Below are 219,769 nucleotides of genomic sequence, written 5' to 3'. Positions count from 1 at the left end.
ATCATGTACGAGGGCTACGGCCCGAACGGTGTCGCCGTGCTCATCGAGTGCCTCACCGACAACCGCAACCGCGCCGCCTCCGAGGTCCGCGTCGCCATGACCCGCAACGGCGGCTCCATGGCCGACCCGGGCTCGGTGTCGTACCTGTTCAACCGCAAGGGCGTCGTGATCGTCCCCAAGGGCGAGCTGACCGAGGACGACGTGCTGGGCGCCGTGCTGGACGCGGGCGCCGAGGAGGTCAACGACCTCGGCGAGACCTTTGAGGTCATCAGCGAGGCCACCGACCTGGTCGCGGTCCGCACCGCCCTCCAGGACGCCGGCATCGACTACGACTCCGCCGACGCCAACTTCGTCCCGACCATGCAGGTCGAGCTGGACGAGGAGGGCGCCAAGAAGATCTTCAAGCTGATCGACGCGCTGGAGGACAGCGACGACGTGCAGAACGTCTTCGCCAACTTCGACGTCAGCGACGAAGTCATGGAGAAGGTCGGCGCGTAACGCCGTCGCGGACTCCGCGGGACCCAACGGGCCGACGGGACACACCCCGTCGGCCCGTCGCGTTGTCGGTGGCACCCGATAGCCTGCAGGAACAGGCGATCGAGAGGGAGGGCGCGTGCGCGTTCTGGGGGTGGACCCGGGCCTGACCCGGTGCGGTGTCGGCGTGGTCGAGGGCGTCGCCGGACGGCCGCTCACCATGATCGGCGTCGGCGTCGTCCGCACGCCCGCGGACGCGGACCTCGGCCACCGCCTCGTCGCCATCGAGCAGGGCATCGAACAGTGGCTGGACGAGCACCGGCCGGAGTTCGTCGCCGTCGAGCGCGTCTTCAGCCAGCACAACGTCCGTACGGTGATGGGCACGGCCCAGGCCAGCGCTGTCGCCCTGCTGTGCGCCTCCCGCCGCGGCATCCCCGTGGCGCTGCACACGCCGAGCGAGGTCAAGGCCGCCGTCACCGGCAGCGGTCGGGCCGACAAGGCCCAGGTGGGCGCCATGGTGACCCGTCTGCTCCGGCTGAGCGCACCGCCCAAGCCCGCCGACGCGGCCGACGCCCTCGCCCTCGCCATCTGCCACATCTGGCGCGCCCCCGCGCAGAACCGACTCCAGCAGGCCGTCGCCCTGCACACATCGAAAGGCCGTACGGCATGATCGCCTTCGTCAGCGGCACGGTCGCCGCGCTCGCCCCCGACGCAGCGGTCGTCGAGGTCGGCGGCGTCGGCATGGCCGTCCAGTGCACGCCGAACACGCTGTCCACACTGCGCATGGGCCAGCCCGCCAAGCTGCACACGTCCCTCGTCGTACGGGAGGACTCGCTCACCCTGTACGGCTTCGCGGACGACGACGAGCGGCAGACCTTCGAGCTGCTCCAGACGGCCAGCGGTGTCGGCCCCCGGCTCGCCCAGGCCATGCTCGCCGTGCACAGCCCGGACGCCCTGCGCCGGGCCGTCGCCACCGGCGACGAGAAGGCGCTCACGGCCGTCCCCGGCATCGGCAAGAAGGGCGCCCAGAAGCTGCTGCTGGAGCTGAAGGACCGCCTCGGCGAGCCGGTCGGCGTCCCCGCCGTCGGTACGGCCGTCAGCGCGGGCTGGCGCGACCAGTTGCACGCCGCCCTGATCGGCCTCGGCTACGCGACCCGGGAGGCGGACGAGGCCGTGACCGCCGTCGCTCCGCAGGCCGAGGCCGCCGAGGGCACCCCCCAGGTGGGACAGCTGCTGAAGGCGGCCCTGCAGACCCTGAACCGCGCCCGATGATCCGCACCGAGATTCCGAGGCACACCCCATGAACTGGGACGACACGACCGACGCCGATGCCGCCGAGCGGCTGGTGGACTCCGTCGCCGACCGTGAGGACCAGGCCGTCGAGGCCGCCCTGCGCCCCAAGGACCTGGGCGAGTTCATCGGCCAGGAGAAGGTCCGCGAACAGCTCGACCTCGTCCTGCGCGCCGCACGCGCGCGGGGCGCCACCGCCGACCACGTGCTGCTCTCCGGCGCCCCCGGCCTCGGCAAGACCACCCTGTCCATGATCATCGCGGCCGAGATGGGCGCCCCCATCCGCATCACGTCGGGCCCCGCCATCCAGCACGCCGGAGACCTCGCCGCGATCCTGTCCTCCCTCCAAGAGGGCGAGGTCCTCTTCCTCGACGAGATCCACCGCATGTCCCGGCCCGCCGAGGAGATGCTGTACATGGCGATGGAGGACTTCCGCGTCGACGTCATCGTCGGCAAGGGCCCGGGCGCCACCGCCATCCCGCTGGAGCTGCCCCCCTTCACCCTGGTCGGCGCCACCACCCGCGCGGGCCTGCTGCCGCCCCCGCTGCGCGACCGCTTCGGCTTCACCGCCCACATGGAGTTCTACGAACCGGCCGAACTGGAGCGGGTCATCCACCGCTCCGCGGACCTCCTCGAAGTCGAGATCGAGCCGGACGGCGCCGCCGAGATCGCCGGCCGCTCCCGGGGCACGCCCCGCATCGCCAACCGCCTGCTGCGCCGCGTCCGGGACTACGCGCAGGTCAAGGCCGACGGCCTGATCACCAGGGACATCGCGGCAGCGGCCCTCGCCGTCTACGAGGTGGATGCCCGCGGCCTCGACCGCCTCGACCGCGGCGTGCTGGAAGCCCTGCTCAAGCTGTTCGGCGGCGGCCCCGTCGGCCTGTCCACGCTCGCGGTCGCGGTGGGGGAGGAGCGCGAGACCGTGGAGGAGGTCGCCGAACCCTTCCTGGTACGGGAGGGCCTGCTGGCCCGCACCCCGCGCGGCAGGGTCGCCACCCCCGCCGCATGGGCGCATCTCGGCCTCACACCGCCCCGCTCCCAGACCGCCGGAAACGGACAACAGGATCTGTTCGGGGCGTGACGGCTCCGTCACCGCTCCGGGACGGCGAGGCCAGTGGCCGGAGCAGGAACCCCGGTGCCATGCTGAGCGTTGTTCCATGCGCGCGGACTCGCTTAGACTCCGCCGATGCCGCCTTTGTCGGCGGCGTACACACCCCCAACCATCTGGCCGCTCACAGCGCGGTCGTGTGAAGGAAGTACCGACCCGTGAGTCTCCTGACCCTCCTCCCGTTCATCGTGCTCATCGGGGCCATGTTCCTGATGACCCGGTCGGCCAAGAAGAAGCAGCAGCAGGCCGTGGAGATGCGGAACCAAATGCAGCCCGGCAGCGGTATCCGCACCATCGGGGGCATGTACGCCACCGTCAAGGAGGTGAACGAGGACACCGTCCTCGTCGACGCCGGTCCGGGCGTCGAGCTCCTCTTCGCCAAGAACTCCATCGGCGCAGTCCTCACCGACGACGAGTACAACCGCATCGTCCACGGCGTCGAGCACGACCTGAAGTCCGACGCCGACCTCGTCCCGGACGACGCCTCCTCCCTCACCGAGACCGGCGACTCCGCCGCCGACGCCACCGCTGACGACAAGGCCGTCGACCTCGGCAAGAAGGACGCGGCCGACGAGCCGGCCGACGACGCCCCGGCCGGCGAGGCGAAGACGGACGAAGAGCCGAAGAAGACCGACGGCGACTCCGAGGCGAAGTAGTCGCGGGGCCGGGGGGGGGGGGGGGGGGGGGCCCCCCCCCCCCCCCCCCCCCCCCCGCCCCCCCCCCCCCCCCCGCGACCGGCTCGCACGGAATCCCGACACCATGTCATGGCCGCCCGTCCGCCGATCCGGAGCGCGGCGGCCCGAGAGGGAGTACGAGAAGGTGGCCACACCTAAAAAGGGCCGGAGCGCGAGCGCCCAGAGCAAGCCGGGGCGCTCGCTGGCCCTGATCCTGATCGCCATCGCGGCGCTCACCGGTGGGATGTTCGCCTCGGGACACACGACACCGCGTCTCGGCATCGACCTTGCCGGCGGTACGAGCATCACGCTCGAGGCGGTCCCCGAGGCCGGCAACGAGGCGGCGATCAACAAGACCAACATGGACACCGCCGTCTCCATCATGGAGCGCCGTGTCAATGGTCTGGGCGTCTCCGAGGCCGAGGTCCAGACTCAGGGCCGGGACAACATCATCGTCAACATCCCCAAGGGCACGAACTCCGAGCAGGCCCGCAAGCAGGTCGGCACCACCGCCAAGCTGTACTTCCGCCCGGTCATCGCCACGGAGGTCTCCGGCGGCGCCGGCGCGGCCAGTCCCTCGCCGAGCCCCACGGGAAGCCCGTCGGACAAGCCGTCCGGCAAGGCCACCGACAAGCCCGAGGCCACCGACAAGGGCTCCGCCTCCCCGTCCGCCTCGCCCACCACGCAGGGCCGCGCGGTCACGGACGCGCTGAAGGCCGACGCGACGCCGTCGGCGAGCGCCTCGGACAAGGCGAAGGCCAGCCCCTCCCCGTCCGCGTCCGACGGCGCCGCCGCCGACGCGAGCAAGCTCCAGGAGCAGTACGCCAAGCTCGACTGCACCAACCCGAAGACCCGCTCCTCCGTGGGCGACGGCGTCAAGGCCTCCCAGCCCACCCTGGCCTGCGGCAAGAACTCGCAGGGCCAGTGGCAGAAGTACATCCTCGGCCCGGCCGAGGTCGACGGCACCGACGTCGACAAGGCCCAGGCCGTCCTGAACACCCAGACCGGTGCGGGCTGGACGGTCACGATGGACTTCACCGACCGGGGCGGCAAGAAGTTCGCGGACATCACCGGCAAGCTGGCGCAGAACCAGTCGCCGCAGAACCAGTTCGCGATCGTCCTCGACGGCGACGTGGTCTCCGACCCGTACGTGCGGCAGGCGCTCACCGGCGGCAACGCGGAGATCTCCGGCAACTTCAACCAGCAGTCCGCCCAGGACCTGGCCAACATGCTCAGCTACGGCGCGCTGCCGCTGACCTTCCGGGAGGACAGCGTTTCGACCGTCACGGCCGCGCTCGGTGGTGACCAGCTGAAGGCCGGTCTGATCGCCGGCGCGATCGGTCTCGCGCTGGTCGTCATCTACCTGCTGCTCTACTACCGCGGCCTGGCGTTCATCGCGATCCTCTCGCTGCTGGTCTCCGCCGCCCTGACCTACACGATCATGGCGCTGCTCGGCCCGACCATCAATTTCGCGCTGAACCTGCCCGCCGTGTGCGGTGCCATCGTCGCGATCGGCATCACGGCGGACTCGTTCATCGTGTACTTCGAACGCGTCCGCGACGAGATCCGGGAGGGCCGCTCGCTGCGCCCCGCCGTCGAGCGGGCCTGGCCGCGCGCCCGGCGCACCATCCTGGTCTCCGACTTCGTGTCGTTCCTCGCCGCCGCGGTGCTCTTCATCGTCACCGTCGGCAAGGTCCAGGGCTTCGCGTTCACGCTCGGCCTGACCACCCTGCTCGACGTGGTCGTGGTGTTCCTCTTCACCAAGCCGCTGCTGACGCTGATGGCCCGCCGCCCGTTCTTCGCGAACGGCCACAAGTGGTCCGGCCTCGACCCGAAGGGTCTGGGAGCGAAGCCCCCGCTGCGCCGCACCCGCCGCCCCGCCGCCCCCGTCGACACCAAGGAGGCCTGAGATGTCGAAACTCGGCACCCTCGGCGCCCGACTGCACCGTGGCGAGGTCGGCTACGACTTCGTCAAGAACCGCAAGATCTGGTACGGCCTCTCCATCCTGATCACCATCACGGCCATCGTCGGCCTGGCGGTCCGCGGCCTGAACATGGGCATCGAGTTCCAGGGCGGCGCCGTCTTCAACACGCCGAAGAACACCAGCGCCTCGGTGTCCCAGGCGGAGAGGTACGCGGAAGAGGCCTCCGGCCACGACGCGATCGTCCAGAAGCTCGGCGACGGCAGCCTGCGCATCCAGGTGGCCGGCATCGACACCGGCGCGGCCGACAAGATCAAGGACAAGCTCTCCGACGACCTCAAGGTCGACAAGGAGCAGATCAACGCCGAACTGGTCGGCCCCAGCTGGGGTGACCAGATCGCCAACAAGGCATGGCAGGGCCTCTGGATCTTCCTTGTCCTCGTGGTGATCTACCTGGCGATCGCCTTCGAGTGGCGCATGGCGCTGGCCGCGTTCGTCGCCCTGATCCACGACATCACCATCACGGTCGGCATCTACGCCCTCGTCGGCTTCGAGGTCACACCGGGCACGGTGATCGGTCTGCTGACCATCCTCGGCTACTCGCTGTACGACACGGTCGTGGTCTTCGACAGCCTCAAGGAACAGACCAGGGACATCACCAAGCAGACCCGCTGGACCTACAGCGACGTCGCCAACCGCTCGATCAACAGCACCCTGGTCCGCTCCATCAACACCACGGTGGTCGCGCTCCTGCCGGTCGCGGGCCTGCTGTTCATCGGTGGCGGTGTCCTCGGCGCCGGCATGCTGAACGACATCTCGCTGTCGCTGTTCGTCGGCCTCGCCGCAGGTGCGTACTCCTCGATCTTCATCGCCACGCCGCTCGTCGCCGACCTCAAGGAGCGCGAGCCGCAGCTGAAGGCTCTCAGGAAGCGCGTCCTCGCCAAGCGGGCCCAGTCCGGCGCCCAGGGCGAGACCGAGACCCACGACGCCGACGAGTCGTACGACGGCGAGCCCGAGGACGCCGCACCCGCGGTCGTCGGCCCCCGCAACCAGCCCGCGTCCCGCACCCGCGGCCGTGGCCGTCCGTCGGGGAAGCGCCGATGACCGACATCAGGGAGCTGCTGCTCAGCCGCATCAGGGACGTGGCGGACTACCCGGAGCCGGGCGTGATGTTCAAGGACATCACCCCGCTCCTGGCGGACCCGGCGGCGTTCACAGCGCTCACCGACGCCCTCGCCGAGATCGCCGAGCGCACCGGTGCCACCAAGGTCGTCGGCCTGGAGGCCCGGGGCTTCATCCTCGGCGCCCCCGTCGCAGTCCGCGCCGGCCTCGGCTTCATCCCCGTACGCAAGGCGGGCAAGCTCCCCGGAGCCACCCTCGGCCAGGCCTACGACCTGGAGTACGGCTCGGCGGAGATCGAGGTGCACGCCGAGGACCTGACCGCCGACGACCGCGTCCTGATCGTCGACGACGTCCTCGCCACCGGCGGCACCGCCGAGGCCTCGGTCCAGCTCATCCGCCGGGCCGGCGCCGAGGTCGCGGGCCTCGCCGTCCTCATGGAGCTCGGCTTCCTCAGCGGCCGCGGCCGCCTGGAACCGGCTCTGAACGGCGCACCGCTGGAGGCGCTGCTCACGGTCTAGAAGGCCCCGGCAGCCCGGTGGACACCGCCGTGCCGCCGGCTCGACACCGCGGAGGCGGGCCCGGAGGAATCCGGCGCCCGCCTCTCGCGTTTCTCGGGTAGACGGTCCTCACATCGGCCTGAAGGCGATCCCGGGGCCCAGGATGGCTACCATGGGGTTTCCGGAGCCTGACCGGGGGACCCGGATCGCGCACGAGGAGCCCTCTTGCCAGACGAGGCCCAGCACCTGACCGCCGCCAAGCCCGAGTCCGCCTCGGCAGCCGCGGCCAAGCCCGCGCCGAACGCGCCCCACGCGAAGAACGACACCCGCGGGCCGGTCGAGCACGCCCAGTCGGCGCCGGTCGACAAGCCCGCCGAGCAGGCGCGTCCCAAGCCCGCCCCGCCCGTGCGCCAGGCCGGCGGCCAGCCCGCCCGTACCGGCTCCTCCAACCGCGTCCGCGCCCGCCTGGCCCGCCTCGGCGTACAGCGCGCGAACCCGTACAACCCGGTCCTGGAGCCGTTGCTGCGGATAGTGCGCAGCAACGACCCGAAGATCGAGACGTCGACGCTCCGCCAGATCGAGCGCGCCTACCAGGTCGCCGAGCGCTGGCACCGCGGCCAGAAGCGCAAGAGCGGCGACCCGTACATCACGCACCCCCTCGCGGTGACGACCATCCTCGCCGAGCTGGGCATGGATCCGGCCACGCTGATGGCGGGCCTGCTGCACGACACGGTCGAGGACACCGAGTACGGCCTGGAGGACCTGCGCCGCGACTTCGGCGACGTCGTCACCCTGCTCGTCGACGGCGTCACCAAGCTGGACAAGGTCAAGTTCGGCGAGGCCGCGCAGGCGGAGACCGTGCGCAAGATGGTCGTCGCCATGGCCAAGGACCCCCGCGTCCTCGTCATCAAGCTCGCCGACCGCCTGCACAACATGCGCACCATGCGCTACCTCAAGCGCGAGAAGCAGGAGAAGAAGGCGCGCGAGACCCTCGAGATCTACGCGCCGCTCGCCCACCGCCTGGGCATGAACACCATCAAGTGGGAGCTGGAGGACCTCGCCTTCGCGATCCTCTACCCCAAGATGTACGACGAGATCGTCCGCCTGGTCGCCGAGCGCGCCCCGAAGCGCGACGAGTACCTCGCCATCGTCACCGACGAGGTCCAGCAGGACCTGCGGGCGGCCCGCATCAAGGCGACCGTCACCGGCCGCCCGAAGCACTACTACAGCGTCTACCAGAAGATGATCGTCCGCGGCCGGGACTTCGCGGAGATCTACGACCTGGTGGGCATCCGCGTCCTCGTGGACACCGTCCGCGACTGCTACGCGGCCCTCGGCACGGTGCACGCGCGATGGAACCCGGTCCCCGGCCGGTTCAAGGACTACATCGCGATGCCCAAGTTCAACATGTACCAGTCGCTGCACACGACGGTCATCGGCCCCGGCGGCAAGCCGGTCGAGCTGCAGATCCGCACGTTCGACATGCACCGCCGCGCCGAGTACGGCATCGCCGCGCACTGGAAGTACAAGCAGGAGGCCGTCGCCGGCGCCTCCAAGGTGCGCAGCGACGCCCCCAAGTCGTCCGGCAAGGGCAAGGACGACCACCTCAACGACATGGCGTGGCTGCGCCAGCTCCTGGACTGGCAGAAGGAGACCGAGGACCCGGGGGAGTTCCTGGAGTCCCTGCGCTTCGACCTCTCCCGCAACGAGGTCTTCGTCTTCACCCCCAAGGGCGACGTCATAGCGCTCCCCGCCGGTGCCACCCCGGTCGACTTCGCCTACGCGGTGCACACCGAGGTCGGCCACCGCACCATAGGCGCCCGCGTCAACGGCCGGCTGGTCCCGCTGGAGTCCACCCTCGACAACGGCGACCTGGTGGAGGTCTTCACCTCCAAGGCGGCCGGCGCCGGGCCCTCCCGTGACTGGCTCGGCTTCGTCAAGTCACCGCGCGCCCGCAACAAGATCCGCGCCTGGTTCTCCAAGGAGCGCCGCGACGAGGCGATCGAGCAGGGCAAGGACGCCATCGTCCGCGCCATGCGCAAGCAGAACCTGCCGATCCAGCGCATCCTGACCGGCGACTCCCTGGTGACCCTCGCGCACGAGATGCGCTACGCCGACATCTCCGCGCTGTACGCGGCGATCGGCGAGGGCCATGTCTCCGCGCAGAACATCGTGCAGAAACTCGTCCAGGCACTCGGCGGCGAGGAGGCCGCCACCGAGGAGATCGACGAGTCGATCCCGCCGGCCCGCGGCCGCAGCCGCAAGCGCCGCTCCAGCGCGGATCCGGGCGTCGTCGTCAAGGGCGTCGAGGACGTGTGGGTCAAGCTGGCCCGCTGCTGTACGCCCGTCCCCGGCGACCCCATCATGGGCTTCGTCACGCGCGGCAGCGGCGTATCGGTTCACCGCACCGACTGCGTCAACGTCGACTCGCTGTCCCGTGAGCCCGAGCGGATCCTCGAGGTCGAGTGGGCGCCCACCCAGTCCTCGGTCTTCCTGGTCGCCATCCAGGTCGAGGCCCTGGACCGCTCCCGGCTCCTCTCGGACGTCACCCGCGTCCTGTCCGACCAGCACGTCAACATCCTCTCCGCGGCCGTGCAGACCTCCCGCGACCGCGTCGCCACCTCCCGCTTCACCTTCGAGATGGGCGACCCGAAGCATCTCGGCCATGTACTGAAGGCGGTCCGGGGCGTGGAGGGCGTCTACGACGTGTACCGGGTGACGTCGGCGCGCAGCAGGGCGTAACAGCCACACGAAAGGGGGCCCCGTACGGCGTGTACGGGGCCCCTTCGCTGCCGGCTGGATCAGCCGCCGAACTCCTGCAGACCCTTCAGCGCCTGGTCCAGCAGCGCCTGGCGGCCCTCGAGCTCACGCTCGAGCTTGTCCGCCTTGGCGTTGTTGCCCTGCGCCCGGGCCTGGTCGATCTGGCCCCGCAGCTTGTCCACGGCCGCCTGGAGCTGACCGGTCAGACCCTCGGCACGCGCGCGTGCCTCCGGGTTCGTCCGGCGCCACTCGGCCTCCTCGGCCTCCTGAAGGGCCCGCTCGACGGCGTGCATCCGGCCCTCGACCTTGGGCCGGGCATCGCGCGGCACATGACCGATGGCCTCCCACCGCTCGTTGATCGCACGGAACACGGCCCGGGACGCCTTCAGGTCCGTGATCGGCAGGAGCTTCTCGGCCTCCTCGGCCAGCTCCTCCTTGAGCTTCAGGTTCTCCGCCTGCTCGGCGTCCCGCTCGGCGAACACCGAGCTGCGCGCGGCGAAGAAGACGTCCTGGGCGCCGCGGAAGCGGTTCCACAGATCGTCCTCGTGCTCGCGCTGGGCCCGGCCGGCGGCCTTCCACTCGGCCATCAGCTCGCGGTAGCGCGCGGCCGTCGCACCCCAGTCCGTCGAGTTCGACAGTGCCTCGGCCTCGGCGACCAGCCGCTCCTTGGTCCGCCGCGCCTCCTCGCGCTGGGCGTCCAGCTGCGCGAAGTGCTGCTTGCGCCGCTTGGAGAACGCCGACCGCGCGTGCGAGAACCGGTGCCACAGCTCGTCGTCGGACTTGCGGTCCAGCCGCGGCAGACCCTTCCAGGTGTCCACCAGGGCCCGCAGCCGCTCACCGGCCGCCCGCCACTGGTCCGACTGCGACAGCTCCTCCGCCTCGACGACCAGCGCCTCCTTGGCCTTGCGCGCCTCGTCGGACTGCTTCGCCCGCTGCGCCTTGCGCTCCTCGCGGCGCGCCTCCACCAACTCGGTGAGCTTGTCCAGCCGGACCCGCAGGGCGTCCAGGTCGCCCACCGCGTGGTGCGCGTCGACCTGCTCCCTGATGTGGTCGATGGCCGCCTGGGCGTCCTTCGCCGACAGGTCGGTGGTCTTCACTCGCTTCTCGAGGAGGCCGATCTCGACAACCAGGCCCTCGTACTTGCGCTCGAAATAGGCCAGCGCCTCCTCAGGGGAGCCCGCCTGCCAGGAACCGACGACCTGCTCGCCGTCGGCCGTACGCACGTACACGGTCCCCGTCTCGTCGACGCGGCCCCACGGGTCGCTGCTCACAGCGCCTCCTCCACATGATGCCTGCGAGGGGCCTCAGCACCCCCGGGCATCGTCCACAGTTTCGTCACGGCCAACATAGGCGACCGGCGGGGGGCCTGTCCGCATCCCGCGCGACCGAAATTACGCAGTTGAGGGTCAGGATTTCGCGACCGTGGCCTTGTTGATCACGACCGTCGCGTTGGGCGCCGTATTGCCCGTCTGGTCGGGCGCCTGGGCTCCGGCGGCGGCGATTTTCTTCAGGACCTTCATGCCCGCTTCGGACACCGTGCCGAACGGTGTGTAGTCGGGCGGCAGCTGACTGTCCTTGTAGACGAGGAAGAACTGGCTGCCGCCGCTGTCGCGGCCCTGCTTCGTCTGGGCGTTGTACTGGTTCGCCATCGCTACCGTGCCCGCCGGGTACACCCCGCCCCTGAGGCTCTTGTCCTTCAGGTTCTCGTCCGGGATCGTGTAGCCGGGGCCGCCCATGCCGGTGCCCTGCGGGTCACCGCACTGCAGGACGTAGATGCCCTGGTTCGTGAGCCGGTGACACTTGCTGTGGTCCAGGTAGCCCTTGCCGAGAAGGAAGTTGAACGAGTTGACGGTGTGCGGCGCCGCCGACGCCTTCAGCGCGATGTCTATCTCGCCGCAGGTCGTGTCCAGCTTCATCGTGTACGTCGCGGACTTGTCGATGGTCATCGCCGGTTCCTTCTTCCAGGTCTCCGACTTGACCTTGCCCGGGGCGGGCTTCTCGCACGGGTCCGGGGCCTTGCTGGGCGAGGCGCTCGGGGTGACGTCCGCGCCCGCGTTCTCCTTCTTGCCGTCGTCCTCGAACGGCTTGGTCAGGTAGACCGAAACGGAGAGCACCACGACCACGCCGAGGACCGAGGCGATCACGGAGTTGCGGATACGGGCCTTGCGCCGTGCGTCAGTGCGTCGCTGCTGCTGCCGCAAGTACTTCTCACGGGCGAGCTGACGCCGCCGCTGTTCCTGGCTGACCACCGGGTTCTCTCCTCATGCGTCTGATACGTCGACCGGTACGCGTGGGGCCTGTGCGCCGACCGCCTGCGTGTGCCCCGTACCGTATATGGGTTCGCTGAGGAATCGGCAGCGCCGGTAGGCTCTGACAGCAGCCGCAGCCGCCCGTATCGACACAACGAAGGACGATCGTGCTCATTGCCGGGTTCCCCGCCGGGGCCTGGGGGACGAACTGCTACCTCGTCGCCCCCGCCGCCGGTGAGGAGTGCGTGATCATCGACCCCGGCCATCAGGCCGCCGACGGCGTCGCGGAAACGCTCAGAAAGCATCGGCTCAAGCCCGTCGCCGTCGTCCTCACGCACGGCCACATCGACCACGTGGCATCGGTCGTCCCCGTGTGCGGCGCGCACGACGTGCCGGCCTGGATCCACCCCGACGACCGGTACATGATGAGCGACCCGGCGAAGGGAATCGGCCGTTCCATCGGGATGCCGCTCCTGGGCGAGCTGACCGTGGGAGAGCCCGACGACGTCAAGGAACTGGCCGACGGGGCGAAGCTGGAGCTGGCGGGCCTGGAGCTGTCCGTCGCGCACGCGCCCGGCCATACCAAGGGGTCGGTGACCTTCGGCATGCCCGAGGCGGCGGACATCCCGCCGATCCTGTTCTCGGGCGACCTGCTGTTCGCCGGCTCCATCGGACGCACCGACCTGCCCGGCGGTGACATGGCCGAGATGCTCGACTCGCTGGCCCGCGTGTGCCTGCCGCTCGACGACTCGACCGTGGTGCTGTCCGGCCACGGCCCCCAGACCACCATCGGCCAGGAGCGCGCCACCAACCCGTATCTGCGGCAGGTGGCGGGCGGCCAGGGAGCATCTCCGGCTCCCCGACGAGGAATGTGACGAGACCTTCCGTGAGCACCTTCAAGGCCCCCAAGGGCACGTACGACCTGATCCCGCCGGACTCCGCGACGTTCCTGGCGGTCCGCGAGGCGATCGCCGCACCGCTGCGCAACTCCGGCTACGGCTACATCGAGACACCGGGCTTCGAGAACGTCGAACTCTTCGCGCGCGGCGTCGGCGAATCGACGGACATCGTGACGAAGGAGATGTACGCCTTCGAGACGAAGGGCGGTGACAGGCTGGCCCTGCGTCCCGAAGGCACGGCCTCCGTCCTCCGTGCCGCCCTGGAGGCCAACCTGCACAAGGCGGGCAACCTCCCGGTCAAGCTCTGGTACTCCGGCTCGTACTACCGCTACGAGCGCCCCCAGAAGGGCCGCTACCGCCACTTCTCCCAGGTCGGCGCCGAGGCGATCGGTGCCGAGGACCCGGCGCTGGACGCCGAGCTGATCATCCTGGCCGACCAGGCGTACCGCTCGCTGGGCCTGAGCAACTTCCGGATCCTGCTCAACAGCCTGGGCGACAAGGAGTGCCGCCCCGTGTACCGGACGGCGCTCCAGGACTTCCTGCGCGGCCTGGACCTGGACGAGGACACCCTGCGGCGGGCGGAGATCAACCCGCTGCGCGTCCTGGACGACAAGCGCGAGTCGGTCCAGAAGCAGCTGGGGGACGCCCCGCTCCTGCGTGACTACCTCTGCGACGCCTGCAAGGCGTACCACGAGGAGGTCCGCGAGCTGATCACGGCGGCCGGCGTCGCCTTCGAGGACGACCCGAAGCTGGTCCGCGGCCTGGACTACTACACCCGCACGACGTTCGAGTTCGTCCACGACGGCCTCGGCTCCCAGTCCGCTGTCGGCGGCGGCGGGCGCTACGACGGCCTGTCCGAGATGATCGGCGGCCCCGCCCTGCCGTCCGTCGGCTGGGCCCTCGGCGTCGACCGCACGGTCCTCGCCCTGGAGGCGGAGGGAGTCGAGCTAGAACTCCCCGCCACCACCAGTGTGTTCGCCGTCCCGCTCGGCGAGGAGGCCCGCCGGGTCCTGTTCGCCAAGGTCACGGAGTTGCGCAAGAACGGCATCGCGGCCGACTTCTCCTACGGCGGCAAGGGCCTCAAGGGCGCGATGAAGAACGCCAACCGCAGCGGCGCCCGCTACACGATCGTCGCCGGCGAACGCGACCTCGCCGAGGGCGTGGTCCAGCTCAAGGACATGGAGTCGGGCGAGCAGACGCCGATCGGCGTGAACGAGATCGTGGCGGAACTGGAAGCACGACTCGGCTGAGCCACGGCTCATGCCTGGGCGGCGTCGCCCTCTGAGCCGGTCCGGCGTTGGAGGAGGGGCACGACGGGGCGGTGCCGCCGCTCCTGCCTGGGCGATCTCTCCCTCACAGCCGTCCGGCGTTTGAGGACGCATGACCGGGCTCAGCCACCGCGCCTGCCTGGGCGGTGTCGCGCTCTCAGCCCGTGCGGCATTGGAGGACGAACGCGACTGGCCTGAGCCGCCCCTCCGGCCGGGCTGCGCCGGCACTCCTGCCCGGGCGGCCTCGCCCTCCCAGCCCGTCCGGCGTTTGAGGACGAGGCCGTTCAGACCGATCGGGGGTCCAGGGGGCGGAGCCCCCTGGCGGGGCCGAAGGGGCGGAGCCCCCTGGAGGAGGGGACGGGTAGGGGCGGCGGGGGCGAGAACCCTCAGTCCAGCAGGCCGTACCGCAGTGCGCTCGTCACCGCCGCCGTCCGGTCGTCCACGCCCAACTTGCCGAAGACACGCAGCAGATACGTCTTCACCGTCGACTCGCCGATGAACAACCGGCGCCCGATCTCCGCGTTCGTGCACCCCTCGGCGACCAGCCGCAGCACGGCCGTCTCGCGTTCCGACAGCCGCGGCCGCTCCGGCTTCGTGCGCAGCTGGTCCACCAGCCGCGCCGCGACGGACGGGGCCAGGACCGTCTCGCCGCGCGCCGCCGCCCGCACGGCCTCCGCGAGTTCCGCACGCGGCAGGTCCTTCAGCAGATAACCCGCCGCCCCGGCCTCCACCGCCCGCAGAATGTCGCGGTCCGTCTCGTACGTCGTCAGCACGACCACCCGGCACGGCAGCCCGGCCCGCGTCATCCGCACGATGGAGTCCACGCCCCCGCCACCTGGCATCCGCAGATCCATCAGCACGATGTCGGGCCGCAACTGCTCCGCCAGCGCCTCCGCCTGCGGCCCGCTGGACGCGTCGGCGACGACCTCCAGATCGGACTCCGCACTGAGCATCGCCCGCAGCCCCTCCCGTACGACGGGATGGTCGTCTGCCAGGACGATCCGGATCACGGCGTCTCCCTCCTCACGACCGGAAGGCGGACGGTCACCACCGTGCCGTCGCCCGGGGCGCTGCGCACCTCCGCGGTTCCGCCCACTTCCACGGCCCGGGCCCGCAGCCCCGCCAGACCGTACCCGCCCCGGACGGCACCCGGGTCAAAGCCGGGCCCGCCGTCCCGCACGGACACGGTCAGCATGTCGTCGGCGTATGCCAGCGACACCCCGACCGCCACCGAACTCCCCGCGTGCTTACGGGCGTTGGCCAGCGCCTCCTGGCAGGCGCGCAGGGCGACCACCTCAGGACCGGCGGGCAGCATACGGACCGGGCCCGTCACCTCCAGCGCCGCGTCATGGCGCGCGGCGAGCCGGCCCAACGCGTCCGGCAGTGAGGCGCCGTCCAGGTCGGCGGGCGCACCCCCGGCGACCAACGCCCGGGCCTCGGCGAGATTCTGCCGGGCCGTCTCGTCCATCAGCCGCAGATGACGCCGCGCCTCGGGCAGGTCGTGGTCCAGCTCCGCCTCGACCGCCTGGATCAGCATCACCAGGCTGGTGAACCCCTGCGCGAGCGTGTCGTGGATCTCCCGGGCCAGCCGCTCCCGCTCGGCCAGCGCACCGTGGGCCGTCGACAGCCGCGCGACCTCGTGGCGGCTGGCGTCCAGCTCCGCGATCAGCTCGGCCCGCTCCTGGCTCTGCTCGATGATCCGGATGATCCAGACGCCGATGGCCACCGAGAACACCAGGGTGACCACGGAGAACAGCACGCCGAACGCCACCTCCCGGGCACCGGGCCACCACAGCAACGCCCAGCCGCCCACGGGCACGACGTTCATCACGGCCACCGCCACCAGCGCCGACCGCAGCCGCAGGGTCATGAAGCACTGCGGGATCAGCGCGAAGGTCAGCACCCGCGTCTCACCGGCGAGCACCGCCGACGGAAGGAACAGCGCCAGCGCCACCGTCAGATAACCGATCGCCTGCCGCTGGTCGGGCGGATCGCCCCGGATCAGACGCCGCCCGGCCACGACGTGCAGCGGGACGAGTGGCACGAGCAGCGCCGCCGCGAGCGCGCGGAGCGGCCAGCCGGGCTGCTCCGCGGCGAGCACGTAGGCCACCGTGGCGACCCAGATCAGCGCGAAGTACGTGTCCCAGAGCCGGAACGAGCGCTCCCAGTGATAGGCGCTCGCGGCATCGCTCATCCCTCGCGCCGGTCCTTCCAGCGGAACGTCAGCAGGCACAGCGCCAATCCTCCGGCGCACCACGCCGCGAGCACCAGGGCCACGCGTCCCATCTCCCAGCTCCCCGCCTGCTCCAGCACCTGCGCCGACTCCGGCAGGAACACCCCGCGCAGCCCCTGGCACATCCACTTCAGCGGGAACAGCGCACCGATGGTCAGCATCCAGTCCGGGATGGTGCCGATGGCGATGTACACCCCGGAGATGAACTGGAGCACCAGGAAGGGCAGTACGACCACGGAACTCGCGCTGTTCGCGGACTTCGGCACCGAGCTGATCGCGATGCCGAGCAGGGCGCAGGCCGTGATCCCGAGCACGAAGATCCACGCCAGGTCGAACCAACGGCCCGCGTCGGACGGCAGGTCCACGTCGTACACGGTCGTGCCGACGACGAGCAGGATCACCGTCTCCAGCAGACCGGTGAACAGAACAAGCCAGATCTTGCCGAGGAAGTACGCCGTCGGCGGCATCGGCGTGCCCCGCAGCCGGCGCAGCACCTTCTCCTCCCGCTCCACGGCGATCGAGATGCCGAGCGCCTGGAAACTCGTCGACATGATGCCGGCGGCCATCATCGCCGGGACGTAGAGCTGCGAGGCGGTGATGCCCGCGCCCGCCACGTCGTCCCGGAAGATCGACGCGAACAGGAACAGGAAGACGACCGGGAAGGCGAACGTGAACACCACCTGGTCCCGCTGCCGGAAGAACTGCCTGATCTCCAGGGCGCCCCGCCGCAGCCCCAGCCCCCAGGCGCCGGGCAGCCCCCCAGCGCCGACCGCATAGCGTTCCCGTACTGCGGTCGTGGTCATCGCGCGTCCTTCTGCCGCTGTCCGGTCAGCCGGAGGTAGACGTCCTCCAGCGTGGGCCGGCTCACCGCCAGCCCCGGGATCTCACCGTCGAAGCGGTGCATGAGCCCGGCGATTGTTTTGGTCGGCGTGCCCGTGCGCACCCTGCGCGGGGTGCCGTCCGGCTCGGTCCACTCGACGAGGACCTCCGTGCCGTACCGTTCCCGCAACGCCCCGGGCTCGCCCTCGGCGACGATCCGGCCCTGCGCGACGACGGCCAGCCGGTGCGCGAGGGCCTCCGCCTCCTCCAGGTAGTGCGTGGTCAGCAGGATGGTCGTGCCCTCGTCGGCCAGGGTGCGGATCAGCGACCAGAACTGCCGCCGGGCCGCCGGATCGAACCCGGTGGTCGGCTCGTCCAGAAGCAGCAGGTCCGGGCCGCCGATCACGCCGAGCGCCACGTCCAGACGCCGGCGCTGGCCGCCCGACAGGGCCTTGATCCGGCTGTCCGCCTTCGCCTCCAGACCGACCAGGCCGATGATCTCCTCCGGGTCGCGCGGCCGGGGGTAGTAGCCGGCGAAGTGCCGCACCGTCTCCCGGACCGTCAACTCCGCGGGCGCCGATTCGTCCTGCCAGACGATTCCGACACGTGAACGCCACGCGCGCGTGCCGGTCGCCGGGTCCGACCCGAGCACGGACACCTCGCCCGCGTCCCGGTCCCGGTTGCCCTGGAGGATCTCCACCGTGGTGCTCTTGCCCGCGCCGTTGGGCCCGAGCAGGCCGAACACCTCGCCCCGACGGATGCCCAGATCGATGCCGTCGACGGCCGTCACGTCCCCGTACCGCTTGCGCAGCCCCCGCACCTGGACGGCGAGGTCGTACCCGTGTGCTGTCATGTGACGAGCGTCGGCCGGAACGCAACCCTCAGGGACGACCGTGCGGACATGCTTATGTCCACTGAACGGTGGACAGGCGCTCGCGTGCGGCAGAATGGCACTGCCCGAAGTTGGTCAGACCTCAAGCGACGGAATCGGCGTGATGAGCAAGACGACAGTCAAGGACGTCTCCATGGAGCCCGAGTCGGAGCGCGCCGAGATCACGCCCCGCACCGAGGGCGGCAGCCGGGCCCTCGCCCTGCTGCTGGTGATCACCGGCGCGGCCGGACTGCTCGCCTCGTGGGTCATCACGATCGACAAGTTCAAGATCCTCGAAGCCAAGGTCGCGGGCACGACGTTCACGCCCGGCTGCAGCCTCAACCCCGTCGTCTCCTGCGGCAGCGTCATGGAGAGCAAGCAGGCCGCCGTCTTCGGTTTCCCGAACCCGATGCTCGGCCTCGTCTGCTACGCCGTCGTCATCGGCGTCGGCGTGAGCCTGCTCGCCCGCGCCCGCTTCCCGCGCTGGTACTGGCTCACCTTCAACGCCGGCTGCCTGTTCGGCGTCGTCTTCTGCGCCTGGCTGATGTTCCAGTCCCTGTACCGCATCAACGCGCTGTGCCTGTGGTGCTCCCTGGCCTGGGTCGCCACGATCCTGATGTTCTGGTACGTGACGTCGTTCAACATCCGCAAGGGCTTTCTGCCCGCCCCGGCCTGGCTCAAGAGCTTCTTCGGCGAGTTCACCTGGGTCATGCCCGTGCTGCACATCGGCATCATCGGCATGCTGATCCTGACCCGCTGGTGGGACTTCTGGATGAGCTGAGCCGGGAGCACCAGGGCCCGGAGGGATTGTCAGTGCCGTGATTTAGGGTTTCTGACGTGGAGCCCGACCTGTTCACCGCCGCAGCAGAAGAACGCCAGGAGAAGGAGCCGTCCAGCAGCCCCCTGGCGGTGCGGATGCGCCCGCGCACCCTCGACGAGGTCGTGGGCCAGCGGCATCTGCTGAAGCCGGGCTCGCCCCTGCGCAGACTGGTCGGCGAGGCCTCCGGCCCGGCCGGTCCCTCCTCGGTGATCCTCTGGGGCCCGCCCGGCACCGGCAAGACCACCCTGGCGTACGTCGTCTCCAAGGCCACCGACGCCCGCTTCGTCGAACTGTCGGCGATCACCGCGGGCGTCAAGGAGGTCCGCTCGGTCATCGACGGCGCCCGCCGCGCCTCCGGCGGATACGGCAAGGAGACCGTCCTCTTCCTCGACGAGATCCATCGATTCAGCAAGGCCCAGCAGGACTCCCTCCTCCCGGCCGTCGAGAACCGCTGGGTGACACTGATCGCGGCGACGACGGAGAACCCGTACTTCTCGGTGATCTCGCCCCTGCTGTCCCGCTCCCTGCTGCTCACCCTGGAACCGCTCACGGACGACGACATCAAGGGCCTCGTCCAGCGGGCCCTGACCGACGAGCGCGGCCTCAAGGGCGCCGTCACCCTGCCCGAGGAGACCGAGAGCCACCTCCTGCGCATCGCCGGCGGCGACGCCCGCCGCGCCCTGACAGCCCTGGAGGCCGCCGCAGGAGCCGCCCTCGACAAGGGCGAGACGGAGATCGGCCTGACGACGCTGGAGGAGACGGTCGACCGGGCCGCCGTGAAGTACGACCGCGACGGCGACCAGCACTACGACGTGGCCAGCGCCCTGATCAAGTCCATCCGCGGCTCCGACGTCGACGCCGCCCTGCACTACCTGGCCCGGATGATCGAGGCCGGCGAGGACCCCCGCTTCATCGCCCGGCGCCTGATGATCTCCGCCAGCGAGGACATCGGCCTGGCGGACCCGACCGCTCTGCAGACGGCGGTCGCCGCCGCCCAGGCCGTCGCCATGATCGGCTTCCCGGAGGCCGCCCTCACCCTCAGCCACGCCACCATCGCCCTCGCCCTGGCGCCCAAGTCCAACGCCGCGACCACCGCGATCGGCGCCGCCCTGGAGGACGTACGCAAGGGACTGGCCGGCCCCGTCCCCGCGCATCTGCGCGACAGCCACTACAAGGGCGCCACCAAGCTCGGCCACGGCCAGGGCTACGTCTACCCGCACGACCTGCCCGAGGGCATCGCCGCCCAGCAGTACGCTCCGGACGCCCTGAAGGACCGCGAATACTACGAGCCGACCCGGCACGGCGCGGAGGCCCGCTACGCGGACGCGGTCGAGTGGACCCGGAAGAACCTCGGTCGAAAGCGGACCTGAGCACCCTGTAAACTCATTCGGAGTGCCGCGTCCCGTGCAGTCAGAACGGGACAGTCGGCCGGAGCCCGGTCCCCCGGGATCGGCTCCAGGAGCGTCGCGCACCGTCGAACGGTGTCGCGGGCAGCCCACCACCATCCGTCGCAGGACGGGACCGGTCGGTGGGCCACTCGCGTGCTGCACGTATGTGCCCAGACCAGGGGAGCGGCTGCCCACCGAGGTCCACCAGGACCGAGGCGGGTTTCCCCGGCTGCGGATGCGACCTCCCACAACCCTGACAAGCCGACACTAGGAAACGAGAAACAGTGGCGAACCAGTCCCGCCCCAAGGTCAAGAAGTCGCGTGCCCTCGGCATCGCGCTCACCCCGAAGGCCGTCAAGTACTTCGAGGCCCGCCCGTACCCGCCCGGTGAGCACGGCCGTGGCCGCAAGCAGAACTCGGACTACAAGGTCCGTCTGCTCGAGAAGCAGCGCCTGCGCGCGCAGTACGACGTGTCCGAGCGCCAGCTCGTCCGCGCCTACGAGCGTGCCTCCAAGGTCCAGGGCAAGACCGGTGAGGCCCTGATCATCGAGCTGGAGCGCCGTCTCGACGCCCTGGTCCTGCGTTCGGGCATCGCCCGCACGATCTACCAGGCCCGCCAGATGGTCGTCCACGGCCACATCGCGGTCAACGGCAAGAAGGTCGACAAGCCCTCCTTCCGTGTCCGTCCGGACGACGTGGTGCAGGTCCGCGAGCGCTCCAAGGAGAAGACCCTCTTCACGATCGCTCGTGAGGGTGGCTTCGCCCCCGACGGTGAGACCCCGCGCTACCTCCAGGTGAACCTCAAGGCCCTGGCGTTCCGCCTGGACCGCGAGCCGAACCGCAAGGAGATCCCGGTGATCTGCGACGAGCAGCTCGTCGTCGAGTACTACGCCCGCTGATCCACGGCAGGCGCGCGGTACCTCAGCCCGCCGTCTCCCCGCCCCTTTCGGGCGGGCGAGGCGGCGGGCTTTCGTGAATCCGCCGTCCCCGGGCGGTAATCCGGTACGGAGCCGCATCCCCGGCGCGATAGGCTCGTCGCACGACTTTTTCGATGTTCAGGCACGTTTTTCAGGGAGCGGGTGCACACAGTGTCCGGTGGAGAGGTGGCCGGAATCCTGGTGGCGGTCTTCTGGGCGATCCTGGTCTCCTTCCTCGCCGTCGCGCTGGCGAGGCTGGCCCAGACGCTCAGGGCGACCACCAAGCTCGTGGCGGATGTGACCGATCAGGCCGTCCCGCTGCTGGCCGACGCCTCCGCGGCGGTGCGCTCCGCGCAGACCCAGATCGATCGCGTCGACTCGATCGCCTCCGACGTCCAGGAGGTCACGTCGAACGCCTCCGCGCTGTCGACCACCGTCGCCTCCACCTTCGGCGGCCCCCTGGTCAAGGTCGCCGCCTTCGGCTACGGCGTGCGCCGAGCCCTCGGCGGCCGCAAGGAGGACGTGCCCGGCAAGGCGTCGAGGCGTACCGTGATCGTGGGCCGCACGGTCTCTCGGCGCAGCGCCCGAGGGAAGAGGGACTGAGAGCCAGCGATGTTCCGCCGTACGTTCTGGTTCACCACCGGCGTCGCCGCCGGAGTGTGGGCCACCACCAAGGTCAACCGGAAGCTGAAGCAGCTGACGCCCGAGAGCCTCGCCAAAGCCGCGGGCAACAAGGCGCTCGAGGCCGGCCACCGGCTCAAGGACCGAGCGGTCGACTTCGCGCTCGACGTCCGCGACAACATGGCCCAGCGGGAGGCCGAACTGGGCGACGCGCTTGGGCTCAACGCCTCCGTCGACCCCGAACTCCCCGCGCCCCGGCGGCACGCCGCCATCGAGAACCGCACAGAGCCGAAGACGTACGTCATCGACAGCACGTCGTCCACGTACAAGAAGAATTCGTACAACCGGAATGAGGACCACTGATGGAGTCGGCTGAGATTCGCCGCCGCTGGTTGAGCTTCTTCGAGGAGCGCGGTCACACCGTCGTCCCTTCGGCGTCGCTCATCGCGGACGACCCGACTCTGCTCCTCGTCCCGGCCGGCATGGTGCCCTTCAAGCCCTACTTCCTGGGTGAGGTCAAGCCGCCCTTCAGCCGCGCCACGAGCGTGCAGAAGTGCGTCCGTACGCCCGACATCGAAGAGGTCGGCAAGACCACGCGCCACGGCACGTTCTTCCAGATGTGCGGCAACTTCTCCTTCGGCGACTACTTCAAGGAAGGCGCCATCCAGCTCGCCTGGGAGCTGCTCACCAGCCCCCAGGACAAGGGCGGTTACGGCCTCGACCCCGAGCGCCTGTGGATCACCGTCTACAAGGACGACGACGAGGCCGAGCGCATCTGGCACGAGGTCGTCGGCGTGCCGAAGGAGCGCATCCAGCGCCTCGGCATGAAGGACAACTACTGGTCCATGGGCGTCCCCGGCCCGTGCGGCCCCTGCTCCGAGATCAACTACGACCGCGGCCCCGAGTTCGGCGCCGAGGGCGGCCCCGCCGTCAACGACGAGCGGTACGTGGAGATCTGGAACCTCGTCTTCATGCAGTACGAGCGGGGCGAGGGCACCGGCAAGGACAACTTCGAGATCCTCGGCGACCTGCCCAGCAAGAACATCGATACCGGCCTCGGCCTCGAACGTCTCGCCATGATCCTGCAGGGCGTGCAGAACATGTACGAGATCGACACCTCCATGGCCGTCATCGAGAAGGCCACCGAGCTGACCGGCGTCCGCTACGGCGACGCCCACTCCTCGGACGTGTCCCTGCGCGTGGTCACCGACCACATGCGCACCGCCACCATGCTCATCGGCGACGGCGTCACCCCGGGTAACGAGGGCCGCGGTTACGTGCTGCGCCGCATCATGCGCCGCGCCATCCGCAACATGCGCCTGCTCGGCGCCACCGGCCCGGTCGTCAAGGACCTGATCGACGTCGTCATCGGCATGATGGGCCAGCAGTACCCCGAGCTCATCACCGACCGCGAGCGCATCGAGAAGGTCGCCCTCGCCGAGGAGAACGCCTTCCTCAAGACGCTGAAGGCCGGCACCAACATCCTCGACACGGCCGTCAGCGACACCAAGGCCGCCGGCTCCACGGTGCTGCCCGGCGACAAGGCCTTCCTGCTCCACGACACCTGGGGCTTCCCGATCGACCTCACCCTGGAGATGGCCGCCGAGCAGGGCCTCTCCGTGGACGAGGAGGGCTTCCGCCGCCTGATGAAGGAGCAGCGGGAGCGCGCCAAGGCCGACGCCCAGTCCAAGAAGACCGGCCACGCCGACCTCGGCGCCTACCGCGAGATCGCCGACCGGGCCGGAGCCACCGACTTCATCGGCTACACCGACACCGAGGGCGAGTCCACGGTTGTCGGCATCCTCGTCGACGGCGTCTCCTCCCCGGCCGCCACCGAGGGCGACGAGGTCGAGATCGTCCTCGACCGCACGCCGTTCTACGCCGAGGGTGGCGGCCAGATCGGTGACACCGGCAAGATCAGGACCGACTCCGGTGCCGTCGTCGAGGTCCGCGACTGCCAGAAGCCGGTCCCGGGTGTCTATGTGCACAAGGGTGTCGTCCAGGTCGGCGAGGTCACCGTCGGTGCCAAGGCCCACGCCGCCATCGACGACCGCCGCCGCAAGGCCATCGCCCGTGCTCACTCGGCCACGCACCTGACCCACCAGGCCCTGCGTGACGCCCTCGGCCCGACGGCCGCCCAGGCCGGTTCCGAGAACCAGCCCGGCCGCTTCCGCTTCGACTTCGGTTCCCCGTCCGCCGTTCCGACGGCCGTGATGACCGACGTCGAGCAGAAGATCAACGAGGTGCTCGCCCGCGACCTGGACGTCCGCGCCGATGTCATGGGCATCGACGAGGCCAAGAAGCAGGGCGCCATCGCCGAGTTCGGCGAGAAGTACGGCGAGCGCGTGCGTGTCGTGACCATCGGCGACTTCTCCAAGGAGCTGTGCGGCGGCACGCACGTGCACAACACCGCCCAGCTGGGCCTGGTGAAACTGCTCGGCGAGTCGTCCATCGGCTCCGGTGTCCGCCGCATCGAGGCCCTGGTCGGCGTGGACGCCTACAACTTCCTCGCCCGGGAGCACACGGTCGTCGCCCAGCTCCAGGAGCTGATCAAGGGCCGTCCGGAGGAGCTCCCGGAGAAGGTTTCCGCCATGCTCGGCAAGCTGAAGGACGCCGAGAAGGAGATCGAGAAGTTCCGCGCCGAGAAGGTCCTCCAGGCCGCCGCCGGCCTCGCCGAGTCCGCCAAGGACGTCCGTGGCGTTGCTGTCGTGACCGGCCGGGTCCCGGACGGCACGACGGCCGACGACCTGCGCAAGCTCGTGCTCGACGTGCGCGGACGCATCCAGGGCGGACGGGCCGCCGTGGTCGCCCTGTTCACGGTGGCGAACGGCAAGCCGCTGACGGTCATCGCCACCAATGAGGCCGCCCGCGAGCGCGGCCTGAAGGCCGGCGACCTGGTCCGTACGGCCGCCAAGACCCTCGGTGGCGGCGGTGGCGGCAAGCCTGACGTCGCCCAGGGCGGCGGCCAGAACCCGGCCGCGATCGGTGACGCCGTGGACGCCGTGGAGCGCCTGGTCGCCGAGACGGCCAAGTAAGAAACGGGTCTGGAAGATGCGCAGAGGACGTCGACTCGCGATCGACGTCGGGGACGCCCGTATCGGGGTCGCCTCGTGCGACCCCGACGGGATCCTCGCCACCCCGGTGGAGACGGTCCCGGGTCGTGACATCCCCGCAGCTCACCGGCGGTTGAAGCAACTCGTCGAGGAGTACGAGCCCATCGAGGTCGTGGTCGGTCTCCCGCGCTCCCTCAAGGGCGGCGAGGGCCCGGCCGCGGTCAAGGTCCGGGGCTTCGCCCAGGAACTGGCGCGCATGATCTCCCCGGTTCCGGTGAGACTCGTGGACGAACGCATGACGACGGTGACGGCCAGTCAGGGACTGCGCGCCTCGGGCGTGAAGACCAAGAAGGGGCGGTCCGTCATCGACCAGGCGGCGGCGGTGATCATCCTCCAACAGGCGCTGGAATCCGAACGGGTGTCAGGTAAAGCACCCGGGGAAGGCGTCGAAGTGGTCATCTGATCGCGATACGGTAACGTTCCGCGCGATGCGGCGGCATTCGAACAGCCACCGCACAGCAAGAGGCGGGACGGGAGCCGAGCCGGAAGCCGCGTGACCGCCGCCTCGCGGCTCTAGGGGATCGATGACTGAGTATGGCCGGGGCCAAGGCTCCGAACCGTGGCATCCGGAGGACCCGTTGTACGGGGACGGCGGATGGGGAGGAGAGCAGGCCCACCAGGGTCAGCAGTCTCCCTACGGCGGCCAGCCACAGCGCTATCCAGAGCAGCCGCAGTACGGCGACTGGGGCACCGGTGAGCAGGCCGGATACGGTCAGGCGCAGCAGCAACAGCAGTACCAGTACGGCCAGCAGCAGTACGCGGCACAGGCCCACGGGCATCAGCAGTACCCGGGGCAGGGGAACCAGGGGCAGGGGCAGTACCCGGGGCAGGGGAACCAAGGGCAGGGGCACCAGCAGGACCAGGGATACCCGCAGGACCCGGGATACCACCAGCAGCAGTACGACAACGGCGGCTGGGCCAACGGCCCGCACCAGCAGGTCTCCTATCCCGGCGATCCCGCCGACCCGTACGGTCAGCAAACCGATGCGTACGGCCAGGGCCAGTCCGACTACTACGGCACCCCCGACGCGTATCCGCCACCGGAGCCGCCCGGCCGGCGGCGGGCCGAGCCGGAGCAGGAGACCGACTGGGACCCCGGCCCCGACCAGGGTGAGCACGCCTTCTTCGCGGGCGGTGACGACGATGACGACGCCGACGAGCCGGGCGACCGCCGTCGGCGCGACGACCAGCGGGGACGCGGCGGCAAGCCCAAGAAGCGCCGCAGCGGAATGGCCTGCCTGGTGGTCGTCCTGGTCCTCGGCGGCGGACTGGCAGGTGTCAGCTACTTCGGCTACCAGTTCGTCAAGGATCGTTTCGGCGACGCCCCGGACTACGCGGGGGACGGCAACGGGCAGCAGGTGACCGTCGAGATCCCGCAGGGCGCGGACGGTTACACGATCGGCCGCGTGCTGAAGTCCGCGGGCGTCGTCAAGAGCGTCGACGCGTTCGTCTCGGCGCAGGCCGGCAACCCCGACGGCAGGACCATCCAGGACGGCGTGTACACGCTGCAAAAGCAAATGTCGGCCGACAGTGCGGTCGAACTGATGCTCAGCCCGGAGAGCCGCGACAACCTGATCATCGCCGAGGGCAAGCGCAACGCCGACATCTACCGGCTCATCGACAAGCGGCTGGAGGTCAAGGACGGCACCACCGCCGCGGTCGCCAAGAAGGACTGGAAGAAGCTCGGCCTGCCCGACTGGGCGCTGAACCACGAGAACGTCAAGGACCCGCTGGAAGGGTTCCTCTACCCCTCCAGCTACGGCATCGCCAAGGGGCAGAAGCCCGAGGACGTGCTGAAACAGATGGTGACCCGGGCCACCCGGACGTACGAGAAGCTCGGCGTGGAGAAGAAGGCCCGGAGCCTCGGACTCGAAGACCCCTGGCAGCTGATCACCGTCGCGAGCCTGGCCCAGGCCGAGGGCACGAGCCACGACGACTTCCGCAAGATGGCCGAGGTCGTCTACAACCGCATGAAGCCGGGGAACCCGCAGACCAACGGCATGCTGGAGTTCGACTCCACCTACAACTACATCAAGAACCAGAGCAAGATCGATCTGAGTCTGAGCGAGCTGCGGAACTACGACAACCCGTACAACACGTACTTCCACAAGGGCCTGCCGCCCGGACCGATCGACAACCCGGGCGAGGCGGCGCTCAAGGGAGCCCTCAACCCGACCAAGGACGGCTGGTACTACTTCATCTCGCTGGACGGCAAGACCAGCGAGTTCACCAAGACCAACGCGGAGCACCAGAAGCTGGTCGACAAGTTCAACGCCTCGCGGAACAACTGATCGCGGAACAACTGAGGAAGACCTGATGGCCGCACATCGCCGAGCCGCCGTACTCGGCTCCCCGATCGCTCACTCGCTCTCCCCGGTCCTGCACCGCGCGGCCTACGAAGAGTTGGGGCTGGCCGGCTGGACGTACGACCGATTCGAAGTCGACGAGGCCGCACTGCCCGGGTTCTTCGAGACGCTCGGTCCCGAATGGGCGGGGCTGTCGCTGACCATGCCGCTGAAGCGGGCCGTGATCCCGCTGCTCGACGGGATCAGCGAGACCGCGGCCTCCGTCGACGCGGTCAACACGGTCGTCCTCACCCAGGACGGCCGCCGGACCGGCGACAACACCGACGTCCCCGGCATCGTCGCGGCCTTGCGCGAGCACGGCATCGACAAGGTCGAGGCCGCCGCGATCCTGGGCGCCGGCGCCACCGCCTCGTCCGCACTGGCCGCGCTGGCCCGGGTCTGCCCGGGCGAGATCACCGTGTACGTGCGCAGCGAGACCCGGGCCGCCGAGATGCGGCAGTGGGCCGAGCGGCTGGAGGTCTCGGTGCGCATCGCCGACTGGGCGGACGCCGAGCAGGCCCTGCACGCCCCGCTGGTGATCAGCACCACGCCGGCGGGTACCACCGACGCCCTCGCCCGATCCGTCCCGGAGCGCCCGACGGCCCTGTTCGACGTGCTCTACGAGCCCTGGCCGACCGCCCTCGCCGCCCGCTGGTCGGCGTACGGCGGCGCGGTCGTCAGCGGCCTCGATCTGCTGGTGCACCAAGCCGTGCTGCAGGTCGAGCAGATGACGGGGCGGGCCCCGGCCCCGCTGGACGCCATGCGAAAAGCGGGCGAGCGGGCACTGGCGGCCCGATAGGATCCGCTCTCGGTTCCGCAGGGGGCGGAACAGGGGAGGGGAGAACCAGTCATGTCCACCGGCATGCCTCAGGCGTCCGTCAAGTCGCAGATATTCGAGTCCCTGCTGGGATTCCTGCCCGACTGGGTGCAGATCACGGTGCTCGCCCTGATCGTGCTCGCGGTCCTCGCGTCCTGGGCGGTCAAGATCAAGCGCAAGATCGCCTACAGGCGGGCCGTACGGAGCGGCCGGCCCGTCCACGCGGCGGCGCAGTACGGGCAGGGACGCGGAGCGGACTACCTGGGGGAGTACGCACCGCAGCAGCAGGGCAGCGGAGCCGACCATCTCGGCACTTACGCGCCGCAGCAGACGCAGACCGCGCAGCAGCCGAGTGGCGCGGACTTCCTGGGCGCGTACGCGCCGCAGCGGCAGACCGGCGGTCCGGCCTCGTCCGCCTGATGGACCGGCGGCCGGGTCCACGCTCCGGACGTGGCAGGATCGTGGGTGGCGGACCGGGGCCGCGCACCCGGTCGGGCCGTCGCCGTACGCGATGAGGTGCGTACGCTGGGCAGTAAGCACGCCGCGAACACTGAGGAGCACCGTTGAGCAGGTTGCGCTGGCTGACCGCGGGGGAATCCCACGGTCCCGCACTCGTCGCGACGCTGGAGGGCCTTCCCGCCGGCGTGCCGATCACCACGGACATGGTGGCGGACCATCTCGCGAGGCGGCGCCTGGGCTATGGGCGCGGTGCTCGGATGAAGTTCGAGCGTGACGAGATCACCTTCCTCGGTGGCGTCCGGCACGGCCTCAGCCTCGGCTCCCCGGTCGCGATCATGGTGGGCAACACCGAGTGGCCCAAGTGGGAACAGGTCATGGCGGCCGACCCGGTCGACCCGGAGATCCTCGACGGCCTCGCCCGCAACGCCCCGCTGACCCGTCCCCGCCCCGGCCACGCCGACCTCGCGGGGATGCAGAAGTACGGCTTCGACGAGGCCCGTCCGATCCTGGAGCGCGCCTCCGCGCGCGAGACCGCGGCCCGGGTCGCCCTCGGCGCGGTGGCCCGGTCGTACCTGAAGGAGACGACCGGCATCGAGATCGTCTCCCACGTGGTGGAACTCGCGGCCGCTAAGGCGCCGTACGGCGTGTACCCGACGCCCGCGGACGTGGAGAAGCTGGACGCGGACCCGGTGCGCTGCCTGGACGCCGACGCGTCGAAGGCGATGGTCGCCGAGATCGACCAGGCCCACAAGGACGGCGACACCCTCGGCGGCGTGGTCGAGGTGCTGGCGTACGAGGTGCCGGTCGGCCTCGGTTCGCACGTGCACTGGGACCGCCGCCTGGACGCCCGCCTGGCCGCCGCCCTGATGGGCATCCAGGCGATCAAGGGAGTCGAGGTCGGCGACGGCTTCGACCTGGCCCGCGTCCCCGGCTCCAAGGCGCACGACGAGATCGTCGCGACCGACGAGGGCATCAAGCGGACCACCGGCCGCTCCGGCGGCACCGAGGGCGGGCTGTCCACCGGTGAGCTGCTGCGCGTCCGGGCGGCGATGAAGCCGATCGCGACCGTGCCGCGGGCGCTGAAGACGGTGGACGTCGTCACCGGCGAGGCCACCGCCGCCCACCACCAGCGTTCCGACGTGTGCGCGGTGCCCGCCGCCGGCATCGTCGCCGAGGCCATGGTCGCCCTCGTCCTCGCGGACGCGGTCGCGGAGAAGTTCGGCGGCGACAACGTGGCCGAGACCCGCCGCAACGTGCGGTCCTACCTCGACAACCTGGCCATCCGATGAGCCCGCTGATCGTGCTGGTCGGCCCGATGGGCGTGGGCAAGTCCACCGTCGGGCAGCTGCTGGCCGAGCGGCTCGGGACCGGCTACCGGGACACCGACGACGACATCGTCGCCGCTCAGGGCCGGACCATCGCCGAGATCTTCGTCGAGGAGGGCGAGTCCGCCTTCCGCGCGATCGAGAAGCAGGCCGTGCGCGAGGCACTGGCCGGGCACGACGGTGTGCTGGCCTTGGGCGGCGGCGCCGTCCTCGACCCGGACACGCGCGCGCTGCTCGCCGGGCAGCGCGTGGTGTACCTGTCGATGGACGTCGACGAGGCGGTCAAGCGCACCGGTCTCAACGCGGCCCGGCCGCTGCTCGCCGTCAACCCGCGCAAGCAGTGGCGCGAGCTGATGGAGGCCCGCCGGCACCTCTACGAGGAGGTCGCCACCGCCGTGGTCGCCACCGACGGCCGCACCCCCGAAGAGGTCACCCGAGCCGCCCTGGACGCACTGGAGTTGAAGGAAGCATGACTGAGGCAGTGACGCGGATCCATGTCGGCGGCACGGCGGGCACCGAGCCCTACGAGGTCCTCGTGGGCCGGCAACTCCTCGGCGAGCTGCCCGGGTTGATCGGGGGCAGGGCCAAGCGGGTCGCGATCGTCCACCCCGAGGCACTGGCCGAGACCGGTGACGGTCTGCGCGCCGACCTGGCCGGGCAGGGCTACGAGGCGGTCGCCATCCAGGTGCCCAACGCCGAGGAGGCGAAGACCGCCGAGGTCGCCGCCTACTGCTGGAAGGCGCTGGGCCAGTCCGGGTTCACCCGCACGGACGTCATCGTCGGTGTCGGCGGCGGCGCGACCACGGACCTCGCCGGGTTCGTGGCCGCCACCTGGCTGCGCGGCGTGCGCTGGATCGCGATCCCGACCACCGTGCTCGCCATGGTCGACGCGGCCGTCGGCGGCAAGACCGGCATCAACACCGCCGAGGGCAAGAACCTGGTCGGTGCCTTCCATCCGCCCGCCGGTGTGCTCTGCGACCTGGCCGCGCTGGACTCCCTCCCGGTCAACGACTACGTCTCCGGACTCGCGGAGGTCATCAAGGCCGGCTTCATCGCCGACCCGGTGATCCTCGACCTGATCGAGTCCGATCCCGAGGCGGCCCGTACCCCGGCCGGCCCGCACACCGCCGAGCTCATCGAGCGCTCCATCCGGGTCAAGGCCGACGTGGTGTCGTCCGACCTGAAGGAGTCGGGCCTGCGCGAGATCCTCAACTACGGCCACACGCTCGGCCACGCCATCGAGAAGAACGAGCGCTACAAGTGGCGGCACGGCGCCGCGGTCTCGGTGGGCATGCACTTCGCCGCCGAACTCGGCCGCCTTGCAGGCCGGTTGGACGACGCCACGGCCGACCGCCACCGCACCGTCCTCGAAGCCGTCGGGCTGCCGCTGCACTACCGGCACGACCAGTGGCCCAAGCTGCTGGAGAACATGAAGGTCGACAAGAAGTCCCGCGGCGACCTGCTGCGCTTCATCGTCCTCGACGGTCTGGCCAAGCCCACCGTTCTGGAAGGACCCGACCCGGCCGTGCTGCTTGCCGCGTACGGCGAAGTCGGACAGTAAGTACCCAGGCGCGCCGTCCGCCCGAAATCGCCTTACGCGGCCGGGCACTTCGGACCGCCCCCGGCCGTTCACACAACACCGGCCGGGGGCGGTACCGTTCGGTAGCAGCGGGTTCCGCCCCCGCTGGTCAGCGCCCATCGCCTGTACGAGACGGAGTGGCACCGGATGCAGCACGCAGTGGGTTCTCCGCTGCCGCCGCCCCACCAGCCGGGGCACGGACCGACCGTCGGCTGGTCGCCGGCCGCACACCACCCGGGCCCGCAGCACCCGGGCGCGCACCAGGGCCCCGCGCCCGTGCCCCCGCCGCCCCCGGCGCCCGGCTATCCCGTGCCCCCGCCCGGGCCGGGCGCGCCCCCGCCGCAGGCCTCCGTTCCTCCGGCGCCGGACACCACCGGCCATGTGCCGCTGCCGCCCGGCGGCCCGGTCGCCATGCCCAGCGCGCCGCCCGCCACGGCGGTCCCCGATCCGGCCGGTACGACGCTCGCCGTGCTGCTCATCGGGCCCGCCGGTGCCGGGAAGACCAGCGTCGCCAAGTACTGGGCGGACCATCGCCGGGTCCCCACGGCGCACATCAGCCTCGACGACGTACGCGAGTGGGTCCGCTCGGGCTTCGCCGACCCGCAGTCCGGGTGGAACGACAACTCCGAGGCGCAGTACCGCCTCGCCCGCCGCACGTGCGGTTTCGCCGCGCGGAACTTCCTGGCCAACGGCATCTCCTGCATCCTCGACGACGCGGTCTTCCCCGACCGGCCCGTCGTCGGCCTAGGCGGCTGGAAGCGGCACGTCGGGCCGGGCCTGCTGCCGGTCGTCCTGCTGCCCGGGCTGGACATCGTCCTGGAACGCAACGCGGAGCGCACGGGGAATCGGCGGCTGTCGGACGAGGAGGTCGCCCGTATCCATGGGCGGATGGCCGGGTGGTACGGGTCCGGTCTGCCGATCATCGACAACTCGCAGCTGGATGTGCCGGAGACGGCGCGGGTGCTGGACGATGTACTGGCCAGGTCCATCGCGAGTCCGCCGCAGTGGTAGTCGGCGTGGGGTCGGTGCGGTAACCCGGCGTTTCCGGTGCCCTGGGGCGTCGCTGCTGGGGCCGGGTGGGTCCGCAGCCCGGCGGAGCGGGGTGCCGCTGCGCCCACCCGTGCCGCCTGGGGGCACCTCCCAGGCCCTTAAGGCGCTGGGGGAGGCACGACTGCCCGCAGCCAGGCCAACCCATCGCGCCGTTCCGAGGACGGACACCCCCCGGCGCGGCCCCGACCCGCAGCCACCGCGAAGGCGCAGGGCCCGCGGACAACCCCCACTCGGCCGTCCCGACCGGCGTCATCCCCCCGGCGCTCGTAGGCTCGGGTCATGTCAGAGGTGTACGCGGCCCGCCGGACGCGTCTGAGGGAATACTGCAACGCGGGCGGCAGCGCGGCGGCGCTGGTCTCCCGCCCCGCCAATGTGCGCTATCTCGCGGGCGCCGCCCCGCACGGCGCCGTTCTCCTGCTGGGCAAGACCGAGGACCTCCTGGTGTGTGCCGGCCCGACGGCCGACCGCCCCACGCAGGAGCGCCCGGACGAGGCCCTGCGCGTACAGAACCTGCCCGGTGCCGGCGGAGGCGACCCGGCCGTCGCGGCCGCCGGCCTCGCCGCGCGCCAGGGCGCCGACTCCCTCGCCGTGGAGGAGCACCACCTCACCGTGGCCCGGCACCGCGCCCTCGGCTCGGTCGCCCCCCGGCTGCGCCTGGCCAACCTCGGCGGTGCCGTCGAGCAGCTCAGGGTCGTCAAGGACGAGGAGGAGATCTCCTGCCTCCGCATCGGCGCCGAGATCGCCGACCAGGCCCTCGGCGAACTCCTGGAGTCCATCCTCGTCGGGCGGACCGAGCGCCATCTCGCCCTGGAGCTCGAACGACGCCTCGTGGATCACGGGGCCGACGGCCCGGCCTTCCCCACGTCCGTCGGCACGGGGCCGAACGCCGGACGGCCCGGGCACCGGCCCACCGACCGCCGCGTGGAGGAGGGCGACTTCCTCTCCGTCTGCCTGGGGGCGACGTACCGGGGCTACCGCTGCGAGATCGGCCGTACCTTCGTCATCGGTACCGCTCCCGCGGACTGGCAGATCGAGCTGTACGACCTGGTCTTCGCAGCGCAGCGCGCCGGACGTGAGAGGCTGGTACCCGGCGCCGCCTGCCGGGACGTCGACCGTGCCGCCCGCCAGGTCCTGGACTCCGCGGGGTACACGGAGGGCCTCACGGCGCTCACCGGACACGGGGTCGGGCTCGAAATCGACGAGGACCCTCAATTGAGTCCCGCGGCCATGGGTAAACTGGACGCTTGCGTGCCGGTCACCGTCGAACCCGGGGTCCACCTCCCGGGCCGGGGCGGCGTCCGGATCGATGACACGCTCGTCGTCCGCCCAGAGGCGGATGGCGGACCCGAGCTACTCACCATCACGACCAAGGAGCTGCTCGCCCTGTAGGCAGGTGCGTGCCCCGGGGTCGTACGTCAGTCCAGGAGATTCCGCAACCGTGGCTTCCACGAACGACCTCAAGAACGGCATGGTGCTCAAGCTCGAAGGCGGCCAGCTCTGGTCCGTCGTCGAGTTCCAGCACGTCAAGCCCGGCAAGGGCCCGGCCTTCGTGCGCACCAAGCTCAAGAACGTGCTCTCCGGCAAGGTCGTCGACAAGACCTTCAACGCCGGCGTCAAGGTCGAAACGGCCACCGTCGACAAGCGCGACATGCAGTTCTCCTACATGGACGGCGACTACTTCGTCTTCATGGACATGGAGACCTACGACCAGCTCATGGTCGACCGCAAGGCCGTCGGCGACGCCGCCAACTTCCTCGTCGAGGGCTTCACGGCCACGGTCGCCCAGCACGAGGGCGAGGTGCTCTTCGTCGAGCTGCCGGCCGCCGTCGAGCTGACCGTGCAGGAGACCGAGCCGGGCGTCCAGGGCGACCGCTCCACCGGCGGCACCAAGCCCGCCACGCTGGAGACCGGCCACCAGATCCAGGTCCCGCTCTTCATCACCACCGGTGAGAAGATCAAGGTCGACACCCGCACCAGCGACTACCTCGGCCGGGTGAACAGCTAACCGTGGCTGCCCGCAACACGGCCCGCAAGCGCGCCTTCCAGATCCTCTTCGAGGGCGACCAGCGCGGCGCCGAGGTCCTCACGGTCCTCGCCGACTGGGTCCGGCACTCCCGGGCCGACACCCGGCAGCCGCCGGTGAGCGAGTACACGATGGAGCTGGTCGAGGGCTACGCGCAGCACGCGAAGCGCATCGACGAGCTGCTCGCCCAGTACTCGGTCGGCTGGACGCTCGACCGGATGCCGGTCGTCGACCGCAACATCCTGCGGCTCGGCGCCTATGAGCTGATCTGGGTCGACGCGACCCCGGACGCCGTCGTCCTCGACGAGATGGTGCAGCTGGCGAAGGAGTTCTCCACGGACGAGTCGCCCTCGTTCGTCAACGGCCTGCTCGGACGGCTGAAGGAGCTCAAGCCCTCGCTCCGTCGCGACGAGGTCTGAAAGCCAGACAGAACGCCGAAGGGCCCGCAGCAGCGTGACTGCCGCGGGCCCTTCGGCGTTCCCCTGCCGTCGAGGGCTGCCAGGCCCTCACAACGGCGCCGGGGTGGCCGAGACCCATACGGTTTCGGCCACCCCGGCGGCACGTTTCTGCTGACCCCTCGGCCAGCCCCGAAAAGCGGTCAGCCCTCGTCGTGGGTCGCCACCGCGCGGCGCGCGTCCGCGTCCAGGACACCCCAGCTGATCAGCTGCTCGGTGAGGACCGAGGGCGACTGGTCGTAGATGACGGCGAGTGTGCGCAGGTCGTCCTGGCGGATCGAGAGCACCTTGCCGTTGTAGTCACCGCGCTGCGACTGGATCGTGGCCGCGTAGCGCTGAAGGGGGCCCGCCTTCTCGGCCGGCACCGTGGCCAGCCGCTCCAGGTCCAGGACCAGCTTCGGCGGCGGCTCGGCGGCGCCGCCCGGGGTGGTGCCCGGGAGCAGCTCCTGCACCGGAACGCCGTAGAAATCCGCCAGCTCGGCAAGGCGCTGCACGGTCACGGCACGGTCGCCGCGCTCGTACGAACCGACCACGACCGCCTTCCAGCGTCCCTGGGACTTCTCCTCGACACCGTGGAGGGAAAGGCCCTGCTGGGTGCGGATCGCCCGGAGCTTGGCCCCGAGCTGTTTGGCGTATTCGCTGGACATATAGCTCCCCGGCACTGTGTCGACGCGTCTGGCGTAGGTGCCAGGCCGCGCGGCTGGTAACTCACTGTGAGGTTACGCAGCGTTACTCTGCCGCGTCAAGCCGAATGGTCCGCACCGACTCTTCCGTGGTATCGGCACTCTGTTAGGCCGAGTGGGTGATCCGAGGGGGCCATACGGGTGACGGCGAGGGTCTGCTACCGTGGATGGCGCAATCCCGACGTCCTTTAAGGTCCGTCCCGTGAGGCGGAGAAGGAGGTCCGTTTCGTATGGACTCGCACGGCACACCATCCGATGCCCGGCCCGTTCTCGAAGGCCCCGACATCGCGCGGGTACTGACCCGCATCGCCCACGAGATCGTCGAACGCGCGAAAGGCGCCGACGACGTGGTGCTCCTCGGAATTCCCACCCGGGGCGTCTTCCTCGCCCGGCGGATCGCCGACAAGCTCGAGCAGATCACCGAGCGCAAGGTTCCCTGCGGCTCGCTCGACATCACCATGTACCGCGACGACCTGCGCATGCACCCGCCGCGTGCGCTGGCCCGCACGGAGATCCCCGGTGACGGCATCGACGGCAAGCTGGTCGTTCTCGTCGACGACGTCCTCTTCTCCGGCCGCACGATCCGCGCCGCCCTCGACGCCCTGAACGACATCGGGCGCCCCCGCGCGGTGCAGCTCGCGGTCCTCGTCGACCGCGGTCACCGCGAACTGCCCATCCGCGCCGACTACGTCGGCAAGAACCTCCCCACGTCGTTGCGGGAGACGGTCAAGGTCCAGCTCGCCGAGGAGGACGGTCGCGACACCGTGCTGCTCGGTGCCAAGCCGGCCGCCCAGTAGCGCTCCAGGCGTACGCCGCTGTCGTACGCCGGCTCAGTGCGCGCACGCGCGCGCCCGTCTGCCCCGAATCTCCCGTTTGAACTGCCTTACGGAGCCTGACAGATGCAGCGTCATCTCATCTCGGCCGCCGACCTCACCCGCGACGACGCCGTCCTGATCCTCGACACCGCCGAGGAGATGGCCCGGGTCGCCGACCGGCCGATCAAGAAGCTGCCGACCCTGCGCGGCCGCGCGATCGTCAACCTCTTCTTCGAGGACTCCACCCGGACCCGGATCTCCTTCGAGGCCGCCGAGAAGCGGCTCTCCGCGGACGTCATCAACTTCTCCGCCAAGGGTTCGAGCGTCTCCAAGGGCGAGTCCCTGAAGGACACCGCCCAGACGCTGGAGGCCATGGGCGTCGACGCCGTGGTCATCCGGCACGGTTCGTCGGGAGCCCCGTACCGGCTGGCGAACTCCGGCTGGATCGACGCGGTCGTCGTCAACGCCGGCGACGGCACCCACCAGCACCCCACCCAGGCCCTGCTGGACGCCTTCACCATGCGCCGCCGCCTGATCGGCCCGGACGCCGGGATCGGCCAGGACCTGGAAGGCAAGCGGATCACGATCGTCGGCGACGTCCTGCACAGCCGGGTCGCCCGCTCCAACGTCGACCTGCTGCACACCCTCGGCGCCGAGGTCACCCTCGTCGCCCCGCCGACCCTGGTGCCGGTCGGCATCGAGAGCTGGCCCTGCGAGGTGTCGTACGACCTCGACAGCACGCTGCCCAAGTCCGACGCGGTGATGATGCTGCGGGTGCAGCGCGAGCGCATGAACGCCGCGTTCTTCCCGACCGAGCGCGAGTACTCCCGGCGCTATGGCCTCGACGGCGACCGCATGGCGCGGATGCCCGAGCACGCCGTCGTGATGCACCCCGGCCCGATGGTCCGCGGCATGGAGATCACCGCCGAGGTCGCCGACTCCGACCGCTGCACCGTCGTGGAGCAGGTGGCGAACGGAGTCTCCATCCGGATGGCCGTCCTGTACCTGCTGCTGGGCGGGAACGAACCCGCCGTCACTCAGACCCGTACCGAGGAGAAGTAAGACAGATGAGCAAGATCCTGATCCGTGGTGCGAAGGTGCTGGGCGGCGAGCCGCAGGACGTCCTGATCGACGGCGGGACGATCGCGGAGGTGGGCAGCGGGCTGTCCGCCGAGGGCGCCGAAGTCGTCGAGGCCGAGGGCAAGGTGCTGCTGCCGGGCCTGGTCGACCTGCACACCCATCTGCGCGAGCCGGGCCGCGAGGACTCCGAGACCGTCCTCACCGGCACCCGGGCCGCGGCCTCGGGCGGCTTCACCACCGTGTTCGCCATGGCCAACACCTTCCCGGTCGCCGACACCGCCGGTGTCGTCGAGCAGGTCTGGCGGCTCGGCAAGGAGCACGGCTACTGCGACGTCCAGCCGATCGGTGCCGTAACCGTCGGCCTGGAGGGCCGCAAGCTCGCCGAGCTGGGCGCCATGCACGAGTCGGCCGCCGGGGTCACCGTCTTCTCCGACGACGGCAAGTGCGTCCACGACGCGGTGATCATGCGCCGGGCCCTGGAGTACGTGAAGGCCTTCGGCGGTGTCGTCGCGCAGCACGCGCAGGAGCCGCGGCTGACCGAGGGCGCCGAGATGAACGAGGGCGTCGTCTCCGCCGAGCTGGGCCTCGGGGGCTGGCCCGCGGTGGCCGAAGAATCGATCATCGCCCGGGATGTCCTGCTCGCCGAGCACGTCGGCTCCCGCGTCCACATCTGTCACCTGTCGACCGCCGGGTCCGTCGAGATCGTCCGCTGGGCCAAGTCCCGCGGCATCGACGTCACCGCCGAGGTCACCCCGCACCACCTGCTCCTCACCGACGAGCTGGTCCGCACGTACAACCCCGTCTACAAGGTCAACCCGCCGCTGCGCACCGAGCGCGACGTGATGGCCCTGCGCGAGGCGCTCGCCGACGGCACGATCGACATCGTCGCCACCGACCACGCCCCGCACCCGCACGAGGACAAGGACTGCGAGTGGGCCGCGGCCGCCATGGGCATGGTCGGCCTGGAGACCGCTCTGTCAGTGGTTCAGGAGACCATGGTCGACACGGGCCTGCTGGACTGGGCCGGCGTCGCCGACCGGATGTCCTTCAAGCCCGCGCAGATCGGACAGGCCACGGGGCACGGCCGTCCCGTCTCGGCAGGTGAGCCCGCCAACCTCACCCTCGTCGACACGGCATACCGTGGCCCCGTGGACCCCGCGGGCTTCGCCTCGCGCAGCCGCAACACCCCCTACGAGGGTCGTGAGCTGCCGGGCCGTGTGACGCACACGTGGCTGCGGGGCAAGGCCACGCTCGTCGACGGGAAGCTCACGTGACACCTGTACTTCTACTGGCCGCCGAGAAGGAATCGGCGCAAGTGACCGACTGGGCCGCCCGCATCGGCTGGGTCGTCGGCCTCGCCCTGTTCGTCGCGCTCGTCTACTGGCTGATGCGCGAAGGCTGGAAGTGGCGCGGCACGCTCCAGGGCGACCTGCCCGAACTGCCCGTCACCCCGGACGAGACGGGTCCGGAGCGCCTGACCATGAGCGGCCGCTACCACGGCTCCACCACCGCCGGACAGTGGCTCGACCGCATCGTCGCGCACGGCCTGGGCACCCGCAGCCGCGCCGAGCTGACCCTCACGGACGCCGGACTGGACGTCGTACGCCCCGGGGCGAGCGACTTCTTCGTCCCGGCCGCACAGCTGCGCGAGGCCCGGCTCGACAAAGGCATCGCCGGCAAGGTGCTCACCGAGGGCGGCCTGCTGGTCGTCACCTGGGAGCACGGCGACCGGCTGATCGACTCCGGCTTCCGCGCCGACCACGCGGCCGAGCACAACGAGTGGGTCGAGACCATCAACTCCATGATCGAAACGAACAGCAGGGAAGGCGCCGAACGATGACCACCTCCACCAGGGGAGCCGCCAAAACTCCCGCCGTACTCGTCCTGGAGGACGGCCGGGTCTTCCGCGGCCGTGCCTACGGGGCCGTGGGGGAGACCTTCGGCGAAGCGGTGTTCTCCACCGGCATGACCGGCTACCAGGAGACCCTCACCGACCCCTCCTACCACCGCCAGGTCGTGGTGATGACCGCCCCGCACGTCGGCAACACCGGCGTCAACGACGAGGACATGGAGTCCAAGCGCATCTGGGTCTCCGGGTACGTCGTGCGCGACCCCGCGCGCGTGCCGTCCAGCTGGCGCTCCCGGCGCACGCTGGACGAGGAGCTGGCCGCCCAGGGCGTCGTCGGCATCTCCGGCATCGACACCCGCGCCCTCACCCGCCACCTGCGCGAGCGCGGCGCGATGCGCGTCGGCATCTTCAGCGGCGACGCGGTCAGGGACGACAGCGCACTCCTCGCGCGCGTGCAGGAAGCCCCGCAGATGAAGGGCGCGAACCTCTCCGCCGAGGTCGCCACCACCGAGCCGTACGTCGTCCCCGCGATCGGCGAGAAGAAGTTCACCGTCGCCGCCGTCGACCTCGGCATCAAGGGCATGACCCCGCACCGCATGGCCGAGCGCGGCATCGAGGTGCACGTGCTCCCGGCCACCGCGACCGTCGAGGACGTCTACGCGGTCAACCCGGACGGCGTGTTCTTCTCCAACGGCCCGGGCGACCCGGCCACCGCCGACCACCCCGTCTCCGTGATGCGGGGCGTCCTGGAGCGCGGCACCCCGCTGTTCGGCATCTGCTTCGGCAACCAGATCCTGGGCCGCGCCCTCGGCTTCGGCACGTACAAGCTGAAGTACGGCCACCGCGGCATCAACCAGCCGGTGCAGGACCGTACGACCGGCAAGGTCGAGGTCACCGCGCACAACCACGGCTTCGCCGTCGACGCCCCGCTCGAGAAGGTCTCCGAGACCCCGTTCGGCCGGGCCGAGGTGTCCCACGTCTGCCTGAACGACAACGTGGTGGAGGGGCTCCAGCTCCTCGACCGCCCCGCCTTCAGCGTCCAGTACCACCCCGAAGCGGCAGCCGGCCCGCACGACGCCGCCTACCTGTTCGACCGCTTCGTATCCCTGATGGAGGGCCAGCGTGCCTAAGCGCACCGATATCCAGTCCGTCCTGGTCATCGGCTCCGGCCCGATCGTCATCGGCCAGGCCGCCGAGTTCGACTACTCCGGCACCCAGGCGTGCCGCGTCCTGAAGGCCGAGGGCCTCAGGGTCATCCTGGTGAACTCCAACCCGGCGACGATCATGACCGACCCGGAGATCGCCGACGCCACCTACGTCGAGCCCATCACCCCCGAGTTCGTCGAGAAGATCATCGCCAAGGAGCGCCCGGACGCGCTGCTGCCCACCCTGGGCGGCCAGACGGCCCTCAACACCGCGATCTCACTGCACGAGTCGGGGACGCTCGACAAGTACGGCGTCGAGCTGATCGGCGCCAACGTCGAGGCGATCCACAAGGGCGAGGACCGCGACCAGTTCAAGGAGGTCGTGGAAGAGGTCCGCAAGAAGATCGGCCACGGCGAGTCCGCCCGGTCCTACATCTGCCACTCCATGGACGACGTCCTCAGGGGTGTCGAGGAGCTCGGCGGCTACCCGGTCGTCGTCCGCCCGTCCTTCACCATGGGCGGCGCCGGCTCCGGCTTCGCCCACGACGAGGAGGAGCTGCGCCGCATCGCCGGTCAGGGCCTCACGCTCTCGCCGACCACCGAGGTGCTCCTGGAGGAGTCCATCCTCGGCTGGAAGGAGTACGAGCTGGAGCTGATGCGCGACAAGCACGACAACGTCGTGGTCGTCTGCTCCATCGAGAACTTCGACCCCATGGGCGTGCACACCGGTGACTCGATCACCGTCGCCCCGGCGATGACCCTCACCGACCGCGAGTACCAGACCCTGCGCGACATCGGAATCGCCGTCATCCGCGAGGTCGGCGTCGACACCGGCGGCTGCAACATCCAGTTCGCGGTGAACCCCGAGGACGGTCGCGTGATCGTCATCGAGATGAACCCGCGCGTGTCGCGCTCGTCGGCGCTCGCCTCCAAGGCCACCGGCTTCCCGATCGCCAAGATCGCCGCCAAGCTGGCCGTCGGCTACACGCTGGACGAGATCCCGAACGACATCACGCAGGAGACCCCGGCCTCCTTCGAGCCGACGCTCGACTACGTGGTCGTGAAGGCGCCGCGCTTCGCCTTCGAGAAGTTCCCGAGCGCCGACTCCACCCTCACCACCACCATGAAGTCGGTCGGCGAGGCCATGGCCATCGGCCGCAACTTCACCGAGGCCTTCCAGAAGGCCCTGCGCTCGCTGGAGAAGAAGGGCAGCCAGTTCACCTTCGTCGGCGAGCCCGGCGGCAAGCAGGAACTGCTGGAGGCGTCCGTCCGCCCGACCGACGGCCGTATCAACACCGTCATGCAGGCCATCCGCGCCGGTGCCACGCCCGAGGAGGTCTTCGAGTACACGAAGATCGACCCCTGGTTCGTCGACCAGCTCTTCCTCATCAAGGAGATCGCGGACGAGCTGGCCGAGGCCCCCGAGTTGACGCCCGCCCTGCTCGCCGAGGCCAAGCGGCACGGCTTCTCCGACTCGCAGATCGGCGAGATCCGCGGCCTGCGCGAGGACGTCGTCCGCGAGGTCCGGCACGCCCTCGGCATCCGACCGGTCTACAAGACGGTCGACACCTGCGCCGCCGAGTTCGCCGCGAAGACGCCCTACTTCTACTCCTCCTACGACGAGGAGAGCGAGGTCGCGCCGCGCGAGAAGCCGGCCGTCATCATCCTGGGCTCAGGCCCGAACCGCATCGGCCAGGGCATCGAGTTCGACTACTCCTGCGTCCACGCCTCCTTCGCGCTCAGCGACGCGGGCTACGAGACCGTCATGGTCAACTGCAACCCGGAGACCGTCTCCACGGACTACGACACCTCCGACCGCCTGTACTTCGAGCCGCTGACGCTGGAAGACGTGCTGGAGATCGTGCACGCCGAGCAGCAGGCCGGCCCGGTCGCGGGCGTCATCGTCCAGCTCGGCGGTCAGACCCCGCTGGGCCTGTCGCAGGCACTGAAGGACAACGGCGTGCCGATCGTCGGCACCTCCCCGGAGGCCATCCACGCCGCCGAGGACCGGGGCGCCTTCGGCCGGGTCCTCAAGGAGGCCGGCCTCCCGGCCCCCAAGCACGGCACCGCCACCACCTTCGCCGAGGCCAAGGCCATCGCCGACGAGATCGGCTACCCGGTCCTCGTGCGCCCCTCCTACGTCCTCGGCGGGCGCGGCATGGAGATCGTCTACGACGAGACGCGCCTGGAGGCGTACATCGCCGAGTCGACGGAGATCAGCCCGTCCCGTCCGGTCCTGGTCGACCGGTTCCTGGACGACGCGATCGAGATCGACGTCGACGCGCTCTACGACGGTGAGGAGCTCTACCTCGGCGGCGTCATGGAGCACATCGAGGAGGCCGGCATCCACTCCGGCGACTCGGCGTGCGCCCTGCCCCCGATCACGCTCGGCGGCTTCGACATCAAGCGCCTGCGCGCCTCCACGGAGGGCATCGCCAAGGGTGTCGGCGTGCGCGGCCTGATCAACATCCAGTTCGCACTGGCGGGCGACATCCTCTACGTCCTGGAGGCCAACCCGCGCGCCTCCCGGACCGTCCCCTTCACCTCGAAGGCGACCGCGGTGCCGCTGGCGAAGGCCGCCGCCCGGATCTCCCTGGGCGCGACCATCGCCGAACTGCGCGCCGAGGGCCTGCTGCCGGCGAGCGGTGACGGCGGCGAGCTGCCGTTCGACGCGCCGATCTCCGTGAAGGAGGCCGTCATGCCGTGGTCGCGCTTCCGTGACATCCACGGCCGCGGCGTCGACACGGTCCTCGGCCCGGAGATGCGCTCCACCGGCGAGGTCATGGGCATCGACTCCGTCTTCGGCACGGCGTACGCCAAGTCGCAGGCGGGCGCCTACGGCCCGCTGCCCACCAAGGGACGGGCGTTCATCTCGGTCGCCAACCGCGACAAGCGCTCGATGATCTTTCCCGCCCGCGAGCTGGTCGCGCACGGCTTCGAGCTGCTCGCCACCTCCGGCACGGCCGAGGTGCTCAAGCGCAACGGCATCAACGCCACGATCGTGCGCAAGCAGTCCGAGGGCACCGGCCCGAACGGCGAGAAGACCATCGTCCAGCTCATCCACGACGGCGAGGTCGACCTCATCGTCAACACCCCGTACGGCACCGGTGGCCGCCTCGACGGCTACGACATCCGTACGGCGGCCGTGGCACGCTCCGTGCCCTGCCTGACGACGGTCCAGGCGCTCGCGGCGGCGGTCCAGGGCATCGACGCCCTCAACCGCGGCGACGTGGGCGTGCGATCGCTCCAGGAACACGCGGAACACCTGACCGCGGCCCGCGACTAGCAGCCGAAGAGGGGGACACCGGAAACGGTGTCCCCCTCTTCGTGAGGACGTCATGTCTTCGTGAGGACACCATGTACAAGATCTTCTTCAGTCTGTTCTTCAAGCGGCTGGACCCGGAGCAGGCGCACCACCTGGCCTTCCGCTGGATCCGCCTGGCCGCCCGCGTGCCCGTGCTGCGCACCTTCCTCGCGGCCGCCCTCGCGCCCCGCCACAAGGAACTGCGCACGGAGGCCTTCGGGCTGCGCATGCACGGCCCCTTCGGGCTCGCCGCGGGCTTCGACAAGAACGCCGTCGGCATCGACGGCATGGCGATGCTCGGCTTCGACCACGTCGAGATCGGCACGGTCACCGGCGAGCCGCAGCCCGGCAACCCCAAGCAGCGGCTGTTCCGCTTGGTCAAGGACCGGGCGCTGATCAACCGCATGGGCTTCAACAACGAGGGCTCGCTCCGCGTCGCCGCCCGTCTGGCCTCCCGGACGCCCGTCTTCAAGACCGTCGTCGGCGTCAACATCGGCAAGACCAAGGTCGTACCCGAGGAGGAGGCCGTCGCGGACTACGTGAAGTCCGCCGAGCGGCTCGCGCCCTACGCCGACTACCTCGTGGTCAACGTCTCCTCCCCGAACACGCCGGGCCTGCGCAACCTCCAGGCCACGGAAGCGCTGCGCCCCCTGCTGAGCGCGGTCCGCGAGGCCGCCGACCGCGCGGTGTCCGCGCGGCGCGTCCCGCTGCTGGTCAAGATCGCGCCGGATCTCGCCGACGAGGACATCGACGCCGTCGCCGACCTCGCCGTGGAACTCGGCCTGGACGGGATCATCGCGACGAACACCACCATCGCGCGCGAGGGACTCGGCCTGAGGTCCGACCCCGCGCTGGTCAAGGAGAGCGGCGGCCTGTCCGGCGCGCCCCTGAAGGAACGCTCCCTGGAGGTCCTGCGCCGCCTCTACGCGCGCGTGGGCGACCGGATCACCCTGGTGGGCGTCGGGGGCGTCGAGAACGCCGAGGACGCCTGGCAGCGCATCCTGGCCGGTGCCACGCTGGTCCAGGGCTACAGCGCCTTCATCTACGAGGGCCCCTTCTGGGGCCGAGCCATCCACAAGGGGCTCGCCGCGCGCCTGCGCACCAGCCCGTACGCCACGCTCGCCGACGCGGTGGGCGCCGACGTGAGGAAGACGGCATGAGTGGTCTCGAACCCTTCGGCGCCCGCCTGCGCCGCGCCATGGACGAGCGCGGCCCGCTCTGCGTCGGCATCGACCCGCACGCCTCCCTGCTCGCCGAGTGGGGCCTGGGCGACGACGTGGCGGGCCTGGAGCGGTTCAGCCGCACGGTCGTCGAGGCGGTGGCCGACCGGGTCGCCGTGCTCAAGCCGCAGAGCGCGTTCTTCGAGCGGTTCGGCTCGCGCGGCGTCGCCGTCCTGGAGAAGTCGGTGGCCGAGGCGCGGGCGGCCGGCGCGCTGGTCGTGATGGACGCCAAGCGCGGAGACATCGGCTCGACCATGGCCGCGTACGCCGAGTCCTTCCTGCACAAGGACGCCCCGCTGTTCTCCGACGCGCTGACCGTCTCGCCGTACCTCGGCTACGGCTCGCTGAGCCCGGCCGTCGCGCTGGCGCGGGAGAACGGCGCCGGCCTGTTCGTGCTTGCGCTGACCTCCAACCCGGAGGGCGGCGAGGTCCAGCACGCCGTACGGTCCGACGGGCGGAACGTCGGAGCGACCATGCTCGCGCACCTGTCCGCGGAGAACGCGGGGGAGGAGCCCCTCGGGTCCTTCGGCGCGGTCGTCGGCGCGACCCTCGGCGATCTGTCCTCGTACGACCTGGACATCAACGGCCCGCTCCTCGCGCCCGGCATCGGTGCCCAGGGGGCGACGCCGGCCGATCTTCCCCAGGTCTTCGGGACGGCGGTGCGCAATGTCGTGCCGAACGTCAGCCGGGGAGTGCTACGCCACGGTCCCGACGCGGTCGCGCTGCGTGACGCCGCGGAACGCTTCGCGGAGGAGATCCGGCACGCCGTGACCTCCTCCTGACCTCTTCCCGCTCTTCTCCGGAGTCCTCCGATGAGTGGTCCGGAGCGCGCTTGAGTCTGAATACATCCTCAAATCCGGGGCAGTATGTCCTAAATGTCCGTTCAGATGAAGGCTGACCAGGACTTTTCCGCTGTTCTCGCTGACTCTGGCGGACTTGCCCGCTAGTCTCCGACGAGAGTGAACGGGCAAGCGTGTTGCTCGTAGCTCCCCAGGTGTGGGGCGACTAGGTTCCTCACCGGTCCGTATCCGACAGTTCGACATCCGAGGTGACGTAGGCGTGGCTCTTCCGCCCCTTACCCCTGAACAGCGCGCAGCCGCGCTCGAAAAGGCCGCCGCGGCTCGCCGGGAGCGGGCCGAGGTCAAGAATCGACTCAAGCACTCCGGCGCCTCTCTTCACGAGGTCATCAAGCAGGGCCAGGAGAACGACGTCATCGGCAAGATGAAGGTCTCCGCCCTCCTCGAGTCCCTGCCGGGCGTGGGCAAGGTCCGCGCCAAGCAGATCATGGAGCGACTCGGTATCTCCGAGAGCCGCCGCGTGCGTGGTCTCGGTTCCAACCAGATCGCCTCCCTTGAGCGTGAATTCGGCAGCACCGGTTCCTGAACCGGGCATTCCGGGGGAGCGAGTCCCGGGCACTCCGGGATTGCTGGATAATCGCTGCATGGCTGCAACACCCCGGGGGACCACCCCCGTGCCCCCGGACGTACGTCCGCGGCTGACCGTGCTCTCCGGCCCCTCCGGGGTCGGCAAGAGCACGGTCGTCGCCCATATGCGCAAGGAACATCCCGAGGTCTGGCTCTCGGTGTCGGCGACGACCCGCAAGCCCCGCCCCGGCGAGAAGCACGGAGTCCACTACTTCTTCGTCAGCGACGACGAGATGGACAAGCTGATCGCCAACGGCGAACTGCTGGAGTGGGCCGAGTTCGCGGGCAACCGCTACGGCACTCCGCGTGCGGCCGTACAGGAGCGCCTGGAGAAGGGCGAGCCCGTGCTGCTCGAGATCGATCTCCAGGGTGCCCGTCTGGTCCGGGAGTCGATGCCCGAGGCCCAGCTGGTGTTCCTGGCTCCGCCCTCCTGGGAAGAGCTGGTGCGCAGACTCACCGGGCGGGGCACCGAACCGCCCGAGGTCATCGAGCGCCGACTCGAGGCGGCGAAGACCGAACTGGCCGCCGAGCCCGAGTTCGACACCACCCTGGTGAACACCTCCGTCGAGGACGTGGCTCGCGAGCTGCTAGCCTTGGTGGACGTCGTGTGACCATCGCTGATCGATTCCGGGTCTCGCTGATCACCCCGACAGAATCTTTCCCATCCATCGGAAGGTAGAGCGTGTCCTCTTCCATCTCCGCGCCCGAGGGCATCATCAACCCGCCGATCGACGAGCTCCTCGAGGCCACCGACTCGAAGTACAGCCTCGTGATCTACGCGGCCAAGCGGGCCCGCCAGATCAACGCGTACTACTCGCAGCTCGGCGAGGGTCTCCTCGAGTACGTCGGTCCTCTCGTCGACACCCACGTCCACGAGAAGCCGCTCTCGATCGCCCTTCGCGAGATCAACGCGGGGCTGCTGACGTCCGAGGCCGTCGAGGGCCCGGCGCAGTAAGTACTATTTGCAGCTTGACGCTGACTTTTCCACAGGCCCGGCAGGCCGACTGCCGGGCCTGTGGTGTGTCATGGAGTCGTACGGTGTGCCGGTTGCCGAGGTCCGGGGAGAGACGTGGACAAGCCGAAGGTCGTTCTGGGGGTCAGTGGCGGCATCGCCGCGTACAAGGCCTGTGAGCTGCTGCGGCGGCTGACGGAGTCGGGCCATGACGTGCGCGTGGTGCCCACCGCCTCCGCGCTGCACTTCGTCGGCGCCGCCACCTGGTCCGCGCTCTCCGGAAACCCGGTCTCCACCGAGGTGTGGGACGAGGTGCACGAGGTCCCGCACGTCCGTATCGGACAGCACGCCGACCTGGTCGTCGTCGCCCCCGCCACCGCCGACCTGCTCGCCAGGGCGGCCCACGGCCTCGCCGACGACCTCCTCACCAACACGCTCCTCACCGCCCGCTGCCCGGTCGTCTTCGCCCCCGCCATGCACACGGAGATGTGGGAGCACCCGGCCACCCGGGAGAACGTGGCGACGCTGCGCCGCCGCGGCGCCCTCGTCATCGAACCGGCAGTGGGCCGCCTCACCGGCGTCGACACCGGCAAGGGCCGGCTGCCCGACCCCGGCGAGATCTTCGAGGTCTGCCGCCGGGTGCTGGCCCGGGGCCTGACCGAGCCCGACCTGAAGGGCCGGCATGTCGTGATCAGCGCCGGAGGCACCCGCGAGCCCCTGGACCCCGTCCGGTTCCTCGGCAACCGCTCCTCCGGCAAGCAGGGCTACGCCCTCGCCCGCACCGCGGCCGCCCGCGGCGCCCGCGTCACGCTGATCGCGGCCAACAGCGCCCTGCCCGACCCGGCCGGCGTGGACGTCGTCCCCGTGGGCACCGCCGTGCAGCTGCGCGAGGCCGTGCTGCAGGCCTCCGCCGACGCCGACGCGGTGGTCATGGCGGCGGCGGTGGCGGACTTCCGCCCGGCGGTGTACGCGGCGGGGAAGATCAAGAAGAAGGACGACCAGGAGCCGGAGCCGATCACCCTGGTGCGGAATCCGGACATCCTCGCGGAGATCTCCACCGAGCGCGCCCGCCCCGGACAGGTCATCGTCGGCTTCGCCGCGGAGACCGACGACGTGCTCGCCAACGGCCGCGCGAAACTGAAGCGCAAGGGCTGCGATCTGCTGGTGGTGAACGAGGTCGGGGAGAGCCGGACCTTCGGTTCCGAGGAGAACGAGGCCGTCGTCCTGGGCGCCGACGGCAGTGAGACCGCGGTGCCGCACGGACCCAAGGAAGCCCTGGCCGAAACCGTATGGGACCTGGTGGTCGAGCGTCTCCGCTGATGTTTCAGTCGCCCTGCGACCCCGTGAAACCCGGCCGATCGCGGCGTGGCGCCTCTGGCCAACGCAGCACGGCATTGGGCAGAATGCCCGTGCCGCAGGTCACAGGGCTTCCGAGTGTCGAGACAGGGAGACCGTGGCCTAAGCGTGACCGATAAGCTGTTCCACGGACGGCGCCGGGTGCAGCCCCCGCCGTCCGCCAAATGATCAGCCAGCAGCCGCTGCAACCCCAGGGAGCGTTGTGTCCCGTCGCCTGTTCACCTCGGAGTCCGTGACCGAGGGTCACCCCGACAAGATCGCTGACCAGATCAGCGACACCATTCTCGACGCGCTGCTCCGCGAGGACCCGACCTCCCGGGTCGCCGTCGAAACCCTGATCACGACCGGCCTCGTGCATGTGGCCGGCGAGGTCACGACCAAGGCGTACGCGGACATCGCGACGCTGGTCCGGAGCAAGATCCTCGAAATCGGCTACGACTCCTCCAAGAAGGGCTTCGACGGCGCCTCCTGCGGTGTCTCGGTGTCCATCGGCGCGCAGTCCCCGGACATCGCCCAGGGCGTGGACACGGCATACGAGTCCCGTGTCGAGGGTGACGAGGACGAGCTCGACAAGCAGGGCGCGGGCGACCAGGGCCTGATGTTCGGTTACGCGACGGACGAGACGCCCACGCTGATGCCGCTGCCGGTCTTCCTGGCGCACCGCCTGTCGAAGCGCCTGTCCGACGTGCGCAAGAACGGCACCATCCCCTACCTGCGCCCGGACGGCAAGACGCAGGTCACCATCGAGTACGACGGCGACAAGGCGGTCCGCCTGGACACCGTCGTGGTCTCCTCGCAGCACGCCTCCGACATCGACCTGGACTCGCTCCTGGCTCCGGACATCAAGGAGTTCGTCGTCGACCCGGAGCTCAAGGCGCTGCTCGACGAGGGCATCAAGATCGACACGGAGAACTACCGCCTCCTGGTCAACCCCACCGGCCGCTTCGAGATCGGCGGCCCGATGGGTGACGCCGGCCTGACCGGCCGCAAGATCATCATCGACACCTACGGCGGCATGGCCCGCCACGGCGGCGGCGCCTTCTCCGGCAAGGACCCGTCCAAGGTCGACCGCTCCGCCGCGTACGCGATGCGCTGGGTCGCCAAGAACGTCGTCGCCGCGGGTCTCGCCACCCGCTGCGAGGTCCAGGTGGCGTACGCCATCGGCAAGGCCGAGCCGGTCGGTCTGTTCGTCGAGACCTTCGGCACCGCCAAGGTCGACACGGAGAAGATCGAGAAGGCGATCGACGAGGTCTTCGACCTCCGTCCGGCCGCGATCATCCGCGACCTCGACCTGCTCCGCCCGATCTACTCCCAGACGGCGGCCTACGGCCACTTCGGTCGCGAGCTTCCCGAGTTCACCTGGGAGCGGACGGACCGCGTGGACGCGCTGCGCAAGGCCGCGGGGCTGTAAGTCCCGGCAAGACGGCGGGGCCGCGCGCCCGACGCCGCCGCGGTACCTCGCGAGGCCCGGCACCCTTCGGGGCGCCGGGCCTCGTCGTGCGTCCGGTGCGCAGGCGGCGGGTACTCGGGACCCGCCGGATGTCAGTGGTGTTTGGTAAGAATGCAAGCGTGAGCAGCGGGAACGAACAGGCGGGCGGCGGCGCGGAAGGTGCGCCGCCCGAGCAGCTCGCGCTCATCCGGGAGAGTGTCCGGAAGGCCAAGACACCCCGGGCCAAGCCGCGGACCTGGCGCGGGGCCGCGCTCGCCAGGAACTTGCCCGTCGCGCGGGTGCTCGTCGACAAGGGCGTGCTCCACCTCGACCGGTACTTCGACTACGCCGTGCCCGAGGAACTGGACGAGCAGGCCCAGCCGGGCGTGCGGGTGCGGGTCCGGTTCGGGGCCGGGCGGCACCGGGTGCGGGACGGCCGGCGCGAGGGCGGCGGGCTGATCGACGGGTTCCTCGTCGAGCGGCTGGCCGAGTCCGACTACTCCGGGCCGCTGGCCGCCCTCGCCCAGGTCGTGTCGCCCGAGCGGGTGCTCAGCGAAGAGCTGCTGGGGCTGGCCCGGGCGGTCGCCGACCGGTACGCGGGCAGCCTCGCCGACGTCCTGCAACTCGCGGTGCCCCCGCGCAACGCGCGGGCCGAGCAGCGCCCCTCGCCCGCACCGCTGCCGCCGCCCCCGGCGCCCGAGGCGGGCACCTGGCAGCGGTACGAGCAGGGGGCGGCCTTCCTGGAGTCGCTGGCCTCGGGCGGTGCGCCACGGGCCGTGTGGAACGCGCTGCCCGGCCCGGAGTGGAGCGAGGAGCTGGCCCGGGCGGTCGGGGCGGCGCTGGCCTCCGGTCGCGGGGCGCTCGTGGTCCTGCCCGACGGGCGGGCGGTCGCGCGGGCCGACGCCGCCCTGACCGCCCTGCTGGGGGAGGGGCGGCACGCGGTGCTCACCGCCGACGCGGGTCCCGAGAAGCGGTACGCGCAGTGGCTCGCGGTCCGGCGGGGCTCCGTACGAGCCGTGATCGGGACCCGGGCCGCGATGTTCGCACCGGTCCAGGACCTCGGGCTCGTGGCCATCTGGGACGACGGGGACGACAGCCACAGCGAGCAGCACGCCCCGCAGCCCCACGCGCGCGAGGTGCTGCTGCTGCGGGCCGCCCAGGACAGGTGCGGCTTCCTGCTGGGCAGCTGGGGCTGCACGGTGGAGGCCGCGCAGCTTGTCGAAACCGGGTGGGCGCGCCCGCTGGTCGCCGGGCGTGAGCAGGTGCGCGCCACCGCCCCGCTCGTCCGCACCGTCGGGGACGGGGACCTCGCACGGGACGAGGCCGCCCGGGCCGCCCGGCTGCCGACCCTCGCCTGGCAGGTCGTCAGGGAAGGCCTGCGGCACGGCCCGGTGCTCGTGCAGGTGCCCCGGCGGGGATACGTGCCGCGCATGGCGTGCGCCAACTGCCGGGCACCCGCGCGCTGCCGGCACTGCTCCGGACCGCTGGAGACCAGGGACGGCGGCGCGTTGTGCTGCGGGTGGTGCGGCCGTGAGGAGGGCGGCTGGCACTGCCCGGAGTGCGGCGCCTTCCGGCTGCGTGCCTCGGTGGTGGGTGCCCGGCGGACCGCCGAGGAACTCGGACGGGCCTTCCCCGCCGTCCCGGTGCGGACCTCGGGCCGTGAACACGTGCTCGACACGGTGCCGGGGGCGCCCGCACTGGTGGTGAGCACGCCGGGGGCCGAGCCCGTCGCCGAGGGCGGGTACGCGGCGGCGCTGCTGCTGGACGGGTGGGCCATGCTCGGGCGGCCCGATCTGCGGGCCGGGGAAGACGCGTTGCGGCGGTGGATCGCGGCCGGGGCGCTCGTCCGGCCGCAGCCGGCCGGCGGCACGGTGGTGGTCGTGGCCGAGCCGACGCTGCGGCCCGTCCAGGCGCTCGTACGGTGGGACCCCGTCGGTCACGCGGTGCGGGAACTCGCCGAGCGGGCCGAGCTGGGGTTTCCGCCGGTGTCGCGGATGGCGGCCGTGTCGGGGCCGGCGGAGGCGGTGACCGAGTTTCTCCGTGCGGCCGAACTGCCGCCGGAGGCCGAGGTACTGGGGCCGGTGCCGTTGCCCGTGCCCGCGGCGGGGCGACCGCGGCGGGCGGGGGCGCCGCCGGCCGGGGAACAGTGGGAGCGGGCGTTGGTCAGGGTGCCGCCGGGGAAGGGCGCGGCGCTGGCCGGTGCGCTGAAGGCCGCGCAGGCCGCGCGGATGGCCCGGGGGAGTGCGGAGCCTGTGTGGGTGCGGATCGATCCGGCTGACATCGGGTGAAGCGGTGGGGTGGCGCGGTGGCGCGGTGGCTGTGGTCGTCGCCCGGTGCGCGCCGCTGTTCTTCCGCGTACACGCCGCTGCCCGCCGCTGTTCTCCCGCGTACACGCCGCTGCCCTCCCGGACGCATCGGGAGGGCAGCGGTCTGTCCGGGCGGAGTGCGGTTCAGCCGTTGCGCGGGCCGGGGAAGGCCGTCGGCCTCGCCTCGTCGCGGAGGGCCGGGCTGCCCGCCGTCGGCTGAGTGGGCATGGAGCGGGCCGCCGGGACCGTCGGGACCGTGGGGAGGCCGGTGTTCACACTGACCGTGCGGGAGCCCGACGGCTCCGGTGTGCGCTCCGCCTCGACCGCGGCCGGCTGGGCCGTGGCCCGGCGTGCGCCGTACCGGCGGTGCACCGCCTGTTTGGTTACTCCGAGCGCGGAGCCCACCGCGTCCCACGAGAAGCCGAGTGAGCGGTCGAAGTCCACGGCCGCCGTGACCAGGGTCTCGACACTGTCCCGCAGCTCCTGGGCGAGACGTACCGTCGGGGCGGGGGCGCGTCCGTAGACGACGAAGCCCGTGGAGGGGCCGGAGCGGCGCGGGCGGTAGACGTTGCCCAACTGGGCGGTGAGTGTGCGCAGTGCGTCCACCTGCCGGCGGACCCGCTCGATGTCCCGCACCAGCAAGTGCAGGCTGGCCCGAGCCTGGGCGTCGTGGGTTGCGTGGTCGGCCATGAACAAGCCTCTCGAACCGGCGTTGAAAGGAATTGGGCCGCGATCGCGGCCCGAAGTGGTCAACTCTGTCTTGACCAACGCGGATTCGCTCCGCGGGTCACGGTGTGGGGGCGTGGGGGTATATGTGTGCGCCCGTTTGCGCCGGGCGCGCGCCTCGGCCTGCGGCCTTCGGCTTTGGTCTCCCAGCCGCGCACCGCCCGTAACAGTTGGCCAAGAGACTGAGGTCTCCCGTGGGGGCCGGGCGCCGTCGGCGGCTTTCCGTTTGCGGCTCATAGACTTGGGCGTTGCCCGTCATCAACCCCGTCCGAGAGGCCCCCACCACCCCATGAAGCTCGTCTTCGCCGGTACACCCGAGGTCGCCGTTCCCGCTCTGGACGCTCTTCTCGCCTCCGAGCGGCACGAGGTGGCCGCCGTCGTCACGCGGCCCGACGCGCCGGCCGGGCGGGGGCGCAGGCTCGTCGCGTCGCCCGTCGCCGAGCGGGCGGAGGAGGCCGGGATCGAGGTGCTGAAGCCCGCGAAGCCGAAGGACCCCGAGTTCCTGGAGCGGCTGCGGGAGATCGGGCCGGACTGCTGTCCCGTCGTCGCCTACGGCGCCCTGCTGCCCCGGGTCGCCCTCGACGTCCCCGCGCACGGCTGGGTCAATCTGCACTTCTCCCTGCTGCCGGCCTGGCGCGGTGCCGCGCCCGTGCAGCACGCCATCATGGCCGGGGACGAGATCACCGGGGCTTCCACCTTCCTGATCGAGGAGGGGCTCGACTCCGGCCCGGTGTACGGGACGGTCACCGAGGAGATCCGGCCCACCGACACCAGCGGTGATCTGCTCACGCGGCTGGCCTTCGCCGGTGCCGGGCTGCTCGCGGCGACCATGGACGGGATCGAGGACGGCACGCTGAAGGCCGTACCGCAGCCGGCCGAGGGGATCAGCCTGGCCCCGAAGGTCAATGTCGAGGACGCCCGCATCGACTGGTCCGCGCCCGCGCTGCGCGTCGACCGGATGGTGCGGGGCTGCACTCCGGCTCCCGGCGCCTGGACCACGTTCCGCGGTGAGCGGCTCAAGCTCATCCAGGTCACCCCCGTGCCGGACCGGACGGATCTCGCCCCGGGGCAGATCTCCGCCCGGAAGAACAACGTGTACGTCGGCACCGGCTCGCACGCCGTCGAGCTGGTCTGGGTGCAGGCCCAGGGCAAGAAGCCGATGCGGGCGGCGGACTGGGCGCGCGGGGTGCGGATCGCCGAGGGCGAGCGGCTCGGGGGCTGACACGGCGCCACGTGCTGGGCGGCGTAGGCTGGACGGCGCACTTCTTCTCACACCCGGAGCACCTTTTTCGTGAGCGACCAGCCCCGTCGGCCCCGTACGTCCGGCAAGCCCTACCGTCGGCCCAAGAAGGACCCCGTCCGCATCCTCGCCTTCGAGGCGCTGAGGGCCGTGGACGAGCGGGACGCCTACGCCAACCTCGTTCTGCCGCCCCTGTTGCGCAAGGCGCGGGAGAAGGAGGGACCCGAGAACTTCGACGCCCGTGACGCGGCGCTCGCGACCGAGCTGGTGTACGGCACGCTGCGGCGGCAGGGGACGTACGACGCGGTCATCTCGGCCTGCGTGGACCGGCCGCTGCGGGAGGTCGACCCGCCGGTGCTGGACGTGCTGAGCCTCGGCGCGCACCAGCTGCTCGGGACGCGGATCCCGACGCACGCGGCCGTGTCCGCCACCGTCGAGCTCGCGCGGGTCGTGCTCGGCGACGGGCGTGCCAAGTTCGTCAACGCCGTGCTGCGCAAGGTCGCCCAGCACGATCTGGACGGCTGGCTGGAGCAGGTCGCGCCGCCCTATGACGAGGACCCCGAGGACCATCTCGCCGTCGTCCACTCGCATCCGCGGTGGGTCGTGTCGGCGCTGTGGGACTCCCTCGGCGGCGGTCGCGCCGGCATCGAGGACCTGCTGCGCGCCGACAACGAGCGGCCCGAGGTGACCCTGGTGGCGCGGCCCGGGCGGGCCACCGCCGAGGAACTGCTCGAAGAGGACGCCGCCCTGCCGGGGCACTGGTCGCCGTACGCCGTGCGGCTGACCGAGGGCGGTGAGCCGGGCGCCGTCGCGGCCGTACGGGACGGACGCGCGGGCGTGCAGGACGAGGGCAGCCAGCTCGTGGCGCTCGCCCTTGCCAACGCGCCGCTGGAGGGGTCCGACCGGCGGTGGCTGGACGGGTGCGCGGGGCCCGGCGGCAAGGCCGCGCTGCTCGGCGCTCTCGCGGCCCAGCGGGGCGCGCTGCTCGTCGCCTCCGAGAAGCAGACCCACCGCGCCGGGCTCGTGGCCAGGGCGCTGGAGGGGAACCCAGGGCCGTACCAGGTGATCGCCGCGGACGGGACGCGTCCGGCGTGGCGGCCCGGCAGCTTCGACCGTGTGCTGGTCGACGTGCCGTGCACCGGGCTCGGTGCCCTGCGGCGCCGCCCCGAGGCGCGCTGGCGGCGCCGGCCGGAGGACCTGGAGGGGTTCGCGCCGTTGCAGCGCGGACTGCTGCGCACCGCCCTGGAGTCGGTGCGGGCCGGCGGTGTCGTCGGTTACGCGACCTGCTCGCCGCACCTCGCCGAGACCAGGGCCGTGGTCGCCGACGTGCTCAAGCAGCACCCGGACACCGAGCTCCTCGACGCCCGGCCGCTGCTGCCCGGCGTACCGGACCTCGGCGAAGGGCCCGACGTGCAGCTGTGGCCGCATCTGCACGGGACCGACGCGATGTACCTGGCGCTCATCCGCCGGACCGGCTGACCCCCGCCCCGACGCTCTCCCGGGCCGCCGCACCGCCGTCCTCCCTGGCCAGCCGGTGCGGCCACCACACCTTCGGACCGACGTCCAGGAACAGCGACGTCACCAGGACCGAGCGCACGACGAACGTGTCGATGAGGACGCCCAGGGCGACCGCGAAGCCGATCTCGGCGAAGGCGACCATCGGGAGAGTGCCGAGGGCGGCGAAGGTGCCGGCCAGGACCAGCCCGGCGGAGGTGATGACCGCGCCGGTGGCGGCGAGACCCGTGACCACGCCCGCTCTGGTGCCCTGGCGGGCCGCCTCCTCGCGGATGCGGGTGGTCAGGAAGATGTTGTAGTCGATGCCCAGGGCGACCAGGAACACGAAGACGAACAGCGGGAAGTCGGTCGCCTCGCCCGCGTAGTCGAAGACGTACCGGAACGCGAGCGCGCTGATGCCGAGCGCCGCCGCGAACGAAAGGATCACCGTCCCGATCAGCAGCAGCGGGGCGATCAGGGCGCGCAGCAGGACGCACAGGATCAGCAGGACGACCACCAGCACCAGCGGGATGATCAGCACGTTGTCGTGCGTGGTGGCCTCGTCCATGTCCAGCAGGGCCGCCGTACCGCCGCCCACCTGGGCGTCGGCGTCCGGCACCGCGTGCACGGCGTCCCGGACCCGCTCCACCGTCTGCTTGGCGGCCTCGCTGTCCGACGGGGCCGTCATGGTGGCCTCGAACAGGACCTTGCCCTCGAAGGCCGGTTTCGTGCCGGGCGGCAGACCGAGGGACTGCGGCACGACGCCCTGCGTCCCGGCGACCGCGCGGCCCACCTGCACGGCCTGCGCCTGGTTGCTCACGATCACCAGCGGATCGCCGCTGCCGGCCGGGAAGTAGCGCGCCGACACCTCCTGGCCGGTGACCGAGTCCGGTTTCCCGGTGAACGCGTCCGCGTTGCCGATCCCCTCCGCGCGCAGCTGGATCAGGCCCAGCGAACAGACCGCCAGGACCAGTGCCGTCACGGCCCACGTCGTGCGCGGGCGGCGGGCGATACGGCGGCCCGTGCGCGCCCAGATGCCGCGCTCGGTCGGGTCGGGCGTGCCGTAGTGCGGGATCGCCGGCCAGAAGATCCACCGGCCGAAGATCACCAGCAGGGCGGGGAAGAGGCTCATCATCGCCAGCAGGGCGACGGCGACGCCGATCGCGGCGACCGGGCCCAGGCCGCTGGTCGAATTCATCTCGGCGGCCAGCAGCACCAGCATGCTCAGCACGACCGTCGCGCCGGAGGCCAGCACGGCGGGTCCCGCGCGGTGCAGCGCCAGGGCCATCGCCTCGTGCCGGTCCTCGTGCCGGCGCAGCTCCTCCCGGTAACGGGCGACCAGCAACAGGGCGTAGTCCGTCCCGGCCCCGAAGACCAGCACCGTGAGGATGCCGGCGCTCTGGCCGTTGACCGTCAGCCCCGCGTGCTCGGCCAGCAGGTAGATCAGCGCCTGGGAGGTGAACAGCGCGCAGACCACCGAGATCAGGGGGACCAGCAGCAGCGTCAGGCTGCGGTAGGTGATGAGCAGCATGACGATGACGACGGTCATCGCCGCGAACAGCAGCGTCGAGTCGATGCCCTCGAAGGCCTCCGCGAAGTCCGCCGACGTGCCGCCCGGGCCCGTGATGTGCACGGCCAGGCCGCCGCCGCCCTCGCCGACGTCATCCCGGATCGAGTCGACGGCGGGCGCGATCCGCTCCCAGCCCTTCTCGTCCATCGTGATCGGCACGAAGACCTGCGCCGCCCGCGGATCGGTCTGCCGGTCGAACACCGGTCCCCGGGTCTCCGCGCCGCGGATGCCATGGTCCCGCAGCTCCTTGAGCTGCCGCACGTCCTCGGCGATCTCCGCCCGGTCCCGGGCCGTCAGCCCACTGTCCCGGGCGTAGATCACCACCGCCGGGATCTGCTCCGGCCGGAAGTCCTCGGAGATCTCCAGCACCTGCGTCGACTCCGCGGACCCCGGCAGCCAGGACGACGCGTCGTTGTCCTGCGCGTCGGTGAGCCTCATGGCGAACGGCGCGGCGACGAACAGCACCACCACCCACAGCACCAGCACCAGCCACTTGGCCCGCCGCCCGCAGACGAGATGAGCAACGCCGCTCTTCATGGCGACCCCCTCCGCAGAAGCGCCCCGTCAGGGGCGCGGGGAACTGCGCGAGCAACCCACAACGGCCCGCGGCCGACGTACCACCGTTCCCACCGGGGACCGATGGCCACAACCCCCGGAGGGCATGGCAGTCTTAGGTCATGGCCGCGCAGATCAACCCCAGCATCCTGTCCGCCGATTTCGCCCGCCTCGCGGACGAGGCGAAGGCCGTGGAAGGAGCCGACTGGCTCCACGTCGACGTCATGGACAACCATTTCGTCCCGAACCTCACGCTCGGCGTGCCGGTCGTAGAGTCGCTCGCCCGTGCGACGGACACCCCGCTGGACTGCCATCTGATGATCGAGGCCCCCGATCGGTGGGCGCCCCAGTACGTCGAGGCGGGGGCCGGTTCCGTCACCTTCCACGTCGAGGCGGCCGCCGCCCCGGTCCGGCTCGCCCGGGAGATCCGCGCCAAGGGCGCCCGCGCCTCCATGGCGCTGAAGCCCGCGACCCCCATCGAGCCGTACGAGGACCTGCTCCCCGAGCTCGACATGCTGCTGATCATGACGGTCGAACCAGGCTTCGGGGGACAGGCCTTCCTCGACATCATGCTTCCCAAGATTCGCCGCACCCGCGAGTTGATCAGCAAGCACGGTCTGGAGCTCTGGCTCCAGGTCGACGGCGGAGTTTCCACTTCCACCATCGAGCGGTGTGCCGACGCTGGAGCCGACGTCTTCGTGGCCGGATCGGCGGTCTACGGGGCAAACGACCCGGCAGCGGCGGTACGTGCACTACGCACGCAGGCGGAGGCGGCGACCGCCAAGGCCTCCTGGGCCTGCGACCACTGAGCCACAGCAAAGTGAACGGCTCTCATCAGGGCTGATCAACCGCGCCGGATCTGCAAGGATGAACGGCGAATCCAGAGTGTGAACAGCAGTGAGGAGATCGCCGTGTCGGGTATGTCGGCGGGCCGGTCAGCCATGCGGATGGGACCCGCTGAGCTGGTGCAGGCGGCGGCCATGGCCCGCCGCTTCTACCTCGAGGGGAAGTCCAAGATCCAGATCGCGGAGGAGTTCGGCGTCAGCCGCTTCAAGGTGGCCCGGGTCCTGGAGACCGCCCTCGAACGGGATCTCGTACGTATCGAGATCCGTGTGCCTGCGGAGCTGGACGCCGAGCGCTCGGACGCGCTCCGCGCCCGCTACGGCCTCAGGCACGCCGTCGTGGTCGAGTCCCCGGCCGATGCCGAGGAGTCGCCCGACCCCGAGAACCTGGGAGAGGTGGCCGCCGACCTGCTCGGCGAGCTGGTCAACGAAGGTGATGTGCTGGGCCTGGCCTGGGGCCGCTCCACGATCCACATGGCGGCGGCGCTCGACCGGCTGCCGCCGTGCACGGTGGTGCAGCTGACGGGCGTGTACGACGCCGGGACCGCCGAGCGCGGCTCGGTGGAGGCGGTACGCCGTGCCGCCCAGGTGTCCGGCGGTGACGCGCACCCCATCTACGCGCCGATGCTCCTGCCCGACGCGGCCACGGCCACGGCGCTGCGCAACCAGACGGGCATCGCCCGGGCCTTCGAGCACTTCGACAAGGTCACCGTCGCCTGCGTCTCCATCGGCTCCTGGGAGCCGGGCATCTCCACGGTGCACGACATGCTCAGCGACGAGGAGCGCGCGCACTACGCCTCCCTCGGTGTCGCCGCCGAGATGTCCGCGCACCTCTTCGACGCCGAGGGCCGCAGGGTCGGCCGGGACCTGGGCGAACGGTGCATCACCGTCAAGGCCGACCAGCTCCGCCGTATCCCCGAGGTCGTCGCGATCGCCGGCGGGCAGCGCAAGGGACCCGCGATCGACGCGGTGCTGCGGTCCGGGCTAGTCACCAGCCTGGTGACGGACACGTCGGCGGCGGACTATCTGATGACAGCGGGCCCGGCACCGAAGCCCGCGCTCAACAGGACCGATCCGGACGGAGTCTGACGTATGGCCAGGGAGGCGCGTGAGGTACCGGACGATCCGGCCGGCCGGATCGTGCTCGTGCTGGACCTGGAGGGGGTCACGGACAAGGCGGGCCTCATGGACCGCTGCGCCCGTGACCTCTGTCTGCCCGAGTGGTTCGGCCGCAACTGGGACGCCCTCGCCGACTGCCTGGCCGACCCCGGCCTCTGGCCCGAGGGAGCCGTGGAGCAGGGGCTGCTGGTCGTCGTCCGGGGCTGGCGGGAGTACGCCGAGAAGCGGCCCGAGGAGTGGCAGGTCGCGGAGGAGATCTTCGCGGAGGCGACGGACCGGGGGCCGGGTCTCTTCGTGACCCTCGGGTCGTGACCCTCGCGCTTGGAGCATCCTCCTAAGGCGCCCCTGACCAGCCTGGACGATCCGCTGGGGGACGTGCGCACATCCGGCATGGGACAATGAAGTACGTGCTCTTTCCCCCTGGCCGGCCGGTCGGGGGGTCACCTCTGATCGACTGGGATGTGCAGCACGTGCGTTTCCTCAATGACATCCAGCCCGGGTACGACCTGACGTACGACGACGTCTTCATGGTGCCGAGCCGCTCCTCGGTGGGCTCGCGGCAGGCCGTCGACCTCAGCTCCCCGGACGGCACGGGCACCACCATCCCGCTCGTCGTCGCCAACATGACCGCCATCGCCGGGCGGCGCATGGCCGAGACCGTGGCCCGCCGCGGCGGCCTCGTCGTCATACCGCAGGACATTCCGATCGACGTGGTCACCGACGTCGTCTCCTGGGTCAAGAGCCGCCATCTGGTCCTGGACACCCCGATCATGCTGGTGCCCCACCAGACCGTCGCGGACGCGCTGTCCCTGCTGCCCAAGCGCGCGCACAACGCCGGGGTCGTCGTCGACGAGAACCACCGGCCGGTCGGCGTGGTCACCGAATCCGACCTGTCCGGCGTGGACCGCTTCACGCAGCTGTCCGAGGTCATGTCCCGGGACCTGCTGCTCATCGACGCGGACATGGACCCGGGCGAGGCCTTCGACACCCTCGACCACGCCAACCGCCGCTACGCCCCCGCGGTCAACAAGGACGGCACGCTCGCCGGCATCCTCACCCGCAAGGGCGCCCTGCGCGCCACGCTCTACACGCCGGCCACGGACGCGCGGGGGCGGCTGCGCATCGCCGCCGCCGTCGGCATCAACGGCGATGTCGCGGGCAAGGCCAAGCAGCTGCTGGACGCGGGCGTCGACACGCTCGTCATCGACACCGCGCACGGCCACCAGGAGTCGATGATCAGCGCCCTGAAGCTGGTGCGCGACCTCGACCCGCAGGTGCCGATCGTCGCGGGCAACGTGGTGGCCGCGGCGGGCGTGCGCGATCTGATCGAGGCGGGCGCGGACATCGTCAAGGTCGGTGTCGGACCCGGCGCCATGTGCACCACGCGCATGATGACCGGCGTCGGCCGGCCGCAGTTCTCCGCCGTCCTGGAGTGCGCCGCCGAGGCGAAGAAGCACGGCAAGCACGTGTGGGCCGACGGCGGCATCCGCCACCCGCGCGACGTGGCCATGGCGCTCGCCGCCGGCGCGTCCAACGTGATGGTCGGCTCCTGGTTCGCGGGCACCTACGAGTCCCCGGGCGACCTCCAGCACGACGCCCAGGGGCGTGCTTACAAGGAGTCGTTCGGCATGGCCTCCGCCCGGGCCGTGCGCAACCGCACCTCCGAGGAGTCGGCGTACGACCGGGCCCGCAAGGCGCTGTTCGAGGAGGGCATCTCCACCTCCCGGATGTTCCTCGACCCGGCCCGCCCCGGCGTCGAGGACCTGATCGACTCGATCATCGCGGGCGTCCGCTCCTCCTGCACCTACGCCGGTGCCGGCTCCCTGGAGGAGTTTGCCGAGAAGGCCATCGTCGGCATCCAGAGCGCCGCCGGCTACGCCGAGGGCAAGCCCCTGCACGCCAGCTGGAACTGACAGCCCCCCGCCTCGTCCCAGGCCCCCGATGAAAAATCGGGGGCCTCGCGCATGCGGGCGCCCTACCGTCGTACGCCATGGAGATCACAGTCTGCCGGGCCGCCGACGTGGCGCTGCTCGATCAGCACCTCGGCTCCCCGGGCGCCACCTCGTTCCACGCACGCCGCTTCGAGCGCCAGGAGCGGGGCCTGAGCACCTATCTCGTCGCCTGGCTCGACGGACGGCCCGTGGGGCACACGGAGCTGCGCTGGGGCGGCTGCGACGACGCTTCCGTACGAGCGGCACGGCCCGGCTGCCCGGAGATCAACGCGCTTTCCGTGTGGCCCGAGACGCTGCGCTCGCGCGGCATCGGCAGCGCCCTGGTCCGCGCCGCCGAGGAACGCGCGGGGGAGCGGGGCCGCACGGCCGTCGGCCTCGGCGTCGCCGACGACAACCCGCGGGCCGCAGCTCTCTACGCCCGGCTCGGCTACCGGCCACTCGCCCCCTACGTCGGCCGCTGGTCCTACGAGGACCACGACGGTGTCACGCACGAGTGTGTCGAGGAGCTCACGTTCTTGGTGAAAGAGCTGGTCCGAGCAAGTCCCGTGCAATGGACGAACGCCGACGTGCAACGAACCTCCGGCCAGTCACGAGGAACGCAATGATCTTGCGGCCATGCGCAAGGTTGCTGCATTACACGGGCAACGTCCCTGCTCGTAGGCTGTCGCCTCGTACGTGGCGTGGCGGGGACCCCGCTCGGTGGGTCCCGGCTGTCGGGCGGGGCTCTGCCGGTCCCCGCCGCCCAAGACCGGCAGTGACGAAGGAGTCAGCGCGTGCTCGACCAAGGCGCACCCCCGCACAGCAGTAGTCAGACCGCCCCGCCGTCCCCGGGCGTCGGCGCGCGCCTCATGCGTCGCAAGCCGGTGGAGAACCTGGTCGGGGAGGGTGGCCAGGGCGAGGGAGGCTCGCTGCGGCGCTCTCTCGGCCTGTGGCAGCTCACCATGATCAGCATCGGTGCCACCCTCGGCACCGGCATCTTCGTCGTGCTCGGCGAGGCCGTCCCCAAGGCGGGCCCCGCCGTCACGCTCTCCTTCGTCATCGCCGGCCTGACCGCCCTGTTCTCGGCCCTGTCCTACGCCGAGCTGGCGGGCACCATCCCGGTCTCCGGCTCCTCGTACTCGTATGCGTACGCAACGATGGGCGAACTGATCGCCTGGATATGCGGCTGGTGCCTGGTCCTGGAGTACGGCGTGTCCGTCGCCGCCGTCGCCGTCGGCTGGGGCGAGTACCTCAACGAACTGCTCGACGGGACCATCGGCGTCACCCTCCCGGCCGCCCTGTCCGCCCCGCCCGGCGACGGCGGCGTGTTCAACCTGCCCGCGCTGATCGTCGTCCTGCTCGCGATGGCGTTCCTGCTGGGCGGCGCCCGCGAGTCCGCCCGCGCCAACACCGTCATGGTCATCGTGAAGATCGCCGCGCTGGTGATGTTCTGCGCCATCGGCGTCCAGGGCTTGCGCTCCGGCAACTACGAGAACTTCATGCCGCTGGGCATGGCGGGCGTCAGCGCCGCCGGGGCCACGCTGTTCTTCTCCTACATCGGTTTCGACGCCGCCTCCACCGCCGGCGAGGAGGCGAAGAACGCCCAGCGCGACCTGCCGCGCGCGATCATGCTGTCGCTCGTCATCGTCACGGCGCTGTACGTCCTCGTCGCCGCCGTCGCGGTCGGCGCCAAGCCCTGGAAGAACTTCACCGACTCCGAGGCCGCCCTCGCCCAGATCATGCGCGAGGTCACCGGGCAGACGTTCTGGGGCACGCTGCTGGCGTTCTGCGCCGTCGTCGCCATCGCGAGCGTGGTGCTGACCGTCCTCTACGGCCAGACCCGCATCCTGTTCGCCATGTCCCGCGACGGCCTCGTGCCGAAGGTGTTCGCCAAGGTCCACCCGAAGACCGGCACGCCTCGCGCCAACACCCTGATCGTCTCCCTGTTCTGCGGCGTCCTGGCCGCCGCGATCCCGCTCGGGCAGCTCGCCGACGCCACCAGCATCGGCACCCTGTTCGCCTTCGCGCTGGTCAACGTGGCCGTCGTGGTGCTGCGCCGGACCCGGCCGGACATGCCCCGCACCTTCCGGGTGCCGCTCTCCCCGGTCCTGCCCGCGCTGGGCTTGGCCTTCTGCGTCTGGATGATGGGCAGTCTGCCGACCGTGACCTGGGTCGTCTTCGGTGTCTGGATGGCCGCCGGGCTCGTGTTCTACTTCCTGTACGGCTATCGCCGTTCCCGACTCGCACCATCCGAAAAGTGACCGACCCACTGTGCTGAACGATCTCGACGAACGCATCGTGCACGCCCTCGCCGAGGACGCCCGCCGCTCCTACGCCGACATCGGCCAGATCGTCGGCCTGTCCGCGCCCGCCGTGAAACGGCGCGTGGACCGGCTGCGGGCCACCGGTGCCATCACCGGCTTCACCGTACGGGTGGACCCGGGCGCCCTCGGCTGGCAGACCGAGGGGTTCGTCGAGATCTACTGCCGGGGCAACACGTCCCCGGAGACCATCCAGCGGGGCCTGGAGCGCTACCAGGAGGTCGTGGCCGCGTCCACCGTCACCGGGGACGCGGACGCGATCGCCCAGGTCTTCGCCTCCGACATGCGGCACTTCGAACGGGTCCTGGAGCGGATCGCCGGGGAGCCGTTCGTCGAGCGCACCAAGTCCGTGCTCGTGCTGTCGCCGCTGCTGCGGCGCTTCTCGTCGGGGTCGCCGACCTAGCAGGTGCCGGCGGTGGCGTCGGCCCTGCGCACCGCCGTCAGCAGGCGCCGAACGCCGAGTGCGTGGCCGCCCGTGGTCATGAGGAGACGGCCGTAGAGGGCGCCGGCCGGGCCGGGGAACCTCGCCCGGGTCTCGGCACGCAGCCGGGTGCGTCCCGGGCCCGCCTCGTCCAGGTGGAAGAGCAGGGCGTACGTCGAGAAGCGATGACGCCCGATCAGGACCAGTTCCGCCCCCGGAACCGCGGATGCCACCCGGAAACCGGGAATCGTCGAGCCCTCGCCCAGGGGACGGGGCCCGGAGGCCGTGCGGTCGGCGCAGCCGACCAGGCGTGCGTACGCGACCGCTCGGCCACCCCCGAAGGAGCGGTCCAGAACCTCACCGAGCGCGCCCCACACGACCTCGGCGTCCGCCGCGACGACCGTCGTGTGCTCGTCGACGTACGGCAGGGAGAGCAGTGCGGCGGCGTTCATGGAGACCCCCTTCGCCGGCCGGTCGGGTTGGGCTTGCCCGGCCAGTCTCGCGCGGCCCTCCGTGCGGGGGCCTCCTCCGGCGGGCGGACATCCGTCGCCGTGCGGCGGAGACGGGCGGTGCCCGCCCTCCTCCCGGCGGAGGACGTCCCTGCTTCCGGGCGGAGGACGTCCCTGGAGAAATTCTCGCTGTGCTCCGGGCCCCGGCCCGCCTACCATCGGTGTCATGACCTGGCGACATTGATCCACCAGCCGCGCCTCCCGAGGACCGCCTCGGCCGCCGTATCCCCGGCGTCCGATCGGTTCTTACGGGAAGGCCTCATGACACTCTCACCCGCACGCGTGCCCGCCACCGGCGTCCGGCGGCTGACGACCACGCTGTACGGCTACGCGTTCCTCGACGACTTCGTCCTGCTCTACCCGGTGTACGCGCTGCTGTTCGCCGACACCGGCATGTCGCTCTGGCAGATCTCCTCCCTGTTCGCCCTGTGGTCGATCACCTCGGTGGTGCTGGAAGTGCCCTCCGGCGCCTGGGCCGACGCCGTGTCACGCCGGAGGCTGCTGTGGATCGGCCCGCTGCTCACAGCCGCAGGCTTCGCGCTGTGGGTGATCGTGCCGTCGTACTGGGCCTTCGCGGTCGGCTTCGTCCTGTGGGGCGCGGGCGGGGCGCTCGGCTCCGGTGCGCTGGAGGCCCTCGTCTACGACGAGCTGGACCACCTCGGCGCCGCCGACCGGTACGCACGGGTCATGGGCCGGGCCCGGGCCGCGCGGCTGGTGGGCACCGTGGCCTCGCTCGGCCTCGCGGGGCCGGTCTTCGCCCAGGGCGGCTACGCGGCGGTCGGTGCCGCCAGCTTCCTGGCCTGTGTGCTGACCGCCCTCACGGCGACCCGGTTCCCCGAGCACCGGGTGCGGCCGGACCACGCGGGCGACAGCTGGGCGACGACCCTGCGGACCGGGCTCGCCGAGGTCCGCGGGGACCGTTCCGTGCGCGGCGCCCTGCTGCTGGTCCCGGCCGTGGCAGCGGTGTGGGGCGCGCTCGACGAGTACACCCCGCTGCTGGTCCGGGACATCGGCGTCGCGGAGGCGACGGTGCCCTACCTGATCATGCTGATCTGGGCGGGGGTCACCGTCGGCAGCCTCCTGACGGGACCGGCCGAGCGCCTCGGCCCGGCCGGTCTCGCCATGCTGCTCGCGGGCGCCGCACTCGCCCTGGCCGTGGGCGCCGCGTCCCGCTCACTGGCCGGTATCGCCCTCGTGAGCCTCGCCTTCGCCGGATTCCAGCTGGCGGAGGTGCTGGCCGACGTCCGCCTCCAGCACCGTATCGACGAGTCACGCCGGGCCACGCTCACCTCCGTCGCGAGCCTGGGCACCGAGCTGGCGACGGTCGCCACGTTCGGGGTGTACGCGCTGCTCGGCACGGACATGGCGCACAGCAGTGTCTTCGCGGTGCTGGCGATCCCTTACGCGGTGACGGCGCTGGCGCTGGCTAGAGCGCGGGCCGCCACGGCACGACCGTGAAGTCGCCCGTGCCCTTCCTGACCTTCTCGAAGGGGGCGGAGCCCACGCACTTGGGCAGCTCCTTCGTCTCGACGGGGCTGCCCGTCGACGCCCAGCTGTAGCCGAGGCGGTCGTACCGGCCGGCATCGTGGACGGTGATGCCGACCCGCTTGCCCTCGGCCCCCGGCAGGTCGGAGTCGGTGATCACACCGGAGACGACGGCCACCTTCCCGCCGGTCACCAGGCAGTCGACCTTCGCCTTCGCCCAGGCCCCCTCGCCGTTCAGGTAGTGGCTCCACTCGAACGTGCCGGTGGCCTTCATCGGGTCGGCCGTGTCCTTCGCGGCCAGGTGCGCGTCGAAGGAGAAGGTGATGTCGTCCCCGGCCGACCGGTAAAGCTTGGCCTTGCCGGTGAGCGCGGCGGCCTCACGCCTGCTCTCGTCGGGGGCGGAGGCTGTAGTGCTCCCGTGCTTCGCGTCGGGGGCGGCTGCCCCGGCCGAGCCGGCCGCGGCGGCGACGGTGAGCAGCAGCGCGGAGCCGAGTAAGGCGGTCCTCGTACGGCGGTTCATGGCGGTCCTTTCCGCAGGTGACGCACGTCGACTGGACGCTCACCACTGTCCCGGCGCGGCGCCCTCGCCACATCGCACCCGGGACGGGACCCGGCCTCCGCCGCCCGGCGGAGAAAGGCCGTTCGGGCATGCGCCCGGGGAAGGACGGTCAGGGCCCGCAACGAATCGCCGCCGACCCGCCGGCGAACGCAATGATCCGCTCACGGACGCGCAACGGCTGCTCCTTGTCCGGCCGGAGCCGCCGACCGTACCGTCTATCAGGCCCCCCGAAACCCCCGCGTACCGGTGAGGAACACGCATGCGCACCGCCCTGCTCCAGAGCTCCGGCCGACCCGGCTCCACCGTCGAGAACCTCAAGGTCCTCGACGAGGCCGCGGGCCGGGCCGCCGCCGCGGGCGCCGGGCTGCTGGTCGCGCCGGAGATGTTCCTGACCGGGTACGCGATCGGCGACGACATCGCCCGGCTCGCCGAGCCCGCCGACGGCGACTGCGCCGACGCCATCGCCGAGACCGCGACCAGGCACGGACTGGCGATCGCCTACGGCTACCCCGAGCGGGCCGGCGAGACGGTGTTCAACTCCGCCCAGCTGATCTCCGCCGACGGCACCCGTCTCGCCAACTACCGCAAGACCCACCTCTTCGGCTGCTTCGAGCGCGACCACTTCACGCCCGGGAACCAGCCGGTCGTCCAGGCGGAACTCGGCGGTCTGCGCGTCGGGATCCTGATCTGCTACGACGTCGAGTTCCCGGAGAACGTCCGCGCCCACGCCCTCGCCGGCACCGACCTGCTGATCGTCCCGACGGCGCAGATGCACCCGTTCCAGTTCGTCGCCGAGTCGATGATCCCGGTGCGCGCCTTCGAGAACCAGATGTACGTCGCGTACGTCAACCGGGCCGGACAAGAGGGCGAGTTCGAGTTCGTCGGGCTGTCCACGCTCGCCGGGCCCGACGGGGTCGCCCGGACCCGGGCCGGGCGCGCCGAGGAGCTCGTCCTCGCCGACGTCGACCCCGTCTTCCTCGCCGCGTCGCGCGAGGCCAACCCGTATCTGCGGGACCGGCGCCCCGGCCTGTACGGGCCGCTCGTCTGACACCCCCCGCACCTGCCTGTTTCTTCTGCAAGGAGTCCGTACCCCATGACGTCCACCGTGCCCAACGCCGTCGAGCACGCAGACGCGCAGCAGCCGCCGATCACCATGTTCGGCCCGGACTTCCCGTACGCCTACGACGACTTCCTCGCCCACCCGGCGGGTCTCGGGCAGATACCCGCGACCGAGCACGGCACGGAGGTCGCGGTCATCGGCGGCGGCCTGTCCGGCATCGTCGCCGCGTACGAGCTGATGAAGATGGGCCTGAAGCCGGTCGTGTACGAGGCCGATCAGATCGGCGGGCGGCTGCGGACGGTGGGCTTCGACGGCTGCGACGACTCCCTCACCGCCGAGATGGGCGCGATGCGCTTCCCGCCGTCCTCCACCGCCCTCCAGCACTACATCGACCTGGTCGGCCTGCAGACGCGGCCCTTCCCCAACCCCCTGGCGGAGACGACCCCGTCGACCGTCGTCGACCTCAAGGGCGAGTCGCACTACGCCGAGACGATCGCCGACCTGCCCCAGGTGTACCGGGACGTCGCCGAGGCCTGGAACCGGTGCCTGGAGGAGGGCGCCGACTTCTCCGACATGAACCGGGCCCTGCGCGAGCGGGACGTCCCGCGCATCCGCGAGATCTGGTCCCGGCTCGTCGAGAAGCTCGACAACCAGACCTTCTACGGCTTCCTCTGCGACTCCGAGGCGTTCAAGTCCTTCCGGCACCGCGAGATCTTCGGCCAGGTCGGCTTCGGCACGGGCGGCTGGGACACGGACTTCCCGAACTCCATCCTGGAGATCCTGCGCGTCGTCTACACCGAGGCCGACGACCACCACCGCGGCATCGTCGGCGGCTCCCAGCAACTGCCGCTGCGCCTGTGGGAGCGCGAGCCGGAGAAGATCGTCCACTGGCCCTACGGGACCTCCCTCGCGAGCCTCCACGACAACCGTGCGCCCCGCCCGGCCGTCACCCGCCTGCACCGCACCGCCGGCAACCGCATCACAGTGACCGACGCGCACGGCGACATCCGCACCTACCCGGCGGCGATCTTCACCGCCCAGTCCTGGATGCTGCTGTCGAAGATCGACTGCGACGACTCGCTCTTCCCGATCGACCACTGGACGGCCATCGAGCGCACGCACTACATGGAGTCCTCCAAGCTGTTCGTCCCGGTCGACCGGCCGTTCTGGCTCGACAAGGACGAGGAGACCGGGCGGGACGTCATGTCGATGACGCTCACCGACCGGATGACGCGCGGGACCTACCTCCTCGACAACGGCCCTGACCAGCCCGCCGTCATCTGCCTCTCCTACACCTGGTGCGACGACAGCCTCAAGTGGCTGCCGCTGTCCGCGAACGAGCGGATGGAGGTCATGCTGAAGTCGCTCGGCGAGATCTATCCCAAGGTCGACATCCGCAAGCACATCATCGGCAACCCGGTGACCGTCTCCTGGGAGAACGAGCCGTACTTCATGGGCGCGTTCAAGGCCAACCTGCCCGGCCACTACCGCTACCAGCGGCGCCTGTTCACGCACTTCATGCAGGACCGGCTGCCCGCGGACAAGCGCGGCATCTTCCTCGCCGGCGACGACATCTCCTGGACGGCCGGCTGGGCCGAGGGTGCGGTCCAGACCGCCCTCAACGCGGTCTGGGGCGTCATGCACCACTTCGGCGGCACGACCGACCCGGCCAACCCGGGGCCCGGCGACCTCTACGACGAGATCGCGCCCGTCGAACTGCCCGAGGACTGAGGCAGGCAGGAGGACTGCGGCAGGGGCGTGAGCAGCATGCGCCCCGCGAAGCCCACCGCCGTGTCCAGGCGCTCGGTGAACTCCTCGGCGACGTCGGGGAGTCCGCGCAGCGCCCACAGCGCCCGGGCCGCCGTCCAGGTGGCGTCACGGGCGCGCTCCAGGCTCCATGAGCCGAGCAGATGGGTCAGCGGGTCCGCGATCTGGAGGAGGTCGGGGCCCGGCATCAGCTCTTCGCGGATGCGCTCCTCCAGCGCGACGAGGAGATCGCCCACCGCGTCGAACTCGTCCTCCAGCTCGACGGGTGCGCAGCCGAGCGTACGGCAGGTGTCCACGACGGCCAGCGCGAGATCGTGCCCGATGTGCGCGTTGATACCCGCGAGCGCGAACTGCAGCGGACGTACCCCGGGATGGCGCCGGAACTGGAACAGAGGCCGCCAGCAGGCCGGCGGGCGCCGCTCGCCGGCCACCGCCTCGACGGCCTCCAAGTACCGCTGCGCGAACCGTACGTCCAGCGTGATCGCGGCGTGCGGGTCCGCGAACCGCCCGGTGTCGACGTACCGGTCCACCGCTTCCGTCACGGCGAGGTAGACGCGGTTGAAGACGGCCACCCCGTCCCGGGGGTGCAGGGTCGCGTCGAGGGCGCGCATACGGGAGATGACTCCGTCGACCGGAGTGTCCAGGGCTGGGGGGACTTGTTCGCATCGCGGCATGCGGGCAGAGTCCCAGCTCTAGGCTGGCGGTAGTACCGGCAGGCCCGGCGCTTCCCCGGAACGGGGGAACGCCGCCCGCCGCAGGGGGAGGGGGACCGGCACCGTGTCAGGCTCGCGTGCCCAGCGCCTGGCCGCCCGCAGGGCCGAGCGCAGGCGTGCCGTACGGCGTGGCGCGATGGTCGTGGTGGCCTCCGTCGTGGTCGCGGCCGGCTCGGTCGCCGGGGTGCTGTCCGCGTTCGGCGACCGGCGCGGCCCGGACCGGGCCCAGCGCCCCGTGGTGTCCGCGTCGCCCCGTCTGGCGCCCTTGCCCGCGGCGCCGTCGGCGTCCCCGTCGGCCACCGGGTCGGCTTCCCCCACGCCCGCCACCTCCGCGCCCGTGACGCCGAGCCCCACGCCGTCGCCGTCGCGAACCCGCACGAAGCAGGAGCGGACCAGCCCCGTGAGCGCCCGGCTCTACCGCCACCCCGACTCCCAGGTGCTCGACTGGGTCCGGGCCAACGCCGGTGACCCCCGCCACGCGGTCATCGCCTCCCGCATCGCCGACCAGCCGGCCGCCGTCTGGTTCGCCGACTACTCCCCGGACACGCTCACCGCGCGGGTCGCCGCGGTGACGTCGGGCGGTGCCGCGCTGGGCCGGGTGCCCGTTCTCGTGCCGTACGCGATCCCCGGCCGGGACTGCGGCGGGTACTCCCAGGGCGGCGCGCCCGACCTGGGCGCCTACGACGCGTGGATCGACCGGTTCGCCGACGGGCTGGGCTCCGGAGAGGTCATCGTCGTCCTGGAGCCGGACTCGGTCGCCCAGGCCGAGTGCCTGTCCGCCGGTGAGCGCGCGGACCGCTTCGCCTCGCTGGCCCGGGCCGGACGCGTCCTGAAGGCCGCCAATCCACGGGCCCGCGTGTACTTCGACGCGGGGCACTCGGGCTGGAACGCGCCCGGCAAGCAGGCGGCGTGGCTGCGGCAGGCCGGTGCCGCCTCGCCCGCCTCCTCCGACGGGATCTTCAGCAACGTCTCCAACTTCCACACCACGGCCGACGAGGTCGCCTACGACCGGCGGGTCCTGGACGCGCTCGGCGGCCCGGCGGGCCTGGGCGCCGTCATCGACACCAGCCGCAACGGCAACGGCGCCCCGCCCGACGGCATCTGGTGCGACCCGGCGGGCCGCAAGCTCGGCCGGACACCGACCCTCAGCACCGGCGAGGACCGGATCGACGCCTATCTCTGGGTCAAGCTGCCGGGGGAGTCGGACGGCTGCAAGGGCAAGCCGGGGACGTTCACGGCGTCGTACGCCTACGACTTGGCCTCGTCGTAGGAGCTGGTGCCCTCGTCCAGCAGCGGCGCTTGCGTCTTCAGGTGCGGCGGGGCGAAGGCCCGCAGCGCGTGGTAGCCGGTGATGACGACCAGCGTGCCGAGCGCGATGCCGCTCAGCGAGAAGGTGTCCGTGATCTTCATGGAGACGTTGCCGACGCCGATGATGATGCCGGCCGCCGCCGGGACCAGGTTCAGCGGATTGCGCAGGTCCACCCCGGCGTTGAGCCAGATCTGGGCACCGAGCAGGCCGATCATGCCGTACAGGATGACGGTGATGCCGCCGAGCACACCGCCCGGGATCGCGGCGACGACCGCGCCGAACTTCGGGCAGATGCCGAAGAGCAGGGCGAAGCCGGCGGCGGCCCAGTAGGCGGCCGTGGAGTAGACGCGGGTCGCGGCCATCACGCCGATGTTCTCGGAGTACGTGGTGTTGGGCGGGCCGCCGACCGCGGTGGACAGCACCGAGCCGACGCCGTCGGCCGCGATCGCCGTGCCGAGCTTGTCGTCCAGCGGGTCGCCGGTCATCTCGCCGACCGCCTTGACGTGCCCGGCGTTCTCCGCGACCAGCGCGATGACGACCGGCAGGGCGACCAGGATCGCCGACCACTCGAACGACGGGGCGTGCAGGGTCGGCAGCCCGACCCAGTCGGCCTTGGCCACGCCGGAGAGGTCGAGCCGCCAGTGGTCGGTGAGCTTGCCGCTCGCGTCCACCGAGTGGATCCTGCCGAAGACCAGGTCGAAGACCCAGGAGATGCCGTACCCGAAGACCAGCCCGAGGAAGATCGCGATCCGGGACCAGAAACCGCGCAGACAGACGACCGCCAGCCCGGTGAACAGCATCACGAGCAGCGCCGTCCACTGGTCCTGCGGCCAGTACGTCGAGGCCGTCACCGGCGCCAGGTTGAAACCGATCAGCATCACCACCGCACCGGTCACGACCGGGGGCATCGCGGCGTGGATGATCCGCGCCCCGAACCGCCGCACGGCGAGCCCCACGAGGAACAGCGCGACACCGACGACGAACACCGCGCCGGTCACGGTGGCGCTGCTGCCGCCCTGCGCCCGGATGACCGCCGCCACGCCGACGAAGGACAGCGAGCAGCCCAGATAGCTGGGCACGCGACCGCGGGTGGCGAGCAGGAACACGACGGTCGCGACGCCCGACATCATGATCGCGAGGTTGGGGTCCAGGCCCATCAGCACCGGCGCCACGAAGGACGCGCCGAACATGGCCACCACGTGCTGGGCACCGAGCCCGGCCGTGCGGGGCCAGGAGAGCCGCTCGTCGGGGCGGACCACTGCGCCGGGCGCCGGGGTGCGTCCGTCGCCGCCGTGCAGTTTCCAGCGGACGCCGAGATCCATGGTGCGGTTTCGCTTTCGTCGTGCGTGCGAGTGTCCGGACCATTGTCGGGGTGCGTCAGCGGTGGTGATGACCCAGGGCGGTCGGGTGCCCCTTCAGGGGCGCGGGTCGGGGACCGCCGCGTCCGGCCGGCTGATCGCCGCCCGGTCGCCGGGGCGCAGTACACGCGCGAACGCCACCAGTCCGCAGGACAGCAGCGTCACCAGGGCGAACGACACCATCAGGCTGGTCGCCTGCGCCAGCATGCCGATCGCGCTCGGCGCGACCAGGCCCGAGGTGTATGTGATGGTCGCGACGCCCGCGATCGCCAGGCTCGGGTTGGACCCGCTGCGGCCCGCCGCGGCGAAGCACAGCGGTACGACGACGGCGATGCCCAGCCCCATCAGCGCGAACCCGGTCATCGCCACCGCCGGGTGCTCGGCGATCACGATCAGCAGCCCGCCGAGGACGGCGAACACGCCGCTCGCCCGCACGGTCCGCACGGCACCGAAGCGGTCCACGACCTTGTCACCGGCGATCCGGGCGATGGCCATGGTGAGCGTGAAGCCCGTCGTGCACGCCGCGGCGAGACCGGCCGAGGTCTCCAACTGCTCGCGCAGATAGACCGCCGACCAGTCCAGGCTCGCGCCCTCGGCGAACACCGCGCAGAACCCGATCGCGCCGATGAGCAGCGCCGAACGGGGCGGCAGCGCGAAGCGCGGCGGCGGCTCCTCGTCCTCTGCGGGCTGGAGGTCGAGCACCCACTGGCAGGACAGCACGCCGACGACGGTGAGGACCGCGGCGGCCAGGACGTGGTGCAGCCGGGCGTCCGAACCGAGGTGCGCGGCGAGCGTGCCGGCCGCCGAGCCGACCAGGGCGCCCGCGCTCCACATGCCGTGCAGTCCGGACATGATCGAGCGGCCGAGGCGGTTCTCGACCTCGACGCCCAGCGCGTTCATCGCCACGTCCGCCATGCCCGCCGTGGCGCCGTAGGTGAACAGGGCCAGGCAGAGCGTGAGCAGGTTCGGGGCGAGGGACGGCAGGACCAGCGACAGCGTCCACAGGGCGATCAGTCCGCGCAGCGCGTTGCGGGCACCGAAGCGGTGGCTGACGCTGCCGGCGAGCGGCATGGCGACGGACGCGCCGAGCGCGGGGAAGGCGAGCGCGATCCCCAACTGGCCGGCGCTGACGCCCGCGTGGTCCTGGATCCACGGCACGCGGGTGGCGAACGAGCCGGTCACGGCGCCGTGCACGGCGAAGACGGCGGCCACGGCGTACCGCGACCGCTTCACCTCGCCCTCGTCATGGACCACGTTGCTCATTCTCCGGCCCCCGTCCTCTCCTGGTCTCCCCGCGTGTACGCCCGTTGGCGCGTGGTGGCGGCCGTAAACTATCAGGAACCCTGCCTGATAGATAAGGGGATGACCGGCCGACCGGAGCACCCGGCCGTGGGCCCCCTCAGATCTGGAAGGATCCCGGCATGCCCGCATCCCCGAGCACCGCCCGGGCCATCAACGACCGGCTCGCCCTGCGTCTGCTCCAGCAGGAGGGCCCGCTGACGGCAGGGCAGTTGAAGCACCTGACCGGTCTGTCCCGGCCGACCGTCGCCGACCTCGTCGAACGCCTCACCGCCGCAGGGCTGATCGAGGTGGTGGGCGAGGCGGGGGAGCAGCGCCGCGGGCCCAACGCCAAGGTGTACGGCATCGTCGCCGACCGGGCGCACCTCGCCGCGCTGGACGTACGCACGGAGGGTGTCGCCGTGGCCGTCGCGGACCTGGTGGGACGGGTGCTGGCCGAGGAGTCGGTGCCCATCGGCGGCGACATGGGGACGGGCCCCGCCGTGGAGCAGGCGGTGGCGCTGGTCGAGCGGGTGGTGAAGGAGGCCGGCGCGGACCGTCTGCACACCGTCGGGATCGGGGCGCCCGGCTTGATCGACCCGGCCAGCGGCGAACTCCGTGACTCCTCCGGGCTGCCGGAGTGGCACCGCCGGCTCGTCACCGCCCTCCAGGAGCGGCTGCCCGAGGCCCGGGTGAGCGTGGAGAACGAGACCAACCTCGCGGCGCTGGCGGAGCAGCGCGACGGGGCGGCCCGGGACCGGGACACCTTCGTCCTGCTGTGGCTCGGCCACGGAACGGGCGCGGCGGTGGTTCTCGACGGCGCCCTACGGCGCGGTGCCTCCGGCGGCACCGGCGAGATCGGCTTCCTCCCGGTCCCGGGCGCGGCCGCGCTGCCGTCCTCGACGGACTGCGAGGGCGGGTTCCACTCCCTGGCGGCGTCGGCCGCGGTCGTGGACCTCGCGGCGCGGTGCGGGGTTTCACCGGAGCCGGGGCAGGAGCCGTCGGTGGTGGGGGTGGTGCGGGCGGCGATCGGTGTGGTGCGGTCGGCGGTGCGCGACGTACGGGCGGCGGAGACGGAGGCCGGGGAGTCCGAGTCCCCCTCGGCCGTCCCCGCTGCCCGTTTCCTCGACGCCCTCGCCGATCGTCTCGCCGTCGGTGTCGCCGCGGTCGTCGCGATCCTGGACCCTGGTTGCGTGGTGCTCGGCGGCGAGGTCGGCCGAGCGGGCGGCGACGAACTCGCCGCCCGCGTGCAGGAGCGCATCGCCCGGATGACCCCGCTGCCCACGGAGGTACGGACAACCGCGCTCGGCGGCAGCGCGGTCCTGCGCGGCGCCCTCCTCACAGCCCGCGACCGCGCCCAGGAAGAACTCTTCGCTCCGGGGGCGCGGCCCGCGCGGCGGTCGTAGTCCGGCCCCGTATGTCACGCCCGGGACCGCCCGCTGCCCGCCCGTGCCGGCTCGCCCCCGTACCGCCGCGCCAGGTACTCCTCGAACGTGCCCGTGCCGGTCGCCCGCTGCGGCGTCAGGTGACCACCGCTGCGGAAGCCCCGGAACGCCGCGCCCCACGGCGGCACGTTCACCACCGCCCGGCGCCGCCCGGTCGCCTTCAGATACGCGCGGGCCAGGGACTCGATCGTCCGCACCTGCGGGCCGCCCATGTCCTCGACCCGCCCCGCCGGCGCCCCCGCCGCGAGTCCGGCCAGCCGGTCGGCGACCTCGGCCACCTCGACCGGCTGGTCCCGGACACCCGCCGGCAGGAAAAGGAGCGGCAGCTTCGCCAGCCCCTGGAACAGCATGACGAGCAGGTCGTGGAACTGCGTCGCCCGCAGCACGGTCCAGTCGAGCCCCGACTGCTCGATCAGCTTCTCCACCGCGAGCTTGCTCTTGTAGTAGCGGAACGGCACCCTGTCGACGCCCACGATGGAGATGTAGACGAGGTGCCGCACACCGGCCCCGCGCGCCGCGCGGACCAGGTTCGCCGCCGCCTGCTCGTCCCCCTTCGGCGATGAGGCGCAGTGCACGATCGTCTCCACACCGGCGACAGCCGCGTCCAGCACGGCACCGCCCTCCCGCAGGTCGACCGCGTACGGTTGGGTGTGCCGGCTGAGCACCCGCACGTCGTGCCCGGCCGCGCGCAGCCGATCGACGACGAGCCGGCCGAGCGTTCCGGTGCCGCCGGTCACCAGGATCGTGGTCATGCTGTTCAGTCCCTTCGCAACACCGGCGCTCCCAGGCGGAGCGCCCTCTGCGACTGAGACCGGACAGCCCTGCCGGATGTGACATCCCCGTACGGCGATCCGCGACCGCGTCCGACGCCGAGCGCTGTGTGCCCGGCGCGACTGGCCTCCCGTGTCGGCGATCCGCGTCCCGCGTCGGTGATCCGTGACTGGCCCGGCGTTTGGTGACCTGGGTGGCGGTCTGCGACCTGCGTGGTGTTCCGCGACCGCGTCTGGCGTTTGCGCTTCGTGGCCGGTGCGACTGGTGTTCCGCGCCGGCGTTCCGCGTTCCGCGTCGGTGATCCGTGACTGGCCCGGCGTTTGGTGACCTGGGTGGCGGTCTGCGACCTGCGTGGTGTTCCGAGACCGCGCCTGGGGTTTGCGCTTCGTGGCCGGTGCGACTGGTGTTCCGCGCCGGCGTTCCGCGTTCCGTGTCGGTGATCCGCGACCGGCCCGGCGTTTGGTGACCTGGGTGGCGGTCTGCGACCTGCGTGGTGTTCCGAGACCGCGTCTGGCGTTTGCGCTTCGTGGCCGGTGCGACTGGTGTTCCGCGCCGACGATCCGCGACCCGCGTGACGCCCCGCGACCGCCCGGTGATCCGCAACCGCGCCCTTCGATCCGCGCCCGGTGCCCGGCATGACCGGCGTCCCGTGCCGCCCCACGACCCCACGACCCGCGACCCGCTACCGCCGGCGATCCACCCCCGCCCCGGCGGCCTACGGCCGGCTGAGCTGGCGCCGCGCGAACGCCAGTTTCTCCGGGTTGACCACGCCCCGCACGCCCGCGATCAGCCCGTCGCGCACCTCGAGCGCCGCCAGGCCGACGAGGGTGTCGCCCGCCCAGCTGGCAAGCCCCCTCGCGCCGTTGACCTCGGTGACGGTGAACTCCAGGCCCACCGAGAACTTCGGGCCCCCGCCCGCCAGGAACTGGGCGATCCTCGGCCCGCCCTCGATCGGCCACCGGGCAGCGGTGACCTTGCCGCCCCCGTCGCTCCACCAGGTCGCGTCGGCCGCGAGCAGCTTCTCCAGCCCGGCCAGGTCGCCCTGGCGGGCCGCCGTGATGAACGACGTGACCAACTCCTCCTGACGCTCGGCCGCGGCCTCGAACCGGGCCTGCGGCTCGCCCACCCGCCGTACGGCCCGCCGGTACAGCTGGCGGCAGCTGGCCTCACTCAGATCCAGCACGCCGGCGATCTCCCGGTGCCCGTAGCCGAACGCCTCCCGCAGCACGTACACCGCCCGCTCGGCCGGCGTGAGCCGCTCCGGGAGCACCAGCATCGCCATCGACACGGCGTCCCGCTGCTCGGCCGACTCCAGCGGCCCGAGCGCGCCGTCCGGGTCACCACCGGCTCGGGCAGCCAGGTGCCGACGTACCGCTCGCGCCGGGCCCGGGCGGAGGTCAGCCGGTTCAGACAGAGGTTGGTGACGACCTTGGCGAGCCAGGCCGCCGGATGCTCGATCTCCGCGCGGTCCACGCCGCTGAAGCGCAGGTACGCGTCCTGGACCGCGTCCTCCGCCTCCTGCGCGGAGCCCAGCAGCCGTAGGCGAGCGAGAACAGCCGGGGCCGGTGGGTCTCGAACTCCCGGCGAGCGTGGTGGTCATACGCCTCACCCTGTCAGAACACCGTCCGTGCGGCGTGGGAAGGCCCGACGGCGGGCAAGGGCCGTCGTCACCACCGCCGGGCCGGTCCGGGCGAGATGCGCTCGACCCTAGAAAGGACTAGACCACATCGTCAATAGGTGTGGACCAACCCGGGGCCGCCCAACAAGGGCGGGCGCGCACGGGAGTTGCCTCGTCCAGTCGCGCTCGGGAAGGGCGGCGACACGTTCTGTGAGGCACCCCACACCGCTCGCCCGTCTGGACATCGATCAGGCGTGGCACACTGGCCTTGTATCAGTAGCAGCGCACTCCGGGGTCGGTGAAAGTCCGAACCGGCGGTTACAGTCCGCGACCCGGTCGCCTCCAGCGGCCGGTTGACCAGGTGAAATTCCTGGACCGACGGTTAAAGTCCGGATGGGAGGCAGTGCGCGGCGAGCGGGCATACGTGCGCGCCGCCCAAGAAGTCCGCCCTCCGGGCGGACTCCGTCCGGCGTCGTTCCCGGTGTCCTCGCTCGTAGATCTGTCGTCATCGGCAGCCCCGGAGTCCGTGCCCGAAGAGGCAGGAGGACCCGGGAAGTGTTCACCGGAATCGTCGAAGAGCTGGGCGAGGTCACCGCCGTCGAGACCCTCGACGACGCCTGTCGCTTCCGCCTGCGAGGCCCCGTCGTCACCCAGGGCGCGAAACACGGCGACTCCATCGCCGTCAACGGCGTCTGCCTCACGGTCGTCGACCACGAGGGCGACGAGTTCACCGCCGACGTGATGGCCGAGACCCTCAACCGCTCCAGCCTCGGCGCGCTCAAGGCAGGCTCCCGCGTCAACCTCGAACGCCCCATGGCCGTCGGCGAACGCCTCGGCGGGCACATCGTGCAGGGCCATGTGGACGGCACCGGCGAGATCCTGGAACGCAAGCCGTCCGACAACTGGGAGATCGTGAAGATTTCCCTCCCCGCGGACCTCACCCGGTACGTCGTCGAGAAGGGCTCCATCACCGTCGACGGCATCAGCCTCACCGTCGTCGACGCCGGCCCCGACTACTTCACGGTCAGCCTCATCCCCACCACCCTCGACCTGACCACGCTCGGCCACAAGCAGCCCGGCGACCCGGTCAACCTCGAGGTGGACGTCATCGCCAAGTACGTCGAGCGGATGCTGGGCGACCGTGCGCAGGGGGCGGCCCAGTGAACTGGCTCAACTCCGAGGCGTTCACGCTCTTCGGCCAGCACATCAAGTGGTCGGACATGATCGGCAACGTGATCGGTCTGATCGCCCTCGCCCTCGGCTGGCGCCGCTCCATATGGACCTGGCCCGCCCAGTTCGTCTCCGGCCTGATCCTCTTCACGGCCTTCGCCACCGCCCACCTCTCCGGCAGCGCCGGCAAGCAGATCGTCGTGATGCTCGTCGCCACGTACGGCTTCCGGCAGTGGAACCGCGGCCGGCGGCAGGCCCAGGACGGCTCCATCGCCGTACGGTTCGCGACTTGGCGCGAGCGCGGGGTGCTGGCCGGCGCCGCCGCCCTCGGCACCCTCGCGGTCGGCGGCCTGTTCACGGCCTTCCCGACCCTGTCCTGGGACCCCTGGCCGGACGCGTACATCTTCGTCGGCACGATCGTCGCGATGTACGCCCAGGCCCGCGGCATGGTCGAGTTCTGGTTCGCCTGGCTGCTGGTCGACCTGGTCGGCGTCCCGCTGAACTTCGCCAATGGCTTCGCCTTCTCCGGCTTCGTCTACGTCATCTACGGCGCGCTCGTCCTGTGGGGCCTGCGCGACTGGTGGCTGCGCTCCCGCGCGGCAGCGCAGCCCGCCCTGGAAGGAGCGCCGGCATGAGCACGGCACCGATCCTGTACGGCACCGACGGCTTCGAGGACCTCACGCTCGACCCGGTCGAGCAGGCCATCGCCGACATCGCGGCCGGCCGCCCGGTCGTGGTCGTCGACGACGAGGACCGGGAGAACGAGGGCGACCTCGTCATCGCCGCCGAGAAGGCGACCCCCGAGATCGTCGCCTTCATGATGAGCGAGTGCCGCGGCCTGATCTGCGCGCCCCTGGAGGGCGACGAACTCGACCGGCTGCGCCTGCCGCAGATGGTCGAGGACAACACCGAGTCGATGAAGACCGCGTTCACGGTCTCCGTCGACGCCTCCGCCGCGCACGGCGTCAGCACCGGCATCTCGGCCTCCGACCGCGCCACCACGCTCCAGCTGCTCGCCGACGGCGTCTCCGGACCCGACGACTTCGTCCGCCCGGGCCACATCTTCCCGCTGCGCGCCCGGCCCGGCGGGGTCCTCACGCGCAACGGCCACACCGAGGCCGCCGTCGACCTCGCCCGCCTCGCGGGCCTGCGACCGGCCGGCGCGATCGTCGAGATCGCCGGCGAGGACGGCACGATGCTGCGCCTGCCCGAGCTGATCCCCTTCGCCCGCAAGCACGGCCTGACGATCATCTCCATCGAGGACCTGATCGCCTACCGCCGCGGCAGCGAACCCACCGTCCGCCGCGAGGCCAGGACCCAACTGCCCACCGCGCACGGCACGTTCACGGCCTACGGCTACCGCTCCACGGTCGACGGCGTCGAGCACGTCGCCCTGGTGCACGGCGAGATCGGCGACGGCCAGGACGTCCTCGTCCGCGTCCACTCCGAATGCCTCACCGGCGACGTCTTCGGCTCCGCCCGCTGCGACTGCGGCCCCCAGCTGGACGCCTCGCTGGCCCGCATCCAGGCCGAGGGCCGCGGAGTCGTGGTCTACCTGCGCGGACACGAGGGCCGCGGCATCGGCCTGATGTCCAAGCTGCGCGCCTACGAACTCCAGGAGCGCGGCCGCGACACCCTCGACGCCAACCTCGAACTCGGCCTGCCCGCCGACGCCCGCGACTACGCCGCCGGAGCCCAGATCCTCGCCGACCTCGGCGTGCGCGGCGTCCGCCTGCTGACCAACAACCCCGACAAGACCGACGCGCTCACCCGCCACGGCATCGTGGTGAAGGCGCGCGTGCCGATGCCCGTGAGCGCCGGCGAGCACAACCTCCGCTACCTGCGCACCAAGCGGGACCGGATGGGCCACGACCTGCCCTGGCTGGACACGACCACCGTGCCGGCCTGCGGCAACCAGTAAGAGAGCACAGAGGGAGAGACGTGAGCGGCAAGGGTGCACCGGAGCTGTCCGTACGAAATGTGGGTGACCTCAGGGTCGCCGTCATCGCGGCACAGTGGCACGAGAAGGTGATGGACGGTCTGGTCGACGGTGCCCTGCGTGCCCTGCACGACCTGGGCATCGACGAGCCGACCCTCCTCAGGGTCCCCGGCAGCTGGGAGCTCCCCGTCGTCGCCAAGGTCCTCGCGGGCCGCGGCTACGACGCGATCGTCGCCCTCGGCGTCGTCATCCGCGGCGGCACGCCCCACTTCGAGTACGTGTGCCAGGGCGTGACCCAGGGCCTCTCCCAGGTCTCCGTCGACACCGGCGTCCCCGTCGGCTTCGGCGTGCTGACCTGCGACACGGAGGAGCAGGCCCTGGACCGCGCGGGCCTGGAGGGCTCCCACGAGGACAAGGGACACGAGGCGGTGACTGCGGCGGTGGCGACCGCGGCCACCCTCCGCTCAGTATCCGAACCCTGGCGCTGACGAAGGGCACCTGTGGCATAGGCTGAGCGTCACCATGTCCAAGAAGACGTTCGAGGAGCTCTTCACCGAGCTCCAGCACAAGGCCGCCCAGGGCGACCCCGCCACTTCCCGCACCGCAGAACTGGTCGAGAAGGGCGTCCACGCCATCGGCAAGAAGGTCGTCGAAGAGGCCGCCGAGGTCTGGATGGCCGCCGAGTACGAGGGCAAGGAAGCGGCCGCCGAGGAGATCTCGCAGCTGCTGTACCACGTCCAGGTGATGATGGTCGCCCGCGGCATCTCCCTCGACGACGTCTACGCCCACCTGTAAGCCGCACCGTTCCCGTAAGACACCCACGCGAAGGAAGCCGACCTCATGCTGCGCATCGCCGTCCCCAACAAGGGTTCCCTGTCAGGCCCTGCGGCGGAGATGCTGCATGAGGCCGGCTACCAGCAGCGCCGGGAGTCCAAGGAACTGCGGATCGTCGACCCGACGAACGAGGTCGAGTTCTTCTACCTCCGCCCCCGCGACATCGCCATCTACGTCGCCTCCGGCCAGCTGGACATCGGCCTCACCGGCCGGGACCTGCTGATCGACTCCGGCGCCGACGCGGAGGAGATCCTCGCCCTCGGCTTCGCCCGCTCCACCTTCCACTACGCCTCCAAGCCCGGCACCATCAGCGGCCTGGCGGACCTCGCCGGCAAGACCGTCGCCACCTCCTACGAGGGCATCGTCGCGGCCCACCTCGCCGAGCACGGCATCGACGCCTCCGTCGTCCACCTCGACGGCGCCGTCGAGACCGCCATCCAGCTCGGCGTCGCCCAGGTCATCGCGGACGTCGTCGAGACCGGCACCTCGCTGCGCAACGCGGGCCTGGAGGTCGTCGGCGAGCCGATCATGCAGTCCGAGGCCGTCGTGATCCGCCGCACCGGCGCGGACGGCGACGACCCCAAGGTGCAGCAGTTCCTGCGCCGCCTCCAGGGCGTCCTGGTAGCCCGGACGTACGTGATGATGGACTACGACTGCCGCGTCGAGCAGCTGGAGAAGGCCGTCGCCCTCACCCCCGGCCTGGAGTCGCCGACCGTGTCCCCGCTGCACAACGAGGGCTGGGTCGCCGTCCGCGCGATGGTCCCGGCCAAGGAAGCGCAGCGGATCATGGACGACCTGTACGACATCGGCGCCCGGGCCATCCTGACCACGGCCATCCACGCCTGCCGTCTGTGAGGGGCGCGCACTGATGTCCGATCTGCCCACCCTGCCCGTCACCTTCCGGCCGGGCAGCACCCGCGCGGTGCTGCTCAGCGCCGCCGTCGCGATCCTCGTGGTGATCACGGCCGTCGCCATGCTGCTGAAGCAGCTCAGTCCCGCCGAGCGCCTCAGCTTCATCGTGACGGCGCTGCTGCTGGACGCGGTGCTGCTTCTGCTGGCGCGGCCCAAGGTCGTCGCCGACGAGTCCGGCGTCACTGTGGTCAACCTCACGAACAAGCGCCGGCTGGAATGGGCCGAGATCCTTCAGGTGACCCTCCGGCCGGGCGACCCCTGGGTGTTCCTCAACCTCAGCGACGGCACCAGCCTGCCCGCGCTGGGCATCCAGCCGGGCATCGCCCGGCAGCGCGCGATCGCCGACGCCCGTGCCCTGCGGGCGCTCGCCGAGGCGCGTTCCGTCGCGGACCCCGAGCGGCCTCAGGGCTGACTCGGGGGATCCTCCGGGCGGCCACCACTGCCGCACCGGGCCGTGTCTTGATTAATCTGTTGGCGGAGGCGCGAACGGATGCGCCTCCGCCCCTGTTGCCCCGCCCGGTGCGCCAGGGGCTCCTGCTAACCGAGGAGTGACCCCCTCCGGCGATGGACGGATCGTCCTGCAGTACCTGCGCCGCCCCCTGCCGACATAGCGCGGACCGTGTCCGTGACCGTGCGGAGGCGGCGGCATCATGACCATCCCCCTGCTGCTTCTGGCAGCCGCGTTCCTGCTGATTCTGGCCAACGGATTCTTCGTGGCGGCCGAGTTCGGACTCGTGACGGTCGAGCGGCCGGAGGCCGAGAAGGCCGCCGCCGAGGGCGACCGGCGCGCCCACCGCGTCGTCGAGTCGCTCAAGGAGCTGTCCTTCCAGCTCTCCGGCACCCAGCTGGGCATCACCATCACCTCTCTCGTCGTCGGCATGCTCGCCGAACCGGCGCTCGCCGAGCTGCTGCACGGCCCGTTCACCTCGATCGGCGTCCCCGAGGGCGCCGTCTCCGGTGTCACGGTCGTCGTCGGCATGCTGCTGGCCTCCGCCGTGCAGATGGTGATCGGCGAGCTGCTGCCCAAGAACTGGGCGGTCTCCAGGCCGCTCCAGGTCGCGCGCTTCGTCGCGGGCCCCCAGCACGCCTTCGCACGGCTGTTCCGGCCGGTCATCGCCGGCCTCAACGCCGTAGCGAACCGGCTCGTGCGCGCCCTCGGCATCGAGCCCACCGAGGAGCTGGCCTCCGCCCGCACCCCCGGTGAGCTCGTCTCCCTCGCCCGCCACTCGGCCCGGGCCGGCGCCCTGGAACAGGACACGGCGGACCTCTTCGTGAGGACCCTGTCGCTGGGCGAGCTGACCGCGCAGCACGTGATGACGCCGCGCGTGAAGGTCAGCGCGCTGCAGTCCTCGGCCACCGCCGAGGACGTGGTCAACCTGACCCGCGCCACCGGCCTGTCCCGCTTCCCCGTCTACCGGGAGAGGATCGACGAGGTCGTCGGCATGGTCCATCTCAAGGACGCCCTGGCGGTGCCCGTACAGGACCGGCTGCGCACCCCCGTCGGCCGCATCTGCCGCCCGGCGCTGCTCGTCCCCGAGACCCTGCCGGTGCGGCCGCTGCTCGCCCGCCTGCGCAGCGAGCAGCCCATCGCGGTCGTCGTCGACGAGTACGGCGGCACGGCCGGTGTCGTCACGCTGGAGGACATCGTCGAGGAGATCGTCGGCGAGGTGCGCGACGAGCACGACGGACACGACCTGCCCGAGCTGGCCTCCGCGCCGCCGGAGGACGGCAGGCCCGCCTGGGACGTCGACGGCAGCTGCCGGGTCGACGTCCTCCAGCGCATAGGCCTCGACGTACCCGAAGGCCCGTACGAGACCGTCGCGGGCCTGATCGCCGACCTGCTGGGCCGTATCCCGGCCGTCGGCGACAAGGCGGAGCTGCCCGGCTGGCGGCTGTCGGTACGCCAGGTGGGCCACTACCGCGCCGAGCGGGTCCGCCTGGTCAAAACGGCCCCGGTCGTCGTGATGGAGGCCGCCCGATGAGCGTGCTCCAACTGACCTTCGCAGCACTCCTGGTGCTGCTCAACGGCTTTTTCGTCGGCGCCGAGTTCGCGCTCGTCTCCGTACGCCGCAGCCAGATCGAACCCCTCGGCACCGCCCGTTCCCGGCAGGTCCTCTACGGCCTGGAGCGGCTGCCGCAGATGATGGCGGCGGCCCAGTTCGGCATCACGATCTGCTCCCTCACCCTCGGGGCGGTCGCCGAACCGACCGTCGCGCATCTGCTGGAGCCGGTCTTCGAGTGGGTCCACCTGCCGCAGGGCATGATCCACCCGCTCACCTACGTCATCGCCCTCGCCGCCGTGGTCTTCTTCCACCTCGTCATCGGCGAGATGGTCCCGAAGAACCTGGCGATGGCGGCCCCCGAGAAGGCCGCGCTGTGGCTCAGCCCGGGCCTGGTCTGGTTCGCCCGCTTCTGCAAGCCGATCACCGCCGCGCTCGGCGCCGTCTCCCAGGGCATCCTGCGGCTCTTCCACGTCGAGCCCAGGGACGAGGTCGAGGCCGTCTTCACCAGTGAGCAGCTCAACCGGCTCGTGGAGGACGCCGGCCAGGCGGGCCTGCTCGACCCCGAAGAGGCCGAGAGCCTGGAGGACGCGCTGGAGCTGGGCTCCCGCCCGGTCACGGACGTCCTGCTGAAGCGCGAGTCACTGGTGACGGTCAGCCCGTCGGTCACCCCCGGCCGCATCGTCGAGCTCACCGCCCGCACCGGGTACTCCCGGTTCCCGGTCGTCGCGGACAACGGTGCGTTCATGGGCTACCTGCACGTCAAGGACGTCCTCGACGTGGAGCACTCGGACCGTGCCGTGCCGCAGCATGTGTGGCGCTCCATGACGACGCTGCGGTCCGAGCTGCCGTTGGACGACGCCCTGACGGTGATGCGGCGGGCGGCGACGCATCTGGCCCAGGTGGCCGACGCGTCCGGGAAGGTGCTCGGGCTGGTCGCGCTGGAGGATGTGCTGGAGCTGCTGGTGGGGGAGGTGCGGGATCCTGCGCACCGGGAGGTGCGGGAGGTACGGCTGACCGAGCCCAGGTCGGGCGAGGAGGTACTGGCGACGTAGCCAAGGCCGGGATGGGGGCGCAGCCCGGCGCCGCGGGGTCCCGCTGCGCCCACCCGTGCCGCCCTGGGGGCACCTCCCAGGCCCTTGAGGCACTGGGGGAGGCACGATCGCCCGCAGCTAGGCCGACGGATCCTGAGGCCCCCGCCCGGACAGCACCTCTCCATACGCCTGCATCAGATCCGGCAACCGCAACGTCGCCAGGTCCTCCCTGCCCAGCACCCCGGGACAGACGGACAGCCGAAGATCCCGGTACGCGCAGCTCTTCTCGTACAGCGTCCGCAGGAACCGCCCGTTGCCCAACTCGTCGATCCACCCCTGGTCCACCACATGCCCGGCGATCGACCGCAGCTCGTCGAGGGCCTCCTCGTCCCACAGGTCGCCGTTCTCCGCCGCGAGCACCTTGCCGATCTCGGTGAGTTCGAGGGGTCGGTAAGAGGGGAAGTCGACGCGGGTGGTGAAGCGGGAGGACAGCCCGGGGTTGGCGGCGAGGAGGCGGTCCATGCCCTCGGGGTAGCCGGCCAGGATCACCACGAGGTGGTCGCGGTTGTCCTCCGCCCGCTTCAGCAGCACCTGGAGCGCCTCGTCGCCGTACGCGTCGCCCTTGCCGTAGCCCGAGTTGGACAGCGCGTACGCCTCGTCGACGAAGAGCACGCCCCCGAGCGCCGAGTCGATCAGTTCGTTCGCCTTCACGGCGGTCTGCCCGAGGTACTCGCCGACCAGGTCGGCCCGCTGGGCCTCCACGAGATGGTCCCCGCCGAGCAGGCCGAGCGCGTAGAAGACGCGGCCGAGGATGCGGGCGACGGTGGTCTTGCCGGTGCCGGAGGGGCCGGAGAAGACGAAGTGGCGTTTCGGCGGCTGGACCGGCAGGCCCTGCCCGGCCCGCAGCCGGGCCATGTTCAGCTGCGCCGACAGGGCCTTGACCTGGCGTTTCACCGGCTCCAGACCCACCATGCGCTCAAGTTCGGCGAGCGCCTCCTCGAGTAACACCGGGTCGGTGGGCCCCGCGGGCAGCGACGGCGCCGGGCCGGTCCGCGAGCGCACCGAGGGGTCGGTCACCGGCGGCAGGGGAGCGGAGGCGGGCGGTTCCGGATCGGGCAGTCTCAGGTCACGGCCCTCGGTGCCGAAGAGCGGGTCGAATCCGTCCGGTCCGTCCACGGCGTCCTGGCCGGCGCCGGTGAGGGTGATCGCCGCGAAGTCCGTGGCCTCGTCGTAGCCGTCGCCCTCGGCGATCGCGGCGAGCCGGGCCGCGGTGTCCATGAAGGCCGGGTCGACACGGTGCACCGCCCGGTACAGGGGGAGCGCGGCGGCGCTGCGGCCGGTCCCCTCGTGCGCCCGGGCCAGCCAGTAACGCAGTTCCTTGCGCTGGGGCTGCTCGCTGCGGCAGCGCATCAGCGCGGCGGACAGCAGTGGTTCGGCCTGCCCGTACATCTCCAGGCGGACCCTGGCCATGCCGCCGAACAGGCCCGCCTCGATGCCGAGCATCGGGTCGTCGAGGAGCGGGTCGGTGTGGCGGACCAGCTGCTCCCAGTCCTTGACCAGATAGGCGCGGCAGGCGTGCAGGAAACGGACCTGGGCGTCGGTGTCCACCGGCGGCAGCCCGGCGAGGGCGCGGTCCAGCTCGGGGACGTGGCGGCCGTCCAGCCAGTGGGAGGCGTGCGCGAGCAGCAGATCGCGGGGGCTCTCCAGCACGGGCTGTACCCACCAGCCCAGCCAGTACCAGGAGTTGAGGGCGCGGTGGTAGCGGGTGCGCTGCTCGCCGAAGCGGTCCCGGTGGCGGAACATCCTGAGCAGTGCGGTCGTCGTGTCGACGCGCAGCGCGTGCAGCCCGAGCCAGGCGTCGGCCATCCCGGAGTCCATGCGCACGGCGGCGCGGAACTCCTCCTCCGCCTGCGGATAGGCGCCCATGGTGTAGGCGTCCACGCCTCGCAGCCAGGCGAGGTCGGCCGGGGCCTGTGGGCCCTGCGTGCCGAAGTCCATCACGTCCCCCACGAACCGTGCCCCCGTCGGTATGCCAACGAGCCGTCCCCCGGCCGGCTGCCCTGCTCGAACCGCTGTGCCACGGACCGGAGTTGCAAGGTGTGCGAAGCAACCGTCCGTAGGTCGCAACGAGGGCATCGTACCTGTGCGGGCGGCGCCCCCGTAGGGTGCCGCACAGGGCGTTCGGCGAGGTGGGAGCGGATGCGGCACACTCCCGCACGGTGACCGAGGGTGAGCGCGTGGCGCCGCGCGGCGCCCGGAAAACCGGAAGAAGACAGAACGAAGCCCCCGATCACGGGGGAACAACCGGGGGCTTCGCGTCTGTGGGCGGCTCCGAATGGCCGCACATTGAGAACGTAAGTCCTGTACGGGCCCCCGGTCAAGCCGAGTTGAAGGGCTCCGGCAACTTGTCCCGCAAGGCCCTTCACAAGTTCAGCACACTGCGGGCGGCTCGTCACCGTGCGTGAGGGGCTGGTCCGGTCCAACAGTCCCAGCAGGTCCCGGAGCCACCTCAAACCCCTTCTCTCGCTGACGTACCAGGAGGTCGGCGAACGGCCGCGAGGGATCGTCGGCGAAATGCCGGCGTTCCTCCGGTACCCACCGGTCCCAGAACTCCCTCTGTTCCTCCCCGTCCCGCGACCGTCCCCGCGCCCAGGCCTCCTCGCGCGGCAGCTCCATCCACAGCAGCAGGGCCAGGTGAGGCCGCAGCGCCCGGCGCCCCGCGCCGACGCCCTCCACGAGAACCACCGGGGCTGGCGGCAGGGAGCGCGGCGTACCGAAGCGACGGGCTCGCCAGTCGTAGGCGGCGTAGCGCGCGGTCCGGCCCTGGGCCAGGGGCTCGATCACCTGGTCCAGCAGGCGTCCGGTCCAGTCGAACAGTTCGTCGTGGGTGGCGATGTCGTCCAGGCGCAGCACCGGCGCGCCGCCCAGCGCCACGGCCAACTGCCCGGCGAACGTGGTCTTTCCGGAGCCGGCGTGCCCGTCGACGCCGACGAGACGTACCGGGCCGCAGGAGGGCGGAAGGCGGCGGATCCGGGAGGCCAGGTCGCGGACGGCGGGGCCCGGTACGGGGCGGAAGGGCGGATTCATCTCGCTCAGCACTCTAACGACGGTGTCCACGGCGCCCGCCAGTGGTCGACGCCAATATTGGTGGGCGTGGCGCGGGCCGAAGTGCTGGCGAGACCCGGCGGGCTGTGCTCCTATGTGGCGCATACATGTGCGCTGCTGCCCCTCTGTGGTGCCTACACGTGTGCGACCGACCGTGCACTGGACCTGCCCCGCCCCTGCCCGACTCCGACTTCCGGGGGTCTCGCCATGCGCAGAGCCGAACAGCCGTCCCGCAGAACCGTCCTGGCCGCCGCGGTCGCCGCCGCCGTCACGGCAGGCGCGGGCCCGGCGGCCGCCGACACCGAGGAGCTCATGACGACCGACACCGCAGAGCCCGCCCGCGTGGTCCAGGCCCGGACCGTGGACAACCGGGCCTGGACCTCGTACGACGACTGGTACGGCGGCTCCGCCCGGGGCACACGCGCCGTCGTCGGCGCCCGCCCGGGCGTGGTGATCGCGAAGCCCGCCGGAACCACCGGCTACACGGACCCGCACACCGGCACCACCGCCCGCTGGGAGTACGGCACCTGGACGTCCCCGGCCCACCGGCTCGCCGTCCCCGCGACGGAGGCGATCGTCTCCTGGAACGCGCACACCCCGTCCGGTACCTGGCTCCAGGCGGAGATCAAGGCCACCTACACCGACGGCACCAGCACTCCCTGGTACGTGATGGGCCGCTGGGCGGCCGGCGACCAGGACATCCGGCGCACCTCGGTCGACAACCAGAGCGACGGCAAGAGCACCGTCTGGACCGACACCCTGGCCATCGACGACCCGTCGACGGGCCTGCGCCTCACCTCGTACCGGCTGCGCCTCACCCTCTACCGCAAGCCCGGCACCAAGACCACGCCCACGGTGTGGCGGCTCGGCGCGATGGGCTCCGACGTTCCCGACCGGTTCACCGTCCCGGCGTCCGTGCCCGGCCTCGCCGGGGAGCTGGCCGTCCCGCGGTACTCACAGGAGATCCACAAAGGCCAGTACCCCGAGTACGACAACGGCGGCGAGGCCTGGTGCAGCCCGACGTCCTCCCAGATGGTTATCGAGTACTGGGGCGGCCGGCTCACCCCGGAGCAACTGGCCTGGGTGGATCCGTCGTACGCCGATCCCCAGGTGTGCCACGCGGCCCGCTTCACCTACGACTACCAGTACGCCGGTTGCGGCAACTGGCCCTTCAACGCCGCCTACGCGGCCACGTTCAGGGACCTCCAGGCCGTGGTCACCCGGCTCGGCTCGCTCACCGACCTGGAGACGCTGATCGCGGCCGGCATCCCGGCCATCACGTCCCAGTCGTTCCTGAAGGAGGAGCTGACCGGCGCCGGGTACGGCACCGCCGGGCACCTCATGACGGTCATCGGCTTCACCGCCGAGGGCGACGTGATCGCCAACGATCCCTTCTCGGAGAGCAACGAGGCCGTGCGGCGCGTCTACCGGCGGCGGGAGTGGGAGAACATCTGGCTGCGGACCAAGCGGTACAACGCCTCCGGGAAGGTCGTCTCCGGCACCGGTGGCGTCTGCTACCTGTACTTCCCGGCCCGGCTTAGCCCAGCTCAGAGGCGTGCACTGGCCTTTGTGGGGGTGCGCTGACGGGGGGCGAGGGAGCCCTCCTGGCGTTGGGGAGGGCTTCACTCAGATCATGATCCTCTTCGCCTGGGGAGAATCTGGGGAGATCCACTACTGGGAGCTCTCGAACCAGTTCTGCATCGCTGAGCGACCCCGGCCGTCCGCCTCGGGCATCATGTGCGCGTAGATCCGGAGTGTGATCGACGGATCCGCGTGGCCCAGCCACTTCGAGACTGCCACGATCGGCTCCCGCGCGTCCAGCTGCACGCTGGCGAACGTGTGCCGCAGCGCGTGGAAGCCGTTCTCCCGGCTCTCCTGATACGTCAGCACCGTCCGGGTCACACCCGGACGGTGCCGGATGGGCTGCTTCGTCTCCACCGGCGGCGGGATCACGCCTGCTGCGGCCAGGGCCGGCTTCCACACTCGGGTGTCGAACCCGTCGCGCCGGATCGCCCCACCGCGGGCAGCGGTCAGGATCAGCGCATGCGTCTGTGGCGCCCGCTCTTCCGCGTCCCGGTCCGTCGTCGGCGGGCGGGGATCCTTCCATGGCAGTGTCACAGCCCGAGCCGGCCGCTGATTCAGCGACTCCTGGATCCGCTTCAGTAGGTACTCGGGGACGGGCACCACCCGGGTTTTCTCGCCCTTCGGGAGGGCGAACGCCAGCCTGGCGCCTACCTTCTTCACCTGACGGCGCACCAGAATTCGCTGCCCCGTGAAGTCGATGTCGTCAACCGAAAGCCCGAACACCTCGCCCGACCTCAGTCCAGCACCCACGCCCAGATCGACGCAGAGCTGGAACCGCTCGTCCATCGCGGCCTGCACGGCGAGCACTTGCTCCTTGGGCCAGGCACGGGCCTTGGCCGGCGGCCGGGTCGGCACCCTCAGCGTCGTCTGCTTCCGGCAGGGATTACGGGTGAGTCGCTCGTCGTCGATGGCGGCCTGGAAGATGGCCGACAGGTAACGCCAGGCCTCATTCCCCGTCCCGGCTCCGGCAGTCGCCTTGAGGGCCTTCAGCCACTCACCCAGCTGCTTCGTCTTGATGCCGTTCAGCTGGTGGTGCCCCAGATGCGGAACGATGTGGGTCCACACACGGCCCCGCACGGTGGCCTCCGTGGAGGGGTTGTCGTAGTCCCGGCGGGGCCACCACTCCTGCTCGATGTAGTCCCGCAACAGCATCTGGCCGCGGCGTGGATCGACGAACTCGCCAGCCGTCGATTCGTGCTGCGCCTTCGCCAGCCAGGCCTTGGCCCCCTCGGGCCCTTCGAGCTTCTCGAATGACCGGTCCTTAACGCCCGGGATTCCGGCGACCCGGTAGCGCTTCCCCTTGCCCCACCGCTCGGTCCTGCGTTTCTTGCCGGTCGCCGGGTCCGGCTTCTTCGTCATCCAGCGGTCTTCGATGTATCCGGGCAACGTGGCCCCCGTTCGCTTACACCTGGCTCATGGGCTCCGGAGAGTTGTCAATGATCTCACCGGCGTACAGCTGGAACCAGCGCCCGCCGGCGAGTTGCTTCTTGGTGGCGGGGTTCATGGCGGCGGCGAACTGCGCGGTGGTCAGGGCGGAGTTGATATAGACCCTGACGACGCCCCTGCTCTCTGTCACGGCGGGCTCGTCGAGGGGCCAGTCCTTCAGGATGTACTGGATCCGGAGCGGGCAGCCAGGCGTGGCGCGGGAGACGATCTCATCGCCGTGCAACTGGAACCAGTGACTGCTCGCCATGAGCTGGTCGATCTCTATGTTGAGTTGCCGCACTACGTCGATGAGGGGTTGATCCTTGTCGAGGCGGACTCGTATCCGGCCTTTGTCTTCGTCGATGTCCGCCAGCCTTCCCGGCGGCAGGTCATCCACGGCTTCGTAAGCGACGTCCAGCATGAAACCTCCCCGCAGTGCCAACGGTGCACGTTGAGCCACAACGGCCAAAAGTGCACGGTTGGTGAAGGGTACGTCCACGGGGAGTGGTCAACAAGCCGTTGTAGAAATATCTACTTAGGGACAAACCCGGTCGCTTGACGAAAGCGACTCGACTGCCGCTACTCGCCCGCCTCGCGCCGCGCGCGCTCTTCGGCCTCGATCATGTAGCGCCAACGACGCAACTCCTCCGGCGACTTCCCCTTGAGGTGCGTCACGATAATCCGCACCTCGGCGTCGTAGCTGGCCAACTCGGTGGCCTCGTACTGGAGCCACTGCTTTGCCGTGGCTTCCTGGATGCGTTCAAAGGGCTTGCCGAGGGCGGCGGCGATGGCCTTCATCATCGGGACGGTGGGCGGGTTCGTGGGTGGGTTCTTCACGACGCGCTGCAGGTAGGGCTTGGAGACGGTCTCTCCGGTCTCCGAGTCGACGGCCTTCGCGGCGAGCCGGCCGTAGGACTCTCCCTTGTCGAGTGCTTCTTGGATGAGCTGGGAGAGCGCGCCGATCTGCGACGGCTGCTCGGCCGCGCCGGATTCCGGGTCCGTGGCCGGGACCGTCATGTCGTCGTCCTCTCGCGTCACATTCACACCGACTGTCTCTGTGGAGGTTGAAGGGCGCCGGAAAAATAGCAGGTCACCCTGTACAACCTTCCCGTCTCGGAGACGGAGCGTCTACAGAAGCATGCTATCCAGCCACAAGGTTTGCCAATACCGGTCGGTCACCTTGTCCAGTCTCGTAGACGATTCGTCTCTGCTGTGCTTAACTCGTCTCATCAAGGTCGCTCCGCACCACGGGGGAATCGTTGAGCCGTAGATACACACTGAAGAGCGCCCAGATATTCAAGTGGGTCATGAAAAACCCAGGTCGGGGCGCCCCCTACGGATACGACAGCCTGGCCGAGGCCAGCGGCTGCGGGTCCGGCCTCATCGAAAAGCTCGCCACCGGGCGACAGAAGACCGCCGACATGGAAGACGCTCACTCCCTCGTGGAGGCCCTCGGTGTCGCCCTCCTGGTCCTCTTCGCGCCCAGCGCGTCTCCAGAACTGGACGACGCGTCTCCAGAAGAACCCCCCACCAAGAAGGAGTAACCGTGCACAACAGGAAGGGTCCCCGCCCCAGCCCCCCGAAGGGCTGTCTCTGGATCGAGGACGCCGCAGCCCACCTCGGACTGGAGCTCACCACGCTCCGCAAGTGGCGCCTCCTCGGCAAGGGCCCGGTCGGCTTCAAGGTTGGCCGATACGTCGCCTACAAGGTCGCCGATCTGGACGCCTATCTCGACGGTCAGTACCGCGCGGCCACCGAGCCCAACCAGGCCCGCGTCCACGAGTCCCGCCCGCCGGAGCCGCGCATGTCGCGCAAGCCGGCCCGCGCCGCTGCCTGAGCGGCAAAGAGGCCGCCCCGCAGCCACGAGGCGACCTCAGTGATCCACCCCTGACGAACCTCACGAAACGAAAGGGGCTTCACGTGAAGCCATCATCCCAGGACCGCCGGTCCGAGTACATCACTGGTCTGCGCGAGCTGGCCGACTGGCTGGAGCAGCACCCGGACGTCGCCGTCCCGAGCGACGAACGCATGCTGCTGCCGCTGCTCACGAACACCGCCGTGGAGGAGTTTGCTGCCACCCACGGACTGACCATCGAGACAGACTCCGACGGCAACATGGCCGTTGATCTCCGCTTCGGCTGCATCACGTATCACGTCTACGGCTACGTGGACTTCGCCGAGCATCGCAAGAAGGGCGAAGAGAAGCAGGCCCGCGCCTGGGCGGACAGCAACGACATGGTCATCCAGCCTCGCGAGGTCGCGTCGACCCCGTCGCATGCGGACCGCGTCGTCGCCTACCGGAACCCGTGGCGGCCGGGCGTGCTGTTGTGCCGGGAACACGGCGAGGGCTGGGCAGGCATGGAGCCGCTCACCTCCGACGACCTGCCCGACGGCGGCACCTGCACCCACGGCGACCCGGCCGACCCCAGCGACGTGTGCGGCCGGGACGTCTTGATCGACGCCCCCCAGACGGGCGGTGCCCGATGAGCGTCCGTATCCCCACCCCCGACGCCGTCCGCCTGTTCTCCGCCCGCAACGCCCCCGAGCATGTGGTGAAGGCGGCTGCGGATGCGGACCGTGCGGAGGAGTGGCTGCAGATCCCGTGCTCGCTCTCCCGGCCGGCGCAGTTGGCGACCCGCGAACGGGTGCTCGCGCAGTGGCACCGCGCCGACAAGACCCTCGCCGCGACCCCGCTGCGGCCCGAGCAGGCCACGGAGGTCCTCTCGTGAAGTGCGACGAGCCGTACCCGCAGGGCTCCTACGAGGAGTGCCGACTGGACCTGGGTCACGAAGGTGACCACGAGTACTTCGGCACGAAGTGGCCGCGGCTGGAGCCCGCCGAGCCGAACCCGGCCGTCAAGGCCATCCTCGACCGCGCGATCCGTGAGACCCGCACGTGGGGCGAGAACGAGCGCCGCTACCCGGTGGTCATCGAGCGGACCCAGGTGTACGTGGTCTTCGTCGACGCCGACTGCGAGGACAACGCGCTGAAGGACGCGGCCTACGAGCCGTGGGAGTTCGACACCAGCAAGGAGATGCCGATCGACGGCTCCGACCACGTCCGGCGCCTCGATGAGTTCGAGCGCACCGAGGCCTGGCGCTCCGAGATCGGCTACGAGTACGGACCGCGGATCCAGTGCCCCGACTGTGGCGAGCAGTCCTTCCGCCGCGAGTGGTTCCACAACCCGTACCGGAAGTGCCACGGCCCCATCGTGTGGCGCGAGAACGGGGCGCCGAACCCGCGCTACCGGTGGAGCCGCGAGCACCGGGCGCACCCCGGGGCGGGGGTGGCGGCGTGACCAGCACGATGGAGTGGATTCGCCGCACTTACGACCTACCCGCCCGTCACGGCATGCGCATCGAGTACGACGGCAAGCCCGCCACGATCGTCGGCACTCGCGGCCCGCACCTCGCCTTCCGTGTAGACGGCGAGAAGCGCATCACCATCAGCCACCCGTGCTACCGCATCGTCTACCCGGCCGTCCCCGAGCCTGCCCGCCCTCGCGGCTGGTGCAAGCACTGCGGCCAGGACAGGGCCACGACCACCGAGGGCCTGATGGGCCGCCACCACTGGAGTGGCCGCGACTACCTGGGGTCCCGCACCTTCCGCTGGTCCAAGCCCTGCCCCGGCACCGGCAAGCCGCCGTGGAAGCCCGTCCGCAATCTGACCCACCCCGGCGAGCAGCGAGAGCAGGCGACGGCATGAGCGAGCAGCAGAAGAAGAAGCCGGCCCCGACGGATCCGCGTGTGGGCCTGAACCCGACGGGCCGCCCGCGCCGGTCGTCGGCCCGCAGCCGCAGGAAGCATGCCCGCCGCCAAGGAGGTGCCGCGTGAACGCCCGCGAGAGGATCGCCGCCCTGCTGTGGTGGAGCGTGCCCGGCTCGACTGACGAGGAGGCCAAGACCCGCGCGGGCGAGCTGCTCGACGCCTTTGCCGCTGAGGTCCGCTCCGAAGGTGCCGCCCCCGCCTCGTCTGCGCTGCCGGTCGGCGACCAGCCCCAGCCGCTCGACGACACGCGGCTCGCGGAGATTCGAGCGGCCCGCTACACGCTGCGGTCCCTCGCTGCCGCCGACTGCGACATCGACGCCCTGCTGGCTGAGGTCGAGCGCCTCAAGGCGGAGCGACACACCACGAACGAGGCCCTGTCCGACGCGGCCGAAGCGCTGCGCGCGAACCGCGACCGCATCGCCGAGCTGGAGCGCCCTGCCGTCCAGGCGAAGCGCAACGAGATCCGCAGCAGCTACGCCGAGACCATCGCCATGGCCCGCGAGGACCGCGACTTCGAGGGCGCCTTCAACCTCGAATGCCAGCTCCGCGACCGCGAGGAGCAGTGGAAGCGCGAAGACGCCGCCATCACCACCGACCGTGCCGAGGAGGCAGCGTCGTGACCGACCAGACCCGCGTGCTCAACCAAACGATCGCCCTCGGCGCCGACCCCGACGACATCCACTACGACCAGCAGGACGGGCACGCCTTCATCGTCCTCGGCGGCATCCAGATCGCCGTCGGCCTGACCAGCCAGGCCGCCCTCGACAAGCTCGCCACCGTCACCGCCGAGGCCGCCGCCGACCAGCGGGCCCGCACCCTGCGGCAGGTGGCGTGATGACCTCCGCCGTCGGGCCCCGCCCGCTGGCCGACCTGGAACAGGACGCCCTCGCGCAGGTCGAGGAGGAGATGGCCCGCCGCGCCCGAGGCGCCCGGCCGTGGACGCCGTCGGAGTACGTCGACCGCATCGAGCAGGTCCACGTCCGCTACAACCACCGCCGCCAATGGCTGCGGCTGCACGAGCAGGAGGCCGCAGCGTGAGCATCCTCGACCTGCCGCCCATGCCCACCGACGCCGAGCCGGTCATCGTGCCCGGTCTCCTGTCCGGCCTCGGCATCACCCCGCGCACCGCACCCGCCTGGATCACCCACCCCGACCTCATCGCCTCCATCGAGGCCGGACTCATCGACATCGAAGACGAGTTCACGGCCGTCGACCAGCCCACCCTGCGGCAGATCGAGAAGCGCATTGCCGCGGCCGCCTGCTTCTACCTCGTCTGCCAGCAAGCCCGCGTCGCCGAACTCGAACAGCGAGTCGCCGCCGGCTGCATCGACCGCACCGGACTGGAGGCGTAATGGCCCTCAACCTGCTTCCCAAGGGCACCGGCCGGCGCCGCGCCATCGACAAGGTCGCCGAACTGCGCCGCGACCTGAGCCTCGCGCTCAGCCAGATGCACGCCGCTGGAGACGAGATCGCGCTCCTGCAGCAGGACCTTGCCGTGGCCCGCGGGATGCAGGCCGAGGCCGAAGAGATCGTCGTCCAGCAGCAGGCCGAGATCGACGACCTCGCGGCCGAGCGCGACCAGTGGATGGCCGAGACGCTGGCGCTGAAGGCGAGGTTCGCCGCGCAGCTCGCCGCCGAAGCGAACACCCACCGGATCGACGTGCCGCCCATGGTGCGCGACACCACAGCGATCGAGGACCAGGCGACCGGGCCCATCGACGTCCGGCCCCTCTGGGACGCGCGCGGCATTCGACCCGTCACCGACCCGGGCCGCATCTGACCCGCCGCCCGCCGGATGACCACGGGCCGGCGGAGCGGCGCCACAAGAAGAAGCCCCGGACGACGCAACCGCCCGGGGATCCCACACCAGCATCCCACAGGGAGAAGACTCATGATCGGTGAGACCACCGAGTACCGGATGGTTGTCCACGGCGAGCAGCGGTACACCGTCCCCGACGCCATCCAGGCGGCCCCCGGACTGTTCGTGTTCCGCATGCCCGCCGACCAGTCCCTCAACTGCGCGGCCCGCTGGCGCATCGGCCACCACGGCGGGCTCGCCATCGCCGAAGCGATGCGCCGCGAGGACGCCTTCAAGGGCGTCGAGATCCTCGTCCAGTCCGGCATCGACTGGACGCAGGACACCGAGGCCATTCAGGCCGCCATCAAGGGCGACGCAGTCAGCGACCTGACCGCCAAGCTCTCCTGGGCCTGGTGCGAGCAGCCCGGCACCTCGTACATGCCCGGCGACGTGTCCGGCAACGGCATCTACACGGACGCCGACATCGAGGCCACAGCCGCCGAGTTCAAGGCGGACGGCTACAAAGCGCTCGACGTCATGGTCGCGATGACGCACCGCGTGCCGTGGATGGGCCTCGACACCGAGGACTTCAACGAAGCCCACAACCGGATCGTCGAGCTGTCCGGCGCCGCCTGACCCACAGCCACATAGCCGGCGGCGCGTCGAGCCCCCCACTCCGCGCCGCCACCCAGGGCCGCCAGCCCCGGACCCACCCCCCGGTCGGGGCTGGCGGCCCCACCTCGCACACCCTTTTGGAGACCACATGAGCACCACAAACCCCATCCGCCACTGGCAAATCGCCGTCGCACTGCTCGCCTGCATCCTGTGCGGAAGCACCACCGGACCCTTCACCTTCGACGGCCGCTGCGAGACCTGCGCGGACGGCATCGCATGACCGCCGCCGTCGAGATCGAGGCGCCGAAGGTCGTCGACGGCCTGTCCGCCGAGGCGTACCACGCCGACAAGACGTCGATTTCCTCGTCCGGGCTGCGCGCTCTGTTGAACCCCGGCTGCCCCGCCCAGTTCAAATACGACCGCGACCACCCCCAGCCGCCGAAGAAAGAGTTCGACCTCGGACACGCCGCCCACCTGTACGTGCTGGGAGAGGGCCCGGAACTGGAGGTCATCGACTTCCCGGACTGGCGCAAGAAGGACGCCCAGATCCAGCGCGACGATGCCTACGCGGCAGGCAAGGTGCCGCTGCTGACGAAGGACCACGACATGGTCGTGGAGATGGCGGAGCAGATCCGCCGGCATCCGATCGCCGGGCCGCTGTTCACCCCCGGCACCGGTGTCGCAGAGCGGTCGATCTACTGGACCGATCCGGCGACCGGTGTGCGCTGCCGGGTCCGACCGGACTGGCTCCGCGGGCCGATCATCGTCGACTACAAGACGATCAAGGATGCGGCGCCGGACACCATCAGCCGCGCCATCAAAGACCGGGCGTACCACCAGCAGGACGCCTTCTACATCGACGGAGTCGAAGCCGCAGGCCTCGCCCCCGACGGCGCCAGGTTCGTCTTCGTCTTCCAGTCGAAGATCGCGCCCTACCTGATCACGGTCCGCGAACTCACCGACCAGGACCGCGACATCGGCCGCGCCCGCAACGAGCGCGCCCTCCGCCTCTACGCCGACTGCGTCGCCAACGACCACTGGCCCGACTGGACCGGCCCCGTCACCGAAATCCCCCAGATCGGAATGCCGACCTGGGACACCCTCCGACAGGCCGAGGAGTACCTCGGATGAGGGCCGTGAAGCCGATCGAGGATCGGCTCTTCCCGAAGGTTGACGCCACCGGCATCTGCTGGCTGTGGACCGGCGCGAAGGCTCGTAACGGATACGGCGTGATCAACAAGGGTCGCCGAGCAGACGGAGTGTCCGTCGTCCACCGCGTGGTCTGGGAGCTCCTTGTCGGCCCGATACCGGACGGAACCGAGCTTGACCACGTCTGCCGGATCCGCGCCTGCTGCAACCCCGACCACCTCGAACCCGTGACCCGCACCGTCAACGTCGCCCGCGGCTCTCGCCGAGCCGGAGCCCCGCGCAAGACGCACTGCAAGAACGGCCACGCCTTCACCCCCGAGAACACCCTCCCGAACGGACCGCGAGGACGCGCCTGCCGGAAGTGCATGAACGCCGCCAACCGCCGATACCGAGCACGAAAGAAGACCGCCGCATGACCTCCAACGAGATCGCCCAGCGCGACGAGCAGCAGGCCGTCGCCACCACCGACCAGCAGACCAACACCCTGCCCGCCCCGGCACCGAGCGCCGCCACCACCGCGCTCATGCAGTGGGCGCAGGAAGCCGACCTCGCCTACCAGATGGCGCAGAAGCTCGCCGCCACCTCCTTCGTCCCGCAGTCCCTGCGCGGCAAGCCCGGCGACATCACCGCCGCGATCCTCGCCGGCGCCGAGCTCGGGCTGAAGCCGATGGCGACGCTCAAGAGCATCGACGTCATCCAGGGCACCCCGGCGCTGCGGGCGCACGCCATGCGGGCCGTCGTGCAGAAGCAGGGCCACGAGATCGAGCTCGTCGCCTCCGACGCCACGCACTGCGTGATGCGCGGCCGGCGCAAGGGCTCCGAGAACTGGCAGACCGTCGAGTGGACCATCCAGCGCGCCGCGCAGATGAAGCTCACCGACAAGGGCGAGTGGAAGAAGCAGCCGCAGAACATGCTCGTCGCCCGCGCCACCGGCGAACTGTGCCGGCTGATCGCCTCCGACGCCCTGCACGGCATGCCCTACGTCTCCGAGGAGCTGGAGGGCACCGTCCACGCCGAGGTGCTGCCGCAGAAGGCGCCGCTGTCCGTCGCCGCCCTCACGGCCCCCGCCCCGCAGCCCGAGCCTGCACCGGCCGCCGACAGCGCCTACAGCGTGCAGATCGGCAACGGCGACTGGGACACCGACGCCGCCGACGACTCCGTCGACTGGCAGCCCGAGAACGAGCAGTAGCCCGCACACCTGAGGCCGCCCCGCGGGTATCGGGGCGGCCCCACCTCAAGGAGAGCACACCGTGACGACAACACCCGAGCAGGCCCGCGCCGACGCCAACAAGCTCCTCGCCGCCCTCTACGCCAACGTCACCGACTGGACCGAGGCACTGTTCGACCAGGCCCTCCTCGCCATAGCAGGCACCGGCCGGCCGTTCTCCGCCAACGACCTGTGGCAAGTCCTGCCCGAGAGCGGACGGGCCGCCTGCGGCCTGTACTTCGCGCGGCTCACCCACCTCCGCAGCCCGCAGGTGCTGATCCGCATCGGCTACGAGCCGTCGATCAACCCGAAGGCCCACGGCAAGCCCGTCAACGTGTACGCGCTCACCGCGCCCGGCCGCGATTACATCAAGCAGCGGCAGGCCGAGCGCGGCCAGCAGCGGAGGACGGCCGCATGAGCCTCGTCTGGCTGGTGCCCGCCGTCCTCGCCCCGGGCGCTTTCTTCGCCGCCCGCTCCTGGTGGCGCGAACGCCGCTACCTCCCCGCCGCGGCCGACAACCAGCCGCCCCGCGACATCGACGCCCTCATCACCTGCCGCCGCATCAGCGCACTGCCCACCGCACGCCGAGAGGAGAAGCCGTGACCACCGACCAGGCCATCCGTGAAGCGAAGAACCGCTGGGCACGGCGACGCCGCCGCCTCATCGGCTACGGCCAGTGGCAGCCCTTCACTGACGCCGAACCCGCCCGCCGCCACGTCCTCGCCATCCAGGCGACCGGCATGGGCCTTGCCGGGATCGCCAAGCACACCGGCGTCAACCGCGGCTCCCTCGACCACCTGCTCTACGGCAGCCCTCCCATCCCGCCCGCCGCACAGATCCGCACCGAAAACGCGCAGGCCCTCCTCGCCTACTGGCCCAGCCTCGACGACTACGAAGACCGAGCCATCATCGACGCCACCGGCACCCGTCGCCGCATGCAGGCCCTCGCCGTGGCCGGCTGGCCCTCCAAGGCCATCCACCAGCGCGTCCAGGTCGGCAACTTCCAGACCATCGAGAAGCTCCGAGCCCGCACAAAGGTCACTGCCCGGCTCGCCCGCGTGATCCGCGACTTCTACGACGAGGTCTCCGCGAAGACCGCGGAGGACTACGGCGTCGAAGCGTGGGTGGCCGGTCGGACCCGCACCTACGCGGCCAAGGCCCAGTGGGCCGGGCCGGAGGCGTGGGACCCCGACACCATCGACGACCCCGAGGCCCAGCCCGACTGGACCGGTTGTTGCGGCACCGACCGCGGCTGGTGGATGCACAGCATCAACGACATCCCCGCCTGCCCGCGCTGCGAGACCGCCCACGCCGACTGGCTCGCCGAACGCCGGGACCTTCCCGCCAAAGAGCGCTGGCGCCAACTCGCCCTCGCCAAGGGCGCCGCCTCCAACCGCGGCGCCAACCTCGCCCACGACGCCCGCGAACTCATGCGGATCTCCGGCCTCACCTACGACCAGGTAGCCGAACGCCTCGGCATCACCCGCCAGCACCTCTACCAGGAACTCACCCGCCACCCCGACACCGAGACGGAGCTCGCCGCATGATGTACCGCCACGACAACGACGCCTTGACGGTCATGGACTGGTTCTGTGGCGCTGGAGGCTCCAGCCAGGGCATGCACTCCATCCCTGGCGTCCGCATGGAACGGGCGGCGAACCATTGGGAGCGCGCGATCGAGTCGCACGCCGCGAACTTCCCGACCGTCGATCACTACCGCGGCGACATCCGCGAAGCCCCGGTCGACAAGTGGCCCGTCACGGACATCTTCTGGGCGTCGCCCGAGTGCCCGCAGTGGTCCAACGCCCGCGGCAAGAAGCGCGACTTCGACGCCTCCCTCCAGGGCGACCTCTTCGACGGCTTCGGCCCGTCGGAGGAAGTCGAGCGCAGCCGGGCGCTGATGGAGGAAGTCCCCATGTACCTGCGCGGCGTGCAGGAGCGCGGCGGCCTGGTCAAGGCCGGCGTGGTCGAGAACGTCGTCGACGTCCGGGCGTGGGATCAGTGGGACCGGTGGCTCGGCGAGATCCGCAAGCTCGGCTACAAGACCCGCGTCATCGCCCTCAACAGCATGCACGCCGACCCGCGCACCGTGCACAAGGCGCCCCAGTCCCGCGACCGCCTGTACGTCGCCTACTGGCACGAGACCCTGGCCCGCACGCCCGACTGGGACAAGTGGCTGAGGCCGCGCGCCTGGTGCACCGGCTGCGACACCTGGGTGCAGGCCTTGCAGCGGTTCAAGCAGCCCGGGCGCGACATGGGCCGCTACCGCCAGCAGTACGTCTACCGCTGCCCGAACACCACCTGCCGCAACCAGGTCGTCGAACCCGAGACGCTCCCGGCCGCGGTTGCGATCGACTGGACGATCCCGGGCCAGCGGATCGGGGACCGGGCCAAGCCGCTCGCCGACAAGACCCTCGCCCGGATCCAGGCCGGCCTCGACAAGTTCGCCCGGCCCATGGTCGTCCCCGCGGGCGGCACCTGGCGTAACGAGGCCACCCCCGCAGACGAGCCGATGCCGACCCGCACCACCCGCGAGAACGACGGGCTGGCCATCCCGCCCTTCATCACCGAACTCCGAGGCGGCAGCAGTGTCCGGTCGGTCGGCGACCCGCTCGCGACGGTGGCGACCTCGGGCGGTCACCACGGCCTAGCTGTCCCTCCGCTGCTGATCCCGGTCGAGGGGCGGGACGGTAAGGAGCCGCGCTCAGCCAACGACCCGCTGCGCACCCAGACCGCCCGCAACGAGACCGGCCTCGCCTGGCTCCCGTTCATGGTCACCATGCGCGGCGGCGGCGACCAGCTGCGCGGACGCTCCATCGGCGAGCCGGTCGGGACCGTGTCCGCCAACGGCAACCACCACGGCCTCGTGACCCCGGAGAACGTCGACTGGCAGTCGCTCCTGGTGCCGTACTACGGCAACGGCCAGGCGCGCACCGTCCGCGAGCCCGTCGGCACGCTGTCCACCCGCGACCGGTACGCCCTCGTCCGAGGCGACGTCGACATCAACGACGTGCTGTTCAGGATGTTGGAGCCTCACGAGATCGGCCGGGCCATGAGCTTCGCCGACCAGTACATCGTGCTCGGCAACAAGCGGGAGCGCGTCCGCCAGTACGGCAACGCCGTCACCCCCAACTGCGCCGAGGTCATCGTCGCCGCCCTCGTCGAAGCGATCACCGGCGAAGACCTCGACCGACACACCGAGCCGCAGTACGAGACCGCCGCGTGACCGCGGTCCGCCGGCCGCGCGCCGGACCCTGACCCGCCAGCACCGACAAGCCATCCGCCGCCCGCTCTGACCAAGAAGAGAGAACCCCATGGGCTACGAGCTCCGCCGCCAACTGCGCGAGGCGCTTGGGCCGGACATCACCGGCCTCCAGCGCGCCGTCGCGCTGGAGATCGCCGACGACGCCAACGAGCGCACGCGGCGAAGCTGGGCCGCGCTCGAGGACCTGGCGCGCTGGACCGGCGCCAAGGATGGGAGCGTCGTCCGGAACGCGCTGAAGCGGCTTGCCGCGGCCGGCTGGGAGTTCCGGGTTCCGATCGGCAAGGGCAAGGACGGGCGCGCCCTGTACGCGGTGCCCGGCACTCGAATGACGTTCCTCGTACCCCACTTCGAAGGGGGAGCCACGGCTACCCCTTCCAGTGGCAAGGGAGAGCCCGGGCTACCTCTAGGGGGAGCCACCGCTACCCCTTCACCCCCACAAGGGGGAGCCACGGCACCTTCAGAAGGTGCCGTGGCTCCTTCTGAAGGTGCCGTGGCTCCCCCCTTCTCCTCATACTCCTCAGACTCAAAGAAGCTAGCTAGCCGGCAGCCCGCCGCCGATCTTGACTACGGGATCCCCGCCGACGCCCGCCCGCTCATCAACAGCCTCGCGGCAGCAGGCGTCAACGTCCGCTGGCCCTTCCGCGGCAACGACTGGTTCCCCCTCCTCGCGCTCATCAAGAAGTCCGGCGTGCCCGCCATGGTCGACCACGCCCTCAAGGTCGCCGCCCGCACCCCGGTCGACTCCGCCCGCTACTTCATGCCGGGCTGGAGCGAACTCGCACCCATCCCGCCCGCCGACACCCCCCGGCCCGCACTCCACGCCGTGCCCGCCACCCGCTCCACCGCCGACCAGCGCGTCGCCCAGGGCCAGGCCCTCGCCGCCATGTTCCGCGAGCAGGAGCAGCGCGCCCTCGAGGCCGGCCACACCAACCAGGAGCCCGCATGACCCTCGCCGAAACCGCAGACCTGCTGTCCATCGCCGCCGCCATCGACAAACGCACCCTCGGCGAATCCGACGTCCGGGCCTGGCAGATGGTCCTCGACGACATCCCCTTCGAAGCCGCCCGCATCGCGCTGCGCGAGCACTACCGCGAGACGACCAAGCCCGCCATGCCCGCCGACATCGTCCGCCGCGCCAAGCCCACCAACACCTACGAGTCCTACGCCGAGAAGGGGATCTTCTAGTGACGACCGACCTCGAGCCCGAGCTGCTCGAGCGGACACCGCCCCGCGACATCGCCGCCGAACAGTCAGCCCTCGGTGCCTGCCTCATGTCGCGCAGCGCCTGCGCCGAAGTCCTCGCCACCGTCACCCCCGAGGCCTACTACAAGCCGCAGCACGCCACGATCCACTGCGCCATCGCCGACCTGTTCATGGCCGGCGAGCCCATCGACCAGATCACCGTCGCCAAGTACCTGGGCGACCGCGGGGACCTCGCCAGGATCGGCGGCCAGGTCTACCTGTGGGAGCTCGTCCGGGCCGTACCCACACCGGAGAACGGCCCGTACTACGCCGAGGTCGTGCAGGACCGCGGCCTGCGCCGGTCGCTGATCGAACTCGGCAACCGCCTGGCGCAGATGGGCTACAGCCCGGACGGCGAAACCACCGAGATCATCGAGCGGGCCGTGACCCTGACCCGCGAACTGCGCGACCAGGGCCGCGAAGCGGAAGACCTGCCGCTGGAGGACATCCTCGACTTCGTCCAGCACGAGGACACCTACGACTGGATCGTGCCCGGCCTGCTCGAGCGCATGGACCGGCTGATCCTCACCGCCTCCGAAGGCGGCGGCAAGTCCGTGCTGCTGCGGCAGATGGCCGTCACCCTCGCCGCCGGCATCCACCCGTTCGACACGTGGAAGACCATCGACCCCATCCGGGTTCTCACCCTCGACTGCGAGAACAGCGCCAGCTCCAGCCGCCGCAAGTACCGCCCCCTGCTCGCTGCGGCGAACGACCTCGAGCAGCCCGTGCAGCGCGGCCAGTTCCACATCGAGTGCCGCCCCGAAGGCCTCGACCTCACCCGCGCCCAGGACCGCGCCTGGATGATGCGCCGCGTCGAGAAGGCCAAGCCCGACCTGCTGATCATCGGTCCGATCTACCGCCTCCACGCGGGCGACCCCAACTCGGAGGAACTCGCCCGCAAGGTCAGCGTCGTCATCGACGAGGCCCGCGCCACCGCCGGATGCGCCGTCCTCATGGAAGCCCACAGCCCGCACCACAACGGCTTCGGACAGCACCGCACCCTGCGGCCCGTCGGCTCGTCGCTGTGGATGCGCTGGCCCGAGTTCGGCTTCGGCCTGCGCCCCGTCGAGGACGAGAAGTCCGCAGCGCCCGGCGACGGCGCCCGCGGCCGGCGGGTCATCCCGTGGCGCGGCATGCGCGACGAACGCGACTTCCCCGCCTTCATCAAGCAGGGCGACAAGTGGCCCTGGATCTCCTACAAGCCCATCGACGCCGACCCCCTCACCGGCTACAGCGAAACGGGAGCGATCTGGTGACTGACCCCAACCCCCTCTACGGCGACGCCTGCGAGGCCTGCCCGACCTACGACGTGTTCCCCGAGTCCGCGCTCCGCGACGGCGCCGAGGGACTCATCGCCGGCTACCACTGCCCCAACTGCGGCCACATCTGGACCTGCGGCTGGCAGATCGTCCCCGGCCGGGCCATACCGCCCGAGCCCGCCGTCGACTCGCCGCTCTTCAACGAACACGTCACCGCGCGCATCCACGAGCAAGCCGCCATCGCCCGAGCCCGCAAGCACCTCAACAAGGAGACCCCGTGACCACGACCCACCACCCCGCCGCCTGATGCCCGCCGCGCGTTGACGCCCGCCTGACCACCCAGAGGAGACACCGTGAGCACCGACCTGAAGCCTCTCGCCCCGCTCGCCCGCACCATCGCCGAAACCGTCCGCGACACCCCGGTCCGCGTCGGCACCCCGGAAGGCGCCGCAGACCTCGTCGCCCAGCTGACCGTGAAGGTCGCCGCCTACATGGGCCGTGAGCTCCCCGACACCCCGGGCCTCGCCGCGCACATGGTCGAGGTCGACGCCGAACGCCAGCGGCAGCTCGCGAAGTGGGGCGACCAGCACCACCCCGACGGGACGGGTGCCCGTCGCTGGCGGGACGCCGCGAACCACGTGCGCGGCGAGGTGGACGACGACGCCCGCCTGGGGCGCACGACCTGGCAGGGGATTCTCCGCGAGGAGGTGTTCGAGGCTCTCGCCGAGTCCGACCCCAAGGCCCTGCGGACCGAGCTGGTGCAGTGCGCGGCCGTCATCCAGGCGTGGATCGCCGACATCGACTCCCGCCCCGCCGCCACCTCTGCCCCGTGACCGCAGACGGCCCGGCGGTGGAGCTAGCACCGCCGGGCCTGGCACCCACCGTACCCAGCCCCGGAAGGAACCCGATGACCGACGACCACGTGCAGCACACCTGGCACCTCGCCCACCCCAACGGCGACGAGATCACCATCGACCTGTGGACCGACGGCGAGAACGTGCGCGTAGACGGCGGACCCGACGACGGCCACGACGACGACCGCGGCCAGACGGCGGTCGACCATCTGCTGGCGAAGTACACCGCGGCCGGCTACCGGCTGGTGCGCGACTACCCCGTCAACGACCCGGAGACGCACCACGACGAGGCGCCAGACGCCGAGCCCGACGGCAAGCCCGACCAGTGCCCCGAGTGCGGCAGCCCCGTCGAGTACGCGGCGAACCACAGCAGCGACTACCGCGAAGGCCCGGCCTGGCTGTGCACCGGCTGCCGCTGGGGCCAGTACCTCGTCGCCTGACCACCCGCCCCGCCGGCCGTCTCGCGCGGCCGGCCCCACCCCTGGAGGACCAATGACCGACCAGACCGCCTACACCGAAGTGCTCGCCCGCCTGCTCTGTGCCGCTGATGTTCATGTCCACGGTGACGACCACCCCACCTGGCAGCAGCTGGTCGGCGAGCCCGGTGGCCGTATCCGGGACGACTACCGCAAGGCCGCCAGCTGGCTGGCCGCCCGGCTGACCGTCACGGGCCAGATGCCCGCCGCTCCCGCCGTTCAGGCGCCCGCCGCCGACCGGGACGCCGCGACCGCAGGGTTCGTGCTGTGGCTCGACGCCTCGGACGGCTCGGTTCCCACGCACGATGGAGTCCAGTGGCCTGACGGCATCGTGACCATCCACCACCGCCACTTCGGGATCACCACCACGCACCACAGCGCTGAAGCCGCCTGCCAAGCCGCGCACGGCAAGCAGGGTCGCATCGTCTGGCCCGAGCCCGCGCCCACCGACCGGGCCGAGTGGGACGCCCTGGCCAGTGACACCGACCGGCTCCGGAAGGCCTGGGGCGAGATGCGGGACCGTGCCGAGCGCATCGAGGCGGAGGTGCAGCGGCTGACCACCGACCGGGCCGCCGTGCTGCGGGAAGCCGCCGCTCACCTCGAACGCCAGGCCGACCAGCTGTGGGCGTCCGGCAGCAGGGCGCACACGGTGATGTACGCCGACGCCGCCGAGCTGCGTCGCATGGCCGACGGGGCGGGCGCATGGTGCAAGTGCCGATCCTGCTGGGGCTGGTTCGTCAACGACCACCCCGGCGAGGACCTGGACGAGCTGGGGAAGGACCTCAGCTGGTGGTCGGGCCTCCCGGTGCACCGCGATGCACCCACCGGGGCGCAGCAGCCGGGGGAGTCCCGGTGACCGGCCCGTCGTCTGCCCCCCGCGGCGAGCGGGCCGGTACGCCGGGTGCCCGTTGGGAGACGCGGCTGGTGTGGTCCGGCGAGGAGGTCGTCGACGACGACGCGGAGCCACCCCGGCCGAACCGGGCCACACGGCGCGCAGCGAAGCGGCAGCGACCGCGTAAGGCGGAAGAGGCCCGAGAAGGCCCCCAGACGCCCGTCTCCCGGCCGAACACCCCGCAGTGGACCCCGTTCCCGCTCCGAGCCGCAGACGGGCGCTCAGAGCCGCCAATCCGAACCGTCGACCCCACGGAGCCCCGAATGACCCCCGAACCCCAGCCCCGCGGCCCCGTCGACTGGGCCCGCCGGCAAGCCGCCGAACGCCAGCAGCGGCTCGACCCGGACGCCATCATCCGGGCCGCCAAGTTCACCGCCGCCCACTGGCACCAAGCCGCCCTCGACCGCGACGACATCCCCATGGCCCACGCCATCGCCTGCATCCGCGCCGCCCTCGCAGGTGAGGCCCGCCCCGACCAACTCGGTCTGGACGAGCACGAGCACGACGCGTTCCGCGCCGCACTCCAGCCGCCCGCCCACAACGACGGCCGCAGCGTCGCCGAGGCCGCTGCCGACGACCGCGCCCACTGGGAACGCAAGTACGCCGGGGAGGGCCAGTGAAGCCCTACCGCGTCCTCGTCACCGGCAGCCGCGACTGGCCCACGCCCGCCGTGGTGTGGGGCGCGCTCAACGACGTCCGCGACGAAGCCCTCACCGCCGACCGGCACCTTGTCGTCGTCCACGGAGCCTGCCCGCGCGGCGCCGACGACCACGCCGCCAAGTGGTGCACGACCGCCGTCCAGTTCGTCAACGGCGTCACCGAGGAACGCCATCCCGCCGACTGGCAGATCAACGGCAAGCGGGCCGGGTTCATCCGCAACGCCCACATGGTCAACCTCGGCGCCGACCTGTGCCTCGCCTTCATCCGCAACGGCAGCCGCGGCGCCAGCCACACCGCTGCCCTCGCCGAACAGGCCGGGATCCCCGTCCGGAGGTGGACGGCGTGACCTGGCAGCGGCAGGAGATCGCCACCACCTGCGACTCCTGCCGCGCCTACTGGAACGTCCTCCAAGACCTCGGCGAGGAATGGGACGCCGCCGGACGGCCCGCCGACCCCGACCACTGGGGCGTGATCATCGCCCGCGCCCTCGCCGCCTACAGCCAACACCTCGCCGACCACCTCCCCGCCTGACCCGCACCGCCCGCACGAAAGGCACCGCGATGATCGACGACGCACCCGCACCCCGTTGCGTGATCTGCCCGCGCCAACTGCTCGACCACGAGACCGGGAGGTTCATCTGCCTGCCGTGTGAGCACCGCATCGACCAGGACCTGCGGAAGCTGGCCGGGCCCGCAGGCCTCTACGCCCGGCTCTGCCTGCGCATCCAGCCCGGCCGCGGCGGCGACGGACCCGCCGTCTCGGGAACCCCCGGCCGCGCCATGCCCTGCAACGAAGCCGTGCTCACGATGACCGCCAACGGGGGCCTGGTGTCCACGCTGGAGACGTGGGTCGAAGACTGGGCCACCTACGGGCTCGCCCGCCGCAGCACCGGCGGCCGGCTCCAGCATCGCGTCGACGTTGCCGTCGAGACGCTGCGGCTCAACCTCACCCGGGCCGCGTCCCGTCACCCGGCGCTGGATGAATTTGCCCGGGAGGTCCAGCAGGCCGCGCGGCAGATCGAGGCCATCATCAGCGGCGAACGGGCGCCCCGGCGCATCCCCGTCACCTGCCCCTGCGGCACCGTCCGGTCGGTCACCCTCGATACTGACGGGTTCGAATGCCGCGGCTGCGGGGCGGAGTACGGGCACAGCGAGGCGCTCAAGCTCACCGTCGCGGAGAGGCGGGCTGCGTGACGGAGAGCTTCCCACCGCCGAGCGGTTGTCAGTATTGACAACCGCTGCCGCGCCCCTTAAGTTTTCAGTATTGGAAACCAGGCACGGCCGATCCGAGAGGTACCCGCCATGACCGCCTCCTTCCGCGTCTCCCAGGACTCCACCAAGGAAGACCTACTCACCAAGATCGACGGCCAGAAGCGCCAGATCGCCAAGCAGGAAGCCAAGATCGACAGGCAGCGCGCCCAGATCGCCGCACTGAGCGAGCGCGCCGCCGAACGGAACCGCACGATCGCCACACAGGACCGGGTGATCGCGGAACAGGCCGACGAAATCCAGGCCCTCAAGGAGCAGATCGCCCGCCTTCAGGAGACCCAGAAGGGGCTCACCCGATGACGCGAATCACCGTCTACAACAACGACGGCGACACCCGCCTCGGCTGGTTCGACCTTGACGCCGCCGAAGTCGTCCAGATCGAGGACACCCGGTGGGACGGGCACAACATGCGTGGCGTCATCTCCGGCCTCCAAACCGAGACGGCCGCCCTCTATCGGACCAAGGGCGGCCGGTGGGTCGAGAACATCGACGCCCGCCGCGAGGGCGGTACCGAGACCTGGCGGTTCCTGACCGACGACGAGGCCCGCAGTTGGATCATCGCCTCGGGTGCCGACAATGCTGAGGACAACCTGGCCAAGTGGTTTCCAGACACTCCGGAGGAGGAAGGTCCCGCCCCGCAGGGCGGCCGGCCCGCAATCGGCCCCACCATCAACGTTGCCTACCCCAAGGAACTCCTGGACAGGATCGACGCGGCAGCCAAGGAAGCCAAGATTTCCCGCGCGGCATGGCTGCGCCAAGCTGCCGAGAAGTGTCTGCAAGCGTAGGACGCATGGAGGAGAAGGGCCCCGACCCGGATGGGTCGGGGCCCATTCGCATGTCCGCCTACGCCGCCTCTCCGATCACCGGCGGCTCGGCCGGCTTCCGCCCGTTCAACACCTGACGCACCCAACCCTCCGACAGCCCCAGCCGCGCCGCCAACTCCGCCACCGGCACACCGTGCCGCCACGCCGCCCGCAACGCCGCATTCCGCCGCAACTGCCACCGCTCCCGCGCCACCCGGCCCGCCACCGTGCGGTGCAGGAACACCGCCGCAGTAAGCAGCAACCGGCCCGCCATGTTGCTCCACTTTCGCTGCACACAAGCCCCCTGTCAGTGCACCGACAACCAACCCACACCACGGTCGACGGCGCGCGAAAGCGGCACAAGGGCGCGAAGCGGGCGCACACACAGAACGCCCCCACCGAGGAGGCGGGGGCGTTGCTGGTGGGGCGGTCAGGCGCGGGACACCGCAAGCGGCGCCGGCACCGGCGGGGCATCCAGACCGAACCTCTCCGCGAGGAGCATCCGGGCCGCGGTGTCGCGCTCGAAGGCGCTGCGGCCGGGCGGCATCGACAGGACGCGGGAGCCGTCAGGGGCCTCGACGAACGCCCCGAAGAACGTCGCATCCGTGATCGACGAGTCGACGAGTTCCACGTCCAGCTCGGCGAGGAGCTCGTCGAGTGGCGCATCCAACAGGTGATCTGTCGACAAAGCGGGGCGCGCTAAAGCCAGTGCTTCGCTACTCTTCATGCGTAGCTCCATCCTTCACAGGGGTTGGGTTGCTGGATTCGCGAGTCGCCACTCGCGGGTCGAACTGGCCGGGCGGTCGCCACCGCCCGGCCGTTCGCGTTTCTAGGAGCCTCATGGATGAGGCGGCCGGATTGGGAGGGCACCACACAAGACCTTCACAGGTCAGTGCGGCAGCACCTCGTCGAGCCACGCCTGAACAGGCCCGTACAGGCCGTAGGGCACCAGGCCCGGGATCTCCTCATGCCGCACCCAGGCGACCGTGTCGAGCTCCTCCTCATCGGCCACCGTCGCCGTCCCCGAGACGACCTCGCATGCCGTGTACGCCATGAACTTGCCCGTCTTCGGGTGAACGCGGTCGCCGATGTACTTCACCGGTTTCACCGTCAGGCCGGTCTCCTCGAGCGTCTCCCGAACCGCCGCCTCTTCCGCGGTCTCACCGTCCTCGACGCCGCCGGCCGGGAACTGCCATGACAGCTCGCCCTCCTTGACGCGGCGGCGCACCATCAGGACACGCCCTCCGTCGGTGATGATGGCGGCGGAGATGCCGGGCTTCTCGGTGGTCGTCTCGGTCATGCAATCGCCTCCAGGGCGCTCAGGATGGGCGGGTAGATGCGGTCGGTGGGGATGAAGCGGCTGAGCTCCCTTATCGGAGCCCATGCCACGGCGACGTTCTCGGAGGAATCCCCGTTGACCGCCTCGCCGTACACGTAATCGCAGATGAAGTAGTCGCACATTGCGCGCGTATAAGGGTGGAGTCGTTCACCCAGGTGTTCGCGGACCATGCAGTGCACCCCGGTTTCGTCCAGGGTTTCCCGCACGGCGACCTTCGACGCCGAGCCGCCCGGCTTCACGATGCCAGCCGGGAACTGCCACGAGATGTCGTCGCCGTCCTGCCTGCATACGAGCAGCACGTCACCGTCTCGGCGGACCACTGCGATGGCCACCCGCAAGGCCTGCGCCTCCGGCTGGGGAGTCGCTATCCGCGACAAATGGATGAACCGCCGGCGCACCGCATCACCTGCCATTCCGTAGGTCGTGTCCAGAATGCGCTGCGTCTCTGGCTGGGGCACCATGCTCGGGTTCGCGCGCCACGACGCGACACTGCGAACAGACACCCCCAGCTTTCCTGCGAATGCTTCCTGGGTCATTTCGAATGCGTCCTGGAGCCGGGCCGCTTTCTCCCCGGTCCACCGCTGAACGTCGTCCACTATCGGCTCCTCGGCCGCCTTTGTGGGCCCTCTTGCGGCGGGTCTGCATCAGCCTGCATCGCCCGCTGCAGATCACTGCATGGTGCTGCACGGGGTCTTCATGGTCTGGCTGCGCCCACGCGCGAAGACTCGATCCCATGCAGCACTGGTCACTCACCCCTGCCGAACTGGTGGGCGCGTTGGTATGTGACGCCCCCCATGATTTGTCCGATCTCCTTCCAGGTCTTGCCCTGACCCTTGAAGCCCAGCGCGATCTCCTGCCGCTGTCGTCGCCGGAACATCTCGAGCTCGTCTTCGAGGTGCTTGGCGAGTTCGAGGTATGCGGCCCAGCGTTCGGGGAGGTCTGTGATGGCTCGCAGTTGGTCCTCGTATCGGGCGTAGGGGGCGTCGGGAGAGTCGGCCATGACGTGAGGGTACGGGCGATCCGGCGGGCACTCAAGACGCGATTGGAGAAGTTCAGTTGGGCGCTTGACTCCCCGCCGCGTCGCCCTTACGGTCGTATCAGTCGCTCTCAAGGCAACAGCTTGAGAGCGGCGAACGTCGTCCACTCTCACCGGACCCAGTCCGCGGACGGCGCACAAATGAAGACGGGCCGGACAACGCGACTCTCACCTCGCGTGCCGGCCCTGACCAACAGGTTCTGACTAGGAGACCACGTTGGCTACCACCGATCTTATCGGTGCGCTTGGGCGCGCCGACAACGCGGGCGACACCGCCCCGCTTCCGCCGGCCGCCATCGATGTGGCTCGCCGCCTTGAGCTGGAGCTCCGGTCTCCGGTCGACGTGCTGCGTATGCGGGTCGGTCGCCTGGAGGAGTCGCTGTGGATTCAGCGGCAGGGCCGGGACTTCGACCTCGTGCAGATGCGGAACCCCGCACTGTCCGAGCTGGAGCGCGCCGAGGCCGAGGGCTCCTTCCGCAGCACGGCCTGGGAGATCGTGGATCTGCGCCGCCAGCTGCGCGAGGCGAAGGCGGCCTTGGAGGTGGCGATCCGCTTCCAGGAGGCGGAGTCGACGTACCGGCTGATGTCGGCACAGACGTCGCGCATCGCGCCCGGAGAGTTCGATCGGCTGCTGTGCCTCCAGGACGAGATGCGGATGTGCCGCTGCCAGCTGGAGGCCGCCGGCCGCCTCGACCTGATCGGCGGTGCCGCGTGATGACCGCCGCTGACGAAGCCCCGCAGCCGGAGCCGACGCCGGATCTGCCGCCGCTGCCGCAGGACACTGCGGCCCGCCGCCGGGCGATGAAGGTCCGCAAGTGGTGAGCGCCGAGCACGAGCGCACGAAGCCGCCGCTCCCCGTGCGTCCTCCGCGCCCGCACCCCCAGGGCTGACCGCCCACCCCCGTACCGCCGCGGTGGCGGTGTCCGCCCCCGTCCCGCCACCGCGGCTTCCCATCTCGCTCCACCCACTCCATCCCGGCATGACCAACCGAGGAGATCAGCCATGCCTTCTTCCACCCAGACCACCCAGTCCAGCGCCTTCGCTGAGCCGTGGCCGGAGGGCGTCATCGCCCGCTACCTCACCGTCGCCGGGGCTTCCCTGGCACGCGAGGACCTGGCCGTCGACATTACGTACTCCACCAAGAGCGGACTGATCACGAACACCTGCGCGGGTTGCGGCAGCACCGAGCACACCAACACCGACGGATCCTTCGCCGACTCCCCGGAAGCGGAGCAGGCCCGCGTCGAGCAGTGGCTGCCGCAGGCCAAGCGTGACGCCCAGTCCCACGCGGAGACCTGCCGCGCCCTGCCCCGCCCCACCGCCTGACCTTCCCTTTCCCGCCCCACCTGACCAGTGAGGATCCACCGCCATGCCCACGCTCACCTTGATCACGTCTGCTCCGTCGTCGGACGCCGAGTACCGCACCGATCTGATCCGCCGCTACCTGGCTGCCTCCGACTCCTTCGCCGAGATGGCGCTGCTGGCTGAGGCGGCCCGCTACGACAAGGCCAACCCGGGCGAGTCCCTCGTCGACGAGCTGCTCGGCGCCGCCCTCGGAGACGTGGCCTGATGGCCCGCGAGGAGCTGGCCCGGGCTGCCGGTGAGGCCACGGTCGACACGTACACGGCAGCGGCTGCCTTCGGCGAGACGCACGAGGTGACGCACCTCGCGGCCGGGCGAGCGCTGAAGCTCGCCGTCGAGGCGCAGCAGGCGGGTGCGTCCCCCGCCGACATCTGCCGGGCGGCCGGACTGCCCACCCCCTGAACCGCCGGGCGCGGTCACCCCCTGCCGCGTCCGGCATCCAGCCCGCCGATCAATCAACCCGAGAGGAGCCCATCGTGGCCCTGTTCCGCCGCACTCCCGAGCCGAAGGGCTACCGCCCCACCGAGGCCGAGGTGAAGGACGCTGCCGCCCAGTTGAACGCGGGTAGCCATCACGCCGCCTACGACCTGGCCGCCCACTCCGGCGACTACCAGCAGGACACGGCGATGCGGATCCTCGGCCACTGCATCGAGGACGGGGACGGCTCGTGAGCGCCCCTGCCCCGAACACGCACTTCCACTGCCCCGACTGCCACCCGCAGCTGCAGCGCGGTGTGACCCCGGCGATCTGCGGCGAGATCATCCCGCCTGTCGTCGTCGGCACCGGCCCGGAGCGGAAGTGTCGGCCCTGCAGGAGCCTGCTGCGCCAGCACAAGGCCAGCCACCGCCGCCGCTGACCGGCTGTCCGCGGCCCGCGTCGCGCACGCGGGCCAAGAAGAACTGGCGCAGCACCACCCCATTGCACACCCCCACGAGTCCTGGAAGGACAGCCATGAGCAGCGGATACCGTTCCTGGGAGGAGCGTGACGCCGACGTAGCGAAGACGAAGGCCGAGACCGCCCGCATCAAGGCGGAGGCCGACGCGGCGGCGCAGGCAGCCGAGTCTGCCGCGGCTGCGACCGAGACCGCGAAGCTTGCCGAGAAGGTTAAGCAGGCGCGGCTGCAGAAGCAGCTCGGCGACGTCAAGGAGACCGCCAAGGACGACAAGGTTGCCCGGAAGGCGAAGCGGCGCGAGCAGCGCGACGAGGACGGCGCCACCTTCAAGGTTCTCGTCAACGTGGTCATGGCGCTCGGCCTGCTCGCCGCCCTCCCCGCCCAGATCTCCTACTTCCTCGGCCTGCACCGCAAGGACGACAAGGATCCCGGCCCGGCGTGGACACTCACGCCGATCCCGTTCTTCCTGGAACTCCTCGCCTGGGTGGGCGTCATGGGTACCCGATGGGCGCACCGCAAGGGCCTGCCACGGTGGCCGTTCTGGATCCTGACCGCGACGCTCGCTTCCCTCGCCGGCTGGATCAACTACGCGCACGGCGTCACCGAGTACGGCCCGGTCGCCGGCTACGCCCTCGCTGCGACGTCCATGATTGGCCCGCTGCTGGCGGAGGTCCGCCAGTTCCTGGAGTCGAAGGCCGCCGAGGACGGGCGCGATCTGAAGCAGCGCGCCAAGGACCGGCGCGCGGCCCGGGAGAAGGCGAAGGCCGACCGTGAACGGGAGCAGGTCGAGCGGGCCGAGGACGAGCGTCGCAAGAAGCTGTTCCCGAGCGAGTTCGAAGAGTACGAGCGGATCATGGCCGCCTACCCCACCGGCGGCATCACCCGGGCTGCGGCATGGGAGCAGGCGTGGGACACGATGCACGCCCTTCCCCTCGCCGTAACGGCCGGCAGCATGGCCGCCCGCGAGGTAGCCCGGGAAGCCGTCGAGGAGCTCCTGCGGGATGCCGACCGCAGCCCCGAAAGCATCGCCGTGGACCTGTTCCTCGCGAAGGCATTCGACCCGAACGGCGGCGACGACGGACCCGCAGGAGCTACCCCAGGAGGCGGATCCAGTGGGCCTACGGGGGGAGGGTCACGGGCCCGTCGTGCGGAGCCCTCCGAAGGGCCTACAGCCCTTGGGCGTAAAGGGAAGCAGGGCTCTGGCCGTACCGCCGCGAAGACCCCCGAGAAGCCGCTCGATCCGGCTCACATCGAGAAGGTCCGCAAGCTCGTCGAAGCCCTCGGAGACGTTGACCGGCTCTCCGCCCGCAAGGTCCGCGAAGTGATCGGCGGCGGCAGCAACGAGTACGCCGTCCGCCTCCGCAACCACGTGAAGAACGAAGCCGCATCCGCCAACTGAACCCACCTGTCAGGAGTCTGAACATGAACGTCACCCTTCGCCGTATCGCCGTCTCCACCACCGCGACCGTCGCCCTCCTCGGAGGCGCCACCGCCACCGCGTCCGCCGCGTCCCCGGAGCACGAGGCGACCGTCGTCGCCATCGCCAAGGCCGAGACCCCGCCGGGCGGAACGGACGGCATCACCAACGGCCTCACCCCCGACCACGGCGGCATGGGCTCGCAGCTGCAGAACCCCGTCAACGGGCAGGTACCGGCCGGCTACCCGCAGCAGATCCAGACGCAGGCCTCGGGCGGCGCGATCGGCGCCGGGGTCGTCGCGATCCTCGTCCTCGGGATCATCGTGTTTGTCCGGGTCCGCGGCAAGGACATCAAGGTCGGCGACGCGGTCGTCGTCACTCTGTTCGGCATCGCCGTCTCCGGCACGGTCATCGGAGCCCTGGGTGACCAGCTCACCGACTCCGCCGTCGCCTCTCTCGGCAGCATGCTCGGCGGCCTCTGAGCCACCCACCCGCGGGGCCCGCACCGGGCCCCGCCCCTCACTCAGGAAGGAAGCAGGCCAGTGGCCACCGAGATCGAGCCCCAGTACGCCGAGCAGCAGCCGCAGGAGGAGACGGCCGAGCCGACTCGCGGCGAGCGCATCAAGGCCGCGTTCGCCGAGCAGCGCAGCAACGCCGGTGCCCGCACCCGCGACTGGCTGGCAGGCGGCGACCTGGACGAGGCCGACGTCATCCATCTGGCCACCGAGACGAAGCAGCGCAAGCACGCCGAGCAGGTTGCCCAGCAGGAGCGGCGCGCTGCCGAGGCCCGCGGGCGTTTCCACGTGGCCAAGGCGCAGGCCGAAGACAGCGAGACCAACAGGGGGCACGGCAACGTCGCCGCTCTGGCCGGACGAGCCGCCCAGGAAGAGGCCAGGCTCGAAGCCCTCCGCGCCACCCCCGTGCTGCCGCCCACCGACCGGGAGATCAACGCGGCCCGCAACGGCAAGAGGGCCGGACGGGCGGCGATCCTCGCCGGCGGGACTCTGGGCGGACTGTCCGCCTTGGGCACCGCCGTCGAGCAGGCCGCCACCGGGCAGCCCATGCTGCTTGCCGTCGTCACCACCGGGGCGAGCCTCGGTTGGTATCTGATCTCCCGTCCCTTCGTCCGAAGCCAGGCCGGTGAGGTCCCTTTCGGGATGACCCCGGCCAGCCTGCCCGCCACGTTCCAGGCGGAGCCGGCCGGGGGAGCAGCGCCGATCGTCGGTGGGAACGTCGTCATGTCCGTCGAGCAGCTGCCCGAAGGCGCCAAGCCGCACCCGCTGCGGAACGCGCACACGCCTGACCAGCTCGCCCAGTGCGTCCTGCTGGCCGCCCGCGCCGAGAACGTGCCGATCGTCGAGGTGTCGGACGTGACGCGGCAGCCGTGGGGCTGGCAGTGCACGGTCCGCGTCAGCGAAGGCACACCCGAGGCGATCATCGAGAAGAGCGGCGACCTCGAGACGAAGTTCGACCTGCCCACCAACGGTGTCCGGCCGCAGCCGATCAGGGCCCGCCGCGCCTGCGCCATCCTCCGCCTTGTCGATGGCGACCCCTTCGCTACCGCCCCCGGCATGCCGTACCGAGCCCCCAAGTCCCTGTCGATCACCGACCGGTTCCGGATCGGCACCAGCGTCGGCGGCGACCCCCTGGAGGTATCCCTCGCCGGCGTGATGGGCCTGTGGGTCGCGGCGTCCGGCGGCGGCAAGACCGGCATCCTGCAGGCCCTCGCCGAGGGCACCACAGCGTGCCGGGACAACATCACCATCGACCTCGACCCGTTCGGTGACGGCCTCGAAGACCTCGGGGACGCCGTGCGGATCACCGCCCGCACGAACGAGCAGATCGAAGCCGTCCTGTTGTTCTTCCTGGTCATGGCCAAGGCGCGCGCCCGGCTGAGGGCGAAGCTCGGCATGGGTAAGAAGTGGAAGGCCAGCCCCGAACACCCCGCTGTCACGATCTTCTTCGACGAGTTCCCGAAGGCCACGGAGCTGGCCAAGAAGCTGGCGTTCGACCTGCTTCTCGTCGGCCGCAAGGAGCTCATCGAAGTCGAGATCGCCTCCCAGGGCGGGCAGAAGGGCTACCTCGGCGAGAACTTTGCACAGATGGTCGCCCTCAAGGCCGTCGGCCCGTGCAAGGTCGGGGACACCCGCGCCGTGTTCGGTGACGGGGCCGTCAAGGAGGGCTACCTGCCGCACAAGCTCTCCCCGGCCACCGACACCGACCCCAAGGACGCCGGTCACATCTTCATTCAGGGCGTGCCCGGCATGGCCGACGAGCCGATCGAGTACGCCGTTCACGAGACGCCGTCCGCGGTGCTGCGTCAGCTCGCCCAGGAGCGCCTGGAGGCCGGGCTGCTCGAACCGGACCAGGACAGCCTCGACGCGATGAAGGGTGTCGACCTGCCCGAGTACGTCGAGCCGGTCTGGGACAACGAGGGCAACCTCAAGAAGCCGGCGCCCGTCGACCTGCTGTCGTGGGAGCAGCTGTTGAAGCTGTGCGGTGCCGAGCCGCCTGCCGGCGCGGAGCTGGCGGATGGCCCCGAACGGGCTGTGATCGAGGACGCGGTCGCGGTCATGGAGAAGTCGGGCGTCGATCGGATGAAGACCGAAACGCTGCTCCTGGCACTCCGCGACTACGACCCCGATGCCTACGGCGAGATGGAAGTCGAGGCGTTCAAGGCCCTGATGAGTAAGGCGGGCGCTGGAGGCCCGATCACGCTGGGCCAGATCGGCGAGGAGAAGAACCCGCGCGGCTTCAAGCGGGATCGACTCCGCCACCTGCTGTGACCGTTACGCGAAGTATGCACCCCTGATCAGGGCCTGCTCAGCCCTGCTCACGCCACAAACCCGCAGGTCACAGCTGCTCAGCCTGCTGCTCACCGCCTGCTCAACCTCTGCTCTGAGCAGCACCTGAGCAGGCGCCTGAGCAGCCCTGACCTGCGGCTTCTCCCGCTGAGCAGTGCTGAGCAGGCAGAACAAACCACCACAAACTAGAAACGGAGCCCGACTCATGCCCAAGACGTGGCAGCCCCACCAGGAGAAGAAGTTCGTCCGCGAACTCAAGCTCGGACAGCCCTACTACGTGATCCGCGACCTCGAAACCCGCGGCGCCCCGTTCGAGGACGCCCAGCGGTACGAGGAGCACGTGTTCACCGAGCGGTCCCGCCTCACCGGAACCCCGCGTACCGACGGCGGCATGACCGCCACCCAACTCTGCAGGAACTGGGGCCCGGTCTACGACACGCCGCCGCGCAACATGCGGCGCAGCGGTGAGCCCGGCCCGCAGGTCGGCGCCCCCCTCGGCCGCGACTACACCGCCTACCTCGACGAAGCCGAACTCCGCGGCCTCGACAAGAGGCTCCGCGACACCAGCGACCCCCGCACCCGCCGCATCTAGCTGAGCCGGGGCGCCCCTCCCGCCTGCCAGCAAAGCAGGGGCGCCCCGTTCTACCCCACCCGATCAAGACCAGACGAGGAGATCACCATCATGACCGACGAGCAGTGGGAGGCCCAGAACAGCAGCCTCTCCCCGGACGAAGCCCACGCGCGCGGCCTGTGCTGGTGTTGCGCCGGCAACCGCGTTCTCTACACCGCGTTCGGCGGCGTGCAGCGCAAGGTCGACTGCCACGAATGCGGCGGCACTGGCAAGGCCCAGAGGTGACCATGGCCGTCGCCGCCCCGGCCGTCGACACGAGCCTCGACCTCGACGCGCGGCTCGCCCTCACCCTCGCGGTCATGGACGAACGCTGCACCCTCGCCGTCCTCGCCGTCGAAGTGAACACCGCCCACCTGCCCGTCGTTGAGCCGCTGCCCGAGATCACCGCGCCGCTCACTGTCCCCCTCGCGCCGGCGCCCAGCCCCTACAGCACCCCCCTCGCCGCTCTGCTCCACCGGGCGAGCCTCCGACTGGAGGCCGCCGGCTGGTGTACCGGTGCGCTGCGCGACGAGCAGGGCGCCGCCTGCCTCATCGGCCACACCCGTGCCGAAGCCGCAAGCCGCGACCAGGCCGACGACGCCTGCGCCCTCCTACTGGAAACCATCCGCCGCGACTTCACCGACGCCGAAACCATCCCCAGCTGGAACGACGCACAGCGCAACCCGCGACTGCCCCTCATCTACCTCGGCCGCGCCGCCGACCTCGCCCACGCCCGCAACCTCTGAGGAGAACCCCCATGTGCGACACCATTGAAGCCCCCGACTTCCTGACCGGGACCATCACCCCCGGCACCTACGCCGAGAACGACCGGAGGGAGCTCCGCGACCTCGCCGTGCACCTACTCGTCGACAGCCAGCGCCTCCAGCGCGCCGGCTGCGCCAGCCGCATGCACCTGCTCCTCCACGTCCACCCTGCCATCGACCACGCCGTCAAGGTCGGCTGGGACCGTGACGACATCCACGCCGCCGCCGACCGCGAGTACGGGCAGTGGCTCATCGACAACGCCGGGAGGTAGGACCGATGACCGAACCCGCATGGTGGCCGCAGATCCTGTCCGCTACGTCCCTGCGTCGTCAGGCGGCGGGCATGCTCCTCGCCCAAGCCACCCCTAGCGTCGTGCGCGGCACGCTGCGGCTGGAGTTCCCCCGGACCGGCCTCGTCACGGCCTGGCGGGACAGCCGGGCCGAAGCAGCACTGGAAGGCGCGCTCGCCCACTACGGGTGGGCCATGCCGATCGAGGTGACAGAGGCCTGACCGCAACACAGAGCCCCCGACGAACCCAGCGTCGGGGGCTTTGCCGTGACCGTATCGGGCGAATCCGGGTCACGGAATGAACACTTCACCTTCACGCTCACCCCAGTCGCGCGCATGATGCACCCCACGCACACTGATCCATGGGGGGACCATGCGCCGTACCGTCACTGCCGTTGCCGCCTGCCTGCTCGCCGTAGGCGCAGTCGGCTGCTCAAAGTCCCACGACGAGAACGTCAAGGGCTGCACCGCCGCGCTCGCTGAGCAGACCGGAGGCGATCCTGCGGACACGCCGACCGTCAGGGAAGCGGAGGAGAGGGTCGATGCACTCGACAAGACGCTCGCGGGCATGGTCCGGTCCGGGTACGAGGGCGTGGCCAGGGACGCGCTCGACACGGTGGAGAAGAAGACCAAGGAGGGCGGGAAGGACCGGCCGGAGGCGTGCGAGCCGCTCTCGAAGGACGACTACACCGCGCTGCTGACGGCCAAGGCGATCGATGGTCTCGGTTGGACGGACAACGACGGCCAGTTCGACAAGCTCAAGATGGTGGAAAGCCTCGGCGACTAGCCTTGCTGTGGTCGTGGCGAGGCCCCGCACCGAATCGTCCTCCGGGCGGGGCCGTCGTCGTGCGGTGCATTAGTCGTACAGCGACCGCCCGGCACGCTGCACTGCCTGCCGAAACCCTGCCTCGACCGCGCCGTCGTCGATGATGAGCAGTTGGCCGGGTGGGCAGCACGGGCTGGCTCGCAGGGTGATGTGGTCGTAGCCGCGTTCGTCGATGACGGCCTGGATCTCGTCGAAGCGGCCGGGCTCGCAAAGAACAGTGCGGTTCGCGTCGCCCTCGATCTGCGCCCAGAACGCCTCGTCTGCGTTGCTCATCCGGTCTTCTCCTCGCTGCTCACCGGGTGCTCCTGGAGCGTGGCCACCTCGACCCGCAGATCATGGATCACGCGCACGAACTGCTCCGTTGTGTGCGTGGCCAAGTGCTCGCGCAGCGCTGCCTCCGTCTGCTGGGCCTCCGTGAGACAGGCTCGATGCGCGATCGAGGTGACAGCTTCGCTGAAATCCCGGGCAGCCGGGTCGGCTGTGACGCCGAGCTCGGCGATCCGGTCGACGCTGGGCGGCGGGACCTCGTGGCGCCAGCCGCATTCGAGCGGGCACAGGTAGCGGGTCGTTCCGGGCGCCGGGCTATTCATGCCGTTCAGCATCTCACCTGCCGCGCGATCGCCGTGTGCGCCAGCCTTTGCGGGCCATGCCGGAGCGCTCCGGGAAGGTACGGCCGGCGTTGGAGATGCGGGCGGCCTTGGTCTTCGAGGCGCCCTTCCGGCGGAGCGCGCGGTAAACGGCGTGGCGTGAACGGTAGACGAACCCCCAACGTCCTCCACGGTCGGAAACCATCAGCGGCCCTTCTTCCTGTTGGTGATCGACGGGTACTTGCGTTTCACGGCCTTCCGGACCTGAGCCTTCTCGCTGCTGGTGCCGTGCTGGGCTACGCGCGCGAGGGCGTTGCGGGCTCGCCCCTTCGTGTCGAGGGGGTACTTCCGCTTGGAGGGCACGCCGAATGCCGACTTGGGGAGGCTCTTGCGCTTCCTGGTGGTCATCTTGGACGACTTGGCCACGGGTCCGCTCCCTTCCGTCCTCCCATGGTGCGCCTGCGACAGGGGGTTCGGTAGCGGAGTGGGCGACTATTGGACCTCAATGTCCTACGATTCGAAGGTAAAACTGGTGTGACGGTAAGGATCTGATGGCGATCGGGGAGGGTGAGGTATGGCTGGCGGACCCGTCCCGTACAACCGGCGCAACCCCGCCGAACGCGCCCAACTGGCCGAGATCATCTTCGACCTCAAGGCGCAGGGCCTCTCCAACTACACCATCGACTCGATGACCCAGCACCCCGACGGCCCCACCGGCGGCGTGCGCGTCCCCGCATCCACCGTCCGCGACCTCATCCGTGAAGAGACCAGCCGCCGCGTCGACCCCAAAGTCGACGAATACCGCACCCTCGAACTCGCCCGCCTCGAAGCCACCCTCGAACGCCTCCACAACATGGAGGAATCCGTACAGCGAGTCATGGCACGCAAGCACATCACCGTCAACAACGGGCGCGTCATCCGAATCCTCAACCCCGACAGCGGCGAAGAGGAACCCGTCGAAGACGACACCTTCATCCTCCAAGCCGTCGACCGGCTCAACCGCATCGAAGAATCCCGCCGCAGAACCAGCGAATCCATCCGCCGCCTCCTCGGCCTCGACATGCCCGTCAAGGTCGACGCCACCATCACGGAGACCACGCAGCAGGACATCGAGCTGCAAGAGATGATCCGCGACGCCAAAGCCAAGGTGCAGATGGAAGAGCAGCAGATCATCGACGGCGGCGCCGATGACTGACCTCCACGTCATCCCGCTGAACGACCTGGTCGAACACGACACGAGCGTCGGCGGCAGCTGTGCATGCGGTCCAACTGATAGGCCGGTCAAGCGAGACGACGGGTCCATCGGCTGGGTAGCTGTGCATCACAGCCTTGACGGGCGCGAACCGAACGAGAGCTGATGGCGACCGCGGTCCGCGCGCCCAGTTACCTCGACGGCCTGGACGCCGAAACCTTCGACCTGACGGCCTACCTCGCCCAGTTCGACGCCGAGATCCTCGACGACCCGGAAGGCCGCCGAACCCTCACCCGCCTCAACCCGCTGCTGTTCGGCCTCGTCTATCTGCGCCACCACCTCCGCGACAGTGAGGGTCGCATCACCTTCGGGGACGCGCACCTCGACTGGTGCCGCGCCGCACGCAAATGGGTACGCCCGCCCACCCGGCCGGCCGTGGACCGCGACGCCTACATCGCCCCCCGCAACATGGGGAAAAGCACCTGGTGGTTTTTGATCCTGCCGATGTGGGCCGCCGCCCACGGGCACGTCAAGTTCGCTGCGGCGTTCGCGTCGTCCGCCACCCAGGCGGAGACCCACCTGTCCACGTTCAAGGCGGAGATCGACCGCAACGAGCTGCTGCGCCGCGATTTCCGCACCCTGTGCACACCGGCCAAGCGCCCATCCGGCGCCAACGTGGCGGACACCCAGTCGATGTACATCGCCGAGTCCGGGTTCGTGTTCGCCGCCCGCGGCATCGACTCGTCGAACCTCGGCATGAAGGTCGGCGAGCGCAGGCCCGACCTCATCCTGTGTGACGACATCGAGCCTGATGAGAGCAGTTACAGCCTGGATTTGGCGCGGAAGCGGCGCACCACTCTGATCGACTCGATTCTGCCCCTCAATGTTTACGCGCGTGTCGTCATATCCGGCACCGTGACAATGCCCGGCAGCATCGTGCATCAGCTCGTCAAGCATGCCCGCGGCGTGGAGACGGCAGACTGGATCCAAGAGGAAGGCTTCCGAGCCCACTACACCCCGCCGATCATCAAACGGGACGACGGCACCGAGCGCAGCGTATGGCCAGCGAAGTGGCCTTACCCGTACCTGACGTCCATAGCCCACACCCGCAGCTATGCAAAAAACATGGCCAACGATCCGATGGGCGCAAACGGCGATCTGTGGACGCCGGACGACTTCCGCTACCCGGGCGACGAGGGCGTGGACCCGATCACGCACATGATGCTGTCGATCGACCCCGCGGTAACGGCGAAGAAGGGCAGCGACTTTACGGCGATGGCGGTGGTGTCGTGGTCGGCGCAACGTCGCCGGTGCACCGTGCACGCGGCCACGGCCATGAAGATCCAGCCGGGCCCGCTACTGCGGGAGCGGGTGCTGGCGCTGCTCGATGAGTTCCCGGAGATCGGGCTGATCCTGATCGAGGTGAATCAGGGGCAGGACACGTGGCAGGCGATCCTGCACGACATGCCGGTGAAGGTGAAGCCGGTGTCGCAGACGGAGAACAAGTTCGTCCGCGCCGAGGGGGTCCTGCATCACTACCAGCGTGGCCGGGTGATCCATGCGCGGCGGCTGGTCGAGTTGGAGCAGCAGATGTGCGCGTTCCCGAAGGCGCCGCACGACGACCTGGTGGATGCGGTGGGGTCGGCGATACGACGCTTCATCCCCAACAAGCCGAGGGAAGCATCAAAGGCCACAAAGGCAAGTTACCTTTGATTCCAAGGTGACTGCGTATGCTTGCCTTGACGAGGGAGGGCCGCATTGGATGACGAGTCGCTCGACGACCTCATGTACGGCATCGAAGAGCTGAAGGACGCCCGCCCCCGCTACGACCAGGCCGAGGCCTACTACGACGGCAAGGTCCCCGAGGTCTTCAGCTCGACCCGCATCCGGCGCGCCCTCGCCGCGAACGACATCGACTTCGACCTCAACTTCGCCAAGACCCCCGTCAATGCCGTCACCAACCGGCTCAAGATCGCATCGGTCACCAGCCCCGACGACGACGTCAACACGCTCATCTCGAAGATCTGGCAGGACAACCAGCTCAACCTGGAGATGCCCGACCTGTTCCGCCGCGGCGGAGAGTTCGGTGACGCCTACCTGTTCGTCCTCCCCGTGGAGGACGAAAAGGGCCAGGTCGTCAGGGTCGAGATGTTCTACAACTCGCCCAAGACCGTGCGGGTGATCTACAGCGAGGACAACCCGCGGCGCAAGGCGTACACGATCAAGAAGTGGTGTGAGGGTAAGTACCACCGCGCCGAGCTGCTGTACGACGACCGCATCGAACGCTGGACCACCGGCCAGAACTCTGACGGCGACAAGCCGGGCGACTGGATGCACTGGCCCGCCGACCCCGACGATGCCGACTCGTGGCTCCTCGAACACGACTGGGGCGAGCAGCCCGTGTTCCACTTCCGCACCGACCGCCCCTACGGCGTGCCCGAGCACTTCGGCGCCTATGGCCCGCAGAACGCCATCACCAAACTCCAGGCCACCCATATGGGCACCGTCGACTACCAGGGAGCACCCCAGCGGTACGCGCTCACCGAGAACGCCACCACCGACACCAGCGACCTGGAGCCCGGGGATTTCGACGACTTCCCGCCCGACGACGCTGGTGCTGGCCCCACCGACTCTGGCGACGACAGCAGCCTCAAGGCCGGGCCCGGGGAACTGTGGCTGCTCCGGGGCTTCAAGGGCGTCGGCCAGTTCGATGCCGCGAAGCCCGACGTGTTCCTCGACCCGATCCAGTTCAACGTGCGGGCGATGGCGCAGATCACGGACACGCCGCTGCGCATGTTCGACCCGCAGTCCAACCAGCGCTCAGGCGAGTCGTACCGCGAGGAGGACGGACCGTTCATCAGCAAGGTCGAGAACCGGCAGACGTCCTACGGAGCGACCCTGCACGAGGCGTTCGTGTTCGCGCTGCGCCGCTTCGGCGTGGTCGACCCGGTCGTCAACGTCGACTGGGTGCCGGCCAAGTCCGTTACCGACGCGCAGGGCTGGCAGACCGTCAAGGCGAAGATCGACGCCGGGGTGCCGCGCAGGCAGGCTCTCATGGAGGCCGGATACCGGGCCGAGCAGGTCGACGCCTGGCTGGCCGGTGTGGACGACGCGGAGCTGCAGCGCCGTGTCACCATCCTCGCCAGCCTCGCCGACTCCGCGCAGAAGCTGGGCGCCGCCACGGCTCTCGGCGTGGTCACCAGCGAGCAGGCCCAGCAGCTCCTAAACGGCGCCCTGTCCGACGTTGAGCTCCTCGCCGAAGCGCAGGCCCAGGCATGATGGCCCGCCGCCCCGACCGCAACGAGGAACTCGCCCACCTGGTGCAGGGCGAACAGACCGACGAAGTCCGCGCCTTCGAGGACCGCATCGCCGCACGCGCGCTGAGCGACCTTGAGGCGCGCTTCGGCGTCCTAACTCGCCGGTCCATCACCGCGTGGACCGTCGCATTCGGCAGCCCGCAAGCAGAGGCCTCTAATCCCGGCGCGCTCCGCCGCATCCTCGCCGTGATCCGGGCGGCGATCCGCCGCCTCCTCGGCCCGCTCGCACCCCGGACCGAACAGGCCCTCAGTGACGCGCTCCTCGAAGCGGTGCGGCTCGGCGCCCGCCAGCATGCCGCGTTCCTCGACGAAGCCACGGGACGGAGCCGGCGCCCCGTCTCGACACGCCCATCTCAGCGTCTGCGTGAACGCGTATCCGCCATCAGCGACGCGGTGGCCGACCGCCGCGACCGAGCCCTAGCCATGCTCCGGCCGAACCTCGTCCGCCGCTGGAGCGACGCCCAGGCCGGCATCGGCGTCGCACGCAGCGCCACCACCGCTGTCCGCACCCACATCACCACCGTCGTCGGCGAGGCCGTCAACGAAGCCACCCAGGCAGCCATCGACTACACCGGCGCCAAGAAGGTGTGGATCGCCGAGCGGGACGCCTGCGTCAACTGCGCCGCCTACGCCGGGCTCGTCGTGGCAGCCGACGCCAAGTTCCCGGCCGGCTTGTCGTGGGATCCCAGCCAGCGTGGCCGCGGCAAGGCCCCCGATGCGCCGCCGCTGCATCCGAACTGCCGGTGCCGTGTGACGGCGTGGGACGAGTCGTGGGCGCAGCAGGGCGTCATCTCAATGCCGGAGGCGCTGCGCCGTGAGGCGCGCCGCTCGATCGCCCGCGGCTGGTCCCTGCCCACCGAATCCGGCGCGGCCCGCATCCGCGCCGCCCGCGAACTCCTGCGCGTCGGCGCTGGCCTGCCGAAGAGCGTGGAAGAAGTCGCGCGGCTCGCCGTGGCCGCTGGCCGCTTCCAAGACCGCACCGTACCGACCGGCCCGTGATGGGTAACCCGCAACCCCCGAGATGGGAGCACCACATGAAAGACCTTGAGCTCGACACAGCCGAGGCTGCGGCAATCAGCCTGCCGCCCGGCACGATCCTCGGCTACCGCGCCGACGGCCGACCCATCCGCGTCATAGCCGGCGCCGCCGAGACCGACGACGAGCCGGACACCGAGGTGCCCGACGAGGAACCGGAGGCGGAGCCCGGGACTGACGACAGGCCCGAGGGAGAGCCGGACGAAGAACCGAAGCCGAAGCCTCCCGCGAAGAAGGCCGAGCCGAAGCCGGGCGACGACGACTACAAGCCGCCGTCGAAGGATGAGTGGGCGCGCACGCAGGCCGCGTTGAAGAAGGCCAACGACGACGCGAAGAGGCACCGGCTCCGCAACAAGGAGCTGGAAGAGAAAGCCCGCGGAGACGAGACCGAGCACGAGAAGGCGCTCCGGGAGGCCCGCGAGGAGGGCGAGCGCCGCTTCCGGGCACCGCTGGTCCGCACCGCGGCCCGCTCCGCGCTGATAGAGGCCGGAGCACTGGCGTTCCTGCAGGACGAGAAGGACCCCGAGTCGGCGGGCGCCCGGGAGAAGGGGGAGTCCCGCATCAAGCGACTCCTGAAGCTGGTGGATACCGACTCGCTCGACGTCGACGACGACGGCTCCGTGTCCGGCCTGGATGCCGCCATCGACGAGCTGCGCCGCGACTACCCGGAGCTGTTCGCCGCGCAGGCCCGGAAGGTTAAGCCGCGACCGACGGGCGCGCCGCGGCAGCCGGCGCCGGAGAAGCCCAAGTCGACGGCGGAGCTGCATGCCGCGCGACTGCTGGGCAGGGCTTGACCACAAGAGGTATATTCAGCACCAGGTGAATTGCTCCGGTGATCGGAGCTTGCCGCCGCCCTTGCTTGCGAAGGCGCCCGTGATGGGGCCCGAGCCTCAACCGCTTACCCCCATCACGCCGCCCGCAGGAGGGCCAGCATGGCGCGCAACACCCTTGAGGCATGGATCCCGGAAGAGTACGAGACTTCCCGGGTCATCCAGTCCATCCAGCAGATCTCCGCCGTTGAGGCGCTCGCCGCCCGCATCCCCATGGGATCCGACACCAAGCATGTGCCGCGCACCGCCGGTATGGGTGTGGATGTGGTCGCCAAGGGTGGCGCCTACGGTGAGGACACCTCCCTCAACGACGAAGTCCTCCTGACCGCGGTCAAGTTCGGTAAGGCCGCGCGCATCGCCGAGGAGGACATCAACGACTCGGTGGCGAACGTCATCGAGGCGAAGATGGTCGGTTGGGGCAAGTCCTACGCCAAGATGATCGACAACGCGTCGCTCGCGGTGTCGGCTGCGGCCAACGGCACCACCGTGCCGTTCACGTCGCTGTACCAGCTGCTGAACACCACCGACGCCACCCTCAGCTACACCGGCGGCACGAACGTCACCACCGCCGCCGCGGCTGGCGCCCCCACGTACACGGAGTTCTCTACCGCGATCGGCAACGTCGAGTCCGGCGACTACTTCGACCCGGGCAGCATGATGGCCATCGCCCATCCCGCGTTCCGCAAGAGCCTGCGCGGCGTCGTCGACGGCCAGAGCCGCCCGATCTTCAACGAGAACGGCGCCGGAACCCCCGACACGATCTTCGGTGTACCGGTCCGCTGGAGCCTCGGCGCGAAGATCTCCGCCACCGCCACGCCCACCCCGACCGGACGGCCGATCATGGCGTTCGTCAACCCCGAGCTCATGCTCCTCGGCGTCCGCTCCGGCCCCGAATCGGTGTTCATCGACGGCCGCGACGGTCTGTCCGCCCTCACCGACGAGTCGATCCTCAAGATGCGCGCCCGCCGCGGCTGGGCCTACGGCCACCCCAACGGCGCCAGCATCCTCGTCGGCTGATCACCCTCAAACGCCGTACCGCCCGCCGGCTCCGGGCGGTACGGCCCACAGAAGGGAGGTGAGCCGTGGCAACCAGGAAGACCAGCAGCAAGACCGGAGCCACCGCGGCGCAGGCCCCGAAGGGCGAGGACCGCGAGCAGCTTCGGCAGCGGCAGTTCCCCGCGAAGGCCGGAGCACCCGAGGTTGAGGTCGACGAACGCTCCGCCGACGGCGCCGAGGGAACACGCCACGTCAAGGAGTTCGTCGTCCCGGCCGCGCGGTGGACGGGCGAGGACTACCAGCACGAGGCGAACCGTGCCGGTGTGGTGAACGAGGCGATCCAGCGCGGCCTGCACCCGCGCGGTGAAGTCTCCTTCGACGGCCAGGAAGAGCACCCCGACGGCGTCTCACTCGTCCTCACCTACTCGGTAGAGACGGTGCCGTCCTCGGTGGACCACGAGCCCGAGGACACCACCACGCCGCGCGACGTCATCGAGGCCGACGGCAAGGACACCAGCAGCAGCAAGGCCGAGGGCTGACATGGTCGACGCTTGGGCCACCCCACAGCAGGTCATCGACATCACCGGCACCACGGTGACCGATGGCCAGCTGCTGCAGGCCCAGTCGTCGATCGAGATGCTGTCCAACAGGATCTTCGACGACACCTCGCGGATCCGTACCCGTGACCTGTACTGGCTGCGCAAGGCCGTCGCCTACCAGGCGGCGTGGCTGAAAGGGCAGTACGACCTGCACACCCGCCTGGACGCCAACCAGGTACAGCAGGACGGCGTCGTCGCCAACCTCACCGACAAGGCCATGACGCTGGGCCCGGAGGCGAAGTGGGCGCTGCAGCGTTGCTCCTGGATGCGGTCCCGCACCATCCACGTGCGGTCCCCGTTCGTCGACGGGCAGCGCGGCTACGCCGACCCGCTCTCCGACGCCAGCGACGAGCAGCTCCCGTGGACGCCGACGGGGGGCGGCTGATGTACGTCGCCACCACCACCGTCAGCATCCTCGGCGGCACCAGCGAGGACGAGTTCGGCGACGAAACCGACGGCACCACCGTCCTCACATCGGACGTCCCAGCGTCGCTGATCGAGTCGACGCGCACGGTCAACGAACCCGTCACCGGCACGCCCCGCATCATCCGCACCCACATCTGCCGCCTGCCCCCCGGCACGACCGTCGACGAAACCAAGCGGATCAAGGACGAACAGACAAGCGAGATCTACATCGTCGTCGCCGTCACCCGCAACGCCAACCCAGTCCTCACGCAGCCGCTGCGCGCGGACCTGAAACGCACAGGACGAGCCGCCTGAAGGCTCCGACATAGCGACCGCCCAGCAGGCATCCACGGCCCGTAAACGGCCAGCCAGCAGGGCACCGAGACCCGCCAGCCGTAGAGGAGGTGAGGGCGATGCTCAGCGCGAACTTCGAAGTCAAGGTCAACCATGGTTGGCAGGGCTGGGTCCGCAACGCCATCACCCGCTACCTCCGAAAGCTCGGCCGCGAGATCCAAAACGACATGGAACGCATGGCCCCGGTACGAACCGGCCGACTGCGCGGATCCCTCTACCACGAGGTGAACCGCGGCCAGCTCCGTGTCGGGGTCCGCAATGTGCCGTACTGGTCGACGGTCGAGTTCGGCTCCGGACCGCACGAGATCAGGCCCGTGAACGCCGCGGCGCTGTACTGGCCCGGCGCCCGGCACCCCGTCAACCGCGTCTGGCATCCCGGCACCCCAGCGCAGCCGTTCATCCGGCCCGCGTTGTACAAGCGGCGGGGGAGTCTCTGATGGCGGTCACCCCCAAGGCGAACACGGAGCTCGTCGCAGTCGCCTGGCTGGCCTCTGCGGAAGGCATCGAGCCGGGACAGGTCGCCACCACTCTGCCGTCCGACGCCTCAGCGTGGGAAACGAACGGCTTCGTGCACGTCGTGGGGGCCGTGGGCGGGACACCGCAGTTGTACTACGCGCTGCGCGAGCCGGTCGTTCAGGTCGACTGCTACGCCGTCAATCTCAACACTGGCAAACCTCCATGGGGCAAAGCCGCCTCCCTCATGGAGCTCGTCGTAGCCGCCACCTACGACGAGGCAGGGCTTCAGCGGGCTCTCACGCTGCGCCCGGGCTATCCGCAGGCCCGTGTCCTCACAGCCCACTTCACGTCCGAGCCGCGGCGAATGCCGGGCGACGACTCCTCCTACGCCCGCTATCAGGCAGATCTCGCCCTGCACTGGATCACCCTCTAGGAGCGCCCGTGCCGACCGTCCGAACCACCATGCAGCCCGACGTCGACCTCGACGTCTCCGACACCGAGTACGTCGACCTCACGCGGCAGGGCCTCCTCGTCCAGAAGGACGAGCCCGCCGCCGAGACCGAGCGTGCCCCCGCTCCTGCCGCCGCACCGGCCAAGACCCCCGCCGCGAAAAGCAGCAAGGAGAACTAGGCCATGGCGGTCACCGCAACAAACCTGATCATGGGGCCGGCGGACCTGTACATCGGATCCTTCGGCGCAGTCGAGCCCCTCGACACAGCCGTCAACACCACGCCCGCCGCGTCCTCCTGGACCGATCTCGGCGGCACGCAGGACGGCGTCAAGCTGTCCATCGACCAGACGTACACCGCGCTCGAGGTCGACCAGATCGTCGACGAACCCGGCGCCCGCCTCACCAAGCGCCTGTTCACGGTCGAGACGAACCTCGCCGAGGCCACCCTCGAGAACCTGAAGTACCTCCTCAACGACGGCACCGCCGCGTCGGGGGCGGGCTACAAGTCCTTCGAGCCGATCTACGCCTCCTCGGCGACGCAGCCCACCTACCGGGCGATCATCCTCGACGGCTATGCCCCCCAGCAGTTCCGGCGACGGTTCATCGTCCGTAAGTGCCTGTCCAACGACAAGGTCGAGTCGACCTACAAGAAGGACGGACAGACCCTCTTCACCGTGAAGTGGCAGGGCTTCTACGTCTCTGCCTCGATCGCCCCGTTCAAGCTCGTCGACGCCACCAGCTAGGAGCCACCGTGACCGCCCGAGCGCCCAAGACCCGCACCGCTCCGGTGCCCGCCGAAGACGACAGCGTGCTGCGCCTGTCGACCGCCTCGACTCCGGCCGTCGACGAGGCCCGCGAGCCGCTGTTCTACATCGACGACGAGCCCTTCACAGTCCCCAAGCTGATCTCGCCGCGGATCGTGTATCTCGGCATCGACAAGATGCGCCGCGACGGCCCTCTGTTCGGCTCCATGTACGTGGCGGAGCTGGTGCTGGGCACCGACCAGTACCAGCGACTCCTCACCCACTACGAGGCCGAGGACATCACCCAGGACCAGTTCGACCAAGCCATCAAGCTGATCAGCAACCTGTTCTTTGACCAGGACAAGCGGGCCAGCCGCGGCGAGGACGAGGCGGGAAAAGCCTCGGACGCTTCACCGGCCAGCTAGTCGATGTTGCCTGGATCGGTGAGTACCGCGGCGATGTTGACGCGGACTTCCTCGCCATCTACGGCATCGATCTGGAAAACGCCCCAAGGCTCGACGCGAAACGGTTCCTGTCCCTCGCCGCCCGCCTGCCCGCCTACGACGGCGCCATGGCCGCCGTCGTAGCCAGCCTCGACCAACCCGCACAGGCAGCCGCACCTGCCGCACCCGATCAGCCGGACGAGGTGTCACCCGACGCCCTCAACCTCATCGTCCCCGGCCTCATCGAACGCGTGGAGGTGTGACCAGCAGTGTCCTTCCTGATCGCCTCCGGGCACGTCGAGGTCGAAGCCAAAACCGACAAGGCCCTATCCGCAATCACCGGCCTCGTCGGTGCACTCGGCGCTGTCGGCCCCGTGGCTGGCGTGGCCGCAGCCGGACTCGCCTCAGCCGGCGCGGGCGTGGCGGCATTCGGGCTCGCGGCGGGCAAGCAAGTCGCGGACATCAAGAAAGCGTCCGAAGCCCAGGGCAAGTATCAGGAAGCTGTCGCACAGAGCGGCCGGGGTTCGAAGGAGGCGGCCAAAGCCCAGCTGGAGTATCAGCGGGCAATCGCCGGCATGCCGAAGGCCACGCGCGAGGCTGCGGCGGCCTGGTCCGCGCTGACGGATGAGTACAAGGAGTGGTCGGATTCCCTGGCCGCCGACACGATGCCGGTGTTCACGCACTCATTCCAGCTGTTCCAGGCGATGCTGCCGAAGACAACCGGCCTGGTGAAGGGCACGTCGGCCGAGCTGGACCGCTTCCTCACGCTCGTCGCTGGCGAGGTGGCGTCGCCGGGCTTCGACCGCATGATGGCCGACTTCACCGAGTTCTCCAGGGGATCGCTCCGCTTCGTCCTCGACGGCGTCCTCGACCTGTCTAGGGCCGTAGCAAGCTTCGCTGTCGGCGGCGGCTTCGACGACTTCGCCGATACGGCGAAGGAGGCGGGCCCAATCCTCGGAGACCTGCTCGCCAACCTCGCCGAGCTTGCGCTGAACCTGACTGCGGCAGGCGGTGATCTCGGCATCACCATGCTCACGGTGGCCAACGCCCTGGCTGAGATGGCCAACGCAATCCCACCCAGCGCCTTGTCGACCATGCTGCAGATGTATGCGGCACTGAAGCTGGTCGCTGTCGGCGTGGCCGCGGTCAACACGGTCGCCGCCTCGGGGGCCGTGGCCCGGCTCGCCGCCTACTTTGCGGTGATGCGCGCCGCTGGCGTGGGCACGACGCTGCGCGCGACGGCCGCGAGCATGACCGCGGTGCAGAAGGCGGGCATCGGCTTGGGCGTGCTGGCGATCGGGGCGATCGCGATCGACAAGTTGGCGGACAGGGCGCGCGGCGCGCCGCCGGATGTCGACCGGCTGGCGACCAGCTTGAAGAACCTCGCCACGACGGGCCGGTTCAGCGGCGAGTTGCAGAAGACATTCGGTGACCTCGACGGCCTGGTGGAGAAGGTCAAGAAGCTTCACACGGAGGCGGAGAAGGCGAGCAACACGGCGTTCGGGTTCCGCATTCCGGTGCTGGACGATGTCGCCGACTGGATCTCCGGCAAGATCAACGACATGGCGAAGGGGTCCGAGTCCCTCGGCGCCCTGAAGGACGACTTCAACAGCCTTGACCAGGCCATGGCCGGGATGGTGTCGTCCGGCTACGCCACGCAGGCCGCGCAGGACTTCAACGTCATGCGGGACTCTCTGCGGGAAGCGGGCTTCTCCACCAAGGAGATCAACGCCCTGTTCCCCGAGTACCGGGCATCGGTCGCCTCCCTCAAAGCGGAGCAACAGCTGGCCGCCCAGGGCATGGGGCTGTTCGGGCAGCAGGCCATGGAGACGAAGAGCAAGCTGGACGCGCAGAAGGCCAGCGCGGACGGCTTGAGGCAGTCGATCATGGCGTTGAACGACGTCAACCGATCCGCCTACGACTCCCAGATCGCGTTCGAGCAGGCCATCGACGACCTGACCGCCTCCTTCCGGGAGAACGGCAACACCCTCAACCTGAACAGCGAGGCGGGCCGGAAGAACGGCCAAGCTATGTCGGCGGCTGCGAAAGCCCACGACGAAATGCTGGCCGCCGGTTTGGCGGCGGGTGAGTCGCTGGGGTCGATGACCAGCAAGTCGGACCAGCTCCGCGCGAAAATGATGCAGTTGGCGACGGCCACGCTCGGCAGCAAAGAGAAGGCACGCGACTACGTCAACACCCTGCTGGGCGCACCAGGCGAGATCAAGACCGTGGTCAAGCTGGAACGCCAAGAGGCGATCACCGGGCTTCAGGCGGTGCAGGCCGAGATCCGCAAGACGCCTGGCGCGAAGACGGTGACGGTCTCCACACTCAACGCCGCCGCGATCAAAGCCCTGGAAGCGGTGGGCCTGAAGACCCGACAGCTCCCCGACGGGCGCACCGAGGTGTTCACGGCCAACGGGAAAGCCATCGGCCCCATCGACGCAGTCCGCAGGGCCTTGGCCGCCCTGGACGGGAAGACCGCCAAGACCTACGTCACCACGACCAAGCACTACATCAACATCACCGAGAACCGGGTCATCAACACAGGCAAGGGTGGTCGCGGACCCAACGCAGGTCTGGCCCGGGGCGGCCGAGTGCCAGGCTACGCCGGAGGCGGTGACGTCCAGTACTTCCCCTTCGGCGGCTACGTCGACGGGCCCGGCAGCAGCATGTCAGACAGCATCCTCGCCCTCATGGGCTCCGGTGCTGCGGCTCGCGTCTCCGACACCGAGTACGTGATCCGTGCGGCAGCGGTCGACAAGTACGGTGTGCCATTCTTCGACGCCCTCAACGCCGGACGCCTGAGCGTGCCCGGGTTCGCGAAGGGCGGCAAGCTCACCGAGAAGCAGAAGGCTGAACTCCAGCGGAAGAAGGAAGCCCGCGGCTACCTGACCGCGAACACCACTCTCACCGACATGTCGCACATTGCCGGTGTGCAGAACGCCGAGATCAGCAGCAAGCTCGGCAAAGAGCGCTCAGAGTCTGCCCTGGTCGACTTCCTCAACCAGTTGCAGACGCAGGTGTCCAAGGCGGGGTTCTCCAAGGGGACCAACGCCGCACTGCAGAAGCAGATCACGTCGTCGGCGAAGAAGCTGTTCGCGCTGAACGATCAGTACGACAAGGTCACCGCGTCGCTGGAGAAGGCGAAGGGCAGCCTTGAAGACCTGAAGGGCAAGTTCGACAACCTCAAGACCAGCGTGGCCTCGTCGCTGGTCGGCTTCGGCAACATCACAAAGCTCGGCAAGTACGGTACGTCGGCCGACACCCTCATCAACCAGCTGCGGTCCGACACCGGGCGCACCACCGAGTTTGCCGCGCAGCTTGATCAGCTCAAGGCGAGGGGCCTGAACGCGACCGCGATCAGCAACATCGCTCAGGCGGGCGTTACCGGCGGCGGTATGGCCACCGCCCAGTCGCTGTTGAACGCCACCCCTGAGCAGATCGCCGAGATCAACGCCCTGCAGAAGCAGCTCGAAGCGTCGGCTACCAAGGCCGGCACGGTCACCGCGGACGCCATGTACGGGGCCGGCCTCAGGGCGGCCGAGGGCCTGGTGAAGGGGCTGACGGCGCAGCAGTCCGCCATTGAGGCGGCGATGATGTCCATCGCCAAGGCGATGGAGAAGTCCATCAAGAAGGCCCTCGGCATCAAGAGCCCCAGCCGGGTGATGGAGCCGATTGGAAACTTCGCCTTCCAGGGCGTCGAGGCTGGCTGGGTCAAGCGCATGGCCCAGGGCAACACGCTCCTCACCGGCAGCACCGCCGGGCTGCGCACCAAGCCGGCCATGCTCCGAGCCGCGGTGCCTGCCGCTACGGGGGCCGGTGCAGCGCCCTCTGTGAACCTGACGGCGACGTTCAACACGATGACCCTTCCGTCAGCGGCCGAGCGGAAGGCCTTCGCCACGGCGATGGTCAAGGACATCAATGACGCGCTCCTCGACTACCAGAAGGGCCGGAGGCGCTGATGCCGCAGGGTGACTGGGGAGATCTGAAGATCGGCCGCCTGTTGTTGAGGGAAACATTCAAGGAGGCCGAGTCGGTCGGTACGCAGCGCACGCTCGATCTGGAGGGGCAGGAGTCCTCACCTCCGCTGACGCGCAGTGAGCTGGTGTGGCGGCACGACAACATCACCGCCCTGGAGTCCGGCACGGTGATGCCGCTGACGTTCACCGACAAGCCGGAGCGCAACGCCTACGTCAACGTCGATTCGGTGTCCGCGGACTACACCGAGTGGCGCACCGATGTCGTCACCTCGGATTGGAAGCTCGGCCTGACGAGGCTCGGCTCCGATAGCGAAGTCGACCTCCAGTCCCGCCTGACCGGCGTCTCGAGGGTGAACGACTTCGCCCTGACGGGGGAGCGGTGGCATGCCCCGCCGATCGGCCACTACGGCTACCAGACGGGCACCTCGAACCCTACGACGATGACCCGCACCGGAGCTGACGGCGCTATGACCGTCTACCGCAGCATCCCCGCCGGGGTATCCCCGCGCTGGGGCTGCGCCACCACCGCCTACCTCAATGGGCGGGTACGGCTCACCTCGAGCGGCACCGAGCTGTGCGGGGTCGACCAATCCGTGTCACCGACCGGCTGGGCCCTCACCAACGGCCTCGTCAACGTCACCCCGGGCGCATCGGCAACGTTCGACGTGCAGGCCTACACCGGCGGCGCTTGGCGCTCCAAGCTGTGGAACGTCAGCGCGGCAGGCTCCGGTGCTTCGATCACCTCGTGGGACGGGGCGACCCTGCTCCGCAACGACTGCGAGCACGTCATCCTCAGGCTCAGCAAAGGCCTCAACCCAGGGCGCGCCACACTCGATCTCACGCTGCGCCGCGGCAGCCGCACCGTCGAGGGCTACCTGCAGACCACCAGCTCCAACACCCTCGCCGCCTACCGCTCAAGCCTCGAGGCGAACACCAGCTTCGCCGCATCCGGCTACGTCACGGCCACCAGCAACGACGCCGACGGCAACCGATTCGCCGCCGGATCCGCCCGCACCTTCACCGCCCACACCAACGGAGGCGTGCAGAAGGCAGCCACGACCACACTCGACTTCTGGATCGGAGTCGCCGCCGGCGGGGGCAGCGCTGTCTCCGGGGATGCGGCAACCGACCTGCGCAATCAGTACATCGGCGCCCTCCCAGAGATCATCTACGCGGTGAGGCGGTGACCCTGTGACCGTCAACCAAGTCCTCGGTGCCCTCGGCTCGTGGGACATCACCCTCAAGTCGACCACCCCACCGGACCTGTGGGACCAGGTCGACTTCTTCGGCCATGTCGCCTTCATTCCTGGCCGCCTAGACCCCGCCCAGTACGGCGACAACCTTCTTGCCCCCGGAGTGGCCCGTTACGTCGGCGTCGTCCGCAAGCGCGACAACTCTGGCGACGACCGGCGCACCAAGCAGATCGAGCAGGGCTACGAGCTCGGCGGCGTCGGCATGAACTTCTGGCTGGGCGACGACGAGGATAAGGGCGACGTCTACGAAACCCCTGTCACGATCAACAGCGCCACCTTCGCCAACGCCATCCGAGCCCTACTGCCCGCATCCGGCGCAGTCACCGAAGGCACGCTGCACAGCGTCGCAGGCACCTACTCCGGCCGCCACCAGTACGAGACACCCCGCAAAGCCATTGCCTATGTTGCTGACACATTCACCGCCTCCTCGGGACAGAAGGTCAGCTGGCGTGTCAACGGCAACGCCACCCTGGATGCCGGCCCTGAGACGGCCCTGTACGTCACCGACCCGCGGTGCGTGATCTCCCGCAAGACAGCAGGCAAGGACACGTCCGGGATCGAGTCCGTGCCCGGCGCCTTCGGAGTCACCCGCGACATGGAGGACTACACCACCCGCGTCGTCCTGCTCGCCGAGGGGGAGGGCGAATCGATCGCCACAGGCACCGCGGACATCTCACCCGGCCTGAACCCGTACAAGAACATCCACGGCGGGTCCCTGAAGCTCACGCGGCTGGCCAGCGAGTCGGATACCGGCGTCACCCTCGCCGACACCCGGGCCGAACTGCTGCTGTCCCAGTACACGGCGTCTCAGGACGAACTCGTCGTCGAGACCGACAACTACTACATCGAGGGCAGCTTCACCGTCGGCGACTACGTGTGGGTGTGGGACCCCAACGCCGGACTCGTCGACCCAGACAACGAGATCACCTTCCGCGGCGAGCGCCTCAACCCCATCAAGCTCCAGGTCACCGAAGCCAAATGGCCGATCACCGACGGGTACACCGTCGCCTACCGGGACGCCAACGGCGTCTGGTACGACCTCACCGACCACGTCGAATGGGACGGCTCCCACACCGTCTACGTCACCGTCGGCGGCTTCGCCCGCGCCCTCGAAGGATCCGGCGCCCAACCCATCGGCACCCGCCCCAGCCAAGACACGTCCCTGCCTGGCGTGCCCACGTTCGTCACCCCGTTCACCGGCAGCGCCTACCTCGACTCGCGCGGCTACACCCGCGCGCGCACCATCATCGCCTGGAACGCCCCGAACAACGTCGACGGCAGCACCGTGTTGGACGGCGACCACTACGAGATCCGCTACGCCGTCGACGCCGACCTCATCTACCCCGCCACCTGGACCCAGGTCTCCCAAATCACCTGGGCCGACATGGAGACCTGGGGGCAGCCCTTCGTGGCCCCCACCGGCCAGTGGCAGACGATGTTCGTCGCGTGGGGCGAGTCCACGGCGCAGCTCAACGACCTCAGCCCCGGCGTCGGCTACGACGTGCAGATCAGGGCCGTAGACAAGGCCGGCAACCGCGGCGCCTGGTCCAACACGGCCACGTTCGTCGCCAGCGAGGACAACATCCCCCCGTCCACGCCGGCCGCCCCGACGGTAGCCGGATCACGGATCGCCCTGCAGATCACACACAGCCTCGGCAAGAGCTCAGGCGGCACCTACAACCTCGAGTCGGACCTGCAGCATCTGGAGATCCACGTCTCCTACGAGCCCGGCTTCACTCCGACCGAGGCCACCCTGAAGGGCAAGGTCAGTGCCACCGCGGGGATGATTCAGGCGCAGATCCCGGCCGTCACCACGGTGCAGGTGGAGGAAGTCTCGACCCGCTACGTGCGGGTCGTGGCGGTCGACAAGACCGGCAACAAGTCCGGACCGTCCGACGCGGCCTCGGCGACCGCGCTGCTCATCGACGACGCACACATCTCCGACCTGACCGTCAGTAAGGTCACCGCTGGCACCATCTCTGCTGACTGGGTTGTCGGCGCCCGCATCAAGACCGCCGACACCGGAGCCCGCGTCGAACTCAACTCGGGCGGCATCGGATGCTGGAACGCGGCCGGTCAGCAAACTGTCGCTATCGCCGCGGCAGACGGGTCGGTCTCCATCCTCGGCCAGCTCATCTCGGGCACCTCCGGCCGCCGCCTGGAGATCATGCCCACCTCGACACTGCTGCCAGAGCTGCGCTTCTACGCCAACAGCGGCAGCAACTACGCCTACATCAACACCTCTTCCACCGGCACCGACTCCAACGTCGGCGTCAACAGCGGCACCTTCGACGACAGCGGCGTCACCGTGTACGCCCGCGCCTACCTCACCAGCGGCACCAGCGAGATCGCCATCATCCGGGAGGACACCCAGGCCCGCCGCGGCGGCTACAGCCGCTACACCACCAGCAACTTCTTCGCCGGGTACAACAGCGGCGGCCTCGATGGAGGTGTGTATTCAGCAACGGCCACCCAAGCGAAGATCGGGTGGGACAGCGGCACCGCCTCCACCGCGAACTACTTCACCTTCGAAAGCGGCCTGACCCGCCACATCGGCCGCTACCGGGACTTCGTCGCCGTCGACTCCAACGAAGGCCTGTTCACCGGCTCCGTCTCGCCGCCGAGCGGCGCCTCCAGCTGGGCCGCCACGTTCGGCCCGACCATGCTCACCCAGCTGCTGCCGATCGTGTCGATCCGCGACGACGTCGTCCACTCGAACGCCATCACCGACTCCACAACGACCGGGTTCACCGTGACCATCAGCCCCGCCGCCAACGGCGCCTGGAGCGTCTATTTCTGGGCCTTCCGAATCTAAGGAACCTCATGGACATCTATCAGGTGGAAACGGTCGAAGCCACCACCACAGCGCAGGGCACACCCATCTGGATGGTGTCCATGCGCAAGCCCGACGGCAGCATCCACGCCCACACCTTCCCCCCGTCGACCATCGAATGGCGCATGGCCGAGTACGGGCTGGACAGCGTCGATGAAGCGCTGGACATCATCCTCCACGAGCCGTGGGCCACCGATCCCACCGACCCCATCGCGGGCCGCGAAGACCCCGCAGTGCGAGCCGGGATGACCGTCCTCCAGGCCGGGGCTGCGACAGCAGAGCCCATCCGATTGCACAACGCGCCGACGATCGCCGACGCCCGCGAGGCACACCGGCTGCGGATCGCCGACGCCAAAACCCGCATCCGCATCACACCGCCAAAGGGCAAGCAGGATCCACTCGACATCATCCGGCAGCAGCACGGCGTCACCGGGGAGGGCCTGCGCCAGAAGGCGGCGCTCGTCGACTCGGTCCGGCGCGCCATGCGCGGCGAGCCGGCGCCCAGGAACGCCGACATCGTCATAGACCCCGAGGCGCACACGCGCACCGTAAAGGAGACGAGCCGTGCCTGACACCCCCACCACACGGCTGGGCATGTACAAATCCGCCTCCGACGGATCCGAAGACGTGTCCTACACCCAGGACATCGGCCAGAACCTCGACAAGCTCGACGCCGCAGTCGGCTTCCAGCCGGTCACCTCGACCACACGCCCATCGTCCCCGTACAGCGGCAAGCCCATCTTCGAGACCAACACGAGCTACCGCACCTACTTCTCCAACGGCACCAGCCCAGCCAGCGCCTCGTGGGTGGAGATCCCCAACAGCAGCGGCACCTACGGCGGCAACCTGGCCCTATCCAGCGCGTCCAGCATCACCCTCGGCGGCGACACCAACCTGCGCCGCGACGGAGCAGGCGCCCTCACCACCGACGGCCTCTTCCGCGCCTACCGCAGCAGCGCCGGGACCAACGCCATCTCCCTACGCGTCAATGGCGACACTTCAAGCCGCCTCTTCATCAACGCCGACGGCAGCATGAACTGGGGGCCAGGCGGCGCAGCAGCCGCCGACACCAACCTGTACCGCAGCGCCACCGACACCCTCCGCACCGACGACAACTTCATTGTCGGTGGCAACCTCACCGTTTCGGGGATCGGGCAGATGCTGTACGCCCGCAAGACTGCAGACACGTCCCGGGCCAGCAGCACCACCATGGCCGACGACCCGCATCTCACGGTCTCACTCGCCGCCAGCGCCCACTACCTGCTCTTCGCCTACCTCGTCTACCAGGCGGGCACCACGGGCGACATCAACATCGGCTTCAGCCAGCCGACCGGAGCCGCCGGGTCCTGGCAAGGCACGGGCATGGGACGCGACGTTACCGCCTCTATCGGCACCGGCGGCTGGACCGTCCGCATGAACGCCAACGACGTCGGCACGACCCAGCTGCGTTCTTACGGCGGTGACACCACCAACCAGGCCGTACAGGTCATGGGCATCGTCCGCACCTCGTCGGCCGGCGCCTTCACCGTCCAGTGGTCGCAGGCCGCACTCGATGCGACCGCCACCATCCTCCGCACCGACTCGTGGATGCAGCTCACCCGAGTGGCCTGACCCCGAAGGAGACATCATGGAACTGCCCTACCCGTGGACCAAGGTCGTCGGCGCCTTCCCCTCCGAGAGCGGCGTCGAGGTCCGCCTCGCGGTCATCCACAGCAGCGACCCCGTCGAGGACCAGGCCGTCGTCGACGCAGTCAAGCAGGCACTCACGGAAGCGGGCGCCACGTCGGTGGCGGCCACCACCTACTCGGTTGCGTCCACGCCCGCCTAGAAGGGACCCGCAATGTCCACGTTCCAGGTCATCCTGCTCATTGAGGTCGGCATCATCGCCATCGGCAGCCTGCTCGGCTGGCGGCGACCCTAGGGGCGCTCGTCGCCCGAGTACGGGCCGGCCCCTGGAGACTCAGACTCACCGGGCGACGGCCGCTGTGAGGCGCCCTGGAGAAGGCTGTTCTGCTGCTCCAGTTCCTCTACCCGCCGCTCCAGCACGGCGACCTGGGCCCGGAGAAGGACGTTCTCGTCGGCGACCTCACCGTGCCGCTTCCGGAACGCTTCCAGCGCGTCTTCGATACTGATCTGCTGGCCCATCACGCCACCGCCTTGTCTGCGAGCTCCCGGTACCGGTCCAGGAGATTGGTGTTGTTGAGGAACGGATGCTGCGGGAAGAAGCTCCAGTGCGACACAATGGCGTCGCCGCGGAGGATGTTCGGCCGGCCGGTGGCGAGCGGCTGGTGCACGGTATGCCAGCTCTCTTCCTCGTCGGGGACGAGGACGCCGGGCTTGGGGAGTGCCGCGTAGTCCTCGCCGCGGCTGGCGAAACAGCTCACGGAGAACTGGGTGCCGGGCTGGAGGGGGAAGTCCTGGTAGAGGTACAGGTCTTCGACCGTGCCGGCCTCGACGTGGTCGAGCAGCATCTCGTGCAGCTTCACGGCGAACGGCCCGTTGGCCCATCCGGTGGGGTCCATGCAGTAGGCGGCCACCTGCCCCCACTCCATGGGGATCTTCCCGCAGGCTTGGAGGAAGTGGCTGCAGATCGCGTTGTTGATGATGACGGGGAACACGGCGATCGGGGAGGGCATCTCGATGCGGGCCCGGACGAGGTTCTCAATGGCGTCGTCGTGCAGGTAGACGACGTCGTCGTCGAGGCGCAGGTACACGGTGTCCGGGTCGGTCATGTACCGGTACGCCAGTCCCGTGTAGCGCTGCTTGGGGAGCCGCCCGAGGTTGATGCCGTCGGGCCGGTGGACGAGCTTGAACCAGTCGTGCTGCTCGTCGAGCTCGTGGGCGTAGGCGATGTCGTCTTCCTGACCCTGCGGGTCTGTGTTCATGTAGGCCCAGGCTTCGTCGATGAGCCCGCGCTCGACGTCCCGCTGCAGGTACTTGGCGAGGATGCTGTACGTCCGGCGCCTGCCGTAGGGTGTCCAGGCGATCACGCGGCGGCCGTCGATCATGTGGTGTCCTCTCCTGCGCGCCATTCCGCGCGGTAGTCGGGATGGCTGGCGTACACGGAGGCGAGGACGCGAAGGGAGTGGCTGACACGTTCATCCCGCCCGCAGTCGCAAGGGCTGCCGTCCCCGTAGTCGGCGCCGCAGTAGACCTCGGTCGAACCGCCCGGCCGCAGCACCGCATGCCCCTCGCCGAGGAGCTTCTCCAGCATTCGCCGCTTGGCTTCGACCTCGGCGAGGGCGCGGGCCGGGTCGTAGCGAATGATGTGGTCCCGCTCTCGCGGCCACGCGAACTTCACCCGAGGCTGGAGGTCCGTATCCCAGACCCCAGCGTCTTCTTTGGGGCTGGGAACCCAGCGCGGTACGGGCTTCCCGTCCTGGACGGCGGCCATGACGTTGACTCCAATCACCCGTCGAACCGCCTCGAAGTCCTCACTCAGCCGGTCGCGCAGGAACTGCACCAGATCGTCACTCATGCCGCTGCCCTCTCGCTCGCCGTTGCGGTGAGGGCAGATTCCCACTGCCGGTTGACCGCTTGCAGGATCGACCCCGAGGCTTCGGCCCGAGCCGCCATGCCGACCCGCTGCCGCAGGTCGGGATCATCGGCGAGCTGCTTGAGGATGCGCCCCCACTCGTGCTCCCGCCGGACGAGGAACCCGTTCTCCCCATGCCGGATCACCCGCCGGTACGGCTCAATGTCGGAAGCGATCAGCGGGATCCCGAGCATCGACGACTCCAACCACTTCGTCGGGAACTTCGCCCGGTTGAACGGGATGTCCCGGTACGGGGCCACCCACACGTCGAACTCCTTCACCGCCGCCAGGTAGTGCCCGAAGTTCTCCACCCAGCCCAGCGCGCCCAGACGGTCCCCGCGCAGGCCGCTCGCCATCGCCGTGCGCGCATCGATTCCGACCAGCCGCACGAAGGTCTCGCCGGGCCGACGGTAGCCGGAGATCCGGTTCAGCGCCCGCACCACCCCCGGCACCTGCAGTTCGTGCACCGTGGACGACGTGCCGGCCCAGCCGACCGACAGCACCTCAGGGTCGTAGTCGCGGACCTCGCCCAGGTACTGGGCGGGCAGCCCGTTGCCGACGACCCGCACGTCGTCGTGGTGCTCGCGCAGCACGGCAGCTAGCGGCTCGGAGCAGCAGGTGACGGTGTGCGCCACCTGCATGTTGTCGATCAAACCCTGCCGCAGGGCGGGGTCGGTCCACAGTTGGTAGGCGGCTGTGTTGGACGGGTCGAGGTGGAAGTAGTCGTCGTCCAAGTCGAGCACGAGCCGGATACCGTGGTCGCGCATCTCCCGCCACGTCTTGGACGGCTGAGACTTGGCGACACGGCAGCCGACGACCACGTTCAGGCCCTGCTCCCGCCAACTGCCGGGCAGGTACGGGCTGGCGCTCGTGTTGTGGCCGAGCCAGTTGAGGGCCATCGCGGGCAGCACCCCCCGGTACAGGCCGGAGCCCGCCTCGTCGGCCGTCCAAAAGTGGATCCGCACGTCAGGCCCCCGTGTGCTTTCCGCACCAGCTGCACCGGCGCCCGCGAAGTGCGGCGATGTACCTGTAGTCGTGCAGGCCGATGCGGTGACGTAGGCGCCTGGTGCTCGCGTACAGCCAGATCCATGCCTGGTAGCTGCGCGGTACGGCGTCGTTGTCGTCACCTGACCACGGGCACGGGATGAGCAGAGCGGTGACTCGGTGCGGCACTGTGTCTCTCCGTCCCGTCAGGCTGCCAGATACCCAGGCAGCCAGTGCTCGGCGTAGTAGCGGACGGTGTGGTGGATGCCCTCGTCGAGGGGCACGAAGTCGTCGGCGGTCATACCGATCTGCTGGAGCGTGCTGGTGTCGGACGTGACGACCGCGTTGGGGACCTCACCGGGCCGCATGGGCAGATGCTTGATACCGACCGGCTGGAGCCCGGTGTAGCCGGTGGCCTCCTCGGCGACGAGGCGGGCGATGTCGTTGACCGTGCACGACTCGAGCGGGCCGACCTCAACCGGGCGCTCGGTGGGCCCGTGTTCGGCGGTGTGCTCGAGCGCAGCGACGAAAGCGCGGGCGACGTCGGCAACGTACACGCAGTCGCTGATCTGAGTGCCGTCTCCGTACACCTCGATGTCGGTGCCGGTGAGGGCTCGGCACACGAACGAGGGCGCGATTTTGCGGACCTTGCTGGAGTTGTGCGACGCAAACCCGTTGGCGATGTAGGTGTGCGACGTAGTCTCGATGTCCCACAAGTCTGTCTCGCCCAGCTCCTCGATGGCCACGATGGTTGCCCGCCCACCGTTCGGGGCCCTGTCTTCCCAGAGCTGTGAAGCCTTGGCGAGGAGTCGGACGGGGCGGAACTCACCCAGCAGCCGGAGTCGTGAGGACAATCCCGAGACCCACGCGTCCACGACGATCCGGCCGTTCTCCTTGGTCCGGGTCTGGGGGGCGAACTCGAACTCTTTGAGGAGGTGGAGGTACTCGTCGAGCACAGGCCCAGGGTTCTGTGTGAATACCGGCCCGTGACCGCCTACGTGCCCCTCGCCATCCAGAAGGCCAGCGATGTAGCCGTGGGAACGGCTGTCCCCGGTGCCCCAGGTCTGGTCCGTAACCCACACAACGCGGTCCCCTGTGCGGAGCTTTCGCGCCTCCATCCATTGGCGGATCTGCCCCGACGGTGAGGAAGCGAGCCAGGGGTGATCGAGCGAGCAGGTGACGGACCGGCCATCGTCGAAGTGGAGGCGGACCGCGTGCTTTCGCGTCGCCCATGAACCCGTCACGGTGGCCCGACGCAGCTTTCGCTGCTTCCTCGCAGGCGCGTACTCGTCGATGCCGATGATCTCGTCACCTTCCCGCAGGCTGGAGATCGGCCTCCAGGCGAGGTCGCTGCACAGTACGGGTGTGCGCGGATCGACGCAGCCATACGGCGTCGCAATGGACTGTCCGGGCCCGTAGGCGTTGACGGGCCGGACGATCGTGATGCGCCCGCCATCGCGGTACAGGTTGTACATGCGGGCGAGGTCTTCGGCGGCCGACTTGGTGATCGTGTAGCAGCCTGTTCCCTGGAGCCTCATGGCGTGGTTGCCGACCCCGGCGTAGACGGTGGGGAGCCGGTACTGGGTGGCGGCTTCGAAGACGTTCAGGGAGCCGAGGATGTTCGTCTCGGCGGACGGCCGCGGGTTGCTGATGGTCTCCTGCGTGCCGAGGACGGCGGCGAGGTGGATGATGCCGTCGACGTGGGCGGCGGCTTCGGTGACGGCGGTGGCGTCGCGGACGTCGCCGAGGAAGAACTCCTCGCCGGCGGCCAGCTGCTGGCGGCGGTCCTGGTGGTCGAAGACGAGCACCTGGTGGCCGCGCGCGTTGAGTTCCTTCCTGATCCAGCCGCCGATGAATCCGGCGCCGCCGGTGACGAGGGTCTTCATGCCTGCTCCTTGCTGGTGGTGGTCTGAGGCCATGGGGTGGCGGCTGCTGCGGCGCGGGTGACGGCGTCCCAGAACTCGCGGGCAGCCGCATCAGGCTGGTAGTTCGGCCCGATGGTGATGTGGCCGTCGGGGTGGATGCCGACGATGAGCGTGCCGTCGTCCTCCCGTAGGGACAGCGCGAACTCGGGTTCAGCCTCGGCGGCAGAGGCGGGCTGGTGTGGCACCGCGCCTCGTGCGCTGTCGTTCCACACGGTGCGGCCAGATGGGCCGCTGCGTGCACTGGCATGCCAGTCGCCGTACTCGCCGCCCTTGTGCCCGGCGCGGAACGCGCACGTGTAGAGGCCGTCTTCGTTGTCGATGCGCGCTGTGCAGTCCGGCAGATCGGCGTGTGCGCTACTAATGTGCGCGTCAACCCGGTTGCGGGGCGGCGCTTCAACACAGTGCGGGCATTGCTCGCGGATGGCGTCGTCGGCCTCGTCTGTACGCGGAGCGTGGGGGCAGACCTTGCAGTGGTCGCACTGCTCGGCGCCATCAGGGCAGTCGCAGCGTGGGCAGCGGCGGGCGGCCGGGCACTGGATCGGCGTACCCCAGCCGTCGGTGTGCACCTCGCCGCCGCACTCCCGCCGCGTGCACGGGCCGCTCACCGCACGCTCCTGGCGGCGGGCATGTAGTCGATACGCACCTCGACGGGCTGCAGCGACGACAGGACGACGAACGCGAACAGGAAGGAGAGCGCGGCGCAGATGACGGTCACGACTCGCCTCCGTCCGCCTCGGTTTCGGAGCGCTGGCGGACAGCGGTCAGGATCTTGTCGGCCAGAGCGGGCACCCACTCCTGCGAGTCGGGATCGGCTTCGAGCGCATAGGAGACCTCGTCCATCCCGAAGTCGTCGTAGGGGAACTCGCGGATGACGGCGACGACGTGATCGCGCAGCGGGGAGTGGGTCGGCGTGGCCTCAGCCATGGGTTGCTCCTGGGTGCGGGTTCGTGTGCGGGTGGGGTGCGGGTTTTGGTGTGGCAGGGGAGCAGACCCGCACGGCCACACCCCTGCCACTGGTTCCTGAGCCAGAACCTCACCCCACGATACCTGTGATTCGTAGGTTACTGGCGGGGTTCAAGCTACGATTCAAAGGTATCGGCCGCACTGAGGAGACCACATGGCCGCACCGATGACACCCGCCGACTTCCTGAACTGCCTCCGAGACGAAGGCCTCGACGTCGTCCAAGTCGGCAACTGGGAAACCCACAACCGCAACAGCAAAGGCCCGTGGGGACCCGTCAACGGCGTGATGATCCACCACACCGTCACCCGCGGCGCAGCGGCCACCGTCGACATCTGCCGCAACGGCCACAGCACCCTGCCCGGGCCGCTGTGCCACGGCGTCATCACCAAGGACGGCAAGGTGCACCTCGTCGGCTACGGCAGAGCCAACCACGCCGGCCTCGGCGACCCCGACGTCCTCGCCGCCGTCATCGCCGAACGCACCCCGCCCGCCGACAATGAAGCCACCGTCGACGGCAACAGGCACTTCTACGGCTGGGAGTGCGAGAATATGGGCGACGGCAAGGACTCGTGGCCCGACGCGCAGATCGAGGCGATCGTCCGCGTCATCACCGCCCTCTGCCGCCACCACGAATGGTCCGCCCGCTCGGCGATACGGCACCTCGACTGGCAGCCCGGCAAAGTGGACCCCCGCGGACCCGGCATGGACTGGGAAGACATCCTCGACCGTGTCGCCCGGCGGCTCGCCGGTACGACGCCCTCCACGCCGAAGCCGCCGGCGCCCAAGCCGCTGCCGAAGCCGTCCCGGCCGGTCGTCGACCTGTCGAAGCTGGTCGCCGCCGCCAAGTCCAACCCGGCGCAGCGTGGGATGCCTGTCACCTACAGCGGCGTGCGCACTGTCGAGGCCGCCCTCGTCGACGCCGGGCTGCTGGCCAAGCGGTACAGCGACGGCCACTACGGCACCACCACCATCGCCGCCTACGCCAAGTGGCAGCAGAAGCTTGGTTACCGCGGCAAGGCCGCCGACGGCATCCCCGGCAAGACCAGCCTCGAGCGCCTCGGCGACCGCTACGGCTTCAAGGTCGTCGCATGAAGCTCACCCCGCAGCGCGTGGCCTGGATCCACTACATCCTCGCCGGAGCGTGGGCACTCCTCCTGATCCCCACCCTGCTGCTGTGGACGAACAGCGTCCTCTGGGTCGCCGCGATGAGCTTGTACGCCAACTTCGTCGGACACCTCTCCGCGGCCAAGGCGAGCCGCGCCGAACAGGAAGCAGAGAAGCAATGAAGATCTTCGGCAGAGAGCCGGTCGTCGTCCTCAACACCCTGTCCGCGGTACTCGGCCTCATCGTGAGCCTCGGCGTTACTGGCCTGACCGCCGAGCAGGCCGGCGCCACTGTCGCCGTCGTCTCGGCGGTCCTGGGCGGAATCGCCGCCGCCATGACCCGGCCCGTCGCCCCCCAGGCGTTCACCGCGATCGTCGCGGCCGGCGCGACCGCCGTGGCCGCATTCGGCTACGAGGTCAGCCAGGAGACTGTCGGCGCCATCAACACCGTGGTCCTGGCCCTGCTGACGCTGGCGACCCGCGTGCAAGTCACACCGTCCAGCCCGTCCGCACCCACCGGCCCGATGGGCGTCTGAACGTAGGAGCCGCACGTGGCCGACGAGCCGACCCTCGGCGAGGTCGCCAGACGCCTTGAGGCCATCCACGCCGACCTCAAGGAAGACCTCCGCGAGTACGGCGCTCGGCTCGAGAAGAAGGTCAGCGTCGAACGGTACGAGTTGGAACGCCGCACCGCCGATGATGTTCACCGGCAGGTCATAGAGCGGGTGGCGGCAATCGAGGTGGAGCGCGCACAGGAGAAGAAGGATGCCGAGCAGGAGCGGCGGAAAGCCGAGGATCAGCGGCGCGCCGACAAGCGGCTCATCCTGACCGGGCTGATCGTGCCGGTGCTGCTCGTCCTGCTGCAGGTGTACCTCTCGGCGAGGGGGGCGGGCGCGTGAGTGCTCACAGCTCACCGGCGAAGGCCCGCCGACGCGCCGACGTCAGATTTGTGCTCGCATCGATGTTTGCGCTCGCCGTGCTGGCTTGGGTTGTCATCACCATGCAGCAACTGGCGCACGACCTGCGCACCGCCAACGAAGCCCGGGACGCCCTGGCCAACCAGGTGGAACGACTCGGAGAGAGCCCCGTGGCCGGGCCGCCAGGGTCCCGTGGCGAGCCCGGCGAGTCCGTGCGCGGACCACAAGGCGACCCGGGAGAGCCAGGTATGCCGGGTGACGCGGGAGCCTCCGGCGAACCAGGGCGGCCAGGCCCGTCCGGCTCCCCAGGCCAGCCAGGGGCAGCCGGCGAAGACGGCCAGCCGGGAGAGCCCGGCCCGTCGGGGAAGCCCGGAGCTGACGGAGCGGCGGGCGCAGATGGTGCCGACGGCGAGGCCGGACCTCCCGGACCGCAGGGAGAAGCCGGACCAGCCGGACCTGCCGGACCGCAAGGCGAGCGCGGCGAGAAAGGAGAGCCGGGCGGGCAAGGACCGCCAGGCCCAGCACCGGCGAGCTGGACGTTCACCTACCGGGGCGCCACCTACACCTGCACCCCGGACGGCGACGGCTCCACCCACTACACCTGCCGCCAGACCGGCGGAGACCAGGACCCCGACCTACCCGGCCCGCTCGCCGCCGGCCTCGACCCGACGCGCCGCCAATACCCGTAAGGAAACCCTATGGTTGGTGTCCTGCTGGCACATCTCGTCGGCGACTACATCCTGCAATCCGACTGGATGGCGAACGAGAAGACGAAGCGCTGGTTCCCCGCCTGGGCGCATGCGGTGACCTATGGCCTGCCGTTCCTGCTCGTCACCCAGTCGCCCGTCGCGCTCGCAGTCATCGTCATCACCCACGCCGTGATCGACCACTACCGGCTTGCAAGGCACGTGGTGTGGGTGAAGAACTTCATGGCACCGCGCTCCTACTGGCATCCGTGGTCGGAGTGCTCCGGGACCGGCTACCACAAGGATCGGCCGCCGTGGATGGCTGTCTGGCTGATGATCATCGCGGACAACACGATCCACCTCATCATCAACGTCGCCGCCGTCCGCTACCTATAGGAGCAGTCCATGCCCGACCCGATTCCCCTCGCCCCGCGCCGGGACGACACGGCGGCGGACATGCGGAGCCTCGTGCAAATGGGGGAGGCCGAACCCCAGCCCATCCCCGCGCCGGCCATCAACCCGTTCCTCGAACCCGACTGGCCGGCCGACGACGAACCCGCGTGACAACGCCCCCACCGCTCTTGCGGTGGGGGCGCTCGCTGTGCGGACGTCAGCCGGTGATCTCACCTTCGAACTCGGGGAAGTCGAGGCTGAAGTCGTCGCTGTTTCGCTGCACAGTCACCACGATCTTCTTGCCGTACTTCGTCTCGAGGGCGTTGTCGTCGGTCTTCGTCGCGCTCACGCCGGGAGCAAGCCGACCCTCGAGCGGCTGGGAATCCGTGGCGAACCCGGTCGTGGCCGCCTCGCCGCCATTCGTCGCTCCCTCGATGAACACCGACAGGTCATCCAGCTTCACGGGCGCCTCGCCGCCGTTCGTAACCTTCACCTTGACCCGGAACTCCGTCTGCGCCGGATCGTCGGTGGCGTAGTCCTCGTCAGTGAACTGCGTCCACTCCTTGGCCTCCAGAACGGATACCTTAAGCCCGTCCGGCCATGTGTACGACTCGCCGAACTTCAGACCCGTCAGCTTGCCCTCTGTGCCGTCCCCACCGGTGCCGGCCTCACCAGAGCAGTGCTTCATCCATTCGGCCTGGTCGAGAGTCTGGTCCGTGCAGTCGACCTTCTCGCTAGGCGTGGCCGTGGCTGGCGGCGTACTCGCCGCGGCCTTCTCGCTGCTGCCGCCACCGCATGCGGTGAGTGTCGCCAGGAGCAGGGCAGCCGTCGCTGCGGTAGCGCGAACGCGCATGAGTTCCCCCAAGGTTGAACGTCGGAACACGGTAAAGCAGGTGTGGGGGAGATGTGTGCAGGAGTCACCGAGTCGTGACACGACCGCGCCCCGCCCTCCTTCTTCGGCATGGGAGCGGGGCGCTTCGTTGTGTCGTCACTTCTTCAGGAGACGGCCAAGCATCCAGGCACCGCCCGGTGCGATGACGAGGAAGGCGACGGATGCGGCGGCGAAGCGGGCCCAGCCGAGTTCGCCAGGGAGGACGATGGCCGCGAACACGCCGAGGGCGACGACGACCGGGACGAAGAAGCTGACGTTCGTGCGGGCCGAGCTGTCCACGGCTACTCCTTCAGGCCGCTGTGGCCGTCCTTGGCTTGGTGGCGACGGACGCTGGCGGGCGCGCCCCGGTATCCGCAGACACACTCCTGCCAGCCTGCCTGCTCCACAGCCGCCCCGGTGACGGAGTGCTGGGGGCCGTAGCCGTGGGCGTGAAGGAAGTGGGGCACGCTGCCCTCGTACTTGAGGGCGATGAGCGCGGACTCTGCGGTCTTGTCGTGGCCTTGGGCGAAGAACTTCCCGAGGCCGACTTCCTTTCCGCAGCCGCACCAGCAGTTGCCGGTGGGCAGGAGGCGGGGCTTGCTCACTGCTGGCCCTCGGCTTCCACGGTCTCGACGATGTCGAACGAGACATCGGCATCCTCGGTCGCTGCCAGGAACGCCCCTGCGGCCTCGCTTGCGGTGTCGGCCTCGCTGTAGACGGTAAGGGTCATGCGGTAGGTAGGCATGAACTCAAGATAGCAAGTCAAGACTTGAAGTCAAGAGTGTGCGACAAGACTGGAGTGGAAGGTAGCGCATAACGTTCCCTGAAGCGCTGGCCATTGAGGGCGACGGCCCTCGATAACATGCCATATCGCGGGCGAAAAAACGGTACAATTAGACATGCCAGAAAGCCCTCTCGAACAACCCACTCAGTCCGCTGACGCGCTCTACACCGCACTCGGGCAACGCATCCGAGCGGCCCGCGAAGCGCGCGGCCTGAACCAGTCCACTCTTGGGGCTGCGATCGGCATCGGACGATCCTCCGTGTCCAACGTCGAAGCTGGACGGCAGCACCTCGCCGTCCATCAACTCGTCGCAGCTGCGCAGGCTCTCGGCGTTGATCCGGGCGATCTGCTGACGGGCCCGCTGCCGGATATGACCCGGCCGTCTCCTCGGCCTGCCTCAATCGCCAGGCCGTTCTGGCTCCAGCGTGACCGTGACGTCACGGGAGCATCAGGAACCGGCGTCGTCGCACACGGCACGCTCTGGCCCGATGGCACCGCCTCTGTCCGCTGGACAGGCGAACGGCGCTCAACCGTCTTCTGGGATTCCATGGACGACGCGGAAGCCGTTCACGGGCACGGCGGCCATACCCGGATCATCTTCGCCGACGAGGGGGTCAACGGATGAGCACCCGCCCACCGCTGATAACTGATCACTGGTTCCGGCCTGGACCCGTGAACCCCGATGGCACAGACGGCTACTGGATCTGCGATCGCTGCGGCCAACACCGAGGCGACCACCTGCAAGTCGAAGGGCACTGGCTGAAGCCGCTGCATGCGTTCGTCCCTCAGGCGAACTTGCGGCCGTCGCACTGCCGGACCTGCGGCAGGCATCACCGTCACACGACGCACACCCCATGGGCGTGGAAGCAGTTGGAGGTCACCGAATGACCGACCTCGCGCCGCTCCAGCCGGACGCCACCCCTGCCGTCCACGACGCCGCGACACTCGCCGTCCTGCACGCCATGGAAGAGGCAGCCGAGAAGCACCTCGACGCCATCCGCCCCCACAACACCAAACGCAGCTACGCCAACGACTGGGCACTCTGGGAGGAGTTCCACGGGTGGCTCGCCGAACGCACTGGGCAGCCGCTGCCGTTGACCGCGGTCACCAAGGGCACGCTCGTCGGGTTCGTCGTCTGGCTCGATACCATCAAACTCGCCGCACCCAACAGCATCGACCGCCGCATCACCGGCGTCACCGTCACCGCGCGGAACGAGCACGGCATCGAAGTCCCCAAGGCCGCCACAGTCGCTGCCCGGCAGGCCCTCAAGCCGCTGAAGAACGACCCCGAACGCATGGCGCGCGGCCGAGGCAAGGCTGCCGCCGCCACCCCCGAACAACTCCGGCAGATGAACGCCGCCGTCGCCGACGGACTCACCGGACTCCGCGACCGCGCCCTCTGGCTCACCGCCTTCTCCATCGCCGGACGCTCCGCCGAAGTCGCCGCCCTCCGTGCCGAGGCGATCGTCCACGTCAGTCAGGGCCTGGAGGTTCACGTCCCGGCCGTAAAGGGCCGCCCACCCCGGGACGTCGTTGTCCACGAAGGCAAGAACGTGGACACCTGCCCCGTCCGCGCCTGGCTCACCTGGCGCGCCGCCGCAGGCATCACGTCGGGGCCCGCCTTCCTGCCCATCACCGTCCACGGCCGCCTCGGCAACCGCGCCCTCTCACCCGAAGCCGTCCGCGAAATCATCGCCCGCAACGCCGAACGCGCCGGACTGTCCGTCCGACTCACCGGCCACTCGATGCGGGCCGGATTCATCACCACCAGCCGCCGAGCCGGGAAGCGTGAAGAGAAGATCCGCGAGCAGTCCGGGCACGCCGAGAACAGCCCAGCCTTCTGGGGCTACATTCGGGAGGCCGACAAGTGGACAGACGCCGCGAGCGAGGACATCGGCCTCTGAGCACGACAACGCCCCCGCAGCGATCCAGCTGCGGGGGCGTCCTGCTGTCCGGGGCTTAGCCCCAGGCGGTGTCGTCGCTCATGATGCCTCCCCATCGGTGCGGCCACGGTACGCGGAACACCACCGTCCTGTCAGGAGGTCGTGCCACACTGGCCGCAGGCCCCGCCGGGCTCCCCCGTCTCGGCGGGGCCTGTCACGTTTCGAGCAGCCGGGCCAGCCGGTCTCGTGCGGCAGCGGCGTCACCGTCTTCATCCGGCGCCTTCTCCAGTGCCCGCAGCGTGGCGCGGGCCTGGCCGCCGTTGAGGAGCAGGGTGTAGACAGCTTCGCCGTCGGCGAGCTCAACGAAGGCATCCTCGAATCTCTTCACGATCAGGGCAACGCTCTGCAGCGAGAGGAATCACGGCGGCCCTACCCCTCGAGGAACCCGAGCTCCGAGTCGGGCCGGCACGCCCCGCAGGCTTTGACCCCGTCGGCGAGCGCCCGCAGCGCCTCGTCCCGCCGTATGCCCCGGGTGCGCTTCCCCGCGTTCCAGCAGTCACCGACGTGCACCTGCACCGCCGGGCTGTCCCGGTTGAGGCCGAGCTCGATCAGCCAGTCGGGAGGCGCCGGCCGCCGCTCGATGCCGGTCTGCCGCTCCGCCTCCCGGGTCTCGGCCGCCGCGATGGCCCGCCGTACCTCGTCGAGGAGGAGTGCGAGGAACGTCTCCAGGGTGCGGAGGCGGGGCAGGTCGGGCGGCAGGTCGGGCATGTGTTCGATTCTATGGCTGTCGGTGGCGTCTGCCATCCTTGGGTCATGGCGGACCGCGAACTGATGCCCATTGACTGGCTGCACCATCTGAGGAAGCGGACGGCGGAGCGAGACAACGAGATCGTGCACAACATGTTGCAGGTGCCGGACTATCCGCCGCTGCCTGAGTGCCCGACCTGCGAAATCGAGCCCGAAAAGATCACCAGGCGTGCAGCCGATCTTCCCCACGATGGGCTGCTCGTCGACTTCGCCCCGTGCGGCCACCGCTTCGAGGTCCCAGCGTCCGAGCTCCTGCGTGGCTGACGCTCCCGGCCGTTACCACCTCACCCTGACCCGCGACGGCCGCCCCGCCATGCACGGCTGGTGGGGGAGCGAGACGGTGGCCCGCGGCCGACTGCGCGGCTGGATCGGCGACTGGGGCGGGCCCGGCGCCCGCATCACCCTCGTCGATGAGGGCACCGGCGCGACGTTGACGACCTGGCCGGACGAGGCGTGACCGTCTGTCATTCTGGCGGCATGGATGAACGCCTCTCTGCGGCACTGTCCGCCATTCAGCGCGTCGAGGAAGTGCTCGACGTTCACGCCGACACCGAGTGGGCGCGGCGCCCGGAGACGCAGGAGATCCGGGACGCGATCGCCGACATTGACACGATGGACGGCGCCTGGGATCCCAGGGTCGGCGGCGAAGCGACCGCCGGCACCTACGTCCTGTCGACGCGGCGCCCCGGCGCTGTCAGTGGCCCCTCGTAGAGTGGCCGCATCATCCCGACGAGCAAGTCGGGTTTGCTCTGGCCCCGCCGCGGCGTGATGCACCGAGGCGGGGCTTGCTGCTGTCAGCCCTCGGCGGGTGCCCGAACCGCAGAAATGCGGGTCCCTGGACCGCCCTGGCCGAGGGCCGCCATGCTGGTCGCCGACCACTCTGGGGAGGGACCGCATGACGAGACAGCCCGGCGACGATGAATGCGCCCCGCTCACGCGCCGACTGGCCGAACTGCTGGAGCTACGAGGCCACGGCTGGAGCTACGACGAGATCGGCGCCGAGTACGGCCTGCAAGGGACCACGGTGCGCGCGTACCTCCGCCATGCACGCCTCCTCCTGGGCGCCGGCACTGCAGACGAGGCCATTCGGGACGCCGCCCGCCGGGGCATCATCGAGCTGGGCGGACAGGGGCAGCTGCACCCGCGGCCCCAGGGTCCGCGCTGGGCCATCCCGGAACCTGCGTCGGTCGCGATTCGCTTCGTGGGCGGCCCGGCTGACGGCCGCACTCTCGCAATCCCCGGCAGCGAACCGCCTCCGCTGTACCGGATCCCCATTACCCCGTCGATCGCCGAGTCGTCCATGGCCAGCCTGCTCAGTCCCGAGCCGTCGCGGGCGGCCGAATACGAGCCGCTTCGAGACGGCGGCCAGTTGCGCCGTGCAGACGACGGCGCCTACCTGTACGAGCATCGGGCCGCTCCGCTGAACCTGGAACAGCGGCGTTCGGTGGAACGCGCCCGTGAGGAGGCGGGGGCTGCGCGGCAGCAGCGGGACGCCGAGTTGGACGAGGCGTGGCGGCGGATCCGCGAAGAGCGCCCGCATTACCCCGCGGACTGGCGCGACCTGTCCTAGCCCTCCGCGTGCCGCACGGCCTTCTTGAGCGCCATCTCCACGGTGTACCGCGACAGCCCGGCCGCTTCGGCGTGCGCGGTGATGGCGTCCTGCACGGCGTTGGCGGTGGCGACGGTGAGCCGCCCGGCCTGATGCTCCTCCCAGGCGGCGCGCTCCAGGGCTATCAGGGCGTCGGGGAACTCGATGTCGCTCACGAGCGGATCCTACGTGGCCAGATCCCGCCTTCCAACCTTGCATCACGTGCTGCATAGTTGTGGTGTGACAGACGAAAGACCGCCCGACCTTTGGACCATCGACGACGTCGCCGCCTATCTCGGCATCCTGCCGAGCAGCGCGCGCGGCGCCCTCTCACGCATGGGGGTGCGAGCCCACAGCTTCCGCCCCCACCCCCAGAGCCACCGGGCACAAGCTCTGTACGACCCCGAGCAGATCCGGGCCGCGAACGCCGAAAGGCCCGGACAAGGAGCCCGCACCGACAGGAGAGACACATGAACGTCGGCAACATCAGCCGCCCGGAGCGCCCGCACGAGACAACACCCACGCCCATCCTCAAGGGCGCCCTCGCTCGCGCAAGCCAGGACGCGCAGCGTTACGCCCAGACCGGGCCGAAGGCGCACGAGGATGTCTGCCACCTGCTGGCCGATGAGTACCTGGAGGAACTCGGGGAGAGGGGCGAACTGTGACGAGCTGGCACGCGAAGCCCCCGGTATGCAGGAACTGCGGCAAGGAGATCGCGAACAAGGGCCAGCCATCCATGGGCGGCAACCACGAGATCCTCTGGATGCACGTGCCGGGCGGAACGGTCTGTGACCCGCAGCAGGGAGCGGACAGCCAGCGTGCCGAACCCGCCGTCCAGGCGGGCGAGATCTGGTATTCGATGATGGGAGACGCCAACTACCTCGTTCTCAAGGACGGGCAACTGGGGGCCTACGCCATCGAGGTGGAAGAGTATCCGACGTCAGGGCAGTGGCATCCCGTTCCGGGAGAGTCCAGGGGGTGGCTGACCATTCAACAGCTGACTCAGTACGGAGCTCTCGTGGGGCACCAAGAGCCCACTGTGTAGACACTCGGGAGGCGCCGCCCGAAGCCCCGCCATCGTGCGGGGCTTCGTCACGCGGCCTCGACGACGTCCCCGCGCTCCACCCGCCGCAGCTCCGCACACAGCCGCCCGTACTCCTCCCGCTGCTCCGCCGTCAACGGCACCGCCGGGTGCGACCACAGCGCGCGAATGAGCTCGTTCAGCTCGGCCGCAGACCGCGACGGCGGGGGAGTGGTGGGCATGGCGAGATCGTAGCCGCCGGGTCTGACAGCGGGCTATGAAACGGCGCCACCCAGCCGCTGCTGCTGGCCGCCCAGCCGGAACCCGTGAATGCTCACACCGGCCCGCTGGGCAACCGAGACGGCGTCATCCTTCGACAGAGGACTGCCCGCCGGCGAAACGAACAGCGGGCCCGCGTCGCGGTCTCCGATCAGCTCCCGCAGCATCCCAGCTGCCTGCTCACTGAAAGGCACGGTGCGGGGCTCGCGCTCGCGCTTCGGGAAGTCCACCGGTGCTGTACGCGCTGCCAGGTCAACGTCTCGGACGTCCAGAGACAGCAGATCCCCCAGCCGCAGTTCGCCCTCTCGCAGCAGTGCCCACAGGGCGCGATGGAGGAGCGGGATCGACTCGTCGGCGATGAGGTGACGGTAGTCCTCTTCGTTGATGGCGTCAGACATGGGGTCAGTCTGCCCGAGCAGGGCGCGCTACGGGGCGGACTTCGGCGGCTGGCCGACGTAGGTGCCGCGCCCCTGCACCTTCCACACGACCTGCTCCTCGACGAGCACGTCAAGCGCGCGCCGCACCGTCGTCCGCGCGATCCCGTACTCCTGCACGAGCCGCGTCTCGGACGCGATCGGCCGACCTTCCGCCCAGTCGCCGCGCGCGATCCGCGCCTTCAGGATCTCGGCGAGCTGCCGGTACGGCGTGACAGGACCCTCGTGGTCGATCTCTGCATCCGGATCTGTGGCCATGATCCGAAGCTAGGCAGCGCCCTACATGTCAGCATCTCCGGCTACGTATCGATACGTCGCGAGACAGGCCGATACAAGTCGGGCTAGCCTGCAATTGCACGCAGGACCCCCGCGACCGCGGACACGGCCCGGGGGCATGGCCCACGCTGACAGGAGCGCAGGCATGGACGAGGGTAGAGACCACCCAGCCACCGCGGGAAGCGGGCCGCCCATAGCCGGCGACCTTCCGCCCATCCAGCGGGCCTACCGCAGGTACGTCACCCACTTCCTCAAGTGCTGGGGCTGCCGTGACCTCGACCGCCGCTGCGGCGAAGGCGAGCAGTTGTGGCGGGCCTACGAGGCGATCGGTGAGGCCACCGGGCGGCAGATGACCGCCAGCCGAGGCAGCGACTCGGGGGTCAACCGGACGGCGGGAGAAGCTCGGCCGGCGGCACCTCCAGCGCCCGGGCGAGGAGCAGCAGGTCCGCATAGCGCGGGTCGCTGACGGCACGCTCGTACCGCTGGATGGTGCGCCGCTCGACTCCCATCCGGTCGGCTAACTGGTCCTGCGAGAGGCCGAGGGCGCGGCGGCGAGCGGCGATGCGGATGCCGAGAGCGAGCTGTTCTTGACGGACCCAGTCGGGGCGGGGGTTGCGGCGGGCTGGCACTCGACAAACCGTTGAGGGAAGTCGATCATGTGTCAGTACCTAAACTGTCGCTCTAGGCCCTCTCCTCCACTCCAGCCCTGCGGCGATCTGGCATATGCCGCAGGGCTCGCTGTAGTGTGCAGAAACCGAACACATGTTCACCTGATTGAGTGAACGGTGCGTGACCTGGGTGTTCGCGCGGGCGCAGCGGGCACCTGCGCTATGCGCCCCCCACGCAACCCGCACCACCCCCTTAGGAGACGCGATGGAGCGCCAGCAGATCCTCGACCTGTACGAGTGGGACGACGGCGTCTGCTTCCGCCACCCCGAACGGGGCCCGATCCCCACCGCCTGCGTCAAGCTCCTCCACCCACGCGGCGCCGGCCAGCACGAGGTACGCGCCTGCCAGGACTGCGTCATTGCCATGGAAGACATAAGGCGCGAGGCCGCCGCCCGGGCGGGGAGCGAGTACGAGCCGGGGCACATCGGCGAGTGCCTGGAGTAGGGCGTTCCCCCAGCTCCGGGCGCCTTCCTGGAGCGATTTTCCGGGGAGAATCTGGGGAGTGAGGCTAGGCGGGGAGTGGCAGGGGAGATCCATCCATCACCATCTCGTCGCCACTCGTCTCAACTCGTCGCCATTCATCGCAGCAGGTCGTGAGCCGCAAGCCACCCAGCCGGGGCAACGATGCAGGAGACTGCCTGCAGCGCAGCCATACGGAGAACATCTGGCTGCGGACCAAGCGGTACAACGCCTCCGGGAAGGTCGTCTCCGGCACCGGTGGCGTCTGCTACCTATACTTCCCGGCCCGGCCGACCGCGGCCCAGCGCAAGGCGCTGACCGCCGTGGGCGTGCGCGTGTGACCAACCTCTCGGCCACGAAGGCCGCTCCCGATGGCAAAGTGGACTGACTTTCACAGTGGACTGCCCCTCGGGGGAAGTCCGTCCGTATCACGAATCAGCGAGAATTATGACCGCGCACTCAGTCACCGCAGCCCGCCTCCGCACCGGCGGGCCCCAGGACGACGGACCCAAGATCGTCGAGCATGTCATGGGCTGGACCCTCGTCGTGGTCGTCGCGATGCTCGTGACTCAGCTCGGGCTGCTGTGACCCACGGCGGGCTGCTGTAACCCGGCGCGTGGTGCTGTGACCGGACCCACGACTCTGCTCTCCGGCCTGCCATACTGCGGATGTCCCGCCGCCGCCCGTTGGAACCAGAGTCGAAATTGAATATCAGTCAACAGCCTGCCGCGCGTCCCAGAGCCCGCGGCACCGAGCGCTCGCTGGCGCGCCGTGCCGAACTCATCGCGATCGGGCGGAGGTTGTTCGCCGACACGTCCTACGACGCCCTGTCGATGGACGACATCGCCCGGCAGGCGCACGTCGCCAAGGGGCTGATCTACTACTACTTCCAGTCCAAGCGCGGCTACTACCTGGCCATCATCCAGGACTCGGTCGCCGACCTGGTCACCCTGGCGGCGAGCGGACACGAACTGCCCCCGGTCGACCGCGTCCAGCGCACCATCGACCGCTATCTGCGCTACGCCGAGCACAACCAGGCCGCGTACCGCACCATCGTCAGCGGCGGCGTCGGCTTCGACACCGAGGTGCACGCCATCCGTGACGGCGTCCGCGAGGCCATCGTCGCCACCATCGCCGAGGGGGCGTACGGCCGCGCCGACATCACCCCGCTGGCGCGCATGGGCCTGCTCGCCTGGGTGTGCGGCGTCGAGGGCACCACCCTCGAATGGATCGACCGCCCCGAACTGCCTCGCGCGACCATGTGCGACCTGCTGGTGAAGGGGCTCGGCGGCGCCCTGCGCGCGATCGAGGAGCTCGACCCCGCCTACCCGGCTCCGGGGGCCGCCCGCCAGGGCGCATGAGCGAGGGGCGGAGGGAATCCGTCACGGTCCCTCCGCCCCCGGTCGACCAGGCCTACTTGATGGCCTTGATCAGCTCACCGTTCGCCGTGTCGCCGCTCAGCTCCCAGAAGAACGTGCCGCCCAGCCCCTGCTGGTTCTTGTAGTTCATCTTGGTCGCGATGGTCGCCGGCGTGTCGTAACTCCACCAGTCGCTGCCGCACTTGGCGTACGCCGTGCCGGCCACCGTCCCCGTCGCCGGGCACTTGGTCCTGAGGACCTTGTAGTCCTCGATGCCCTGCTCGTACGTGCCCGCCGCCGGGCCGGTAGCGGTGCCGCCGGGCGCCGACTGGGTGACGCCGGTCCAGCCGCGGCCGTAGAAGCCGATCCCGAGCAGCAGCTTGGAGGCGGGGATGCCGAGGCCCTTGAGCTTCGCGATGGTCGCAGAGCTGTGGTTGTACGCCTTCGGTATGCCGGAGTACGAGGTCAGTGGGGAGTGCGGGGCCGTCGGGCCGGTCGCGTCCCAGGCGCCGAAGAAGTCGTACGTCATCGGGTTGTACCAGTCGACGTACGGGGCGGCGCCCGCGTAGTCCGCCGCGTCGATCTTGCCGCCCGGGGTGGCGTCGGCGGTGATGGCCGCGGTGACCAGGTTCTTCGGGCCGAACTTGGCGCGCAGCGCCTGCATCAGGTTCTTGAACGCCGCCTTGCCGCTGGTGTCGCAGGTGGCGCCGCAGGCGTTGGGGTACTCCCAGTCGATGTCGATGCCGTCGAAGACGTCGGCCCACTTGGAGTTCTCGACCAGGTCGTAGCAGGACTGCGCGAAGGCGGCCGGGTTCTTGGCGGCCTCGCCGAAGCCGGCCGACCAGGTCCAGCCGCCGAAGGACCACAGCACCTTGAGGTTCGGGTGCTTCCGCTTCAGCTCGCGCAGCTGGTTGAAATTGCCGCGCAGCGGCTGGTCCCAGGTGTCGGCCTTGCCGTCGACGGACTCGGCGGCGGTATAGGTCCGGTCGGTGGCGGCATAAGCGTCGCCCATCGCGCACTTGCCGCCGGTGACATTGCCGAAGGCGTAGTTGATGTGCGTGAGCCTGGCCGCCGAGCCGGACGTCTCGATGTTCTTGACGTAGTACTTGCGGTCGTAGGTGCCCCATTCGGTGAAGTACCCGATGACCTTGGAGCCGGCGGCCCTGGCCTGGGGAGCGGCCTTCGTGGCGGCGGCCTCCTGAGCCGAGGCCGCCGCCGTCGCCGTCGAGGTACCCGCGCCGGCGAGCAGGCCGGCGCCGAGAGCGGCAGAACAGGCCGCCGACACGACGGCCCGGAATCGGGAGCGTTGGGGGGTGTGCATCCGGTGTCTCCTCGGAGGAGAGGGGAGCGCGCGCCTATTGGCATGAACGCGGTGAATCGATGGTGCGAAACAGTAGGAGGACTAGACCAGTCCGGTCAATGGTTCGGACCAATTTCGCTTGTCGTGGCGCGCTCGGGTATTTCTTGAAGTAAGCGGTCGTTAACTGGTGACGGGATGCCTCCGATCGGGCATACTCACAGCGCAGAGCCGCTGGTCAGCAGCTTCCGAGACCCGGGAGTGCAAGCATCGGCCAGGCACCAGAACGACCCGGCGGCGCCGCCCCCACCCACGGGCCCGTCCGCCAGTGCCCGACAGGGAGGAGAGCGTCGCCATGCCCGACCGCGCCCCGCAGCCGGTGGACCGGCAACTGCCCACGGAGGAGGCCCGGGACCTGATCTCGCTCGTCCGCGACATCGCGCAGCAGGAGATCGTCCCGAAGGCGGCCGAGGACGAGGATGCCGGCCGCTTCCCGCGCGAGCTGTTCACCCTGCTCTCGCGCTCCGGCCTGCTCGGCCTGCCGTACGACTCCGAGTACGGCGGCGGCGACCAGCCCTACGAGGTCTACCTCCAGGTCCTGGAAGAACTCGCCGCGGCCCGCCTCACGGTCGGCCTCGGTGTCAGCGTGCACTCCCTCGCCTCCTACGCGCTCGCCGCCTACGGCACGAAGGAGCAGCAGGTCGAGCACCTGCCCGCGATGCTCGGCGGCGGCATGCTCGGCGCCTACTGCCTCTCCGAGCCGCACTCCGGCTCGGACGCGGCCGCCCTGCGCACCAGGGCGGTGCGCGACGGCGACGCCTGGGTGATCACCGGCACCAAGGCCTGGATCACGCACGGCGGCATCGCCGACTTCTACACGGTCATGGCGCGCACCGGCGAGGAGGGCCCGCGCGGGATCACCGCGTTCCTGGTGCCCGGCGACGCGCCGGGGCTGAGCGCCGCGCCGCCCGAGAAGAAGATGGGCATGAAGGGCTCACCCACCGCCCAGGTCCACTTCGACGGGGTACGCGTCGGTGACGACCGGCGCATCGGCGAGGAGGGGCAGGGACTTGCGATCGCCCTGTCCGCGCTCGACTCCGGGCGGCTCGGCATCGCGGCGTGCGCGATCGGCGTGGCGCAGGCGGCGCTCGACGAGGCGCTGGCGTACGCGACCGAGAGGCGCCAGTTCGGCAAGCCGATCGCCGACTTCCAGGGGCTGCGCTTCATGCTCGCCGACATGGCGACGCAGATCGAGGCGGGCCGGGCGCTCTACCTGGCAGCGGCGCGCCTGCGGGACGCAGGCCGGCCGTTCGCCATGCAGGCGGCCATGGCCAAGCTGCACTGCACCGACACGGCGATGCGGGTCACCACCGACGCCGTGCAGATCCTCGGCGGCTACGGCTACACCGCGGACTTCCCGGCGGAGCGCTACATGCGCGAGGCGAAGGTGCTGCAGATCGTCGAGGGAACCAACCAGATCCAGCGGATGGTCATCGCCCGCCATCTCGTGGGTCCAGGGGGACGCTGAACTGGTCGAGGCCCCGCCAGGGCGCCGCGAGCCGCATCCACTCCGGGTCGTGCCGGCCCGGAAGCGTGCGGCCGCGCTCGGCCCAGGCCCGCATCAGGTCACGGTAGATCGGCGGGTCCTGATAGCGCGGCGCGGCAGGCCGAACCGATTCCGCGGGCGGTGGCACGAACAGGAGGCGTTGACGCCCGGTCGCTGAGGAGATGGGGGTCATACCCGGGCAACGCGGAAGAGGCCGGACAGGTCACCCCGGGGCGGAATCGAGCGTGCGTTCAGAGGCTCAGGAGTGCCCTTTTCCGGAACCGGGCCTGGGACCTGGAATCGGGCTTGGGACCGTGCCTGCGACCTGGAACCTGACCCCGGACCTGGATCCGGACGCACTGATCCCGCACCACGGCGGACTGCGAGCCGTGGTGCGGGGCAGTCACTGGGACGGGGCGAGCGGGCGAAGAGGGCCCGCGCTCAGGCCGCTTGGCGGCGCATGACGGGGACCCTGATGGGGCGTGAGCCCGGGCCGCCGACGTGAGAGAAGGGCTGGGTCCGCCAGTCGAGGCCCTGAGGGAGGGTCAACAGCAGGGCGGTGTCCTGCTCCTGAGGTTCGACGGACTCGTCAGCGGGGCGGGCGTCCGTGGCCGCGCGGCCGGTTCCGGCGCAGACCGTGAGTCCGAACGGGTTCCATGGCGAGGCGCACAGCGCGTGCTCCGGCAGGACCTCCTCGTCCGCCAGGAGCGCGATGGGCTGAGCGCAGTCCGGGCAGATGACCCGGTACATCTCGAACGTGTCGTAGGCGTCGAGTTCGTCGTCGAAGGTGTCGGATTCGACGCCCTCCGGCTCGGGCTCGACAACGAGCTGCTGCCGCTTGGGTGCGGTGCGACCTGGGCGCTTAAGACTCTGCATTGGGTTCTCCCCCTCGGGCTGGGCCGTATCAGGCACTGCGGCCTCGACCACAGCAAGCACTTCCCGTCCCCCCTGGGCGGTAATCACGAGACCATTACGGAGACTGTTCGAGCCCTGTGGCGTTCGTCACATGCCGCACGCAGGTGCCCACTGCGGCCGGTTTGTCCCCCCGGTCGGCTGACAGCCGCCGTCGGCCGGGCCAGGAACCGGGCATGGCCCGGGCCGCTCAGGTATCGGAGGAGATCAACCGCACTGTAGGTTCTGCGCCATGGAGGAGCTGGACCGACAGATCGTGCAGCTGCTCGTCAAGGACGGGCGGATGAGCTACACCGACCTGGGCAAGGCCACGGGCCTGTCCACGTCGGCCGTGCACCAGCGGGTGCGCCGGCTGGAACAGCGTGGCGTCATCCGCGGCTATGCCGCGGTCGTCGACCCGGAGGCCGTCGGTCTGCCCATGACCGCGTTCATCTCGGTCAAGCCCTTCGACCCCAGCGCACCCGACGACATCGCGGACCGCCTCGCGGACGTGCCCGAGATCGAGGCGTGCCACAGCGTCGCGGGCGACGAGAACTACATCCTCAAGGTGCGGGTCGCCACGCCGCACGAACTGGAGGAACTGCTCGCGCGGGTGCGGTCGTTGGCGGGCGTGTCCACACGGACGACGGTGGTGCTGTCCACGCCGTACGAGGCGCGGCCGCCGCGGATCTGATCGACAGGGAGCCCATCGCCGCTGCGGTGTCGGTAGCCTGCCGGCTGCGGCGCGTTTGTGGCTGGTCGCGCAGTTCCCGGCGCCCCTTCGGGGCGCGTTGAGGTGCCCCCTGTCCACCAGCGGCCGGGCGGGGCGCGAGACTGTGCTCCATGAGTGAGTCCAGTGCCCCGCCGAAGACCGTCCTGCTCCGTCGCGGAGAGGTTCACAGCCCCGCCGATCCGTTCGCGACCGCGATGGTCGTGGAGCGGGGACAGGTCGCCTGGGTCGGTTCGGAGGGAGCCGCCGACGCCTTCGCCGACGGGGTCGACGAGGTGATCGACCTGGACGGGGCGCTGGTCACCCCGGCGTTCACGGACGCCCATGTGCACACCACCGCCACCGGCCTCGCGCTCACCGGCCTCGACCTGTCCGCCGCCCCCTCCCTCGAGGCCGCCCTGGCTCTCGTACGGGACTTCGCCGCCGCCCGGCCGCACGACCGTGTGCTGCTCGGGCACGGCTGGGACACCGCCCGCTGGCCCGGAGGCCGTCCCCCGACGCGTGCCGAACTCGACGAGGCCGCCGGACACCGGCCCCTCTACCTCAGCCGGATCGATGTCCACTCGGCGGTCGTCACCACGACCCTGCTCGACATGGTCCCGGGCGTGTCCCGCGCGGACGGGCCCCTCACCGCCGATGCCCACCACGCCGTCCGCGCCGCCGCGTTCGCGGCCGTGACGCCTCGCCAGCGCACCGACGCCCAGCGCGCCGCCCTCGCGCACGCCGCCTCGCTCGGCATCGGCACGATCCACGAGTGCGGCGGCCCGGAGATCTCCTCCGAGGACGACTTCACCGGCCTGCTGCGCCTCGCCGCCGAGGAGCCCGGTCCGCGCGTCGTGGGCTACTGGGCCGAGGAGGACGTCGCCAAGGCCCGGGAACTGGGAGCGGCCGGCGCCGCGGGCGACCTGTTCGCCGACGGCTCCATCGGCTCGCACACGGCCTGCCTGCACCAGCCGTACGCCGACGCCGGCCACACCGGCCGGGCCTATCTGGACACCGCCGCCGTCGCCGCCCACGTCGTGGCCTGTACCCAGGCGGGCCTCCAGGCCGGCTTCCACGCCATCGGCGACGCCGCGGTGGACTCCGTGGCCGAGGGCGTGCGGGCTGCCGCCGAGAAGCTCGGTCTGGCCCGCGTCCGGGCCGCCCGCCACCGGATCGAGCACGCCGAGATGCTCACGCCCGAGACCGTGGCGGCCTTCGCCGAGCTCGGTCTCACCGCCTCCGTCCAGCCCGCCTTCGACGCCCTGTGGGGTGGCGAGGACGGCATGTACGCGCAGCGGCTGGGGGTGGAGCGGGCCCGCACGCTGAACCCCTACGCGGCGCTGCTGCGCGCCGGTGTGCCGCTCGCCTTCGGCTCAGACAGCCCGGTCACGCCCCTCGACCCGTGGGGCACGGTGCGCGCCGCCGCCTTCCACCGCACGCCGGAGCACCGCATCTCCGTGCGCGCCGCGTTCACGGCGCACACGCGCGGCGGCTGGCGGGCCGTCGGACGGGACGACGCGGGAGTCCTGGTGCCGGGCGCGCCCGCCGACTACGCGGTGTGGCGCACCGGCGAACTCGTGGTCCAGGCCCCGGACGACCGGGTCGCGCGCTGGTCGACCGATCCCCGCTCCGGCACCCCGGGACTGCCCGACCTGACCCCGGGCCGCGACCTGCCCGTCTGCCTGCGGACCGTAGTGGGCGGACGCACGGTGTTCGTACGGCCGGGCGAGTGATCTACGGGGGTGGCGCGCATGCGATCGTGCGCCGCGCCCCCCTGGTGCGACCTGCGCATCCTCCGCGCTGACCAGGGCTTTACCGGACGATGCGCAGGTCAAACGGCTGTTGACAGGCGGCCGCAGGGGCCCGGTAGGTTCGGCCGGGTCCACCACCGGACGCCCGACCGGGGAACGTCCGCCCACTCGCCGCAGCGCCGCCGGGTCAGGGACGGTGTGCCGCACCGGGGCACCGCCACTGGGAGCCAGGCTCAGGCCGGCGCAGCGCCGAGGGAACGTTCCGGCCGGTCGGGGAGGTGTGACCCCGGGTGGGGCCCGGGCGCTCAGTAGACAACGGCTTTCGGTCGATCCGCAGCCGGCGGATCCCAGGTCGGCCCGAAGGGCGCCGGGCCCCCATCCGCCGTACGCTCGCGCCCGGAGGCGCACTCTTACCCGCGTCTTGCGGATTCGACACCACGATTCGAACGTCCTGTCACGTCATCGCAGGCCGGGCCCACTATGGTGGACCCCTGCGTACGGACATGAAGGGGCATCAGTGAACGACGGCGACGGAACCCTCGCGGCAGGAGCCCAGGGGAGGAAGTTCGGCCCGCTCGGCACGGCCTTGGTGATCATCCCGACCTACAACGAGGCGGAGAACATCAAGAGCATCGTCGGCCGGGTGCGCGAGGCCGTCCCCGAGGCGCACGTCCTCGTGGCCGACGACAACAGCCCGGACGGCACGGGCAAGCTGGCCGACGAGCTGACCGTCGACGACGACCACGTCCACGTGCTGCACCGCAAGGGCAAGGAGGGCCTTGGTGCCGCCTACCTCGCGGGCTTCCGCTGGGGCCTGGAGCGCGGCTACGGCGTGCTGGTCGAGATGGACGCCGACGGCTCCCACCAGCCCGAGGAACTGCCCCGTCTGCTCACCGCCCTGAAGAGCGCCGACCTGGTGCTCGGCTCGCGCTGGGTGCCCGGCGGCCGGGTGGTGAACTGGCCGAAGTCCCGGGAGGTGATCTCCCGGGGCGGCAGCCTCTACTCCCGGCTCGCGCTCGACCTGCCGCTGCGCGACATCACCGGCGGCTACCGCGCCTTCCGCCGGGCGACCCTGGAGGGCCTCGGGCTCGACCAGGTCGCCTCCCAGGGCTACTGCTTCCAGGTCGACCTCGCCCGCCGCGCGGTCAGGGCCGGCTATCACGTCGTGGAGGTGCCCATCACCTTCGTCGAGCGTGAACACGGCGACTCCAAGATGAGCCGCGACATCCTCGTCGAGGCGCTGTGGCGGGTCACGGCGTGGGGCGTGGGGGAGCGGGTTGGCAAGGTCACCGGCCGCGGCGGCAGGCCGTCGAAGCCGTAGCGGACACTCCGCGCCCTCTCCTCGTCCGCCGCTCACAGAAACACCTGATCGGGGCCTTATCCCGCGCTGAGCCGGGCCCAGGCACACTGGAGACATGACGACTGGCGCTCAGACCCCCGCTACTCCCGCCTGGCCCCGGCGCTCCCGGCTGCGTACGTTCCTGCCGTTGGGGCTCGCCGCGTGGCTCGTCCTGGAGATCTGGCTGCTCATGGTGGTCGCGGGGGCGTCGAGCGGGCTGGTGGTGTTCCTCGTCCTGGTGGCGGGGTTCGTCCTCGGCTCGGTCGTCATCAAGCGGGCCGGCCGGCGGGCCTTCCGTAAACTCTCGGAGACGCTGCAACAGCAGCAGAGCGGCGTGATGCCCGCGGCGGCCCGGCCGAACAGCGAGGGCAACGGCCTGATGATGCTGGGCGGACTGCTGCTGATGATCCCCGGCCTGGTGTCGGACGCGGTGGGCCTGCTCCTGCTGCTGCCTCCGGTCCAGAAGGCCGTGAGCCGCACCGCGGAGCGCACCTTCGAGCGCAAGCTCCGCGAGGCCGACCCAGGCAGCCTGGGCGGCGCCTTCCAGCAGGCCCGTATGCACCGCCCCGACGGCAAGGTCGTCCAGGGCGAGGTCATCAGGGACGAGCGGGGCGACGCACCGCGGGAACCACGCCCGCCGCTGACGCACTGACCCGCGAGAACGCGGGCGCGTTGGTCAGCGAGGACGCACCACGCACTGACCCGCTGGACCGCGTGCCCCGCTGGACCGGGTGACCCACTGATCCGCAGGACGGCATGACAAAAACCGCGGGCGCCGTACTTCACGTACGGCGCCCGCGGTCCTTGACGCGCTGTAATTTTCGGCCAGGCCCCGGAGGGACTTACGCCGACTTGCGGCTGTCTCGGGGATGAACCGCGATGTTCATCGCCCCGGAGCGCAGAACCGCCAGGCGCTCCTCGAGGACCTCTTCGAGTTCCTCACGGGTGCGCCGCTCCATCAGCATGTCCCAATGCGTACGCGCGGGCTTGGCCTTCTTCTCTTCAGGGCCATCGCCGTCCACGAGGAGTGCCTGGGCCCCGCAGACCTTGCACTCCCACTCCGGCGGGATCTCCGCCTCGACCGAGAAGGGCATCTCAAACCGGTGCCCCTTCTCGCATGCGTACTCCACGGCCTGGCGCGGGGCCAGGTCGATGCCGCGGTCCGTCTCGTAGCTGGTCACCACGAGGCGCGTGCCGCGAAGAGCTCGCTCACTCATGAATCGTGCCTCCCGGGCTTGTCGCCCACAGGACAGGTGTCGCTGTCGTCGTCATCCGGTCAACGTCCGGTCGGCGGTAAAGATTCCCGTTCCGAGTCGCGTTCCGGGTCATGCGTCGCCGTCGTAGCCGCCCTTGTTGTACCCACCAGCGCCCGGTTTGTCACATCTGCTAGCAGATGTGACCCAGCGTTTCGGCATCTTTGACGCGCAGTAACGGTACGCCTGGCAGGCCAAACGCGTACACTACAGCCCTTTCGCGCTGAGTGCTAAATCCTGTCAGGAACCGGATTCCCCGCTTCTTCGATCGCACGCCGCACCGGAACCCGCGCGAGCAGGGCGAACCCGATGACGAAGAAGCCCACCAGCGAGATGATCGCGGCCCGGTAACTCCCGGTCAGCTGATAAGTGAGCCCGAACAGCAGCGGCCCGAGCCAGCTCATTCCGCGGTCGCTCATCTCGTACGCGGAGAAGTATTCGGCCTCCTTGCCGGGCGGGACGAGATGGGAGAACAGGGACCGGGACAGTGCCTGACTGCCGCCGAGGACGAGGCCGATGCCGGCGGCCAGGACGAAGAACCACGCCGGTGCCCCGGCCGGCAGGAAGAACGCGGCCGCCAGCGTCACCGTCCACGCCACCAGCGAGCCGAGGATCGTTCGCTTGGCCCCGTAGGTCCGGGCCAGTCGGCCCATCGTCAGCGCTCCCACCACCGCCAGCACCTGCACCAGCAGGACGGCCCCGATCAGGGTGGACTGCCCGAGGCCGAGTTCCCCGGAGCCGTAGACCGAGGCCTGGGAGATCACCGTCTGGATGCCGTCGTTGTAGACGAGGTACGCGAGCAGGAAGGCGAGGGTCAGCGGGTACCGGCGCATGTCGCGGACGGTCGCCGCGAGCTGCCGGAACCTGGGGAGGGCCGCCTCCCGCGCGGCGGACCTGCGGTCGCGCAGCCGGGTCAGCGGGATGAGGGAGAACGCGCCCCACCACAGACCGGCCGACGCCAGGCAGATGCGCACCGCCGTGCTCTCGGAGACGCCGAAGCCGTCGTGCCCGGTGTACAGGACCAGGTTGACGACGAGGACCAGCGAGCCCGCCGCGTAGCCGAAGGCCCAGCCGCGGGAGGAGACCGCGTCCCGCTGCTCGGGCGGAGCGATCTGCGGCAAGTAGGAGTTGTAGAGCATCATCGCCACGGACTGCGCGGCGTTGGCGACGATCAGCAGCGCCCCGCCGAGCAGGTAGCGGTCGCCGTCCAGGAAGAACATCGCCGTCGTGGCCGTGGCCCCCAGGTAGGCGGCGGTGGCGAGCAGGGGCTTCTTGCGGCCGGTGCGGTCGGCGGCGGCCCCCACCAGGGGCATCACCAGCACGGCCACGATCACCGACAGGGACACCGAGTACGCGAAGAAGGACCCGGCGCGCACCGGGATCCCGAGAGGGTGGACGTACCCGCCGGCATCGGCCGCCGACTCGGCGACCGACGTCAGATAGGGGCCCAGGAACACGGTGAGCACGCTCGTCGAGTAGACGGAGCAGGCCCAGTCGTAGAAGTACCAGCCGCGCTGCTCGCGCCTGAGTCCCGCGGCCCCGTCGGCCGCCTCCGGACGCGCGGTGTCGGTGCCCACCCGTGCCCTCGCCTCCCCGTGAACGCGCAGGGGCGACCGGCCGGGGGTCTCAGACCCAGACGCCGCGGTCCTCCATGACCTTGCGCAACGTGTCGATGTGATCGGTCATGATGCCATCCACGCCGAGATCCAGAAGCCGGTGCATGCTCTCCGGGTCGTTGACGGTCCACACGTGCACCTGGAGCCCGCGCGCGTGGGCGGCGCGCAGGAAACGGTGGTCCACGACCTGGATGCCGGACTGGATCTCGGGCACCTGCGCGGCGACCGCCGAGCGGCGCACCGCCGCCGGCAGCCCCCAGGAGCGCAGCCGCAGATTGAGCACCCCCCGGGTGCCGTACGAGGTGGCCAGGCGCGGGCCGGCCAGCCGCTGGGCGCGCACCACACGGGCCTCGGAGAACGAGCCGAGGCAGATCCGGTCCCAGGCGTTCGTCCGGCCGACCAGGTCCAGGAAGGGCACCAGGGCGGCCTCCGCCTTGACGTCGACGTTCCAGCGGACGTCCGGGAAGGTCTCCAGGAGGTCCTCGAAGAGCGGCACCGGTTCCTCGCCCGCCACGCGCGCGTGGCGCACCTCCTGCCAGGGCAGGTCGGCGATCCGGCCCGCGCCGTCCGTCACCCGGTCCAGGGTCGCGTCGTGGAAGGCGACGAGTTCGCCGTCCCGGGTGGCGTGGACGTCGGTCTCGATGTAGCGGTAGCCCGCCTCGACGGCGCACCGGAACTGCCGCACGGTGTTCTCCAGGCCGTCCGCGGCCCCGCCCCGGTGGGCGAAGGCGATCGGGCCGGGGTGGTCGAGGTAGGGATGGCGTATCCGCGGGGTCACGGACGCAGTATCGCTCCTCGGGGTTGACCGGTGGCAACGACCGTGCTGCCGCCGGATGCCGCGGGGACGGCGAACACGCGCAGGAACAGCTGGGCGAGCGGGCCGATCGCCACCGCGTACAGGAGGGTGCCGACCCCGACGGTGCCGCCCAGCGCGAAGCCGGTCGCCACGACCGTGAGCTCGATACCCGTGCGCACCAGGCGGATCGAGACACCCGTGAGCTGGTGCAGCCCCGTCATCAGGCCGTCGCGCGGGCCCGGGCCGAAGCGTGCCGCGATGTACAGGCCGGTCGCCGCGCCGTTCAGGACGATCCCCGCCGCCAGCAGGCCGACGCGGAGCACCCAGCCGTGCGCGTCGGGCAGCAGGGCCAGCGTCGCGTCCATCGCCATGCCGATGACCAGCACGTTGGAGATCGTGCCCAGGCCCGGCCGCTGGCGCAGTGGGATCCACGCGAGCAGCACAGCGGCTCCCACGATGGTCAGCACGACACCGATGGACAGACCGGTCCGCTCGGCGAGGCCCTGGTGCAGTACGTTCCACGGCTCCAGTCCGAGGCCCGACCTGACGAGCAGCGCCGAACTCGCGCCGTACAGAGCGAGACCGACGTAGAGCTGCGTCAGTCGCCGGGCGAGCCGCCGCTGCGTGGACATGATGTGCCCCCCTGGTGGTAGTGGACTGATGCATGACACCCTGTGGCTTGGATGGAGAGGTCATCCATGGCCAATCCGGGGAAGGTGGACTGATTCTCATGGCGCAGTGGACCTCGGCCGTGGGTGCGGCGCAGCTCGCGCGGCTGCTCAACTCCCAGCAGGACCGCCCGGCGGGGCCCGGCACGCGCCGGCCGCCCGCCTATCGCGCGCTCGCCGACGGCATCCGGCTGCTGGTGCTCGAAGGACGGGTCCCGGTGGCCGCCCGGCTGCCCGCCGAGCGGGAACTCGCCCTCTCCCTGTCCGTCAGCCGTACGACGGTCGCCGCCGCCTACGAGGCGCTGCGCAGCGAGGGGTTCCTGGAGTCCCGGCGCGGGGCGGGCAGCTGGACCGCCGTACCCGCCGGGAACCCGCTGCCCGCGCGCGGGCTGGAACCCCTGCCTCCGGAGGCGCTCGGCTCGATGATCGACCTGGGCTGTGCGGCGCTTCCGGCCCCCGAGCCGTGGCTCACCCGGGGCGTGCAGGGCGCGCTGGAGGAACTGCCGCCCTACGCGCACACGCACGGCGACTATCCCGCCGGGCTGCCCGCGCTGCGGTCGATGATCGCCGAGCGCTACACCGCGCGCGGGATCCCGACCATGCCCGAGCAGATCATGGTGACGACCGGGGCGATGGGCGCGATCGACGCGATCTGCCACCTGTTCGCCGGGCGGGGCGAGCGCATCGCCGTGGAGTCGCCCTCGTACGCCAACATCCTTCAGCTGATGCGGGAGGCCGGGGCCCGGCTCGTGCCCGTCGCGATGGCCGAGGGACTCGCGGGCTGGGACATGGACCGCTGGCGGCAGGTCCTGCGGGACGCCGCGCCCCGGATCGCGTACGTCGTCGCCGACTTCCACAACCCCACCGGCGCACTCGCCGACGAGGACCAGCGGCGGCAGCTGGTCGACGCGGCCAGGTCCGCGGGGACCGTGCTGATTGCCGACGAGACCATGAGCGAGCTGTGGCTCGACCCGGATGTTCGGATGCCGCGGGCGGTGTGTGCCTTCGATCCGGCCGGGTCGACGGTGATCACCGTGGGATCGGCGAGCAAGGCCTTCTGGGCCGGGATGCGCATCGGGTGGGTGCGGGCCGCTCCAGACGTGATCCGCAGCCTGGTCGCGGCGCGGGCATACGCGGATCTCGGCACGCCGGTCCTGGAACAGCTGGCCGTGAACTGGCTCTTCGGCACCGGCGGTTGGGAGCAGGCCGTGGAGATGCGGCGGGAGCAGGCGCGGCAGAACCGGGACGAGATCGTGGCCGCGGTGCGGCGGGAGCTGCCCACGTGGGAGTTCGAGGTGCCCCGGGGCGGGCTGACGCTGTGGGTGCGGACGGGCGGCCTGTCCGGCTCGCGGCTCGCGGAGGCGGGGGAGCGGGTGGGCCTGCGGGTGCCGTCCGGACCGCGATTCGGGGTGGACGGGGCGTTCGAGGGGTATGTGCGGTTGCCGTTCACCGTGGGGGGTGCGGTGGCCGAGGAGGCGGCCGCGCGGTTGGCCGCCGCGGCGCGGATCGTGGAGGACGGGGGTGCGGGGGCAGGCGAGTCGCCGCGGACGTTCGTGGCGTAGGGCCGATCCCCGCAGCTGCGGAGATCGGCCTGACCGGCCGCGCTAGGACGACTTCGTGGGTTTTGTCAGGACGGGGACCGGCTTTCGTTCTGCCGGTTCCGTCAGTACGGGGACTGGCTCGGACACCACCGGCTCCGGCTCCGGCACCGTCTCCGGCTCCGGTACCGACTGCGGCTCCGGTTTGGCCTGACCCGGTTCGACCAGCTCCGGTGCGACCAATTCCGGTTCCCCCTGCGAGGGATCCGGGTCGGGCACCGCCTCCCCGTCCGCCGGCGTTGTGCGGGGCGGCAGGAGGTCCAGCACCGCCTGGCGGAGGGCGTCGGACGTTGCGTCGTCGTAGGGGTTGGGCGTGGCCGGGACCTGGAGGCGGTGGACCGGGCCCATGCCCAGGCGGGCGTAGCCGCGGCCGGGCGGGACCTGGTCGACGGGGGTGGTGTGCGGGGGCGCGCCCAGGACGGACTCGATCTGGTCGGCCGTCGCCGGGCCGAGGACCACGCGCGCACGGGTGTGCTGCCGTACGGCGTCGGTGAGGGTGTCGAGGCTGTCGAGCTGGTCGGCCACCACCACCGTCACATTCGCCGGGCGGCCGTGCCGCAGGGGGACCTGGAGGAGGGACTGGGGATCCTTGCGGTCGTCGGCGGCGGCCAGGTGGGTGAACGCCGTCGGGCGGTCCAGGAGGATCCACAGGGGACGCTTGGTGTCGTCGGGCGGCGGGTGGCCCGCCTGGTGGGCGCGGTTGGCGGCGATGAGGCGGCGCTCGGTCTCGGTCGCGGCCCACTCCAGGCTGGCCAGCGCCCCGGTGAGCCCGCACTCGACGGCCAGGACGCCGTCCCGGCCGGTCAGGCAGGCGTACTCGCCGGTGCCGCCGCCGTCGACGATCACCACGTCGCCGTGCTGGAGGGCCTGGAGAGCGATGGACCGCAGCAGGGTCGAGGTGCCGCTGCCGGGCTGACCGAGGGCGAGCAGATGGGGCTCGGTCGAGCGCAGGCCCGTGCGCCAGACGACCGGGGGCACGTCCCGCTGCTGTTCGCCGTAGGTGAGGGGGAGCGTGCGCCGGACCTCGGTGGGGTCGGTGAAGCCGAGGACCGTCTCGCCGGGGGTGGTGACGAAACGCTGGGCCGCGATGTCGACGGGCAGCGGCAGGAGCACGCTGACCGTCAACTGGTTGCCCTCCTCGTCCCACGTGAAGTGGTATTCGCGGCCCCGGCCCGACTTGGCCGCGAGCAGGTGCTCAATCCGCGCGCGGGCCTCGGCCTCGCCGTCCGTGAAGTACGCCGGGTAGCGGACCACCAGATGCGAGATCCGGCCGGCGCCGTCGAACGCGTAGGTGGGGAAGGCCTTGTCCCACGCACCGCCGTGGGCGTACAGCGGCTCGGGGTCCTCGGCGGCGGAGAAGTACGGCACGAGGGCCTCGTAGAGCGCCTTGAGGCGTTCTGTCTGCGACTCGTCGGGCCCGTCGGACGCCGCCGGGGCGCGGTCCCGGCCCTTCCAGGCCGCGGCTGCCATCAGGGTGACGGCGGCGCACAGCGGTCCGTACGGCAGCAGTGCCACGACCAGGAGCACGGAGGCGACGAGGAACAGCAGCGCCCCCCGTCTCTCCTTGGGGGTCTCGGTCCATCTGCGCCGTCCGGCCGCTGCCAGCCGGCGCAGACCGCGCGTGATCGTGATCAGCGGATGGAGGACGTCGGTGGCGCTGTCGGCGGCCGTCCGGGCCAGCTCCCGGCTCCGGGCGAGCTGTGCGCTGCCGTTGCTCAGAATGCGGGGGAGGGGGCGCCGGGCCACTGCTGCCTCCAGAGAGTGCGTACGGGCGGGATGCGTACGGGGAGAGGGGTCAGAACCTGATTCCGCCGAGGAGGCTCGCCAGGCTCTCGCCGCCCGCCTTGATGCTCGGGGCGATGGCCGTGCTCGCCAGGTAGAAGCCGAACAGCATCGCGACCACCGCGTGCGATGCCTTCAGCCCGTCCTTGCGGAAGAAGATGAACACGACGATGCCGAGCAGGACCACGCCTGAGATGGAGAGGATCATTTGAGTTCTCCTGGTTCGCGGGGACAGTCACCATGAGTACTTCCAGGCTCACAGGATGTATCCATACGATGAAAGGTGCAACTGGGTGAAATTCGGACTATTTCCCCTGGTTGGCGGAGCGGTCCCCGGCCCGGTCGCGCTGGACTGTTGCGCTCGGCGAGGTCTGTGGTGATCTTTACCTCGGGCACATCGGGTCATGTGCCGCGCCAGCCAGTACCCTGGCGATTCACTCGTACGGCTGCACCGCTCGCAGACGTACGCACCCGACGAGACATGTGAAGTGAGAGGCGGTCCGGCCGATGACCGAAGTCCCCGACCCCGAGGTCGTGGAGCTGGCGACCAAGATCTTCGATCTGGCCCGGCGGGGACAGACGGAGGCGCTCGTGGCGTATGTCGACGCCGGGGTACCGGCCAACCTCACCAACGACCGCGGCGACTCGCTCGTGATGCTCGCCGCCTACCACGGCCATTCCGAGGCGGTGCGCGCCCTGCTCGCCCGCGGTGCCGAGGCCGACCGGGTGAACGACCGGGGCCAGACCCCGCTCGCGGGGGCGGCCTTCAAGGGCGAGACGGACGTCGTCAAGGCCCTCCTGGAGGGCGGCGCCGACCCGTCCGCCGGCACTCCCTCGGCGGTCGACACCGCCCGGATGTTCGGCCGGACGGAATTGCTCGAACTGTTCGGCGAGCACTGAGCCGACCAGTCTGACCTGGAACGACAACGAAAACGGGGGAGGCGGTACAGGGCCGCCGAAATTTCGGTCGCGGCAGATGGAACTGCCGAGTCATCATGACGACGTGGTTCACGGACGTGATGACTGGGCAGATGTTGCCGCACCGCGCGGACCGTGACCCGGTTCGCAAGGGCCACCGACGAGAGGCAGAGGAAGATGGTCTACAGCAAGCAGGAAACGGCGGGCACTCCGACGTGTTGTCGCGCGGCCAGGTAGTACACGTCCCCGGTTGCGTCGACGCTTGATGTGAGGCTGTTTCCCATGTTCGATCCGGTCATAGCGCCCAGCGGTACGCTGCTCGGCCTGCTCCAGCGGGGCCGCGGTGACGGCACACTGCACGCGCTCACCGCCCCGCGCCCCGAGGCGCTCGCGGCGCTGAACCACTGCGTGCTGCGCGATCCCCGCCACGACTGGCAGGTGGAGAACCGCTCCCTCTACTACGCCCGGCTCTTCCTCGATCTGAACGGCGAGCTGGACGAGATCGAGGCCCACCTCTTCGGTGCCGAGGACGTCCTCGACACCGAGGAGTCACGCACCGGGCTCGCCCTCGCCGTCCTCGGGCACCTCGCCTCCTACGGCAGGCGGGACGCGCTCGAACTACTGCGCAGGTACGCCGCCCACGGCTCCAACTGGGCCTGGGCCCTCGACGAACTGGCCCTCAGGGACGACGACGCGGGCCTGCGCGCCCTCGCAGCACCCGTCCTCGCGCGGTTCCCGGCCGATCCGGAGGGCGACGCCGAGCTGGCCGCCACCGTCCGGGACGCCTTCGAACCGCGGCCGTGGCGGCTGTGGGCCGAGGATCCGCGCGAATCCATCGCCACACGCGTGCGTGCCGCCCACGAGACGGGCTGTTTCGACCGCTGGCAGCGGCAGATGCGGCCGGCCGGCCCCCGCCCCGGGTGGAGTGTGCAGGCCGTCTTCGAGTGGGCCCAGCAAGGCCTCGAACGGGGTGCGGCACTCCATGTCCCGGCCGCCCGCTGTCTCACCGCTGTGGCGGGGCCCGAGGACCGGGCCGAGATCATCCAGGCCGCGAAGGAGGGCGGCGACGGAGCCCGGTGCACGGCCTTGCGCTACCTCGCCGACGGCAACGATCCCGACGCCCTGGGCCTGATCGAGGGCGCCGTGGCCACCGGCTCGACGGTCGTCGTGGACGCCGCCGTCGAGGCCTTCGAACGCATGCGCTCGCTCGCCGCCGTGGACCAGGCGCGTGGCTGGGCGCGGCGGCCGGACGCGCTGGGCGCCGCCGCCGGCCGCGTCCTCGCCTGCCGGGGCGGGGCGCAGGACCGCGACCTGGTCCTCGCGGCACTCCGCGAAGCCGTACGGGGCGACGGCCCCGACGCACCGACCCTGTGGACCCTGGTCGACGGCACCGGACGGCTCGGCATCGCCTGCGCCGCACCCGTGCTCCGCCACATCTACCGCGAGACCGCCTCCTCCCATCTGCGCGGCCGGGCCGCCCGTGCCCTCGCCGCCACCGACCCCTCCTTCGCCACCGGCTTCGCCGTCGAGTGCCTGTGGGACTGCGAGGAGACCACCCGGGAGCTCGCCGCCCGGCACGCCGAGACCGGAGACACCCGTGTCGTCGAGCGACTGCGCCGGCTCGCCGCCGACCCGGCCGAGGAGGCCGAGGTCCAGACGGCCGTCCGCAGCCGGATCGGTCCCGAGGAGACCGCTGTGTGACCCCCACTGTGCGAGCGTGTGACTCCCCCTTTGTGCAAGGGCGCCAGGGCGGAATCAGGCCGCCCGGGTGAACACGGGATGACTCGCGGGTCAGGAGCGCATGGACGCGGCCTGACCTGCGCGGGTGCGGCTCGGAACGCTCATGGGACGTTCCTCGTCCCGAAAGATCCACGTTGACGCGGCCACGTCCGGCACGGCGACAACACCGGTATGCGTGTCGTCATCGTGACCGAATCCTTTCCCCCCGATGTGAACGGCGTGGCCCACTGCGCGCTCCAGACCGCCCGGCACCTCGTCGACAGTGGTCACACTCCCGTCGTCGTCGCCCCGGCCCCCGCGCCCGGGAACAAGCCCGACGCCGACGTGCCGTGCCCCGTCGTCCACGTCCCCTCCCTCCCGCTCCCCGGCTATCCCCAGGTCCGCGTCGCCCTCCCCAGCCGCCGCCTGGCCGCCACCCTCGTCGAGCACCGCGCCGATGTCGTCCACCTCGCCAGCCCCTTCGTCCTCGGCGTGCGCGGCATGGCCGCCGCCGCCCGCCTCGGCATTCCGTCCGTCGCCGTCTACCAGACCGATCTCGCCGGATACGCCCGCACCTACATGGGTGCTGGAGAGGCCGCCGCCTGGCGGCGGATCCGCTCCGTGCACGGCGCCGCCGACCTCACCCTCGCCCCGTCCAGCGCGGCCCTGCGTGACCTGGAGACCCACGGTGTGCCCCGTGTCGAGCTGTGGCCGCGCGGCGTCGACACCGAACGTTTCCGGCCCGACCGCCGCGACGAGGCCCTGCGTCGCGCACTCGCCCCGAACGGCGAGCTGATCGTCGGCTACGTCGGCCGGCTCGCCCCCGAGAAGCAGGTCGAACTCCTCGCCGGGGTCTGCGGCCTGGAGGGTGTCCGGGTCGTGGTCGTCGGCGACGGCCCGAGCCGGCCCGGCCTGGAGCAGGCGCTGCCCGGCGCGGTCTTCCTCGGCCGCCGCACCGGTGACGATCTGGCCCGGATCTTCGCCTCGCTGGACGCCTTCGTGCACACGGGGCCCTTCGAGACCTTCTGCCAGACCGTGCAGGAGGCCATGGCCAGCGGCCTGCCCGTCGTGGCGCCCGCCGCGGGCGGGCCGCTGGACCTGGTCGCCCACGGGCGCACCGGCCTGCTGGTGCCGCCGCGCGACGCGAGTGCCGTACGGGACGCGGTGCGGGCCCTGGCCGCAGACGCCGGTCTGCGGACCGCCTTCGGCGCCGCCGGGCGGGCCACCGTGGAGGGCCGCACCTGGGCGGCCGTCGGGGACCAGCTGATCGGGCACTACGCGAGCGTGCTCGCCGCGCGCAGGACGGTGGTGGCGGCATGATCGACTCGCGTCCGGGCAACAGCAGCGGCCAGTCGCTTCGGATCGTGCGGCTCGCCAACTTCGTCGCGCCCGCGTCCGGCGGTCTGCGCACCGCGCTGCGCGAACTCGGCAAGGGCTTCAAGGCGGCCGGGCACGAACCCGTCCTCGTGATCCCCGGCGAGCGCATGAGTGACCGGCAGACCGAGCAGGGGAGGGTGATCACCCTCCCCGGGCCGCTGCTGCCCGGCACCGGCGGCTACCGCGTGCTCGCCGACAAGCGACGGGTGGCCCGGCTCCTGGAGGAGCTCGCGCCGGACCGGCTGGAGGTGTCCGACCGTACGACCCTCAGGTGGACCGGCAAGTGGGCGCGGCGCGCCCGGATCCCGGCCGTGATGGTCTCCCACGAGACCGCCGACGGTGTGCTGCGCACGTGGGGCCTGCCCGAGGGGGCCGCCCGGCGCGCCGCCGACGCCCTCAACGTCCGCACGGCCCACACGTACGCGCGCGTGGTGTGCACCACCGAGTTCGCCGAGCGGGAATTCGTGCGGATCGGGGCACGCAACGTCGTCCGCGCCCCACTGGGCGTCGACCTGGTGCAGCGCCACCCCGCGCTGCGCGACCCGCAGCTGCGGGCGCGGCACGCGCGCGTGGACGAGACGCTGCTGGTGATGTGCTCGCGGCTGTCCGTGGAGAAGCGGCCCGGCACGGCGCTGGACGCCCTGGAAGCGCTACGGCGGCGAGGGCGCCGGGCGGTGCTGGTGGTGGCCGGGGACGGGCCGCTGCGCGCCCGGCTCGAACAGCGGGCGCGGGAGAGCGGTCTGCCGGTCACCTTCCTCGGGCACGTCTCCGACCGCGGACTGCTCGGCGCGCTCCAGGCGTCCGCCGACGTGGCCCTGGCACCGGGGCCCGCCGAGACGTTCGGGCTCGCCGCCCTGGAGGCCATGGCGTGCGGCACGCCCGTGGTGGCGAGCGCGTCGTCCGCTCTGTCGGAGGTGATCGGCTCCGCCGGGGCCGTCGCGGGGGACCACGGGGAGGCCTTCGCGGACGCCGTGGAGCTCCTCCTGGAACGCCTGGAGGCGGACCGGCGCGAGGGGGCACGCGCGCGTGCGGAGTGTTTCGGGTGGGACGCGGCGGTCGACGCGTTTCTCGCCGCGCATGACGCGGCTGTTCCCGTGCGGCCGGTTCCGCCCTTTGTACCCGGGGGCGTGGCATGAGACGCCCGTGGTGGGAGGGAGCCCCGAGGTTCGTGGCTCTCGGTGACTCGCTCACCGAGGGCGTGGGTGATCCCGTCGGCGACGGGGCGTGGCGCGGCTGGGCCGCGCTGCTGGCCGCCGGGCTGGGCGAGGGACCCGCTGGGCTGGTCGAGGGACCCGCCGGGGTCGCCGAGGGATCCGAGGGGTTCCCAAAGGGACCCGCCCGGTTCACCAACCTCGCGGTGAGCGGGTCGCAGACCCGGGATGTGGTGGAGCGTCAGTTGCCTGCCGCGCTGGAGCTGCGGCCCGACCTCGTGTCCGTCGTCATCGGCGTCAACGACACCCTGCGCTGCACCTTCGACATCCAGGCCGTGGCGGCCCGGCTCGACCAGGTGTACGCGGCCCTCACCGAGCAGGGCGCGATCCTGCTCACCGCTTGTCTGCCCGACCCGGGCGCGATGCTCGGGCTGCCGGGGCCACTGGCCCACCCCCTGGCGCGGCGGCAGCGGGCCGTGAACGCGGTCGTCCATGCCCTGTCCGACCGGTACGGGGCTGTGCACCTGCACGCCTGCGAGGGCGACTGGATCACGGACCGCGCCCTGTGGAGCGCGGACCGGCTGCACCCCGGAGAGCGCGGGCACCGGCAGCTGGCCCTGCGCTTCCACGCGCTGCTCGCGGAACACGGCCTCGCGACGGGGCCCGCGCCCTCGCCCGAGCCCGAGTTCCCCGTCCCGACCAGGTCGGCGAGCCTGTGGTGGCTGGCCACGGCCGGTACCGGCTGGGTGGCCCGCCGGTGCACCGACGTGCTGCCCCAGCTCCTGACCCTCGCCGCCGACGAGCTCCGGCACCGGGCCCGCGGCACGAGCGCCCGGCTCGATCTGCGGACCTCCGCGGCCGTGTCCGCCGCGCTGGCCGCCCTGCCGGTGGCGGAGCAGCCGGACGCGGCCTGACGGGGCGGCGGCGACCGACGCGGCACCGTCAGGGCGGCGGCGACCGACGTGGCCCGGCGGTTCAGCGGCGCCGTACCGCCACGAAGCGGACCGGCGTGCCCGGGACCGCCTGGGCGGCGGCGGGGAGATCGGCGGCGCGGACCACCGCGATCACCGGGTAACCCCCGGTGGTCGGGTGGTCGGCGAGGAACACCACCGGCCTGCCGTCGGGCGGGACCTGGACGGCGCCGAGCACCATGCCCTCGCTGGGGAGTTCCCCGGCCAGGGCCCGCTCCAGGGCGGCCCCCTCGGTGCGCAGCCCGATGCGGTTGCTCGCGGGGGACACCCGGTAGGGACGGGAGACGAAGGTCCGTACGGCCTCCGGCGTGAACCAGCCGTCGCGCGGTCCGAGTGTCACTCGCAGGATCAGCTCGGCCGGCGGCGCCGGCTGCGGGGCGACGTCCACGCGCGCGTGCGCGCCCGTCGGCCGGCCCAGGGGCAGCACCGTACCGTCCGTGAGCGGGGGCGGGCCGAGCCCCGACAGCAGGTCCGTCGAGCGGCTGCCGAGCACCGGCTCGACGGTGATGCCCCCGCAGACGCCCACGTAGCTGCGCAGGCCCGACACGGCAGGCCCGACCTCCAGCAGCGCCCCGGCGGGCACGCACACCGGCGCGGCCCAGGCGACGGGCCGTCCGTCCACCGTGACCCGGCAGGGCGCGCCCGCCACGGCCACGGTGACGGTGCAACGGGGGCGTACGGCACAGCCGTTGACGGTCGTCTCGAGCACGGCCGCCTCGGGCGGGTTGCCCGTCAGCCGGTTGACGAGGTCCGCCGCGGGCCGGTCCAGTGCCCCGGAGCGGGGCACACCGAGGTGGGCGTGCCCGGGGCGCCCCCGGTCCTGCACGGTGGTCAGGGCCCCGGCCCGGACGACGGCGAGCGCGCGGTCGGTCATGGGTGCCCCACCGGCCCGACGGGGACGAACCGCACACACGTGCCCGGCGACAGCAGCGCGGCCGGCACGCGCGTGTGGTCCCACAGCACGGCGTCCGTCGTGCCGATCAGCTGCCAGCCGCCCGGCGACGAGCGCGGGTACACGCCCGTGTACGGGCCCGCCAGCGCGACGGAACCCGCCGGGACGGCCGTGCGCGGGGTGGCCCGGCGCGGGACGTCGTAGCGCGGCGGCAGGCCGGTGAGGTAGGCGAAGCCCGGGGCGAAGCCGCAGAAGGCGACCCGGAACTCCGTGCCCGCGTGAATGCGGGCGACCTCCGGCTCGGGCACGCCCCAGTGCGCGGCGACGTCGGCCAGGTCCGGGCCGTCGTAGCGCACCGGGATCTCGACCACGGCACGCGCGCGTGGGGGAGCGGGAGGCAGGTCGGCGGCGGTCAGCTCGGCGGCCACCCGGGCGGGAGCGTCGAGGCCGTCGAGCAGGACCGTGCGAGCCGCGGGCACGATCTCGCGGGCCACCAGCGAGCCCTCCGCGCGGCGGCGTAGCAGCTCGGCGTGCAGGGCCTGGGCCTCGTCGCCCGAGGAGACCTCGACGAGCAGGGCGTCCTCGCCGACCGGCAGGACCTTCATGCGAAGGCCTCCACCCGGACGCCCGACGCCTCCAGCCGCTCCCGCACGCGGCGTGCCAGCTCCACCGCGCCGGGTGTGTCGCCGTGCAGGCACAGGGAACGCGCGCGTACCTCGATCCGGGTCCCCGAGTGGGAGAGGACCTCGCCGGAGCGGGCCAGGCTCAGCGACCGCTCCACGACGGTGTCGGGGTCGGTGATCACGGCGCCCTCCCGGGAGCGCGGCACGAGCATGCCCGCGTCGGTGTACGCGCGGTCGGCGAACGCCTCCGTCACGACCGGCAGCCCGGCCTTCCCGGCGAGCACCAGCAGGCGCGAGCCGGGCAGGCCCAGCACCGGCAGGGAGGCGTCCGCGAGGAGCACGCCGTCGACGACCGCGGCGGCCTGCTCCTCGTCGTGCACGACCCGGTTGTAGAGCGCGCCGTGCGGCTTCACGTAGGCCACGCGGGCGCCCGCCGCGCGGGCGAAGACCTCCAGGGCTCCGATCTGGTAGGCCACCTCGGCCGTCAGTTCGGCGGGCGGCACGTCCATCGCGCGCCGCCCGAACCCGGCCAGGTCCCGGTAGGACACCTGGGCGCCGATCCGGACGCCGCGCTCGGCCGCCAGCTCGCACACCCGGCGCATGGTGGGCGCGTCCCCGGCGTGGAAGCCGCACGCCACGTTGGCGCTGGTGACGACCGACAGCAGCTGTTCGTCGTCGGTGAGCCGCCAGCGGCCGAAGCCCTCGCCGAGGTCGGCGTTCAGGTCGATGCAGGCCATGTATCCAGTGTCTCCTGTCAGGCCACGCGGTTGTCAGGCCACGCGGTACTGCTCGTCGCGGGCGTCGGTGAGGAACATCTGCCCCGGGGCGTGCGTGAGGGCGAACGGCGGGCGCGAGGCCATCACGGCCGCCTGCGGGGTCACCCCGCACGCCCAGAACACCGGGATGTCGTCCGGCTCGGGGGCCACCGGGTCGCCGAAGTCGGGGCGACCGAGGTCGTCGATGCCGAGCCCCGCGGGGGCGCCGCAGTGCACGGGGCTGCCGTGCACCGCCGGCAGCAGGCTGCTCTCCCGGATCGCCGCCGCCAGATGCGGGGGCGGCACCGGTCGCATGGACACCACCAGCGGCCCGTGCAGCCGCCCCGCCGGACGGCACTGCCGGCTGGTGACGTACATCGGGACGTTGCGGCCCTGCTCGACGTGGCGGATCGGCACGCCCGCCTCGCTCAGCGCCCACTCGAACGTGAAGCTGCACCCGATCAGGAACGACACCAGGTCGTCCCGCCAGTACGCGCGCACATCCGTCGGCTCGTCGACCAGCTCGCCGTCCCGCCACACCCGGTAGCGCGGCAGGTCGGTGCGCAGGTCCGCGCCCTCCGCGAGCACCGTGGTCCAGGACCCGGCGTCGGTGACGTCGAGGACGGGACACGGCTTGGGGTTGCGCTGGCAGAACAACAGCATGTCGTAGGCCCAGTCGGCGGGCACCGAGATCAGGTTGACCTGGGTGTGGCCCGCCGCGACCCCGGCGGTGGGGCCCGTGAGGCCCTCCCGGAAGCGGGCGCGGGCCGTTCGCGGGCTCCACGCGCGCGCGTGCTCGTCGACGAGGACGACGGGACGGTCCCCGGTCTCGGCGCTGGTGCGGTTCATGTGAGCTCCTTCCCGCGCGTCTCCGGCAGCCCGAGCAGCGCCAGGGCCGCGATGCCGTACCCGATCGCCCCGAAGACCAGCGCGCCGCCCACGCCCCAGCTGTCGGCCAGGAACCCGACCGCCGTCGGGAAGACGGCACCCACCGCGCGCCCGGTGTTGTACGTGAATCCCTGCCCCGTGCCGCGCACCGCCGTCGGGTACAGCTCGCTCAGGTACGAGCCGAAGCCGCTGAAGATGGCCGACATGCAGAAGCCGAGGGGGAAACCGAGCACCAAGATCAGGGAGTTGGCGCCGCTCGGGATGTTCGCGTACGCCAGGATGCAGATCGCCGACAGCAGGGCGAAGAGCCAGATGTTGCGCCGCCGGCCCAGCTTGTCGGTGAGGTAACCGCCCGTCAGGTAGCCGATGAAGGCGCCCGATATCAGGAACGTCAGATAGCCGCCGGTGCCGACGACCGACAGGTCGCGCTCGGACTTGAGGTAGGTGGGTACCCAGGTGGCCAGCGTGTAGTAGCCGCCCTGGACGCCGGTCGAGAGCAGCCCCGCGAAGATGGTCGTCCGCAGCAGGCCGGGCTTGAAGATCGCCGTGAACGAGCCCTTCTCCGCGCTCTGTTCACGAGCGGCGGCCGCCTCGGGCGCGTCGTGCACACTGCGCCGCACCCAGATGACGAGCAGCGCGGGCAGCGCCCCGGTCCAGAACATGATGCGCCAGGCCAGATCGTCGCCGGCCACCGAGAAGATGACGGTGTAGGCGATCACGGCCATGCCCCAGCCCACGGCCCAGGAACTCTGGATGGCGCCGAGTGTGCGCCCCCGGTGCTTGGCGCTCGCGTACTCGGCGACGAGGATCGCGCCGACCGCCCACTCGCCGCCGAAACCGAGGCCCTGGAGGGCCCGGAAGACCAGCAGTGTCTCGTAGTTGGGCGCGAAGCCGCAGGCGACGGTGAAGACCGCGTAGGTGATCACCGTGAGCATCAGCGCCTTCACCCGGCCGATGCGGTCCGCGAGGACGCCCGCGAGGGCGCCGCCGATCGCGGAGACCACCAGGGTGACCGTCGTGAAGAGGCCGGTCTGGCCGCTGCTCAGCCCGAAGTAGGCGGAGAGCGCGACCATGCTCAGCGGCAGCGTGAAGTAGTCGTACGAGTCCAGGGCATAGCCGCCGAAGGCACCGGCGAACGCGCGCCGGCCGCGCGGGCCGAGGGCGCGCAGCCAGCCGAACGCACCGTCGCCGGCGGGGTGTTCGGCCGCCACGGTGCCTGCGTCGTCGGTCAGGGCCTGCGGTGGAGGAGTCGAGCTCATGGGCACCTCGAAGAGGGGGACGGAGGGTGCTTCGGACTGAGCAGTGGGGGTGCTGTGGGAGTGAGCTCGGTCGCTTCGGGAGCGAGCCGTGCCTAGCACCGTAGAGGATCGTTCAACGATCCCTCAATACCCATGTTGTTTCGTTCTTGTAATCTGCGATTGAATTCCGGCATGGCAGAGCAGCTGAGGGACCTCTCCGACGACCGGGCACTCCTGGGGCGCACCAGCACCGCCGAACGCGTCTCGGACATCCTCAGGAGCCGGATCGCCGAGGGTTACTTCCCGCCCGGCACCCGGCTGTCGGAGGACAGCATCGGTGGCGCGCTCGGCGTCTCCCGCAACACCCTGCGCGAGGCGTTCCGGCTGCTCACACACGAACGTCTGCTCGTCCACGAGCTGAACCGGGGCGTCTTCGTCCGGGTCCTGACCGTCGAGGACGTCGAGGACATCTACCGCACCCGCAGACTCGTCGAGTGCGCGGTCGTGCGAGGTCTCGGCGAGCCGCCCTACGGCCTCGACGGGCTGGCCGGCGCCGTGGAGGAGGGTCGGCGGGCAGCTCGGGAAGGCGACTGGAAGGGCGTGGGCACGGCCAACATCCACTTCCACAGGGAGCTGGTCGCCCTCGCGGCGAGCGAGCGCACCGCCGAGCTGATGCGGAGTGTGTTCGCCGAACTGCGCCTCGCCTTCCACGTGGTGGACGAACCGCAGCGACTGCACGAGCCGTACATCGCACGAAATGTCATGATCCTGGAGGCTCTTCAGGCAGGGGACCGGGACAAGGCCGAGCGTCTGCTCGCCGGTTACCTCGACGATTCGCTGCACCGGGTCGTCGAGGTGTACAGGCGGCGGGTCGGCGAGGACGGCTGACCAGGCCCATCCGCGTCGTTTGGGTCGTTGTCAGACCCAGGACCTAGTCTGTGCACCGTGACTTCGCCTGCATCGACGGACAGCGTTCCGCCCCAGCTCAGCGCGGGGCCGCGCCCCGCACCGGGGCCGGCCGCCGACGAGGGCCTGGCGCGGCGCCTGCGCGCGCTCGCCTGCACCGCGCCGCTGCACGACCTCGACGCGCGCAAGGCCAACCTCGCCGGCGAGTACTCGGTGTACGGCATGGCGGAGGTCGCCCTCGCGGCCATCGACCTCGTCACCCTGAACATGGACTTCGACACGGGCGCGGACCACGACCAGATCGTCGCCCGCCTCATCCCGCGCATCGCCGCCCAGGCACCGCAACGGCCCGCCGCCGAGCATGAGCGGGTGGCCCGCTGGGTCCTGGAGAACCTGATCAACGTCGGCAGCGTCGACCGCGGATTCCGCGCGGTGTACGGCACGTTCGGGGCGGACGGCACGTACGTGCGCCGTGACTACGACTTCAAGCTGATCGAGGAGGTCCCGGGCCCGGGCGGCACGGTCTACCTGCGCACGACGGACGAGGCGGTCAACGTCCTCGTCGGCGCCCTCGACACGGACGTCACCAGCGCGCAGATCGCCGCCGAGGTCAAGCTGGAGGTGCTGATCAGCCGCGGCCGGCTCGCCGACGCCCAGCTCGCGGCCGAACAGGCCCGCTACCGCACCGTCCAGTACTCGGAGACCCTGCGCCGCGCCCTGGACGCGACCCGGCGCAACGTGCGCGCCGTGGACTGGCTCACCACCGTGCCCGACATGATCGCCGAGGCCCTGGAGCACGTGGCCGACCGCTACCGCCACGAGAACGCCATCCTCACCAACATCCGCAAGGCCCGCGACGAGTCCGAGGAACCGGAGCACAAGCGCCGCGCCGCCGAGCTCGTCGACATCGTCAAGGACTGCATCCGGCGGCACACGCAGCTGCAGTCCCGGCTGCTCGAGGCCGGACCGCTGTTCCGCGCCGAGCAGGACCGGCAGGCCTTCGCCACGCCGGCGGCCACCTCGGGGATAGACCTCTACGGGCACCTCGTCTCGCCCGTCCTGCCGCTGCCGCTGGAGCAGGCCGTGCGGGTCACGGACGCCTTCTTCGGGCGTGGCACGGGACTGCGCACGCCGGTGTCCGTCCGGGTCGGGGACCTTGTCGACATACTGCTGACGCCGCCGGTGGAGCGGGAGCACCTGGGTGCGGAGATGCCCGAGCCGGACCTCATCGCCACGCCCGACGACAGCCGGTTCAGCGAGGAGCAGATGGCGGCGGCGCAGGAGCTGCTCGACTTGCCGGCGGACGCACCCCGCCGGTTGTCCGGGCTGCTGGCCGAGGCCCGGCGGCAGGACCCCGAGCTGCCGTATCTGGTGGCCCTGCTGGCGGTGCACGCGGCCAGTCCGCCAGTCGGTACCGCCTATCGCCAGGGCGAGCAGAAGCTGCTGTTCGCCGTGGACGACGGGACCGAGCTCGATGATCCGGAGTTCGGCGGGGCGGATCTGATCGTCGGTACCGCGCTGCTGGACGCGGCGGGGATGGCGGCGGACCGGACGGAAGCAGCATGAGTCAGTACGAGTGGCACAAGGAGTCCCGACCGTGAGCGAGCATGTCGAGTGGAGTGAACCGGAAGGCCCGGCCCCGACGGCCACGGCCGCCGTCACCCCCGCCGACGCCGCCGACGCAGCGCGGCTCGTGTCCTTCGGGCTGCAGCCCAAGCTCCAGCCCGCGCGCGACCAGGAGTACGCGGACCTGCTGCGGCGCTACCGGGAGGATCCGCCGTTCGCGCGGCTCGCCGACGCCGTGGCGACCGGGCTGGGGCTGATCGTGCTGGAGGTGTCCCCGCGCGCGGGCATGGCCGTGACCGCCGCCGAGGACTCGGTGTTCGCCGTCCGCATGGGCGACTACGCGCGTCGTACGTCCGCCGACGGCGGCGACCGGTTCCTGCACGGACTCGCCCATCTCGCCGTCGCCGCCATGGCGTTCCCCCGCCCCGAGGACCTCGCCGACGACGGCTACATCGGCCGCGTCACGGTCAACGGCGTCGACGCCTTCGTCCGCCAGGCCTGCCGCCGCCTGGAGGAACGCGCCGCCGAACAGGGCGAGAACACCGACCCGGCCACCGACGCGCCCGGACTGGAGGCCGCCTGGCGCATCTGGGTGCGGCGCAGCTCGACCGGGGCCACCAAGGACGCGCGCAGGCTCGCCGGTTCGACCACCGGCATCGTCGCCAAGGCCGTGGCGTTCCTCACCGACTCCGGTTTCCTCCAGCGCACCGGCGACGACAACGGCGGCACGTACCGCACGACCGCCCGCTACCAGCTCCAGGTCCGCGACATGGCCGGCAGCGCCGCCTTGGCCGAGCTGCTGGAACTGGGTGTCGTCCCGGTCACCGACGGCACACCGACCCTGCTGCCCCCCGAGGAGAGCGACGACTTGGAGCTGGTCGCCGACGCCGGGCTGCCGTTCCACTCCTCCTGACACCCCGCCTCGCCACTCCTGCTGAACCCCCGCCTCACGAAGCCTTACGAGAGTCCGCCATGTACGAGCTGTCCCGGGTCCGCCTCTACTCCATCGGGCCCGCCGGTGCGCGCTACGCCGACACCGTGCTTGACCTGCGCGGCGTGGGCGAGCCCGTGCCCGATCCCGCGCCCACCCAGGCGGAGTTCTTCGAGGAGGAGCCCGTCGGCCCGCCGCGCCGGCCCGCGCCCGCGGGCGTGCTCTTCCTGGAGAACGGCGGCGGCAAGTCGGTGCTGCTCAAGCTGATCTTCTCCGTGATGCTGCCGGGGCACCGCAACACACTCGGCGGCGCCAGCTCCGGTGTGCTGCGCAAGTTCCTGCTCGCCGACGACTGCGGCCATGTCGCGCTGGAGTGGCAGCACGTGCTGACCGGCGAGTGCGTCGTCGTCGGCAAGGTCAGCGAGTGGCGCGGGCGGCAGGTCTCCAACGACCCGCGCAAGTTCGCCGAGGCGTGGTACTCCTTCCGGCCCGGGCCCGGGCTGAGCCTCGACAACCTCCCCGTGGCCGAGTCCACCGCCGTACGGGCCCCGGCCGAGGGCCAGTCGGGCGCGCGCGGCCGGCGTCGCACCATGAAGGGCTTCCGCGACGCCCTCATGGAGGCGGGCAAGACGTACCCCCACCTGGAGGTGCACTGGGAGGAGATCCACGACCGCTGGATCGAGCACCTCGGCGACCTCGGACTCGACCCCGAACTCTTCCGCTACCAGCGGGAGATGAACGCCGACGAAGGCGAGGCCGCCGGCCTCTTCGCCGTCAAGAAGGACGCCGACTTCACCGACCTGCTGCTGCGCGCCGTCACCGACACCCGCGACACGGACGGGCTCGCGGACCTGGTCAGCGGCTTCGGCAACAAGCTGGGCCGGCGTGCCGAGCTGATCGCCGAACGCGACTTCACCGCCGGGTCCGTCGACCTCCTCGGGCGGATCGTCGAGGCCGCCGAGGCCCGCTCCCGCGCGCGGGACATCCACACCGCGGCCGAGCGCCGCACCCGGACCCTGGCGCGCAGACTGTCCTCACGCGGCGTGCGGGAGCGGGTCCGGGCCGCCGACCTCGCGCAGCGGGTCACCGCCGCCGCGTACGCCGTCACCCACGCCGAGGCGGCCCGCGAGCGCAGCGCGCTGATCTCCGCCGAACTCGCCTACCGGCACGCCTCGCTGGCCCTCGCCGCCGCCGAGAAGTCCGCCGCCGCCCAGAAGCGCGAGCTCGCCGACGCCCGCACGCTGTACTCCGCGTGGCAGGCCGCCGAGGCCGTACTGCGCCACCGTGCCGCCGCCGACCGCGTCGCCCGCGTGTCCGCCGCGATCCAGGAGGCGGAGCGCGACGCCGCCCCGGCCCTGGCCGCCCGCTCCAAGGCCGCCGTCGACCTCGTACGGGCCCTGCACACGGCCGCGGAGAACGCCGAGAACCACGCCAACGAGGAGGAGGAGCGCTCCGCCGCCCTCCAGGAGGTCAGCGACGCCGCCTACCGGGACTCCACCGCCGCCGCCACACAGGCGCAGCGGGCCCGCAGCGAGATCGGGCACCTCAAGCAGCGCCTCGCCGAGGTCGAGCAGGAGACCGCCGAGGCGGTCCGGGCCGGCTGGCTCGACGACAGCGCGCCTGACGCCGACCCGGCCCGGGCGGCCCTGGCCGCCAGCGACGCCGAGAAGACCGCCGTCGCGGCCTGGGACTCGGCCCGCGAGGCGTCCCACCGGGCCACCGAGCACGCGCGCGAGGCCGCCGCTGCCGAGACCCGCGCGGAACTGACCGCGGCCCGCGCGGCGGACGCGGCGACGGCCGCCGAGCGGTCGTACGAGGCCGAGCGCCGCACCGCCGAGGCACTGGCGGGGGAGGAGCGGCTGGCGGAACTGCTCAGCCTGACCTCCGAGACCCGCCCGGGCATCCCGCAGCCCCGCCACGGCACGGACAGCGAGCCGGCCACCCGGCCCGCCCCCGGCGGGCACGGCCTCAGCCCCGAGGAACTCGACCGCTTCGCCGACGACCTGCGCGACCTGCTCGACGACGCCGTCAGCTCCGCCGAACGGCAGCTGTTCGACCTGCGTACGGCCGCCGCCGACGACTCCCGGATCCTCGGCGCGCTCGGTGACGGCGGGCTGCTGCCGCCCGGCCCGGACGTGCTGGCCACGGTCGAGTTCCTCGGCGAACACGGCATCCCCGCGCTGCCCGGTTGGCGCTACCTCGCCCAGGCCGTCGACCCGGCCGACCACGCACGCGTGCTGGCCGCCCGGCCCGAACTGGTCGACGGCGTGATCATCACCGACCCGGACTCCCACGCACGCGCCCGGGAGGCGCTGGGCGACGCGGCGCTGCTGCCTCGTTCCGCCGTGGCCGTCGGCACGGCCGCCGCCCTGCTCGCCCCGACCCCCGCCCCGGACACCGACAGCGGCGACGTGTTCCTCGTCCCGCCGAACCCGGCCATGCACGACGAGCACGCCGCCGACGAGGAGCGGCAGGCGCTGCGCGCCCGGGCCGCCGAGCGGGACGAGGAGATCCGCACACTCGCCGCCCGGCTCGGCAAGGACCGGGAACTGGCCGCCCGGCTCGCCTCCTGGCGCACCGGCTGCCCGGCCGGCCGACTCGCCGAACTGGCCCAGGCCGCACACGACACCCGCGCGTTCGCCGAGGAGTCGGAAGCCGAGCTGGCCGAGGCGCGCACGGTGCGGGCCGAGGCCGACGAGGCCGCCGCGGAGGCCGCGCGCGTCCGGGACGAGCGGCAGGAGGCCGCTCAGAAGGCCCGCCGCTCCGCCGACGCCCTCGCCGGGCTCGCCTTCCGGCTGCGCGAGCGGGCCGGCTGGCAGGTCAAGCTGCGCGAACTGGCCGACGAAGCCGCCGAGTCCGAGGCGAGCGCCCAGGCCTGCCTGGAGCGGGCCCGGGCCGCCGACGAGGACCGGCGGGCCGCCCAGCGCGCCGCCGACGACGCCCGCCGCACCGCCCGCGCCCTGCGCGCCGAGCGCTCCGAGATCGCCGGCGCCCCCGACGACGTACCCGAGGACGACGCCCAGACCCCGAAGGCATCCCTGCCCGCCCTGCGCGAGGCCTACCGGGCGGCGTCGCAGCTGTACGAGAAGGTCGGCGTCGGCGCCGACCTGCGGGCCGAGCAGGCCCGCGCGGAGAGCGACGAGAGCGCGGCCCGTGCGGAGCTTGACCGGCTGAGCAACAAGGTCCGTACGCGCGCCGAGCAGCTCCTCGAATCACCCGACGGCTCCGACGGGCCCAGCCGTCAGGCCGCCGCCGCCCGCGCCGAGGAGCTGGTACAGCTCCTGGAGACCCGCATGTCGAGCGCGAGCGAGCAGCTCGGGCGGCTGCGCGGCGAGGCCGAACGGCTCGCGCCCGAGGACGGCGAGGCGCACACCGGCCTGCCCGAGGATCGCCGGCCGCGCGACGCCGAGCACGCGCAGGCTCTGCTGCGCACCGCCACGGCCGAACTCGCCTCCCACACCGAGGCGCTGAACCAGGCACGCGAGGCGCACGCCGAACTCCTCGACGCGCACCGCGCCGCCGAGGACGCGGCGAGCGGCTTCGACGAGATCGCCGCCATGCTCCGCGACCTGCTGCGCGAGCACACCACGGAGGAGGAGCAGGAGGAGACCGAGCCGTACCCCGGCAGCCCGGAGGAGGCCCGGCAGTCGGCCGCCGAAGCCCGCCGCTCCCTGCGCGGCTGCGCCGCCGACCTGTCCGCCGCGGAGGCCGCCGTCCGCGAGGCCAGCGACATCCTCGTCCGGCACGCCAACTCCACGCGCTACGAGCAGGTCCGTACCCCGGCACGGCAGCAGATCCGCGAACTGCCCGCCTCCGCACTGCCCGAACACGCCCAGCAGTGGGCCGACGCCTTCGCGCCCCGGCTCCGCGTCCTGACCGACGAGCTGGAGCAACTGGAGCGCAACCGCGACTCGATCGTGGACCGCCTGCGCGGCCTGGTGGAGTCGGCCCTGGCCACCCTGCGCTCCGCCCAGCGGCTCTCCCGCCTTCCGGAGGGTCTCGGCGAGTGGTCGGGACAGGAGTTTCTGCGCATCCGCTTCGAGGAGCCCGACCAGGCCACGCTCACCGAGCGGCTGGGCGAGGTCATCGACGAGGCGACCCGGGCGGCCGTCAAGAAGAACTCCGACCTGCGGCGTGACGGCATGTCCCTGCTGCTGCGGGGCGTCGCCGCGGCCCTCCAGCCCAAGGGCGTCGCCGTGGAGATCCTCAAGCCCGACGCGGTGCTGCGCGCCGAGCGCGTCCCCGTCGGGCAGATGGGCGACGTCTTCTCCGGCGGTCAGCTCCTCACCGCCGCGATCGCCCTGTACTGCACGATGGCCGCGCTGCGCTCGAACGACCGGGGCCGCGACAAGCACCGGCACGCCGGCACGCTGTTCCTCGACAACCCCATCGGCCGCGCCAACGCCACATACCTGCTGGAACTCCAGCGGGCGGTGTCGGACGCCCTGGGCGTCCAGCTCCTCTACACCACGGGCCTGTTCGACACCACGGCGCTCGCCGAGTTTCCCCTGGTCATCCGCATGCGCAACGACGCCGACCTGAGGGCCGGCCTCAAGTACATCAGCGTCGAGGAACACCTCCGCCCTGGCCTGCCGCAGCAGCCCCAGGCGGGGGAGGCGGTACACAGCGAGATCACGGCAACCAGGATGTACAAACGCCCCGCGTCCACGACGCCTTAGGGTCGCGCGGGACTGCGCGCACAGCCGCACAACCGTCCCGCAGCCGCCCGCGGTCAGGCGCTGTCGACCGCCGGGGCGCCGACGGAAGCGGTGCCCCTGGCGTCCGAACGGTGCGTGGCGAGCACGCCGGTCCGGTGCCGCTGGACGAAACGGCAGCCGCTCCTCACGAGTGCGACAACTGCCCGGCCCCGCCCCGTCGGCGTATCCGCTCCTGCGCCCGCTCGTGGGCACGGGCCTGCCGCCGGGCCCGGCGGCGCTCGCGTCGCAGGGCCCGTGCCGTGCTGCTCGGTGTGGACACCACGCCGTTGCGCTGGTTCCAGACCTGACGCGTCACCCACACGTCGAGGGCTCCCCAGGTCGCCACGATCGTGCTGACCACGCTGCTGATCACCATCGGGAACGCCAGCCAGGACCCGGCCATCGTGCACAGGAAGGCCACCATGGCCTGAATCAGCGTCAGAGCGATGAGGAGTACCGAGCGCACGGCGGCCGTCCGTACGGGATCCGGCAACCGGCGCCGCCGCGCCGGCTCCTCGACCCACAGGGGCCGGTAGTACTGCTGCTCGCGCACGTCACGGCCCCGCTGAGCCGGTACCCCCGCATCTCGAGCCGTGCTCTCCGCCTCGTCAGCCGGGTTGTCGCGATCAGCCTCCCCGGCATCCTGATGCGCTGTCATTTGCGCCTCGGCCGCCCTGGGGGCCCCGCTCCGCTCCGCCGTGCCCGTCACCGTGTCACTCCCCACCGCCAGCAGACTGCTCGCTCGTATCCGAAGACCCGTGCTTCCCAGTGGCTGCCCGGCTTGCGCTGTTTTACGCCGCCCGGATGCGGGATGCGGCTCCTGTGGCCGATTCCGCCCCCATTTCCCGTAGAGAAGGACGAACACCCCCCACGAAGATTCCCAGAAACCGAAAAATTTCAGCCAACCGTTCAGGCTCTCCACGGTCCTTGGGCCGCACGGCCGCCATGGTTTCGGGGAGACAACTCCCGCAATGCCCTGACAACTCCGCATGCCGTGTGGCTGGCGCGGAAGTTCACCTTCCGGACCGGCCTTCGAGTTCCCTGGGCGTCGGTAGTAGGCTCGCGCCGTTTGTTGACGCACATGTGTACCCCCGGTAGCCCGGGGGCCCGAGCTGGGGGAGGCCATGCGCTTTCGCGGGAAGTCCATCCGCCGGAAGATCGTGGCGCTGCTCCTCGTGCCGCTGGTGTCCCTGACCGCGATCTGGGCCTTCGCCACGGTGCTGACCGGACGTGAGGCGGCCGACCTGTTCAACGTGTCGTCCGTGGTGGAGAAGATCGGCTACCCCGTCGAGGACACCGTCCGTGTCGTCCAGGAGGAACGCCGTCAGACCCTGGTCTACCTCGCCGACCCCCGTGCCTCCGACGGGCTCGCCGCGCTCCGGCGCAGCCGGACCGCCACCGACGAGGCCGTCGGCAGCATCCGTGAGAACGCCCGGAATCCGGACGTGCGCGACGCGATGGGAGCGGACACCGACGAGCGGCTGACCGCGGTCCTGGACGCCTTCGACGGCATCGAGTCGCTGCGCCGCAGTGTCGAGGACGGCACCGTCGACCGCTCCCAAGCCCTCGACCTCTACAACCGGCTGGTCGACCCCTGTTACGTCCTGCTCGCCAACCTCCACGTCGTCGACAACGTGGAACTGGACAAGCAGTACCGCGCGCTGGTCAATCTCGCCCGCGCCCGCGAACTGCTCTCCCGCGAGGACGCCCTCCTCGGCTCCGCCCTGATCGTCGGCGAGGTCTCCCGCTCCGAAGAGCGTGACATCTCCGACCTCGTGGCCCAGCGCACCCTGATGTACGACACCAGCCTCCCGCTGCTGCCCGTCTCGGAACGCGACCGCTACCAGAGCTTCTGGAAGAACGCCTCCACCGCTCCGCTGCGCGTCGCCGAGGAAGCGGCCGTCTCCTCCGCCGACGGAACACCGCGCGGCGTCACCGCCAAGAGCTGGGACAGCGCCGCCGGCAACGTGCTCGACGAGCTCGGCACGCTCAACGACCAGGCCAACGACCGCTATCAGAGCCGCGTCGAACCGGTGGCCATGGGCGTCATCGCCAAGGCGGTCATCGCCGGTGTGCTCGGCCTGCTCGCTCTCCTGGTCTCCCTCTTCCTCTCCGTGCGCGTCGGCCGCACCCTCATCCGCGATCTGCGACAGCTGCGTCTGGAAGCCCACGAGGCGTCCGGAGTGCGGCTGCCCAGCGTGATGCGCCGGCTGTCGGCGGGCGAGCAGGTCGACGTCGAGACCGAGGTCCCGCGCCTGGAGTACGACAAGAACGAGATGGGCGAGGTCGGCCAGGCCCTCAACACCCTGCAGCGCGCCGCCGTCGAAGCCGCCGTCAAGCAGGCCGAGCTGCGCGCCGGCGTCTCCGAGGTGTTCGTCAATCTCGCGCGCCGCAGCCAGGTCCTGCTCCACAAGCAGCTCACCCTGCTCGACGCCATGGAGCGCCGGACCGAGGACACCGAGGAACTCGCCGACCTGTTCCGACTCGACCACCTGACCACCCGCATGCGCCGGCACGCCGAGGGCCTCGTGATCCTCTCCGGCGCCGCGCCCTCCCGGCAGTGGCGCAAGCCCGTCCAGCTCATGGACGTCGTACGCGCCGCCGTCGCCGAGGTCGAGGACTACGAGCGCATCGAGGTCCGCCGCCTCCCGCGTATCGCCGTCACCGGCCCGGCCGTCGCCGACATCACTCACCTCGTGGCGGAACTCCTGGAGAACGCCACGGTCTTCTCGCCACCGCACACCGCCGTCCAGGTCCTGGGCGAGCGGGTCGCCAACGGCTTCACCCTGGAGATCCACGACCGCGGCCTCGGCATGGCCGCCGAAGCGCTCCTGGACGCCAACCTCCGGCTCGCCGAGACCCCGGAGTTCGAGCTGTCCGACACCGACCGGCTCGGCCTGTTCGTGGTCAGCCGTCTCGCCCAGCGGCAGAACGTCCGCGTCTCCTTGCAGCCCTCCCCGTACGGCGGCACGACCGCCGTCGTCTTCCTCCCGGACGCTCTGCTGACGGACGACGTCCCGGACACGAACGGCATCGGGTTCCGGCTCGACCGGCCCCAGCTGGCCAAGGAGAGCGAGCCGCAGGACAGCCGCCGCGCCGCGCTGTCCCAGGGGCCCGCGCATCGGCCCGGCCTGCCGGCCTCCCTCCTGGACGGACCAGTGGAGCTGGAGGCCCCCGTCGACCTGGACGCCATCGGCGACTTCCCCGGCGCGCTCGACGACGAGGACAGCGAACACGGCGCCCTGTTCCGCCCCCGGCCCCTCACCCGTGCCCAGGACGAGGCCGCCGGCCGCCGCCCCGATCCGCACCAGGCAGCCGACCCCCGCAGCCCCCACGACCGGACCCACACCGGCGAAGACCCGGGCGCCCCCGTCCAGTTGCCGCGCCGCCACACCCCGAAGCTGGTCAGCTCGCACGGGCGCCCGGTCACCGAGCAGCGCCCCCGGCGGGGGAAGGCGGACGAGGACACCACGCGCACCGGCCGAACGGAGCCGGGCGATGCCTCCCCGCTCCCTTCGCGTCGCCGGGACGACGACTCGGTGAGCGGCGCGGCCACGGGCCGGTCCGGGCCGGAGTCCGCGCTTCCGGTACGCCGCCGCACCGAAGGCTCCTCGACCGGCAGCGGGCGAGGCGAATCCCAGCCGGACGCACCGCCGCCCCTGCCGGCCCGCCGTCGGGGGGCGGAGTCCGGCCGCCGCGGCATCGGTGCGGCCGGCCGGAACGACGACCGCACCGCCTCACCGGCCTCGTCCGGGACCGGGCCGGAGCCGCCCACACTCCCCACGCGGACACGCCGCGCGGAGATCGCATCGAGTGGCCCGGACGGCTTCGACCGCTGGCCGGACCCCGGGCAGGACTCCACCGGCGGGCCCGCCCGCCAGGTGACCGGCTCCGGTGCCGGGCCCCTGGACACCGGGTCGACTCCCGGCACCGGACGACGGGGGCAGCCTCCCGGGTCCGCACCGAACGAGCCTCGCTCCGGCACCGCGCCGCTGCCCCGGCGCGTCCGCCAGGCCAACCTGGCACCGCAGCTGAAGCGGGGGTCCGAGCCGCGTACGGAGGACAGAGCCGAGCCCGTCGAACGCGACGCCGACGAAGTACGCAGCCGTATGGCCTCGCTCCAGCGCGGCTGGCAGCGCGGCCGCGAGGAGAACGCAGCGGGCGACGCCGCCCACAGCGGCACAGCACGACAAGGAACGACAGAGGGGGACGGTCGATGACCGCACCGAAGGCCACCGGCCACACCGCAGCCGACAAGGGGGAGCTGAACTGGCTCCTCGACGACCTGGTGGACCGCGTCGCGAGCATCCGCAAGGCCCTCGTGCTCTCCAGCGACGGTTTGCCGACAGGCGTGTCCAGGGACCTCACCAGGGAGGACAGCGAGCACCTGGCCGCCGTCGCCTCCGGTTTCCACAGCCTCGCCAAGGGCGTGGGACGCCACTTCGAGGCCGGCAACGTCCGACAGACGGTCGTCGAGCTCGACGACGCCTTCCTGTTCGTGACGGCCGCCGGCGACGGCAGCTGCCTCGCCGTCCTCTCGGACGCCGACTCGGACGTCGGCCAGGTCGCCTACGAGATGACGCTCCTGGTGAAGCGGGTGGGTGTGCATCTGGGTGCCGCTCCGCGCACCGATCTGCCCGCAGGCGGGTAGTGGGATGACATGAGCGCTGACGGTCAGGGAAGAAGCCACTGGTTCGACGACGAGGCCGGACCGGTCGTCCGTCCGTACGCCATGACCCGCGGCCGCACCAGCAGCCAGGGCCAGCACCGCCTGGACCTGATCGCGGTCGTGGTCACGGAACCGCACGCGGACGACCCGGAAGCGGACCACATGCTCTCCCCGGAGCATGTGGACATCGTCGAACTGTGTCGTGACGTCCCGCAGTCGGTCGCCGAGCTCGCAGCGGAACTCGATCTGCCGATCGGGGTGGTACGGGTCCTTGTCGGAGATCTCGTGGACGTGGAATTCGTCCATGTGAACCGGCCCGTACCCCCTGCCGAACTGCCGGACGAGAGTATTCTGCGCGACGTGATCAACGGCCTCCGGGCGCTGTGAGCAGCGCGGAAGCGGGGTACTGACGTGACAGGCCGGCAGTTCCGGGTCGACCGAGGCGGCACCTTCACCGACACCGTCGCGCGTCGCCCGGACGCCCGGCTGCTCACCCACGAGCTGCTGTCGGACAGCCCGGCCCGCTACGCCGCGGCCGTCGAGGGCGTCCGCACGCTGCTGGCCGGCTCCGACGACCCCGTCCGCATGGGCACGACGGTGGCCACCAACGCCCTCCTGGAGCGCAACGGCGAACGCACCCTGCTGGTCGTCACCCGAGGCTTCCGCGACGCCCTGCGCATCGCCTACCGGAACCGCCCGAGCAGCTTCGCCCGCCGCATCGAACTGCCCGAGGCCGACGGCGCCGTGACCGAACTCGGCGGCAGCGACTCCGCGGACGTCGTCAGCGGCGACGTACTCGTCATCGAAACCCCAGGCGGCGCAGGCTACGGCCCGCCGTCGCCCGACCCCCATCAAGCAGGAGAAGAGATCGATGATCTTCGGGCGTTCTGAGCGCGGCAAGCCTCCGGTCGAGCCCGTCACGCTCAAGATCCTGGTGGCCGGCGGTTTCGGCGTGGGCAAGACCACGCTCGTCGGCGCGGTCAGCGAGATCCGGCCGCTGCGCACCGAGGAGCTGCTCACCGAGGCCGGACGCCCGGTCGACGACACCAGTGGTGTGGAAGGCAAGCACACCACGACCGTTGCCATGGACTTCGGCCGCATCACGCTCCGCGAGGACCTGGTGCTGTACCTCTTCGGCACGCCCGGCCAGGAACGGTTCTGGTTCATGTGGGACGAGCTGTCCGAGGGCGCGCTCGGGGCCGTCGTCCTCGCCGACACCCGCCGCCTGGAGGACTCCTTCGCCGCCGTCGACTACTTCGAACGGCGCTCGATACCGTTCCTCGTCGGCGTCAACTGCTTCGAGGGCGCACCGCGTTACCCGGTCGAGGACGTGCGCCAGGCCCTCGACCTCGACGACGGCGTGCCGCTCATGATGTGCGACGCCCGCGACCGCGAGTCGGTCAAGGAAGCGCTCATCGGCGTCGTCCAGCACGCCATGGCGTACGCGGCCGACCGCCGCCAGACGGTGACCACCTGACACTGACCACCTGACGCTCGGCCGGCCGGGCGCGGACCGTACACCCGCCGACAGGGGTACGGTCCACTGTCCGGAAACGACCCTGCACGCGCGCGTGGCTAGCTGTCGGCGTCCTCCTCCCAGCCGAAGCTCCTCTCCACGGCCTTGCGCCAGTTGCGGTGCTCGCGGTCCCGCACGGACGCGTCCATGGACGGTGTCCACTCGACGTCCTTCTGCCAGTGCGCCTTGAGCTCGTCCAGGTCGTTCCACACACCGGTGGCCAGACCGGCCGCGTACGCGGCGCCCAGACAGGTCGTCTCGGAGACCTTGGGCCGCACCACCGGCACGTCGAGCACGTCCGCCTGGTGCTGCATGAGCAGGTTGTTCTTCGTCATGCCGCCGTCGACCTTCAGGGTGGTGATGTGCACCCCGGAGTCCTGGTACATGGCGTCCACGACCTCGCGGGTCTGCCAGCTCGTCGCCTCCAGCACCGCGCGCGCGAGGTGCGCCTTCGTGACGTACCGGGTCAGTCCGGTGATCACGCCGCGCGCGTCGGAGCGCCAGTACGGCGCGAACAGGCCCGAGAACGCCGGCACGATGTACGCACCGCCGTTGTCCTCCACACTCGCGGCCAGGGGCTCGATCTCGTCGGCGGTACGGATGATGCCGAGCTGGTCGCGGAACCACTGGACCAGCGCGCCCGTTATGGCTATCGACCCCTCCAGACAGTAGACCGGCGCCTCGCTGCCGATCTTGTATCCCATCGTCGTCAGCAGACCGCTCTTCGACGACACCGGGCGGTTGCCGGTGTTGAGCAGCAGGAAGCTGCCCGTGCCGTACGTGTTCTTCGCGGTCCCCACGTCGTAGCAGGCCTGGCCGAACACGGCGGCCTGCTGGTCGCCCAGCGCGGAGGCGACGGGCACGCCGGCGAGCTGGCCGACGGCGGTGCCGTACACCTCGGCGGAGGACCGGATCTCCGGCAGCATGGCCTCGGGGATGTTCATCGCCGAGCAGATCGAGGAGTCCCACTGCAGGGTCTCCAGGTTCATCAGCATGGTGCGCCCGGCGTTGGTCACATCGGTGACGTGCTGCCCGCCGTCGGTACCGCCGGTGAGGTTCCAGATCAGCCAGGAGTCGATCGTTCCGAAGGCGATCTCACCGCGTTCGGCCCGGGCCCGGAGGTCGGGCACGTTGTCGAGCAGCCAGGCCGCCTTGGGCCCGGAGAAGTAGGTGGCCAGCGGCAGACCCGTCTGCTCGCGGAAACGGTCCTGCCCCTCCGAGCCGCCCAGCTGGTTGCACAGCGCCGCGGTCCGCGTGTCCTGCCACACGATGGCGTTGTGCACGGGCTTTCCCGTCGAGCGGTCCCACAGCAGGGTTGTCTCGCGCTGGTTGGTGATCCCCATCGCGCTCAGCTGGTCGGCGCGCAGCCCGGCCTTGGCGAGCGCCCCGGCGACCACCGCCTGCACCTTGGACCAGATCTCGGTGGCGTCGTGCTCCACCCACCCGGGCTTGGGGAAGATCTGGCGGTGCTCGCGCTGGTCCACGGCGACGATGGCACCGTTTTCGTTGAAGACGATGCAGCGGCTGGAGGTGGTGCCCTGGTCGATCGCTGCTACGTACTTCTCGGAGTTGTCCGTCATGGCTACTACCTCTTGATCGCTTGGTCAGAAGGCTGCGTTGCAGATGAGGGCCCCGAGAATTCCGACGGCCGCGGGCCCTGCCACGGAGGCGGCCCTGTCACGGGATCCAGGCGTACCCCCAGTCGGGCATTCCCTTGTCCGGGATCGGGAGGAACTGGTGCACGATGCGTGGCCCCGGACACGTGCGGGGATGATCGCGGAGCCGGTGGGCCCGAGATCGAGTGACGGCGGGATCGATGTGGCCGCCCGGCAGCGGCGCGGCGGTGTACGCGCCTGCCGTGCCGCTGATCTCGCCGACGAAGTTGTGCACGTTGCTCATGGCGGCTCCTAGGCCGAGGCCCGGGGACGATCCGCCCCGATCCTCGTGTGCGGGGTGCGTTTCCCATGGCTCCCTTCAGATGAAGGCAGGGATACCCGCGCCCCGCCCGGCGTCCGTGACGAGCGTGCCGATCGCAGCCGAATCGCCCGTGGGGCAAAGAGCCTTGGCGTCGGCGCGCCCGCGCGCCGCATGCCGGATACGCCGAGTATGTACGGCGATGTCGACTGACACCGGAAGTGTTCACCGGCGCCCAGGGGGCGTCAAGGTCGCCGACCGCAACGGTTGACGGCCGTTGTGGCGGCGGTCGGGCCTGCCGGGCCGGGTGACCGGTTGCATGGCCTGGCGGCGCCCGGTCGGGTCGTTGTTCAGATGTGGTCGGGGCCGGCGCGGGCTTCGCCGAGCCGCGCGAGGCCTTGCTGGTGGTGTCGTCCGGCCTGCGCTTGGGCTCCGCCCGTAGGCGATCGCCCAGCCGCATCCGACTCTTCGCTTCTAGCCACCAGCATCCACCTGACCAGGCGGTCTCTCAACCGGACGGGCGGCCCGGCCCCTGGCCTCCTGACTGAGTCCTGCAGAGACCGAGTCCCTGTCAGACGCCCCCTAAGAGGCTCCACACCGCGCAGCTGCCGGCGTCGTCTCGCCGCCACGGCGGGTCTCATGCCCGGGCGTACCCGCGCGGCCCAGCACCCAACTCGCCCCGTGCAACGCCTTCGCCGCCTTCTTCAGGGGCGCCAGGCACGCCGCCGCCTGCCGGTGGTCGGTCACACTGCCCGGCGCGCACAGCACCGTGGCGAGCGACAGCGTGACCGGCCGACCGCCCGCCGACCAGGGGGCGTCCAGCAGGGACGCGGCCAGCGGATCGAGGCCCTCCGGTTCGGCGAGCACCAGGAAATCGTCGCCGCCGATGTGTCCCACACGGGTGCCGTCCATCGCGGTCTGCTGCAACGCACGCCCCACCGCCCGGATCAGCTCGTCACCCGCCGCGAACCCGGCCCCGTCGTTGACCTGCTTGAAGTGGTCGACGTCCAGCCAGCTCAGCGCGAACGCCCGCCCGGACGCGATCCACCGGTTCACCTCCCCGGTGATCACGTCCGAGCCGGGCAGCCGCGTCAGCGGATTCAGCCCCGCCGCCTCCTCCACCCGTGTCTCGGCCAGTGCGCGCACGAGGTCCGCGAGCCGGACGACGCCCACACACCGCCCGTACTCGTCCACGACGGCGACATCGTCCGACGTACGGTCCCGCCCGCCGACCGCGACGACGTCCAGTACCTCCCAGGCGGTGGCGTCGATGCCCACCGTCCGCGGGGAATCACCGAGCTTGGCCGCCGGCCGGTCGGCGTAGAGGGCATGCCCATAGCGCCCCGACATCGACAACAGGAACCGGGACCGGTGCACCGACCGGACCGGCACTCCGGCGGTGTCCACGAGCAGGACCCCGGACACGTCCGGTGACCCGGTCAGCAGCGCCCGCACCTGCGCCGCGGACGCCGTGGCGGGCAGCAGCGCGGCGGGCCGCACGAATTCCCGCACCGACGGTCCCGACCGCGGCACGGCCACATCGGCGGGGGAGCGGGGCGGGACGTAGACGTCGGCGGCGGGCAGCCGGGCCGGCGGGGCGAACAGTTCGCCCTGTGCCAGCTGCGCCCCGGCCGCAAGCGCCACCGCGCACTGCCCTTCGGTCTCCACGCCCTCGACAGCCAGGAGAGCCCCCAGTTCGTCGCACAGCGTCCGCATCGACCGCACCACCGCCGGCCGCGCCAGCAGTGACGCGTCCAGCTTCACGAGCTCGGGCGTGATGTCCGAGAGGAGCCGCAAGGGCGCGTCCCCGTCCCCGACACCGTCCGCGCAGATCCGGAAGCCCTGACCGCGCAGCCTGGACACCGCCTCCAGCAGTGCCCGCTGCGGCACGTGCGTGTACGGCGGACAGATGTCGATCGTCACCTCCCAGGGAAGCCGCCCCGCCTCTCGCACGGCGTCGTGCAGCGAAGGGAGCCCGCCGAGGTCGGCGAGGGTGCCGGCGAAGGCGTTGACGAAGAGCGGCAGCAGGGTCTCCTTGCGCACCGCCGCGCGGAGCGCGGACACCGCCAGCCGACTGTCGAGCTCGGGGTCCCGGCGGGCCTCGGCCAGGATGTCGCCGGTCTCCGGGCGGGCGAGTATCTCCAGTCCCGTGACCGCGCCGGTCGTCAGATTGACCACCGGTTGGAAGGCGAAGCGGAGAGTGTCCGTCCAGGAGTGCACGGCAGCATGATGTATCGCCCGGCGTACGCCCAAGCCCAGTTCATGAGACGTTCACGCAGGATTCCGGAGTGGTCACGCTGCGTAGATCAAAGGCGTGGTCGCGATCGCACCATCAGCGTCCGCGGCGGCACGGGCCCGCACACGTCCAGGCACGATCCTGTGCATGTCCGGGGCGTCGTCCGGGCATGTCCGGGCCCTGTTCCGTGCCACGGCCGGGCGCCACCCCAGGCCGCGTCCAGGCGGCACCCCGCGCCACGTCCGAGCACCACCCGCGCCGCGTCTCGGCACCGCCTCAGCCCACGCTGACCTCGCACCGCACCCGCCGCGTCCCCGCGTCGCCCATGCCGTGCCCGGCACCGCCCCGAGCCGCGTCCAACCCACCGCTCACCGCACCGCGATCACCGCTGATCCGTGCCCGAACAATCCCTGGTTCGCGCTGATGCCCACGCGCGCTCCCGCGACCTGCCGGTCCCCTGCCTCGCCTCGCAACTGCCAGGTCAGCTCGCACACCTGGGCTATCGCCTGCGCCGGAACCGCCTCTCCGAAGGAGGCCAGGCCGCCGCTGGCGTTCACCGGTATTCGTCCGCCCAGGGCGGTCGCCCCGTCGCGCAGCAGCTTCACGCCCTCGCCCTCACCGCACAGCCCCAGGTCTTCGTACCACTGCAACTCGAGCGCCGTGGACAGGTCGTAGACCTCGGCCAGCGACAGATCCTCCGGCCCCACCCCCGCCTCCTCGTAGGCCGCTCGGGCGATGGACACCCGGAACGGCTCGGCAGGCGGGTCGACCGCCACCGCGGAGTCCGTGGCGATGTCCGGCAGGTCCGGCACCGTGTTCGGGTACCGCGGCGTCAGCGTGGCCACGGCCCGGATCCGCACCGGATCCGCATGGCCGTGCCGACGTGCGAACTCCATGCTCGAGAGCACGACCGCCGCGCCCCCGTCGGAGGTCGCGCAGATGTCGAGCAGCCGCAGCGGGTCGGCGACGACGGCGGAGGCGGCCACCTCCTCCGCGGTGACTCGCCGGCGGTAGCGCGCATGGGGGTTCAGCGCGCCCATCGCCGCGTTCTTCACCTTCACCTGTGCGAAGTCGCCCGGGGTGTCCCCGTGCATGGCCATGCGCCTACGGGCGTACAACCCGAAGTACACGGGGTTGGTCGCCCCGAGGATCCGGAACCGCAGCCAGTCGGGATCGTCGGGCCGGTCCCCGCCCGCAGGGCGGAAGAATCCCTTGGGAGCGGCATCCGCTCCCACCACGAGGACCACCTCGGAGAGCCCGGAGAGGATCTGAGCCCGCGCGGCGTCCAGGGCCTGGGCTCCGGACGCGCACGCCGCGTACACGCTCATGACCCGGGCCCCTTGCCAGCCCAGTGCTTTAGCGAACGTTGCCCCGGCGACATACCCGGGATAGCCGCCACGGACGGTGTCGGCGCCGATGATCGAGCCGATGTTCCGCCAGTCCAGCCCGGCGTCGGCGAGCGCCGCGCGGGCCGCCGCTACGCCGTACTCGACGAAGTTCCGTCCCCACTTGCCCCACGGGTGCATGCCCGCACCCAGCACCGCCACCTCACCTGTCACGCCTTCACCCCCGTCGGCCGCCAGTGCCAGGTCGTCCAGGTCGCATCCGCGTCCTCGTGGAGCACGCCGGGCACGACCTCCACCTCCATGCCCACCGTCAAGTCCTCGACGGTGACCCCGGGAGCCGCCTGACCCAGCACCACGATCCGCTCGGCCTCCAGCTCCACAGCGATCAACGCGCACGGCGCCCACGAAAGTTCCGGATCGCTCACGTAGGGTGACGGCGGCCGATACCGGCTGTCCGTGTACGACCAGACGCGGCCGCGCCGCGACAGCGGGACCTCCGTCAGGTCTGCGCCCCCGCAAGCCGGGTTGCGGCAGTGGTGGTCCTCGCGGGGGAAGAAGACCGAAGAGCACGCCGCGCAACGCGTGCCGAGCAGCCGGAAATCCTCCCCCTCCCCGGCGAACCACCCCGCTACCACTGGCGTTCGTGTACGCGACACAGTGCCTCCCCGCAGACTGAATCTGACGGAACGTCAGAAGTCTGCCACGGCCTTCCGGATTTCGGCATCCCTTCCCCGGCGGGACCGTCTCCTGGTAGACGCAAGAGCCATGACACGACTCACGACCGTGGCACGCGGCCTGATTACCGCCTTCGCCGCCGTGCTGGCAGGGACCGCCCCCACCGCCACCGCCCAGGCCAAGACCGGGCCCCATGCGCCCAAGGACTTCGTGGCCCTGAGAAGCGTGGACCCGACGATCATCCAGGAGATGCGCTACGTCACCCCGCACAACTTCGTCGGCGAGCGCATCGACGGCTACGCCCAGCCGATCTGCGTCCTCACCCGCCCCGCCGCCCAAGCCCTCCACAGGGCCCAGACGAAGCTGCTGCGCCAGGGCTACACACTCAAGGTGTACGACTGCTACCGGCCGCAGCGTGCGGTGGACCACTTCGTCCGCTGGGCCGAAGACCTCGACGACCAGGCCATGAAGGGCGAGTTCTACCCGAACGTCGACAAGACCCGGCTGTTCACCGACGGTTACATCGCCGAGAAGTCAGGACACAGCCGTGGCTCGACCCTTGACGTCACCCTCGTGAAACTGCCGGCGAAACCGATCCGGTCGTACCACCCCGGAGAGCCCCTCGTGCCCTGCTTCGCCCCCAAGGACGAGCGGTTCCCCGACAACTCCGTCGACATGGGAACCGGCTTCGACTGCTTCGACACCCTCTCGCACACCCTCGACCCCCGTGTCCAGGGCGAGCAGCGCGCCAACCGGCTGCTGCTCAAGAACACCCTGGAGGGCCTCGGCTTCGTGAACCTGCCAGAGGAATGGTGGCACTACACCTACAAGCCCGAGCCCTACCCGGACACCTACTTCGACTTCCCCGTGTCCAGGAAGGCGCTCACCAGCGCTCACTGAGCCGCCCGCCCGAGACGCCCTCTCCGTGATCGGCTACAGTCCGCCGCGTGTCCGAAACTCAGCACTCCAGTTCCAACCCCGCGCCGGACTGCCACTGTTCGAGCTGCGGCGCACCCTACGGAGAGGGCGTCTCCGGCTGGCCCCGCACCTGCCCGGCGTGCGGCAAAGTGGCCTACCGCAATCCGCTCCCGGTCGCGGTGGCCCTTCAGCCCGTGTACGACACCAAGGGCACCGCCCTGGTCGTCATCACCCGAACCGTCGCTCCCGCGCGCGGGGGCACGGCCCTGCCCGGTGGCTACATCGACGACCGGGAGGACTGGCGGCACGCCGTCGTACGCGAACTCAAGGAGGAAACCGGCATCGACGCGGCCGTCCGCGACGTACGCCTCGTCGACGCGATGAGCTCGCCCGACGGACACCTGTTGCTGTTCGGCCTCCTCCCGGAACGCCCTGTCGAGGGCCTGCCACCCTCCGCCGCCACGGACGAGACGGAGGGCTGGCACCTCCTGCGCAGGGCGGAGGAACTCGCCTTCCCCCTGCACACCGTGGCCGTACGGGCCTGGTTCGAGGGCCGCTACATCTGAGCTCAGCGCTCCCCGGCACCGCGAACGCGCACCGGGTGGGACGGCACGCCCCCGCCGTCCTCACCCTCCCGCTCGACGACGACCCGCGCGCCCATCCACCGAGCGGTGTAGCGCTCGATCTCCGGCTCGTCCCACCCGTCGCCCCCGTCCGGCACGACCAGCCCGCTCCCGGTGCGTCCCCGGGCGGGTGCCCACACCTCCAGCTCCAGCCTGCCGTCCTCCCCGCGTACGGGGAGCACCGCACCCGCGCGTGCGAACACCGGGATCCGCGACAGAGGTGCGTCGACGAGCACCTGCGCCGGCCCCTCGTACGCCCGCTCCGTCACCGTGTCGTACCAGCGCCCTCGCGGCAGCTGCACGGCACGCCGGTCCGCGCCCGGGTCGAGCACCGGCGCCACCAGCAGGCTGTCGCCCAGCAGGAAGGCGTCCTCGCAGTCACGCAGTGCCCGCTCCTCCGGCGCAACCCACCACAGGGGCCGCACATAGGGTGCTCCGGTACGCCGCGCCAGATGCGCCAGCGTCACGAAGTACGGCAGCAGCCGCCGGCGCTCCAGGAGCGCCACGCGCGCGTGCTCCAGCACCTCGGCACCGAACTCCCACGGCTCCCTGCGACCCGCCCGCAGACTCGCGTGCGTGCGGAAGAGAGGCAGGTACGCGCCCAGCTGGAACCAGCGCAGATACAGCTCGGGGGAGGGATCCCCGTCGAAGCCTCCGATGTCCGGCCCCGAGTACGGCACGCCGCACAGACCGAGGCCCATCACCAGCGCCAAAGAAGCCCGTAGCCCCGGCCAGCCGGTGGCGACGTCCCCCGACCAGGTCCCGCCGTAGCGCTGCATGCCGGCCCACCCGGAGCGGGAGAACAGGAACGGCCGCTCCTCGGGCACGAGTTTCCGCAACCCCTCGAAGCCCGCCCTGGCCATGCACAGCGCGTACACGTTGTGCGCCTCACGGTGGTCACCGAGCCGTCCCTCCAAGGAGTGCCGCGCCGAACGCGGCAGCGTCGACTCCCCGAAGGCGGCGAACGACGTGGGCTCGTTCATGTCGTGCCAGAACCCCGAGAACCCCTGCGCGAGCCGCTCCTCGTAGAGACCGCCCCACCACTCACGCACGCGCGCGTGCGTGAAATCGGGAAACACCGCTTCCCCGGGCCACACCACACCCCGCACGACCTGCCCCGAGGCGTCCCGCACGAACGCGTCCTCGGCCGTCCCACAGTCGTACACGGCATTGCCGGGCAGGGCCTTCACGGCCGGGTCGACGATCGACACCAGCCGGATGCCCTCCCGCCGGAGTTCCTCGGCCAGAACGGGCAGCTTCGGGAAGCGGTCCTGGTCGACCGTGAACACCTGATGCGCGTCGAAATGGTCGATGTCCAGGTGCACGGCGTCGAGCGGCAGACCGTGCTCCAGGTAACCCGCGACGATCCGCCGCACCTCCTGCTCGCTGCCGAACCCCCACCGCGCGTGGTGGTGCCCGAGCGCCCACGCGGGCGGCAGCGCGGGCGCGCCGGTGAGCGACGCCCAAGCGAACAGCACGCGCGCGGGGGCGCCCGCCATCACCCAGCAGCGCAGAGGACCGCCGTCCATCCGCATCTCGCTCGTCCCGACCCGGTCATGCCCGGAACCCGCGCCCTCCTCGCCCGCCCGCAGCGTCACCGTGCCGTCCCACGAACTGTCGTGGAACACCAGATGCGTACCGCCGTCGGCCACCACCATCTGCACCGGCATCGTGATGTACAGCGGGTCGTCACCAGGCGCGAAGGCGAAACCGGGGTCGGTGTTCCACAGCCGGTACGTCCCGTCCGGCAGCCGAGGACCCGAAGCACGACCACCGAGCCCGAAGAACCGCGCGTCGGCGGCCACCTCCGACCGCTGCATCCACCGCGCCGGACCGCCCCCGACCGGCTCCCACCACCGCGGCGGCAGATCACGGCGCAGCGTCACGCCACCGGGGGTGCGCACCTCCACCGCGCCATGCCGCGACACGACGACCGTCACCCGCTCGGCCACCACCCGCCAGCCGCCGTCCTTGTCCGGCTCCAGCACCACCCGGGGATCCGCCTCCGGACACCGGCCGGCCAGCGCGTACGACGGCTCGGGCTCCGCCCCGTCCCAGCCCCAGAAGACGGCTCCGCTCACGGCGACGAGAATCCGCAGCTCCGACCGGCTGAAACGGACGACACCGCCCCCCGGCCCCGGCTCCACCTCCTGCACGACCCCGGGCACCCGCGCACGCTCCGCCCCGCGCGGCGGCAGCCCGGTGGCGTCGGCCCGCCGCCTGCGCCACGCTGCTCGTACGGTACGCACACCCTGTGCCGCGCCCACCGAACCTACCGCTTTCACCGAACGCACCAGGTCACGACCGTTCATGCTGCTCACCCTGCCACTGACCGCCCCACGCGAGCGTGTCGTTCAACTGCCGTTCATCCGTGCCGGGACCACATCTTCACGACATGGACTATGTGGGGCGCACCCTGGTGCCGAAGTCGATCACATGGCATTGTCCGTGCCAGCCGCGTCACGCGCACACCCCAGCCCGTGCGCGGAGGACGCACACGACGCGCACAGTCCGGGAGCCGACCATGTCGACCGATAGTCCTCAGCCGCTGTGGCAGCCAGACCCCGAGCGCATCACCCGGGCACGGATCACGAGGTTCCAGGCCTGGGCAGCCGAGCACCACGGCGCCCCCGCCGAGGGCGGCTACGCAGCCCTCCAGCGCTGGTCCGTCGACGAGCTGGACACCTTCTGGAAAGCCCTCACGGAGTGGTTCGACGTCCGTTTCTCGACGCCCTACGCGCGCGTGCTCGGCGATCGTTCGATGCCCGGCGCGCAGTGGTTCCCCGGCGCGACCCTCAACTACGCCGAACACGCGCTGCGCGCGGCCGGCACCCGCGCTGACGAACCGGCCCTCCTGCACGTCGACGAGACGCACGAACCGAGCCCCGTCACCTGGGCCGAGCTGCGCCGCCAAGTCGGCTCCCTGGCCGCCGAACTGCGCACCCTCGGCGTACGCCCCGGAGACCGCGTCAGCGGCTATCTCCCCAACGTCCCGCAGGCCGTGGTCGCCCTCCTCTCCACAGCCGCCGTGGGCGCCGTCTGGACGTCCTGCGCGCCCGACTTCGGCGCCCGCAGTGTCCTCGACCGCTTCCAGCAGGTCGAACCCGTCGTGCTGTTCACGGTTGACGGCTACCGCTACGGCGGCAAGGAGCACGACCGCCGCGAGATCGTCGCCGAACTGCGCCGCGAACTGCCCACCCTGCGCGCCGTCGTCCACATCCCCCTCCTCGGCACCGAGGCACCCGAGGGCGCCCTCGACTGGTCGGCCCTCACCTCCGCCGACACCGACCCCGTCTTCGAGCAGGTGCCCTTCGACCACCCCCTGTGGGTGCTCTACTCCTCCGGGACGACCGGCCTGCCCAAGGCCATCGTCCAGTCCCAGGGCGGCATCCTGGTCGAGCACCTCAAGCAACTCGGCCTGCACTGCGACCTGGGGCCCGAGGACCGCTTCTTCTGGTACACGTCGACCGGCTGGATGATGTGGAACTTCCTCGTCTCCGGCCTGCTCACCGGTACCACGATCGTCCTCTACGACGGCAGCCCCGGGTACCCGGACACCGGCGCCCAGTGGCGGATCGCCGAACGCACCAAGGCCACCCTCTACGGCACCTCGGCCGCCTACGTCATGGCCTGCCGCAAGGCGGGCGTCCACCCGTCGCGCGACTTCGACCTCTCCTCCGTCCAGTGTGTCGCCACCACCGGCTCCCCCCTGCCACCCGACGGCTTCCGCTGGCTCCACGACGAGGTCCGCGACGACCTGTGGATCGCCTCCGTCAGCGGCGGCACGGACGTGTGCTCCTGCTTCGCCGGAGCCGTCCCGACCCTCCCGGTCCACGTCGGCGAGCTCCAGGCCCCCTGCCTCGGCACCGACCTCCAGTCCTGGGACCCGAGCGGCAACCCCCTGGTCGACGAGGTCGGCGAGCTCGTTGTCACCAACCCCATGCCGTCGATGCCCATCCACTTCTGGAACGACCCAGACGGCAGCCGCTACCACGACAGCTACTTCGACACCTACCCCGGCGTATGGCGGCACGGTGACTGGATCACCGTCACCTCCCGCGGATCCGTCGTCATCCACGGCCGCTCCGACTCCACGCTCAACCGCCAGGGCGTCCGCATGGGATCCGCCGACATCTACGAGGCCGTGGAGCGCCTTCCCGAGATCAGGGAATCCCTCGTCATCGGCATCGAACAGCCTGACGGCGGCTACTGGATGCCCCTCTTCGTGCACCTGGCCCCCGGAGCCGTCCTCGACGAGGCCCTGCTGAACCGCATCAAGCAGACCATCCGCGAACAACTGTCACCGCGCCATGTGCCCGACGAGATCATCGAAGTACCCGGCGTCCCGCACACCCTGACCGGCAAGCGCATCGAGGTCCCGGTCAAACGCCTCCTCCAGGGCACCCCGCTGGAGAAGGCGGTCAACCCGGGCTCCATCGACAACCTCGACCTGCTCGGCTTCTACGAGGACCTGGCCCGCAAACGCGCCTGACCGCCCCCTGAGACCACTCATCGTAACCATGGCTGTCGACGTGATCATGTCCGCTTCATAGTCGCTGACCTGTGATGTTCCTGCTTGCCCGGGCGGGTGATCACCATGCCCACCCCCGTTGTCAGTGCTGCCGATTACTGTGAGTGAGCATTGATCGACCGTGCACAGGGGGAACAATGACGCAGACGGACAACCGGACCATGCGACGTGTCCTGCACCGAGAAATCGCCGGCACCATCGGCCTGATCACCGACGAGCACGACTTCCGGGCCATGCGGCGCTACCGCAGCTTCACCTTCCACGACCACGCCGCCTACCTCAAACATGTGGAAGGCCTCCTCAGGGCACGAGCCCTGCAAGGCAGCCACACCACGGTGGCCCTCTTCGACCCCGAGGAGTACGCCGAGTTCTGCACGCAAAAGGGACTTGATCCCGACAACCCGTCGAGCCGCACACGCTTCACGGCACGGCTCGCGGTCACAGGCCCGACCCTTCCCTACGAGGGCCAGCCGCTGGCGGACCTCCTCCCGGCCCTCGTCGACGAGGCCGTGCGACAGGCCACCTGGGAATACGCGACCACACTCCTCGCCCGCCTGGGCGCCTGCACCACCTGCGGCGAGGACATCGGCCACGCCGCCTTCACCCGGGCCTCGGACCTCCTCGTCCGCATCCTCGACACGGCCCCACCCGGCAGCCGGCACCTCGTATGCAGCGTCACCGGACCGCCCGAAACCCTCGTCGCCGCCCTCCATGTCGCCGACACCGACGGGGCCGTGAAACTGGACGAGGCCGAAGCCCTCGAGTTCGCCACGGTCCTGGCCCTCGGCCTGGCCACCGAAAGCCCAGGAGGCCTCGTCATCCGCGCCAGCTCCCCAGGCGCCCCCGACCGCGTCTACGGCTGGCGCCTGCGCGCATACGGACTCGTGGCCCTCACCGCGGGAGAGGTCTTCGACGCCTACTGCACCGACGTCGAATCCGGCGATCTGATCTCCCCCGAATCCAACGTCGACTACTGCGAGCCGCCGGACCTGGGAGAGGTGAAACCCGAACAGGGACACAACCACTGAAAAGCGGGCGGGGCGCCCCACCGCAGTGGAGCGCCCCGCCCGGGCAGCCTCGGCCGGCCATGGCCCGGCTCACTCGCCCGACAACACCGCCTGCGCCGCGCTGCGCGCGTCCTCCGCACTGTCCGTGGCCCGCGCCGCCGCCGCGGCGCGCTCGCACTGCGCGAGCGTGTACTTCGCCAGCGTGGCCCGGACATAGGGAATCGACGCCGCGCCCATCGAAAGGGAGGTGACGCCCAGACCAGTCAGCACACAGGCGAGCAACGGGTCGGACGCGGCCTCACCACACACGCCACAGCTCTTGCCCTCGGCCTTCGCGGCCTCGGCGGACAGCGCCACCAGGTCGAGCAGCGCCGGCTGCCACGGATCCTGGAGACGGGAGACCGCACCCACCTGACGGTCGGCGGCGAAGGTGTACTGCGCCAGGTCGTTCGTCCCCAGCGACAGGAACTCGACCTCCTGGAGGATCGAGCGCGCCCGCAGCGCGGCCGACGGGATCTCGACCATCGCGCCGAACTTCGCCCGCAGTCCGGCCTTTCGGGACGCGTCCGCGAAGGCCCGGGCATCGGTGCGGTCGGCGACCATCGGGGCCATGACCTCGAGGTAGACCGGCAGCCCCTCCGCGGCCTTCGCGAGCGCCGTCAGCTGGGTGCGCAGGATCTCCGGGTGATCCAGCAGAGTCCGCAGACCCCGCACGCCGAGCGCCGGGTTCGGCTCGTCAGCCGGCGTCAGGAAGTCGAGCGGCTTGTCCGCGCCCGCGTCCAGCACCCGCACCACGACGCGTCCCTCGGGGAACGCCTCCAGCACCTGGCGGTACGCCGCGACCTGCTTCTCTTCGGACGGCGCCTGCTTGCTGTCGTCCAGGAAGAGGAACTCGGTCCGGAAGAGGCCGACTCCCTCCGCCCCGGCCTCGACCGCTGCCTCCACATCCGCCGGGCCGCCGATGTTCGCGAGCAGCGGCACCTTGTGACCGTCCGCGGTGGCACCGGGGCCGGTCGAGGCCGCCAGCGCCGCCTTGCGCTCGGCGGCCGCGGCCTCGAGCTGAGCCTTCTTCTCATCGCTCGGGTCCACGAAGATCTCGCCGGTGCTGCCGTCGACGGCGATCATCGTGCCCTCGGCGAGCTCACCCGCACCCGGCAGCGCGACCACGGCCGGCACCCCGAGCGCCCGCGCCAAAATCGCACTGTGGCTGGTCGGACCGCCCTCCTCCGTGACGAAGCCGAGCACCAGAGTCGGGTCCAGCAGCGCGGTGTCGGCGGGCGCGAGGTCACGGGCGACAAGGACATAGGGCTCGTCGCTGTCGGGGACACCCGGCATCGGCACCCCCAGCAGCCGGGCGACGATACGATTCCGCACGTCGTCGAGATCGGCCACGCGACCGGCGAGGTACTCACCGGCACCCGCGAGCAGCTCCCGGTACGAGGCGAACGCGTCGTACACCCCGCGCTCGGCCGTGCTGCCGACGGCGATCCGCCGTTCCACGTCCGCCATCAGCTCGGGGTCCTGGGCCATCATGGCCTGCGCCTCGAGCACCGCCTGGGCTTCACCCCCCGCCAGGTTCCCCCGTGCCATCAGGTCGGCCGCCACAGCCTCCACGGCCTTGCGGGCGCGCCCCTGTTCACGCTCCGCCTCCTCCGCGGGGATCTGCTTCGCGGGCGGCTCCAGCACCGCCGTTCCCATGTGCCGAACCTCGCCGATAGCCACACCGTGGCTCACGCCGACGCCTCGCAGCGTTGTGTCCATCTCACCCGTCTCCGATAGTGCGGCGGATCCGACCGCCACGTTGGTTCTCCTGCTAGCCGCCATACGACGGCACTGACGTCACTTCCAGAGGAAGAGACTGTCGCCGGCCTTCACATCGCCGTCGTCACGAAGATCGGAGAGTGCTTCGGCCGTGGCCTCCAGCGCCACGATCGGGCAAATCGCGGACTTGCCGGCGGCCTCGACGGCAGCCGGGTTCCAGCGCACGATGCCCTGACCGCGCCTGACGGTGTCACCCTTGTTCACGAGCAGCTCAAAACCCTCGCCGTTGAGCTGGACCGTGTCGATACCGAGGTGGGTGAGAACACCGTGACCGTTCTCGTCCACGACGACGAACGCGTGCGGGTGCAGGGAGACGATGACGCCGTCCACAGGTGAGACGGCCTCGGAAGGCTCACGTACGGGGTCGATCGCTGTGCCCGGGCCGACCATGGCCCCGGAGAAGACCGGATCCGGCACGGCTGCCAGTCCGATGGCGCGTCCTGCGAGTGGGGACGTCACGGTGGTCATGGGAAGCCTCCCAGGGGTGGAGATCGATATGGGCCGTCCCTGTCGGTACCGGGCGGCACACTGTTCAGCAGGGTATGTCACCTGAAGTGCCGGTTCCGCAGGAGCGCTTCAGAGTGGTCTAGACCATACCGCATATCGATTTGCACCCGCTCTGCGGCCGCGTGTACAGTCGTACTCCTGCTTGGGGCTGAGCGACGCGACCTCGCGTGCCGGTCCGGCAGCACCCAACTTGCCAGATCCTATCTCGGGGTCGCCTTCTGCATGCCTGCAGGACGGTGGTCAGAGGGCCGGAAAAACGCTGGTAGAGTTGGAAACGCAAGACCGAAGGGAAGCGCCCGGAGGAAAGCCCGAGAGGGTGAGTACAAAGGAAGCGACCGTTCCTTGAGAACTCAACAGCGTGCCAA

Annotated in this window: 247 protein-coding genes, 4 pseudogenes and 1 riboswitch (1 of these 252 cut by a window edge); of the genes and pseudogenes, 179 read left to right on the top strand and 72 right to left on the bottom strand. The window is 70.7% G+C overall.

Going from position 1 to position 219,769, the window contains the following annotated elements; all coding sequences use genetic code 11:
- The 9 genes from ACIBL4_RS20635 to relA form a co-directional block, all read left to right on the top strand.
- On the top strand, positions 1 to 498 hold the 3' portion of the coding sequence (locus ACIBL4_RS20635; RefSeq protein WP_086600414.1) for a YebC/PmpR family DNA-binding transcriptional regulator. Its footprint begins 255 nt before the window's first position; 498 of the gene's 753 nt are visible here — the last part of the coding sequence; its start codon lies beyond the left edge, outside the window; the stop codon is at positions 496 to 498.
- A 115-nt stretch (positions 499 to 613) separates the two neighbouring features.
- Complete coding sequence (gene ruvC, locus ACIBL4_RS20630) at positions 614 to 1,144, top strand: crossover junction endodeoxyribonuclease RuvC (protein WP_307174096.1); 531 nt, start codon at positions 614 to 616, stop codon at positions 1,142 to 1,144.
- Positions 1,141 to 1,746, top strand: coding sequence for a Holliday junction branch migration protein RuvA (ruvA, locus tag ACIBL4_RS20625; protein WP_399412057.1), 606 nt, complete (start codon positions 1,141 to 1,143; stop codon positions 1,744 to 1,746). The genes ruvC and ruvA overlap by 4 nt, the downstream gene beginning before the upstream one ends.
- A 28-nt stretch (positions 1,747 to 1,774) precedes the next feature.
- Entirely contained in the window at positions 1,775 to 2,845 is a 1,071-nt protein-coding gene (gene ruvB / locus ACIBL4_RS20620) for a Holliday junction branch migration DNA helicase RuvB (protein ID WP_307174095.1), read from the top strand.
- Positions 2,846 to 3,030: 185 nt separating this feature from the next.
- Positions 3,031 to 3,528 carry a preprotein translocase subunit YajC gene (yajC, locus tag ACIBL4_RS20615; RefSeq protein WP_307174094.1) on the top strand — a complete coding sequence of 166 codons (498 nt, stop codon included), beginning with the start codon at positions 3,031 to 3,033 and terminating at the stop codon, positions 3,526 to 3,528.
- A 163-nt stretch (positions 3,529 to 3,691) separates the two neighbouring features.
- Positions 3,692 to 5,455, top strand: a complete 1,764-nt coding sequence (secD, locus tag ACIBL4_RS20610) for a protein translocase subunit SecD (protein ID WP_399412056.1) — start codon at positions 3,692 to 3,694, stop codon at positions 5,453 to 5,455.
- A gap of 1 nt (position 5,456) precedes the next feature.
- On the top strand, positions 5,457 to 6,572 hold the full coding sequence (gene secF, locus ACIBL4_RS20605; protein WP_399412055.1) for a protein translocase subunit SecF: 1,116 nt from the start codon (positions 5,457 to 5,459) through the stop codon (positions 6,570 to 6,572).
- A complete protein-coding gene (locus tag ACIBL4_RS20600) occupies positions 6,569 to 7,108 on the top strand; it encodes an adenine phosphoribosyltransferase (protein ID WP_399412053.1) in 540 nt (179 codons plus the stop codon). Before secF ends, ACIBL4_RS20600 begins: the two co-directional genes overlap by 4 nt.
- 204 nt (positions 7,109 to 7,312) lie before the next feature.
- Positions 7,313 to 9,829, top strand: a complete 2,517-nt coding sequence (gene relA, locus ACIBL4_RS20595) for a GTP pyrophosphokinase (RefSeq protein WP_399412051.1) — start codon at positions 7,313 to 7,315, stop codon at positions 9,827 to 9,829.
- 59 nt (positions 9,830 to 9,888) lie between these two features.
- Here relA and ACIBL4_RS20590 read toward each other — a convergent pair whose 3' ends face one another.
- Together ACIBL4_RS20590 and ACIBL4_RS20585 are read right to left on the bottom strand one after the other, a co-directional pair.
- Positions 9,889 to 11,118: a DUF349 domain-containing protein gene (locus ACIBL4_RS20590; RefSeq protein ID WP_399412049.1), complete on the bottom strand. Its 1,230-nt coding sequence runs from the start codon at positions 11,116 to 11,118 to the stop codon at positions 9,889 to 9,891.
- A gap of 135 nt (positions 11,119 to 11,253) precedes the next feature.
- Complete coding sequence (locus tag ACIBL4_RS20585) at positions 11,254 to 12,096, bottom strand: peptidylprolyl isomerase (RefSeq protein ID WP_399412048.1); 843 nt, start codon at positions 12,094 to 12,096, stop codon at positions 11,254 to 11,256.
- A gap of 167 nt (positions 12,097 to 12,263) precedes the next feature.
- Between ACIBL4_RS20585 and ACIBL4_RS20580 the strand changes: the two genes are divergently transcribed.
- Both ACIBL4_RS20580 and hisS read left to right on the top strand, forming a co-directional pair.
- Positions 12,264 to 12,971 carry an MBL fold metallo-hydrolase gene (locus ACIBL4_RS20580; RefSeq protein WP_399412046.1) on the top strand — a complete coding sequence of 236 codons (708 nt, stop codon included), beginning with the start codon at positions 12,264 to 12,266 and terminating at the stop codon, positions 12,969 to 12,971.
- A gap of 11 nt (positions 12,972 to 12,982) precedes the next feature.
- Positions 12,983 to 14,245 carry a histidine--tRNA ligase gene (gene hisS, locus ACIBL4_RS20575; protein WP_399412044.1) on the top strand — a complete coding sequence of 421 codons (1,263 nt, stop codon included), beginning with the start codon at positions 12,983 to 12,985 and terminating at the stop codon, positions 14,243 to 14,245.
- Between the two features lie 404 nt (positions 14,246 to 14,649).
- Here the strand turns inward: hisS and ACIBL4_RS20570 are convergent, their stop codons facing one another.
- Genes ACIBL4_RS20570 through ACIBL4_RS20555 form a run of 4 tightly spaced genes read right to left on the bottom strand, consistent with a single transcriptional unit; the run spans position 14,650 to position 18,168 of the window.
- Complete coding sequence (locus ACIBL4_RS20570) at positions 14,650 to 15,273, bottom strand: response regulator (RefSeq protein ID WP_399412042.1); 624 nt, start codon at positions 15,271 to 15,273, stop codon at positions 14,650 to 14,652.
- Positions 15,270 to 16,457 (bottom strand): sensor histidine kinase, encoded by a 1,188-nt coding sequence (locus ACIBL4_RS20565; RefSeq protein ID WP_399412040.1) that lies wholly within the window; start codon positions 16,455 to 16,457, stop codon positions 15,270 to 15,272. The genes ACIBL4_RS20570 and ACIBL4_RS20565 overlap by 4 nt, the downstream gene beginning before the upstream one ends.
- On the bottom strand, positions 16,454 to 17,299 hold the full coding sequence (locus tag ACIBL4_RS20560; protein WP_399412038.1) for an ABC transporter permease: 846 nt from the start codon (positions 17,297 to 17,299) through the stop codon (positions 16,454 to 16,456). Before ACIBL4_RS20560 ends, ACIBL4_RS20565 begins: the two co-directional genes overlap by 4 nt.
- A complete protein-coding gene (locus ACIBL4_RS20555) occupies positions 17,296 to 18,168 on the bottom strand; it encodes an ABC transporter ATP-binding protein (protein WP_399412036.1) in 873 nt (290 codons plus the stop codon). The genes ACIBL4_RS20560 and ACIBL4_RS20555 overlap by 4 nt, the downstream gene beginning before the upstream one ends.
- Positions 18,169 to 18,310: 142 nt before the next feature.
- On the opposite strand from ACIBL4_RS20555, the gene ACIBL4_RS20550 reads away from it, so the two are divergent.
- The 17 genes from ACIBL4_RS20550 (at position 18,311) to nusB (ending at position 35,062) form a co-directional block, all read left to right on the top strand.
- The gene (locus ACIBL4_RS20550) at positions 18,311 to 18,967 is read left to right on the top strand and encodes a vitamin K epoxide reductase family protein (RefSeq protein WP_399412034.1); all 657 of its coding nucleotides are present in this window, start codon (positions 18,311 to 18,313) and stop codon (positions 18,965 to 18,967) included.
- 56 nt (positions 18,968 to 19,023) lie between these two features.
- Positions 19,024 to 20,376: a replication-associated recombination protein A gene (locus ACIBL4_RS20545; protein ID WP_399412032.1), complete on the top strand. Its 1,353-nt coding sequence runs from the start codon at positions 19,024 to 19,026 to the stop codon at positions 20,374 to 20,376.
- Positions 20,377 to 20,678: 302 nt separating this feature from the next.
- The gene (gene rpsD / locus ACIBL4_RS20540) at positions 20,679 to 21,293 is read left to right on the top strand and encodes a 30S ribosomal protein S4 (RefSeq protein WP_010046470.1); all 615 of its coding nucleotides are present in this window, start codon (positions 20,679 to 20,681) and stop codon (positions 21,291 to 21,293) included.
- 180 nt (positions 21,294 to 21,473) lie between these two features.
- Entirely contained in the window at positions 21,474 to 21,914 is a 441-nt protein-coding gene (locus ACIBL4_RS20535) for a DUF948 domain-containing protein (protein WP_040904142.1), read from the top strand.
- A gap of 9 nt (positions 21,915 to 21,923) precedes the next feature.
- Positions 21,924 to 22,295, top strand: a complete 372-nt coding sequence (locus ACIBL4_RS20530; RefSeq protein WP_399412029.1) for a hypothetical protein — start codon at positions 21,924 to 21,926, stop codon at positions 22,293 to 22,295.
- Positions 22,295 to 24,967 (top strand): alanine--tRNA ligase, encoded by a 2,673-nt coding sequence (gene alaS / locus ACIBL4_RS20525; RefSeq protein ID WP_399412027.1) that lies wholly within the window; start codon positions 22,295 to 22,297, stop codon positions 24,965 to 24,967. Before ACIBL4_RS20530 ends, alaS begins: the two co-directional genes overlap by 1 nt.
- 16 nt (positions 24,968 to 24,983) lie before the next feature.
- Positions 24,984 to 25,448, top strand: a complete 465-nt coding sequence (gene ruvX, locus ACIBL4_RS20520; protein ID WP_399412025.1) for a Holliday junction resolvase RuvX — start codon at positions 24,984 to 24,986, stop codon at positions 25,446 to 25,448.
- 121 nt (positions 25,449 to 25,569) lie between these two features.
- Positions 25,570 to 27,336 carry an endolytic transglycosylase MltG gene (gene mltG / locus ACIBL4_RS20515; protein ID WP_399412023.1) on the top strand — a complete coding sequence of 589 codons (1,767 nt, stop codon included), beginning with the start codon at positions 25,570 to 25,572 and terminating at the stop codon, positions 27,334 to 27,336.
- A gap of 25 nt (positions 27,337 to 27,361) precedes the next feature.
- Complete coding sequence (locus tag ACIBL4_RS20510) at positions 27,362 to 28,189, top strand: shikimate dehydrogenase (RefSeq protein WP_399412021.1); 828 nt, start codon at positions 27,362 to 27,364, stop codon at positions 28,187 to 28,189.
- Between the two features lie 51 nt (positions 28,190 to 28,240).
- Positions 28,241 to 28,627 carry a hypothetical protein gene (locus tag ACIBL4_RS20505; protein WP_399412019.1) on the top strand — a complete coding sequence of 129 codons (387 nt, stop codon included), beginning with the start codon at positions 28,241 to 28,243 and terminating at the stop codon, positions 28,625 to 28,627.
- 143 nt (positions 28,628 to 28,770) lie between these two features.
- Positions 28,771 to 29,955 carry a chorismate synthase gene (aroC, locus tag ACIBL4_RS20500; protein ID WP_279546250.1) on the top strand — a complete coding sequence of 395 codons (1,185 nt, stop codon included), beginning with the start codon at positions 28,771 to 28,773 and terminating at the stop codon, positions 29,953 to 29,955.
- Positions 29,952 to 30,464 (top strand): shikimate kinase, encoded by a 513-nt coding sequence (locus ACIBL4_RS20495; RefSeq protein WP_399412017.1) that lies wholly within the window; start codon positions 29,952 to 29,954, stop codon positions 30,462 to 30,464. Before aroC ends, ACIBL4_RS20495 begins: the two co-directional genes overlap by 4 nt.
- Positions 30,461 to 31,552 (top strand): 3-dehydroquinate synthase, encoded by a 1,092-nt coding sequence (aroB, locus tag ACIBL4_RS20490; protein WP_399412015.1) that lies wholly within the window; start codon positions 30,461 to 30,463, stop codon positions 31,550 to 31,552. The genes ACIBL4_RS20495 and aroB overlap by 4 nt, the downstream gene beginning before the upstream one ends.
- A 165-nt stretch (positions 31,553 to 31,717) precedes the next feature.
- Positions 31,718 to 32,581, top strand: coding sequence for a Pro-rich N-terminal domain-containing protein (locus tag ACIBL4_RS20485; protein ID WP_399412013.1), 864 nt, complete (start codon positions 31,718 to 31,720; stop codon positions 32,579 to 32,581).
- A 318-nt stretch (positions 32,582 to 32,899) separates the two neighbouring features.
- Entirely contained in the window at positions 32,900 to 34,009 is a 1,110-nt protein-coding gene (locus ACIBL4_RS20480; protein WP_399412011.1) for an aminopeptidase P family protein, read from the top strand.
- Positions 34,010 to 34,058: 49 nt separating this feature from the next.
- Positions 34,059 to 34,625, top strand: a complete 567-nt coding sequence (gene efp / locus ACIBL4_RS20475; RefSeq protein ID WP_059420847.1) for an elongation factor P — start codon at positions 34,059 to 34,061, stop codon at positions 34,623 to 34,625.
- Between the two features lie 2 nt (positions 34,626 to 34,627).
- Positions 34,628 to 35,062 (top strand): transcription antitermination factor NusB, encoded by a 435-nt coding sequence (gene nusB, locus ACIBL4_RS20470; RefSeq protein ID WP_399412008.1) that lies wholly within the window; start codon positions 34,628 to 34,630, stop codon positions 35,060 to 35,062.
- A 179-nt stretch (positions 35,063 to 35,241) separates the two neighbouring features.
- Here nusB and bldD read toward each other — a convergent pair whose 3' ends face one another.
- The gene (gene bldD / locus ACIBL4_RS20465) at positions 35,242 to 35,745 is read right to left on the bottom strand and encodes a transcriptional regulator BldD (protein WP_003988955.1); all 504 of its coding nucleotides are present in this window, start codon (positions 35,743 to 35,745) and stop codon (positions 35,242 to 35,244) included.
- 266 nt (positions 35,746 to 36,011) lie between these two features.
- On the opposite strand from bldD, the gene pyrR reads away from it, so the two are divergent.
- From pyrR to ACIBL4_RS20395, 14 genes are all read left to right on the top strand, one after another.
- Positions 36,012 to 36,578, top strand: coding sequence for a bifunctional pyr operon transcriptional regulator/uracil phosphoribosyltransferase PyrR (gene pyrR / locus ACIBL4_RS20460; protein ID WP_356928660.1), 567 nt, complete (start codon positions 36,012 to 36,014; stop codon positions 36,576 to 36,578).
- 102 nt (positions 36,579 to 36,680) lie between these two features.
- Entirely contained in the window at positions 36,681 to 37,658 is a 978-nt protein-coding gene (locus ACIBL4_RS20455; RefSeq protein ID WP_399412006.1) for an aspartate carbamoyltransferase catalytic subunit, read from the top strand.
- A 5-nt stretch (positions 37,659 to 37,663) separates the two neighbouring features.
- A complete protein-coding gene (locus ACIBL4_RS20450) occupies positions 37,664 to 38,950 on the top strand; it encodes a dihydroorotase (RefSeq protein WP_399412003.1) in 1,287 nt (428 codons plus the stop codon).
- Positions 38,947 to 39,516 (top strand): hypothetical protein, encoded by a 570-nt coding sequence (locus tag ACIBL4_RS20445; protein WP_399412001.1) that lies wholly within the window; start codon positions 38,947 to 38,949, stop codon positions 39,514 to 39,516. The genes ACIBL4_RS20450 and ACIBL4_RS20445 overlap by 4 nt, the downstream gene beginning before the upstream one ends.
- Positions 39,513 to 40,655, top strand: coding sequence for a glutamine-hydrolyzing carbamoyl-phosphate synthase small subunit (carA, locus tag ACIBL4_RS20440; RefSeq protein ID WP_399411999.1), 1,143 nt, complete (start codon positions 39,513 to 39,515; stop codon positions 40,653 to 40,655). Before ACIBL4_RS20445 ends, carA begins: the two co-directional genes overlap by 4 nt.
- Positions 40,648 to 43,956 (top strand): carbamoyl-phosphate synthase large subunit, encoded by a 3,309-nt coding sequence (gene carB, locus ACIBL4_RS20435; RefSeq protein ID WP_399411997.1) that lies wholly within the window; start codon positions 40,648 to 40,650, stop codon positions 43,954 to 43,956. Before carA ends, carB begins: the two co-directional genes overlap by 8 nt.
- Positions 43,957 to 44,027: 71 nt before the next feature.
- Positions 44,028 to 45,134 carry a quinone-dependent dihydroorotate dehydrogenase gene (locus ACIBL4_RS20430; RefSeq protein WP_399411995.1) on the top strand — a complete coding sequence of 369 codons (1,107 nt, stop codon included), beginning with the start codon at positions 44,028 to 44,030 and terminating at the stop codon, positions 45,132 to 45,134.
- Positions 45,131 to 45,976, top strand: a complete 846-nt coding sequence (gene pyrF / locus ACIBL4_RS20425) for an orotidine-5'-phosphate decarboxylase (RefSeq protein WP_399411993.1) — start codon at positions 45,131 to 45,133, stop codon at positions 45,974 to 45,976. The genes ACIBL4_RS20430 and pyrF overlap by 4 nt, the downstream gene beginning before the upstream one ends.
- Before the next feature lie 277 nt (positions 45,977 to 46,253).
- Positions 46,254 to 46,577, top strand: coding sequence for an integration host factor (locus tag ACIBL4_RS20420; RefSeq protein WP_003977346.1), 324 nt, complete (start codon positions 46,254 to 46,256; stop codon positions 46,575 to 46,577).
- Positions 46,578 to 46,635: 58 nt separating this feature from the next.
- Complete coding sequence (gene gmk / locus ACIBL4_RS20415; protein ID WP_399411991.1) at positions 46,636 to 47,229, top strand: guanylate kinase; 594 nt, start codon at positions 46,636 to 46,638, stop codon at positions 47,227 to 47,229.
- A gap of 71 nt (positions 47,230 to 47,300) precedes the next feature.
- On the top strand, positions 47,301 to 47,573 hold the full coding sequence (rpoZ, locus tag ACIBL4_RS20410) for a DNA-directed RNA polymerase subunit omega (RefSeq protein ID WP_003988945.1): 273 nt from the start codon (positions 47,301 to 47,303) through the stop codon (positions 47,571 to 47,573).
- Positions 47,574 to 47,687: 114 nt separating this feature from the next.
- Positions 47,688 to 48,890 carry a bifunctional phosphopantothenoylcysteine decarboxylase/phosphopantothenate--cysteine ligase CoaBC gene (gene coaBC / locus ACIBL4_RS20405; RefSeq protein ID WP_399411989.1) on the top strand — a complete coding sequence of 401 codons (1,203 nt, stop codon included), beginning with the start codon at positions 47,688 to 47,690 and terminating at the stop codon, positions 48,888 to 48,890.
- 238 nt (positions 48,891 to 49,128) lie between these two features.
- Entirely contained in the window at positions 49,129 to 50,337 is a 1,209-nt protein-coding gene (gene metK, locus ACIBL4_RS20400; protein WP_399411987.1) for a methionine adenosyltransferase, read from the top strand.
- A gap of 158 nt (positions 50,338 to 50,495) precedes the next feature.
- On the top strand, positions 50,496 to 52,643 hold the full coding sequence (locus ACIBL4_RS20395) for a primosomal protein N' (RefSeq protein WP_399411985.1): 2,148 nt from the start codon (positions 50,496 to 50,498) through the stop codon (positions 52,641 to 52,643).
- A gap of 162 nt (positions 52,644 to 52,805) precedes the next feature.
- On the opposite strand, the gene ACIBL4_RS20390 is transcribed toward ACIBL4_RS20395, so the two are convergent.
- Positions 52,806 to 53,351, bottom strand: coding sequence for a hypothetical protein (locus ACIBL4_RS20390; RefSeq protein WP_399411983.1), 546 nt, complete (start codon positions 53,349 to 53,351; stop codon positions 52,806 to 52,808).
- Positions 53,352 to 53,676: 325 nt separating this feature from the next.
- On the opposite strand from ACIBL4_RS20390, the gene fmt reads away from it, so the two are divergent.
- Together fmt and ACIBL4_RS20380 are read left to right on the top strand one after the other, a co-directional pair.
- On the top strand, positions 53,677 to 54,609 hold the full coding sequence (gene fmt, locus ACIBL4_RS20385; protein WP_399411981.1) for a methionyl-tRNA formyltransferase: 933 nt from the start codon (positions 53,677 to 53,679) through the stop codon (positions 54,607 to 54,609).
- Between the two features lie 69 nt (positions 54,610 to 54,678).
- The gene (locus ACIBL4_RS20380; protein ID WP_399411979.1) at positions 54,679 to 56,106 is read left to right on the top strand and encodes an RsmB/NOP family class I SAM-dependent RNA methyltransferase; all 1,428 of its coding nucleotides are present in this window, start codon (positions 54,679 to 54,681) and stop codon (positions 56,104 to 56,106) included.
- On the opposite strand, the gene ACIBL4_RS20375 is transcribed toward ACIBL4_RS20380, so the two are convergent.
- Complete coding sequence (locus ACIBL4_RS20375) at positions 56,087 to 58,228, bottom strand: MMPL family transporter (RefSeq protein ID WP_399411977.1); 2,142 nt, start codon at positions 58,226 to 58,228, stop codon at positions 56,087 to 56,089. The two genes, ACIBL4_RS20380 and ACIBL4_RS20375, sit on opposite strands and share 20 nt — an antisense overlap.
- Before the next feature lie 140 nt (positions 58,229 to 58,368).
- On the opposite strand from ACIBL4_RS20375, the gene rpe reads away from it, so the two are divergent.
- The 7 genes from rpe to ACIBL4_RS20340 all read left to right on the top strand — a co-directional run bounded on the left by rpe (position 58,369) and on the right by ACIBL4_RS20340 (position 64,862).
- A complete protein-coding gene (rpe, locus tag ACIBL4_RS20370) occupies positions 58,369 to 59,055 on the top strand; it encodes a ribulose-phosphate 3-epimerase (protein WP_399411975.1) in 687 nt (228 codons plus the stop codon).
- A 78-nt stretch (positions 59,056 to 59,133) separates the two neighbouring features.
- Positions 59,134 to 60,177: a sugar-binding transcriptional regulator gene (locus tag ACIBL4_RS20365; RefSeq protein ID WP_399411973.1), complete on the top strand. Its 1,044-nt coding sequence runs from the start codon at positions 59,134 to 59,136 to the stop codon at positions 60,175 to 60,177.
- Positions 60,178 to 60,180: 3 nt separating this feature from the next.
- Complete coding sequence (locus tag ACIBL4_RS20360; protein WP_399411971.1) at positions 60,181 to 60,519, top strand: barstar family protein; 339 nt, start codon at positions 60,181 to 60,183, stop codon at positions 60,517 to 60,519.
- A gap of 158 nt (positions 60,520 to 60,677) precedes the next feature.
- A complete protein-coding gene (locus ACIBL4_RS20355) occupies positions 60,678 to 62,120 on the top strand; it encodes a GuaB1 family IMP dehydrogenase-related protein (RefSeq protein ID WP_399411969.1) in 1,443 nt (480 codons plus the stop codon).
- 77 nt (positions 62,121 to 62,197) lie between these two features.
- Positions 62,198 to 62,764, top strand: coding sequence for a GNAT family N-acetyltransferase (locus ACIBL4_RS20350; protein WP_399411967.1), 567 nt, complete (start codon positions 62,198 to 62,200; stop codon positions 62,762 to 62,764).
- 168 nt (positions 62,765 to 62,932) lie between these two features.
- Positions 62,933 to 64,399, top strand: a complete 1,467-nt coding sequence (locus ACIBL4_RS20345) for an amino acid permease (RefSeq protein ID WP_399411965.1) — start codon at positions 62,933 to 62,935, stop codon at positions 64,397 to 64,399.
- 10 nt (positions 64,400 to 64,409) lie between these two features.
- Positions 64,410 to 64,862 carry an Lrp/AsnC family transcriptional regulator gene (locus tag ACIBL4_RS20340; RefSeq protein ID WP_184981650.1) on the top strand — a complete coding sequence of 151 codons (453 nt, stop codon included), beginning with the start codon at positions 64,410 to 64,412 and terminating at the stop codon, positions 64,860 to 64,862.
- Here ACIBL4_RS20340 and ACIBL4_RS20335 read toward each other — a convergent pair.
- Positions 64,859 to 65,332, bottom strand: coding sequence for a hypothetical protein (locus tag ACIBL4_RS20335; RefSeq protein WP_399411962.1), 474 nt, complete (start codon positions 65,330 to 65,332; stop codon positions 64,859 to 64,861). The genes ACIBL4_RS20340 and ACIBL4_RS20335 overlap by 4 nt on opposite strands.
- Positions 65,333 to 65,650: 318 nt before the next feature.
- Here ACIBL4_RS20335 and ACIBL4_RS20330 point away from each other — a divergent pair, with 318 nt between their 5' ends.
- A complete protein-coding gene (locus tag ACIBL4_RS20330) occupies positions 65,651 to 66,847 on the top strand; it encodes an MFS transporter (protein ID WP_399411960.1) in 1,197 nt (398 codons plus the stop codon).
- On the opposite strand, the gene ACIBL4_RS20325 is transcribed toward ACIBL4_RS20330, so the two are convergent.
- Positions 66,816 to 67,394, bottom strand: a complete 579-nt coding sequence (locus ACIBL4_RS20325) for a Repetin (RefSeq protein WP_399411958.1) — start codon at positions 67,392 to 67,394, stop codon at positions 66,816 to 66,818. The genes ACIBL4_RS20330 and ACIBL4_RS20325 overlap by 32 nt on opposite strands.
- Positions 67,395 to 67,692: 298 nt before the next feature.
- Between ACIBL4_RS20325 and ACIBL4_RS20320 the strand changes: the two genes are divergently transcribed.
- Together ACIBL4_RS20320 and ACIBL4_RS20315 are read left to right on the top strand one after the other, a co-directional pair.
- Complete coding sequence (locus ACIBL4_RS20320; RefSeq protein ID WP_399411956.1) at positions 67,693 to 68,481, top strand: carbon-nitrogen hydrolase family protein; 789 nt, start codon at positions 67,693 to 67,695, stop codon at positions 68,479 to 68,481.
- 45 nt (positions 68,482 to 68,526) lie between these two features.
- Entirely contained in the window at positions 68,527 to 70,224 is a 1,698-nt protein-coding gene (locus ACIBL4_RS20315; RefSeq protein ID WP_399411954.1) for a flavin monoamine oxidase family protein, read from the top strand.
- On the opposite strand, the gene ACIBL4_RS20310 is transcribed toward ACIBL4_RS20315, so the two are convergent.
- The gene (locus ACIBL4_RS20310; protein WP_399411952.1) at positions 70,185 to 70,934 is read right to left on the bottom strand and encodes a DUF5995 family protein; all 750 of its coding nucleotides are present in this window, start codon (positions 70,932 to 70,934) and stop codon (positions 70,185 to 70,187) included. The two genes, ACIBL4_RS20315 and ACIBL4_RS20310, sit on opposite strands and share 40 nt — an antisense overlap.
- A 175-nt stretch (positions 70,935 to 71,109) precedes the next feature.
- Between ACIBL4_RS20310 and ACIBL4_RS20305 the strand changes: the two genes are divergently transcribed.
- A complete protein-coding gene (locus ACIBL4_RS20305) occupies positions 71,110 to 72,243 on the top strand; it encodes a glycoside hydrolase family 6 protein (protein ID WP_399412587.1) in 1,134 nt (377 codons plus the stop codon).
- Here the strand turns inward: ACIBL4_RS20305 and ACIBL4_RS20300 are convergent.
- Complete coding sequence (locus ACIBL4_RS20300) at positions 72,222 to 73,604, bottom strand: uracil-xanthine permease family protein (RefSeq protein ID WP_399411950.1); 1,383 nt, start codon at positions 73,602 to 73,604, stop codon at positions 72,222 to 72,224. The genes ACIBL4_RS20305 and ACIBL4_RS20300 overlap by 22 nt on opposite strands.
- Positions 73,605 to 73,697: 93 nt before the next feature.
- On the bottom strand, positions 73,698 to 74,903 hold the full coding sequence (locus ACIBL4_RS20295) for an MFS transporter (protein ID WP_399411948.1): 1,206 nt from the start codon (positions 74,901 to 74,903) through the stop codon (positions 73,698 to 73,700).
- A 158-nt stretch (positions 74,904 to 75,061) separates the two neighbouring features.
- On the opposite strand from ACIBL4_RS20295, the gene ACIBL4_RS20290 reads away from it, so the two are divergent.
- Positions 75,062 to 76,324, top strand: coding sequence for an ROK family transcriptional regulator (locus ACIBL4_RS20290; RefSeq protein ID WP_399411946.1), 1,263 nt, complete (start codon positions 75,062 to 75,064; stop codon positions 76,322 to 76,324).
- A gap of 14 nt (positions 76,325 to 76,338) precedes the next feature.
- Here ACIBL4_RS20290 and ACIBL4_RS20285 read toward each other — a convergent pair whose 3' ends face one another.
- The 3 genes from ACIBL4_RS20285 to ACIBL4_RS20275 form a co-directional block, all read right to left on the bottom strand.
- Positions 76,339 to 77,115, bottom strand: coding sequence for an SDR family oxidoreductase (locus tag ACIBL4_RS20285; RefSeq protein WP_399411944.1), 777 nt, complete (start codon positions 77,113 to 77,115; stop codon positions 76,339 to 76,341).
- A 734-nt stretch (positions 77,116 to 77,849) separates the two neighbouring features.
- The gene (locus ACIBL4_RS20280; protein WP_399411943.1) at positions 77,850 to 78,416 is read right to left on the bottom strand and encodes a sigma factor-like helix-turn-helix DNA-binding protein; all 567 of its coding nucleotides are present in this window, start codon (positions 78,414 to 78,416) and stop codon (positions 77,850 to 77,852) included.
- Positions 78,305 to 78,622: a hypothetical protein gene (locus tag ACIBL4_RS20275; RefSeq protein WP_399412585.1), complete on the bottom strand. Its 318-nt coding sequence runs from the start codon at positions 78,620 to 78,622 to the stop codon at positions 78,305 to 78,307. Before ACIBL4_RS20275 ends, ACIBL4_RS20280 begins: the two co-directional genes overlap by 112 nt.
- Before the next feature lie 410 nt (positions 78,623 to 79,032).
- Positions 79,033 to 79,163: riboswitch (FMN riboswitch) on the top strand.
- Positions 79,164 to 79,307: 144 nt separating this feature from the next.
- Between ACIBL4_RS20275 and ACIBL4_RS20270 the strand changes: the two genes are divergently transcribed.
- The 9 genes from ACIBL4_RS20270 (at position 79,308) to ACIBL4_RS20230 (ending at position 86,662) form a co-directional block, all read left to right on the top strand.
- Positions 79,308 to 79,916, top strand: coding sequence for a riboflavin synthase (locus ACIBL4_RS20270; protein ID WP_388062212.1), 609 nt, complete (start codon positions 79,308 to 79,310; stop codon positions 79,914 to 79,916).
- On the top strand, positions 79,913 to 80,557 hold the full coding sequence (locus ACIBL4_RS20265) for a nicotinamide riboside transporter PnuC (protein WP_399411940.1): 645 nt from the start codon (positions 79,913 to 79,915) through the stop codon (positions 80,555 to 80,557). The genes ACIBL4_RS20270 and ACIBL4_RS20265 overlap by 4 nt, the downstream gene beginning before the upstream one ends.
- Positions 80,554 to 81,843, top strand: coding sequence for a bifunctional 3,4-dihydroxy-2-butanone-4-phosphate synthase/GTP cyclohydrolase II (locus ACIBL4_RS20260; RefSeq protein ID WP_399411938.1), 1,290 nt, complete (start codon positions 80,554 to 80,556; stop codon positions 81,841 to 81,843). The genes ACIBL4_RS20265 and ACIBL4_RS20260 overlap by 4 nt, the downstream gene beginning before the upstream one ends.
- Before the next feature lie 20 nt (positions 81,844 to 81,863).
- Positions 81,864 to 82,349: a 6,7-dimethyl-8-ribityllumazine synthase gene (gene ribH / locus ACIBL4_RS20255; protein WP_399411936.1), complete on the top strand. Its 486-nt coding sequence runs from the start codon at positions 81,864 to 81,866 to the stop codon at positions 82,347 to 82,349.
- A gap of 34 nt (positions 82,350 to 82,383) precedes the next feature.
- Positions 82,384 to 82,656, top strand: a complete 273-nt coding sequence (locus ACIBL4_RS20250; protein WP_003988914.1) for a phosphoribosyl-ATP diphosphatase — start codon at positions 82,384 to 82,386, stop codon at positions 82,654 to 82,656.
- A 45-nt stretch (positions 82,657 to 82,701) separates the two neighbouring features.
- A complete protein-coding gene (gene hisG / locus ACIBL4_RS20245; protein WP_399411934.1) occupies positions 82,702 to 83,550 on the top strand; it encodes an ATP phosphoribosyltransferase in 849 nt (282 codons plus the stop codon).
- Between the two features lie 13 nt (positions 83,551 to 83,563).
- On the top strand, positions 83,564 to 84,019 hold the full coding sequence (locus tag ACIBL4_RS20240; protein WP_399411932.1) for a PH domain-containing protein: 456 nt from the start codon (positions 83,564 to 83,566) through the stop codon (positions 84,017 to 84,019).
- A gap of 238 nt (positions 84,020 to 84,257) precedes the next feature.
- Positions 84,258 to 85,589 (top strand): hemolysin family protein, encoded by a 1,332-nt coding sequence (locus ACIBL4_RS20235; RefSeq protein ID WP_399411930.1) that lies wholly within the window; start codon positions 84,258 to 84,260, stop codon positions 85,587 to 85,589.
- Entirely contained in the window at positions 85,586 to 86,662 is a 1,077-nt protein-coding gene (locus ACIBL4_RS20230) for a hemolysin family protein (protein WP_399411928.1), read from the top strand. The genes ACIBL4_RS20235 and ACIBL4_RS20230 overlap by 4 nt, the downstream gene beginning before the upstream one ends.
- Before the next feature lie 117 nt (positions 86,663 to 86,779).
- Here ACIBL4_RS20230 and ACIBL4_RS20225 read toward each other — a convergent pair whose 3' ends face one another.
- Positions 86,780 to 88,639: an AAA family ATPase gene (locus tag ACIBL4_RS20225; RefSeq protein ID WP_399412582.1), complete on the bottom strand. Its 1,860-nt coding sequence runs from the start codon at positions 88,637 to 88,639 to the stop codon at positions 86,780 to 86,782.
- A gap of 432 nt (positions 88,640 to 89,071) precedes the next feature.
- Positions 89,072 to 89,728: a uridine kinase gene (locus ACIBL4_RS20220; protein ID WP_399412580.1), complete on the bottom strand. Its 657-nt coding sequence runs from the start codon at positions 89,726 to 89,728 to the stop codon at positions 89,072 to 89,074.
- 225 nt (positions 89,729 to 89,953) lie between these two features.
- Here ACIBL4_RS20220 and ACIBL4_RS20215 point away from each other — a divergent pair, with 225 nt between their 5' ends.
- The gene (locus ACIBL4_RS20215) at positions 89,954 to 91,330 is read left to right on the top strand and encodes a peptidase C39 family protein (RefSeq protein ID WP_399411926.1); all 1,377 of its coding nucleotides are present in this window, start codon (positions 89,954 to 89,956) and stop codon (positions 91,328 to 91,330) included.
- A gap of 87 nt (positions 91,331 to 91,417) precedes the next feature.
- Here ACIBL4_RS20215 and ACIBL4_RS20210 read toward each other — a convergent pair whose 3' ends face one another.
- The 3 genes from ACIBL4_RS20210 to ACIBL4_RS20200 all read right to left on the bottom strand — a co-directional run bounded on the left by ACIBL4_RS20210 (position 91,418) and on the right by ACIBL4_RS20200 (position 93,772).
- The gene (locus ACIBL4_RS20210; protein ID WP_399411924.1) at positions 91,418 to 92,689 is read right to left on the bottom strand and encodes a tyrosine-type recombinase/integrase; all 1,272 of its coding nucleotides are present in this window, start codon (positions 92,687 to 92,689) and stop codon (positions 91,418 to 91,420) included.
- A 43-nt stretch (positions 92,690 to 92,732) separates the two neighbouring features.
- Positions 92,733 to 93,176 carry a hypothetical protein gene (locus ACIBL4_RS20205; protein WP_399411922.1) on the bottom strand — a complete coding sequence of 148 codons (444 nt, stop codon included), beginning with the start codon at positions 93,174 to 93,176 and terminating at the stop codon, positions 92,733 to 92,735.
- Positions 93,177 to 93,334: 158 nt separating this feature from the next.
- Entirely contained in the window at positions 93,335 to 93,772 is a 438-nt protein-coding gene (locus ACIBL4_RS20200) for a hypothetical protein (protein ID WP_399411920.1), read from the bottom strand.
- Positions 93,773 to 94,062: 290 nt separating this feature from the next.
- Here ACIBL4_RS20200 and ACIBL4_RS20195 point away from each other — a divergent pair, with 290 nt between their 5' ends.
- The 34 genes from ACIBL4_RS20195 to ACIBL4_RS20030 all read left to right on the top strand — a co-directional run bounded on the left by ACIBL4_RS20195 (position 94,063) and on the right by ACIBL4_RS20030 (position 111,992).
- Positions 94,063 to 94,299: a hypothetical protein gene (locus ACIBL4_RS20195; protein ID WP_399411918.1), complete on the top strand. Its 237-nt coding sequence runs from the start codon at positions 94,063 to 94,065 to the stop codon at positions 94,297 to 94,299.
- A gap of 2 nt (positions 94,300 to 94,301) precedes the next feature.
- Positions 94,302 to 94,592 carry a helix-turn-helix transcriptional regulator gene (locus tag ACIBL4_RS20190; RefSeq protein ID WP_399411916.1) on the top strand — a complete coding sequence of 97 codons (291 nt, stop codon included), beginning with the start codon at positions 94,302 to 94,304 and terminating at the stop codon, positions 94,590 to 94,592.
- An 83-nt stretch (positions 94,593 to 94,675) separates the two neighbouring features.
- Positions 94,676 to 95,242, top strand: a complete 567-nt coding sequence (locus tag ACIBL4_RS20185; RefSeq protein WP_399411914.1) for a hypothetical protein — start codon at positions 94,676 to 94,678, stop codon at positions 95,240 to 95,242.
- Positions 95,239 to 95,484: a hypothetical protein gene (locus ACIBL4_RS20180; RefSeq protein ID WP_399411912.1), complete on the top strand. Its 246-nt coding sequence runs from the start codon at positions 95,239 to 95,241 to the stop codon at positions 95,482 to 95,484. Before ACIBL4_RS20185 ends, ACIBL4_RS20180 begins: the two co-directional genes overlap by 4 nt.
- Positions 95,481 to 96,053 (top strand): hypothetical protein, encoded by a 573-nt coding sequence (locus ACIBL4_RS20175; protein WP_399411910.1) that lies wholly within the window; start codon positions 95,481 to 95,483, stop codon positions 96,051 to 96,053. The genes ACIBL4_RS20180 and ACIBL4_RS20175 overlap by 4 nt, the downstream gene beginning before the upstream one ends.
- Positions 96,050 to 96,460, top strand: a complete 411-nt coding sequence (locus tag ACIBL4_RS20170) for a hypothetical protein (RefSeq protein WP_399411908.1) — start codon at positions 96,050 to 96,052, stop codon at positions 96,458 to 96,460. The genes ACIBL4_RS20175 and ACIBL4_RS20170 overlap by 4 nt, the downstream gene beginning before the upstream one ends.
- Positions 96,457 to 96,588 (top strand): hypothetical protein, encoded by a 132-nt coding sequence (locus ACIBL4_RS20165; RefSeq protein WP_399411906.1) that lies wholly within the window; start codon positions 96,457 to 96,459, stop codon positions 96,586 to 96,588. Before ACIBL4_RS20170 ends, ACIBL4_RS20165 begins: the two co-directional genes overlap by 4 nt.
- Positions 96,585 to 97,142 (top strand): hypothetical protein, encoded by a 558-nt coding sequence (locus ACIBL4_RS20160; RefSeq protein ID WP_399411904.1) that lies wholly within the window; start codon positions 96,585 to 96,587, stop codon positions 97,140 to 97,142. The genes ACIBL4_RS20165 and ACIBL4_RS20160 overlap by 4 nt, the downstream gene beginning before the upstream one ends.
- Positions 97,139 to 97,357, top strand: coding sequence for a hypothetical protein (locus tag ACIBL4_RS20155; RefSeq protein ID WP_399411902.1), 219 nt, complete (start codon positions 97,139 to 97,141; stop codon positions 97,355 to 97,357). Before ACIBL4_RS20160 ends, ACIBL4_RS20155 begins: the two co-directional genes overlap by 4 nt.
- Positions 97,357 to 97,560 carry a hypothetical protein gene (locus ACIBL4_RS20150; RefSeq protein ID WP_399411900.1) on the top strand — a complete coding sequence of 68 codons (204 nt, stop codon included), beginning with the start codon at positions 97,357 to 97,359 and terminating at the stop codon, positions 97,558 to 97,560. Before ACIBL4_RS20155 ends, ACIBL4_RS20150 begins: the two co-directional genes overlap by 1 nt.
- A complete protein-coding gene (locus tag ACIBL4_RS20145) occupies positions 97,557 to 97,874 on the top strand; it encodes a hypothetical protein (RefSeq protein WP_399411898.1) in 318 nt (105 codons plus the stop codon). The genes ACIBL4_RS20150 and ACIBL4_RS20145 overlap by 4 nt, the downstream gene beginning before the upstream one ends.
- Entirely contained in the window at positions 97,874 to 98,302 is a 429-nt protein-coding gene (locus ACIBL4_RS20140; RefSeq protein WP_399411896.1) for a hypothetical protein, read from the top strand. The genes ACIBL4_RS20145 and ACIBL4_RS20140 overlap by 1 nt, the downstream gene beginning before the upstream one ends.
- A gap of 111 nt (positions 98,303 to 98,413) precedes the next feature.
- Entirely contained in the window at positions 98,414 to 98,956 is a 543-nt protein-coding gene (locus tag ACIBL4_RS20135) for a hypothetical protein (RefSeq protein ID WP_399411894.1), read from the top strand.
- A 127-nt stretch (positions 98,957 to 99,083) separates the two neighbouring features.
- Positions 99,084 to 99,215 carry a hypothetical protein gene (locus ACIBL4_RS20130; RefSeq protein ID WP_399411892.1) on the top strand — a complete coding sequence of 44 codons (132 nt, stop codon included), beginning with the start codon at positions 99,084 to 99,086 and terminating at the stop codon, positions 99,213 to 99,215.
- Positions 99,212 to 100,066, top strand: a complete 855-nt coding sequence (locus ACIBL4_RS20125; protein WP_399411891.1) for a PD-(D/E)XK nuclease-like domain-containing protein — start codon at positions 99,212 to 99,214, stop codon at positions 100,064 to 100,066. Before ACIBL4_RS20130 ends, ACIBL4_RS20125 begins: the two co-directional genes overlap by 4 nt.
- The gene (locus tag ACIBL4_RS20120; RefSeq protein WP_399411888.1) at positions 100,063 to 100,500 is read left to right on the top strand and encodes an HNH endonuclease signature motif containing protein; all 438 of its coding nucleotides are present in this window, start codon (positions 100,063 to 100,065) and stop codon (positions 100,498 to 100,500) included. Before ACIBL4_RS20125 ends, ACIBL4_RS20120 begins: the two co-directional genes overlap by 4 nt.
- Positions 100,497 to 101,273: a hypothetical protein gene (locus ACIBL4_RS20115; RefSeq protein WP_399411885.1), complete on the top strand. Its 777-nt coding sequence runs from the start codon at positions 100,497 to 100,499 to the stop codon at positions 101,271 to 101,273. The genes ACIBL4_RS20120 and ACIBL4_RS20115 overlap by 4 nt, the downstream gene beginning before the upstream one ends.
- 61 nt (positions 101,274 to 101,334) lie before the next feature.
- Positions 101,335 to 101,709, top strand: a complete 375-nt coding sequence (locus ACIBL4_RS20110; RefSeq protein WP_399411883.1) for a hypothetical protein — start codon at positions 101,335 to 101,337, stop codon at positions 101,707 to 101,709.
- Positions 101,706 to 101,894 carry a hypothetical protein gene (locus tag ACIBL4_RS20105; RefSeq protein WP_399411881.1) on the top strand — a complete coding sequence of 63 codons (189 nt, stop codon included), beginning with the start codon at positions 101,706 to 101,708 and terminating at the stop codon, positions 101,892 to 101,894. Before ACIBL4_RS20110 ends, ACIBL4_RS20105 begins: the two co-directional genes overlap by 4 nt.
- Positions 101,891 to 102,838, top strand: coding sequence for a hypothetical protein (locus tag ACIBL4_RS20100; protein ID WP_399411879.1), 948 nt, complete (start codon positions 101,891 to 101,893; stop codon positions 102,836 to 102,838). The genes ACIBL4_RS20105 and ACIBL4_RS20100 overlap by 4 nt, the downstream gene beginning before the upstream one ends.
- Entirely contained in the window at positions 102,835 to 104,517 is a 1,683-nt protein-coding gene (locus ACIBL4_RS20095; protein ID WP_399411877.1) for a DNA cytosine methyltransferase, read from the top strand. Before ACIBL4_RS20100 ends, ACIBL4_RS20095 begins: the two co-directional genes overlap by 4 nt.
- Positions 104,518 to 104,605: 88 nt before the next feature.
- Positions 104,606 to 105,502, top strand: coding sequence for a hypothetical protein (locus ACIBL4_RS20090; RefSeq protein WP_399411875.1), 897 nt, complete (start codon positions 104,606 to 104,608; stop codon positions 105,500 to 105,502).
- Complete coding sequence (locus ACIBL4_RS20085) at positions 105,499 to 105,741, top strand: hypothetical protein (RefSeq protein WP_059416237.1); 243 nt, start codon at positions 105,499 to 105,501, stop codon at positions 105,739 to 105,741. Before ACIBL4_RS20090 ends, ACIBL4_RS20085 begins: the two co-directional genes overlap by 4 nt.
- Positions 105,741 to 107,054: a DnaB-like helicase N-terminal domain-containing protein gene (locus ACIBL4_RS20080; protein ID WP_399411872.1), complete on the top strand. Its 1,314-nt coding sequence runs from the start codon at positions 105,741 to 105,743 to the stop codon at positions 107,052 to 107,054. Before ACIBL4_RS20085 ends, ACIBL4_RS20080 begins: the two co-directional genes overlap by 1 nt.
- On the top strand, positions 107,051 to 107,338 hold the full coding sequence (locus ACIBL4_RS20075; RefSeq protein WP_399411870.1) for a hypothetical protein: 288 nt from the start codon (positions 107,051 to 107,053) through the stop codon (positions 107,336 to 107,338). Before ACIBL4_RS20080 ends, ACIBL4_RS20075 begins: the two co-directional genes overlap by 4 nt.
- Positions 107,339 to 107,410: 72 nt before the next feature.
- Positions 107,411 to 107,890 (top strand): NUDIX hydrolase, encoded by a 480-nt coding sequence (locus ACIBL4_RS20070; RefSeq protein ID WP_399411868.1) that lies wholly within the window; start codon positions 107,411 to 107,413, stop codon positions 107,888 to 107,890.
- Positions 107,891 to 107,964: 74 nt separating this feature from the next.
- Positions 107,965 to 108,351 (top strand): hypothetical protein, encoded by a 387-nt coding sequence (locus ACIBL4_RS20065; RefSeq protein ID WP_399411866.1) that lies wholly within the window; start codon positions 107,965 to 107,967, stop codon positions 108,349 to 108,351.
- Between the two features lie 52 nt (positions 108,352 to 108,403).
- Positions 108,404 to 109,243: a hypothetical protein gene (locus tag ACIBL4_RS20060; protein ID WP_399411864.1), complete on the top strand. Its 840-nt coding sequence runs from the start codon at positions 108,404 to 108,406 to the stop codon at positions 109,241 to 109,243.
- A 299-nt stretch (positions 109,244 to 109,542) separates the two neighbouring features.
- Complete coding sequence (locus ACIBL4_RS20055) at positions 109,543 to 109,899, top strand: hypothetical protein (RefSeq protein ID WP_399411862.1); 357 nt, start codon at positions 109,543 to 109,545, stop codon at positions 109,897 to 109,899.
- Positions 109,896 to 110,285, top strand: a complete 390-nt coding sequence (locus ACIBL4_RS20050; RefSeq protein WP_399411860.1) for an SLOG family protein — start codon at positions 109,896 to 109,898, stop codon at positions 110,283 to 110,285. Before ACIBL4_RS20055 ends, ACIBL4_RS20050 begins: the two co-directional genes overlap by 4 nt.
- Positions 110,282 to 110,470 (top strand): hypothetical protein, encoded by a 189-nt coding sequence (locus tag ACIBL4_RS20045; protein ID WP_399411858.1) that lies wholly within the window; start codon positions 110,282 to 110,284, stop codon positions 110,468 to 110,470. The genes ACIBL4_RS20050 and ACIBL4_RS20045 overlap by 4 nt, the downstream gene beginning before the upstream one ends.
- 29 nt (positions 110,471 to 110,499) lie before the next feature.
- On the top strand, positions 110,500 to 111,132 hold the full coding sequence (locus ACIBL4_RS20040; protein WP_399411856.1) for a hypothetical protein: 633 nt from the start codon (positions 110,500 to 110,502) through the stop codon (positions 111,130 to 111,132).
- A 108-nt stretch (positions 111,133 to 111,240) separates the two neighbouring features.
- Positions 111,241 to 111,507: a hypothetical protein gene (locus tag ACIBL4_RS20035; RefSeq protein ID WP_399411854.1), complete on the top strand. Its 267-nt coding sequence runs from the start codon at positions 111,241 to 111,243 to the stop codon at positions 111,505 to 111,507.
- Positions 111,504 to 111,992 (top strand): hypothetical protein, encoded by a 489-nt coding sequence (locus ACIBL4_RS20030; protein WP_399411852.1) that lies wholly within the window; start codon positions 111,504 to 111,506, stop codon positions 111,990 to 111,992. Before ACIBL4_RS20035 ends, ACIBL4_RS20030 begins: the two co-directional genes overlap by 4 nt.
- Positions 111,993 to 112,050: 58 nt before the next feature.
- Here the strand turns inward: ACIBL4_RS20030 and ACIBL4_RS20025 are convergent, their stop codons facing one another.
- The 5 genes from ACIBL4_RS20025 to ACIBL4_RS20005 all read right to left on the bottom strand — a co-directional run bounded on the left by ACIBL4_RS20025 (position 112,051) and on the right by ACIBL4_RS20005 (position 114,349).
- The gene (locus tag ACIBL4_RS20025) at positions 112,051 to 112,305 is read right to left on the bottom strand and encodes a hypothetical protein (protein ID WP_399411850.1); all 255 of its coding nucleotides are present in this window, start codon (positions 112,303 to 112,305) and stop codon (positions 112,051 to 112,053) included.
- 135 nt (positions 112,306 to 112,440) lie between these two features.
- The gene (locus ACIBL4_RS20020) at positions 112,441 to 112,680 is read right to left on the bottom strand and encodes a hypothetical protein (protein ID WP_399411848.1); all 240 of its coding nucleotides are present in this window, start codon (positions 112,678 to 112,680) and stop codon (positions 112,441 to 112,443) included.
- A gap of 219 nt (positions 112,681 to 112,899) precedes the next feature.
- Complete coding sequence (locus ACIBL4_RS20015) at positions 112,900 to 113,310, bottom strand: NUDIX hydrolase (protein WP_399411846.1); 411 nt, start codon at positions 113,308 to 113,310, stop codon at positions 112,900 to 112,902.
- Positions 113,307 to 113,945 (bottom strand): NUDIX domain-containing protein, encoded by a 639-nt coding sequence (locus ACIBL4_RS20010; protein WP_399411844.1) that lies wholly within the window; start codon positions 113,943 to 113,945, stop codon positions 113,307 to 113,309. The genes ACIBL4_RS20015 and ACIBL4_RS20010 overlap by 4 nt, the downstream gene beginning before the upstream one ends.
- 149 nt (positions 113,946 to 114,094) lie before the next feature.
- The gene (locus ACIBL4_RS20005) at positions 114,095 to 114,349 is read right to left on the bottom strand and encodes a hypothetical protein (protein ID WP_399411842.1); all 255 of its coding nucleotides are present in this window, start codon (positions 114,347 to 114,349) and stop codon (positions 114,095 to 114,097) included.
- A 253-nt stretch (positions 114,350 to 114,602) separates the two neighbouring features.
- On the opposite strand from ACIBL4_RS20005, the gene ACIBL4_RS20000 reads away from it, so the two are divergent.
- The 15 genes from ACIBL4_RS20000 to ACIBL4_RS19930 all read left to right on the top strand — a co-directional run bounded on the left by ACIBL4_RS20000 (position 114,603) and on the right by ACIBL4_RS19930 (position 123,311).
- Positions 114,603 to 115,100 carry a hypothetical protein gene (locus ACIBL4_RS20000; RefSeq protein WP_399411840.1) on the top strand — a complete coding sequence of 166 codons (498 nt, stop codon included), beginning with the start codon at positions 114,603 to 114,605 and terminating at the stop codon, positions 115,098 to 115,100.
- 287 nt (positions 115,101 to 115,387) lie between these two features.
- Positions 115,388 to 115,711: a hypothetical protein gene (locus tag ACIBL4_RS19995; protein WP_399411838.1), complete on the top strand. Its 324-nt coding sequence runs from the start codon at positions 115,388 to 115,390 to the stop codon at positions 115,709 to 115,711.
- Positions 115,712 to 115,754: 43 nt separating this feature from the next.
- On the top strand, positions 115,755 to 115,955 hold the full coding sequence (locus ACIBL4_RS19990) for a hypothetical protein (protein WP_399411836.1): 201 nt from the start codon (positions 115,755 to 115,757) through the stop codon (positions 115,953 to 115,955).
- Positions 115,955 to 116,149 carry a hypothetical protein gene (locus ACIBL4_RS19985; RefSeq protein WP_399411834.1) on the top strand — a complete coding sequence of 65 codons (195 nt, stop codon included), beginning with the start codon at positions 115,955 to 115,957 and terminating at the stop codon, positions 116,147 to 116,149. The genes ACIBL4_RS19990 and ACIBL4_RS19985 overlap by 1 nt, the downstream gene beginning before the upstream one ends.
- 74 nt (positions 116,150 to 116,223) lie before the next feature.
- A complete protein-coding gene (locus tag ACIBL4_RS19980) occupies positions 116,224 to 116,418 on the top strand; it encodes a hypothetical protein (protein ID WP_399411832.1) in 195 nt (64 codons plus the stop codon).
- Positions 116,415 to 116,603 (top strand): hypothetical protein, encoded by a 189-nt coding sequence (locus ACIBL4_RS19975; protein ID WP_399411830.1) that lies wholly within the window; start codon positions 116,415 to 116,417, stop codon positions 116,601 to 116,603. Before ACIBL4_RS19980 ends, ACIBL4_RS19975 begins: the two co-directional genes overlap by 4 nt.
- Positions 116,604 to 116,698: 95 nt before the next feature.
- Positions 116,699 to 118,039, top strand: a complete 1,341-nt coding sequence (locus ACIBL4_RS19970) for a hypothetical protein (protein WP_399411828.1) — start codon at positions 116,699 to 116,701, stop codon at positions 118,037 to 118,039.
- 23 nt (positions 118,040 to 118,062) lie between these two features.
- Positions 118,063 to 118,539 (top strand): hypothetical protein, encoded by a 477-nt coding sequence (locus ACIBL4_RS19965; RefSeq protein ID WP_399411826.1) that lies wholly within the window; start codon positions 118,063 to 118,065, stop codon positions 118,537 to 118,539.
- A 60-nt stretch (positions 118,540 to 118,599) separates the two neighbouring features.
- On the top strand, positions 118,600 to 120,843 hold the full coding sequence (locus ACIBL4_RS19960) for a hypothetical protein (RefSeq protein ID WP_399411823.1): 2,244 nt from the start codon (positions 118,600 to 118,602) through the stop codon (positions 120,841 to 120,843).
- Positions 120,844 to 121,066: 223 nt separating this feature from the next.
- Positions 121,067 to 121,453: a hypothetical protein gene (locus ACIBL4_RS19955; RefSeq protein WP_399411821.1), complete on the top strand. Its 387-nt coding sequence runs from the start codon at positions 121,067 to 121,069 to the stop codon at positions 121,451 to 121,453.
- 90 nt (positions 121,454 to 121,543) lie between these two features.
- Positions 121,544 to 121,717, top strand: a complete 174-nt coding sequence (locus ACIBL4_RS19950) for a hypothetical protein (RefSeq protein ID WP_399411819.1) — start codon at positions 121,544 to 121,546, stop codon at positions 121,715 to 121,717.
- 2 nt (positions 121,718 to 121,719) lie between these two features.
- On the top strand, positions 121,720 to 122,217 hold the full coding sequence (locus tag ACIBL4_RS19945) for a hypothetical protein (RefSeq protein ID WP_399411817.1): 498 nt from the start codon (positions 121,720 to 121,722) through the stop codon (positions 122,215 to 122,217).
- An 11-nt stretch (positions 122,218 to 122,228) separates the two neighbouring features.
- The gene (locus tag ACIBL4_RS19940; protein WP_399411815.1) at positions 122,229 to 122,507 is read left to right on the top strand and encodes a hypothetical protein; all 279 of its coding nucleotides are present in this window, start codon (positions 122,229 to 122,231) and stop codon (positions 122,505 to 122,507) included.
- A gap of 5 nt (positions 122,508 to 122,512) precedes the next feature.
- The gene (locus tag ACIBL4_RS19935; RefSeq protein ID WP_399411813.1) at positions 122,513 to 122,746 is read left to right on the top strand and encodes a hypothetical protein; all 234 of its coding nucleotides are present in this window, start codon (positions 122,513 to 122,515) and stop codon (positions 122,744 to 122,746) included.
- 151 nt (positions 122,747 to 122,897) lie between these two features.
- Entirely contained in the window at positions 122,898 to 123,311 is a 414-nt protein-coding gene (locus ACIBL4_RS19930) for a hypothetical protein (protein WP_399411811.1), read from the top strand.
- Between the two features lie 69 nt (positions 123,312 to 123,380).
- Here ACIBL4_RS19930 and ACIBL4_RS19925 read toward each other — a convergent pair whose 3' ends face one another.
- From ACIBL4_RS19925 to ACIBL4_RS19915, 3 genes are all read right to left on the bottom strand, one after another.
- Positions 123,381 to 123,623 carry a hypothetical protein gene (locus ACIBL4_RS19925; RefSeq protein ID WP_399411808.1) on the bottom strand — a complete coding sequence of 81 codons (243 nt, stop codon included), beginning with the start codon at positions 123,621 to 123,623 and terminating at the stop codon, positions 123,381 to 123,383.
- Entirely contained in the window at positions 123,620 to 123,940 is a 321-nt protein-coding gene (locus tag ACIBL4_RS19920) for a hypothetical protein (protein ID WP_399411806.1), read from the bottom strand. The genes ACIBL4_RS19925 and ACIBL4_RS19920 overlap by 4 nt, the downstream gene beginning before the upstream one ends.
- A 201-nt stretch (positions 123,941 to 124,141) precedes the next feature.
- Positions 124,142 to 124,363: a hypothetical protein gene (locus ACIBL4_RS19915; protein ID WP_399411804.1), complete on the bottom strand. Its 222-nt coding sequence runs from the start codon at positions 124,361 to 124,363 to the stop codon at positions 124,142 to 124,144.
- 148 nt (positions 124,364 to 124,511) lie between these two features.
- Here ACIBL4_RS19915 and ACIBL4_RS19910 point away from each other — a divergent pair, with 148 nt between their 5' ends.
- The 21 genes and pseudogenes from ACIBL4_RS19910 (at position 124,512) to ACIBL4_RS19810 (ending at position 144,652) form a co-directional block, all read left to right on the top strand.
- Positions 124,512 to 125,132 (top strand): hypothetical protein, encoded by a 621-nt coding sequence (locus tag ACIBL4_RS19910; protein WP_399411802.1) that lies wholly within the window; start codon positions 124,512 to 124,514, stop codon positions 125,130 to 125,132.
- Between the two features lie 162 nt (positions 125,133 to 125,294).
- Positions 125,295 to 126,842, top strand: a complete 1,548-nt coding sequence (locus ACIBL4_RS19905; protein ID WP_399411800.1) for a hypothetical protein — start codon at positions 125,295 to 125,297, stop codon at positions 126,840 to 126,842.
- A 45-nt stretch (positions 126,843 to 126,887) separates the two neighbouring features.
- Positions 126,888 to 128,408 carry a phage portal protein gene (locus ACIBL4_RS19900; RefSeq protein ID WP_399411798.1) on the top strand — a complete coding sequence of 507 codons (1,521 nt, stop codon included), beginning with the start codon at positions 126,888 to 126,890 and terminating at the stop codon, positions 128,406 to 128,408.
- Positions 128,405 to 129,445, top strand: coding sequence for a hypothetical protein (locus ACIBL4_RS19895; protein ID WP_399411796.1), 1,041 nt, complete (start codon positions 128,405 to 128,407; stop codon positions 129,443 to 129,445). The genes ACIBL4_RS19900 and ACIBL4_RS19895 overlap by 4 nt, the downstream gene beginning before the upstream one ends.
- Positions 129,446 to 129,480: 35 nt before the next feature.
- Positions 129,481 to 130,275 (top strand): hypothetical protein, encoded by a 795-nt coding sequence (locus tag ACIBL4_RS19890; protein WP_399411794.1) that lies wholly within the window; start codon positions 129,481 to 129,483, stop codon positions 130,273 to 130,275.
- Positions 130,276 to 130,392: 117 nt separating this feature from the next.
- Positions 130,393 to 131,328: pseudogene (locus ACIBL4_RS19885) on the top strand (phage major capsid protein); the annotation flags it as partial.
- Positions 131,329 to 131,393: 65 nt separating this feature from the next.
- Positions 131,394 to 131,846 (top strand): hypothetical protein, encoded by a 453-nt coding sequence (locus ACIBL4_RS19880; RefSeq protein ID WP_399411792.1) that lies wholly within the window; start codon positions 131,394 to 131,396, stop codon positions 131,844 to 131,846.
- 1 nt (position 131,847) lies between these two features.
- Complete coding sequence (locus ACIBL4_RS19875; RefSeq protein ID WP_399411790.1) at positions 131,848 to 132,291, top strand: hypothetical protein; 444 nt, start codon at positions 131,848 to 131,850, stop codon at positions 132,289 to 132,291.
- Positions 132,267 to 132,626 (top strand): hypothetical protein, encoded by a 360-nt coding sequence (locus ACIBL4_RS19870; RefSeq protein ID WP_399411788.1) that lies wholly within the window; start codon positions 132,267 to 132,269, stop codon positions 132,624 to 132,626. The genes ACIBL4_RS19875 and ACIBL4_RS19870 overlap by 25 nt, the downstream gene beginning before the upstream one ends.
- 98 nt (positions 132,627 to 132,724) lie before the next feature.
- A complete protein-coding gene (locus ACIBL4_RS19865; protein WP_399411786.1) occupies positions 132,725 to 133,102 on the top strand; it encodes an HK97 gp10 family phage protein in 378 nt (125 codons plus the stop codon).
- Positions 133,102 to 133,554, top strand: a complete 453-nt coding sequence (locus ACIBL4_RS19860) for a hypothetical protein (RefSeq protein WP_399411784.1) — start codon at positions 133,102 to 133,104, stop codon at positions 133,552 to 133,554. The genes ACIBL4_RS19865 and ACIBL4_RS19860 overlap by 1 nt, the downstream gene beginning before the upstream one ends.
- 8 nt (positions 133,555 to 133,562) lie before the next feature.
- A complete protein-coding gene (locus ACIBL4_RS19855; protein ID WP_399411782.1) occupies positions 133,563 to 133,751 on the top strand; it encodes a hypothetical protein in 189 nt (62 codons plus the stop codon).
- Positions 133,752 to 133,754: 3 nt separating this feature from the next.
- A complete protein-coding gene (locus ACIBL4_RS19850; RefSeq protein WP_399411780.1) occupies positions 133,755 to 134,315 on the top strand; it encodes a hypothetical protein in 561 nt (186 codons plus the stop codon).
- A gap of 8 nt (positions 134,316 to 134,323) precedes the next feature.
- Positions 134,324 to 134,740: a hypothetical protein gene (locus tag ACIBL4_RS19845; RefSeq protein ID WP_399411778.1), complete on the top strand. Its 417-nt coding sequence runs from the start codon at positions 134,324 to 134,326 to the stop codon at positions 134,738 to 134,740.
- Between the two features lie 146 nt (positions 134,741 to 134,886).
- Positions 134,887 to 135,021 (top strand): hypothetical protein, encoded by a 135-nt coding sequence (locus tag ACIBL4_RS19840; RefSeq protein WP_399411776.1) that lies wholly within the window; start codon positions 134,887 to 134,889, stop codon positions 135,019 to 135,021.
- A 6-nt stretch (positions 135,022 to 135,027) separates the two neighbouring features.
- Positions 135,028 to 138,720, top strand: coding sequence for a hypothetical protein (locus ACIBL4_RS19835; RefSeq protein WP_399411774.1), 3,693 nt, complete (start codon positions 135,028 to 135,030; stop codon positions 138,718 to 138,720).
- Positions 138,720 to 139,925, top strand: a complete 1,206-nt coding sequence (locus ACIBL4_RS19830) for a hypothetical protein (protein ID WP_399411772.1) — start codon at positions 138,720 to 138,722, stop codon at positions 139,923 to 139,925. Before ACIBL4_RS19835 ends, ACIBL4_RS19830 begins: the two co-directional genes overlap by 1 nt.
- 4 nt (positions 139,926 to 139,929) lie before the next feature.
- A complete protein-coding gene (locus ACIBL4_RS19825) occupies positions 139,930 to 142,806 on the top strand; it encodes a hypothetical protein (protein WP_399411770.1) in 2,877 nt (958 codons plus the stop codon).
- Between the two features lie 8 nt (positions 142,807 to 142,814).
- A complete protein-coding gene (locus tag ACIBL4_RS19820) occupies positions 142,815 to 143,396 on the top strand; it encodes a hypothetical protein (RefSeq protein WP_399411768.1) in 582 nt (193 codons plus the stop codon).
- The gene (locus tag ACIBL4_RS19815; RefSeq protein ID WP_399411766.1) at positions 143,389 to 144,435 is read left to right on the top strand and encodes a hypothetical protein; all 1,047 of its coding nucleotides are present in this window, start codon (positions 143,389 to 143,391) and stop codon (positions 144,433 to 144,435) included. Before ACIBL4_RS19820 ends, ACIBL4_RS19815 begins: the two co-directional genes overlap by 8 nt.
- Positions 144,436 to 144,451: 16 nt before the next feature.
- The gene (locus ACIBL4_RS19810) at positions 144,452 to 144,652 is read left to right on the top strand and encodes a hypothetical protein (protein ID WP_399411764.1); all 201 of its coding nucleotides are present in this window, start codon (positions 144,452 to 144,454) and stop codon (positions 144,650 to 144,652) included.
- An 89-nt stretch (positions 144,653 to 144,741) separates the two neighbouring features.
- Here ACIBL4_RS19810 and ACIBL4_RS19805 read toward each other — a convergent pair whose 3' ends face one another.
- The 7 genes from ACIBL4_RS19805 to ACIBL4_RS19775 form a co-directional block, all read right to left on the bottom strand.
- A complete protein-coding gene (locus tag ACIBL4_RS19805) occupies positions 144,742 to 144,969 on the bottom strand; it encodes a hypothetical protein (protein WP_399411762.1) in 228 nt (75 codons plus the stop codon).
- A complete protein-coding gene (locus ACIBL4_RS19800; protein WP_399411760.1) occupies positions 144,969 to 145,832 on the bottom strand; it encodes a hypothetical protein in 864 nt (287 codons plus the stop codon). Before ACIBL4_RS19800 ends, ACIBL4_RS19805 begins: the two co-directional genes overlap by 1 nt.
- Positions 145,829 to 146,302 (bottom strand): DUF6221 family protein, encoded by a 474-nt coding sequence (locus ACIBL4_RS19795; RefSeq protein WP_399411758.1) that lies wholly within the window; start codon positions 146,300 to 146,302, stop codon positions 145,829 to 145,831. Before ACIBL4_RS19795 ends, ACIBL4_RS19800 begins: the two co-directional genes overlap by 4 nt.
- Positions 146,299 to 147,324 (bottom strand): glycosyltransferase, encoded by a 1,026-nt coding sequence (locus ACIBL4_RS19790; protein WP_399411756.1) that lies wholly within the window; start codon positions 147,322 to 147,324, stop codon positions 146,299 to 146,301. The genes ACIBL4_RS19795 and ACIBL4_RS19790 overlap by 4 nt, the downstream gene beginning before the upstream one ends.
- A gap of 225 nt (positions 147,325 to 147,549) precedes the next feature.
- Positions 147,550 to 149,229: an NAD-dependent epimerase/dehydratase family protein gene (locus ACIBL4_RS19785; protein ID WP_399411754.1), complete on the bottom strand. Its 1,680-nt coding sequence runs from the start codon at positions 149,227 to 149,229 to the stop codon at positions 147,550 to 147,552.
- Positions 149,226 to 149,873 carry a hypothetical protein gene (locus tag ACIBL4_RS19780; protein ID WP_399411752.1) on the bottom strand — a complete coding sequence of 216 codons (648 nt, stop codon included), beginning with the start codon at positions 149,871 to 149,873 and terminating at the stop codon, positions 149,226 to 149,228. The genes ACIBL4_RS19785 and ACIBL4_RS19780 overlap by 4 nt, the downstream gene beginning before the upstream one ends.
- A gap of 106 nt (positions 149,874 to 149,979) precedes the next feature.
- Positions 149,980 to 150,192, bottom strand: a complete 213-nt coding sequence (locus tag ACIBL4_RS19775) for a hypothetical protein (RefSeq protein ID WP_399411750.1) — start codon at positions 150,190 to 150,192, stop codon at positions 149,980 to 149,982.
- Between the two features lie 193 nt (positions 150,193 to 150,385).
- Between ACIBL4_RS19775 and ACIBL4_RS19770 the strand changes: the two genes are divergently transcribed.
- From ACIBL4_RS19770 to ACIBL4_RS19755, 4 genes are read left to right on the top strand one after another with little or no spacing between them, the layout of a single operon-like run.
- Complete coding sequence (locus tag ACIBL4_RS19770) at positions 150,386 to 151,324, top strand: N-acetylmuramoyl-L-alanine amidase (RefSeq protein ID WP_399411748.1); 939 nt, start codon at positions 150,386 to 150,388, stop codon at positions 151,322 to 151,324.
- Entirely contained in the window at positions 151,321 to 151,518 is a 198-nt protein-coding gene (locus tag ACIBL4_RS19765) for a hypothetical protein (protein ID WP_399411746.1), read from the top strand. Before ACIBL4_RS19770 ends, ACIBL4_RS19765 begins: the two co-directional genes overlap by 4 nt.
- The gene (locus ACIBL4_RS19760) at positions 151,515 to 151,871 is read left to right on the top strand and encodes a hypothetical protein (protein ID WP_399411743.1); all 357 of its coding nucleotides are present in this window, start codon (positions 151,515 to 151,517) and stop codon (positions 151,869 to 151,871) included. Before ACIBL4_RS19765 ends, ACIBL4_RS19760 begins: the two co-directional genes overlap by 4 nt.
- Positions 151,872 to 151,886: 15 nt before the next feature.
- Positions 151,887 to 152,234 (top strand): hypothetical protein, encoded by a 348-nt coding sequence (locus tag ACIBL4_RS19755; protein WP_399411741.1) that lies wholly within the window; start codon positions 151,887 to 151,889, stop codon positions 152,232 to 152,234.
- Positions 152,235 to 152,245: 11 nt separating this feature from the next.
- Here the strand turns inward: ACIBL4_RS19755 and ACIBL4_RS19750 are convergent, their stop codons facing one another.
- Positions 152,246 to 152,758: a hypothetical protein gene (locus tag ACIBL4_RS19750; protein WP_399411739.1), complete on the bottom strand. Its 513-nt coding sequence runs from the start codon at positions 152,756 to 152,758 to the stop codon at positions 152,246 to 152,248.
- A gap of 192 nt (positions 152,759 to 152,950) precedes the next feature.
- Between ACIBL4_RS19750 and ACIBL4_RS19745 the strand changes: the two genes are divergently transcribed.
- Both ACIBL4_RS19745 and ACIBL4_RS19740 read left to right on the top strand, forming a co-directional pair.
- Positions 152,951 to 153,334, top strand: coding sequence for a DUF3307 domain-containing protein (locus tag ACIBL4_RS19745; protein ID WP_399411737.1), 384 nt, complete (start codon positions 152,951 to 152,953; stop codon positions 153,332 to 153,334).
- A gap of 9 nt (positions 153,335 to 153,343) precedes the next feature.
- Positions 153,344 to 153,502 carry a hypothetical protein gene (locus tag ACIBL4_RS19740; RefSeq protein ID WP_399411736.1) on the top strand — a complete coding sequence of 53 codons (159 nt, stop codon included), beginning with the start codon at positions 153,344 to 153,346 and terminating at the stop codon, positions 153,500 to 153,502.
- Positions 153,503 to 153,548: 46 nt separating this feature from the next.
- Here the strand turns inward: ACIBL4_RS19740 and ACIBL4_RS19735 are convergent, their stop codons facing one another.
- The 4 genes from ACIBL4_RS19735 to ACIBL4_RS19720 all read right to left on the bottom strand — a co-directional run bounded on the left by ACIBL4_RS19735 (position 153,549) and on the right by ACIBL4_RS19720 (position 154,947).
- Entirely contained in the window at positions 153,549 to 154,184 is a 636-nt protein-coding gene (locus tag ACIBL4_RS19735) for a hypothetical protein (protein ID WP_399411734.1), read from the bottom strand.
- A 135-nt stretch (positions 154,185 to 154,319) separates the two neighbouring features.
- On the bottom strand, positions 154,320 to 154,502 hold the full coding sequence (locus ACIBL4_RS19730) for a hypothetical protein (protein WP_399411732.1): 183 nt from the start codon (positions 154,500 to 154,502) through the stop codon (positions 154,320 to 154,322).
- A 2-nt stretch (positions 154,503 to 154,504) separates the two neighbouring features.
- A complete protein-coding gene (locus ACIBL4_RS19725) occupies positions 154,505 to 154,807 on the bottom strand; it encodes a hypothetical protein (RefSeq protein WP_399411730.1) in 303 nt (100 codons plus the stop codon).
- Complete coding sequence (locus ACIBL4_RS19720) at positions 154,804 to 154,947, bottom strand: hypothetical protein (RefSeq protein WP_399411728.1); 144 nt, start codon at positions 154,945 to 154,947, stop codon at positions 154,804 to 154,806. Before ACIBL4_RS19720 ends, ACIBL4_RS19725 begins: the two co-directional genes overlap by 4 nt.
- Positions 154,948 to 155,101: 154 nt before the next feature.
- On the opposite strand from ACIBL4_RS19720, the gene ACIBL4_RS19715 reads away from it, so the two are divergent.
- Together ACIBL4_RS19715 and ACIBL4_RS19710 are read left to right on the top strand one after the other, a co-directional pair.
- Positions 155,102 to 155,611: a helix-turn-helix domain-containing protein gene (locus tag ACIBL4_RS19715; RefSeq protein WP_399411726.1), complete on the top strand. Its 510-nt coding sequence runs from the start codon at positions 155,102 to 155,104 to the stop codon at positions 155,609 to 155,611.
- Between the two features lie 259 nt (positions 155,612 to 155,870).
- A complete protein-coding gene (locus ACIBL4_RS19710) occupies positions 155,871 to 156,890 on the top strand; it encodes a tyrosine-type recombinase/integrase (protein ID WP_399411724.1) in 1,020 nt (339 codons plus the stop codon).
- A gap of 193 nt (positions 156,891 to 157,083) precedes the next feature.
- On the opposite strand, the gene ACIBL4_RS19705 is transcribed toward ACIBL4_RS19710, so the two are convergent.
- Positions 157,084 to 157,257, bottom strand: a complete 174-nt coding sequence (locus ACIBL4_RS19705) for a hypothetical protein (protein ID WP_399411722.1) — start codon at positions 157,255 to 157,257, stop codon at positions 157,084 to 157,086.
- A 41-nt stretch (positions 157,258 to 157,298) separates the two neighbouring features.
- Positions 157,299 to 157,637, bottom strand: coding sequence for a DUF6233 domain-containing protein (locus ACIBL4_RS19700; protein WP_399411720.1), 339 nt, complete (start codon positions 157,635 to 157,637; stop codon positions 157,299 to 157,301).
- Between the two features lie 45 nt (positions 157,638 to 157,682).
- On the opposite strand from ACIBL4_RS19700, the gene ACIBL4_RS19695 reads away from it, so the two are divergent.
- From ACIBL4_RS19695 to ACIBL4_RS19680, 4 genes are all read left to right on the top strand, one after another.
- Positions 157,683 to 157,940, top strand: a complete 258-nt coding sequence (locus tag ACIBL4_RS19695; RefSeq protein ID WP_399411718.1) for a hypothetical protein — start codon at positions 157,683 to 157,685, stop codon at positions 157,938 to 157,940.
- Complete coding sequence (locus ACIBL4_RS19690; protein ID WP_399411716.1) at positions 157,933 to 158,133, top strand: hypothetical protein; 201 nt, start codon at positions 157,933 to 157,935, stop codon at positions 158,131 to 158,133. The genes ACIBL4_RS19695 and ACIBL4_RS19690 overlap by 8 nt, the downstream gene beginning before the upstream one ends.
- Positions 158,134 to 158,153: 20 nt before the next feature.
- Complete coding sequence (locus ACIBL4_RS19685; RefSeq protein WP_399411714.1) at positions 158,154 to 158,387, top strand: hypothetical protein; 234 nt, start codon at positions 158,154 to 158,156, stop codon at positions 158,385 to 158,387.
- A 184-nt stretch (positions 158,388 to 158,571) separates the two neighbouring features.
- A complete protein-coding gene (locus ACIBL4_RS19680; protein WP_399411712.1) occupies positions 158,572 to 159,246 on the top strand; it encodes a hypothetical protein in 675 nt (224 codons plus the stop codon).
- Here ACIBL4_RS19680 and ACIBL4_RS19675 read toward each other — a convergent pair.
- A complete protein-coding gene (locus ACIBL4_RS19675) occupies positions 159,243 to 159,440 on the bottom strand; it encodes a hypothetical protein (protein WP_399411710.1) in 198 nt (65 codons plus the stop codon). The genes ACIBL4_RS19680 and ACIBL4_RS19675 overlap by 4 nt on opposite strands.
- 64 nt (positions 159,441 to 159,504) lie before the next feature.
- Between ACIBL4_RS19675 and ACIBL4_RS19670 the strand changes: the two genes are divergently transcribed.
- Genes ACIBL4_RS19670 through ACIBL4_RS19660 form a run of 3 tightly spaced genes read left to right on the top strand, consistent with a single transcriptional unit; the run spans position 159,505 to position 160,309 of the window.
- Entirely contained in the window at positions 159,505 to 159,738 is a 234-nt protein-coding gene (locus tag ACIBL4_RS19670) for a hypothetical protein (RefSeq protein WP_399411708.1), read from the top strand.
- The gene (locus tag ACIBL4_RS19665) at positions 159,735 to 159,929 is read left to right on the top strand and encodes a hypothetical protein (protein WP_399411706.1); all 195 of its coding nucleotides are present in this window, start codon (positions 159,735 to 159,737) and stop codon (positions 159,927 to 159,929) included. Before ACIBL4_RS19670 ends, ACIBL4_RS19665 begins: the two co-directional genes overlap by 4 nt.
- Positions 159,926 to 160,309 carry a hypothetical protein gene (locus tag ACIBL4_RS19660; protein ID WP_399411705.1) on the top strand — a complete coding sequence of 128 codons (384 nt, stop codon included), beginning with the start codon at positions 159,926 to 159,928 and terminating at the stop codon, positions 160,307 to 160,309. Before ACIBL4_RS19665 ends, ACIBL4_RS19660 begins: the two co-directional genes overlap by 4 nt.
- 47 nt (positions 160,310 to 160,356) lie before the next feature.
- On the opposite strand, the gene ACIBL4_RS19655 is transcribed toward ACIBL4_RS19660, so the two are convergent.
- From ACIBL4_RS19655 to ACIBL4_RS19640, 4 genes are all read right to left on the bottom strand, one after another.
- Positions 160,357 to 160,527: a hypothetical protein gene (locus tag ACIBL4_RS19655; RefSeq protein ID WP_399411703.1), complete on the bottom strand. Its 171-nt coding sequence runs from the start codon at positions 160,525 to 160,527 to the stop codon at positions 160,357 to 160,359.
- A 33-nt stretch (positions 160,528 to 160,560) separates the two neighbouring features.
- Entirely contained in the window at positions 160,561 to 160,962 is a 402-nt protein-coding gene (locus tag ACIBL4_RS19650) for a tyrosine-type recombinase/integrase (RefSeq protein WP_399411701.1), read from the bottom strand.
- Positions 160,963 to 160,989: 27 nt separating this feature from the next.
- Entirely contained in the window at positions 160,990 to 161,256 is a 267-nt protein-coding gene (locus tag ACIBL4_RS19645; RefSeq protein WP_399411699.1) for a GntR family transcriptional regulator, read from the bottom strand.
- A gap of 398 nt (positions 161,257 to 161,654) precedes the next feature.
- Positions 161,655 to 161,903: a helix-turn-helix domain-containing protein gene (locus ACIBL4_RS19640; RefSeq protein ID WP_399411697.1), complete on the bottom strand. Its 249-nt coding sequence runs from the start codon at positions 161,901 to 161,903 to the stop codon at positions 161,655 to 161,657.
- A 244-nt stretch (positions 161,904 to 162,147) separates the two neighbouring features.
- Here ACIBL4_RS19640 and ACIBL4_RS19635 point away from each other — a divergent pair, with 244 nt between their 5' ends.
- The 4 genes and pseudogenes from ACIBL4_RS19635 to ACIBL4_RS19620 all read left to right on the top strand — a co-directional run bounded on the left by ACIBL4_RS19635 (position 162,148) and on the right by ACIBL4_RS19620 (position 163,763).
- Positions 162,148 to 162,387: a hypothetical protein gene (locus tag ACIBL4_RS19635; RefSeq protein WP_399411695.1), complete on the top strand. Its 240-nt coding sequence runs from the start codon at positions 162,148 to 162,150 to the stop codon at positions 162,385 to 162,387.
- A gap of 206 nt (positions 162,388 to 162,593) precedes the next feature.
- Positions 162,594 to 162,743: pseudogene (locus ACIBL4_RS19630) on the top strand (peptidase C39 family protein); the annotation flags it as partial.
- A 106-nt stretch (positions 162,744 to 162,849) separates the two neighbouring features.
- A complete protein-coding gene (locus ACIBL4_RS19625; protein WP_399411693.1) occupies positions 162,850 to 162,990 on the top strand; it encodes an SCO1431 family membrane protein in 141 nt (46 codons plus the stop codon).
- A 116-nt stretch (positions 162,991 to 163,106) separates the two neighbouring features.
- Entirely contained in the window at positions 163,107 to 163,763 is a 657-nt protein-coding gene (locus ACIBL4_RS19620; protein WP_399411692.1) for a TetR/AcrR family transcriptional regulator, read from the top strand.
- 52 nt (positions 163,764 to 163,815) lie between these two features.
- On the opposite strand, the gene ACIBL4_RS19615 is transcribed toward ACIBL4_RS19620, so the two are convergent.
- On the bottom strand, positions 163,816 to 165,081 hold the full coding sequence (locus ACIBL4_RS19615) for a glycoside hydrolase family 18 protein (protein ID WP_399411690.1): 1,266 nt from the start codon (positions 165,079 to 165,081) through the stop codon (positions 163,816 to 163,818).
- Between the two features lie 331 nt (positions 165,082 to 165,412).
- On the opposite strand from ACIBL4_RS19615, the gene ACIBL4_RS19610 reads away from it, so the two are divergent.
- Positions 165,413 to 166,585, top strand: a complete 1,173-nt coding sequence (locus ACIBL4_RS19610; protein ID WP_399411688.1) for an acyl-CoA dehydrogenase family protein — start codon at positions 165,413 to 165,415, stop codon at positions 166,583 to 166,585.
- Here ACIBL4_RS19610 and ACIBL4_RS19605 read toward each other — a convergent pair.
- Positions 166,548 to 166,796 (bottom strand): hypothetical protein, encoded by a 249-nt coding sequence (locus ACIBL4_RS19605; protein ID WP_399411686.1) that lies wholly within the window; start codon positions 166,794 to 166,796, stop codon positions 166,548 to 166,550. The two genes, ACIBL4_RS19610 and ACIBL4_RS19605, sit on opposite strands and share 38 nt — an antisense overlap.
- 248 nt (positions 166,797 to 167,044) lie before the next feature.
- A complete protein-coding gene (locus ACIBL4_RS19600; RefSeq protein ID WP_356928593.1) occupies positions 167,045 to 167,479 on the bottom strand; it encodes a hypothetical protein in 435 nt (144 codons plus the stop codon).
- A gap of 268 nt (positions 167,480 to 167,747) precedes the next feature.
- Between ACIBL4_RS19600 and ACIBL4_RS19595 the strand changes: the two genes are divergently transcribed.
- The 4 genes from ACIBL4_RS19595 to fxsA all read left to right on the top strand — a co-directional run bounded on the left by ACIBL4_RS19595 (position 167,748) and on the right by fxsA (position 171,948).
- A complete protein-coding gene (locus ACIBL4_RS19595) occupies positions 167,748 to 168,188 on the top strand; it encodes an Lrp/AsnC family transcriptional regulator (RefSeq protein WP_010046337.1) in 441 nt (146 codons plus the stop codon).
- 149 nt (positions 168,189 to 168,337) lie between these two features.
- Positions 168,338 to 169,939, top strand: a complete 1,602-nt coding sequence (locus ACIBL4_RS19590) for an amidohydrolase (protein ID WP_399411683.1) — start codon at positions 168,338 to 168,340, stop codon at positions 169,937 to 169,939.
- 535 nt (positions 169,940 to 170,474) lie between these two features.
- A complete protein-coding gene (locus ACIBL4_RS19585; RefSeq protein ID WP_399411681.1) occupies positions 170,475 to 171,278 on the top strand; it encodes a polyprenol monophosphomannose synthase in 804 nt (267 codons plus the stop codon).
- Between the two features lie 94 nt (positions 171,279 to 171,372).
- Positions 171,373 to 171,948, top strand: coding sequence for an FxsA family membrane protein (fxsA, locus tag ACIBL4_RS19580; protein WP_399411679.1), 576 nt, complete (start codon positions 171,373 to 171,375; stop codon positions 171,946 to 171,948).
- A gap of 190 nt (positions 171,949 to 172,138) precedes the next feature.
- Here fxsA and ACIBL4_RS19575 read toward each other — a convergent pair whose 3' ends face one another.
- From ACIBL4_RS19575 to ACIBL4_RS19560, 4 genes are all read right to left on the bottom strand, one after another.
- Positions 172,139 to 172,513, bottom strand: coding sequence for an RNA polymerase-binding protein RbpA (locus ACIBL4_RS19575; protein WP_003977404.1), 375 nt, complete (start codon positions 172,511 to 172,513; stop codon positions 172,139 to 172,141).
- Positions 172,514 to 172,779: 266 nt separating this feature from the next.
- Positions 172,780 to 174,126 (bottom strand): MFS transporter, encoded by a 1,347-nt coding sequence (locus tag ACIBL4_RS19570; RefSeq protein ID WP_399411677.1) that lies wholly within the window; start codon positions 174,124 to 174,126, stop codon positions 172,780 to 172,782.
- A gap of 49 nt (positions 174,127 to 174,175) precedes the next feature.
- Entirely contained in the window at positions 174,176 to 174,943 is a 768-nt protein-coding gene (locus ACIBL4_RS19565) for a glycerophosphodiester phosphodiesterase (RefSeq protein ID WP_399411675.1), read from the bottom strand.
- Positions 174,940 to 175,593 (bottom strand): YitT family protein, encoded by a 654-nt coding sequence (locus tag ACIBL4_RS19560; RefSeq protein WP_399411673.1) that lies wholly within the window; start codon positions 175,591 to 175,593, stop codon positions 174,940 to 174,942. The genes ACIBL4_RS19565 and ACIBL4_RS19560 overlap by 4 nt, the downstream gene beginning before the upstream one ends.
- Positions 175,594 to 175,691: 98 nt before the next feature.
- Here ACIBL4_RS19560 and ACIBL4_RS19555 point away from each other — a divergent pair, with 98 nt between their 5' ends.
- A complete protein-coding gene (locus ACIBL4_RS19555) occupies positions 175,692 to 177,191 on the top strand; it encodes a PLP-dependent aminotransferase family protein (protein ID WP_399411671.1) in 1,500 nt (499 codons plus the stop codon).
- A 42-nt stretch (positions 177,192 to 177,233) separates the two neighbouring features.
- On the opposite strand, the gene ACIBL4_RS19550 is transcribed toward ACIBL4_RS19555, so the two are convergent.
- Entirely contained in the window at positions 177,234 to 178,973 is a 1,740-nt protein-coding gene (locus tag ACIBL4_RS19550; RefSeq protein WP_399411669.1) for a hypothetical protein, read from the bottom strand.
- Positions 178,974 to 179,022: 49 nt separating this feature from the next.
- The gene (locus tag ACIBL4_RS19545) at positions 179,023 to 179,217 is read right to left on the bottom strand and encodes a hypothetical protein (protein WP_399411667.1); all 195 of its coding nucleotides are present in this window, start codon (positions 179,215 to 179,217) and stop codon (positions 179,023 to 179,025) included.
- Between the two features lie 299 nt (positions 179,218 to 179,516).
- Here ACIBL4_RS19545 and ACIBL4_RS19540 point away from each other — a divergent pair, with 299 nt between their 5' ends.
- From ACIBL4_RS19540 to ACIBL4_RS19520, 5 genes are all read left to right on the top strand, one after another.
- Positions 179,517 to 179,909: an ankyrin repeat domain-containing protein gene (locus tag ACIBL4_RS19540; RefSeq protein WP_399411665.1), complete on the top strand. Its 393-nt coding sequence runs from the start codon at positions 179,517 to 179,519 to the stop codon at positions 179,907 to 179,909.
- A 300-nt stretch (positions 179,910 to 180,209) separates the two neighbouring features.
- Positions 180,210 to 181,628, top strand: a complete 1,419-nt coding sequence (locus tag ACIBL4_RS19535) for a HEAT repeat domain-containing protein (RefSeq protein ID WP_399411663.1) — start codon at positions 180,210 to 180,212, stop codon at positions 181,626 to 181,628.
- A gap of 210 nt (positions 181,629 to 181,838) precedes the next feature.
- Positions 181,839 to 182,966, top strand: coding sequence for a glycosyltransferase family 4 protein (locus tag ACIBL4_RS19530; RefSeq protein WP_399411661.1), 1,128 nt, complete (start codon positions 181,839 to 181,841; stop codon positions 182,964 to 182,966).
- A complete protein-coding gene (locus tag ACIBL4_RS19525) occupies positions 182,963 to 184,159 on the top strand; it encodes a glycosyltransferase (RefSeq protein WP_399411659.1) in 1,197 nt (398 codons plus the stop codon). The genes ACIBL4_RS19530 and ACIBL4_RS19525 overlap by 4 nt, the downstream gene beginning before the upstream one ends.
- Complete coding sequence (locus ACIBL4_RS19520) at positions 184,156 to 185,088, top strand: SGNH/GDSL hydrolase family protein (protein WP_399411657.1); 933 nt, start codon at positions 184,156 to 184,158, stop codon at positions 185,086 to 185,088. The genes ACIBL4_RS19525 and ACIBL4_RS19520 overlap by 4 nt, the downstream gene beginning before the upstream one ends.
- A 61-nt stretch (positions 185,089 to 185,149) precedes the next feature.
- Here ACIBL4_RS19520 and ACIBL4_RS19515 read toward each other — a convergent pair whose 3' ends face one another.
- From ACIBL4_RS19515 to ACIBL4_RS19495, 5 genes are read right to left on the bottom strand one after another with little or no spacing between them, the layout of a single operon-like run.
- Positions 185,150 to 186,019 (bottom strand): biotin-dependent carboxyltransferase family protein, encoded by an 870-nt coding sequence (locus ACIBL4_RS19515; protein ID WP_399411655.1) that lies wholly within the window; start codon positions 186,017 to 186,019, stop codon positions 185,150 to 185,152.
- Positions 186,016 to 186,642 carry an allophanate hydrolase subunit 1 gene (locus tag ACIBL4_RS19510; RefSeq protein ID WP_399411653.1) on the bottom strand — a complete coding sequence of 209 codons (627 nt, stop codon included), beginning with the start codon at positions 186,640 to 186,642 and terminating at the stop codon, positions 186,016 to 186,018. The genes ACIBL4_RS19515 and ACIBL4_RS19510 overlap by 4 nt, the downstream gene beginning before the upstream one ends.
- On the bottom strand, positions 186,639 to 187,397 hold the full coding sequence (locus ACIBL4_RS19505) for a LamB/YcsF family protein (RefSeq protein ID WP_399411651.1): 759 nt from the start codon (positions 187,395 to 187,397) through the stop codon (positions 186,639 to 186,641). Before ACIBL4_RS19505 ends, ACIBL4_RS19510 begins: the two co-directional genes overlap by 4 nt.
- Positions 187,398 to 187,430: 33 nt before the next feature.
- Positions 187,431 to 188,264, bottom strand: a complete 834-nt coding sequence (locus ACIBL4_RS19500; RefSeq protein WP_399411649.1) for a putative hydro-lyase — start codon at positions 188,262 to 188,264, stop codon at positions 187,431 to 187,433.
- Positions 188,261 to 189,562, bottom strand: a complete 1,302-nt coding sequence (locus ACIBL4_RS19495) for an MFS transporter (protein ID WP_399411647.1) — start codon at positions 189,560 to 189,562, stop codon at positions 188,261 to 188,263. The genes ACIBL4_RS19500 and ACIBL4_RS19495 overlap by 4 nt, the downstream gene beginning before the upstream one ends.
- Positions 189,563 to 189,733: 171 nt before the next feature.
- Between ACIBL4_RS19495 and ACIBL4_RS19490 the strand changes: the two genes are divergently transcribed.
- The 4 genes from ACIBL4_RS19490 to ACIBL4_RS19475 are packed head-to-tail and all read left to right on the top strand — an operon-like array spanning position 189,734 to position 197,623.
- Positions 189,734 to 190,429: a GntR family transcriptional regulator gene (locus ACIBL4_RS19490; protein ID WP_399411645.1), complete on the top strand. Its 696-nt coding sequence runs from the start codon at positions 189,734 to 189,736 to the stop codon at positions 190,427 to 190,429.
- Positions 190,430 to 190,486: 57 nt separating this feature from the next.
- Positions 190,487 to 192,013: a hypothetical protein gene (locus ACIBL4_RS19485; protein WP_399411643.1), complete on the top strand. Its 1,527-nt coding sequence runs from the start codon at positions 190,487 to 190,489 to the stop codon at positions 192,011 to 192,013.
- Between the two features lie 31 nt (positions 192,014 to 192,044).
- A complete protein-coding gene (locus ACIBL4_RS19480; RefSeq protein ID WP_399411641.1) occupies positions 192,045 to 192,926 on the top strand; it encodes a hypothetical protein in 882 nt (293 codons plus the stop codon).
- Between the two features lie 59 nt (positions 192,927 to 192,985).
- A complete protein-coding gene (locus tag ACIBL4_RS19475; RefSeq protein ID WP_399411639.1) occupies positions 192,986 to 197,623 on the top strand; it encodes a hypothetical protein in 4,638 nt (1,545 codons plus the stop codon).
- A 163-nt stretch (positions 197,624 to 197,786) separates the two neighbouring features.
- On the opposite strand, the gene ACIBL4_RS19470 is transcribed toward ACIBL4_RS19475, so the two are convergent.
- On the bottom strand, positions 197,787 to 198,299 hold the full coding sequence (locus ACIBL4_RS19470) for a hypothetical protein (protein ID WP_399411637.1): 513 nt from the start codon (positions 198,297 to 198,299) through the stop codon (positions 197,787 to 197,789).
- A 466-nt stretch (positions 198,300 to 198,765) separates the two neighbouring features.
- Here ACIBL4_RS19470 and ACIBL4_RS19465 point away from each other — a divergent pair, with 466 nt between their 5' ends.
- The 5 genes and pseudogenes from ACIBL4_RS19465 to ACIBL4_RS19445 all read left to right on the top strand — a co-directional run bounded on the left by ACIBL4_RS19465 (position 198,766) and on the right by ACIBL4_RS19445 (position 203,787).
- Positions 198,766 to 201,861 (top strand): nitrate- and nitrite sensing domain-containing protein, encoded by a 3,096-nt coding sequence (locus ACIBL4_RS19465; RefSeq protein ID WP_399411634.1) that lies wholly within the window; start codon positions 198,766 to 198,768, stop codon positions 201,859 to 201,861.
- A complete protein-coding gene (locus ACIBL4_RS19460; protein ID WP_399411632.1) occupies positions 201,858 to 202,292 on the top strand; it encodes a roadblock/LC7 domain-containing protein in 435 nt (144 codons plus the stop codon). Before ACIBL4_RS19465 ends, ACIBL4_RS19460 begins: the two co-directional genes overlap by 4 nt.
- A 9-nt stretch (positions 202,293 to 202,301) precedes the next feature.
- A complete protein-coding gene (locus ACIBL4_RS19455) occupies positions 202,302 to 202,697 on the top strand; it encodes a DUF742 domain-containing protein (protein WP_399411630.1) in 396 nt (131 codons plus the stop codon).
- A 24-nt stretch (positions 202,698 to 202,721) separates the two neighbouring features.
- Positions 202,722 to 203,042: pseudogene (locus tag ACIBL4_RS19450) on the top strand (hydantoinase/oxoprolinase N-terminal domain-containing protein); the annotation flags it as partial.
- A 139-nt stretch (positions 203,043 to 203,181) separates the two neighbouring features.
- Positions 203,182 to 203,787, top strand: coding sequence for an ATP/GTP-binding protein (locus ACIBL4_RS19445; protein ID WP_086561343.1), 606 nt, complete (start codon positions 203,182 to 203,184; stop codon positions 203,785 to 203,787).
- Between the two features lie 98 nt (positions 203,788 to 203,885).
- Here the strand turns inward: ACIBL4_RS19445 and glpK are convergent, their stop codons facing one another.
- The 5 genes and pseudogenes from glpK to ACIBL4_RS19420 form a co-directional block, all read right to left on the bottom strand.
- Positions 203,886 to 205,406 carry a glycerol kinase GlpK gene (gene glpK / locus ACIBL4_RS19440; RefSeq protein ID WP_399411628.1) on the bottom strand — a complete coding sequence of 507 codons (1,521 nt, stop codon included), beginning with the start codon at positions 205,404 to 205,406 and terminating at the stop codon, positions 203,886 to 203,888.
- 24 nt (positions 205,407 to 205,430) lie between these two features.
- Positions 205,431 to 205,619, bottom strand: a pseudogene (locus ACIBL4_RS19435) (aquaporin family protein); the annotation flags it as partial.
- Between the two features lie 703 nt (positions 205,620 to 206,322).
- A complete protein-coding gene (locus ACIBL4_RS19430; protein ID WP_399411626.1) occupies positions 206,323 to 207,960 on the bottom strand; it encodes an EAL domain-containing protein in 1,638 nt (545 codons plus the stop codon).
- 384 nt (positions 207,961 to 208,344) lie between these two features.
- On the bottom strand, positions 208,345 to 209,535 hold the full coding sequence (locus tag ACIBL4_RS19425; protein WP_399411624.1) for a lipid-transfer protein: 1,191 nt from the start codon (positions 209,533 to 209,535) through the stop codon (positions 208,345 to 208,347).
- Entirely contained in the window at positions 209,532 to 209,957 is a 426-nt protein-coding gene (locus tag ACIBL4_RS19420) for a Zn-ribbon domain-containing OB-fold protein (RefSeq protein WP_399412578.1), read from the bottom strand. Before ACIBL4_RS19420 ends, ACIBL4_RS19425 begins: the two co-directional genes overlap by 4 nt.
- Before the next feature lie 130 nt (positions 209,958 to 210,087).
- Between ACIBL4_RS19420 and ACIBL4_RS19415 the strand changes: the two genes are divergently transcribed.
- Positions 210,088 to 210,897 carry a M15 family metallopeptidase gene (locus tag ACIBL4_RS19415; protein WP_399411622.1) on the top strand — a complete coding sequence of 270 codons (810 nt, stop codon included), beginning with the start codon at positions 210,088 to 210,090 and terminating at the stop codon, positions 210,895 to 210,897.
- 47 nt (positions 210,898 to 210,944) lie between these two features.
- Positions 210,945 to 211,481, top strand: a complete 537-nt coding sequence (locus ACIBL4_RS19410) for an NUDIX domain-containing protein (RefSeq protein ID WP_399411620.1) — start codon at positions 210,945 to 210,947, stop codon at positions 211,479 to 211,481.
- A gap of 2 nt (positions 211,482 to 211,483) precedes the next feature.
- Here ACIBL4_RS19410 and ACIBL4_RS19405 read toward each other — a convergent pair whose 3' ends face one another.
- The gene (locus tag ACIBL4_RS19405; RefSeq protein ID WP_399411618.1) at positions 211,484 to 213,850 is read right to left on the bottom strand and encodes a glycoside hydrolase family 31 protein; all 2,367 of its coding nucleotides are present in this window, start codon (positions 213,848 to 213,850) and stop codon (positions 211,484 to 211,486) included.
- A gap of 212 nt (positions 213,851 to 214,062) precedes the next feature.
- Between ACIBL4_RS19405 and ACIBL4_RS19400 the strand changes: the two genes are divergently transcribed.
- Positions 214,063 to 216,030, top strand: a complete 1,968-nt coding sequence (locus ACIBL4_RS19400) for an acetoacetate--CoA ligase (RefSeq protein WP_399411616.1) — start codon at positions 214,063 to 214,065, stop codon at positions 216,028 to 216,030.
- 176 nt (positions 216,031 to 216,206) lie between these two features.
- Positions 216,207 to 217,097: a hypothetical protein gene (locus tag ACIBL4_RS19395; protein ID WP_399411614.1), complete on the top strand. Its 891-nt coding sequence runs from the start codon at positions 216,207 to 216,209 to the stop codon at positions 217,095 to 217,097.
- 69 nt (positions 217,098 to 217,166) lie between these two features.
- On the opposite strand, the gene ptsP is transcribed toward ACIBL4_RS19395, so the two are convergent.
- Entirely contained in the window at positions 217,167 to 218,837 is a 1,671-nt protein-coding gene (gene ptsP / locus ACIBL4_RS19390; RefSeq protein WP_399411612.1) for a phosphoenolpyruvate--protein phosphotransferase, read from the bottom strand.
- Positions 218,838 to 218,915: 78 nt separating this feature from the next.
- Positions 218,916 to 219,365, bottom strand: a complete 450-nt coding sequence (locus ACIBL4_RS19385; protein WP_356928626.1) for a PTS glucose transporter subunit IIA — start codon at positions 219,363 to 219,365, stop codon at positions 218,916 to 218,918.
- Between the last annotated feature and the right edge of the window lie 404 nt (positions 219,366 to 219,769).

The organism is Streptomyces sp. NPDC050416 (assembly GCF_044458845.1).
GTDB lineage: Bacteria > Actinomycetota > Actinomycetes > Streptomycetales > Streptomycetaceae > Streptomyces.
The sequence above is the reverse complement of the archived record's forward strand: the minus strand, read 5'-3'. Positions and strand labels throughout refer to the sequence as shown.

Excerpts from the sequence above, each read along its gene's own strand:
- ruvA (WP_399412057.1), top strand. The coding sequence starts at position 1,141 with ATGATCGCCTTCGTCAGCGGCACGGTCGCCGCGCTCGCCCCCGACGCA.
- ruvB (WP_307174095.1), top strand. The coding sequence starts at position 1,775 with ATGAACTGGGACGACACGACCGACGCCGATGCCGCCGAGCGGCTGGTG.
- secF (WP_399412055.1), top strand. The coding sequence starts at position 5,457 with ATGTCGAAACTCGGCACCCTCGGCGCCCGACTGCACCGTGGCGAGGTC.
- ACIBL4_RS20600 (WP_399412053.1), top strand. The coding sequence starts at position 6,569 with ATGACCGACATCAGGGAGCTGCTGCTCAGCCGCATCAGGGACGTGGCG.
- ACIBL4_RS20565 (WP_399412040.1), bottom strand. The coding sequence starts at position 16,457 with ATGAGCGATGCCGCGAGCGCCTATCACTGGGAGCGCTCGTTCCGGCTC.
- ACIBL4_RS20560 (WP_399412038.1), bottom strand. The coding sequence starts at position 17,299 with ATGACCACGACCGCAGTACGGGAACGCTATGCGGTCGGCGCTGGGGGG.
- ACIBL4_RS20555 (WP_399412036.1), bottom strand. The coding sequence starts at position 18,168 with ATGACAGCACACGGGTACGACCTCGCCGTCCAGGTGCGGGGGCTGCGC.
- ACIBL4_RS20550 (WP_399412034.1), top strand. The coding sequence starts at position 18,311 with ATGAGCAAGACGACAGTCAAGGACGTCTCCATGGAGCCCGAGTCGGAG.
- ACIBL4_RS20530 (WP_399412029.1), top strand. The coding sequence starts at position 21,924 with ATGTTCCGCCGTACGTTCTGGTTCACCACCGGCGTCGCCGCCGGAGTG.
- alaS (WP_399412027.1), top strand. The coding sequence starts at position 22,295 with ATGGAGTCGGCTGAGATTCGCCGCCGCTGGTTGAGCTTCTTCGAGGAG.
- ruvX (WP_399412025.1), top strand. The coding sequence starts at position 24,984 with ATGCGCAGAGGACGTCGACTCGCGATCGACGTCGGGGACGCCCGTATC.
- mltG (WP_399412023.1), top strand. The coding sequence starts at position 25,570 with ATGACTGAGTATGGCCGGGGCCAAGGCTCCGAACCGTGGCATCCGGAG.
- ACIBL4_RS20510 (WP_399412021.1), top strand. The coding sequence starts at position 27,362 with ATGGCCGCACATCGCCGAGCCGCCGTACTCGGCTCCCCGATCGCTCAC.
- ACIBL4_RS20505 (WP_399412019.1), top strand. The coding sequence starts at position 28,241 with ATGTCCACCGGCATGCCTCAGGCGTCCGTCAAGTCGCAGATATTCGAG.
- ACIBL4_RS20495 (WP_399412017.1), top strand. The coding sequence starts at position 29,952 with ATGAGCCCGCTGATCGTGCTGGTCGGCCCGATGGGCGTGGGCAAGTCC.
- aroB (WP_399412015.1), top strand. The coding sequence starts at position 30,461 with ATGACTGAGGCAGTGACGCGGATCCATGTCGGCGGCACGGCGGGCACC.
- ACIBL4_RS20485 (WP_399412013.1), top strand. The coding sequence starts at position 31,718 with ATGCAGCACGCAGTGGGTTCTCCGCTGCCGCCGCCCCACCAGCCGGGG.
- ACIBL4_RS20480 (WP_399412011.1), top strand. The coding sequence starts at position 32,900 with ATGTCAGAGGTGTACGCGGCCCGCCGGACGCGTCTGAGGGAATACTGC.
- bldD (WP_003988955.1), bottom strand. The coding sequence starts at position 35,745 with ATGTCCAGCGAATACGCCAAACAGCTCGGGGCCAAGCTCCGGGCGATC.
- pyrR (WP_356928660.1), top strand. The coding sequence starts at position 36,012 with ATGGACTCGCACGGCACACCATCCGATGCCCGGCCCGTTCTCGAAGGC.
- ACIBL4_RS20455 (WP_399412006.1), top strand. The coding sequence starts at position 36,681 with ATGCAGCGTCATCTCATCTCGGCCGCCGACCTCACCCGCGACGACGCC.
- ACIBL4_RS20450 (WP_399412003.1), top strand. The coding sequence starts at position 37,664 with ATGAGCAAGATCCTGATCCGTGGTGCGAAGGTGCTGGGCGGCGAGCCG.
- carA (WP_399411999.1), top strand. The coding sequence starts at position 39,513 with ATGACCACCTCCACCAGGGGAGCCGCCAAAACTCCCGCCGTACTCGTC.
- ACIBL4_RS20430 (WP_399411995.1), top strand. The coding sequence starts at position 44,028 with ATGTACAAGATCTTCTTCAGTCTGTTCTTCAAGCGGCTGGACCCGGAG.
- pyrF (WP_399411993.1), top strand. The coding sequence starts at position 45,131 with ATGAGTGGTCTCGAACCCTTCGGCGCCCGCCTGCGCCGCGCCATGGAC.
- gmk (WP_399411991.1), top strand. The coding sequence starts at position 46,636 with ATGGCTGCAACACCCCGGGGGACCACCCCCGTGCCCCCGGACGTACGT.
- ACIBL4_RS20390 (WP_399411983.1), bottom strand. The coding sequence starts at position 53,351 with ATGGCCGACCACGCAACCCACGACGCCCAGGCTCGGGCCAGCCTGCAC.
- fmt (WP_399411981.1), top strand. The coding sequence starts at position 53,677 with ATGAAGCTCGTCTTCGCCGGTACACCCGAGGTCGCCGTTCCCGCTCTG.
- ACIBL4_RS20375 (WP_399411977.1), bottom strand. The coding sequence starts at position 58,228 with ATGAAGAGCGGCGTTGCTCATCTCGTCTGCGGGCGGCGGGCCAAGTGG.
- rpe (WP_399411975.1), top strand. The coding sequence starts at position 58,369 with ATGGCCGCGCAGATCAACCCCAGCATCCTGTCCGCCGATTTCGCCCGC.
- ACIBL4_RS20360 (WP_399411971.1), top strand. The coding sequence starts at position 60,181 with ATGGCCAGGGAGGCGCGTGAGGTACCGGACGATCCGGCCGGCCGGATC.
- ACIBL4_RS20350 (WP_399411967.1), top strand. The coding sequence starts at position 62,198 with ATGGAGATCACAGTCTGCCGGGCCGCCGACGTGGCGCTGCTCGATCAG.
- ACIBL4_RS20335 (WP_399411962.1), bottom strand. The coding sequence starts at position 65,332 with ATGAACGCCGCCGCACTGCTCTCCCTGCCGTACGTCGACGAGCACACG.
- ACIBL4_RS20330 (WP_399411960.1), top strand. The coding sequence starts at position 65,651 with ATGACACTCTCACCCGCACGCGTGCCCGCCACCGGCGTCCGGCGGCTG.
- ACIBL4_RS20325 (WP_399411958.1), bottom strand. The coding sequence starts at position 67,394 with ATGAACCGCCGTACGAGGACCGCCTTACTCGGCTCCGCGCTGCTGCTC.
- ACIBL4_RS20320 (WP_399411956.1), top strand. The coding sequence starts at position 67,693 with ATGCGCACCGCCCTGCTCCAGAGCTCCGGCCGACCCGGCTCCACCGTC.
- ACIBL4_RS20315 (WP_399411954.1), top strand. The coding sequence starts at position 68,527 with ATGACGTCCACCGTGCCCAACGCCGTCGAGCACGCAGACGCGCAGCAG.
- ACIBL4_RS20310 (WP_399411952.1), bottom strand. The coding sequence starts at position 70,934 with ATGCCGCGATGCGAACAAGTCCCCCCAGCCCTGGACACTCCGGTCGAC.
- ACIBL4_RS20305 (WP_399412587.1), top strand. The coding sequence starts at position 71,110 with ATGGTCGTGGTGGCCTCCGTCGTGGTCGCGGCCGGCTCGGTCGCCGGG.
- ACIBL4_RS20300 (WP_399411950.1), bottom strand. The coding sequence starts at position 73,604 with ATGGATCTCGGCGTCCGCTGGAAACTGCACGGCGGCGACGGACGCACC.
- ACIBL4_RS20295 (WP_399411948.1), bottom strand. The coding sequence starts at position 74,903 with ATGAGCAACGTGGTCCATGACGAGGGCGAGGTGAAGCGGTCGCGGTAC.
- ACIBL4_RS20290 (WP_399411946.1), top strand. The coding sequence starts at position 75,062 with ATGCCCGCATCCCCGAGCACCGCCCGGGCCATCAACGACCGGCTCGCC.
- ACIBL4_RS20285 (WP_399411944.1), bottom strand. The coding sequence starts at position 77,115 with ATGACCACGATCCTGGTGACCGGCGGCACCGGAACGCTCGGCCGGCTC.
- ACIBL4_RS20280 (WP_399411943.1), bottom strand. The coding sequence starts at position 78,416 with ATGGCGATGCTGGTGCTCCCGGAGCGGCTCACGCCGGCCGAGCGGGCG.
- ACIBL4_RS20260 (WP_399411938.1), top strand. The coding sequence starts at position 80,554 with ATGAGCACGGCACCGATCCTGTACGGCACCGACGGCTTCGAGGACCTC.
- ACIBL4_RS20250 (WP_003988914.1), top strand. The coding sequence starts at position 82,384 with ATGTCCAAGAAGACGTTCGAGGAGCTCTTCACCGAGCTCCAGCACAAG.
- hisG (WP_399411934.1), top strand. The coding sequence starts at position 82,702 with ATGCTGCGCATCGCCGTCCCCAACAAGGGTTCCCTGTCAGGCCCTGCG.
- ACIBL4_RS20240 (WP_399411932.1), top strand. The coding sequence starts at position 83,564 with ATGTCCGATCTGCCCACCCTGCCCGTCACCTTCCGGCCGGGCAGCACC.
- ACIBL4_RS20235 (WP_399411930.1), top strand. The coding sequence starts at position 84,258 with ATGACCATCCCCCTGCTGCTTCTGGCAGCCGCGTTCCTGCTGATTCTG.
- ACIBL4_RS20230 (WP_399411928.1), top strand. The coding sequence starts at position 85,586 with ATGAGCGTGCTCCAACTGACCTTCGCAGCACTCCTGGTGCTGCTCAAC.
- ACIBL4_RS20225 (WP_399412582.1), bottom strand. The coding sequence starts at position 88,639 with ATGGACTTCGGCACGCAGGGCCCACAGGCCCCGGCCGACCTCGCCTGG.
- ACIBL4_RS20220 (WP_399412580.1), bottom strand. The coding sequence starts at position 89,728 with ATGAATCCGCCCTTCCGCCCCGTACCGGGCCCCGCCGTCCGCGACCTG.
- ACIBL4_RS20215 (WP_399411926.1), top strand. The coding sequence starts at position 89,954 with ATGCGCAGAGCCGAACAGCCGTCCCGCAGAACCGTCCTGGCCGCCGCG.
- ACIBL4_RS20210 (WP_399411924.1), bottom strand. The coding sequence starts at position 92,689 with ATGACGAAGAAGCCGGACCCGGCGACCGGCAAGAAACGCAGGACCGAG.
- ACIBL4_RS20205 (WP_399411922.1), bottom strand. The coding sequence starts at position 93,176 with ATGCTGGACGTCGCTTACGAAGCCGTGGATGACCTGCCGCCGGGAAGG.
- ACIBL4_RS20200 (WP_399411920.1), bottom strand. The coding sequence starts at position 93,772 with ATGACGGTCCCGGCCACGGACCCGGAATCCGGCGCGGCCGAGCAGCCG.
- ACIBL4_RS20195 (WP_399411918.1), top strand. The coding sequence starts at position 94,063 with ATGAAAAACCCAGGTCGGGGCGCCCCCTACGGATACGACAGCCTGGCC.
- ACIBL4_RS20180 (WP_399411912.1), top strand. The coding sequence starts at position 95,239 with ATGAGCGTCCGTATCCCCACCCCCGACGCCGTCCGCCTGTTCTCCGCC.
- ACIBL4_RS20165 (WP_399411906.1), top strand. The coding sequence starts at position 96,457 with ATGAGCGAGCAGCAGAAGAAGAAGCCGGCCCCGACGGATCCGCGTGTG.
- ACIBL4_RS20150 (WP_399411900.1), top strand. The coding sequence starts at position 97,357 with ATGACCTCCGCCGTCGGGCCCCGCCCGCTGGCCGACCTGGAACAGGAC.
- ACIBL4_RS20140 (WP_399411896.1), top strand. The coding sequence starts at position 97,874 with ATGGCCCTCAACCTGCTTCCCAAGGGCACCGGCCGGCGCCGCGCCATC.
- ACIBL4_RS20135 (WP_399411894.1), top strand. The coding sequence starts at position 98,414 with ATGATCGGTGAGACCACCGAGTACCGGATGGTTGTCCACGGCGAGCAG.
- ACIBL4_RS20130 (WP_399411892.1), top strand. The coding sequence starts at position 99,084 with ATGAGCACCACAAACCCCATCCGCCACTGGCAAATCGCCGTCGCACTG.
- ACIBL4_RS20125 (WP_399411891.1), top strand. The coding sequence starts at position 99,212 with ATGACCGCCGCCGTCGAGATCGAGGCGCCGAAGGTCGTCGACGGCCTG.
- ACIBL4_RS20120 (WP_399411888.1), top strand. The coding sequence starts at position 100,063 with ATGAGGGCCGTGAAGCCGATCGAGGATCGGCTCTTCCCGAAGGTTGAC.
- ACIBL4_RS20115 (WP_399411885.1), top strand. The coding sequence starts at position 100,497 with ATGACCTCCAACGAGATCGCCCAGCGCGACGAGCAGCAGGCCGTCGCC.
- ACIBL4_RS20105 (WP_399411881.1), top strand. The coding sequence starts at position 101,706 with ATGAGCCTCGTCTGGCTGGTGCCCGCCGTCCTCGCCCCGGGCGCTTTC.
- ACIBL4_RS20095 (WP_399411877.1), top strand. The coding sequence starts at position 102,835 with ATGATGTACCGCCACGACAACGACGCCTTGACGGTCATGGACTGGTTC.
- ACIBL4_RS20090 (WP_399411875.1), top strand. The coding sequence starts at position 104,606 with ATGGGCTACGAGCTCCGCCGCCAACTGCGCGAGGCGCTTGGGCCGGAC.
- ACIBL4_RS20085 (WP_059416237.1), top strand. The coding sequence starts at position 105,499 with ATGACCCTCGCCGAAACCGCAGACCTGCTGTCCATCGCCGCCGCCATC.
- ACIBL4_RS20065 (WP_399411866.1), top strand. The coding sequence starts at position 107,965 with ATGACCGACGACCACGTGCAGCACACCTGGCACCTCGCCCACCCCAAC.
- ACIBL4_RS20060 (WP_399411864.1), top strand. The coding sequence starts at position 108,404 with ATGACCGACCAGACCGCCTACACCGAAGTGCTCGCCCGCCTGCTCTGT.
- ACIBL4_RS20055 (WP_399411862.1), top strand. The coding sequence starts at position 109,543 with ATGACCCCCGAACCCCAGCCCCGCGGCCCCGTCGACTGGGCCCGCCGG.
- ACIBL4_RS20040 (WP_399411856.1), top strand. The coding sequence starts at position 110,500 with ATGATCGACGACGCACCCGCACCCCGTTGCGTGATCTGCCCGCGCCAA.
- ACIBL4_RS20035 (WP_399411854.1), top strand. The coding sequence starts at position 111,241 with ATGACCGCCTCCTTCCGCGTCTCCCAGGACTCCACCAAGGAAGACCTA.
- ACIBL4_RS20030 (WP_399411852.1), top strand. The coding sequence starts at position 111,504 with ATGACGCGAATCACCGTCTACAACAACGACGGCGACACCCGCCTCGGC.
- ACIBL4_RS20015 (WP_399411846.1), bottom strand. The coding sequence starts at position 113,310 with ATGACCGAGACGACCACCGAGAAGCCCGGCATCTCCGCCGCCATCATC.
- ACIBL4_RS20005 (WP_399411842.1), bottom strand. The coding sequence starts at position 114,349 with ATGGCCGACTCTCCCGACGCCCCCTACGCCCGATACGAGGACCAACTG.
- ACIBL4_RS19995 (WP_399411838.1), top strand. The coding sequence starts at position 115,388 with ATGCCTTCTTCCACCCAGACCACCCAGTCCAGCGCCTTCGCTGAGCCG.
- ACIBL4_RS19990 (WP_399411836.1), top strand. The coding sequence starts at position 115,755 with ATGCCCACGCTCACCTTGATCACGTCTGCTCCGTCGTCGGACGCCGAG.
- ACIBL4_RS19985 (WP_399411834.1), top strand. The coding sequence starts at position 115,955 with ATGGCCCGCGAGGAGCTGGCCCGGGCTGCCGGTGAGGCCACGGTCGAC.
- ACIBL4_RS19970 (WP_399411828.1), top strand. The coding sequence starts at position 116,699 with ATGAGCAGCGGATACCGTTCCTGGGAGGAGCGTGACGCCGACGTAGCG.
- ACIBL4_RS19965 (WP_399411826.1), top strand. The coding sequence starts at position 118,063 with ATGAACGTCACCCTTCGCCGTATCGCCGTCTCCACCACCGCGACCGTC.
- ACIBL4_RS19955 (WP_399411821.1), top strand. The coding sequence starts at position 121,067 with ATGCCCAAGACGTGGCAGCCCCACCAGGAGAAGAAGTTCGTCCGCGAA.
- ACIBL4_RS19950 (WP_399411819.1), top strand. The coding sequence starts at position 121,544 with ATGACCGACGAGCAGTGGGAGGCCCAGAACAGCAGCCTCTCCCCGGAC.
- ACIBL4_RS19945 (WP_399411817.1), top strand. The coding sequence starts at position 121,720 with ATGGCCGTCGCCGCCCCGGCCGTCGACACGAGCCTCGACCTCGACGCG.
- ACIBL4_RS19940 (WP_399411815.1), top strand. The coding sequence starts at position 122,229 with ATGTGCGACACCATTGAAGCCCCCGACTTCCTGACCGGGACCATCACC.
- ACIBL4_RS19935 (WP_399411813.1), top strand. The coding sequence starts at position 122,513 with ATGACCGAACCCGCATGGTGGCCGCAGATCCTGTCCGCTACGTCCCTG.
- ACIBL4_RS19930 (WP_399411811.1), top strand. The coding sequence starts at position 122,898 with ATGCGCCGTACCGTCACTGCCGTTGCCGCCTGCCTGCTCGCCGTAGGC.
- ACIBL4_RS19925 (WP_399411808.1), bottom strand. The coding sequence starts at position 123,623 with ATGAGCAACGCAGACGAGGCGTTCTGGGCGCAGATCGAGGGCGACGCG.
- ACIBL4_RS19920 (WP_399411806.1), bottom strand. The coding sequence starts at position 123,940 with ATGAATAGCCCGGCGCCCGGAACGACCCGCTACCTGTGCCCGCTCGAA.
- ACIBL4_RS19910 (WP_399411802.1), top strand. The coding sequence starts at position 124,512 with ATGGCTGGCGGACCCGTCCCGTACAACCGGCGCAACCCCGCCGAACGC.
- ACIBL4_RS19905 (WP_399411800.1), top strand. The coding sequence starts at position 125,295 with ATGGCGACCGCGGTCCGCGCGCCCAGTTACCTCGACGGCCTGGACGCC.
- ACIBL4_RS19895 (WP_399411796.1), top strand. The coding sequence starts at position 128,405 with ATGATGGCCCGCCGCCCCGACCGCAACGAGGAACTCGCCCACCTGGTG.
- ACIBL4_RS19890 (WP_399411794.1), top strand. The coding sequence starts at position 129,481 with ATGAAAGACCTTGAGCTCGACACAGCCGAGGCTGCGGCAATCAGCCTG.
- ACIBL4_RS19875 (WP_399411790.1), top strand. The coding sequence starts at position 131,848 with ATGGTCGACGCTTGGGCCACCCCACAGCAGGTCATCGACATCACCGGC.
- ACIBL4_RS19865 (WP_399411786.1), top strand. The coding sequence starts at position 132,725 with ATGCTCAGCGCGAACTTCGAAGTCAAGGTCAACCATGGTTGGCAGGGC.
- ACIBL4_RS19860 (WP_399411784.1), top strand. The coding sequence starts at position 133,102 with ATGGCGGTCACCCCCAAGGCGAACACGGAGCTCGTCGCAGTCGCCTGG.
- ACIBL4_RS19850 (WP_399411780.1), top strand. The coding sequence starts at position 133,755 with ATGGCGGTCACCGCAACAAACCTGATCATGGGGCCGGCGGACCTGTAC.
- ACIBL4_RS19840 (WP_399411776.1), top strand. The coding sequence starts at position 134,887 with ATGGCCGCCGTCGTAGCCAGCCTCGACCAACCCGCACAGGCAGCCGCA.
- ACIBL4_RS19830 (WP_399411772.1), top strand. The coding sequence starts at position 138,720 with ATGCCGCAGGGTGACTGGGGAGATCTGAAGATCGGCCGCCTGTTGTTG.
- ACIBL4_RS19820 (WP_399411768.1), top strand. The coding sequence starts at position 142,815 with ATGGACATCTATCAGGTGGAAACGGTCGAAGCCACCACCACAGCGCAG.
- ACIBL4_RS19810 (WP_399411764.1), top strand. The coding sequence starts at position 144,452 with ATGGAACTGCCCTACCCGTGGACCAAGGTCGTCGGCGCCTTCCCCTCC.
- ACIBL4_RS19805 (WP_399411762.1), bottom strand. The coding sequence starts at position 144,969 with ATGGGCCAGCAGATCAGTATCGAAGACGCGCTGGAAGCGTTCCGGAAG.
- ACIBL4_RS19800 (WP_399411760.1), bottom strand. The coding sequence starts at position 145,832 with ATGATCGACGGCCGCCGCGTGATCGCCTGGACACCCTACGGCAGGCGC.
- ACIBL4_RS19795 (WP_399411758.1), bottom strand. The coding sequence starts at position 146,302 with ATGAGTGACGATCTGGTGCAGTTCCTGCGCGACCGGCTGAGTGAGGAC.
- ACIBL4_RS19785 (WP_399411754.1), bottom strand. The coding sequence starts at position 149,229 with ATGAAGACCCTCGTCACCGGCGGCGCCGGATTCATCGGCGGCTGGATC.
- ACIBL4_RS19775 (WP_399411750.1), bottom strand. The coding sequence starts at position 150,192 with ATGGCTGAGGCCACGCCGACCCACTCCCCGCTGCGCGATCACGTCGTC.
- ACIBL4_RS19770 (WP_399411748.1), top strand. The coding sequence starts at position 150,386 with ATGGCCGCACCGATGACACCCGCCGACTTCCTGAACTGCCTCCGAGAC.
- ACIBL4_RS19765 (WP_399411746.1), top strand. The coding sequence starts at position 151,321 with ATGAAGCTCACCCCGCAGCGCGTGGCCTGGATCCACTACATCCTCGCC.
- ACIBL4_RS19760 (WP_399411743.1), top strand. The coding sequence starts at position 151,515 with ATGAAGATCTTCGGCAGAGAGCCGGTCGTCGTCCTCAACACCCTGTCC.
- ACIBL4_RS19745 (WP_399411737.1), top strand. The coding sequence starts at position 152,951 with ATGGTTGGTGTCCTGCTGGCACATCTCGTCGGCGACTACATCCTGCAA.
- ACIBL4_RS19740 (WP_399411736.1), top strand. The coding sequence starts at position 153,344 with ATGCCCGACCCGATTCCCCTCGCCCCGCGCCGGGACGACACGGCGGCG.
- ACIBL4_RS19735 (WP_399411734.1), bottom strand. The coding sequence starts at position 154,184 with ATGCGCGTTCGCGCTACCGCAGCGACGGCTGCCCTGCTCCTGGCGACA.
- ACIBL4_RS19720 (WP_399411728.1), bottom strand. The coding sequence starts at position 154,947 with ATGCCTACCTACCGCATGACCCTTACCGTCTACAGCGAGGCCGACACC.
- ACIBL4_RS19715 (WP_399411726.1), top strand. The coding sequence starts at position 155,102 with ATGCCAGAAAGCCCTCTCGAACAACCCACTCAGTCCGCTGACGCGCTC.
- ACIBL4_RS19710 (WP_399411724.1), top strand. The coding sequence starts at position 155,871 with ATGACCGACCTCGCGCCGCTCCAGCCGGACGCCACCCCTGCCGTCCAC.
- ACIBL4_RS19700 (WP_399411720.1), bottom strand. The coding sequence starts at position 157,637 with ATGCCCGACCTGCCGCCCGACCTGCCCCGCCTCCGCACCCTGGAGACG.
- ACIBL4_RS19695 (WP_399411718.1), top strand. The coding sequence starts at position 157,683 with ATGGCGGACCGCGAACTGATGCCCATTGACTGGCTGCACCATCTGAGG.
- ACIBL4_RS19685 (WP_399411714.1), top strand. The coding sequence starts at position 158,154 with ATGGATGAACGCCTCTCTGCGGCACTGTCCGCCATTCAGCGCGTCGAG.
- ACIBL4_RS19680 (WP_399411712.1), top strand. The coding sequence starts at position 158,572 with ATGACGAGACAGCCCGGCGACGATGAATGCGCCCCGCTCACGCGCCGA.
- ACIBL4_RS19665 (WP_399411706.1), top strand. The coding sequence starts at position 159,735 with ATGAACGTCGGCAACATCAGCCGCCCGGAGCGCCCGCACGAGACAACA.
- ACIBL4_RS19655 (WP_399411703.1), bottom strand. The coding sequence starts at position 160,527 with ATGCCCACCACTCCCCCGCCGTCGCGGTCTGCGGCCGAGCTGAACGAG.
- ACIBL4_RS19650 (WP_399411701.1), bottom strand. The coding sequence starts at position 160,962 with ATGTCTGACGCCATCAACGAAGAGGACTACCGTCACCTCATCGCCGAC.
- ACIBL4_RS19645 (WP_399411699.1), bottom strand. The coding sequence starts at position 161,256 with ATGGCCACAGATCCGGATGCAGAGATCGACCACGAGGGTCCTGTCACG.
- ACIBL4_RS19635 (WP_399411695.1), top strand. The coding sequence starts at position 162,148 with ATGGAGCGCCAGCAGATCCTCGACCTGTACGAGTGGGACGACGGCGTC.
- ACIBL4_RS19625 (WP_399411693.1), top strand. The coding sequence starts at position 162,850 with ATGACCGCGCACTCAGTCACCGCAGCCCGCCTCCGCACCGGCGGGCCC.
- ACIBL4_RS19615 (WP_399411690.1), bottom strand. The coding sequence starts at position 165,081 with ATGCACACCCCCCAACGCTCCCGATTCCGGGCCGTCGTGTCGGCGGCC.
- ACIBL4_RS19610 (WP_399411688.1), top strand. The coding sequence starts at position 165,413 with ATGCCCGACCGCGCCCCGCAGCCGGTGGACCGGCAACTGCCCACGGAG.
- ACIBL4_RS19605 (WP_399411686.1), bottom strand. The coding sequence starts at position 166,796 with ATGACCCCCATCTCCTCAGCGACCGGGCGTCAACGCCTCCTGTTCGTG.
- ACIBL4_RS19600 (WP_356928593.1), bottom strand. The coding sequence starts at position 167,479 with ATGCAGAGTCTTAAGCGCCCAGGTCGCACCGCACCCAAGCGGCAGCAG.
- ACIBL4_RS19595 (WP_010046337.1), top strand. The coding sequence starts at position 167,748 with ATGGAGGAGCTGGACCGACAGATCGTGCAGCTGCTCGTCAAGGACGGG.
- ACIBL4_RS19590 (WP_399411683.1), top strand. The coding sequence starts at position 168,338 with ATGAGTGAGTCCAGTGCCCCGCCGAAGACCGTCCTGCTCCGTCGCGGA.
- fxsA (WP_399411679.1), top strand. The coding sequence starts at position 171,373 with ATGACGACTGGCGCTCAGACCCCCGCTACTCCCGCCTGGCCCCGGCGC.
- ACIBL4_RS19575 (WP_003977404.1), bottom strand. The coding sequence starts at position 172,513 with ATGAGTGAGCGAGCTCTTCGCGGCACGCGCCTCGTGGTGACCAGCTAC.
- ACIBL4_RS19560 (WP_399411673.1), bottom strand. The coding sequence starts at position 175,593 with ATGTCCACGCAGCGGCGGCTCGCCCGGCGACTGACGCAGCTCTACGTC.
- ACIBL4_RS19555 (WP_399411671.1), top strand. The coding sequence starts at position 175,692 with ATGGCGCAGTGGACCTCGGCCGTGGGTGCGGCGCAGCTCGCGCGGCTG.
- ACIBL4_RS19545 (WP_399411667.1), bottom strand. The coding sequence starts at position 179,217 with ATGATCCTCTCCATCTCAGGCGTGGTCCTGCTCGGCATCGTCGTGTTC.
- ACIBL4_RS19540 (WP_399411665.1), top strand. The coding sequence starts at position 179,517 with ATGACCGAAGTCCCCGACCCCGAGGTCGTGGAGCTGGCGACCAAGATC.
- ACIBL4_RS19535 (WP_399411663.1), top strand. The coding sequence starts at position 180,210 with ATGTTCGATCCGGTCATAGCGCCCAGCGGTACGCTGCTCGGCCTGCTC.
- ACIBL4_RS19530 (WP_399411661.1), top strand. The coding sequence starts at position 181,839 with ATGCGTGTCGTCATCGTGACCGAATCCTTTCCCCCCGATGTGAACGGC.
- ACIBL4_RS19525 (WP_399411659.1), top strand. The coding sequence starts at position 182,963 with ATGATCGACTCGCGTCCGGGCAACAGCAGCGGCCAGTCGCTTCGGATC.
- ACIBL4_RS19520 (WP_399411657.1), top strand. The coding sequence starts at position 184,156 with ATGAGACGCCCGTGGTGGGAGGGAGCCCCGAGGTTCGTGGCTCTCGGT.
- ACIBL4_RS19515 (WP_399411655.1), bottom strand. The coding sequence starts at position 186,019 with ATGACCGACCGCGCGCTCGCCGTCGTCCGGGCCGGGGCCCTGACCACC.
- ACIBL4_RS19510 (WP_399411653.1), bottom strand. The coding sequence starts at position 186,642 with ATGAAGGTCCTGCCGGTCGGCGAGGACGCCCTGCTCGTCGAGGTCTCC.
- ACIBL4_RS19505 (WP_399411651.1), bottom strand. The coding sequence starts at position 187,397 with ATGGCCTGCATCGACCTGAACGCCGACCTCGGCGAGGGCTTCGGCCGC.
- ACIBL4_RS19500 (WP_399411649.1), bottom strand. The coding sequence starts at position 188,264 with ATGAACCGCACCAGCGCCGAGACCGGGGACCGTCCCGTCGTCCTCGTC.
- ACIBL4_RS19495 (WP_399411647.1), bottom strand. The coding sequence starts at position 189,562 with ATGAGCTCGACTCCTCCACCGCAGGCCCTGACCGACGACGCAGGCACC.
- ACIBL4_RS19490 (WP_399411645.1), top strand. The coding sequence starts at position 189,734 with ATGGCAGAGCAGCTGAGGGACCTCTCCGACGACCGGGCACTCCTGGGG.
- ACIBL4_RS19475 (WP_399411639.1), top strand. The coding sequence starts at position 192,986 with ATGTACGAGCTGTCCCGGGTCCGCCTCTACTCCATCGGGCCCGCCGGT.
- ACIBL4_RS19470 (WP_399411637.1), bottom strand. The coding sequence starts at position 198,299 with ATGACAGCGCATCAGGATGCCGGGGAGGCTGATCGCGACAACCCGGCT.
- ACIBL4_RS19465 (WP_399411634.1), top strand. The coding sequence starts at position 198,766 with ATGCGCTTTCGCGGGAAGTCCATCCGCCGGAAGATCGTGGCGCTGCTC.
- ACIBL4_RS19460 (WP_399411632.1), top strand. The coding sequence starts at position 201,858 with ATGACCGCACCGAAGGCCACCGGCCACACCGCAGCCGACAAGGGGGAG.
- ACIBL4_RS19455 (WP_399411630.1), top strand. The coding sequence starts at position 202,302 with ATGAGCGCTGACGGTCAGGGAAGAAGCCACTGGTTCGACGACGAGGCC.
- ACIBL4_RS19445 (WP_086561343.1), top strand. The coding sequence starts at position 203,182 with ATGATCTTCGGGCGTTCTGAGCGCGGCAAGCCTCCGGTCGAGCCCGTC.
- glpK (WP_399411628.1), bottom strand. The coding sequence starts at position 205,406 with ATGACGGACAACTCCGAGAAGTACGTAGCAGCGATCGACCAGGGCACC.
- ACIBL4_RS19415 (WP_399411622.1), top strand. The coding sequence starts at position 210,088 with ATGACACGACTCACGACCGTGGCACGCGGCCTGATTACCGCCTTCGCC.
- ACIBL4_RS19405 (WP_399411618.1), bottom strand. The coding sequence starts at position 213,850 with ATGAACGGTCGTGACCTGGTGCGTTCGGTGAAAGCGGTAGGTTCGGTG.
- ACIBL4_RS19400 (WP_399411616.1), top strand. The coding sequence starts at position 214,063 with ATGTCGACCGATAGTCCTCAGCCGCTGTGGCAGCCAGACCCCGAGCGC.
- ACIBL4_RS19395 (WP_399411614.1), top strand. The coding sequence starts at position 216,207 with ATGACGCAGACGGACAACCGGACCATGCGACGTGTCCTGCACCGAGAA.
- ptsP (WP_399411612.1), bottom strand. The coding sequence starts at position 218,837 with ATGGACACAACGCTGCGAGGCGTCGGCGTGAGCCACGGTGTGGCTATC.
- ACIBL4_RS19385 (WP_356928626.1), bottom strand. The coding sequence starts at position 219,365 with ATGACCACCGTGACGTCCCCACTCGCAGGACGCGCCATCGGACTGGCA.